This window comes from Brachybacterium sp. P6-10-X1 (assembly GCF_001969445.1).
In the GTDB taxonomy this organism is placed as follows: domain Bacteria; phylum Actinomycetota; class Actinomycetes; order Actinomycetales; family Dermabacteraceae; genus Brachybacterium.
In genome coordinates this window covers 1,538,272-1,768,957 of sequence record NZ_CP017297.1, presented here as the reverse complement: position 1 = coordinate 1,768,957, position 230,686 = coordinate 1,538,272, and the positions used below count along the sequence as shown (strand labels likewise).

198 protein-coding genes, 3 rRNA genes and 3 pseudogenes (2 of these 204 running past the window's edge) are annotated in these 230,686 nt (G+C 70.0%); 118 read left to right on the top strand and 86 right to left on the bottom strand.

The window, feature by feature from the left end:
- A protein-coding gene (locus tag BH708_RS08100; RefSeq protein ID WP_076807975.1) for an AI-2E family transporter crosses the window boundary here: on the top strand, nt 1-1,409 show its 3' portion. 70 nt of this gene lie to the left of the window's left edge; 1,409 of the gene's 1,479 nt are visible here — the last part of the coding sequence; its start codon lies beyond the left edge, outside the window; its stop codon occupies nt 1,407-1,409.
- A 98-nt stretch (nt 1,410-1,507) separates the two neighbouring features.
- On the opposite strand, the gene greA is transcribed toward BH708_RS08100, so the two are convergent.
- Both greA and BH708_RS08090 read right to left on the bottom strand, forming a co-directional pair.
- The gene (gene greA / locus BH708_RS08095; protein WP_076807974.1) at nt 1,508-1,999 is read right to left on the bottom strand and encodes a transcription elongation factor GreA; all 492 of its coding nucleotides are present in this window, start codon (nt 1,997-1,999) and stop codon (nt 1,508-1,510) included.
- A gap of 233 nt (nt 2,000-2,232) precedes the next feature.
- Nucleotides 2,233-2,628 (bottom strand): DUF4307 domain-containing protein, encoded by a 396-nt coding sequence (locus BH708_RS08090; protein ID WP_076807972.1) that lies wholly within the window; start codon nt 2,626-2,628, stop codon nt 2,233-2,235.
- A gap of 210 nt (nt 2,629-2,838) precedes the next feature.
- Here BH708_RS08090 and mca point away from each other — a divergent pair, with 210 nt between their 5' ends.
- Nucleotides 2,839-3,750, top strand: coding sequence for a mycothiol conjugate amidase Mca (mca, locus tag BH708_RS08085; protein WP_076807970.1), 912 nt, complete (start codon nt 2,839-2,841; stop codon nt 3,748-3,750).
- Nucleotides 3,747-4,181 (top strand): hypothetical protein, encoded by a 435-nt coding sequence (locus BH708_RS08080; RefSeq protein WP_157235819.1) that lies wholly within the window; start codon nt 3,747-3,749, stop codon nt 4,179-4,181. The genes mca and BH708_RS08080 overlap by 4 nt, the downstream gene beginning before the upstream one ends.
- 55 nt (nt 4,182-4,236) lie before the next feature.
- Here BH708_RS08080 and BH708_RS08075 read toward each other — a convergent pair whose 3' ends face one another.
- Nucleotides 4,237-5,058 carry a hemolysin III family protein gene (locus BH708_RS08075; protein ID WP_076807968.1) on the bottom strand — a complete coding sequence of 274 codons (822 nt, stop codon included), beginning with the start codon at nt 5,056-5,058 and terminating at the stop codon, nt 4,237-4,239.
- Between the two features lie 218 nt (nt 5,059-5,276).
- Between BH708_RS08075 and BH708_RS08070 the strand changes: the two genes are divergently transcribed.
- The 4 genes from BH708_RS08070 to BH708_RS08055 all read left to right on the top strand — a co-directional run bounded on the left by BH708_RS08070 (nt 5,277) and on the right by BH708_RS08055 (nt 9,961).
- Nucleotides 5,277-6,035 (top strand): isoprenyl transferase, encoded by a 759-nt coding sequence (locus tag BH708_RS08070; protein ID WP_076807966.1) that lies wholly within the window; start codon nt 5,277-5,279, stop codon nt 6,033-6,035.
- Nucleotides 6,036-6,441: 406 nt separating this feature from the next.
- Complete coding sequence (locus tag BH708_RS08065; protein WP_157235816.1) at nt 6,442-7,902, top strand: PhoH family protein; 1,461 nt, start codon at nt 6,442-6,444, stop codon at nt 7,900-7,902.
- Nucleotides 7,903-8,240: 338 nt separating this feature from the next.
- Nucleotides 8,241-9,218 (top strand): ABC transporter ATP-binding protein, encoded by a 978-nt coding sequence (locus BH708_RS08060; protein ID WP_076807965.1) that lies wholly within the window; start codon nt 8,241-8,243, stop codon nt 9,216-9,218.
- A complete protein-coding gene (locus BH708_RS08055) occupies nt 9,215-9,961 on the top strand; it encodes an ABC transporter permease (RefSeq protein WP_076807964.1) in 747 nt (248 codons plus the stop codon). Before BH708_RS08060 ends, BH708_RS08055 begins: the two co-directional genes overlap by 4 nt.
- Nucleotides 9,962-10,231: 270 nt before the next feature.
- Here BH708_RS08055 and BH708_RS08050 read toward each other — a convergent pair whose 3' ends face one another.
- The gene (locus tag BH708_RS08050; protein WP_076807962.1) at nt 10,232-11,647 is read right to left on the bottom strand and encodes an aspartate ammonia-lyase; all 1,416 of its coding nucleotides are present in this window, start codon (nt 11,645-11,647) and stop codon (nt 10,232-10,234) included.
- A 158-nt stretch (nt 11,648-11,805) separates the two neighbouring features.
- On the bottom strand, nt 11,806-12,717 hold the full coding sequence (locus BH708_RS08045; protein WP_076807960.1) for a carbohydrate kinase: 912 nt from the start codon (nt 12,715-12,717) through the stop codon (nt 11,806-11,808).
- Between the two features lie 102 nt (nt 12,718-12,819).
- Here BH708_RS08045 and BH708_RS08040 point away from each other — a divergent pair, with 102 nt between their 5' ends.
- On the top strand, nt 12,820-13,488 hold the full coding sequence (locus BH708_RS08040) for a DUF4245 domain-containing protein (RefSeq protein ID WP_083713383.1): 669 nt from the start codon (nt 12,820-12,822) through the stop codon (nt 13,486-13,488).
- Between the two features lie 87 nt (nt 13,489-13,575).
- Here BH708_RS08040 and BH708_RS19800 read toward each other — a convergent pair whose 3' ends face one another.
- The 3 genes from BH708_RS19800 to BH708_RS08025 form a co-directional block, all read right to left on the bottom strand.
- A complete protein-coding gene (locus BH708_RS19800; protein ID WP_076810985.1) occupies nt 13,576-13,788 on the bottom strand; it encodes an exodeoxyribonuclease VII small subunit in 213 nt (70 codons plus the stop codon).
- A 256-nt stretch (nt 13,789-14,044) separates the two neighbouring features.
- Nucleotides 14,045-15,340 (bottom strand): exodeoxyribonuclease VII large subunit, encoded by a 1,296-nt coding sequence (gene xseA, locus BH708_RS08030; RefSeq protein WP_076807958.1) that lies wholly within the window; start codon nt 15,338-15,340, stop codon nt 14,045-14,047.
- 194 nt (nt 15,341-15,534) lie between these two features.
- Nucleotides 15,535-16,752, bottom strand: a complete 1,218-nt coding sequence (locus tag BH708_RS08025) for a DNA recombination protein RmuC (protein ID WP_253705519.1) — start codon at nt 16,750-16,752, stop codon at nt 15,535-15,537.
- Between the two features lie 325 nt (nt 16,753-17,077).
- Here BH708_RS08025 and BH708_RS08020 point away from each other — a divergent pair, with 325 nt between their 5' ends.
- Nucleotides 17,078-17,728, top strand: a complete 651-nt coding sequence (locus BH708_RS08020; protein WP_076807954.1) for an NAD(P)-dependent oxidoreductase — start codon at nt 17,078-17,080, stop codon at nt 17,726-17,728.
- A gap of 85 nt (nt 17,729-17,813) precedes the next feature.
- Complete coding sequence (gene ychF / locus BH708_RS08015; RefSeq protein WP_076807953.1) at nt 17,814-18,899, top strand: redox-regulated ATPase YchF; 1,086 nt, start codon at nt 17,814-17,816, stop codon at nt 18,897-18,899.
- A gap of 151 nt (nt 18,900-19,050) precedes the next feature.
- On the opposite strand, the gene BH708_RS08010 is transcribed toward ychF, so the two are convergent.
- Nucleotides 19,051-19,578 carry a hypothetical protein gene (locus BH708_RS08010; RefSeq protein ID WP_076807951.1) on the bottom strand — a complete coding sequence of 176 codons (528 nt, stop codon included), beginning with the start codon at nt 19,576-19,578 and terminating at the stop codon, nt 19,051-19,053.
- 661 nt (nt 19,579-20,239) lie between these two features.
- Between BH708_RS08010 and BH708_RS20315 the strand changes: the two genes are divergently transcribed.
- From BH708_RS20315 to BH708_RS07975, 7 genes are all read left to right on the top strand, one after another.
- Nucleotides 20,240-20,656, top strand: a complete 417-nt coding sequence (locus tag BH708_RS20315) for a helix-turn-helix domain-containing protein (protein ID WP_253705518.1) — start codon at nt 20,240-20,242, stop codon at nt 20,654-20,656.
- 81 nt (nt 20,657-20,737) lie between these two features.
- Nucleotides 20,738-21,268, top strand: a complete 531-nt coding sequence (locus BH708_RS08000) for a glyoxalase/bleomycin resistance/extradiol dioxygenase family protein (protein ID WP_076807949.1) — start codon at nt 20,738-20,740, stop codon at nt 21,266-21,268.
- Between the two features lie 253 nt (nt 21,269-21,521).
- On the top strand, nt 21,522-21,803 hold the full coding sequence (locus tag BH708_RS07995) for a type II toxin-antitoxin system RelE/ParE family toxin (RefSeq protein ID WP_076807948.1): 282 nt from the start codon (nt 21,522-21,524) through the stop codon (nt 21,801-21,803).
- A complete protein-coding gene (locus BH708_RS07990) occupies nt 21,778-22,098 on the top strand; it encodes a HigA family addiction module antitoxin (protein WP_076807946.1) in 321 nt (106 codons plus the stop codon). Before BH708_RS07995 ends, BH708_RS07990 begins: the two co-directional genes overlap by 26 nt.
- Nucleotides 22,095-22,808: an HAD family hydrolase gene (locus BH708_RS07985; RefSeq protein ID WP_172805749.1), complete on the top strand. Its 714-nt coding sequence runs from the start codon at nt 22,095-22,097 to the stop codon at nt 22,806-22,808. Before BH708_RS07990 ends, BH708_RS07985 begins: the two co-directional genes overlap by 4 nt.
- A 163-nt stretch (nt 22,809-22,971) precedes the next feature.
- The gene (locus BH708_RS07980; RefSeq protein ID WP_253705517.1) at nt 22,972-23,676 is read left to right on the top strand and encodes a DUF5701 family protein; all 705 of its coding nucleotides are present in this window, start codon (nt 22,972-22,974) and stop codon (nt 23,674-23,676) included.
- 104 nt (nt 23,677-23,780) lie between these two features.
- Nucleotides 23,781-24,551, top strand: a complete 771-nt coding sequence (locus BH708_RS07975; RefSeq protein WP_076807944.1) for a nucleotidyltransferase domain-containing protein — start codon at nt 23,781-23,783, stop codon at nt 24,549-24,551.
- A 64-nt stretch (nt 24,552-24,615) separates the two neighbouring features.
- Here the strand turns inward: BH708_RS07975 and BH708_RS07970 are convergent.
- A pseudogene (locus BH708_RS07970) lies at nt 24,616-25,775 on the bottom strand (IS3 family transposase).
- Nucleotides 25,776-25,863: 88 nt separating this feature from the next.
- On the opposite strand from BH708_RS07970, the gene BH708_RS20605 reads away from it, so the two are divergent.
- On the top strand, nt 25,864-26,178 hold the full coding sequence (locus BH708_RS20605; RefSeq protein WP_076807941.1) for a hypothetical protein: 315 nt from the start codon (nt 25,864-25,866) through the stop codon (nt 26,176-26,178).
- Nucleotides 26,179-26,235: 57 nt separating this feature from the next.
- Nucleotides 26,236-26,559, top strand: a pseudogene (locus BH708_RS07955) (transposase family protein); the annotation flags it as partial.
- Nucleotides 26,560-26,965: 406 nt separating this feature from the next.
- Here BH708_RS07955 and BH708_RS07945 read toward each other — a convergent pair.
- Nucleotides 26,966-27,907 (bottom strand): GlxA family transcriptional regulator, encoded by a 942-nt coding sequence (locus BH708_RS07945; protein ID WP_076810973.1) that lies wholly within the window; start codon nt 27,905-27,907, stop codon nt 26,966-26,968.
- 107 nt (nt 27,908-28,014) lie between these two features.
- Here BH708_RS07945 and BH708_RS07940 point away from each other — a divergent pair, with 107 nt between their 5' ends.
- Entirely contained in the window at nt 28,015-28,326 is a 312-nt protein-coding gene (locus BH708_RS07940; RefSeq protein WP_076807938.1) for a putative quinol monooxygenase, read from the top strand.
- 116 nt (nt 28,327-28,442) lie between these two features.
- On the opposite strand, the gene BH708_RS07935 is transcribed toward BH708_RS07940, so the two are convergent.
- From BH708_RS07935 to BH708_RS07925, 3 genes are all read right to left on the bottom strand, one after another.
- Nucleotides 28,443-29,668 (bottom strand): IS3 family transposase gene (locus BH708_RS07935; protein ID WP_253705390.1). Its coding sequence is split into 2 segments (ribosomal slippage): nt 28,443-29,383 and nt 29,383-29,668, totalling 1,227 coding nucleotides; the frame shifts between segments, so codons are not numbered across the junction.
- A 90-nt stretch (nt 29,669-29,758) separates the two neighbouring features.
- Nucleotides 29,759-30,025 carry a hypothetical protein gene (locus BH708_RS19790; protein WP_157235813.1) on the bottom strand — a complete coding sequence of 89 codons (267 nt, stop codon included), beginning with the start codon at nt 30,023-30,025 and terminating at the stop codon, nt 29,759-29,761.
- A 313-nt stretch (nt 30,026-30,338) separates the two neighbouring features.
- Nucleotides 30,339-33,020, bottom strand: coding sequence for an excinuclease ABC subunit UvrA (locus BH708_RS07925; RefSeq protein ID WP_076807936.1), 2,682 nt, complete (start codon nt 33,018-33,020; stop codon nt 30,339-30,341).
- A gap of 224 nt (nt 33,021-33,244) precedes the next feature.
- On the opposite strand from BH708_RS07925, the gene BH708_RS07920 reads away from it, so the two are divergent.
- Nucleotides 33,245-34,438 carry an alcohol dehydrogenase catalytic domain-containing protein gene (locus BH708_RS07920; protein ID WP_076807934.1) on the top strand — a complete coding sequence of 398 codons (1,194 nt, stop codon included), beginning with the start codon at nt 33,245-33,247 and terminating at the stop codon, nt 34,436-34,438.
- Nucleotides 34,439-34,622: 184 nt separating this feature from the next.
- Entirely contained in the window at nt 34,623-35,639 is a 1,017-nt protein-coding gene (locus BH708_RS07915; protein WP_076810970.1) for a helix-turn-helix domain-containing protein, read from the top strand.
- Between the two features lie 80 nt (nt 35,640-35,719).
- Here the strand turns inward: BH708_RS07915 and nhaA are convergent, their stop codons facing one another.
- Together nhaA and BH708_RS07905 are read right to left on the bottom strand one after the other, a co-directional pair.
- Complete coding sequence (gene nhaA, locus BH708_RS07910; RefSeq protein WP_253705516.1) at nt 35,720-37,498, bottom strand: Na+/H+ antiporter NhaA; 1,779 nt, start codon at nt 37,496-37,498, stop codon at nt 35,720-35,722.
- Nucleotides 37,499-37,725: 227 nt separating this feature from the next.
- A complete protein-coding gene (locus BH708_RS07905; protein WP_076807933.1) occupies nt 37,726-38,541 on the bottom strand; it encodes a LuxR C-terminal-related transcriptional regulator in 816 nt (271 codons plus the stop codon).
- A 92-nt stretch (nt 38,542-38,633) separates the two neighbouring features.
- Here BH708_RS07905 and hxlB point away from each other — a divergent pair, with 92 nt between their 5' ends.
- The 4 genes from hxlB (at nt 38,634) to BH708_RS07885 (ending at nt 41,671) form a co-directional block, all read left to right on the top strand.
- Nucleotides 38,634-39,206 (top strand): 6-phospho-3-hexuloisomerase, encoded by a 573-nt coding sequence (hxlB, locus tag BH708_RS07900; RefSeq protein WP_076807931.1) that lies wholly within the window; start codon nt 38,634-38,636, stop codon nt 39,204-39,206.
- A gap of 56 nt (nt 39,207-39,262) precedes the next feature.
- Nucleotides 39,263-39,886 carry a 3-hexulose-6-phosphate synthase gene (gene hxlA, locus BH708_RS07895; RefSeq protein WP_076807930.1) on the top strand — a complete coding sequence of 208 codons (624 nt, stop codon included), beginning with the start codon at nt 39,263-39,265 and terminating at the stop codon, nt 39,884-39,886.
- Between the two features lie 347 nt (nt 39,887-40,233).
- Nucleotides 40,234-41,136: a dihydrodipicolinate synthase family protein gene (locus tag BH708_RS07890; protein WP_076807928.1), complete on the top strand. Its 903-nt coding sequence runs from the start codon at nt 40,234-40,236 to the stop codon at nt 41,134-41,136.
- 97 nt (nt 41,137-41,233) lie between these two features.
- Entirely contained in the window at nt 41,234-41,671 is a 438-nt protein-coding gene (locus tag BH708_RS07885) for a VOC family protein (protein ID WP_076807926.1), read from the top strand.
- A 78-nt stretch (nt 41,672-41,749) separates the two neighbouring features.
- Here the strand turns inward: BH708_RS07885 and BH708_RS07880 are convergent.
- Nucleotides 41,750-42,914 (bottom strand): annotated as a pseudogene (locus BH708_RS07880) (IS3 family transposase).
- A 51-nt stretch (nt 42,915-42,965) separates the two neighbouring features.
- Nucleotides 42,966-43,724: a GNAT family N-acetyltransferase gene (locus BH708_RS07870; protein ID WP_076807923.1), complete on the bottom strand. Its 759-nt coding sequence runs from the start codon at nt 43,722-43,724 to the stop codon at nt 42,966-42,968.
- 53 nt (nt 43,725-43,777) lie between these two features.
- On the opposite strand from BH708_RS07870, the gene BH708_RS07865 reads away from it, so the two are divergent.
- Complete coding sequence (locus BH708_RS07865) at nt 43,778-44,377, top strand: TetR/AcrR family transcriptional regulator (RefSeq protein ID WP_083713377.1); 600 nt, start codon at nt 43,778-43,780, stop codon at nt 44,375-44,377.
- A gap of 485 nt (nt 44,378-44,862) precedes the next feature.
- On the opposite strand, the gene BH708_RS07855 is transcribed toward BH708_RS07865, so the two are convergent.
- Both BH708_RS07855 and BH708_RS07850 read right to left on the bottom strand, forming a co-directional pair.
- Nucleotides 44,863-45,516 (bottom strand): cation transporter, encoded by a 654-nt coding sequence (locus BH708_RS07855; RefSeq protein WP_253705515.1) that lies wholly within the window; start codon nt 45,514-45,516, stop codon nt 44,863-44,865.
- Complete coding sequence (locus tag BH708_RS07850) at nt 45,513-46,109, bottom strand: Chromate resistance protein ChrB (RefSeq protein WP_216639513.1); 597 nt, start codon at nt 46,107-46,109, stop codon at nt 45,513-45,515. Before BH708_RS07850 ends, BH708_RS07855 begins: the two co-directional genes overlap by 4 nt.
- Before the next feature lie 188 nt (nt 46,110-46,297).
- On the opposite strand from BH708_RS07850, the gene BH708_RS07845 reads away from it, so the two are divergent.
- Complete coding sequence (locus BH708_RS07845) at nt 46,298-46,957, top strand: YdeI family protein (RefSeq protein WP_076807919.1); 660 nt, start codon at nt 46,298-46,300, stop codon at nt 46,955-46,957.
- A 123-nt stretch (nt 46,958-47,080) separates the two neighbouring features.
- Here BH708_RS07845 and BH708_RS07840 read toward each other — a convergent pair whose 3' ends face one another.
- The 6 genes from BH708_RS07840 to BH708_RS07815 all read right to left on the bottom strand — a co-directional run bounded on the left by BH708_RS07840 (nt 47,081) and on the right by BH708_RS07815 (nt 52,242).
- The gene (locus BH708_RS07840; RefSeq protein WP_076807917.1) at nt 47,081-47,848 is read right to left on the bottom strand and encodes an SCO1664 family protein; all 768 of its coding nucleotides are present in this window, start codon (nt 47,846-47,848) and stop codon (nt 47,081-47,083) included.
- Nucleotides 47,848-48,399, bottom strand: coding sequence for a DUF3090 domain-containing protein (locus tag BH708_RS07835; protein WP_076807915.1), 552 nt, complete (start codon nt 48,397-48,399; stop codon nt 47,848-47,850). The genes BH708_RS07840 and BH708_RS07835 overlap by 1 nt, the downstream gene beginning before the upstream one ends.
- Nucleotides 48,396-49,115, bottom strand: a complete 720-nt coding sequence (locus BH708_RS07830; RefSeq protein WP_172805748.1) for an MSMEG_4193 family putative phosphomutase — start codon at nt 49,113-49,115, stop codon at nt 48,396-48,398. The genes BH708_RS07835 and BH708_RS07830 overlap by 4 nt, the downstream gene beginning before the upstream one ends.
- A 324-nt stretch (nt 49,116-49,439) precedes the next feature.
- Complete coding sequence (locus BH708_RS07825) at nt 49,440-51,083, bottom strand: alkaline phosphatase (protein ID WP_076807912.1); 1,644 nt, start codon at nt 51,081-51,083, stop codon at nt 49,440-49,442.
- 114 nt (nt 51,084-51,197) lie between these two features.
- A complete protein-coding gene (locus tag BH708_RS07820; RefSeq protein WP_076807910.1) occupies nt 51,198-51,452 on the bottom strand; it encodes a PspC domain-containing protein in 255 nt (84 codons plus the stop codon).
- Nucleotides 51,453-51,837: 385 nt separating this feature from the next.
- Nucleotides 51,838-52,242: a VOC family protein gene (locus BH708_RS07815; protein WP_076807908.1), complete on the bottom strand. Its 405-nt coding sequence runs from the start codon at nt 52,240-52,242 to the stop codon at nt 51,838-51,840.
- 102 nt (nt 52,243-52,344) lie between these two features.
- Here BH708_RS07815 and BH708_RS07810 point away from each other — a divergent pair, with 102 nt between their 5' ends.
- The 9 genes from BH708_RS07810 (at nt 52,345) to BH708_RS07770 (ending at nt 60,642) form a co-directional block, all read left to right on the top strand.
- A complete protein-coding gene (locus BH708_RS07810; protein WP_076807906.1) occupies nt 52,345-53,403 on the top strand; it encodes a YafY family protein in 1,059 nt (352 codons plus the stop codon).
- Between the two features lie 158 nt (nt 53,404-53,561).
- Entirely contained in the window at nt 53,562-54,356 is a 795-nt protein-coding gene (locus BH708_RS07805) for an amino acid ABC transporter ATP-binding protein (RefSeq protein ID WP_083713376.1), read from the top strand.
- A gap of 47 nt (nt 54,357-54,403) precedes the next feature.
- Nucleotides 54,404-55,282: a glutamate ABC transporter substrate-binding protein gene (locus tag BH708_RS07800; protein WP_172805795.1), complete on the top strand. Its 879-nt coding sequence runs from the start codon at nt 54,404-54,406 to the stop codon at nt 55,280-55,282.
- 168 nt (nt 55,283-55,450) lie between these two features.
- Nucleotides 55,451-56,125, top strand: a complete 675-nt coding sequence (locus BH708_RS07795; RefSeq protein ID WP_076807903.1) for an amino acid ABC transporter permease — start codon at nt 55,451-55,453, stop codon at nt 56,123-56,125.
- Nucleotides 56,122-57,015, top strand: a complete 894-nt coding sequence (locus BH708_RS07790) for an amino acid ABC transporter permease (protein ID WP_076807901.1) — start codon at nt 56,122-56,124, stop codon at nt 57,013-57,015. The genes BH708_RS07795 and BH708_RS07790 overlap by 4 nt, the downstream gene beginning before the upstream one ends.
- Nucleotides 57,016-57,171: 156 nt before the next feature.
- Nucleotides 57,172-57,630 (top strand): DUF6069 family protein, encoded by a 459-nt coding sequence (locus BH708_RS07785; protein ID WP_076807900.1) that lies wholly within the window; start codon nt 57,172-57,174, stop codon nt 57,628-57,630.
- Nucleotides 57,627-58,841: a sensor histidine kinase gene (locus BH708_RS07780; RefSeq protein WP_076807898.1), complete on the top strand. Its 1,215-nt coding sequence runs from the start codon at nt 57,627-57,629 to the stop codon at nt 58,839-58,841. The genes BH708_RS07785 and BH708_RS07780 overlap by 4 nt, the downstream gene beginning before the upstream one ends.
- Nucleotides 58,838-59,467, top strand: a complete 630-nt coding sequence (locus tag BH708_RS07775) for a response regulator transcription factor (protein WP_076807896.1) — start codon at nt 58,838-58,840, stop codon at nt 59,465-59,467. The genes BH708_RS07780 and BH708_RS07775 overlap by 4 nt, the downstream gene beginning before the upstream one ends.
- A gap of 353 nt (nt 59,468-59,820) precedes the next feature.
- Entirely contained in the window at nt 59,821-60,642 is an 822-nt protein-coding gene (locus BH708_RS07770) for a phosphatase PAP2 family protein (protein ID WP_076807894.1), read from the top strand.
- A gap of 335 nt (nt 60,643-60,977) precedes the next feature.
- Here the strand turns inward: BH708_RS07770 and BH708_RS07760 are convergent, their stop codons facing one another.
- Together BH708_RS07760 and BH708_RS07755 are read right to left on the bottom strand one after the other, a co-directional pair.
- Nucleotides 60,978-61,553: a 1-acyl-sn-glycerol-3-phosphate acyltransferase gene (locus tag BH708_RS07760; RefSeq protein WP_076807890.1), complete on the bottom strand. Its 576-nt coding sequence runs from the start codon at nt 61,551-61,553 to the stop codon at nt 60,978-60,980.
- A 39-nt stretch (nt 61,554-61,592) separates the two neighbouring features.
- Nucleotides 61,593-62,501 (bottom strand): DUF3152 domain-containing protein, encoded by a 909-nt coding sequence (locus BH708_RS07755; protein WP_172805747.1) that lies wholly within the window; start codon nt 62,499-62,501, stop codon nt 61,593-61,595.
- Nucleotides 62,502-62,772: 271 nt separating this feature from the next.
- Between BH708_RS07755 and BH708_RS07750 the strand changes: the two genes are divergently transcribed.
- From BH708_RS07750 to BH708_RS07725, 6 genes are all read left to right on the top strand, one after another.
- A complete protein-coding gene (locus BH708_RS07750; protein ID WP_083713373.1) occupies nt 62,773-65,217 on the top strand; it encodes a sodium-translocating pyrophosphatase in 2,445 nt (814 codons plus the stop codon).
- A 456-nt stretch (nt 65,218-65,673) separates the two neighbouring features.
- Entirely contained in the window at nt 65,674-66,726 is a 1,053-nt protein-coding gene (locus BH708_RS07745) for a LacI family DNA-binding transcriptional regulator (protein WP_076807888.1), read from the top strand.
- Nucleotides 66,727-66,795: 69 nt separating this feature from the next.
- On the top strand, nt 66,796-68,025 hold the full coding sequence (locus BH708_RS07740) for an extracellular solute-binding protein (protein ID WP_076807886.1): 1,230 nt from the start codon (nt 66,796-66,798) through the stop codon (nt 68,023-68,025).
- A 43-nt stretch (nt 68,026-68,068) separates the two neighbouring features.
- A complete protein-coding gene (locus tag BH708_RS07735) occupies nt 68,069-69,220 on the top strand; it encodes an ABC transporter ATP-binding protein (RefSeq protein ID WP_076807885.1) in 1,152 nt (383 codons plus the stop codon).
- Nucleotides 69,217-70,149, top strand: coding sequence for an ABC transporter permease (locus BH708_RS07730; RefSeq protein WP_076807883.1), 933 nt, complete (start codon nt 69,217-69,219; stop codon nt 70,147-70,149). Before BH708_RS07735 ends, BH708_RS07730 begins: the two co-directional genes overlap by 4 nt.
- Nucleotides 70,149-71,102, top strand: coding sequence for an ABC transporter permease (locus BH708_RS07725; protein WP_253705514.1), 954 nt, complete (start codon nt 70,149-70,151; stop codon nt 71,100-71,102). Before BH708_RS07730 ends, BH708_RS07725 begins: the two co-directional genes overlap by 1 nt.
- 27 nt (nt 71,103-71,129) lie before the next feature.
- Here BH708_RS07725 and BH708_RS07720 read toward each other — a convergent pair whose 3' ends face one another.
- The 6 genes from BH708_RS07720 to BH708_RS07690 all read right to left on the bottom strand — a co-directional run bounded on the left by BH708_RS07720 (nt 71,130) and on the right by BH708_RS07690 (nt 76,783).
- Nucleotides 71,130-72,065 (bottom strand): phosphotransferase, encoded by a 936-nt coding sequence (locus BH708_RS07720; RefSeq protein ID WP_076807881.1) that lies wholly within the window; start codon nt 72,063-72,065, stop codon nt 71,130-71,132.
- A 1-nt stretch (nt 72,066) separates the two neighbouring features.
- Nucleotides 72,067-73,041: a DMT family transporter gene (locus tag BH708_RS07715; RefSeq protein ID WP_083713371.1), complete on the bottom strand. Its 975-nt coding sequence runs from the start codon at nt 73,039-73,041 to the stop codon at nt 72,067-72,069.
- A 63-nt stretch (nt 73,042-73,104) separates the two neighbouring features.
- Nucleotides 73,105-73,314: a dodecin gene (locus BH708_RS07710; RefSeq protein ID WP_076807880.1), complete on the bottom strand. Its 210-nt coding sequence runs from the start codon at nt 73,312-73,314 to the stop codon at nt 73,105-73,107.
- Nucleotides 73,315-73,737: 423 nt separating this feature from the next.
- Entirely contained in the window at nt 73,738-75,006 is a 1,269-nt protein-coding gene (locus tag BH708_RS19785) for an alpha/beta fold hydrolase (protein ID WP_157235810.1), read from the bottom strand.
- A gap of 64 nt (nt 75,007-75,070) precedes the next feature.
- Complete coding sequence (locus tag BH708_RS07695; RefSeq protein ID WP_076807878.1) at nt 75,071-75,868, bottom strand: VOC family protein; 798 nt, start codon at nt 75,866-75,868, stop codon at nt 75,071-75,073.
- 171 nt (nt 75,869-76,039) lie between these two features.
- Nucleotides 76,040-76,783: a helix-turn-helix transcriptional regulator gene (locus BH708_RS07690; protein WP_076807877.1), complete on the bottom strand. Its 744-nt coding sequence runs from the start codon at nt 76,781-76,783 to the stop codon at nt 76,040-76,042.
- Between the two features lie 152 nt (nt 76,784-76,935).
- Between BH708_RS07690 and BH708_RS07685 the strand changes: the two genes are divergently transcribed.
- Nucleotides 76,936-77,286: a DUF488 domain-containing protein gene (locus BH708_RS07685; protein WP_076807875.1), complete on the top strand. Its 351-nt coding sequence runs from the start codon at nt 76,936-76,938 to the stop codon at nt 77,284-77,286.
- Nucleotides 77,287-77,348: 62 nt separating this feature from the next.
- Here BH708_RS07685 and arfB read toward each other — a convergent pair whose 3' ends face one another.
- The 6 genes from arfB to BH708_RS07655 form a co-directional block, all read right to left on the bottom strand.
- Nucleotides 77,349-77,789: an alternative ribosome rescue aminoacyl-tRNA hydrolase ArfB gene (gene arfB / locus BH708_RS07680; protein WP_076807874.1), complete on the bottom strand. Its 441-nt coding sequence runs from the start codon at nt 77,787-77,789 to the stop codon at nt 77,349-77,351.
- Between the two features lie 175 nt (nt 77,790-77,964).
- Nucleotides 77,965-78,189: a hypothetical protein gene (locus tag BH708_RS07675; protein WP_076807872.1), complete on the bottom strand. Its 225-nt coding sequence runs from the start codon at nt 78,187-78,189 to the stop codon at nt 77,965-77,967.
- A gap of 93 nt (nt 78,190-78,282) precedes the next feature.
- Nucleotides 78,283-78,651, bottom strand: a complete 369-nt coding sequence (locus tag BH708_RS07670; RefSeq protein ID WP_076807870.1) for a hypothetical protein — start codon at nt 78,649-78,651, stop codon at nt 78,283-78,285.
- A 229-nt stretch (nt 78,652-78,880) separates the two neighbouring features.
- Nucleotides 78,881-79,777, bottom strand: a complete 897-nt coding sequence (locus tag BH708_RS07665; protein WP_076807869.1) for a phosphotransferase enzyme family protein — start codon at nt 79,775-79,777, stop codon at nt 78,881-78,883.
- Complete coding sequence (locus BH708_RS07660) at nt 79,774-80,676, bottom strand: SDR family oxidoreductase (RefSeq protein ID WP_076807867.1); 903 nt, start codon at nt 80,674-80,676, stop codon at nt 79,774-79,776. The genes BH708_RS07665 and BH708_RS07660 overlap by 4 nt, the downstream gene beginning before the upstream one ends.
- A 280-nt stretch (nt 80,677-80,956) precedes the next feature.
- Complete coding sequence (locus tag BH708_RS07655) at nt 80,957-81,451, bottom strand: flavin reductase family protein (protein ID WP_076807865.1); 495 nt, start codon at nt 81,449-81,451, stop codon at nt 80,957-80,959.
- Nucleotides 81,452-81,831: 380 nt separating this feature from the next.
- On the opposite strand from BH708_RS07655, the gene BH708_RS07650 reads away from it, so the two are divergent.
- Together BH708_RS07650 and betC are read left to right on the top strand one after the other, a co-directional pair.
- Nucleotides 81,832-83,835, top strand: coding sequence for a BCCT family transporter (locus tag BH708_RS07650; RefSeq protein WP_076807863.1), 2,004 nt, complete (start codon nt 81,832-81,834; stop codon nt 83,833-83,835).
- Nucleotides 83,836-83,962: 127 nt separating this feature from the next.
- The gene (gene betC, locus BH708_RS07645; protein WP_076807862.1) at nt 83,963-85,546 is read left to right on the top strand and encodes a choline-sulfatase; all 1,584 of its coding nucleotides are present in this window, start codon (nt 83,963-83,965) and stop codon (nt 85,544-85,546) included.
- 108 nt (nt 85,547-85,654) lie between these two features.
- Here betC and BH708_RS07640 read toward each other — a convergent pair whose 3' ends face one another.
- Nucleotides 85,655-86,500 (bottom strand): SDR family oxidoreductase, encoded by an 846-nt coding sequence (locus BH708_RS07640; RefSeq protein WP_083713370.1) that lies wholly within the window; start codon nt 86,498-86,500, stop codon nt 85,655-85,657.
- A gap of 208 nt (nt 86,501-86,708) precedes the next feature.
- Here BH708_RS07640 and BH708_RS07635 point away from each other — a divergent pair, with 208 nt between their 5' ends.
- Entirely contained in the window at nt 86,709-87,632 is a 924-nt protein-coding gene (locus tag BH708_RS07635; protein ID WP_076807860.1) for an NADP-dependent oxidoreductase, read from the top strand.
- Between the two features lie 82 nt (nt 87,633-87,714).
- On the opposite strand, the gene BH708_RS07630 is transcribed toward BH708_RS07635, so the two are convergent.
- The 5 genes from BH708_RS07630 to betT form a co-directional block, all read right to left on the bottom strand.
- The gene (locus BH708_RS07630; protein WP_076807858.1) at nt 87,715-89,124 is read right to left on the bottom strand and encodes a sodium:solute symporter; all 1,410 of its coding nucleotides are present in this window, start codon (nt 89,122-89,124) and stop codon (nt 87,715-87,717) included.
- A 25-nt stretch (nt 89,125-89,149) separates the two neighbouring features.
- Nucleotides 89,150-90,388, bottom strand: coding sequence for an amidohydrolase family protein (locus tag BH708_RS07625; RefSeq protein ID WP_076807856.1), 1,239 nt, complete (start codon nt 90,386-90,388; stop codon nt 89,150-89,152).
- 201 nt (nt 90,389-90,589) lie between these two features.
- Complete coding sequence (locus BH708_RS07620) at nt 90,590-92,182, bottom strand: GMC family oxidoreductase (RefSeq protein ID WP_076807855.1); 1,593 nt, start codon at nt 92,180-92,182, stop codon at nt 90,590-90,592.
- 130 nt (nt 92,183-92,312) lie between these two features.
- Complete coding sequence (locus BH708_RS07615) at nt 92,313-93,797, bottom strand: aldehyde dehydrogenase family protein (RefSeq protein WP_076807853.1); 1,485 nt, start codon at nt 93,795-93,797, stop codon at nt 92,313-92,315.
- Nucleotides 93,790-96,129, bottom strand: coding sequence for a choline BCCT transporter BetT (betT, locus tag BH708_RS07610; protein WP_076807851.1), 2,340 nt, complete (start codon nt 96,127-96,129; stop codon nt 93,790-93,792). Before betT ends, BH708_RS07615 begins: the two co-directional genes overlap by 8 nt.
- 262 nt (nt 96,130-96,391) lie before the next feature.
- Here betT and BH708_RS07605 point away from each other — a divergent pair, with 262 nt between their 5' ends.
- Entirely contained in the window at nt 96,392-96,745 is a 354-nt protein-coding gene (locus tag BH708_RS07605; RefSeq protein ID WP_076807849.1) for a hypothetical protein, read from the top strand.
- 40 nt (nt 96,746-96,785) lie between these two features.
- Here the strand turns inward: BH708_RS07605 and BH708_RS07600 are convergent, their stop codons facing one another.
- Entirely contained in the window at nt 96,786-98,282 is a 1,497-nt protein-coding gene (locus tag BH708_RS07600; RefSeq protein ID WP_083713368.1) for an MDR family MFS transporter, read from the bottom strand.
- A 231-nt stretch (nt 98,283-98,513) separates the two neighbouring features.
- Between BH708_RS07600 and BH708_RS07595 the strand changes: the two genes are divergently transcribed.
- The 5 genes from BH708_RS07595 (at nt 98,514) to BH708_RS07575 (ending at nt 102,266) form a co-directional block, all read left to right on the top strand.
- Nucleotides 98,514-99,566, top strand: coding sequence for a tellurite resistance/C4-dicarboxylate transporter family protein (locus tag BH708_RS07595; RefSeq protein ID WP_076807848.1), 1,053 nt, complete (start codon nt 98,514-98,516; stop codon nt 99,564-99,566).
- Between the two features lie 161 nt (nt 99,567-99,727).
- Nucleotides 99,728-100,354: a dihydrofolate reductase family protein gene (locus BH708_RS07590; protein WP_076807846.1), complete on the top strand. Its 627-nt coding sequence runs from the start codon at nt 99,728-99,730 to the stop codon at nt 100,352-100,354.
- Between the two features lie 3 nt (nt 100,355-100,357).
- Nucleotides 100,358-101,128, top strand: a complete 771-nt coding sequence (locus BH708_RS07585) for a DUF899 family protein (protein WP_371329996.1) — start codon at nt 100,358-100,360, stop codon at nt 101,126-101,128.
- 3 nt (nt 101,129-101,131) lie between these two features.
- On the top strand, nt 101,132-101,536 hold the full coding sequence (locus BH708_RS07580; protein WP_253705513.1) for a cupin domain-containing protein: 405 nt from the start codon (nt 101,132-101,134) through the stop codon (nt 101,534-101,536).
- Nucleotides 101,537-101,630: 94 nt separating this feature from the next.
- Nucleotides 101,631-102,266 carry an endonuclease gene (locus BH708_RS07575; protein WP_076807842.1) on the top strand — a complete coding sequence of 212 codons (636 nt, stop codon included), beginning with the start codon at nt 101,631-101,633 and terminating at the stop codon, nt 102,264-102,266.
- Between the two features lie 20 nt (nt 102,267-102,286).
- Here BH708_RS07575 and BH708_RS07570 read toward each other — a convergent pair whose 3' ends face one another.
- The gene (locus tag BH708_RS07570; RefSeq protein ID WP_076807840.1) at nt 102,287-102,607 is read right to left on the bottom strand and encodes a putative quinol monooxygenase; all 321 of its coding nucleotides are present in this window, start codon (nt 102,605-102,607) and stop codon (nt 102,287-102,289) included.
- A 228-nt stretch (nt 102,608-102,835) separates the two neighbouring features.
- Between BH708_RS07570 and BH708_RS07565 the strand changes: the two genes are divergently transcribed.
- The 3 genes from BH708_RS07565 to BH708_RS07555 all read left to right on the top strand — a co-directional run bounded on the left by BH708_RS07565 (nt 102,836) and on the right by BH708_RS07555 (nt 105,976).
- On the top strand, nt 102,836-103,627 hold the full coding sequence (locus BH708_RS07565) for an IclR family transcriptional regulator (protein ID WP_076807839.1): 792 nt from the start codon (nt 102,836-102,838) through the stop codon (nt 103,625-103,627).
- Between the two features lie 196 nt (nt 103,628-103,823).
- On the top strand, nt 103,824-104,414 hold the full coding sequence (locus BH708_RS07560) for a hypothetical protein (RefSeq protein WP_076807837.1): 591 nt from the start codon (nt 103,824-103,826) through the stop codon (nt 104,412-104,414).
- The gene (locus BH708_RS07555; RefSeq protein WP_076807836.1) at nt 104,411-105,976 is read left to right on the top strand and encodes a GMC family oxidoreductase; all 1,566 of its coding nucleotides are present in this window, start codon (nt 104,411-104,413) and stop codon (nt 105,974-105,976) included. Before BH708_RS07560 ends, BH708_RS07555 begins: the two co-directional genes overlap by 4 nt.
- 243 nt (nt 105,977-106,219) lie before the next feature.
- On the opposite strand, the gene BH708_RS07550 is transcribed toward BH708_RS07555, so the two are convergent.
- Nucleotides 106,220-106,564 (bottom strand): universal stress protein, encoded by a 345-nt coding sequence (locus BH708_RS07550; protein WP_076807834.1) that lies wholly within the window; start codon nt 106,562-106,564, stop codon nt 106,220-106,222.
- A 227-nt stretch (nt 106,565-106,791) separates the two neighbouring features.
- Between BH708_RS07550 and BH708_RS07545 the strand changes: the two genes are divergently transcribed.
- From BH708_RS07545 to BH708_RS07535, 3 genes are read left to right on the top strand one after another with little or no spacing between them, the layout of a single operon-like run.
- Nucleotides 106,792-107,808 carry a tripartite tricarboxylate transporter substrate binding protein gene (locus tag BH708_RS07545; RefSeq protein WP_076807832.1) on the top strand — a complete coding sequence of 339 codons (1,017 nt, stop codon included), beginning with the start codon at nt 106,792-106,794 and terminating at the stop codon, nt 107,806-107,808.
- A complete protein-coding gene (locus BH708_RS07540; protein WP_253705512.1) occupies nt 107,805-108,587 on the top strand; it encodes a tripartite tricarboxylate transporter TctB family protein in 783 nt (260 codons plus the stop codon). Before BH708_RS07545 ends, BH708_RS07540 begins: the two co-directional genes overlap by 4 nt.
- Nucleotides 108,587-110,095 carry a tripartite tricarboxylate transporter permease gene (locus BH708_RS07535; RefSeq protein ID WP_076807830.1) on the top strand — a complete coding sequence of 503 codons (1,509 nt, stop codon included), beginning with the start codon at nt 108,587-108,589 and terminating at the stop codon, nt 110,093-110,095. The genes BH708_RS07540 and BH708_RS07535 overlap by 1 nt, the downstream gene beginning before the upstream one ends.
- A gap of 145 nt (nt 110,096-110,240) precedes the next feature.
- Here BH708_RS07535 and BH708_RS07530 read toward each other — a convergent pair whose 3' ends face one another.
- Nucleotides 110,241-111,062, bottom strand: coding sequence for a SurA N-terminal domain-containing protein (locus BH708_RS07530; RefSeq protein WP_076807828.1), 822 nt, complete (start codon nt 111,060-111,062; stop codon nt 110,241-110,243).
- A 183-nt stretch (nt 111,063-111,245) separates the two neighbouring features.
- Here BH708_RS07530 and BH708_RS07525 point away from each other — a divergent pair, with 183 nt between their 5' ends.
- A complete protein-coding gene (locus tag BH708_RS07525; RefSeq protein ID WP_076807826.1) occupies nt 111,246-111,614 on the top strand; it encodes a hypothetical protein in 369 nt (122 codons plus the stop codon).
- Nucleotides 111,615-111,781: 167 nt separating this feature from the next.
- On the opposite strand, the gene BH708_RS07520 is transcribed toward BH708_RS07525, so the two are convergent.
- The 5 genes from BH708_RS07520 to BH708_RS07500 form a co-directional block, all read right to left on the bottom strand.
- The gene (locus BH708_RS07520) at nt 111,782-112,630 is read right to left on the bottom strand and encodes a sugar phosphate isomerase/epimerase (RefSeq protein WP_157235807.1); all 849 of its coding nucleotides are present in this window, start codon (nt 112,628-112,630) and stop codon (nt 111,782-111,784) included.
- Nucleotides 112,631-112,788: 158 nt separating this feature from the next.
- Nucleotides 112,789-113,970 carry a Gfo/Idh/MocA family protein gene (locus BH708_RS07515; protein ID WP_076807823.1) on the bottom strand — a complete coding sequence of 394 codons (1,182 nt, stop codon included), beginning with the start codon at nt 113,968-113,970 and terminating at the stop codon, nt 112,789-112,791.
- Nucleotides 113,971-114,169: 199 nt separating this feature from the next.
- Nucleotides 114,170-115,636: an MFS transporter gene (locus tag BH708_RS07510; RefSeq protein WP_083713365.1), complete on the bottom strand. Its 1,467-nt coding sequence runs from the start codon at nt 115,634-115,636 to the stop codon at nt 114,170-114,172.
- 539 nt (nt 115,637-116,175) lie between these two features.
- Nucleotides 116,176-117,204: a transglycosylase family protein gene (locus tag BH708_RS07505; RefSeq protein ID WP_305764400.1), complete on the bottom strand. Its 1,029-nt coding sequence runs from the start codon at nt 117,202-117,204 to the stop codon at nt 116,176-116,178.
- 280 nt (nt 117,205-117,484) lie between these two features.
- Nucleotides 117,485-118,396, bottom strand: coding sequence for a macrolide 2'-phosphotransferase (locus tag BH708_RS07500; RefSeq protein ID WP_076807821.1), 912 nt, complete (start codon nt 118,394-118,396; stop codon nt 117,485-117,487).
- 80 nt (nt 118,397-118,476) lie between these two features.
- Here BH708_RS07500 and BH708_RS07495 point away from each other — a divergent pair, with 80 nt between their 5' ends.
- Both BH708_RS07495 and BH708_RS07490 read left to right on the top strand, forming a co-directional pair.
- A complete protein-coding gene (locus BH708_RS07495) occupies nt 118,477-118,932 on the top strand; it encodes a hypothetical protein (RefSeq protein WP_076807819.1) in 456 nt (151 codons plus the stop codon).
- A 53-nt stretch (nt 118,933-118,985) separates the two neighbouring features.
- Complete coding sequence (locus tag BH708_RS07490) at nt 118,986-119,609, top strand: lysoplasmalogenase (RefSeq protein ID WP_076807817.1); 624 nt, start codon at nt 118,986-118,988, stop codon at nt 119,607-119,609.
- Nucleotides 119,610-119,796: 187 nt separating this feature from the next.
- Here BH708_RS07490 and BH708_RS07485 read toward each other — a convergent pair whose 3' ends face one another.
- The 3 genes from BH708_RS07485 to BH708_RS07475 form a co-directional block, all read right to left on the bottom strand.
- Nucleotides 119,797-121,188 carry a TerC family protein gene (locus BH708_RS07485; RefSeq protein ID WP_076807816.1) on the bottom strand — a complete coding sequence of 464 codons (1,392 nt, stop codon included), beginning with the start codon at nt 121,186-121,188 and terminating at the stop codon, nt 119,797-119,799.
- A 265-nt stretch (nt 121,189-121,453) separates the two neighbouring features.
- Entirely contained in the window at nt 121,454-121,789 is a 336-nt protein-coding gene (locus BH708_RS07480; protein WP_076810942.1) for a plasmid stabilization protein, read from the bottom strand.
- Between the two features lie 160 nt (nt 121,790-121,949).
- Nucleotides 121,950-123,056, bottom strand: coding sequence for a Vms1/Ankzf1 family peptidyl-tRNA hydrolase (locus BH708_RS07475; RefSeq protein WP_076807814.1), 1,107 nt, complete (start codon nt 123,054-123,056; stop codon nt 121,950-121,952).
- Between the two features lie 337 nt (nt 123,057-123,393).
- Between BH708_RS07475 and BH708_RS07470 the strand changes: the two genes are divergently transcribed.
- The 3 genes from BH708_RS07470 to BH708_RS07460 all read left to right on the top strand — a co-directional run bounded on the left by BH708_RS07470 (nt 123,394) and on the right by BH708_RS07460 (nt 128,970).
- A complete protein-coding gene (locus BH708_RS07470; RefSeq protein ID WP_083713364.1) occupies nt 123,394-125,004 on the top strand; it encodes a pyridoxal-dependent decarboxylase in 1,611 nt (536 codons plus the stop codon).
- 68 nt (nt 125,005-125,072) lie between these two features.
- Nucleotides 125,073-126,482 carry a lysine N(6)-hydroxylase/L-ornithine N(5)-oxygenase family protein gene (locus BH708_RS07465; RefSeq protein WP_076810940.1) on the top strand — a complete coding sequence of 470 codons (1,410 nt, stop codon included), beginning with the start codon at nt 125,073-125,075 and terminating at the stop codon, nt 126,480-126,482.
- A 25-nt stretch (nt 126,483-126,507) separates the two neighbouring features.
- Entirely contained in the window at nt 126,508-128,970 is a 2,463-nt protein-coding gene (locus tag BH708_RS07460; protein ID WP_076807812.1) for a GNAT family N-acetyltransferase, read from the top strand.
- A gap of 39 nt (nt 128,971-129,009) precedes the next feature.
- Here the strand turns inward: BH708_RS07460 and BH708_RS07455 are convergent, their stop codons facing one another.
- From BH708_RS07455 to BH708_RS07430, 6 genes are all read right to left on the bottom strand, one after another.
- Nucleotides 129,010-130,047 (bottom strand): RimK family alpha-L-glutamate ligase, encoded by a 1,038-nt coding sequence (locus tag BH708_RS07455; RefSeq protein ID WP_253705511.1) that lies wholly within the window; start codon nt 130,045-130,047, stop codon nt 129,010-129,012.
- A gap of 75 nt (nt 130,048-130,122) precedes the next feature.
- The gene (locus BH708_RS07450; protein ID WP_076807811.1) at nt 130,123-130,938 is read right to left on the bottom strand and encodes an ABC transporter ATP-binding protein; all 816 of its coding nucleotides are present in this window, start codon (nt 130,936-130,938) and stop codon (nt 130,123-130,125) included.
- Nucleotides 130,935-132,020 (bottom strand): iron ABC transporter permease, encoded by a 1,086-nt coding sequence (locus BH708_RS07445; protein ID WP_083713361.1) that lies wholly within the window; start codon nt 132,018-132,020, stop codon nt 130,935-130,937. Before BH708_RS07445 ends, BH708_RS07450 begins: the two co-directional genes overlap by 4 nt.
- The gene (locus tag BH708_RS07440; protein WP_076807809.1) at nt 132,017-133,063 is read right to left on the bottom strand and encodes an iron ABC transporter permease; all 1,047 of its coding nucleotides are present in this window, start codon (nt 133,061-133,063) and stop codon (nt 132,017-132,019) included. The genes BH708_RS07445 and BH708_RS07440 overlap by 4 nt, the downstream gene beginning before the upstream one ends.
- Before the next feature lie 19 nt (nt 133,064-133,082).
- Entirely contained in the window at nt 133,083-134,120 is a 1,038-nt protein-coding gene (locus BH708_RS07435) for an iron-siderophore ABC transporter substrate-binding protein (protein WP_076807807.1), read from the bottom strand.
- Nucleotides 134,121-134,419: 299 nt separating this feature from the next.
- Nucleotides 134,420-135,793 (bottom strand): NtaA/DmoA family FMN-dependent monooxygenase, encoded by a 1,374-nt coding sequence (locus BH708_RS07430; protein ID WP_253705510.1) that lies wholly within the window; start codon nt 135,791-135,793, stop codon nt 134,420-134,422.
- Nucleotides 135,794-136,020: 227 nt separating this feature from the next.
- Here BH708_RS07430 and BH708_RS07425 point away from each other — a divergent pair, with 227 nt between their 5' ends.
- Genes BH708_RS07425 through BH708_RS07405 form a run of 5 tightly spaced genes read left to right on the top strand, consistent with a single transcriptional unit; the run spans nt 136,021 to nt 142,372 of the window.
- Nucleotides 136,021-137,676, top strand: coding sequence for an ABC transporter substrate-binding protein (locus BH708_RS07425; RefSeq protein ID WP_253705509.1), 1,656 nt, complete (start codon nt 136,021-136,023; stop codon nt 137,674-137,676).
- Nucleotide 137,677: 1 nt separating this feature from the next.
- On the top strand, nt 137,678-138,619 hold the full coding sequence (locus BH708_RS07420) for an ABC transporter permease (protein ID WP_076807803.1): 942 nt from the start codon (nt 137,678-137,680) through the stop codon (nt 138,617-138,619).
- Nucleotides 138,616-139,506 (top strand): ABC transporter permease, encoded by an 891-nt coding sequence (locus tag BH708_RS07415; protein ID WP_076807801.1) that lies wholly within the window; start codon nt 138,616-138,618, stop codon nt 139,504-139,506. Before BH708_RS07420 ends, BH708_RS07415 begins: the two co-directional genes overlap by 4 nt.
- Nucleotides 139,503-141,122, top strand: coding sequence for an ABC transporter ATP-binding protein (locus tag BH708_RS07410; RefSeq protein WP_076807799.1), 1,620 nt, complete (start codon nt 139,503-139,505; stop codon nt 141,120-141,122). Before BH708_RS07415 ends, BH708_RS07410 begins: the two co-directional genes overlap by 4 nt.
- On the top strand, nt 141,119-142,372 hold the full coding sequence (locus BH708_RS07405; RefSeq protein WP_076807798.1) for an acyl-CoA dehydrogenase family protein: 1,254 nt from the start codon (nt 141,119-141,121) through the stop codon (nt 142,370-142,372). The genes BH708_RS07410 and BH708_RS07405 overlap by 4 nt, the downstream gene beginning before the upstream one ends.
- A 28-nt stretch (nt 142,373-142,400) precedes the next feature.
- Here the strand turns inward: BH708_RS07405 and BH708_RS07400 are convergent, their stop codons facing one another.
- On the bottom strand, nt 142,401-143,063 hold the full coding sequence (locus tag BH708_RS07400) for a mismatch-specific DNA-glycosylase (protein ID WP_076807796.1): 663 nt from the start codon (nt 143,061-143,063) through the stop codon (nt 142,401-142,403).
- A gap of 267 nt (nt 143,064-143,330) precedes the next feature.
- Between BH708_RS07400 and BH708_RS07395 the strand changes: the two genes are divergently transcribed.
- Nucleotides 143,331-143,861 carry an O-acetyl-ADP-ribose deacetylase gene (locus tag BH708_RS07395; RefSeq protein WP_076807794.1) on the top strand — a complete coding sequence of 177 codons (531 nt, stop codon included), beginning with the start codon at nt 143,331-143,333 and terminating at the stop codon, nt 143,859-143,861.
- Nucleotides 143,862-143,940: 79 nt separating this feature from the next.
- Nucleotides 143,941-144,516 (top strand): thymidine kinase, encoded by a 576-nt coding sequence (locus BH708_RS07390; RefSeq protein WP_076807792.1) that lies wholly within the window; start codon nt 143,941-143,943, stop codon nt 144,514-144,516.
- 87 nt (nt 144,517-144,603) lie between these two features.
- On the opposite strand, the gene BH708_RS07385 is transcribed toward BH708_RS07390, so the two are convergent.
- Complete coding sequence (locus tag BH708_RS07385) at nt 144,604-145,104, bottom strand: hypothetical protein (protein WP_076807790.1); 501 nt, start codon at nt 145,102-145,104, stop codon at nt 144,604-144,606.
- Nucleotides 145,105-145,358: 254 nt separating this feature from the next.
- Between BH708_RS07385 and BH708_RS07380 the strand changes: the two genes are divergently transcribed.
- A complete protein-coding gene (locus tag BH708_RS07380) occupies nt 145,359-148,589 on the top strand; it encodes a GH92 family glycosyl hydrolase (protein WP_076807788.1) in 3,231 nt (1,076 codons plus the stop codon).
- Nucleotides 148,590-148,802: 213 nt separating this feature from the next.
- Here the strand turns inward: BH708_RS07380 and BH708_RS07375 are convergent, their stop codons facing one another.
- The 4 genes from BH708_RS07375 to BH708_RS07360 form a co-directional block, all read right to left on the bottom strand.
- Nucleotides 148,803-149,612 carry a TIGR02206 family membrane protein gene (locus BH708_RS07375; protein ID WP_253705508.1) on the bottom strand — a complete coding sequence of 270 codons (810 nt, stop codon included), beginning with the start codon at nt 149,610-149,612 and terminating at the stop codon, nt 148,803-148,805.
- A 229-nt stretch (nt 149,613-149,841) separates the two neighbouring features.
- Nucleotides 149,842-151,998: a fructose-specific PTS transporter subunit EIIC gene (locus BH708_RS07370; RefSeq protein ID WP_076807787.1), complete on the bottom strand. Its 2,157-nt coding sequence runs from the start codon at nt 151,996-151,998 to the stop codon at nt 149,842-149,844.
- 122 nt (nt 151,999-152,120) lie between these two features.
- Nucleotides 152,121-153,077: a 1-phosphofructokinase family hexose kinase gene (locus tag BH708_RS07365; RefSeq protein ID WP_076807785.1), complete on the bottom strand. Its 957-nt coding sequence runs from the start codon at nt 153,075-153,077 to the stop codon at nt 152,121-152,123.
- Nucleotides 153,074-153,844 carry a DeoR/GlpR family DNA-binding transcription regulator gene (locus BH708_RS07360; protein WP_253705507.1) on the bottom strand — a complete coding sequence of 257 codons (771 nt, stop codon included), beginning with the start codon at nt 153,842-153,844 and terminating at the stop codon, nt 153,074-153,076. Before BH708_RS07360 ends, BH708_RS07365 begins: the two co-directional genes overlap by 4 nt.
- A 354-nt stretch (nt 153,845-154,198) precedes the next feature.
- On the opposite strand from BH708_RS07360, the gene BH708_RS07355 reads away from it, so the two are divergent.
- The gene (locus BH708_RS07355; protein ID WP_076807784.1) at nt 154,199-154,717 is read left to right on the top strand and encodes a phosphoribosyltransferase; all 519 of its coding nucleotides are present in this window, start codon (nt 154,199-154,201) and stop codon (nt 154,715-154,717) included.
- 168 nt (nt 154,718-154,885) lie between these two features.
- Here the strand turns inward: BH708_RS07355 and BH708_RS07350 are convergent, their stop codons facing one another.
- Nucleotides 154,886-155,887, bottom strand: coding sequence for a DUF808 domain-containing protein (locus BH708_RS07350; RefSeq protein ID WP_076807782.1), 1,002 nt, complete (start codon nt 155,885-155,887; stop codon nt 154,886-154,888).
- Between the two features lie 167 nt (nt 155,888-156,054).
- On the opposite strand from BH708_RS07350, the gene BH708_RS07345 reads away from it, so the two are divergent.
- Together BH708_RS07345 and BH708_RS07340 are read left to right on the top strand one after the other, a co-directional pair.
- On the top strand, nt 156,055-156,702 hold the full coding sequence (locus tag BH708_RS07345) for an NAD(P)H-binding protein (RefSeq protein WP_076807780.1): 648 nt from the start codon (nt 156,055-156,057) through the stop codon (nt 156,700-156,702).
- A gap of 198 nt (nt 156,703-156,900) precedes the next feature.
- Nucleotides 156,901-158,070 carry an MFS transporter gene (locus tag BH708_RS07340; protein ID WP_253705506.1) on the top strand — a complete coding sequence of 390 codons (1,170 nt, stop codon included), beginning with the start codon at nt 156,901-156,903 and terminating at the stop codon, nt 158,068-158,070.
- 42 nt (nt 158,071-158,112) lie between these two features.
- Here the strand turns inward: BH708_RS07340 and BH708_RS07335 are convergent, their stop codons facing one another.
- Nucleotides 158,113-158,445: an acylphosphatase gene (locus BH708_RS07335; RefSeq protein ID WP_076810928.1), complete on the bottom strand. Its 333-nt coding sequence runs from the start codon at nt 158,443-158,445 to the stop codon at nt 158,113-158,115.
- A 293-nt stretch (nt 158,446-158,738) separates the two neighbouring features.
- On the opposite strand from BH708_RS07335, the gene BH708_RS07330 reads away from it, so the two are divergent.
- Nucleotides 158,739-158,948 (top strand): DUF2945 domain-containing protein, encoded by a 210-nt coding sequence (locus BH708_RS07330; RefSeq protein ID WP_076807778.1) that lies wholly within the window; start codon nt 158,739-158,741, stop codon nt 158,946-158,948.
- Between the two features lie 358 nt (nt 158,949-159,306).
- Nucleotides 159,307-159,462: a hypothetical protein gene (locus BH708_RS07325; protein ID WP_157235804.1), complete on the top strand. Its 156-nt coding sequence runs from the start codon at nt 159,307-159,309 to the stop codon at nt 159,460-159,462.
- Between the two features lie 79 nt (nt 159,463-159,541).
- Here the strand turns inward: BH708_RS07325 and BH708_RS07320 are convergent, their stop codons facing one another.
- Nucleotides 159,542-162,010: a phosphoketolase gene (locus BH708_RS07320; protein ID WP_076807774.1), complete on the bottom strand. Its 2,469-nt coding sequence runs from the start codon at nt 162,008-162,010 to the stop codon at nt 159,542-159,544.
- A gap of 299 nt (nt 162,011-162,309) precedes the next feature.
- On the opposite strand from BH708_RS07320, the gene BH708_RS07315 reads away from it, so the two are divergent.
- On the top strand, nt 162,310-162,996 hold the full coding sequence (locus BH708_RS07315; protein ID WP_076807773.1) for a PepSY domain-containing protein: 687 nt from the start codon (nt 162,310-162,312) through the stop codon (nt 162,994-162,996).
- A gap of 128 nt (nt 162,997-163,124) precedes the next feature.
- A complete protein-coding gene (locus BH708_RS07310) occupies nt 163,125-163,487 on the top strand; it encodes a GNAT family N-acetyltransferase (protein WP_076807771.1) in 363 nt (120 codons plus the stop codon).
- On the opposite strand, the gene BH708_RS07305 is transcribed toward BH708_RS07310, so the two are convergent.
- A complete protein-coding gene (locus BH708_RS07305) occupies nt 163,488-164,660 on the bottom strand; it encodes an amidohydrolase (protein ID WP_076807769.1) in 1,173 nt (390 codons plus the stop codon).
- 84 nt (nt 164,661-164,744) lie between these two features.
- Here BH708_RS07305 and BH708_RS07300 point away from each other — a divergent pair, with 84 nt between their 5' ends.
- The 3 genes from BH708_RS07300 (at nt 164,745) to BH708_RS07290 (ending at nt 167,316) form a co-directional block, all read left to right on the top strand.
- On the top strand, nt 164,745-165,614 hold the full coding sequence (locus BH708_RS07300; protein ID WP_076807767.1) for a PPK2 family polyphosphate kinase: 870 nt from the start codon (nt 164,745-164,747) through the stop codon (nt 165,612-165,614).
- Nucleotides 165,615-165,731: 117 nt separating this feature from the next.
- Complete coding sequence (gene tpx, locus BH708_RS07295; RefSeq protein ID WP_076810926.1) at nt 165,732-166,229, top strand: thiol peroxidase; 498 nt, start codon at nt 165,732-165,734, stop codon at nt 166,227-166,229.
- 184 nt (nt 166,230-166,413) lie between these two features.
- Complete coding sequence (locus BH708_RS07290; protein ID WP_076807766.1) at nt 166,414-167,316, top strand: sulfite exporter TauE/SafE family protein; 903 nt, start codon at nt 166,414-166,416, stop codon at nt 167,314-167,316.
- Nucleotides 167,317-167,509: 193 nt separating this feature from the next.
- Here BH708_RS07290 and BH708_RS07285 read toward each other — a convergent pair whose 3' ends face one another.
- The 5 genes from BH708_RS07285 to zupT form a co-directional block, all read right to left on the bottom strand.
- Nucleotides 167,510-168,298 (bottom strand): alpha/beta fold hydrolase, encoded by a 789-nt coding sequence (locus BH708_RS07285; RefSeq protein ID WP_076807764.1) that lies wholly within the window; start codon nt 168,296-168,298, stop codon nt 167,510-167,512.
- A gap of 12 nt (nt 168,299-168,310) precedes the next feature.
- On the bottom strand, nt 168,311-168,613 hold the full coding sequence (locus BH708_RS19780) for a hypothetical protein (protein WP_157235800.1): 303 nt from the start codon (nt 168,611-168,613) through the stop codon (nt 168,311-168,313).
- Nucleotides 168,614-169,053: 440 nt separating this feature from the next.
- The gene (locus BH708_RS07275; RefSeq protein WP_076807761.1) at nt 169,054-171,282 is read right to left on the bottom strand and encodes an NADP-dependent isocitrate dehydrogenase; all 2,229 of its coding nucleotides are present in this window, start codon (nt 171,280-171,282) and stop codon (nt 169,054-169,056) included.
- A 153-nt stretch (nt 171,283-171,435) separates the two neighbouring features.
- On the bottom strand, nt 171,436-172,665 hold the full coding sequence (locus BH708_RS07270) for a hypothetical protein (RefSeq protein WP_253705505.1): 1,230 nt from the start codon (nt 172,663-172,665) through the stop codon (nt 171,436-171,438).
- 187 nt (nt 172,666-172,852) lie between these two features.
- A complete protein-coding gene (gene zupT, locus BH708_RS07265) occupies nt 172,853-173,683 on the bottom strand; it encodes a zinc transporter ZupT (RefSeq protein WP_076807759.1) in 831 nt (276 codons plus the stop codon).
- A 101-nt stretch (nt 173,684-173,784) separates the two neighbouring features.
- Between zupT and hisD the strand changes: the two genes are divergently transcribed.
- A complete protein-coding gene (gene hisD / locus BH708_RS07260; RefSeq protein WP_076807758.1) occupies nt 173,785-175,122 on the top strand; it encodes a histidinol dehydrogenase in 1,338 nt (445 codons plus the stop codon).
- A gap of 270 nt (nt 175,123-175,392) precedes the next feature.
- On the opposite strand, the gene BH708_RS20305 is transcribed toward hisD, so the two are convergent.
- Entirely contained in the window at nt 175,393-175,959 is a 567-nt protein-coding gene (locus BH708_RS20305; protein ID WP_253705504.1) for a DUF3054 domain-containing protein, read from the bottom strand.
- Between the two features lie 151 nt (nt 175,960-176,110).
- Here BH708_RS20305 and BH708_RS07250 point away from each other — a divergent pair, with 151 nt between their 5' ends.
- From BH708_RS07250 to BH708_RS07225, 7 genes are all read left to right on the top strand, one after another.
- Nucleotides 176,111-177,244 carry a histidinol-phosphate transaminase gene (locus tag BH708_RS07250; protein WP_076810923.1) on the top strand — a complete coding sequence of 378 codons (1,134 nt, stop codon included), beginning with the start codon at nt 176,111-176,113 and terminating at the stop codon, nt 177,242-177,244.
- Complete coding sequence (hisB, locus tag BH708_RS07245) at nt 177,241-177,870, top strand: imidazoleglycerol-phosphate dehydratase HisB (protein WP_076807756.1); 630 nt, start codon at nt 177,241-177,243, stop codon at nt 177,868-177,870. Before BH708_RS07250 ends, hisB begins: the two co-directional genes overlap by 4 nt.
- Entirely contained in the window at nt 177,867-178,511 is a 645-nt protein-coding gene (locus BH708_RS07240) for a hypothetical protein (protein ID WP_076807754.1), read from the top strand. Before hisB ends, BH708_RS07240 begins: the two co-directional genes overlap by 4 nt.
- A complete protein-coding gene (gene hisH / locus BH708_RS07235) occupies nt 178,508-179,284 on the top strand; it encodes an imidazole glycerol phosphate synthase subunit HisH (RefSeq protein ID WP_076807753.1) in 777 nt (258 codons plus the stop codon). The genes BH708_RS07240 and hisH overlap by 4 nt, the downstream gene beginning before the upstream one ends.
- Nucleotides 179,281-179,439, top strand: coding sequence for a hypothetical protein (locus tag BH708_RS20000; RefSeq protein WP_172805746.1), 159 nt, complete (start codon nt 179,281-179,283; stop codon nt 179,437-179,439). The genes hisH and BH708_RS20000 overlap by 4 nt, the downstream gene beginning before the upstream one ends.
- A gap of 170 nt (nt 179,440-179,609) precedes the next feature.
- The gene (priA, locus tag BH708_RS07230) at nt 179,610-180,344 is read left to right on the top strand and encodes a bifunctional 1-(5-phosphoribosyl)-5-((5-phosphoribosylamino)methylideneamino)imidazole-4-carboxamide isomerase/phosphoribosylanthranilate isomerase PriA (RefSeq protein WP_076807751.1); all 735 of its coding nucleotides are present in this window, start codon (nt 179,610-179,612) and stop codon (nt 180,342-180,344) included.
- Nucleotides 180,341-181,240 carry an SseB family protein gene (locus BH708_RS07225; RefSeq protein ID WP_076807749.1) on the top strand — a complete coding sequence of 300 codons (900 nt, stop codon included), beginning with the start codon at nt 180,341-180,343 and terminating at the stop codon, nt 181,238-181,240. The genes priA and BH708_RS07225 overlap by 4 nt, the downstream gene beginning before the upstream one ends.
- A gap of 79 nt (nt 181,241-181,319) precedes the next feature.
- On the opposite strand, the gene BH708_RS07220 is transcribed toward BH708_RS07225, so the two are convergent.
- Nucleotides 181,320-181,694 carry a DUF1844 domain-containing protein gene (locus BH708_RS07220; protein ID WP_076807748.1) on the bottom strand — a complete coding sequence of 125 codons (375 nt, stop codon included), beginning with the start codon at nt 181,692-181,694 and terminating at the stop codon, nt 181,320-181,322.
- Nucleotides 181,695-181,786: 92 nt separating this feature from the next.
- Nucleotides 181,787-182,317 (bottom strand): DUF4352 domain-containing protein, encoded by a 531-nt coding sequence (locus tag BH708_RS19995; RefSeq protein WP_076807746.1) that lies wholly within the window; start codon nt 182,315-182,317, stop codon nt 181,787-181,789.
- A gap of 813 nt (nt 182,318-183,130) precedes the next feature.
- Here BH708_RS19995 and infC point away from each other — a divergent pair.
- The 5 genes from infC to BH708_RS07185 are packed head-to-tail and all read left to right on the top strand — an operon-like array spanning nt 183,131 to nt 187,607.
- The gene (gene infC / locus BH708_RS07205; protein ID WP_076807743.1) at nt 183,131-183,757 is read left to right on the top strand and encodes a translation initiation factor IF-3; all 627 of its coding nucleotides are present in this window, start codon (nt 183,131-183,133) and stop codon (nt 183,755-183,757) included.
- 22 nt (nt 183,758-183,779) lie between these two features.
- The gene (gene rpmI / locus BH708_RS07200; RefSeq protein ID WP_076807741.1) at nt 183,780-183,974 is read left to right on the top strand and encodes a 50S ribosomal protein L35; all 195 of its coding nucleotides are present in this window, start codon (nt 183,780-183,782) and stop codon (nt 183,972-183,974) included.
- Nucleotides 183,975-184,031: 57 nt separating this feature from the next.
- Nucleotides 184,032-184,412 carry a 50S ribosomal protein L20 gene (rplT, locus tag BH708_RS07195; protein WP_076807739.1) on the top strand — a complete coding sequence of 127 codons (381 nt, stop codon included), beginning with the start codon at nt 184,032-184,034 and terminating at the stop codon, nt 184,410-184,412.
- A gap of 19 nt (nt 184,413-184,431) precedes the next feature.
- Nucleotides 184,432-185,346, top strand: a complete 915-nt coding sequence (locus BH708_RS07190; RefSeq protein ID WP_076807738.1) for an RNA methyltransferase — start codon at nt 184,432-184,434, stop codon at nt 185,344-185,346.
- A complete protein-coding gene (locus tag BH708_RS07185) occupies nt 185,343-187,607 on the top strand; it encodes a cytochrome c oxidase assembly protein (RefSeq protein WP_083713356.1) in 2,265 nt (754 codons plus the stop codon). The genes BH708_RS07190 and BH708_RS07185 overlap by 4 nt, the downstream gene beginning before the upstream one ends.
- 63 nt (nt 187,608-187,670) lie before the next feature.
- Here BH708_RS07185 and BH708_RS07180 read toward each other — a convergent pair whose 3' ends face one another.
- From BH708_RS07180 to BH708_RS07165, 4 genes are all read right to left on the bottom strand, one after another.
- Nucleotides 187,671-189,263, bottom strand: a complete 1,593-nt coding sequence (locus BH708_RS07180; RefSeq protein WP_076807736.1) for an HNH endonuclease signature motif containing protein — start codon at nt 189,261-189,263, stop codon at nt 187,671-187,673.
- A gap of 382 nt (nt 189,264-189,645) precedes the next feature.
- The gene (locus BH708_RS07175; protein WP_076807734.1) at nt 189,646-190,266 is read right to left on the bottom strand and encodes an MBL fold metallo-hydrolase; all 621 of its coding nucleotides are present in this window, start codon (nt 190,264-190,266) and stop codon (nt 189,646-189,648) included.
- The gene (locus BH708_RS07170; protein ID WP_076807732.1) at nt 190,266-191,363 is read right to left on the bottom strand and encodes an S-(hydroxymethyl)mycothiol dehydrogenase; all 1,098 of its coding nucleotides are present in this window, start codon (nt 191,361-191,363) and stop codon (nt 190,266-190,268) included. The genes BH708_RS07175 and BH708_RS07170 overlap by 1 nt, the downstream gene beginning before the upstream one ends.
- Nucleotides 191,364-191,490: 127 nt before the next feature.
- The gene (locus tag BH708_RS07165; RefSeq protein ID WP_076807730.1) at nt 191,491-193,260 is read right to left on the bottom strand and encodes a WXG100 family type VII secretion target; all 1,770 of its coding nucleotides are present in this window, start codon (nt 193,258-193,260) and stop codon (nt 191,491-191,493) included.
- Between the two features lie 319 nt (nt 193,261-193,579).
- Between BH708_RS07165 and pheS the strand changes: the two genes are divergently transcribed.
- From pheS to BH708_RS07055, 22 genes are all read left to right on the top strand, one after another.
- Complete coding sequence (pheS, locus tag BH708_RS07160; RefSeq protein ID WP_076807728.1) at nt 193,580-194,692, top strand: phenylalanine--tRNA ligase subunit alpha; 1,113 nt, start codon at nt 193,580-193,582, stop codon at nt 194,690-194,692.
- Nucleotide 194,693: 1 nt separating this feature from the next.
- Nucleotides 194,694-197,294, top strand: a complete 2,601-nt coding sequence (pheT, locus tag BH708_RS07155; protein WP_076807726.1) for a phenylalanine--tRNA ligase subunit beta — start codon at nt 194,694-194,696, stop codon at nt 197,292-197,294.
- Complete coding sequence (locus BH708_RS07150; protein ID WP_076807724.1) at nt 197,291-198,400, top strand: family 20 glycosylhydrolase; 1,110 nt, start codon at nt 197,291-197,293, stop codon at nt 198,398-198,400. Before pheT ends, BH708_RS07150 begins: the two co-directional genes overlap by 4 nt.
- A gap of 214 nt (nt 198,401-198,614) precedes the next feature.
- On the top strand, nt 198,615-199,529 hold the full coding sequence (locus BH708_RS07145; RefSeq protein ID WP_076807722.1) for an endo-beta-N-acetylglucosaminidase H: 915 nt from the start codon (nt 198,615-198,617) through the stop codon (nt 199,527-199,529).
- 99 nt (nt 199,530-199,628) lie between these two features.
- Nucleotides 199,629-200,771 carry an N-acetyl-gamma-glutamyl-phosphate reductase gene (gene argC, locus BH708_RS07140; RefSeq protein WP_083713353.1) on the top strand — a complete coding sequence of 381 codons (1,143 nt, stop codon included), beginning with the start codon at nt 199,629-199,631 and terminating at the stop codon, nt 200,769-200,771.
- A gap of 91 nt (nt 200,772-200,862) precedes the next feature.
- The gene (gene argJ / locus BH708_RS07135) at nt 200,863-202,032 is read left to right on the top strand and encodes a bifunctional glutamate N-acetyltransferase/amino-acid acetyltransferase ArgJ (RefSeq protein WP_076807720.1); all 1,170 of its coding nucleotides are present in this window, start codon (nt 200,863-200,865) and stop codon (nt 202,030-202,032) included.
- Complete coding sequence (argB, locus tag BH708_RS07130) at nt 202,029-203,093, top strand: acetylglutamate kinase (protein ID WP_083713351.1); 1,065 nt, start codon at nt 202,029-202,031, stop codon at nt 203,091-203,093. The genes argJ and argB overlap by 4 nt, the downstream gene beginning before the upstream one ends.
- Nucleotides 203,086-204,369 (top strand): acetylornithine transaminase, encoded by a 1,284-nt coding sequence (locus tag BH708_RS07125; protein WP_076807718.1) that lies wholly within the window; start codon nt 203,086-203,088, stop codon nt 204,367-204,369. Before argB ends, BH708_RS07125 begins: the two co-directional genes overlap by 8 nt.
- A gap of 1 nt (nt 204,370) precedes the next feature.
- Entirely contained in the window at nt 204,371-205,351 is a 981-nt protein-coding gene (argF, locus tag BH708_RS07120) for an ornithine carbamoyltransferase (RefSeq protein WP_076807717.1), read from the top strand.
- Nucleotides 205,351-205,935, top strand: coding sequence for an arginine repressor (locus BH708_RS07115; RefSeq protein ID WP_076807714.1), 585 nt, complete (start codon nt 205,351-205,353; stop codon nt 205,933-205,935). The genes argF and BH708_RS07115 overlap by 1 nt, the downstream gene beginning before the upstream one ends.
- 92 nt (nt 205,936-206,027) lie before the next feature.
- On the top strand, nt 206,028-207,260 hold the full coding sequence (locus tag BH708_RS07110) for an argininosuccinate synthase (protein WP_076807713.1): 1,233 nt from the start codon (nt 206,028-206,030) through the stop codon (nt 207,258-207,260).
- Nucleotides 207,257-208,711 carry an argininosuccinate lyase gene (argH, locus tag BH708_RS07105; protein WP_076807711.1) on the top strand — a complete coding sequence of 485 codons (1,455 nt, stop codon included), beginning with the start codon at nt 207,257-207,259 and terminating at the stop codon, nt 208,709-208,711. Before BH708_RS07110 ends, argH begins: the two co-directional genes overlap by 4 nt.
- A 395-nt stretch (nt 208,712-209,106) precedes the next feature.
- Nucleotides 209,107-210,375: a tyrosine--tRNA ligase gene (gene tyrS, locus BH708_RS07100; RefSeq protein WP_076807709.1), complete on the top strand. Its 1,269-nt coding sequence runs from the start codon at nt 209,107-209,109 to the stop codon at nt 210,373-210,375.
- Nucleotides 210,376-211,171: 796 nt separating this feature from the next.
- Nucleotides 211,172-212,689, top strand: a 16S ribosomal RNA gene (locus tag BH708_RS07095).
- A gap of 356 nt (nt 212,690-213,045) precedes the next feature.
- Nucleotides 213,046-216,113, top strand: a 23S ribosomal RNA gene (locus tag BH708_RS07090).
- 109 nt (nt 216,114-216,222) lie between these two features.
- A 5S ribosomal RNA gene (rrf, locus tag BH708_RS07085) occupies nt 216,223-216,339 on the top strand.
- Together the 16S, 23S and 5S rRNA genes form the textbook arrangement of a ribosomal RNA operon.
- A 421-nt stretch (nt 216,340-216,760) precedes the next feature.
- Nucleotides 216,761-217,768, top strand: coding sequence for a polyprenyl synthetase family protein (locus BH708_RS07080; RefSeq protein ID WP_076807707.1), 1,008 nt, complete (start codon nt 216,761-216,763; stop codon nt 217,766-217,768).
- 210 nt (nt 217,769-217,978) lie between these two features.
- Entirely contained in the window at nt 217,979-224,200 is a 6,222-nt protein-coding gene (locus BH708_RS07075; protein ID WP_076807706.1) for an Ig-like domain-containing protein, read from the top strand.
- Nucleotides 224,201-224,281: 81 nt separating this feature from the next.
- Nucleotides 224,282-225,256: a MoxR family ATPase gene (locus BH708_RS07070; RefSeq protein WP_076807704.1), complete on the top strand. Its 975-nt coding sequence runs from the start codon at nt 224,282-224,284 to the stop codon at nt 225,254-225,256.
- A gap of 260 nt (nt 225,257-225,516) precedes the next feature.
- Nucleotides 225,517-226,683, top strand: a complete 1,167-nt coding sequence (locus BH708_RS07065) for a DUF58 domain-containing protein (RefSeq protein ID WP_253705502.1) — start codon at nt 225,517-225,519, stop codon at nt 226,681-226,683.
- The gene (locus BH708_RS07060) at nt 226,680-229,193 is read left to right on the top strand and encodes a transglutaminase domain-containing protein (RefSeq protein WP_076807700.1); all 2,514 of its coding nucleotides are present in this window, start codon (nt 226,680-226,682) and stop codon (nt 229,191-229,193) included. The genes BH708_RS07065 and BH708_RS07060 overlap by 4 nt, the downstream gene beginning before the upstream one ends.
- Nucleotides 229,193-230,686, top strand: the 5' portion of a protein-coding gene (locus BH708_RS07055; protein ID WP_076807698.1) for an RDD family protein. The gene runs 624 nt beyond the window's last position; the window shows 1,494 of its 2,118 coding nt (coding positions 1-1,494); its start codon is at nt 229,193-229,195; its stop codon lies beyond the right edge, outside the window. The genes BH708_RS07060 and BH708_RS07055 overlap by 1 nt, the downstream gene beginning before the upstream one ends.

Here is a 230,686-nt window from a genome sequence, read left to right as displayed (position 1 = left end):
TCCGTCGGCTCGCCGCGTGGTCCTGGCGGATCATCGTGATCGTCGCCGCCGCCACCGTGATCCTCTACGGCGCCCTGCAGGTGACCGGGATCCTGATCCCGGTGCTGCTGGCCGTGCTGCTGGCCGTGCTGCTGACCCCCGTGGTCAAGATCCTCACGCGCTACACCTTCCTGGGACACGCTGCGGCCAGCGGCGTCGCCCTGCTGGGACTGCTGCTGGTGGTCGCAGGCATGTTCACCCTGGCCGGACGGCAGCTGATCGCGCAGTGGGCCGACATCCAGGCCAAGGCCGTCTATGGTTTCCAGTCCCTGACGACCTGGGTGACGACCACGTTCCAGATCGACGACACCATGATCAGCTCGGCGATCGACGAGGGGCTCACGAAGCTGCAGGAGAACGCGGAGACCCTGGTGAACTCGGCGGTGAGCACGGCAGCCGTGGTCGGCAACCTCGCCACCGGCATCGTGATCTGCCTGTTCACGCTGTTCTTCCTGCTCTCCAGCGGCCCGACGATCTGGCGCTGGGTGGTGGGCCTGATGCCGCCGGCCGCCCGCCTGGGCACCCACGAGGCGTTCCGGCGCGGCTGGAAGGCGCTGTCGGCCTACGTGCGCACCCAGATCATGGTGGCCGCGGTCGACGCCGTCGGCATCGCCCTCGGCATGGTCTTCCTCGGCATGGGTTCCTACGCGGTGCCGATCTGGCTGCTGGTCTTCTTGTTCTCCTTCGTGCCCCTGGTGGGCGCGATCGCCTCCGGGGCGATCGCGATTCTGCTGGTGCTGGTGCTGCAGAACTGGGTCTTCGCGCTGATCATGCTCGGCATCGTGCTGCTGGTCCAGCAGCTCGAGAGCAACATCCTCCAGCCGTTCCTGATGGGCAAGGCCGTGGAGCTGCATCCGCTGGCGGTGTTCCTCGGCGTCGCCGGCGGCGCGATGATCGCCGGGATCCCCGGGGCGCTGTTCGCGATCCCGGTGATCGCCTTCGTCAATGCCACGCTGCTGTACATCGTCGGCCGCGACCCCAGCCCCGAGCTGGGATCGGACCAAGCCATCGCGGACCATTTCGCCGCGATCGGCGCCGCCTCCCGCGCCCACGCCCAGTCCGCCCGCGCCGGGCTCGGGGCGCCGCGCGAGGCGGGGCCGGCCGGAGCGGCCGTCGGAACCGCGTCGGCTGGGATCGCCCCGGGCGATCAGTCGGGCGGCGCTGAGCCCGCCGTCGGGCCGGCGGGAACGACGCCGGCGACGGGTACGGCGGATCCCGCCCCTGACGATCGGGGCTCCGGTGACCGGGCTTCGGACGATCCGGCGCCGCACGATCCGCTCCCTGACCAGCGGGCTCCGAGCGATCCGGACGCCGACGAGGGACCAGGCCCGGCGCCGGGCGCCGAGGAGCCGCCCTCCTCCCGCCCGTGACCACGGACGACGACGGCCCCCGATCCGGCGTGAGCCGGGTTCGGGGGCCGTCGTCGTGGTGCGAGGGTGCTGCGCTCATCGGCTGAGCGCGGCACGGCTCACGGCTGGTACGGGCTGGCCTTGAGGATCTCGATCGGGAACGACTTACCGGTCGGCGCGGTGTAGTCGACCGTGTCGCCCACCTTCGAGCCGTGGATCGCGCTGCCCAGCGGCGACTCGGTGGAGTACACCTCGAGCTGGGAGGAACCTTCGGCGATCTCGCGGTTGCCGAGCAGGAACGTGCGGTCCTTGCCGGCCAGGGTGATGCTGACGACCATGCCGGGCTCGACGACGCCGTCGTCCTTCGGCGACTCGCCGACCACGGCGTTCTTCAGCAGGCGCTGGAGGTCGGCGATGCGCGCCTCCATCTTCCCCTGCTCCTCGCGGGCGGCGTGATATCCACCGTTCTCCTTGAGGTCGCCCTCGTCGCGGGCAGCGGCGATGCGCTCCGCGATGTCGGTGCGACCCGGCCCCTCGAGCTCGGCGAGCTCCTTGGCCAGGCGGTCGTACGCGTCCTGGGTGAGCCAGGCGCCATTCGGCTGGCTGCTCATGGGTTCACTCCTGTCGTCTTCGGTCCGTGCGCACGGGGAATCCCGAGAAAGGGCCCCTATACGCGAATCACGGGGCACATGTCCTCATGCGCCCCGTGCTGCGGGTGATGATCGCCGGCGGGATGCCGGTTTCGGAATACCTTACACCGCTCGTTTCCCCGCCCCCGGGATCTCCGGGGTGATTTCGCGATCCGAGTAATCGACTCCGCGGCGGTGTCGCAGGGTCTGACGGCTCAGGTGGGGTCGCAGCCCAGGACTTCGGCGGAGACCGCTTCGCCCTGGGTGGAGATCTCCACGTGATGAGCAGTGCGACGGTCGGTCTGCGGCGGGATGGTCGTCTCCACGAAGCCGACCTGGGCGCGGCCCTCGTTCATGGCCTGGATCCGACACGTCGCCCCGGTGCCCGGATCCATCGTGACCGTGTAGTCCACGGCGATGACGTCGTCGGCGAGGTGGTCGTACCCGACCATCTGGGAACGGATCGGTGAGCTCGTCGTCGTCCAGTAGCCCACCAGGGCGACGACGGCGAGGAGCGCGATCGCGGCGAGGGCGACGAGCACCCGCGCGGCGCGCTTCGAGAGCAGCGGTGCGCCGTATCTGTCCGCCGGACGCTGCACAGTGCCGTTCATGCCCTCATCTTCCCAGAGCCCGACCGTCCGGTCTCCCAGGGGCGCGGGCGACTCGAGAGGGACCGGTCACGTCGGTGCGGCGGCCGCGACGGGTGCGGGGTCCCCTCAGGTGCGGTGGCGTAGGATCGGGCGCTGGTGCCGCCCCGGTTCGCGGAGCCGTACCGGTCCCCGGGGGGCCTCGTCCCCGTCCCGTCGTCGCCGAGGAGAATCGTGACCGTCCAGCTGCCCGCCCCTGATGAGACCCTGCGGATGGTGGCCGTCCACGCGCATCCGGACGACGAATCCTCCAAGGGCGCCGGAACCACCGCGCGCTACGCCCGGGAAGGTGCCCAGGTCACGGTCATCACCTGCACCGGTGGCGAGCGCGGCGACGTCCTCAATCCGCGCCTGCGCGATGATCCGACGCTCACCCCGGAGCTCATGCCCTCGGTGCGTCGCCGCGAGATGGCCACGGCCCAGGAGATCCTCGGGGTGGACCACGAGTGGTTGGGATTCGTCGACTCGGGACTTCCCGAGGGCGACCCGATGCCGCCGCTGCCGGAAGGCAGCTTCGCGACCCTGCCCGTCGAGGAGGCGGCCGCCCCGCTGGTGGAGGCCCTGCGTCGGCTGCGCCCGCACGTGCTGACCACGTACGACGAGAACGGCGGCTATCCGCACCCGGACCACATCCAGACCAACCGGGTCAGCCTCGCGGCCTTCGATCTCGCGGCCGATCCCGATTACGCGCCGGAGCTCGGTGAGCCCTGGACGGTCGCCAAGCTCTACTACATCAACGGTTTCCATCGGCAGCGGTTCTCGGCCGTCGCGCGGCACATGCGCGCCGCGGGGACGCCGAACGAGGAACTGGAGCAGATGCTGCAGCGCCTCGACGAGTCGACCGATCGGCTGCTGACCACGCGCATCGACGTGCGGGCGTATCTCGGGGTGCGCGATGACGCGCTGCGCGCCCACGCGACCCAGGTGGATCCCGACGGGCCGTTCTTCCGCATCTCGCACGACGTCGAGACGGAGGTGTGGGGCACCGAGGACTACGAGCTGCACATCTCCCGCATCGGGGTGAAGCTGCCCGAGCACGACCTGTTCGCCGGCCTGCGCCACGAAGCGATCGAGGCGCGACCGTGATCGGGGCTTCGCCGGGTGCGGTGCCCGCCGCCGGCGGCATCCTGCTCGCGAACCCGATCCCCTCCGACGACGGCGGCTTCACCTCGGTCACCGTCTCCCCGGGGCTGCCCGGCTTCTTCGCGATGTTCATCCTCGCCGTGGCCGTGGTGCTGCTGGTGCTGGACATGACCCGCCGGACCCGCCGGGTCCGCGCCCGCAACGAGGCCGAGGCGCGCGCGAAGGCCGAGCAGGAGGCGGAGCGTGCCGAGGGTGATCGTGCGGAGGTCAGCGGTGGCACCGCCGAGGAGGATGATTCCGGGGCCGACGACCGCCGCGCGACCGACGGTGCAGATGGCGGTGGGGCCGACGGTGACGATCGCAGCTCGACCGACGGCGCGGATGACGCTGGGACCGACCGGGCGACCGACTCCGACGGCGACGACCGCCGCTGAGGTCAGCGGACGAGCGGCTGGGGCTCGCGGGCTCGGGAGGTACCGGCCCCGGGGGTCACAGGACCGCGGTCGCGACCGCCGCGAAGTGGCAGCCGAAGCCGATCAGCGTGCCCGCGTGGAAGACCTCGTGGAATCCGAACCATGCCGGTGACGGGTTCGGCTTCTTGAGGCCGTAGACGATCGCTCCCACCGTGTAGGCCAGTCCGCCCAGGATCAGCAGCCAGACCACGGCCGCGCCTCCCGTGGCGTACAGGGCGGGCATGTAGAAGACCGCGACCCAGCCCAGGGCGATATAGGCCGGCACGTAGAGCCAGCGCGGTGCTCCGGTCCAGAACAGGCGGAAGCACACCCCGATCAGGGCGCCGCCCCAGGCGATCCCGAGCAGCGTCAGCGCCTGACGAGGAGCCAGCAGGATCACCGCGAGCGGCGTGTATGTGCCCGCGATGATCAAGAAGATGTTCGCGTGGTCGAAGCGGCGCAGCATGATCGCACGCTGCGGGGACCAGGTGCCGCGGTGGTAGACAGCGCTGACCCCGAACAGCATCCCCGCGGTCAGCACGAACACGGCGCAGGCCAGACGGATCGTGAGCGTTTCGCCCAGGACGACCAGCAGCAGACCCACCACCAGCGAGGCGGGGAAGGCGATCAGGTGGAGCACGCCGCGCAGCCGGGGCTTGGGCAGCTGCAGCCCGAGCTTCCGTGCCCGTGCCGCCATCGCCCGGGTCAGGCTCCGCGGGGCGAAGGGATGCGTGTCCGCGGTGGGGATCTCCGCGTCGGCCACGGTGGGTGGGGCCCCCGACTCGGCGACCGCCTCCACGGCCTCGCGCAGCGCCGCATCGACATGCGGACCGCGCTCGGTGTGGGAACTGTTGTGCATGGCGCCGAGCGTAACCTACGCTCGCGTAAGTTCAGGTGGTGGCGCTGTGACGATCCGGTGTGGATCGGCCGGAGCGTCAGGGATGCGGCCCGGCATCATCGATACTGGATAGGTGCGGCGTATGGGTCGGGTCGCACATCGCCGGTTCACGGTGCCCGGATCTCCCGGGATCGCCGTGCGCGCGGCGGAGACGTCCGACCCGGGGAGCGGAGGCTGCAGTGGACGACAACGGCCTTCTGTACCGCGTCTACGAGCGTCGGCTGGTCCGAGAGCTCGAGGCCTTCGAGCTTCCTCAGCACCTCGGCGTCATCGTCGACGGCAACCGCCGGTGGGCGAAGGAAGCCGGGGAGAGCACCGAGCACGGTCACCGCGCCGGTGCTGCGAAGATCGTGGAGTTCCTCTCCTGGTGCGAGAGCCTTCAGATCCCCCTGGTCACCGTCTGGATGCTGTCCACCAACAACCTCAGCCGCACCCCCGAGGAGCTCGAAGCCCTCTACGAGATCATCACCTCCACCGTGGAGCAGATCGCGGAGGCGGGCTACTGCGTGCGACTGGCCGGCACGCCCGAGGCCCTGCCCGAGGAGGTCCGCGACGGCATCGACCGCATCCAGGAGCGTGCCGCGCCGGAGTCGCAGCTGACGGTCAACGTCGCCATCGGCTACGGCGGCCGCGAGGAGATCGTCGACGCTGTCCGGGAAGTGGTGCGCGACTATGGACAGCAGGGCCGCAGCCCCGAGGAGATCGCCGAGGCGATCAGCGTCGATTCGATCACCGAGCACCTCTACACCCGTGGGCAGCCCGACCCGGATCTGATCATCCGCACCTCGGGCGAGCAGCGACTCTCCGGCTTCCTGCTCTGGCAGTCGGTGCATTCCGAGTACTGGTTCTGCGAGACGTACTGGCCCGGATTCCGCCGCGTCGACCTGCTGCGCGCGCTGCGGGACTTCTGTCGCCGCGAGCGACGCTACGGGGCTTGACCCGACGGCTACGGGCTTGACCCGACGGCTACGGGCCTGACCCGACGACGACGGGGCCTGACCTGACGGTGATCCGCCGCGTCCCGTCGCGCCGTGCTCCTGGCGCCCAGCCGTGATTCCGGGCGGCCCGTCCGTTCCTCGCGTCGTGACCGGTTCCGCTGACCGGTGCTTCTCACGACGCTGTGGGGTTACCGCGCGGGGGGTGCTGCGCGGCATTGTCACGACGTGCCGTGGCTCACCTCCCTCCTGTCGCGATCCGGCGGTGGCAGACTGGCCGCACCGGGAGGTCGGCAGAACTCCGGGTGACGATCGGGTGAACGTCGAGCCCGCAGACGGCGGGACGCGCCCGGCAGCGGGTGCCGGCAGGGCTAAGGTCCAGGCATCCGCGAGATTTCGGGAGGCTCCGATGCACGAGACCACCACTGCCCGCGAGACGATGACCGCCGATCCGGCTCTCACCGGCACCGGGGACGGCGTCGGCCCGGAGGTGATCGGCGCGGCGAACCTAGACGGATCGCCCGTGGTGCCCTCGCTGGTGCCGGGGGCCGCCCAGCAGGTGCTGTCGGGCATCGAGACCGGGCTGATCACCTATGTGCTGGACACGTCCGTGCTGCTGTCGGACCCGCTCTCCCTGCACCGCTTCGCCGAGCACGACGTCGTGCTGCCGATCGTCGTGGTCACCGAGCTCGAGGCCAAGCGTCACCATCCCGACCTCGGCTACTTCGCCCGCCAGGCCCTGCGGATCCTCGATGACCTGCGCGAGATGCACGGGAACCTCTCGGTGCCCCTGCCGATCGGCAAGGAGGGCGGTCACGTGCAAGTCGAGCTGAACCATATGAGCGTCGACTCGCTGCCGGACGGGTTCCGTCTCGGCGACAACGACACGCGCATCCTCGCCGTCGCGAAGAACCTGCAGCTCGACGGCAAGAACGTCGTGCTGGTCTCCAAGGACCTGCCGATGCGGATCAAGGCCTCGGCCTCCGGCATCCATGCCGAGGAGTACCGGGCCGAGCTCGCTCGCGACCGCGGATACACCGGCATGGTCACCGCCGCCGTCGACGAGCAGAGCATGAGCGACCTCTACGACGGCCGGAGGATCGAGATCCCCGAGGTGGCTCACCAGCCCGTGCACACCGGGCTGACCATCACCAGCCCGCGCGGCTCCGCCCTGGGACGGGTGACCCGGGACAAGCAGGTGCGCCTGGTCCAGGGCGACCAGACCGTGTTCGGGGTCGGGGGGCGATCCGCGGAGCAGCGGGTCGCGATCGACCTGCTGCAGGACGAGTCCGTCGGCATCGTCTCCCTGGGCGGCCGCGCCGGCACCGGCAAGAGCGCCCTGGCACTGTGCTCGGGACTCGAGGCGGTCCTCGAGCGCCGCACCCAGCGACGGATCATGGTGTTCCGCCCCCTGTTCGCCGTCGGTGGCCAGGAGCTCGGCTACCTGCCCGGGGACCAGGGCGAGAAGATGGGCCCCTGGGGGCAGGCCGTGTTCGACACGCTCGGTTCGATGGTCTCCCAGAACGTCATCGACGAGGTGCTCTCCCGCGGCATGCTCGAGGTGCTGCCGCTGACGCACATCCGCGGCCGTTCCCTGCACGACGCCTTCGTGATCGTCGACGAGGCCCAGTCCCTGGAGCGCAATGTGCTGCTGACGATGCTCTCCCGCATCGGGCAGAACTCCCGGGTGGTGCTCACCCACGACATCGCCCAGCGCGACAACCTGCGCATCGGCCGCTACGACGGGATCGCCTCCGTGGTCGAGGCGCTCAAGGAGAAGGACCTGTTCGCGCACGTGACCCTGCAGCGTTCCGAGCGGTCCAAGGTGGCGGAGCTGGTCACCGACGTACTGGACGAGCCGGTGCCCTGAGGCCCGTGACTCTCCGTGTGGCGCGGTGACTCGCCGTGTGGCGCCGTGACTCGCCGATACACCGTGACCCGTCAGTCGTGGGAACAGGTCTTCCTGCGCTGGCCGCAGACCGAGCGGATGCTTCTGGCGATCTGCCGTCGCGGTGAGCACCGGAGACGCCCTCGGTACGGCGAAGGAGTGCTCGTGGCGTAGGGGTGCCGAGTCGGGCTAGCACTGCCGGCGCGCGACGAGCTGTGAGGACGACGGGAGAGTGCGCCCTGGCGGATCCCCCGATCGGGGGACCCCTGTTCCGCCGAGTGGTCGATCCGCTGCCTCCGAAACGGGCGGAGGATCAGGTCATGCCCCTGCTCTCGCTCCGCGGACTCACCAAGAGCTATGCGCACCGCCCGGTCCTCCGGGGCGTCGACCTCGACCTCGACGAAGGGGAGATCCTGGGGATCGCCGGCCCCAACGGGGCCGGCAAGACGACGCTCGTCGAATGCCTGGCCGGTCTGCGCGAGAAGGACGGCGGCACGATCACCGTCGCCGGCATCGACCCCTCCCGCCCCACCCCGGAACTGCGTCGGCTGCTGGGGGGCCAGCTGCAGCAGATCCGCGTCCCCGGGGTGCTGCGCACCCGTGAGGTGCTCGAACTGTTCGCGACCTTCTACCCGGATCCGCTGCCCCCGGACCAGCTGATGGAGGAGTTCGATCTGTCGTCCCAGTCGGATCAGGCCTTCGCGAAGCTCTCCGGCGGGCAGCAGCAGCGGCTCTCGGTCGCCCTCGCCCTCATCGGCCGCCCGCGGATCGCGGTGCTGGACGAGCTGACCACGGGGCTCGACCCGGCCGCGCGCCGCCGCATCTGGGCCCAGCTCGAACGCCGCCGAGCCGAGGGCATGACCATGCTCCTGGTCACCCACTCGATGGAGGAGGCCCAGCGGCTGTGCGACCGGATGGTGATCCTCCAGGACGGCGAGATCATCGCCGACGGTTCGCCGCAGCAGATCGTGGGACGTACGGGCGTGCAGCGCACCACCTTCCAGGCCGAACTCGATGAGGCGGTCCTCACGGAGCTCGAGGAATGCGAGGACGTCGACGCCGTCGCCCGGTCCGGGGGAGCGATCGCCGTCGACGGCGGCGACGCCAGCCCGCAGGCTGTGCTGGCCCACCTGGCTCGTCGGGGAATCCGGGCGCGAGGGGTCGGCGTGGACCGCCCCACGCTCGAGGACGCCTACCACCGCCTCGTCACCGGCGAGGAGCACGAGAACGCCGCACCGGGAGCCCGCCCGGCCGCCGCATCGGGAGCCCGCCCGGCCGACGAGAGGACTCTGCGATGACCGCCGCCACGGCCACTGCCGCCCTCACCCGCGCCGAGATGCGCCAGATCTACCGCTCGCCGGCCTCAATCCTGTTCAGTGTCGGGTTGCCACTGCTGGCGATCGTGATCCTGGCGCTGATTCCGGCGGCCCGCGTCGAGCGGGCTGCGTTCGGGGGGCTCAGCGTGATCGAGGCGTTCACGGCCCCGATCGTGATGTTCTCGGTGACGATGACCGGCGTGATGGTGATGCCGCAGACCCTCGGCACGCACCGCGAGTCCGGTTTCCTGCGGCGGCTGCGCACCACGCCGATCGCGCCCTCCCATCTGCTCGTGGCGACGATCGCCGTGCACGCGGTTCTGGCTGTGGTGGTGGCCTCCGTGATCGTGCTGGTCACCATCGCCGCGGGGGGACGGGCGCCCCTTCACCCGCTGCTGTTGGCGGCCGTGATCCTGCTGATGAGCGCCGTGTTCCTGGCCGTCGGCGCCGTGCTGTGCGCGCTGATCCCCACCGTGAAGGTGCTTGCAGGGGTGGGAAACCTGGTCGCGCTCCTCATGCTGTTCTGCGCCGGGCTGTGGATCCCCCGCGCGGTCATGCCCGACTGGGCGCGCACGCTCACGGATCTCACTCCCGGCGGTGCCTCCGCCGAGTTGCTGAACACTGCGCTCGCGGGCGGGCACGGCGGCTGGGCGGACGTGCTGGTGTGCCTGGTGTGGACGGGAGTCAGCGTGGTCGTGGCGATGCGGGTGTTCCGCTGGGACTGACGCCCGGCAGGGTCCTCGGTGCGCTGATCGGATCGCGAGCAGTCGCGTGCACAGCGTCGTAAGGCGCGTAAGCCGCGTGGACCACGCGGGCCGATCGCATCCACTGGCGTCATAGCAGCACGGCGCGCCGTAGACGGCGCCCCAATCGGCGGAGCCTGCTCGGAGAGCGCCCGTGGATGCGATCACCGGCCCACGGCAGGCCGGCCCACGGCAGGGCGGCGCACCGCCATGCGGCGGTGCGCTGCTGCCGGAGGGCGTGCGGCCTGCGGATCAGGCCTTCGGCGAGGTCATCGACAGCACGTCCAGCGCCTCGTCGAGCTGCGCCTCGGTCAGCTCTCCGCGCTCGACGAAGCCCAGGGCGATCACGGCATCGCGCACCGGAACCCGCTCGGCCACGGCGTGCTTGGCGATCTTGGCAGCGCTCTCGTAGCCGATGAGCTTGTTCAGCGGGGTCACGATCGAGGGGGAGGCCTCGGCGTAGAAGCGGGCCTTCTCCTCGTTCGCGACCAGACCGTCGACCGTCTTGTCGGCCAGGGCCGCGCTCGCGTTGGCGAGCAGGCGGATGGACTCCAGCAGGCTGGTGCCCATCAGGGGGATCTGCACGTTGAGCTCGAAGGAACCCTGTGCGCCGCCCCAGGCGATGGCCGCGTCGTTGCCCACGATCTTCGCGCACACCATGAGCACGGCCTCGGGGATGACGGGGTTGACCTTGCCCGGCATGATCGAGGAGCCCGGCTGCAGATCGGGGATCGCGATCTCGCCGAGGCCGGTGTTGGGGCCGGAGCCCATCCAGCGCAGGTCGTTGCAGATCTTGGTCACGGAGACGGCGATGGTGCGCAGCGCCCCGGACATCTCGACCAGGCCGTCGCGGGCCGACTGCGCCTCGAAGTGGTTGCGGGCCTCGGTCAGAGGCAGAGAGGTCTGCTCGGCGAGGTTGGCGATGACCTTCTGCGGGAACCCGGTCGGGGTGTTGATGCCGGTGCCCACGGCGGTGCCGCCCTGGGGGACCTCGGCCGTGCGCGGCAGCGCCGCCTCGACCCGCTCGATGCCGTAGCGGATCGCGGCCGCATAGCCGCCGAACTCCTGGCCGAGGGTGACGGGGGTGGCGTCCATGAGGTGGGTGCGCCCGGACTTCACGACGGCCTTCCACGCCTCGGCCTTGGTCTCCAGCGCCTCGGCGAGATGGGCGAGCGCCGGCAGCAGCTTCTCGACCACGCCCGCGGTGACCGCGACGTGCACCGAGGTCGGGAAGACGTCGTTGGAGGACTGCGAGCAGTTGACGTGGTCGTTGGGGTGGACCTGGCGGTCGCCAGAGGAGGCGAGGGTCGCCAGCACTTCGTTCATGTTCATGTTGGAGCTGGTGCCGGAGCCGGTCTGGTAGATGTCCACCGGGAACTGGTCGTCGTGTCGACCGGCGACGACCTCGTCGGCGGCGGCGATGATCGCCTCGGCGATGCCGGCATCGAGCACGCCCAGGTCCTGGTTGGCGCGGGCGGCGGCCTTCTTCACCTGGGCCAGGGCGTGGACGTGCGCGGGCTCGAGCCCCTGCCCGGAGATCGGGAAGTTCTCCACGGCGCGCTGGGTCTGGGCTCTGTACAGGGCCGAGGCGGGCACGCGCACCTCTCCCATCGTGTCGTGCTCGATGCGGTAGCCGTCCTGGGTGGTGCCGGGCGTGGACTGGGACATGGAGAGGCCTCCCTTGGCGATGGTGGTGGGTCCGATGGAGTGTGGTGATGGATGGGCTGTGTGTGCTGGTCCGGTCGACGGGGCGCTCGACGGACGGTGCTTCGGTCGACGCGTCGGCCGACGGGGGATCGACCGACGGACGGGGGCCGACGGGGTGGTCAGGTGAGCTCGTGGCTCCACGGGGGATTCGCGCCGGCGCGCGAGACGGTGATGGCGGCGAGCGAGGAGGCGCGGCGCAGCACGGTGGCGACGTCGTCCGACGGGATCGCTGCCAGCGGTCCGCGCCGATCCGCCCCCAGCAGGCCCTTGGCGGCGAGGGCGTCGAGGATCCCGGCGGAGAAGGTGTCACCGGCGCCGACCGTGTCGACGGCCTCGACGACGACGGGGGAGACCTGCACGCGGCCGGAGCCCGCGAATCCGACGGCACCGTCCCCGCCACGGGTCATCACCGTCAGGGCCGGGCCCAGCTCGAGCCAGGACGCGACGACGTCCTCGACGTCGTCGGTGCCGTACAGCCAGGCCACGTCCTCGTCGGATGCTTTGACGACGTCGCTGAGGGCGATGTTCGCCTCGACCCGGCCCCGCACGAACCCCGCCTCGCCCATCAGGGTCGGCCGGGCGTTGGGGTCGTAGCTGATCGTCGCGTGGTCGCGGGTGCGGCGCAGCACGTCCAGGACGGTCGCCGCTCCCGGGTCCGTCACGGCCGCGATCGAGGAGGTGTGCACGGCATCGACCGGCGAGGGCAGTCCCGAGGGGTCCGGGTCCCACACCAGGTCGAAGGTGTAGGCGGCGGCACCGGTCGCATCCAGCGTGGCCTGGGCGGTCGAGGTGGGCGCATCGACCGTGCTGCCCGGCGTGAGCTCCACGCCGGAGCCTTCCAGGTGGGCACGGATCGCCTCGCCGTGCTCGTCGCGGCCGACGCGGGTGAGCAGGTGGGCATCGTGGCCGAGGCGGCTGAGGGCCACGGCCACGTTCAGGGGGGAGCCGCCGGGATGCTCGCGCCGTGCGCCGTCCGCGTCGACGACGATGTCGGTGAGAGATTCTCCGGCGATGAGGAATGTCGCGGTCACTCGTCGATCATCGCAGGTTTCCCCGGCCGGGGCGAACGCGGGGAGCACTGGTGGGAGCGCACCCTGGGAGCGGGGACCCGACACAGCGGGGACAATGGAGGGATGCACGTGCCTGATGACCAGACCCCGGACGCGCCGGAGCCCTCGGAAGCCCCGGCGAACTCTGCGGCAGGGGACGCCGCGGAGACCCCGGAGCCGCGACCGCAGCCGAAGTCGGCCTACGAGCTGCCGTCGAAGAAGAACACCGTGCTGCGGAACATGCTCTGGGCGCTCGCCCTGACCATGGCGGTCGTCGTCGTGATCGCCATCGCGTTTTTCGGCGTGGGCAGTGATGCGGGACGGGAGCCGCTGGCGAACTCGGAGCTCGACGTCTCCGCGAGCGCCGAGCGAGCACAGGACGTCTCGGGGTTCCCCGTGGCGGCGCCGGAGCCGCTGGAGGGGTGGACGGAGCAGTCCGCGCGTTTCACCGGGGGTGAGTCGCCTCAGTGGACCGTGGAGTACACCTCCCCGAGCGACCATCTGGTGACCTTGACGGAGGAGGCCGAGGTCAGCGCGCCGTTGCTGTCCTCGGTCCTGCCAGGGGCGACGACCCAGGACGAGCTCGTGATCGACGGCGTCGAGTGCCAGGTGCTCAGCGGCGACGCGGACGGGGCGAGCGAGCTCGCCATGTCCTGTCAGGGCGATTCCTTCGGTCTGCTGGTGCACGGCGCGACGGACCGCGAGGAGATCCAGACGTTGATGGAGCAGGCGCTCGTCGACGTGCAGGAGTGACCGCTGCGGACAGTCGGCGGGATGCGCCGTCCGGGGACGGCTCCTGCGGGCGGCCCGCGGAGCGGTGCGCGGGAACGCGCTGCGCGGTCAGTCCGACTGGCGGCGCGCGCTGACGGCCTCGTCGAGCCGCTCGCGCGCACCGTCCAGCCACTGCTGGCAGCGGCGGGCGAGCATCTCTCCACGCTCCCACAGGCCGATCGAGTCCTCGAGACCGCCCTGGCCGGACTCGAGGCGGCGCACCACCTCGACCAGCTGGTCCCGCGCAGCCTCGTAGGAGAGCTCGGCGATGTCCGGCGGCAGCTGGACGTCTTCGGTGGGGGTGACCTCCGGGGCCTGCGCGGCGCCGTCCCCGACAGCATCGGTGGGATCAACCGGATCAACCGGATCAACCGGATCAGCGGGATCGACAGGGGAGGCTTCGGCGGGGGACTGGGTCATGGCGACTCCTCGGCGGGGTGACGGATCAGGGGATTCTTCGGGCGGCGATCGGGGGGTCAGGCGGGGCCGCGGGGCGCGGAGTGCGTGCCTCGGGGCGGCGGCTGCACGGGCGCGGTTCTCACGGGACGGGTGGGGTGTACGGATCGGACTCGGTGTGCTCGACACCGAAGCGGCCACCGGCGACCCGGACCGAGAGCGGGTCCCCGACGGCGGTGGCCTCGGGGGAGCGCACGATGGTCCCGTCCGGGCTCTGGACCACGGCGTAGCCCCGCTCCAGGGTGGCCAGCGGGCTGAGGGAGCGCACCTGGCGCCCGAGGTGGTCGATTTCGTCGGCCGCCCGATCGAGGCGAGCGCCGACCAGGGTGCGGGCCAGGGCGATCCGGGAACGGACCTCGTCGGCGCGGCCGGCGAGAATGGTCGAGGGGTTCTCCAGCACGGGCCGGGAACGCATCGCGTCCAATGCCGACTGCTCCCGCTCCAGGCGGGCGCGGATCGCGGAACGCAGGCGGGTCCGCCCCAGGTCCAGCTGGTCGAGCTCGGCCTGGAGGTCCGGCACCACCCGCTTGGCGGCGTCGGTGGGGGTGGAGGCGCGCACGTCGGCCGCGAGGTCGATCAGCGGCGTGTCGACCTCGTGACCGATGGCCGAGACGATCGGTGTCTTCGCCCCGGCGACCAGACGGGTCAGCTGCTCGTCGGAGAAGGGAAGCAGGTCCTCGAGGGAGCCGCCCCCGCGGGAGAGGATGATGACGTCGACGTCCTCGCGGCCATCGAGCTCGCGCAGCGCGGCCGAGACCTCGCGGACCGCCTTGTTGCCCTGTACCGCGACCTCGCGGATCTCGAACTGCACGGCCGGCCAGCGGCGACGTGCGTTGACCACGACGTCGCGCTCGGCCGCAGACTCGCGACCGCAGATCAGACCCACCGTGCGGGGCAGGAACGGCAGCGGCTGCTTGCGGGCGGCGGCGAACAGCCCTTCCGCGGTCAGCACCCGCTTGAGCTGCTCGAGGCGGGCCAGCAGCTCGCCGAGCCCGACGGGCCGGATGTCGTCGGCCTCGAGCTGCAGGCTGCCCCGCTTGGTCCAGAACGTGGGTTTGGCGTGGACGACCACGCGGGCGCCCGGGACCGGTTCGATCGACATCCCCCGCAGCACGTACTCGCGCACCGGCACCGAGAACGACATGTCCACGTCCACGTCCCGCAGCGTCATGAAGGACAGCCCTGCCCCGGGGCGCCGATTGAACTGGACGATCTCGCCCTCGACCCACAGCGGGGACATGCGGGCGACGTACTCGCCGACCTTCACCGACAGCTGCCGCAGCGGCCACGGATTCTCCGCCGTGGTCAGCGCGGCGGTCGGAGCCGGTGCCGGCCGCGGCGCGTCGCCGCCGGAGTGCTCGGTGCTGCTCTCGGTCATGGGGACCACTGTGGCACGAGGCAGCGACAGTCCGTGCGTCCGCGGCGAATTGGGGACGGGGCGTCTGTGAGGAGGAAGGATCTCTCCCGAGGTCGCCCGAGGCCATGCCCGCTGCACACCTCCGCGGCAGAACGCTCCCGCGGGAACGCCGCCGGCCACTCGTCCGGTGACGTTCACCGGGTCTCTCAGGACGTTCAGCCGGCGCGATCCTCGCGCTCGATCCCGGCTTCTCCCTGGGTCTTCGGGGGAGATGCGAGGTCAGCGATCTCCTCCTGCTCGAGGGTGCGGGAGCGCCGGGTGAGCTGCTCGACCTCGTCGACGGGCGTTCCCGTCAAGCCGAGATCCTCGAAGCGGCGAGCTGTGACCAGCACCCGTGACTGCAAGGAACCGACCGCCTCGTTGAAGGCGGCGACGGAGGAGTCCAGGGACCGCCCCACCTTGCTCAGGTGGGAGGTGAAGGTGCCCAGGCGGTGGTGCAGTTCGCGACCCGCGTCCAGAACCGCCCGTGCGTCCCGGTTCAGGGCATCGGTGCGCCAGGTGTGGGCGACCGTGCGCAGCAGCGCCATCAGTGTTGCGGGGGAGGCGATCACGACGTCCTTGCCGAAGGCGTCCTCCAGCAGCGCCGGGTCCGTCTCCAGCGCGGCGGCGAGCACACCGTCGCTGGGCACGAACAGCACGGTGAACTCCGGGGTGTCCCCGAGCGCCTTCCAATAGCCCTTGGAGGAGATCACGCCGACGTGGTGGCGCAGCGCCTTCGCGTGCGCGCTCCGCCGAGCCGCGGCGCGCTGCGGATCGCTCTCCTCGGCCGCGTCCAGATACGCGTCCATCGGGGCCTTCGCGTCGATGACCACGTGACGGTCCCCGGCCAGGTGGACCACGAGATCCGGGCGCTGGCCCTTGTCCCCGTCGGCCCGTGCGCCGGGCAGCTGCTCGGTGAAGTCGACGTGCTCGAGCATGCCCGCCGCCTCGACGATCCGGCGCAGCTGCACCTCGCCCCAGCGGCCACGAGCCGTGGGCGAGCGCAGCGCCGCGGTGAGCGCGCTGGTGCCGGTCTCCAGGGATTGGGCACGCTGGGACAGCTGAGCGAGGTGGGATCGCAGTGCCCCCTCGGCCTCCCCGCGGGCGGCTTCGGAACGGGCCAGGGAGCGCTCGAGATGGGAGAGGGTCGCGGTGATGGGGGCGAGGGTGCGCTGCAGCTCGGCCTCGCGCTCCTCCTCGGCGGCATCACGGCGGGCCACGTCCCGCTCGTGCCGTTCGTCGGCCAGTCGCAGCAGTTGGCCGGAGGCGTCGGAATCGGCGCGTCGACCCTGCTCGAGGACGCGGGCGCGCTCGCGCGTCAAAAGCCAGGTCACCGCGGCGCCGAGGACGGCCCCGATCACCAGCCCCAGCAGAAGCATCGATGTACCAGTCATGAATTCAGCACATCACGGGGATGTGACACGCGAGCGGCACCACGCCCCACGGCCCTCGGCGCGGTGCAGCCGTGCGCGGCCGGGCACCTTCCGGCTCCGCGTCGGGCTGCTGCCGCTCGGGGCAGAAAGGGTCCTCGGCAGGAAACTCTCGGCGGGGACACCGTGACACGGTGAGTGCTGGTCCGAGCGCAGGAGGCGCGGTGGTGCCGCGTTGACCATCGATCCCCGCGAGGTGTACATGTACTGAGCATTCAAGCAGGTGTGGATGAGCGGTCGAGCACGCCTCGACCGACGGGCGCCCTCCGGGCGCGGGAAGGAGCAGATCATGGCGCGGATCGTGGTTCTCGGAGGCACGGGTTACGCAGGAAGGCACCTCGTCGAGGAGGCCGTGGCGCGGGCGCACGACGTCCTCGCGGTCAGCCGCAGAGCCGCGACCGATCCGGTCGACGGAGCGACCTACCGCACGGGCGATGTCCGGGACGAGGCTGTCCTCGCGAAGCTTCTCGACGGCGCGGACGTCGTCGTCTCCGCTCTCTCTCCGCGAGGCGACATGGCCGATCGCGAGCTCTTCCGCAGTCTCGAGTCGACCCTCGCGCGCCTCGCGCAGGACAACGGAGTCCGCCTCGGAGTGATCGGGGGCGCCGGGTCGCTGCTGGTCGCCGAGGGCGGTCCGAAGCTGATGGACACCCCGGAATTCCCCGCGGAGTTCGCCGAAGAGCCGAGGATCCTCGACGCTGTGCTGCAGGACCTGCTTGCCGCGGACGAGACTCTGGACTGGTTCTTCGTCAGTCCTGCCGGGGGATTCGGCGATTTCGCGCCCGGTGAGGCGCGGGGAACCTACCGCCTCGGCGGGGACGTGCTGTTGACCGACGACGAGGGTGCTTCGTACATCTCCGCCCAGGATCTGGCGCTCGCGATCCTCGACGAGATCGACCGGCCTGCGCACCGGCGCAGCCGCTTCACCGTCGCCTACTGACACCGACTGCGCGCGTCGGTCTGAGACCAGAGGCTCACTCCCTCCGCTCCCGCAGCTCTGCGGCAGGCCCGTAGAATCTCCTCCCGTGGCTCTTACTATCGGAATCGTCGGGCTGCCCAACGTCGGCAAGTCCACCCTGTTCAACGCCCTCACCCGCGCCGAGGTCCTCGCCGCGAACTACCCGTTCGCGACCATCGACCCCAACGTCGGCATGGTGCCGCTGCCCGACCCGCGGCTCGGCGAGCTCGCCGAGCTCTTCCACAGCGAGAAGGAGCTCCCGGCGACCGTGTCCTTCGTGGACATCGCCGGCATCGTCAAGGGCGCCAGCGAGGGGGAGGGCCTGGGCAACAAGTTCCTCTCGAACATCCGTGAGGCCGACGCGATCTGCCAGGTCACCCGGGCCTTCTCCGACCCCGACGTGACCCGGGTGGAGGGCTCCAGCGATCCCACCGGTGACATGGAGATCATCACCACCGAGCTGATCCTCGCCGACCTCCAGACCATCGAGAACTCGATGCAGCGTCTGGAGAAGGAGACCAAGCGCGGCGTGCTCGACTCCTCCGTGCTGGAGAACGTCACCAAGGCCAAGGCGCTGCTGGAGACCGGCAAGACCCTGTACCAGGGTGCCGATGCCGCCCGCATCGAGATCCCCGCGCTGCGCGAGCTCCAGCTGATGACCACCAAGCCTTTCATCTACGTGTTCAACACCGATGAAGAGGGTCTGGCGGACACCGCGTCGCAGAAGGCGCTGCGGAAGTCGGTCGCGCCGGCCGAGGCGATCTTCTTGGACGCGAAGTTCGAGGCCGAGCTCATCGAGCTCGATGACGCCGAGGCCGCCGAGATGCTCGAATCCACCGGCCAGGACGAATCCGGCCTGTCCCAGCTGGCCCGCGTCGGCTTCGACACCCTGGGGCTGCAGACCTACCTCACCGCCGGCCCCAAGGAGTCCCGCGCCTGGACCATCCCTCAGGGCGCCACCGCTCCGCAGGCCGCCGGCGTGATCCACACCGACTTCGAGCGCGGCTTCATCAAGGCGGAGATCGTCTCCTTCGATCAGCTCATGGAGGCCGGGTCCATGGCGGAGGCCAAGGCCAGGGGCAAGGTGCGCATGGAGGGCAAGGACTACGTCATGAAGGACGGGGACGTGGTTGAATTTAGGTTTAACGTCTAGAAACCGCCCCTGACCAAGGGTTTTATTCCCTGGCTTTCGGGTGGGCCCGGTGGACGAGTTCCGGTCTACCATGAGCTGCTCAGCGCGGTCGATCTGTCGGGCCAATGGTGCGATCTGCTCACGTCCCAGTGGATCACTCGCGCCTGAGTGATCAAGTCTGCTTGTGCTTCTTGGCCTCCACCACCTGGATCCGCCGGGACCTAAGAGCTGCGACGACCTCGGCAAACAGCTTCTGGTACTCGGCGGCAGGGTAGCGCTGCAGTTTGATCTGAACCGTGTGCTTGCCGTCCTTCGAGGCAGCCCCCGGAACGTCCAGCGGCTCCCTCAGTCGCAGTAGAAGGGCCCGGTTCACGTTCCGTCCGTTCCACAGGAGCTGAATCTTGCTCTCGTTGATGTACTGGACCGCCGTAGCGCCCGCGATCGATGCCCAGGGGATCACGTGGCCCCCGCGGACTGTGATGCCGGCGTCGCCGAGCCCCAAGTCGATCGCGTCGACGCCTTTGCGCATCATGCCCAGGGTTCCGGTCACCAGGCCGTATGCACCGAAGGCCAGCAAGGCGATCCCGAAGAACGTCCCTCCCCACTGCACCGTGATCTGGAGCCGGCGGATCGAGACATCTGGCAAGTCGTTCGCGATCAGGTACCACCCGCGCGCGAGCAGCGGCACGCCGACGAGCATGAGGATTGCGCTCCGCCGGACCCTCGGCCGGTGGAACTCTCGTCTGCTGGTGAAGCTTCGCACTGCATGCCTTCGGGTGGTTCGAGGAGTGATCCATTTTACGGAGGTTCTCCGGGCTCGCGCGTACCGGAGGCCTTCCTCTCACGTGGAAGATCTGAACGAACGCACAGAGGTTGGTCCGTGCTCGGCATGGGGATCGTCTGCACGGTGCTTATCGTCACAGATGACCTTGTCGGTCGGGACTGCTGCACGGATAGGTGACAGTTTTGGTTAGGCCGCGAGGGCCAGGGTCTTGGTCATGATGGGTCGAGCGCAACTCCCCCAGAACGGTGATCTTCTTCGGATCGGAGCGAAACTCAGAGCTGAGGCAAATGCTCAAGAGGATGTTCTCAGAGGAGAGGGGCCGCGGATGGAGCGCATGTACGAGGAACATCATCCTGACTCTCCCGTGCTGGAGTGCGTGTGGCAAGCGCGGGCGACGAGGGACGAGTGTTACCTAGTCCCGGCGGTCGAGTACTGGGATTTGTGGTTCGCCCGCGCAGCAGGTGGAGAGCTACTCGCTGGACTGTCGGGTCCGACTCTGGGGCACCGCTGGATCCGCTCAACGATCGGGGAGCACAGCTGGGGTGTTCAGCTGAAGGCTCATGTCGTCCTGCCTGGAGTGAGCAAGCAGCTCCTGCTCGGCGGGGAACAGCGGCTGTTTGTCGAAGCCGGGCACGTCACGCTTGCGAAGCATGCCGTACCGTTCCCCGAATTCGCGGACCTCGAGGCCTTCACCGATCGTCTTCTGGGGCTCGACGTGCTGCGCTGCGACGGCGATGTCCGGCGCATGCTCTCCGGCGATGACGTGGGCTACTCGGAGCGGCACCGGCAGCGCCGAGTCCGAGCCGCAACAGGGCTTACGCCCAAGCAAATCGAGCAACTGTCTCGGGCGCGTGAAGCATTTGCTCTGCTGATGCAGGGCGTGCCGCCGATCGTGTGCGCTGCACGCTGCGGTTTCGCCGACCAGGCGCACCTGACTCGTTCGCTGAGGGCCTTCCACGGCCAGACCCCGGCCCAGGTGCTGTCCGGCCGATGATGGCGGAAATGTTCAATACCGTGACCTTCACTCGATGGTGGACTGAGGACATCGCATCCACCACCAGTACAGGAGCAAACGATGTCTACACCCGTCGCACCCGAGGGTTATGCCACGGTCAACCCCTTCATCATCACCAGCGACGCCGGTGAGCTTGCTCAGTTTGTCGTAGAGGTCTTTGATGGGGAGGAACGCCCGGAGGCGCGCACCGTCGACGACGACGGCTTGCTGCTGCAGGTCGAGGTGCGCGTCGGTACGACCACCATCATGTTCGCCGAGCGCAAGCCGGACTGGCCTTTCACCCCGAGCCTTCTCCAGGTCTACGTCGATGACATCGATTCGGTACTCGAGCGTGCCCTCGCTCGCGACGCACGGCTCATCACGAAGCCGACTGACTTCTTCGGGACCCGATTCGCTCGGGTCCAGGATTCGAGCGCGAACATCTGGTGGATCTGGCAGCACGGCGAGATGGTCTGGGAAGAACCGTCCGGAGAGAAGGACTGGACTACCGAGGAGCAAGGAGGCGGATGGGGAGATGCCTCGCCCGAACTCGCCTACATCCACGACACGCTGCTAGAAGCGATGACCGCCTTGCGCGACCCGAAGGCCTGAGAAGCGCAACGTCGTCATCGGAGGGATCGGCCGCAGGGGTCCCCCCAGAAGTTTCTCGCGCTCAGCACTGCTGCACTGGTCGAGGCGGCGGATGATTGCGATGGCCTAGCAGGCGGAGGGCGTGCTGGACAGCTTGACTTGAGGCCCGCGTCGGCCAAGGGGGCCGTGTAGTCCAGAGGTTGGTATCTACGGCGTGGTGGAGTTCCGGTTTAACGTCTAGCGTTATTGACGTAGTGCGTTATACACTGATTGTGTGATCAGATCCTTCGGTAACAAGGACACCGAACGTATCTGGCATGAGCAGTACGTCAAAGGCGTTGATCGGTTGGTGCAGCGGACGACCTTGCGGAAACTCGAGCTGATCCATGCGGCGAAAGACGTCGAGGACTTGCGGATTCCGCTGGGGAACCGGTTGGAGCGGCTGGTCGGCGACCGTCGTGGTCAGCAGAGCATCCGGGTCAACGCCCAGTGGCGCATCTGCTTCGTCTGGAGAGAAGGAGGAGCGGAAGATGTCGAACTCGTCGATTATCACTGAGGTCGACCTGATCGAGCCGATCCACCCGGGGGAGATCCTCATGGAAGATTTCATCGAGGGGTTCGGGATCACGCAGAACAAGCTCGCCGTGTCGATCGGCGTACCCCCGCGTCGAATCAACGAGATCGTGCACGGCAAGCGGGGGATCACGGCGGACACGGCGATCCGTCTGGCGCGGTACTTCGGCACGTCCGAGGAGCTGTGGATGAACCTGCAGTCGAACTACGAGCTCCGGCTCGAGCGGCGTGCTCTTCGGGACAAGGTCGCCGAGATCACGCCTTTGAAGGTCGCGTGAACTCTGAAGGTCGCGTGAACTCCGGCCACGTGGCCGTTGGCGTGGTGAAGGCTGTTGGCTTCGACCTTGACGGCACATTGTTCGACCATCGAGGATCTGCGACCGACGGGATCCGACTCTTCCTGCGCGGTATCGGCGTTGACCCCACTGCGAGTGCGCTGGATCTGTGGTTTGCGGTGGAAGAAGCTGAGTTTGAGAATTGGCGTGCAGGCCGTATCGACTTTCGAGAGCAGCGACATCGCAGGCTCAGGTTCGTCCTGACTGAGTTCGGAATCGACTTTGACGATGACCCTGATTCTCTGGATAGTCTTTTCGAGCAGTATCTGACCGAATATCGTCGGGCATGGCGGCCGTTCCCGGATGTTGTCGAGACGCTGACTTCACTGAAAGTACGCGGATACCGGCTTGGGCTGCTCACCAACGGGAATGAAGACCAGCAACTCGGCAAACTGGCGGAAACAGGCTTGCGCGAGATCCTCGACGTGGTGTGCATTTCAGGAGCAATCGGGGTCCAGAAGCCTGACGCCCGCGCCTTCGAGGCACTAGCGCGATCTCTGGGAGTTGCACCCCACGAGTGCCTCTTTATCGGTGACAACCCCGATCAGGACGTAGCAGGTGCCACAGCGGCAGGGATGCGGGCTTCCTTAATAGAACGTCGCCGTACGGGCACTCCCGGATTGTTTGCGGTGACCGAGGCTGCGCTCGCGTAGGCGGAGCCAGCGGCGCTGCATCAAAGGTTGTCCGGTACCGGAACTCGGTCGAGTTCCGGTTCAACGTGTGATTGTCCGCCTCTGTTTCTGAATGGCCACGAGAATGAATTGTGACGAATCCGGCGTTGGCACCTCCCGTCATTGGCGAACAGAGGGAGGCGGTATGGTCGCGATGAATACTAGCATCGAGATTTCTGATGCGACGTCGGAGCAGGAAGTCCCTGCATTGCCGTCGCTATCGGTGCAGGCCGAACGGCTGATCGCCACCGGCGTGCTCGAACACGAGGCAAGCCGACTGACTGCGGAGGAAGTGCGTGCCGTGGCCGCTGAGCTGGAGGGTCGAGCCCGCGCAGGGGCGTTGCTCGTTGCATCGGAGACAGCCCTGCCGGTGAGGATGCTGGTTCCGTCGGTGGCGCGCACGCAGGGTGGAGACGAGAGACCTGGTTTCGTGGTGGTCGATTCGAAGGACTTGGAAGAGTTCCTGCCGACGGTGGGAGTTGCCGTGTCAGATGCCAAGGTGTACGACGTTGAGGACCCATACCGAGACGATGACATGCGAAACTGGTCGCCAGCGGAGGCGTTGGAAGCCTTCGGCACAAGGTCCCGAACCCCATTTACCGTCGCTGAAGGCGTGCATTGGGCATTGCAAGTTCCTGAGGTGATCGACCGCAATGCCTGCTACATGATGATTGGCGCGCGCCGACAGAAGGAGAAGGGGTTCGACTGGCGCACGCCTGCCCTGTGGCTCTCAAACGGCACCGGCCGCGACGGTCGCGAACGACGAGGGGCCGTGAAGCTGGACTGGTGCTGGTGGAACAACCGGCACACCTGGCTCGGCTTCGCTTCCGGGAGCCGGAGGGTCGACTGATTCTCTCGGGGAAGAACGTCTGAGCTCATCGACGGCTATAATATTATGCATCACGTGAGCGGACTGACGTGCTGATCCAAAGGTGAAAGGCGAGGACGGGACTTATGGTTGAACTTCCGCGGCATATAGCGCGAATAGCGGAGGAACTCGCGGCAGTGCCTGGCGCAGTGGCAGTTGTGCTTGGAGGTTCACGTGCCCTGGGAGTAGCTCGGGAAGACAGCGACTGGGATCTTGGTGTTTACTACCGCTCCACACAACGTCAGCTCGATCCGCAGAATGTGCGCGACCTGGGCTATCAGGGCACAGTCTCTGAACTCGGTGAGTGGGGGCCTCTAGTCGATGGCGGTGGTTGGCTGAGCGTCGAGGGGACCCCTGTCGATGTGCTGTTCCGAGATCTGGACACCGTGGAGCGCTGGTGGTCACAAGCTGAGCGTGGCGTGTTCGACGTCCTCTTGCAGCCCGGCACTATTGTCGGGGCTCCTACATACCTGCCTGTGGGCGAATTGGCCATCTGTCAGGTAGTGCACGGGCAGCTCGACCGGCCAGGAAGCTATCCTGAAGAACTGGCCGAACGTGCACCGCGGATTTGGCGAGGCAAGGCAGGGGCAGCCCTGTTGTTCGCCCGGGGGTATGCAGGGCTCGGCGACGTCGTCAATTGCGTGGGCATGTTGTCCCAGGCCATCTTGTGCGAAGCACATGCACGCACCGCTGAAACAAAGCACTGGGCGCTCAATGAAAAGCGACTGATCGCCGAGGCCGACCTGGAGAAGACGCACATGCTCGTCTCAAGGGCGGAGAACAGCACCGAAAGCTTGATTTCTGTCATCCAAGCGGTTGAGGATATCTTAGGCATCCGCTCTGCTACCAAGGGGTAAGGGACTGCTGCAGGATCGGGTGACAGGTTGACCTGCCCCACCGTTTGGGTTCCAGTCGCGGTGACTAACTGGCTGCGGTGACGGTGTCGTTGTCGGAGAGTAGTTCGTACTCGATCGGGGTGCGGTAGCCGAGTGCTGAGTGGCGTCGGCGGCGGTTGTGGAAGATCTCGATGTACTCGAAGATCGCGTTCGCGAGCTCGACTCGGGTCTTCCACCGTCGGCGGTTGAGAAGCTCGATCTGCATCGAGGACCAGAAGCTCTCCATCATAGCGTTGTCCAGGCCGTCTCCGACCGTTCCGAAGGACGGCAGGAGGCCGGCAGAGCGGATCTTCTCCCCGAAGACCCAGGAGGTGAATTGGGTCCCGTGGTCGGCGTGGACGATCCCCCCGGGCTCCGGTTGGCGGTTGCGGATGGCCATGTCGAGGGCGTTGACCACGAGCGTGGCGTCCTGCTTGGAGTCGATGGACCAGCCCACGATGCGGCGGCTGTAAGCGTCGAGGACCGCGGCACAGTAGATCCATCCTTCTCTCGTGCGATGTTGAGTGATGTCGGTGACCCACAGCTCGTTTGGTCGGAGCCGGTGGAACTTCCGGTTCACCAGGTCCTCGGCGGTGACCACGTCGCGTAGCCGCTCAACCCTGGACGGCCCCGGAAGGCCGTAGATCCCGGCCTGGTTCATCAGTAGCCAGACCGTGCGCTCGCAGACGGTGATCCCCATTCCCATGGTGAGTTCGGCATGCACCCGCCGGTAGCCGTAGGTGCCACGCGAAGCGACATGGACCTCACGGATCAAGCCCGCAAGCCACTCGCGGCGCAGCTGAGTCGGGGTGGTCGGGGTCCGCTTCTGCTTGTAGTAGTTCTGCCGTGCCACGCCGAGGACCCGGCAGCAGCGATCGGCCGGGACCCCGGCGTCGACGAGTCGATCGATCACCGGGTAGAGCCTTTTGGGCGGGGCTTGTCCTCGCCCAGGGACTTCGCCGCCTGGCGGACGATCACCAACTCGGTCTCGAGTTCACGGATGCGCCGGCGAGCAGCACGCAGCTCCGCTGACTCGGTGGTGGTCGTCCCTGGAATCTCGCCGCGGTCGATCCGGTCCTGCTTGACCCACTTGGAGAGCGTCACGGGGTGGATGTCGAGTTCGTGGGCAGTCTGCTTCTGCGGTTTGCCCGCACGGACGAGCGCGATGGCTCGGGCGCGGAACTCGGGCGGGTAGGCACGGGGCACGGTGTTCAGCCTTCCGGTGAAGGCAGTCACTTAGCCACAGGAACTGGAACCTTTCTTGTGGGGCAGGTCAAATCTCGTCGATGAACCGGTGGAGGTCGTCATCGCTTCGTATCACCGACTCCTGCAGGTCGAGAAGAGTTTCCGGATGTCGAAGGGCGATCTGAAGGCGCGGCCGATCTATGCGCGGTTGCGGGACTCGATCGATGCGCACCTGCAGATCGTGATCGCGTCGCTTGCGGTATCGCGTTGGATCGAAGAGACCACGGGGTGGTCGATTCGGAAGATCGTCCGGCAGTTACGCGTCTACCGCGAAGGCGTCGTGACTATCGGCGAGCATGAGGGGCTCTTCGCAGATGAGGGTGCAGCGGCCGTTGGCGGGGTGGGCGCGTCGGTCCCGGGATAGACGTCGAGGTCTCCCGATGATGGAAGTTCTGACGCTCGCCATCTGGAAGACCTCGACATGTCTAACGCTACCTTCTCGCCCCCTGATCTCGATGTCTTCTACGGCCTGGACGGGCTCGGGCTCACAGCCACCGGGCAGCGGGTCGAGATCGACCGCGCGATCCTGGACTGCCGGGTCCTGGTAGCCGATCGGTGGTGTCATCGTTGCGGCCGGGCCGGGGTTCCTCGCGGCACGGTGACCAGGACGATCGTGCACGTCCCTGTTGGCTGGCGACCAACGATGCTGCAGGTCAGAGTGCGCCGCTACCGCTGCGCGGACTGCCGCACCGTGTGGCGGCAAGACACCACGACCGCTGCCGCCGCCCGCACGAAGCTGTCTCGGGACGCGGTCTACGGCTCTTCCCAGATGAGGGTGTAGGTCGGCCGGGCGCGTCGGTCCGCAGATAGACGTCGAGGTCTCCCGACGATGGAGGTTCCTACGCCATCCATCCGAAAGACCTCGACGTGACCGACGCTACCCCGCCGGCCGGCTTCGGCCGCTCTGACCTGACCGCCTTCGCGTCTCATCCCAATCGACCCTGATCGGGTCTGCTGACCCCCTCGACGAGAACGCAGCGACATCACAGCCACCCAACCCCGACCGGCCGGGAAGCCGGGGCACGTCACATGGCCTGTGCTGCTGGCGTGTCGAGTGGGTCGTCCAGGGGCGACGCAGGAGCGTCGACGCGACGTGCTGAGAGGTGGTTCCAACCGGGCGCTAGGACACCGGCTACAGGCATGGCGATAGGTCAGGAACGGCGTCGCTCCCTGCGCAGGAGGGAGCGCAGAGTCTCGGCGTTCGCGTAGCCGACCCGTAGTGCGATCTCGGCGGAGGTGAGGTCCGTGGTTGCTGAGAGGTGCCGAGCTCGTTCGATGCGAAGCCGTTGGACGAAGCCGAGCGGAGTGAGGTTGAGCGCCGCACGGACTCGTCGTTCGAGGGTGCGCCGGCTGGTGCCGAGCGACTGCGCGACGAAGGCGACGTTGAACGGTTCGTCCAGGCGGGCGCGCACGAAGCGTTCGAACTCGACGACGATCGGGTCCTCGTGCCGGAGATGTTCGTAGGCGACGAAGGCCGCCTGCGACGGACGCTCGTCGATGACGAGGAGCTTGGCGACATGTTGGGCCAGGTCGGGGCTGATCGATCGCACGAGTGAGAGCGCGAGGTCGATGTGGGCGAACGCGGCGCCGGCGGTGACGAGGTTCCCGTCCACGACGACCATGGTGTCGAGATCGAGGGCGACGGTCGGATAGCGCTTCAGGAACTCCGGCCCCAGGAACCAGCTGGTCGTCGCCCGCCGATGATGCATCCGTCCGGTCTCGGCGACGGCGAACACGCCGGTGCACGCCGCGGCGATCCGGGTGGTCGCGTCGTCGAGGCGCCCGAGCGAGGCGATGACCGAACGAGCATCTCGGCTCTGGAGGGCGTCGTTGGTAGCGGCGGCCGTGAGGGTTCCAAGCGCAGGGACGACGACCACGTCGAACTCTCCGGACTCCGACAGCGGGTGGTCAACCGACAGGGTCATCGATGCCGTCGTGGTCACTCGCCGTTTCGGCCCGAGGATGGCGAGTTCGATCGGGTCGATCCGCGGGTCGATATCGCCGCGGGCTCCGTCGGCCACCCGCACGATGTCGATGACCGACGCGACAGCCGAACCGAAGCAGCCGTCGATCGCGATCAGTCCGATACGAATGGCGCGAACAATAGCAATACTGCCGTATACGCCACTCCTCATCGGCCCTCGCTCGTCATACGCTGAACTCGCCCCACGAAGAACCCCGACTTCAAGGAGAACCCCTCATGTCCACACCCGCATCACTTCCGTATGCCTTCGTCGCCAAGATCGTCGCGGCCGATGGACAGCACGACGCGGTCGCCGATCTGCTCGCCGGCGCTGTCGCACTCGCCAACGAAGAAGTGGGAACGATTGTCTGGTTCGCGGCTAGAACCCACGCCGACACCTTTTGGATCTTCGATGCATTCCCCGACGAGGCCGCTCGCGACGCCCACGCCAACGGCGCCATCGTCGCAGCCCTGATGGCCAACCAGCACCTCCTCGGTGCAGCACCCGAGATCCTGGCGGCCGACGTCCTCGCGTCCAAGCTCCCGTAGTCCGCCAACGCACGAGACGATCGCGCCCCGCCGAGCCGTCGGACCCGACCGCCTCGACACCCGCACCACGTTGACGATCCCCGACGGGCTGAAGCGCCCTGGGTTCCGTTCCGTGGTTAGACGGTCGCGGGCGCGGTCGTCGTGGGGTGAGTGTAGGACGCTTCGACTTCGGCCGGGGTGCGATAGTCGAGTGCTTCGTGCAGGCGCTTCGTGTTCCACCAGGTGACCCAGTCCAGAGTGGCGATCTCGACGGGGGTCGCTGAGGGCCAGGTGCGGCGTCGGTGGATGAGCTCGGCTTTGTAGAGGCCGTTGACGGTCTCAGCCAGGGCGTTGTCGTAGCTGTCTCCGACGGATCCGACCGAGGCCTGGACTCCGGCGGTGATCAGCGCATCGGAGTAGGCCAGCGAGACGTAGTTGCTGCCCCTATCGCTGTGATGGATCAGCCCAGTCCGAGACGCTTCTGCCGGGGAGGTCTGGAGGGCCTGCTCGAGAGCCTGCAGTGGCAGTGCCTCAGTGCGGAGGCTGGTGGCCACTGCCCAGCCGACGATCCTTCGCGTGAAAACGTCCGTGATGAACGCGGTGTAGCAGAACCCGGACGGGATCCGGACGTAGGTGATGTCAGCGACCCAGAGCTGATTCGGTCCGGCAGCCGTGAAGTTCCGCTCGACCAGATCAGGACGACGGTCCAGGCCACCAGCAGGGCTCGTCGTGAACACCTTTCGACCACGGCGTATCCCGCACAGACCAGCAGCTTTCATCAGCCGAGCGGTCTGGTCGCGGCCGACTTCCCATCCGGCACGGCGCATCGCGTGATGCATCTTCCGATACCCGTAGACGCCGTAGTTCTCGGCATGAATCCGACGGATCTCTTCGACGAGCACCTCGTCACGGACCGCTCTGGCCGATGCCGGGCGCTGCTTCGCGGCACGGTATCCGCGAGAGGTGAGGAACCCACGTTCCGTCGCGCCCAGGACGCGGCAGATGGCCTCGACCCCGAAGTGATCGCGATGCCTATCGATGAAGGCGATCATTTCGTCGTGGGGTGGTCGAGTTCCCTGGCGAAAAACACGGAGGCGGCCTTGAGGATCTCGTTGGCCCGCCGGGACTCGGCGAGCTCTCGACGCAGTCTGCGGTTCTCCTCCTCGAGAGACTCCGCGGGGCCGGCCGAGGGCTCGGCTGGCCCGTAGCGGTTGCACCAGATCCTCAGCGTCTCCATGCCAACGCCGAGTTGGGGCGCGACAGCACGGATCGACTCCGATCGTGGGCCACCTTCGAGTGCCTGGCGGTCGTAGACCATGCGCACGGCACGGTCACGCAGCTCCGGACTGAACTTCTTGGGCATACTCCGATTCTCCTTGCTGAGACTCGGAACGGAACCCAGGGCGCTTCACTCCGATGCCGCCGGGGGACCGCGCCGATCGCACCAGGGGACTCAGGGCTGTCCCCGGACCTTCGGTCGAGCACGAACTGCACGGGATCGGTCGTGGAGTCGTCGACGGCGATGGCCGGCAGGCCACATGTCGGCGAGCTCGGCGTCATCGTTCTCCATCTCGACCCAGTCCTCGCCGAGGCGCAGGCAGTCCTGGTGGCCGGCGGGGGCTCGTAGCGTCTCGGCCTGCCCGCTGCCGAGTCCGATCCCGAGCCCCGTCACCGCGACGCCGCAGGCCTCTGCCCGGTCCGGCTGCGGTCGGGCAGTCATTCATCGGACTGCGCCCGTGGGTCATGCGGAACCCGCGGAAGATGGTGAACGGCACGACCCTGCGGGTTCCCGTCGGACTCGCGCGTCATGACCCCGCGATCCCGCGCCCCGGCACGGCGCCGACCATGGGGCGAAACGTCCGGTCAGCGTCGTTCGAGGGTCGCCGGTTCACGACCTCATCGCAGACGGCGCGGAGCGCCTGCTGACCGAGTTCCGCATGCACGCGGCGTGGATTCTCGATCGGGCGACGCAGGTTGCTCGTCCGATGCGCCCGTTGCGTGGGGTCATTGCCCTCATCGAAGCCTTCCGACTCTCACCCCAGGGAGGCGGTCTCCTGCAGCGCAGCCTCGAGGTACGGTGCCGATGCACCGACTCCGGACGACGCGACCTGCGCGGGCGTTCCTGAGGCGACCACCGTGCCGCCGTCGTCTCCCGCGCCGGGTCCGAGGTCGATGACGTGGTCGGCTGCGGCGACCACGCGCATGTCGAGCTCGACCGCGACGACGGTGTTGCCGGCGTCGACGAGGGCCTGTAGGTGGGTCAAGAGCCGGTCGGAGTCGGCGCAGTGCAACCCGGAGGTCGGCTCGTCCAGGACGTAGAGCGTGTCCCCGCGCTGGGATCGCTGGAGCTCGGTGGCGAGCTTGACGCGCTGCGCCTCACCGCCGGACAGCTCAGTCGCTGGCTGCCCGAGACGCAGGTACCCGAGACCCACGTCGATCAGCGCCGCGAGCGAGCGCAAGATGTCGAACTCGCCGTGGAAGAAGTCGTGGGCCTCCTCGACGCTCATGGCGAGGATCTCGGCGATGTCGCGGCCGCGCCAGATGATCTCCAGCGTGCTGGACTGGTAGCGGGTGCCATGGCAGTCAGGGCACTTGGTGTAGACCGAGGGGAGGAAGAGTAGCTCCACCATGACTGATCCCTCGCCCGTGCAGGTAGGGCAGCGACCGCCGGTGACGTTGAAGGAGAATCTGCCCGGTTTGTACCCCCGAGCGCGGGCCTCGGGGGTCTCCGCGAACCTCCGCCTCACGTGGTCGAACAAACCGGTATAGGTCGCGACGTTCGAGCGCGGGGTGCGACCGATGGGCTTCTGGTCGATGCTCACGACGCGGCGCACCCCGGAGAGGTCTCCCCAGACCGCTCCCTCGAGCTCCTCGGGCTCGTCCGACAGCAGGAGCTCGTCCCCTTCGGGGGCGGCAGCGTCCTCCGCGTGGACAGCCCGTCCCCGTCGCTCGCCGAGCAGCGCCGGCAGTGCCTGGCTGACCAGGCTGGACTTGCCGGATCCCGAGACTCCGGTGACGGCGGTGAACACCCCGAGCGGAAAGGAGATCGACACGTCGCGCAGGTTGTTGCGGGTGACGTTCTCGAGCTGCAGCCATCCCTGCGGTTCGCGGGGCGTCCGCTGGGGCAGGCCGCTGCCCCCGAAGACATACCCGCGGGTGACGGACTCCTCCACCTCTACGAGCCCTTCGGTGGGCCCGCTGTAGATGACGCGTCCGCCGCGCTCGCCCGCGCCGGGGCCGATGTCGACCAGCCAGTCCGCGTGCCGCATCACGTCCACCGAATGCTCCACCACGAACAGGCTGTTGCCCCGGCGCTTGAGCCCGTCGAGGATACCGAGCAGGGCACTGACGTCCTGCGGATGAAGCCCTGCGGAAGGCTCATCGAGCACATAGACCACACCGAACAGCTCAGAGGTCAGCTGGGTCGCGAGCCGCAGCCGTTGTAGCTCCCCGCCGGAGAGGGTGGGGGTGGTGCGGCCCAGAGAGAGATACCCCAGACCCAGATCGATGATCGGCCGCAGTCTGTTGACGAGCTCCGCGCCCAGCCGCGCTGTCGCGGCCAGCTTCTCCACCGAGTGGTTCGGTGTCTTGCGCACGTCGGGGGCGGCCGCGTGGGCTGATCCCCCAGCGTCGACGCGCTGCTGCACAGCGTCGCGTCGGGCTGCGTCGTCCAGTGCTTGCCCCGCCGTCTCGGTCCCGTCGAGATCGCCGGTGGCCCGCTCGACTGCCTCTTCGATCAGCGTCGAGAGCTCCGCGAGCGGCAGCTCGGAGAGATCTGCGACATCGAGACCCTCGAACGTCACGGACAGAGCCTCCGGCTTCAGCCGCTTCCCATGGCAGACTGGGCAGGGAGCAACCGAGAGGAACTGCGCCACGCGCCGCTTCATCGACCCGCTCTTGGTGTTCGCGAACGTGTCGAGCACGTACCGACGCGCACCGACGAAGGTGCCCGAGTAGGTCGGCTCGACGCCCGCCGCGGTCGCGGCCCGGGCCTCGGCGAGAGTCAGCCGCGAGTGGACCGGGACATACGGCGTCTCCTCGGTGTAGAGGATCCAGTCCCGATCCTCCTTCGGCAGGTCCCTCCAGGGGGTGTCGACGTCGTAGCCGAGGGCGACGAGCACATCGCGCAGCTGATGACCGTGCCAGGCCGTCGGCCAGGACGCGATAGCCCGCTCGCGGATCGTCAGCGAAGGGTCGGGCACCATCTGGCCCTCGGTGACCTCGTACACCCGGCCGATGCCGTGGCACTCCGGGCACGCGCCCTGCACTGTGTTGGCGGAGTAGTCCTCGGCGTAGAGCATCGGCTGATCATCGGGGTAGTGGCCGGCCCGGGAGTAGAGCATGCGCACCAGCGAGGAGAGCGTGGTGATGCTGCCCACCGACGAGCGCGCGCTGCGGCCTCCACGCTGCTGCTGAAGAGCAACGGCCGGCGGCATGCCCGTGATGGAGTCGACGTCCGGGACGCCGGCCTGGTCGATCAGGCGACGAGCGTAGGGAGCGACGGACTCGAGGTAACGGCGCTGGGACTCCGCGAACAGGGTTCCGAAAGCCAACGAGGACTTCCCCGAGCCAGAGACCCCGGTGAACACCACCAGAGCGTCGCGGGGCACCGTCAGGTCGATGTCCTGAAGGTTGTGCTCGCGAGCGCCGAGAACCTGCACATCGGGCTGAACGGGTGTGGAGTCCGGCGGTGCGGACCTGCGTGCTTCGACCATGCCGGTGACACTAGCAACGCGTTCCACCGATCGGTCGGTGCATGCCCCAGTCCTCCACGGTCCACCTGCCCGTGGCGCCTGTCGCCGCAGCGGCGGCGGGCACCTCGGTGGACGCGAGGTTCCGTCCGTCCTACGCTCGAAGAGAGCCGAGGTCGCGGGCGACGGGCATCCACATGACCGTGGCACCTCCGCGATCGGGCCATCCCCAACTGGAGGAGAACGTCATGGCAAGCAGCAACCGCGCCGTCGTGTTCCAGAACGTCAAGGACATGCGCGTCGAGACCCTCGACTTCCCGAAGCTCGAGATGCCGAACGGCAGGAGCGCCCCGCACGGTGTCATCCTCAAGATCGTCGCCACCAACATCTGCGGCTCCGACCTGCACATCTACCGCGGGTCCTTCCCCGTCCCCCAGGGCATGGTGATGGGGCACGAGATGACCGGAGAAGTCCTCGAGGTCGGCCCCGACGTCGAGTTCCTCTCCGAGGGCGACCTGGTCTCCGTCCCCTTCAACGTCGCCTGCGGCCGATGCCGCAACTGCCGCGCCCGCCACACCGAGGCGTGCGAGACCGTGAACCCCGACGCGGCCTGCGGCGCCTACGGGTTCAACCTGGGTGATTTCCAGGGCGGACAGGCGGAATACCTGTTCGTCCCCTACGCCGACTTCCAGCTGCTCCGCTTCCCGGACAAGGACCAGGCCATGGAGAAGATCCGTGACCTCGCCCTTCTGTCGGACATCCTGCCCACCGCGTTCCACGGCCTCATGGAGGCCGGGGCCAAGCCCGGCTCGACCGTCTACATCGCCGGCGCCGGCCCCGTCGGACGCTGCGGCGCCGCGGCGGCCCGCCTCCTGGGCGCTTCCTGCATCATCGTCGGTGACTACCATCAGGACCGGCTGGACCTGGTGAAGAACAACGGCTGCGAGACCATCGACCTGAACCAGGACGTGCCGCTGACCGACCAGATCGAGGCCATCCTCGGCGAACCCATGGTGGACTGCGCCGTCGACTACGTCGGCAACGAAGCCCACGGGATCGGCCGCGAGGCCGAGGACATGAACCCGGCCCACGCCATCAACCAGGTCATGGACGCCACCCGCGCAGGCGGCGCCACCGGCGTCATCGGCGTCTACGGCCCCGACCCGCTGGCCACGTCTAAGGCCGAGCAGGAGGGTACCTTCCCCCTCGACTTCGGCAAGGCGTGGATCAAGTCCCCTCGGATCTCCGGCGGCCAGGCCCCGATCATGCACTACAACCGCGAACTGATGATGTCGATCCTGTGGGACCGCATGCCCTACCTCAGCGACATGCTCAACACCAAGGTCATCAGCCTCGACGAAGCCCCCGACGCCTACGCCACCTTCGATACCGGCGTCTCGGACAAGTTCGTCATCGACCCGCATGGCCTGATCCCGGCCTGATTCCCGCCTGATTCCGCGCCGTCGGCGCCGGCCCGCGACCATCGCCTCAGCGGCGGTCGCGGGCCGGCTCTCTGCACGGATCCGTTCTCGATGCCGATCCGGGCGAGGGCCGGCGTCGTACTCTGGTAGTCCAGACCGGTATGCACGAGCACACCAGCACGGACCAGCGAGCAGGGGCGTGATCATGGGACAGGAGAGCACCTCACTGCCGCGCCTAACGTCCTTCTCGACTCGGAACGCCCCACGGGGCGACGAGGTCGACTACTGGCGCCAGATCCGCCGGGAAGCGTACGTCTCAGTTCGGACCGATCCCGTCGGTGCCGGATTCGGCGGGGAGATCCGACTGGGCCAGTACGCCGACTTCCGCCTGTCCACCAAACGGGCCAGGGCCGAGGAGGTCAGGCGCTCCCGCAGCGACATCGCCCAAGCCCACGATGAGCAGGACTACCTTTACTTCCTGTTCCAGACCCGCGGAACCCTGCTCGTCGAACAGGCCGGGCGCGCAGCACTCGCATCCCCGGGCTCGCTCGTGATCTACGACAGCGCAAGTCCCTTCGCTCTGCGCGCCAGGGACTACTACGAACAGGTAGTGCTCGAACTCCCCGCTGACGACGCATTCGCTCGCGTCGGCGCGAGCCGCAGCAACTACCTCCTGGCGAAGACCTTCGACTGTGATGGCGCGGTGGGCGCAGTCGCAGCCTTCTTCAAGAGCCTCGCGAGGAGCCAGGCCGGTGATCCTGTCGGAGCGCACCGACTCGAGCCGCAGGCGTCCGCCCTGGGCGCATCTCTCGTCGACCTGCTTTCCCCGGCACGACCTCGCGTCGACGCTCCCGACGCCCTTCGCCGTAGCGAGGCACTGACCTTTATGCGCACTCATCTGGCGGACCCTGACCTCGATGCCGAGAGCATCGCCGACGGCCTCCACCTCTCCCGCCGAACCCTCTTCCGCCTATTCGAAGAAACCGGCGAGTCGGTCATGGGGCGTCTACGCACACTGCGCCTCGAAAGAGCCCGGCTGGTGCTCCGCACCCAACCCGACAAGCCGATCTCCGCCATCACGCTCGAGACAGGATTCTCCGGGCCGGTGCAGTTCTACCGAGCCTTCCGCACGACAGTGGGGATGACTCCAGGTGAATACCGAGAACTCGCCGCCCTCGAAGCCGCCCCGACCGAGATCGACCAGGACCCAGTTCATGAATGACGGCGCGGAGCTGGACAAGCACCCCCACATGGACCAGAAGCGGCTGGATGAGCGCCTGGACCACATCACCCAGACCCGTCTCAGGCCCGAGCCTCCTGGGTGCGCGTCCCACGACGACTGGACTCCAACGTCGCGGTCAACGTGCGCGCGTCATAGCTGCCCACCATCCGGCAACCATCGACGAAGAACGTCGGGGTCGCATGGGCACCACTTGCCGCCGCGCTTTCGACATCTCGCTCGACCCTCGCAGCAACCTCGTCGCTGTCGAGGTCCTTGGTGAACGCCTCGACATCGAGGCCCAGCTCAGCCGCGTAACCGATGAGATCCTCCCTCTCCAGCGCATCCTGCCGAGCGAAGACGAAGTCGAGCCACGGCCAGAACATGTCCTGTCTCGCGGCCGCCTCCGAAGCCCGCGCGGCGAGCGGACCGTGAGGATGGTGAGGGAGATGCCGCACGACGTAGCGCAGGTCACCACCAAACCGCGCGTGGAGGTCCTCCCACGAACCGGTGGCATGCGCGCAGTACGGGCACTCGAAGTCCACGAACTCCACCAGGGTGAGCTGGGCGTCCTCCGGGCCGCGGATGTGGTCCACCTCGGGATCCACCGGGGAGTCGAGCGTCATCGGCAGATCCGCTGTCTCCTCTCCCCACCGACGGGCCGCGACCTTGAAGATCGACCAGCCCAGAACGGTGGCGAGCACCATCGCCACAAGCACCCCCAGGGTCGCCTGACGCCCCAGATCCGAGGAGGAGTCGAAGGCGAGACCGATGATCAGCAGCGACACGGTGAAACCGATGCCTGAAAGGGCTGCCCCGCCGAACACGCTGCCCATACCGACCCCCTCCGGCAGTCGGCCTGCGCCCATCCGAACGGCGAGGAGCGTTGCGATCCCGATTCCGAGGGCCTTGCCAAGCACGAGCCCCGCGATGACGCCCCACGTCACCGGCGAGCCCAGCGAGTCGGCCATCACCCCACCGCGCAGGTCCACCCCGGCGTTGGCCAGGGCGAAGATCGGCACGACCAGCAACGCCGTGGGGAGACGGAGATACTCGTGCAACCGCTCGTTGACTGACACGCCCTTGGACAACCCCCGTCCGACGGCACGCGCCGAAGAAGCGCTCGGGGACTGCCAGAAGTCGCGGAACAGCTGCCGGGCGGCGACCACCTTGTGCCGTCGCGTCGGGTAAGCCGGGATCAGAAGCCCAGCGATCATGCCCGCCAGCGAAGCGTGGATGCCGGAGGACAGCGTCGCCAGCCACAGCACGATGACGATCCCCACGTACGGAGCGGCACTCCATTGCCGGGAACGGCCCAGCAGCCACAGCGCAACGAGGCAGCCCAGAGCGACCAGCAGCGGGGCGAACCGGATCTCCTCGCTGTAGAACACCCCGATGATCGACACCGCGAGGAAATCGTCGACCACCGTGAGGGTCAGAAGGAAGACGCGCAGCTGCCCGGAAAGCCGGGGGCCGACAATTGCGAGAGCACCGAGCATGAACGCCGTGTCCGTGCCGACAACCGCCCCCCACCCCCGAAGCCCCTCGCCACCGGAAGCGCCGACGACCAGTACATACACCAGCGCAGGCACCGCCACACCCGCGACGCCCGCGATCGCCGCCAGACGAGCGCGACTGCTGTCCCGCAGAGCCCCGTGTGCAAACTCCTGGCGCACCTCGAGACCCACGACGAAGAAGAACACGACCATCAGTCCGTCGTTGATCCAGTGGTGCAGATCCAGGTGCAGCCCGAACGGGCCGACGTCGATCCCCACGATCTGGTGCCACAGCTCGAAATAGGAAGAGGACAGTGGCGAGTTCGCCCAGAGGAGGGCGAAGGCCGTGACAACGATGAGCAGCACGGCCGAGCCCGACTCCGTGCGGAGTCTTCCGGCTATGCCGCGCGGGAGCGAGGTTGAGTGGGACACAGCTCGATTCTGCCGGAACGTGCTGGCTAGCGGTACAGCCAGGCGGGAGGATGGCACGCAACGTCAGGGTCTGTCCGGTTGTCATAGTGACCTGACCTACGGGACTGCTGCGTCGATAGGTGTCAGCCCGACCTCACCTATCGGTGCGGCAGGCCCTCCCGTCAATGGGTGATGGACGCTAGCTCGGCGCGGGTGCGGGCGCCGTACTTCCGTAGCAGGTTAGCCACGTGGTACTTCACCGTGTTCGCCGTGATCCCGAGCTGGTCACCGATACGCTGGTTCGAGATACCGGTCACGACCAGACGCAGCACCTGCTTCTCGCGGGCGGTGAGCTCCTCGGCACTCTCCACCGTCAGTGCCGCGCTCGGCGGGTCCAGGGGGATCTCGATTCGCAGCGTCGTCCCCCATCCCGGGGTTGCCTCCACGTCCATGGTGCCGTCGAGCGCCACCACACGCTCCGCGATCGGGCGCAGCACGTCGTCGTGGGCGGACACCGCACCGCCTCCGTCGTCGCGGATTTCCATGAGCAGGTTGCGGCCGTCGCAGTCCCAGCCGACCCGGGCCCGTGCGGCATCCGCGCGGTCCACGAGCGAGAGCACTGCGGTGCGGGAGATGGCGCGGGCTTCGCGAGCGACCGGGCCTGGGAGCGCCCGCCCCTGCGCAGGAGGCTCGGCAAACTGGACGTGCAGCGGCCCGGAGCGAATGAGAGGACGCAGCTCGGTGCGCAGGCGCGAGAACGCCTCGACGACCGGCTCGAGCACGCTCTCGTGCTGCTCATGGGTCGAGCGAGCACGGATGAGCGCCGAGGAAGCGATTTCCGTGGCCTCCCTGCGCGCGGCCACATCCGAGAACCGGCCCGAGCGGAGCACGGCGAGGATCGACCCGAGGGCGACCGCATGCCGATCGCCCTGCTCGGTCAGGGCGCGGTCGCGGGCCAGAGTGTCGGCCCGTTCGGCCGGTGTCGGCAGCTCGTCCATCTCACCACCCTACCTCGACCTGGCAGGCCTACCCGATCGGAGGGGGTGCCTCGCCCATCGGGCAGCTGTGGCGCCTCTCGATCCGTCCCAACATGGTCGGCATGGAGAAACCAGCCATCCAGGAATCGCTGACACGGATCGTCGGCGAGATCGAGGGGACCGTCACCCTCCCCGACCTGCCCGCACTCGAGGCCGCCGTCGAGCTGACCGCGAAAGCCCGGCGGGTCTTTGTCCACGGTGCTGGACGGTCCGGGCTCGCGCTACGGATGACGGCCATGCGCCTCATGCACGCGGGGTTGGACGTCCACGTCGTCGGCGAGACGACGACCCCGGCGATCAGAGAGGACGACCTGCTCCTGACCGCCAGCGGCTCCGGCACCACCCCGGGGGTGGTGAGCGCGGCGGAGACCGCGAGATCCGTCGGTGCCCGCGTAGTCGGGATCACGGCAGACCCCGAGTCACGGCTTGCGCTGCTGGCCCACGCCGCCCTGGTCATCCCCGCGGCGACGAAGACGGACCGGTCCGAACAGCACTCTGCCCAGTACGCCGGCAGCCTCTTCGAGCAGGTTCTCGTGCTTGTAGGCGACGCCCTCTTCGACGTCCTGTGGCAGCGGAGCGGAAAGAGCGCGGATGCGCTCTGGCCCCGTCACGCCAACCTCGAATAACCCCCTCACCCCCCCCGACGACCAACCGCACGACCAAGAGAAAGAGACACCCTGACATGCGCCTGCAGTTCGCCATGGACACCCTGACCACCGAGTCCGCCCTCGAGCTTGCCGCGAAGGCTGCTCCCTACGTCGACATCCTCGAGCTCGGCACCCCGCTAATCAAGAGCGAGGGCCTCGCGGCGATCACAGCGGTCAAGGCTGCCCACCCTGAGAAGATTGTCTTCGCCGATCTCAAGACCATGGATGCTGGCGAACTGGAAGCCGACATCGCCTTCGCGGCCGGCGCGGATCTGGTCACCGTGCTCGGAGTCGCCGGTGACAGCACCGTCGTCGGAGCGGTCGCCGCGGCGCACAAGCACGGTAAGGGAGTCGTCGTAGATCTGATTGGCGTGTCCGACAAGGCCGCGCGGGCCCGCGAGGCCGTGGACCTCGGCGCCGTCTTCGTCGAGATGCACGCCGGACTTGATGAGCAGGCGGAAGACGGCTACAGCCTCGACGCCCTGCTCGCCGCCGGCGCAGCCGCCGGAGTATCGTTCTCCGTCGCCGGCGGCGTCAGCGCGGACTCCGTCGAGGCCGTCCAGCGGGCAGGAGCAGACGTGGCCGTCGCCGGAAGCGCGATTTACAGCGCTCCCGACGTTGCCGCCGCGGCAGCCGCCATCCGCGCCGCCATCCGTTGAACAGCGTCCACCGCACCCTTCGAAGGGAAGGTCTGGGACCTGGCTCTGAACCTTCCTCGCTGGGCGCGGTGGACGGGCCTCAGGGACGATCGCGGCGTGGCAAGGCGGAACGCGCGACCGTAGTCCATGCAGGGCGGACGAGATGTTGCTCGTGAGTCCCATCGTTTGCGGCACAGCACCGGCGCTCCATTGGGGTATACCCGTTCGGCACAGCAGCGCCGCGCATCTACTCCTCGCGGGAGCCCGTCAGGATACTGGTGCCCGGGCCGATGCTCTGAGCGACCATGCCGAGATGTAAGTCCCCGTTGGTGCCCATCGCGCTCCGGTGAGTCAGTCAGTATTGGTACATGAGCGATCCGTTCCGGGGCCTGAGTGCCTTCCCCTTGACGCCCATGTCTGAGGATCAGGTAGATGAGGGGGCCTTCGTCGGCTTGATCGAGCGCATCGTGGCGGCAGGTGCTGACTCGATCGCTGCGCTGGGATCGACTGGTTCTTATGCCTACCTCAGCGGTGCTGAGAGGAGCAGAGTCGCGCGGCTTGCGGTGGAGACCGCCGGTTCCGTGCCGGTGATCGTCGGGGTGGGTGCCCTAAGGACTTCCCAGGTGTTGAGCAACGTCGACGCCGCGGAGGAGGTGGGTGCATCAGCCGTCCTCCTCGCTCCGGTGAGCTATCAGCCCCTGACCGATGATGACGTGTTCGAGCTGTTCCACACCGTCTCGGAACGCGCTTCGCTACCGGTGATCGTCTACGACAACCCCGGCACAACCCGTTTCCGCTTCACCATGGAGCTCTACGCGCGCGTTGCAGAGCTGCCGGGCATCGCGTCTATCAAAATTCCATGGGTGTCTGCAGATTCGCGCGAGGCATCCGAGCATGTCGCCAGCATCAGGGATTCGATCCCGGATCACGTGACGATCGGCGTTTCCGGCGACGCCTTCGGTGCAGCCGCGCTGAACGCCGGCTGCGATGCTTGGTACTCGGTCATTGCCGGCACGCTGCCTGAACCGGCGCTGACGATCACGCGTCTGGCGCAGTCGGGCCACGCGGACAAGGCCATCGCCGCCTCGAAGCAGCTCGGACCGCTGTGGGATCTGTTCGCGGAGTTCGGGGGCAGCCTGCGTGTTGTAGCCGCGATCGCGGAGCACCTCGGGCTCGCGCCCCGCCGGTGCCTGCCCCTTCCTATACAGGGGTTGAACGGCCAGCAACGAGCCCGCGTCGCCTCCGTAATCGATCAGCTCCAGCTCTCGTGAGCACCTGAGGAAGGAACCACTTCTGTGCTCCACAGACGACCGTTTATGACGCAGTGGCCAGACGGGGGCGCGCAAGGTCTAGTGGCAGACTCTGAGCATGGAACAGCGCCTCAGCTTCATCACGCTCGCCGTTGCCGACCTGGACCGAAGTCGAACCTTCTACGTCGACGGGCTCGGGTGGGAGCCGATCTTCACTGGCGGTGACGTCCTCATGCTGCCGATTGCTGATCGGCTGATCCTGTCGCTTTGGTCCTTGGAAGGCTTCACCGCGGAAGTCGGTGAAGCACCAGCATCTGGTGTGGCGCCCATCACTCTCGCGCACAACGTCGCGGCGCCTGCCGAGGTCGACGCCGTGCTGGCCGAGGTGGCGGCGCTGGGCGCACCGGTGAGCGCCGGCCGTCACCGTGAGTGGGGCGGATACTCGGGATACTTCTCCGATCCCGATGGGTTCCGATGGGAGGTCGCGGTCAACCCTGGCGTGACCGGTGCTTTTGTGCTGCCGCACGTGTCAAGCACCACCACACCGCAGGGGTAAGCCGCCCCAGACCAGATTCGACCGTTTACGGTGCGGTGGACGGGGCGGGACTGATGCGCGATCAGGTGTCAGCTGGGGTTAGGCCGCCAGACTGACGGTCGGGTTCATGATGGTCTCGTACTCGATGGGGGTCAATCGACCCAGTCGGGCCTGCCGGCGTCGGCGGTGGTAGGTGCGTTCGATCCAGGTGATGATCGCGGTCCGCAGCTCTTCTCTGGTCTGCCAGCGCTTGCGGTCCAGGACGTTCTTCTGGAGCAGGACGAAGAAGGACTCCATGGCGGCGTTGTCACCGGCGGCACCGACCTGGCCCATCGAGCCGATGAGGTGGTGGCGGTTCAGAGCATGGACGAATTTCTTTGCTCTGAACTGCGAACCTCTGTCGGAATGCACGATGCAGCCAGCCGCATCTCGGCGCCGCGATACCGCGTTGCCCAGGGCGTTCACTGCGAGGCGAGCCTTCATTCGGGAGTCCATGGAGTAGCCCACGATCCGGCCGGAGAAGACGTCCTTGATAGCGCAGAGATAGAGCTTCCCCTCGTCGGTCCAGTGCTCGGTGATGTCGGTGAGCCAGAGTTCGTTGGCGTCGTCGGCGGTGAATTCGCGCTTCACGAGGTCATCGTGGACCGGTGGACCGGGCCGCTTTCCATTCTTGCCGCGCTTCTTCCCGAATACGGACCACCATTGGTTGTCCCGGCAGATCCTCCACGCCGTGCGCTCACACATCTCTACGCCTGCTGCTGCGGCTTCGCCGGCCAAGAAGCGGTAGCCGAACTCCGGACGTCGCGATGGGCATCCAGCACGGCATTGGCTCGATAGGCCTCGGTCAGCTCAGCTGCAGTGACCTGCTGGTGCAACCAGCGGTAGTAGGGCTGGCGGGAGAGCTTCAGGACCCGCAGGGACACCGCGACGGGAATGCCGTCTGCGGCGAGCTCGCTCACGAGCGGGTAGAACCTTTTCCCGGCAGGTTCGCCTGGGACAGGTAGGCGGCCGCGCGGCGCAGGACCTCGTTCTCCTGCTCGAGCAGCCGGTTCCGGCGACGCAGATCGCGCAGCTCGGTCGATTCCTCCCGAGTTTTCCCGGGCCGGGCACCGTCTTCGACATCAGCCTGACGCATCCAGTTCGTCAGGCACGACTCGGAGATCCCGAAGTCCTTCGCGATCACGGCGAGCTTCTGGCCAGGTTCACGGTTCCTCGCGACGCGGACGACGTCGTCCCGGAACTCCTGGGGGTAGGGAGCAGGCATGGTGCACATCCTTCCCTGCAACGCTCCTCAGCGCCACAGATCACGTGACACCTACCTGCGCATCAGTCCCTCGCGCTCGATGACCAGGGCCAGCTTCGTGCCACCGTCATCGAGGCCGGCCTGCGCGATGCGTTCGCTGACATGGCGAACAGCGTCCGGCTCCGACCACGGCTCGTCGAGCAAGTACTGGGCGACGTCCTCTCGACCGTAGATGCGCTGGAGTGGCTGCGCATCCTGGTGTTCATGCAGGCGCAGCCGGAGGCGATCGGTCGTGAGCGGGAACAGGCTGGGCGGATCGATCGGACGCCGGTAGTGCATCAGGATCGTGCTTTCGCCGGAGGGCGCGGTATCCCGCTGCGATGTTCCGCGCTCGTAGCCCGAGCGTTCGAGCGCCCGTTGGGATGCGACGTTCTCCAGGGCGGTCCGAGCTGTCACGCTGGTGAATCCGCTCCGTCGAACGATCTCGGTGGCGAGCGCGAGGGCGGCCGTGGAGAGGTGTTCGCCGCGGTGGTCGGGATGTATCCAGAACCCCACCTCGATGGACGTGTCGGTGGCTCCGAAGAGCACCAGGCTGCCGACGAAGTCATCCGTCGACGGGTCGGCAATCGTCAGTACCGCAAGGTCGCCTCGACCCAGGCCGTCGCGGATCGGGCCTCGGATGAGGGCCAGCACGGTGTCCTCGGTGTACTCCGGCTCGGGCAGGTGCCCGTGCTCGCGGACGGCGGCGTCATCGGTGCCGGCGGCGTAGGCGCTGGCATCCTGGGGGTGCATGGCTCTGAGCACGACCTGGTCGTTGCGGATCGGGAGCAAGGAAGTATTCAGCATGCCGACTAAGCTAACAGTGTTCGCATAAGGTGTGCGTCATGAGCTATTGGGACCATCAGAGACCTGTCAGGCGTGCGCGAGCAGTCGACGTGGCGCAGGCTGCGCACGCCGCAGCTCAGCTTCTTGATGAAGGAGGTCTGCGCGCTCTCACGGTCAGGGCCGTTGCGCAGCGCCTCGAGGTGGCGCCCGCCAGCCTGTACTCGCGGCTCTCGTCGAGCGAGGATCTCGTGGACCTCGCGCTGGACCACGCGCTCGGGCAGGACGCCGAGCTGCAGGCGGCACGAGGCGAGGCGACGCTGCACGCCTTGATGCTCGAGTACTTCCGGCATCTGGTCCGACATCCCTGGGCGTGCCAGGTCATCGCCATGCGCGCACCGAGAGGGCCGAATTACCTGCAGCTGTCCGAACGCATGTGTGTCCTGCTCATCGAACTCGGTTCACCAGACCCCCTCGGGGACGCGTACGCGTTGTCGAACTTCGTCATCGGGAGTGCGACGACCGCGCCGATCGCCGGTCACGAGCGCGAGGCCCCGGTGGATGCGCGGCTGGCGCCGCAGTACTCCGCACTGCACGCGGCGCGACAGGAGGGCCCCGAGGCAGTTCTCGTCGCAGGCCTCGAAGCGCTGGTGTCCACGTAGGGCCGGTGGGAGTATCGACGGGATCGGGTGACGGCCTCGTGCGTGAGGACGGTGACGACGGCCTCCGGTGCGACGGCGGTCCAGGTCGTGGCCACGGAGGGTCGCCGTCACCGGGTCCTTGAGCACCTCGGCTCCGCGCATCCCGAGGCGGGACCGGCAGCGTCGATGCATCGTGGCCACGAAGGACTCCATGCAGGACAGGAAGCACTCGATCGTCACCCGACCAGTGGCTCCGCCCCTGCTGCGGGCGTGCTGATCATGGATGACCGGCGCAGCCGATGCCTCCTGGATGCCCTCGGGCCGGCGTGGCACCAGCTCCGTGTCGAAGTCGTCGATGACGAGGCGTTCTTCCAGCTCGCCGCCGCGCACCCGATCGAGCTGACCTCGATCAGTCGGAATCAGAACCTCCGACCGACACCGAGCTGACCCGCCGCGCCGGCCACGCCCTGGGCGCTCACCGCTTCGGCATCGGGCATCGGGCCGGTTCAGTCCATCGCCTCACCGGCGAGGGCTTTGGCCGCGAGACGTTCCTCCTCGCTGACTTCCCACACCTCGTGCACGGCGTGCAGGGCCAGCAGGATGATCACGCAGCCGAGGATCAGGTCGGGCCAGCCTGACGCCGTCCATGCGGTGATCAGTGCCATGACGATGATCGCGATGTTCACGAGCACGTCGTTGCGCGCCGAGAGGAACGCTGCCCGCCCGAGCGAGCCGCCGTGCTTCCGTACCCGGGCGATCATCACGGCACTCGTCCCGTTGACGACGATCGCCCCGAGGGAGGCGAGGACGATGGGCAGCACCGCAGGTGCTTCCGGCGCGGCGAAACGCTGCACCGCCTCCCAGGCCGCGAATGCGGCGGGGGCGAGGATCACCAGGGCCATGACTTTGCCCATGACGGCCCGCGTCGCCAGCGCCCAGCCGAGGGCGACGAAGATCAAGAGGTTGATCGAGGTGTCCTCGAGGAAATCGACGCTGTCGGCCAGCAGCGACACGGAGCCTGCCCCGAGGGCGACGAAGAACTCGACGAAGAAGTAGCCGAAGTTCAGCGCAGCGACCGTGAGCACCGCTCGGCGCACCCGGCGCGCGTCGAAGGTGATGGCCGGGTCCGCGGCCTTCTTGCCCTCGTCGGGTGCGGTCACGATTCGGCCGCCTCTCGACGGCCTGACAGGCTGCGGAGGCTCTGCGCTGCGTCTGCGCCGGCCGATGCGTCGGCGCGCAGCGCGGACTCCTCGAACGCCTCGAGATCAGCAGCCGCCTTGTCGACGGCTTCGCGCGTCTCCCTGCCCAGCGGTGCGTCGAAGTGGTCGCGCGCGTCGATCTTGCCGAGCCAGGAGCGGAATCGTTCCAGATCCGCCTCCGATTCCTCGACCTCGGCGTAGGTGATATTGCCCCGGTCCCTCTCGGTGGCGAGCTCCTCGTGAAGACCGGGGATCCTTTCGAGCACTTCCGCATATTCCGCGTCTCGAGCAGCGTTGAACTCCTCGATCACCGACCGCTCCTCCGCGTTGTCGACGAACTCCATCCGCAGCACGCGTATCGCGCCGCCGTCCCGGTGCACCCGATCGGCCAGCCGCCGCGTCTCGCGCGCGACCGATTGCTGCGCAGGGAGCAGGCATGCGCCCTGCTGGAGGTAGAGCGCGCCCAGCGATCGCAGCTTGCGCCACGCGTGCACGCGCAGCGAGTCCGGCGCGCCGGCAGTGGACACGCTCACCAGCAGCCATGGATCATCCATCGAATGAGTGTAACGCCCGTAACATGCAGATGTTACGTCTGTCTCCCTCGACGTCGCACCGGAGTCCCGGGCTCGAAGGGCGGCAAGGATGACGCCTCGCGTGCCCCGGTCGGGCTGGTCGCGGCCGCGGTCGGAGAGGCATTCGGAGTTCTCGCGCGACGGGCGGTGCGGGCTCGTAGGGTGGGCGCATGGTCTCCGCCCCCGGATCTCCCAGCGGCACGAACGAGCGCCCGGCGCTCTTCTTCCAAGATGCCGGAGAGTTCCGCGCGTGGCTCGAGCGCCACCACGACACCGAAGCCGAACTGTGGATGGAGCTGAGGCTGGCTCATGTCGCAGATCGGGGGCTCAGCTGGGCCGATGCTGTGCTCGAGGCGCTGTGCTTCGGATGGATCGACTCGGTGTCGCAGAGGATCGACGACGATTCACGCCGCCAGCGCTGGTCACCGCGCGCACCACGGAGCACGTGGTCGAACGTGAACATCGAGCACGTCGAGCGACTCATGTCGGAGGGCCGCATGCACCCCTCCGGCATCGCGGCGTTCGAACGCCGCTCCGTCGACCGATCGGGCACCTACTCGCATGAGAATCCCGAGGTGGACCTCACGCCGGAGCTGCAGGCGATAGTGGACGCATCACCCGGGTCGGTCGCGTTCCTCGCCGCAGCGAGCGCCGGCTACCGCAAGGTCGTGCGTCACTGGATCATGTCGGCGAAGCAACCCGCCACGCGGGAACGCCGCGCGCGGCGACTCGTCGCCTGCTGTGAGGCGGGCGAGCTCATCCCGCCCCAGCGCCCAGGGCGCTCGCCGGCCTGGCTCGTCCGTGCGGCCGCGGCGGCGACGCGCGTGTGACTCACCCTCCTCACCTCGAGCCCGCGATCGCCTGGCATGCAGCTCTCGGGAGATGCTGTCGACGGCCCCGGCGACAGTGAGCCTGCGGTCATGTGATGGCCGGATCGGAGCATGCGGCAGCCTTCAGAACAGAGGCCACGGCACCGCCGGCATCTCGCCGCGCGGGGCCGGAAACCGCCCGTCCGCGCTCAACCGGGCGCAGCGCGCGGTGAGTGATGCGATCTCTTCGGCGCTGAGCAGTTCCTTCAGGCATCGGCCCAGTTCACCGTGCAGCCCGTCGGTGACACGGTCGATGCCGTCGCGCTCCTCGGCGGTCAGAGCGTCTCCCAGCCACCCCCAGAGGACCGTGCGCAGCTTGTGGTCGCGATGCAACGTGAGCCCGTGGTCGACGCCGTAGCGATGTCCGTCGGCCATGGCGAGGATGTGGTCGCCTTTGCGGTCGGCGTTGTTGACGATCACGTCGAACATCGCCATGCGTCGCAGAGGCGTCGTGTCCTCATGGGCGAGGGTGATCCTCTGCCCGCTCTGATCGAGCCCCTCGAGAACGCTCCTCCAGCCCGTCGCGGGCACGAGGTCCGTCGCGACCAGGTCCACGGCGCGCTGGGCGCCGTCCTGCTCCTGCCAGAGCTGCACCATCCCTTCGCCCATCGGGCCGTCGCGCAACCAGGTGCGCGGCACGACGTCCCAGCCGAGGGCCTGAGAGATCAGGTAGGCAGCCATCTCCCGGCGAGCCAGGGTGCCGCCGGGGAAGTCCCGGAGCGGGGCCTCACCCGCCACCGGCTTGTAGACGACCGCCGCCTCACCGATGCTGCCCAGGAACGTCGCGTTGGACGCCGTCGTGATGCGGCCGGTGAGCGTCAGCTCGGTGGTCGCCAGGTCCATCGCGGTCATCAGTTCTCGGGAAGGGTGCAGATATGGCCGTCGGGGTCGATGGGATAGCCGCAGAGCGTGCACAGGGGACGCCCGGCGTCCACGATCTCCCGGGTGCGCTGGGTGAACGCACGGGCAGTGCCGACCGGCATCCGCACTCGCAGCATCTCGGACTCCGCCGCAGTGCCTCCGCCGAACACGTCCTCGTCGTCGAGGGGGAGGGGGTGCACCTCGACGATCACCTGGGCCTTGGAGGGGTCCCAGCCGATACCGATGGTTCCGGCGCGGAACTGTTCCTGGACGGTCTCGAGCGGATCGTTGTCGACGAGCTCGACGGGAGTGCCGGTGGGAACGCTGTAACGGTTGCCCTCGACGGTGCTGAGCTGGTCGAGGATCGCGTCGATCTTCTGCGCGAGCAGAGCAGACTGTTGCTTCTCCAGGGCGATGCTCACGATCTGCGCCCCTGCGCGCGTCTGCAGGTAGAAGGTCCGGGCCCCCGGACGCCCGACCGTCCCGATGACGACCCGGTCCGGCCAGTCGAACTCATGAACATGTGCAGGCACGTCGGTCATGTGATGATCCTAGGCGTCGGGCTGTCCGTGCCGGCCTTGCCTGCACCGCCGCCCACCGGTGCATCGCCGGACCGGATGTCGTGCGAGAGCCAGGACAGATCGCCGGCGTCCGTGTTGGTCGCCCAGACCCTCGGCCGGCTCGCGCCATAGCTCACGGCCGACACGGAGGCTGGCCCCACCTCGAGCCGCTGGAAGACGTCGAGGTGCATGCCGAGCGCGTCGGCCAGGATCGACTTGATGACGTCTCCGTGGCTCACCGCCACCCACACCGCCTCCGGCCCGTGCTCGGCCTCGACGGCGGCATCGTGGCGTCGGATCGCTGCCACCGACCTGGCCTGCATCCCCGCCATGGACTCGCCACCGGGGAAGACGACAGCGGAAGGCTGGGACTGCACGATCGGCCACAGGTGCTCGGTCGCGAGATCGCTGAGCCGGCGGCCCTGCCACTGGCCGTAGTCGCACTCCGTGAGATCGGGTTCGACCGACGAGGACGGTGCGACCTGCTGGCGATCGACGATCGCCCGGGCGGTCTCCGCGCAGCGCTCGAGAGGGCTCGACACGACCCCGACCACGGGCACGGCCGCGATCCTGTCCCCGGTCCGCGCCGCCTGGTCCCGTCCGAGATCGTCCAGGATGACGCCGGTGGTCCGACCTGCCAGCAGTCCCGTCGCATTGGCCGTGGTGCGGCCGTGCCGCACGAGGAGTACTGTCGCCATCCACTCAGCCTAACGACGCGGCCGAGCTCGGTGCCGACTCGTCGTCCGTACCTCGTCCCGATGGGGTGCGACCCGATCCGGGGCATCAGGGCCGGAGGCTGATCTGCGCTGGAGCACGTGGAGTTCCGCGTCACCGTGTGACCCGCGGAGGGACGAGACGTTCGCCCCGGTACTGCCTCGACCATGCTGATGAATCGCCTCGGCGGCCTCGTGACGGGGCGCGTCGAGTCCGCGGTGCGCCCACCGCTGGGAGAAGCTGGTTCGCGCGGCGGCCGAGCACGGCCGTGTCGCCATGAGAGCCGCCGTCGTCAGCCGGGAGCGCGCTCAGCGATCCGGCGTCAGCGTCCGCGTGTACTGCACGTCGCCGTTCGCATCGATCAGCTCGACGGTGAACTCCTCGCCCTGCGGCGCGATCTCGACCCGGCCGAAGAACTGCCCCTGACCATCGCGCGGGGACCCCATGGCGGGGCCCGCCTTCTGGAAGTCCACCTGCGGTCCGAAGGTCTGATCCATCTCGTTGGGCCCGAAGGATCCCGCGTTGATCGGGCCGGCCACGAACTCCCAGAAGGGATCGAAATCCGTGAACGCGGCGCGCTCGGGGGAGTAGTGGTGCGCCGCGCAGTAGTGGACGTCGCCGGTGAAGAAGACGACGTTGCGCGTGCCCTGGTGCTTGATCCCCGAGAGCAGCCGCGCCAGCTCGAGCTCGCGCCCCAGGGGCGCGCCGTGCTCGGCGTTGGAGATCGACTCCTGGCCCTCCCCGTCGGGGACCACGATGCCCAGCGGGAGGTCGGCGAGGATCACCTTCCAGGTCGCCTGCGACGTTCTCAGCCCACGCAGCAGCCACTCCAGCTGCTCCTCGCCGAGGATCGCGGTGGCCTGCCGCTCCAGGCCGTCGGTGTTCTCGCCTTTGTGGGTGCGCATGTCGAGCACGAACACGTCCAGGTCCGGACCGCGCTCGATCCGGCGGTAGATGCGCTCCGGTTCGAAGCCGGATCCCTGGGACATGGCGCGCTTGTCGGCGATCGGCTGGTTCTCCTGCCAGGCCCGACGGCCCCGGGCGGCGAGCGTGTCCACCTCGCGGACCGTGTACTGCTCGTCCTCGAGGATCTCCCCGGCCCACCAGTTGTTGGTGGTCTCGTGGTCGTCCCAGGTGGCGATGACGGGGACCTCGGCGTACAGGGCGCGGATGTTCTCGTCCAGGAGGTTGTAGCGGTGGCGGCCGCGGAACTCCTGCAGGGTCTCGGCCACCTTGGCCACCTCGTCGGTCACGACGTTGCGCCACACCGCGCCGTCGGGCTCCTCGAGGGTCTCGGCGATCGGGCCGTCGGCGTAGATGGTGTCGCCGGCGTGGAGGAAGAAGTCCGGGGAGAGGGCGCGCATCGTCTCGTAGCCGAACATGCCGCCCACGTCGGGATTGATGCCGTAGCCCTGCCCGGCGGTGTCGGCCGTCCAGACGAAGGTCTGCGCGCCGTCGGACCGCTTTCCCGGGGCGGTGCTGAAGCGCCCGGTGCCGACCTCGCTGCGACGGCCGTTCTCGTCCTCGAAGAACAGCTCGGTCTCGAAGGTGGTGCCGGCGGGGAGCCCTTTCGCGCTGATCCGGGCCGTGTAGTCGGTCTCGGCGGTGGCCCAGGGGCCGCGCAGGCTGATCGGGTGGCCGTCGTGGCCGCGGCCCTTCCCACGCCCGTGTCCGCGGCCGGCGCCGGTGAGGCGCTCGCCGTGAGCATCGAGTGCGTGCAGCACGGCGTGGAGGCGTCCCTCGCCCGAGGCGCGGGACCACAGCACCGCGGAGCGGGAGGTGACGTCCCCGGTCTGGAGGCCGGAGGGGAGGGTCAGCCGGGATGTCGGCGGGCCCGAGGGGCGGGTCGGGGCGGCGGAAGCGGCCCCGGCGACCGGCAAGGAGGTGGCCAGCGCGGAGGCGGCAGCGCCCTTGAGCAGGGCCCGGCGGTTCGGCGACGAGGAGCGTTCCATGGAGCCAGTGAACTCTGCCGCTGTGACACCTTCATGGCCTCGGAGTGAATGGCCGGGGGCGAAGCCGATGTCGTGGCCGGCCCGGCTCAGGGCATTCCGCTCAGGGCATTCGGCTCAGGACCTGTTGGACAGGCTCTCGACGGCGCGCTCCAGCGGGATGCGTCCGTCCTGCCAGGGGAGCACGATCCAGGCCGCCACGTAGGCGCCGAGGCCGAGCACGGGCAGGAGGAAGGACGCGAAGATCAGCAGGCGGACCAACCACACGTTGATCCCGAACCTCTCGGCGAGACCACCGCCGATGCCTGCGACGACGCGTCGGGGCCCGCGTCGGAAGCCGATGCTGCGAAGGGAGTCGAAGAAAGGTCTCATGGATCCCACGGTACGCAGGCCCGGTGGCCCCCGCACCAGGGATGGCCCCCGGGTGCGAGTGCGGGTAACCGGAAGCATCGGCGCGTGACACGCTGTGGCCAGGACATCCGGAGTCGAGAGGATGGACATGCCCCTGCGGGTCCCCGAGCGGCTCGTTCCGCTCATCCTCAGGGCACGGCGCACAGGGTGGCCCTTCGTGACCGCCGTAGGGGCCGACCAGCGACGTCATGAACGATTCGTGCGTCCGGTGCCGTTCGGCCCGCGCTATCCGTGGCGCTCGCGCTCCGGAATGAGGGGATGGTCCTGGCGGGCACGACGCTGACGGCGACCTCTGATCTCTCGACCAGGAGGCGGGGGAGTAGGAGGGGAGACGGGCTCGGGCCGCTCACTCCTCGAGCCGCACGTCCGCTCCGGCGACCTCGGCGACCGGGGTGAAGAAGTTGAGCAGCGTGCCATCGGGGTCCCTCACCAGCAGGGACCGATTGCCCCAGGGCATGGTGGTCGGCTCATGGACGAAGACCTCGACGACTCCCTGCAGTCTCCGGCAGGTCGCGTCGACGTCGTCGACGAGGAAGTCCAGCGCGATGCTGCGGTTGGCACGGGCCGCGGCGGCGCCGTCGCCGAGCAGCGGCACCGTGGCGGTGCTGGCGATCGCCAGGGTGCCCGACGGGGTGCGCAGTTCGGCGAACAGCGGGTGGGGCCGCGTGGCGTTGATCCCGGTGGCGCTCTCGTAGAACGCGACGAGGGAGTCCACGTCGTCGGTGAAGATGCGAGTCGCGGCGAGCTGCATGGTCGTCTCCTCGGGGTGGGTGCGGCCGGCGGGTCCGGCTGCTCAGCGACCGTAGGATCGATACCGGGCGGTATCTGCCCGGTATCGGAGGATGATGGGTCCATGACGGACCCGACGGCGCGAGCGCTGCACCTGCTGGACGTGCTGCAGTCCGCGCCGATGCGCACCGGCGCCGAGCTGGTCGAGCGCCTGGGCGTCGATGAGCGGACGGTGCGCCGGGACGTCGCCCGCCTGGTCGACCTCGGGCTGCCCGTCGAATCGCTGCGAGGCCGCTACGGCGGATACCGCCTGGCGCCCGGCCGACGGGTGCTGCCGCTGATGTTCAGCAGCGAGGAAGCGGTTGCCGTCCTCGTCGGGCTCGCCGGAGCGCGGGCGGCCTCCGAGGATCCCGATCTCGCCGCGCAGACCGCGCTGTCCAAGATCCGGCGGGCGCTGGCGGCGCCGGACGCCGAGCGGGTCGACGACGTGCTCGGGACGATCACGCGCCGCGGCGAGCAGCCGGGCCCGACGCCCGATCCTGCTGTGATGCTGACCCTGGCCGAGGCCGTGGCCCACCGGCGCCCCCTCGACCTGAGGTATCGGAACCGCACGGGGGAGCCGTCGCGGCGCATCGTCCATCCCACCGGCGTGGTCGCGCACGCACGCCGGTGGTACCTGCTGGCGCTCGACCCGGACGCGCAGCAGGAGAAGTCGTTCCGGCTCGATCGGATCCGCACCGCGCGCACGCTTCCCGGCACCTTCGCACCTTCGCCCCGGGCCGACCCCGCCACCGCCGGCGAACGGGCCGACCCCGCGGATCGTCTCATCGAGCACTTCGTCGCGGCGGACCACCGCTGGAAGGTCGTGCTGCGGCTGCGGGCGACCGAGGACCAGCTGCGCGCGCATCTTCCCTCCACCGTGGCCCGGCTGGAACGACTGGGGCCCGCCGCAGACGTCGAGGGTGAGTCCGACGTCGACAGCGACGTCGACAGCGATGTCGTCGGCGAGGGCGTCCTGCCCTGGTATCGGGCCGAGATCCGCGCTGAGCACCTCGACTGGATCCCTGCGGTGCTCGCGGCGCTGGACTGCCCGGCGAGGATCGAGCACCCGGAGGAGCTGCGGGACCTCGTCACGGCGACGGCGAGCAGGATGCTGCGCGCAGCGGCGGATCCGGGCGGCTGACCCGATGGGTACCGGCCACGCCCCGGACCGAGCACCCGGTCCTGCGGCGGAACGGCCCCGGACCCCCGGGCGGACGACGTCACCCGGGCAGACAACGATTTGATCAAGTGTCCGGCGACCACGAGGAATGGCCGTGACGACCCTATAGTCTCAGCGCTATGACGCAGACCACACCGGGATCCTCGGATCCCCCAGCCGGCGCCTCGGCCACGAAGCGTCCCCTCGTCGAACTGACGAACGTCACCAAGCACTTCGGGACGTTCCGGGCCCTCGCCGACATCGATCTGACGATCCCGGAGGGTCAGGTCGCGATCGTGATCGGGCCGTCGGGGTCGGGCAAGTCCACCCTGTGCCGCACCATCAACCGGCTGGAGACCATCGACGCCGGCGGCACGATCCGCATCGACGGCACGGCGCTGCCCGAGGAGGGCAAGGCCCTCGCCCAGCTGCGCGCCGACGTGGGCATGGTGTTCCAGTCCTTCAACCTCTTCGCCCACAAGTCGATCCTGGAGAACGTCACCGTCGGGCCGATCAAGGTCAAGGGCCTGAAGAAGGCCCAGGCCACCCAGGAGGCGATGGCGCTGCTGGAACGCGTCGGCGTCGCCCAGCAGGCCAAGAAGATGCCCGCCGAGCTCTCCGGCGGTCAGCAGCAGCGCGTGGCCATTGCCCGCGCCCTGGCGATGAAGCCCAAGGTCATGCTGTTCGACGAGCCGACCTCGGCGCTGGATCCGGAGATGGTCCAGGAGGTCCTGGACGTGATGGTCCAGCTGGCCAAAGAGGGTATGACCATGGTCGTCGTCACCCACGAGATGGGATTCGCCCGCCAGGCCGGCAACCGCGTCATCTTCATGGACGAGGGACGCGTCCTGGAGGACACCGACCCCGAATCCTTCTTCACGAATCCACAGCACGAACGCGCCAAGAACTTCCTCGGGAAGATCCTGGCGCACTGACCGCAGCAGGCTCCCTCACCCACCCCTCACCTCACCCTGGAGGAATGATGCGCAAGAAACTTCTCTCCGCGGCGGCGCTGGCCGCCTCGGCCGTTCTCGTGATGACCGCCTGCGCCCCGTCCCAGTCCGGCAGCGGCGACGGCGCCGACGGTGGTGGTGGCGGAGGCGAAGGCGGCGGCGACACCGTCCGCATCGGCATCAAGTACGACCAGCCCGGCCTGGGCTTCCGCGAAGGCGACAGTGCTCCGACCGGTTTCGACGTCGACGTGGCCACGTACGTCGCCGGCGAGCTCGGGTACGCCGAGGACGACATCGAATGGGTCCAGACCCCGTCGGCCAACCGCGAGAACGCCCTGGAGGGCGGCGAGGTCGACATGATCTTCGCGACCTACTCCATCACCCCCGAGCGGGACGAGCGCGTGGACTTCGCCGGGCCGTACTTCGTGGCCGGCCAGGACCTGCTGGTCCGCGCCGACGAGGAGGAGATCACCGGCCCCGAGACCCTCGACGGCAAGAACCTCTGCTCGGTCACCGGATCGACCTCGGCGCAGAAGATCAAGGACGAGTACTCCAAGGGCGTGGAACTGGTCGAGCAGGGCGGGTACGCCGAGTGCGTCACCTACCTCGAATCCGGCCAGGTCGACGCCGTGACCACCGACGACATCATCCTGGCCGGTCTGGCTGCCACGCCGGAGAACGCCGGCAAGTTCAAGCTCGTCGGCAACACCTTCTCCGTGGAGCGCTACGGCGTCGGCATCCCCACCGGGTCCGACCAGTGCGAGGCCATCAACGAGGCCATCACCGCGATGAAGGAGGACGGCGCTTGGCAGGAGGCCCTGGACGCCGCCACCGAGGGCACCGGTTACACCCCCGACGAGGAGCTGAACACCGGACCGGAGTCCGAGCTCGAGTCCTGCGGCGACTGATCCGGACCCGACGACCGAGCCGGGGCGGACGACCGGGCCGGGCCGGACGACCGAGCCGGACCACATGAGGCGGCGGGCCGGGCGCGGGCCCGGTCCGCCGCCCTCGTCCTCCGTCGGCGATCGGCCGGCGGATGCCGCCGGTCAGACGGCCACCGAGACAGGAAACGCATGAACGGATTCTTGGAACTCTTCGCCGAGTACGACGTGCTCGGCGCCTTCTGGATGAACATCAAGCTGATGCTGCTGGCCGCCATCGGCTCCGCCATCCTGGGCACGATCCTGGCCCTGTTCCGGATCTCCCCGGTGGCCTCGTTCCGCACCATCGGCACGGCGTACATCAACATCGTCCGCAACACGCCCCTGACGATCATCATGGTTCTCGGCGTCCTCGCCGTGTGGGGGCAGCTGAAGGTCGAGTTCTTCTCGAACTTCGACCTGAACTTCTTCACCTACGCCGTGATCGCGCTGTCCCTCTACCACGCCTCGTTCGTCTGCGAGGCGATCCGCTCCGGTGTCAACACGGTGCCCCTGGGCCAGGTCGAGGCGGCGCGCGCCATCGGGCTGACCTTCCTCCCGGCGGCCCGGATCGTGGTGCTTCCCCAGGCGCTGCGCGGGGCCGTCACGCCGCTGGGCAACACGCTGATCGCCCTGACCAAGAACACCACGGTCGCCGCCGCGGCCTCCGTGGCGGAGGCCTCCGGCCTGATGAGCACCATGATCGAGTTCAACCCGAACCTGATGATCTACATCTTCCTGACGATCGCGATTGGCTTCTGCATCCTGGTGATCCCGATGGGCATCGTGACGACCTGGCTCTCCGACAAGCTGGCGGTGGCACGATGAGCACCGCACCCGGCATCCTGTTCGACGCGCCCGGCCCCCGGGCCAAGCGCAACGTCCTGGTCGCGAACCTGATCGCCCTGGCAGGCGTCCTCGTGGTCGCGGCACTGGTGCTGCTGCAGCTGGACCGTCAGGGCCAGCTGGCCCCGACCCAGTGGGTGAACGCCCTGAACGGCAACGCCTGGGCGAACTACTATCTGCCCGGCCTGCAGTTCACCCTGCAGTCCTCGGGGATCGCCGTCGTGACGGCGATGATCTTCGGCCTGGTCTTCGGCTTCCTCCGCCTGGCGCCCTTCGCCGTCATCCGCGGGGCCGCCGGCGTCGTCGTGGAGTTCTTCCGCGCCGTGCCGGTGCTGGTGATGATGTTCTTCCTGTATTTCTTCATCTCCCGCCGGATCGCCCCGACGGGTCTGATCGCCTCGGAGGACTCCGCCTACTTCGCGGTGATCGTGGGGCTGACGGTCTACAACGGCGCCGTGATCGCCGAGCTCATCCGGGCGGGCGTGAAGTCCCTGCCCAAGGGGCAGCGGGAGGCCGCGGCCGCCGTCGGCATGACGCGCAACCAGTCCCTGCGGATCGTCGAGGTCCCGCAGGCGCTCACCGCGATGCTGCCGTCGCTGCTGAGCCAGTTCGTGGTGATCCTGAAGGACTCGGCCCTGGGGTTCCTGATCGGCTTCTACGAGCTGCTGCAGTACTCGCGGCAGCTCGGCTCCGGGTACTCGAACATCTTCCAGACCCTCGTGATCGCGGCGGTGATCTTCATCGTCATCAACTGCATCCTGACCTGGTTGGCCACGAAGCTCGCCGGCACCCTCTCCTCACGGACCGGCGGCGCCACCGCCCCGACCACCTCCACCATGATGGTCTCCGCCATGGGACAGGACGTGAAGTAGCCGAGCTGCTCGCACGGATGTCGAGCGCCTGCCCTGACCGGTAGGACGAATGTCCTGCTCAGCTGCGTACGGCTGACTCTGCCGGTCGCCGAGCGTGCTCCGTAGCGTCGATCACGCCATCGGGATCGATGGCTCCCTCGACGTCAGGAGCACGCCATGCACCGCACCCCGACCATTCCCGACGCCGGGTTCACCGGGCACCGGGTCCACTCGGGCCGCGCCGTGGCCGCGCTGGCGGCCGCCGTCGCCGCCGGCCTGCTGGTCTGGGTCATGGCCGCTGTGCTGGGCGGACTCCAGCTCGCGGTGGCCGGGTTCGGGCAGAGCGTCGGACCGTTCTCCGTCACCGCGGCCGCCCTGCTGGGCGGCGCGGCGGGCTGGCTGCTGCTGGTTCTGCTCCGCCGACGCCCTGGCGGCCGGGCGCGATGGACCCGGATCGGCATCGGCGTGCTCGTCCTCTCCCTGGTCGGGCCGATCGCCTCCGGCGCCGCCGGAGCCGTGCTGCTGGTTCTCGAGGTGATGCATCTGCTGGTCGGGACCGTGCTGATCCTCGGGCTTCGCCGAAGTGCCGTGCTGCGGTCCGCAGCCGGGCGTACTGTGACCGCGGAGGCACCATGAGCACCGTCGTCCATCCCGCATCACCGGTACCGATCGGCTGCGACGAGCACGCCCTGCCGCGGATCGCCCGTCGCCCCGGTCCCTGGTACGCCGTGGCCTGGTTGCCCGTCCTGCTGCTCGCCCCGATCGTCAGCGCGATCCAGGGCGGAGGTCCCGGCCAACTGCTGGCCCTGCTGCTCCTCGCCGCCCTGCACCTCGCCACGACGCTGATGCGGGACCGGCCCGGCCCCGCGTGGCGCACGGAGCTGCTGGTCGCCTCCTCCACCGTGGTGGTGGCCGGGTATCAGGTCCTCTGGAACGAGCACCAGGTCTTCCTCTACCCGCTGCTGGCCCTCGGGATGGCCGTCGGGATCCGGCGCCGGTGGGCGTTGGGATTCGTCGGCGGCCTGGCCGTCAGCGGTGCCGTCGCCGCAGGGTTCACCACCGGCTCGCTCGCCGACGCCCTGGTCTTCGCCGTCGTGACCTACATGGCGGGCATCAGCGCCTATCTGATCGATGTCCTCGCCGAGACCGCGGCCGTCCTCCGCGCGACGCAGCGGCGTCTCGCCCGTGCCGCCGTCGTCGAGGAGCGTGAGCGCTTCTCCCGCGACCTCCATGACCTGCTCGGACACACGTTGTCCCTGATCGTCGTGAAAGCCGAGGCGGTGCGGCGTTTCGTCCCCGCCGACCCGGCCGCGGCCGCCGAGCACGCCTGCGGCATCGAGGAGATCGGTCGCACGGCCCTGGTCGAGGTGCGCCAGGCCGTCGTCGGCTACCGGGAGGCCACCCTGGGGGACGAGCTGGAGGCCGCCGGCGGTGCCCTGGCCGACGCCGGGGTGCTGGTCCGGGTGACGGCGGACGCTCCCGCCCTGCCGCCGGCCGTGGACCGGCTGTTCGCCTGGGTGGTGCGGGAAGGGGCCACCAACATCCTGCGCCACGCGAGCGCCCGGACCGCCACGATCCTGGTGGAGTCCGACCGGGGCGAGGCCACCGTGGAGATCACCGACGACGGCAGATCGCTGACGTCCCTGCCCGCCGCGCCCGGATCCGCCGCACCTGGGCCCGCCGGGCAGGGGCGACAGCAGGACAGCGGACGGGTGCGGCCCGGCTCGGGACTGTCCGGCCTGCGCGAGCGCGCCGAGCTGCTGGGCGGCGTGCTCGCCGCCGACCGCACCGAGGAGGGCTTCCGGCTCGGCGTGAGCGTGCCGACCGGGGAGGGAGAGGCATCATGAATGCCACGACCGTGCGGCCGCCGACCACGGTGGTGATCGCCGAGGACCAGACGATGATGCGCTCGGCCCTGACCGGTCTGCTCGGGCTCGAAGCCGATCTGCTCGTGGTCGGGGAGGTGGAGCGGGGCGACCAGGTGGTCGAAGCCGTGACCCTGCATCGCCCGGACGCGCTGATCCTGGACATCGAGCTGCCGCGACGCAGCGGGTTGGACGTGATCGCCGAGGTGCTGAGGACCGCTCCCGGGACCTCGGTCATCGTCGTCACCACGTTCGGCCGTGCCGGCTACCTGCGACGCGCGATGGACGCCGGGGCCCGCGGCTTCCTGGTCAAGGATGACCCGGTCGAGAGCCTGGCGACCGCGATCCGGACGGTGGTCGCCGGGGGCACGGTCGTCGACCCCGCGCTGGCGGCCCAGGCGCTGAGCGCCGGGCCGAGCCCGCTGACCGTGCGCGAACGCGAGGTCCTGGCGGCCTCGGACGGCGGGGCGCCCATCGCCGAGATGGCCGATGTCCTGCACCTCTCGTCCAGCACGGTGCGCAACTATCTCTCCAGCGCCATCCGGAAGACGGCAACGCGCAACCGCGCGGAGGCCCTGCGAGCGGCGCGGGAGGAAGGATGGCTGTAGGGGTTTGCGCTCCGCGCACCGGTGTGGCACGTTGACGCGAACGGGACGGCACCCCGGATGATCCCGTCGCACGCCGGTCCGTGGCGAGGAGGTCGACATGTGGAAATGGCTCTTTCGCGCACGACGCGCCACAGGGGACGTGCAGGCCGCGCGGCGCGGCCCGGGGGCCGTCGGCAAGCGCGTCGGCCGACGGACGGCGCACCGACTTCTCAGCCGACTGCTGCGTTAGGGCGCGCGAGGGGCATCACGGCATCCACGAACTGTCCGTTCCGTCCTATTGATCGACCGGAGAATCGTGAAGTAGGCCTCGGCTCCTTAGCTGGTCACACGATTCCGTCTAGACTTTCTCAGCAATGGTCGCCGATTCTCAGAGGTCCCCCACGACCCCGATCGACTCACCGCTGGACCGAGGCCTGTCCCAGGCCCGCAGCGGGAGCTGGATCGGGCGGCTGACCTCACCCTGGACGCTTGCGATCTCCCTGCTCGTGGTGATCCTCCTCGCCGGCGGCCCCCTGCAGCAGCTGGACCTGTTCCTGGCCAAGATGTGGCTCTACCGCATCAACCCCGACCTGATCTGGTTCGCGCAGAACGTCCTGGACCGCATTGCCAGCAACGCGGTCTGCCTGCCCATCCTGGCCGTCGTCGCGATCGTGCTCGCGCGACGGCGACGATCCTGGCGCCCGATCATCCTCACGCTGATGACCGAGGCGGCCTTCCTGCTCGGCGTCGGCGGGATGAAGGTCTTCCTCGCACGGGGGGTCACCTACGATCGCGACCCCCGGTTCTTCCAGGCCGGATTCTTCGAGAAGGGGTCCGAGGGGATCAGCTTCCCCTCCGGGCACGCCGCGGAGGCCGTGCTCATCTACGGCGCGGCGGTCTACCTGATCGCCCGTTACAGCAGCGCCTCCCCGAAGCTGGTGCGCCTGCTGAGCTGGGGCGTCGGGGCGATCACGGTCAACTCCGTGGTCGTATCGTTCATGCTGGGCTGGCACTGGGCCAGCGACCTCATCGGCGGCGTGCTCGCCGGCGGTCTCTTCCTGCGCCTGCTGATCGACTGGGACGAGCGGGCCCGGGCACGGCTGGGTGCCGAGGACGACTGTCCGAATCGGGCAGTGCCCCCTCGGGAGGGGACGTCATCGGCGGTCGAGGTCCATCCGCAACGGCACCTGCACTGAGTCGTTGACCCGACCCTGAGGATCCGTACCCCTGGCCGGATCCGCCTCGAGCGGTGCACCGGGGGACCGCGCCGTCGGCGCTCCGGCAGCGGCTCACCCACGTTCTTGGGGGATGCGCCCGGGTTGGGTCGGAGTCTGGTGCCTGGAATTCGTGTCGTCGCGGGCCCCGCTCGCGCGGCGGGCCGCCCAAAGGTGCAGCAGACCGGTCACGGCGACGCACACGGCGGCGGAGATGTGGATGCTCAGAGCCTCCGCCAGGCTGCCGCCGTAGGACAGGACGACAGCGGCGTCCATGACCGGCATCAGGCGGACGGGCACCGACCGGCTCCGACCCCTCAGTCCCCCTGGTCCTCCTCGCGCAGGCGCGGCTCGACGCGTTGCTCCGGGTGGACGCCGCGCTTGTCCGCGTAGAACTCCCGGATCCGGTCCATGTCAGCCGCGACCTCGCCGGTGAGGTCGAAGGTTGGGCCGAGCCCGGCGGTCCGCGTCGGCCCGTCGACGTACCCGAGCGTCACGGGTATCCCGGCCTGGCGAGCAATCCGGTAGAACCCCGATTTCCAGTGCGTGTTCCCGCTGCGGGTGCCGTCGGGCGTGACGACCAGGCCGAACTCCTCGCCGGCCTGGACCCGCTGGACGACCTCGGCGACGATCCGGCTGGGATCCGCGCGGTCCACGGGGATCCCGCCGAGAGCCCGCATGATCGGGCCGCGCCAGCCGACGAACAGACTGTGCTTGCCCAGCCAGTGGATGTGGATCCGCAGCCGCCAGGCCAGCGCGAGCATGAGCACGAAGTCCCAGTTGGAGGTGTGCGGGGCGCCGACCAGCACCGTGGAGCGCTCCGGCCGGCGCTCGCCGATCAACCTCCACCGACTGAGGGTCCAGAACACGCGGGAGAGGAGGGATCGCAGCACACGGTCACTGTAGGGCAGTTCGGAGCCGCTCTCGTCCGCTCAGCTCTCCTCGTCGGCCAGCGGCCAGGAGTTCGGTTCGCACCCGTGGAGGCCCATCGACTGCTGGAGCATCACCGGAGCGGGTTCGCCCTCGCCACCGCAGGAGGCGTGGTCGCGGCCCAGGAAGTGCCCCACCTCGTGATTGACCATGTAGGCGCGGTACGCCGGGAGATCGTCATAGGTGGGCGTCATGAGCTGCCAGCGATCCGAGTTCAGCACCACGTCCGCCCCGACCCGGCAGTTCCACAGTCCGCCCGTGTCCGCCGGCAGGCAGAGCTCGTCGGCCGTCGGCGGCGAAGCCAGGGAGATCGTGAAGTCCGCGTCCTCGCCGGAGGCGACCTGCTCGAAGGCGACGTCCTCACGAGAGGACCAGCCGCGGTCATCCGCCAGAATCCACTCGATCTCGTCGGCCACCTCCTCGGCGTCCAGGTCGATGCCGTCCTCGACGCGCACCGCGTAGGTGTGCACGGTGTCCGCCTCGGGCCCGGGGTCGTCGGCGGGCACGGCGACGGTCCAGGTCCCCTCGCCGACGTCGCCGGAGCGCCGGATCTCCTCGTGCGACGAGTCCGCCGCGTCCCGGGCCGCCGGGGTCTCGGCCTCCGGCGTCGACGACTCGGCACCGTCGGCCTGTTCCGCGCCCCCAGCATCGGAGGCACCGCCGGCATCGGGGGCACCGCCCGCGTCGGAGGCGCCGCCGGCGTCCGACGGGCCGGAGGAACGTGTCGCAGCGGTCGACGCGAGCGAGGAGGCCGCGTCGGAGGGTGGATCCTCCTGGCCCGCGACCGCTCGCACGATCGCGGTCACGGCGACCACGAGGGCGATCAGCACGACCAGGACCAGCACCGACCGCAGCAATCGACCCCGGCGCGTGAGCTCGAGGTGGGGGCGGTCGTCCTGTGGGGGAGGCACGCGCCCACGGTAAGCGATGTCCGCAGCTCGGCACGGAAGGCGCGCCTGTCGTCGTGGGGCCGGAGCGCCCATCCCGAGGGCCTCGCGACCTGGCAGGGGAGGCCTGAGCCGGCCTCTCGGCGACGCCGTTCCGCAGCGTCCTGCGTGGACCCCGGGCTACCCGCATCGGCTGATTCCGGCTAGGGTGCCCGGCACGAGCGTGACCGTGATCACTCCGAGGGGGCGGCTCCACGCCGGACCCTGCGACCCACGATGACGTGCGGAGGACCTGATGAACCCGGAACCGATACAGCTGTCCGCTGCGAGCTTCACGACGGTCGCTGTGATCGTGGTGATCGCGCTGGTGGCCGTGGCGATGGCGCTGCGATTCCGGACCGAGGTGCTGCGGGCGCGCCCGGGCACGGACAGCATGAACGAGGTCGCCGGTGCGGTCCAGGAGGGCGCCGCCGCGTACTTGAGGCGGCAGCTGCGCACCCTGGGCGTCTTCGCCGTGGTCGCCTTCGTGCTGCTGCTCCTGCTGCCGGCGCACGGCGCCACCGGCGCGGAGGGGATGCTGCTGCGTGGCGCCCGATCGGTGGCGTTCCTGGTCGGCGCGGCGTTCTCCGGTCTGATCGGCTATCTGGGCATGTGGCTCGCGGTGCGGGCGAACGTCCGGGTCGCGGCGGCCGCCCGGGCGACGGGGCGCGACCCGGCGATGCTGATCGCCGTGCGCACCGGCGCCTGCGTGGGGATGGCGACCATCGGGTTCGGCCTGCTCGGGGCCGGCGCCGTGGTGCTCCTGTTCCGCAGTGACGCCCCGCTCGTCCTGGAGGGCTTCGGATTCGGGGCGGCCATGGTCGCGATGTTCATGCGCGTCGGCGGCGGCATCTTCACCAAGGCCGCCGACGTCGGCGCCGACCTGGTGGGCAAGGTGGAGCAGAACATCCCCGAGGACGATCCCCGCAACGCCGCCACGATCGCCGACAACGTCGGGGACAACGTGGGCGACTGCGCCGGGATGGCCGCGGACCTCTTCGAGTCCTACGCCGTGACCCTGGTCGCGGCGCTGATCCTGGGCCGGGCCGCGTTCGGCGAGGCCGGGATGGTCTTCCCTCTGCTGGTCCCCGCGATCGGCGTGCTCACGGCCCTGGCCGGCATCTACCTGACCACACCGCGTTCCGGGGAGAGCGCCCTGCGCACGATCCGGCGCTCGTTCCTGATCTCGGCGATCATCTCGGCGGTGCTGTGCACGATCGCGGCCTTCGTCTACCTCCCGGGAAGCTTCGCCGAGCTCGGCGTCGACGACGTCGCGGCCGCGGTCGACGATCCGCGGATCCTGGCGGCCGGCTCCGTGGTGATCGGCATCGCCCTCGGCGTGCTGATCCTGTTCCTGACCGGCTACTACACCAGCACCGAGGACCGTCCGGTGCGCCAGGTGGCCGCGACCTCCCGCACCGGGGCCGCGACCGTGGTGCTCTCGGGATTCTCGCTGGGCCTGGAATCGGCGGTGTTCACCGCCGGTGTGATCGCGGCAGCGGTGTTCGGCGCCTTCCTGCTGGGCGGCGCCGGCATCGCGGGGCTGTTCGCCATCGCCCTCGCCGGCTGCGGGCTGCTGACCACCGTCGGCGTGATCGTCGCGATGGACACCTTCGGGCCGGTGACCGACAACGCCCAGGGCATCGCCGAGATGTCCGGCGACGTCGACGGAGAGGGCGCCCAGGTGCTCACCGAGCTCGACGCGGTCGGCAACACCACCAAGGCCATCACCAAGGGGATCGCGATCGCCACCGCGGTGCTCGCCGCGACCGCTCTGTTCGGCTCCTACACCGACGCGATCCACGGCGTGCTCGGCGATCGCTACCAGGACTTCCTGGACCAGTCCGTGGTCTTCGCCCCGCAGACCCTGGTGGGCGTGATCATCGGCGCCTCGGTCGTGTTCCTGTTCTCCGGTCTCGCGATCAGCGCCGTCGGCCGCGCGGCCGGCGCCGTGGTCCTCGAGGTGCGCCGACAGTTCCGCGAGATCACGGGGATCATGGACGGCAGCGCGAAGCCCGAGTACGGCCGGGTGGTCGACATCGTCACCCGCGACTCGCTGCGGGAGCTGGCCACCCCCGGCCTGCTGGCGGTCGCCGCCCCGATCGCCGTGGGCTTCGGTCTCGGGGCGCCCGCCCTGGCCGGCTACCTCGCCGGTGCCATCGCCGCCGGTGTGCTGATGGCGATCCTGCTCGCCAACTCCGGCGGCGCCTGGGACAACGCCAAGAAGATCGTGGAGGACGGTCACCACGGCGGCAAGGGCTCCGATGCCCATGAGGCGACGATCATCGGCGACACCGTCGGCGACCCCTTCAAGGACACCGCCGGCCCGTCGATCAACCCGCTGATCAAGGTGATGAACCTGGTCGCCGTGCTGATCGCCCCGGCCGTGGTGGGGATGTCCGCACTCAGCGGGGACGCGAACCCGCTGCGTTTCGTGATCGCGGCGGTGGCCGTCGCGGCGATCGCGGTGGCGGTGACGATCTCCATCCGCCGCGGCGTCGCGCTGGATGCGCCGGCCGACGAGTTCGAGGAGGCCGCGGAGGGAGCGGAGATGGGGGCCGTGGCCGACGGCGCGTACGCCGAAGCGGGCTCGGTCCGGGAGGCGGCCCACGGCTCGCGCGCCGAGCAGTACGGCGTGACCGAGGGCGTCGGCGACGACGAGCGGGAAGCGCGGCGCGGAGGGCGCCCCGACGGGTCCTGAGCGGGTCGCGCGCGATGCCCGGGGCGGCGCCGCGGGCAGATTCCCGGGCCATCGCCCGGGCGCGGCGGGAGACGTATCCCGTCGGGCCCGGCCGGTGCGCATATCCCAGGCGGCGCAGCCCGGGCAGGAGCTCGCGGCCGTGGCCGTCCAAGGGCATCCCGCGCGTCTCGAGCATCCCGAGACGCCCGACGAGGTCGGGCAGCTCGGTCGTGTGCCCGGAGGCCAGGAAGTTGGCGTCCGCCGGGCGGGCACGCCGTACGGATGAAACATGTTTCATCACGGGCGTGTGGGCTGACTCCTCCTGTTCGCGCGTGCGACCTGGCCTGATGTGCTTCGACCTCGAACGCCAGGTCACGTTTCGGTGACTGTGATTGACACAACAGTGCAACACGGCGCACTGTTTCGGCACATCGGCACCGTGCCGACGGAGTCCGGAGCGGGAGGAGGTGACGCGGCATGCCCAGCCCCACCGTCCGTGATGTCGCGGCCGCGGCACAGGTGTCGATCTCCACCGTCTCGCGCGCCCTGTCCAAGCCGGAGCTCGTCGCCGTCGGCACCCGCGAGCACGTGCAACGGATCGCTCGGGAGCTCGGCTACCGCCCTGCGGCCGCCGCCCAGGGGCCGACCCCGCGGCCCGGGACCATCGGTCTGGTCGTCCCCGATCTCGAGAACCCCTTCTTCGGGCTGATGGCGAAGGGTGTTCAGGCGCGGGCGCGCGCCGACGGCCTCCTCGTCGTCGTCGCCGACATCGAGGAGGACGCGATGATCGAGCGCACGATGCTCGAGACCCTGGCCGACGGGGTCGACGGGCTGATCCTGTGCTCTCCCCGGGGGAGCGACGAGACGATCCGATCCATCGCCGCCCGGGTCCCCACCGTGCTGGCCAACCGTCAGGTCGACGATCTGCCCTCGGTGGTCTTCGACGAGGAGCACGGGATGATCGCCGCGCTGCGTCACCTGGTCGCGCTCGGCCACCGCCGCATCGCCTACGCCGGGGGCCCGCTGGTGTCCTGGACCCATCGCCGACGGGCCGACGCCGTGCGGAGCTTCGCCGAGCAGACCGCTGACGTCGACCTGATCGATCTCGGATCCTTCCTGCCCTACCTCCGCGGCGGGCACGGCGCCGCGGACCAGGCGATCGCCGGCGGCGTCACCGCCGTCATCGCCTTCAACGATCTGCTGGCGCTGGGAATCATCGACCGGCTGATCCAACGCGGCGTCCGCGTCCCCACGGACATGAGCGTCGGAGGCATCGACAACGTCGCGGCCTCGACCTACGTCCGCCCGCACCTGACGACGGTCGACGCCTCCCGCGTACGGATGGGCCGCACCGCCGTCGACCTGCTCATCGGGGCCCTGCACGCCGCCCGGGCCCCGGTCCCGCAGATCCTTCCCACCGAGCTCATCGTCCGCGACTCGACCGCCGTCGCGCCGCCCACGCCCCCGCCCGCGATCCCCACGGAGAGCCCCGCCTCCGCCGCGACCGCCCCCACATCTTTCGCCCGCTGACCCCTGCGAGCATCGGCCACGATCCACCGCGCACACCGCAGTGCCGGGACCCACCCAGGAGGAATCGCCATGACCAGCATCTCCCGTCGCCCCATCACCCGCCGCGCCGCCACCACCGGCATCGTCGCCGCCGGCGTGGTCGGCCTCGCCGCCTGCACCGCCCCCGGCGAGGGCGGCGGCGGCTCGGAGCCGGCACCGGCCGAGGACGTCCCCGAGACCCCGTCCGAGGCGGTCTCGCTGAACATCTTCGACGTCGCCGGCGGCCAGAAGGAGCTCGGCCCCATGATCGAGAAGTGGGCCGAGGACCACCCCGAGATCATCTCCGCGGTCAGCTTCGAGTCCGGTGACGCGCCGTCCCTCGTCGGCCAGATCAAGCCGCAGGTCGACAGCGGCCGCCTCGAGGTCGACATGGTGCTGACCGGCAACGACGGCCTGTCGGCCGGGATCGGCTCCGACCTGTGGGTCCCGCTGATCGAGTCCTACGGCGATCGCCTGAGCAACCAGGACGACTACCTCGAGCCGGCCGCCGCCATGCAGGAGCTCGCCTCCGGCTACGGCGCCGTGGTCTCGTACTATCCCTCCGGCCCGCTGCTGCAGTACAACTCGGAGAAGGTCGAGGAGGTCCCCACCACCCCGGAGGACCTGCTGGCCTGGGCCGAGGCGCACCCCGGCAAGTTCGGCTACGCCCGCCCTGCCAACTCCGGGCCCGGGCGCACCTTCCTCATGGGTCTGCCGTACATCCTCGGCGACTCCGATCCCAAGGACCCCGAGAACGGATGGGAGAAGACCTGGGAGTACCTCAAGGACATCGGCCAGTACATCGACAGCTACCCCAGCGGCACCGGCCAGGTCATCTCCAACATGGCCGACGGCACCTGGGACCTGATCCCGACCACCACCGGCTGGGACATCAACCCGCGGGCCACCGGGCAGCTGCCCGCGGAGTTCGAGGCCGCGGCCTTCGATGAGTTCACCTGGGTCACCGACGCCCACTACGCCGTGGTCCCCGCCGGGCAGAGCGCGGACAAGATCTCCGCGATCCTGAACCTGATCAACGGCATGCTCGAGCCCGAGTACAACGCCATGGCCTACGACGAGGGCTACTTCTACCCCGGCCCGGCCGTCGAGGGCGCGACCCTCGATCTCGCGCCCGATTCCAGCCAGAAGGTCGTCGAGGAGTTCGGCCGCGACTGGTACGACGACCTGATCGAGTCCGCCCCCAAGGAGACGCCGCTGGAGCCGGATCTGATGGTCACCGCGTTCGACCTCTGGGACCGCCAGGTCGGCAGCGCGGGCTGAGAGCCCGGCGACCCGGCCGGCACAGGAGACAGGAAGGTATGAGATGACCACGACCTCCGGCGGAGAGTTCGACTCCCTGCGCATCGAGAACGTCGGCCGACGTTTCGGCGGCACCACGGCCCTGCAGGGCTTCGACCTGACCGTGCGGCGCGGGGAGTTCATCGCACTGCTCGGCCCCTCTGGCTGCGGCAAATCGACCGCCCTGAACTGCCTGGCCGGGCTGCTGCCGCTGACCGACGGGCAGATCCGTGTGGGCGAGCAGCGCATCGACCTCCTCCCGCCGGAGAAGCGCGACTTCGGGATGGTGTTCCAGAGCTACGCCCTGTTCCCGCACCTGAGCGTGGCGAAGAACGTGGCCTTCGGGCTGCAGATGCGGGGCGTCGGCCGTTCGGAGACCAGCCGGCGCGTCACCGAGGCGCTGCGCCTGGTGCGGCTCGAGGACCAGGCCGCCAAGCTGCCCGGTCAGCTCTCGGGCGGCCAGCAGCAGCGGGTCGCGATCGCCCGGGCGATCGTCATCGAGCCCCGGGTGGTGCTGATGGACGAGCCGCTGTCCAACCTCGATGCGAAGCTGCGGCTCGAGATGCGCACCGAGATCCGACGCCTGCACCAGACCCTGGGGCTGACCACCATCTACGTCACCCACGACCAGGAGGAGGCGCTGTCTCTCGCCGACCGTCTGGTGGTGCTCCGACTGGGCCAGGTTCAGCAGATCGGGACGCCGCAGGAGCTGCACGACGGGCCGGCCAACTGGCACGTCGCCGACTTCATGGGCTACCGCAACCTCATCGATGCCACGGTCTCCGCCGAGTCCGCCGCATCGGACGGGGAGGGGCGTGTGCGGGTCGTGGCCGAGGACATGGAGCTGCTCGGCACCGCCGTGGACACGGTGACGGCCGGGGACGAGGTGCGGGTCGCCGTGCGGCCCACCGACCTCGTCGTCCAGCGGAGCGACCACGCCGGCCCGACGGCGGCCAACACCATCCATGCCGAGGTCGAGGTCGTCGAGTACCAGGGCCGCGAGTACGCCGTCGAGGTCCGCACGCCCGGCGGCCGAGCCCTGCACGTGCGGTCCGAGCACGCTCCCGAGGTGGGGTCGAGCGTGCTGCTGACGGTGGACCCGTCGCGGGCGCTGGTCTATCAGCGCGACCTCGACGCGGTCGTCGCACCGGACGGCGCGGCAGCGGTGGCGTCATGACCACCCAGGCGACGCGGGACAGACCCTCGCAGGGCAGCGCGAGCCTGCGCCACCGCCTGGCGGACCGCGGGATCGATGCGCAGCTGCTGATGATGGTCCCGGCGATCGTGTTCATCCTGGCCCTGTTCGTCTACCCCTTCGCCTACGGCTTCGGGCTCACGCTGCAGCCCACCGAGGAGACGGTCGAGCGCTGGGGCGGCGGCGTCTTCGCCAACTACCTGCGGTTCTTCGGGGACGCGTTCACGTTCGAGTCCGTCTGGCTGACCGCGCGCCTGGCGATCCCTGCGGCACTGTTGAACGTGCTCGTCTCGATCCCGCTGGCGATCAAGCTCCAGCACCGCTTCCGCGGCAAGCGACTGCTCTCGACGCTGCTGGTCCTGCCGATCACCCTGGGCACGGTGCTGACCGCCCAGGGCCTGCTGATCTTCGCCGGCCGCCAGGGCTGGTTGAACCAGGCCCTGATCAATCTCGGGATCCTGGACAGACCACTGGATCTGGTGCACAACTACATCGGCGTGCTGCTGTCGCTGATCATCTCCGGGTTCCCCTTCGCGTTCCTGCTGATCTCCTCCTATCTCTCTGGGATCGACCCCTCGTTGGACCGAGCCGCCCGCTCGCTCGGCGCCGGATCGGCGCAGCGGTTCACGAAGATCACGCTGCCGCTGCTGGCCCCGGGGCTCGCGACCACGTTCATCCTCACCTTCGTGCTCGCCTTCAGCGTGTTCCCCTCGGCCACGCTGGTCGGTGACCCCAGCGGGTCCACGCGCGTGCTCGCCGTGGTCGCCTACCGCTTCTTCGGGGAGCAGTTCGACTATCCGATGGCCTCGACCGTCGCGATCATGATGGGCCTGGCCGAACTGATCGTCGTCGCGATCGTGCTGTTCGCACGCTCCTTCCTCTACAAGGGCTCGACAGGGGGCAAGGGCTGATGACCACCCAGGACATGAATCGTTCGACGCCGCAGGAGGTCCCGGTCGGGGCCGAGGACTCCGCCCTGCCCGTCCCGGAGCCGCCGAGAAGGCAGCGCGGCGACGACCGGATCCCGGGCGACAGGGCCCTGTCGGCCCAGCCCAGCACCTGGCTGGCCTGGGCGGGCATCGCCGCCTTCCTGGTGTTCCTGCTGGGGATCCTGATCAGCGTCGTGATCGATTCCTTCGGCCAGGCCTGGTACGACGACTGGCTGCCGACGGGATTCACCCCCAGCTGGTACGGCGAGGCGTGGGCCCGCTTCGAGCTCACCCACGTCATCGCGGTCACCCTGGTGGTCGCCTTCTCCGTGGTGGCGCTGTCGGTGCTGATCGGCGTGCCCGCCTCCTACGTGCTCGCCCGACGCCAGTTCCCGTTCAAGAAGGCCATCACCGCGCTGTTCCTGCTTCCGGTGATCATCCCGCCGATCACCTTCGGCATCCCACTGGCCACGGTGATCTACAACTTCGGGCTGGGCCGGACCGTGCTGGCGGTGATCCTGGTGAACCTGGTGCCCTCGGTGCCGTTCGTGATCATCACGATGACGCCGTTCATCGAGCAGATCAATCCGGCGATCGAGAACGCCGCGCGGATGAGCGGCGCCCGGATGCGGCACGTGTTCCTGCGCATCCTCGGCCCGATGCTCGTGCCCGGCATCCTCGCCGCCGCGATCCTGGTGCTGGTGCGCACGGTGGGCATGTTCGAGCTGACCTACCTGGTCTCCGGGCCGGGGACCGAGACGCTGGTGGTCACGATCTTCCGCGCCATGACGTCGGCGGGCGGCTCCGAGCCGCGACCGCTGGTCTCGGCGATGGCCTTCGTGTACACGGCCATGATGCTGGTGACGCTGATCATCGCGCTGCGCTTCGTGAACCCGACGCAGCTGGTCGCACGGGTCGGGGACACGGACGACTGAGGCGCGCCGGACCTGCAGTGCTTCCCGCTACCCCCGCAGCTCATCGCGCGCCGCGAGCAACCGGTCCAGCGTGCTGCGGCCCAGCTCGCTCATGACCGGATTGGTCCGCTCGTAGTACCAGACCAGGCCGATGGCCTGTGCGAAGGCCCAGGCGGCTCCCCGGCGCCAGTCCAGCTCGGGCACCTCGAGACGGACACGGAGCACGTCCCGGGCGTCCTCGTCCAGCAGATGCCAGGCGGACACCAGGTCCAGAGCAGGATCCGCCGGGGCGAACCCGCCCGTGTCCAGGACGCCCACCAGGTGCTGGTCGCCGGTCGAGCGCTGGTCGCCGACCAGGAGATTCCCAGGGATCAGGTCCGTGTGGCTCATGACGTCGGCGCTCTCGTGCGGCAGAGAGCGCAGCCTCCGCCACAGGGTGCGCAGCTCCCCGACCGGCAGGAGACCCTCGCTGCGGTCCAGGCACTCGGCGATCCACGGATCGTGGTCGGGGAGGGATCCCCCGCGGCCCGCGCCGGAGAAGGTGCGGCCGCGGAGGTCGACGGCCCGGAGGGCGCTGATCAGGTCGGCGAGGTCCGCGGCGAACGCGCCGGAGCGGGCGACCGACGTGGGGGTGGCGATCTCCCCCTCGACCCAGGTCTGCACCGAGAAGGACAGGGGGTACGTGGCATCGCCCTCGCCGATCACGACGGGCCGCGGCGCGGGCACGGGGGAGCAGCGTGCGAACTCCTCCATGGCGGCATGCTCGGTCGCCTGCGCGGCACGGACCTGGTCCGGATCCTCCCCGGTGAGCGGGAACCGGGCGAGCAGGTCGGTCCCCACCCGCAGCACATGACTGGTCGTGCCCGCGCCGGCGAGCGGGACGATGTGCGACGCCGCGGGCAGCCCGGCATGTGCCAGGGCGCGGTCGATCAGTCGCTGCGCATCCTGCCTCGTGAGCTCGAGCTGTCCCTGGTGCATGGCCATCTCAGGACTCCACGGCCGGTGCATCGCAGCGCTCCGGGACGGTCTCCGGCTCGGACCCGCTGCGCAGCGGAGCGATCCGGACCGCCGCGAGGACATTCGGGAGGATCGCGAACCCGGCCCCGGTCAGACACAGCAGACCACCGGCCGCGGCCAGCAGCGGCGGGGTCTCCCCGAGCAGGAGCCACGCGAGCACGAGGGTGATCGCGGGGACCAGCAGCGAGGAGGAGGTCAGCACCCCGGCCGGGGTCCGCGACAGCGCGTAGCCCCACAGCAGGAACGCGAGGGCCGTGGGGAACACGCCCGTGTAGACCACGGCGAGGAGGGAGGAGGTCGGGGCCTCGACCATCTCACCGGCCAGCCGGGGCGCGAAGGGCAGGCAGGCGAGGAACCCTGCGCCGATGCCGATGACGGTCATCGAGGTGGAATCGATGTGGGCGAGCAGCGGCTTCTGGGCGAGCACGCTGCCGGCGTAGAGCACCGCCGCCAGCAGACCGAGCACCAGCCCGGCCGCGGCGACGTGACCGGTCGAGGTCGCCGCGGTGATCAGCGCGATGCCTCCGAAGGCGACCAGCACCCCGGAGATGAGACGGAGGGAGAGCCCCTCGCCGAGCAGCAGCCCGGAGGCGACCGCTACGATCAGCGGGGCGACGTTGACCAGCATCGCGGCCGTCGCCGCATCGAGGAACAGCTCGCTCGCGTTCAGCACTAGCGTGTACGCGGCGAACCACACCGCACCCCAGACGATCACGGCCGCGCGCAGCCGCCCGGTCCGCGGGAAACGGACCCGGCCCGCCGCCACCAGGGGGATCAGCACGATCGCTGCCGATCCCACCCGCAGCAGCGACATCGCCCCGGGGGAGAGGTCCGCCCCGGCGGCGCGGATCACGACGAACGAGGACGCCCACATGACCATGACCGCGAGCGCGGCGAGCCAGGGGAGCGCGGGATGGGAGGAACGAGTGGGCGCCGCGGTCATCGCCCCATCGTGGACCACCGATGCGGAGGCTCCAAGGAGATTTCGCGGGCCCACCGCCCGGGATCAGCCCTCGTGGCGGAAGCCGACCTTGATCGCGACCTGCCAATGAGCGATCGCGCCGTCCTCGAGATGGCCGCGGATCGACTGCACCTCGAACCAGTCGAGGTTCCGCAGGCTCTTCGACGCCTCGGCGACGGCATTCGCGACCGCCGCGTCGCTGCTCTCCGGCGAGGTGCCGACGATCTCGGTGATGTTGTAGACGTGTCCAGCCATGGTGCCCTCCTGGTGTTCGGTCGCGGGACCGGACCCCGCGGGATCGGTGGCGTCACGCTACGCCGCGGTCGGCGTAGGGGCCAGGGGCCGACGGGTCAGCGGCGCGCTGTTCCACCGCGACGTTGGTCGATGTGTTCACGGGGCGCTCCGGTGACGCACTGTTCAGCGGCGCTTTCCGAGAGTGGGGAGTCCTCCGCTGGTGGTGAGGCCGCGCGCAGGACAGATCGGTCGGCGGCCAGGGAGGTAGATGCGTTCGTCCTCCTCCCGGTGCCGAGGATCCGTGGCCGTGCGGTCGCCGATCGCTCGTTCCAAGCGCTTTCGCCGGCGGCGCGTGCTCGGGGAGAGCCCGCCGGATTCCATGGCGTACCGGAAGGGGCCCCTCCATCGGCTCGCTCATCGAGCGTCCACGGCGTGGGGCCCGCCTCAGACCGGACCACGAGCCAGCACGACGGCTCCGGGCACCTCGTCGTCCGGACGCAGGAGAACCTCCGAATCGATCGTGAACCCGGCCTTCCGCAGCAGGCCCGTCACCGTCTCCGGGCGGCGACGATAGCTGTCCACGGTGATCGCGCGGCCTGTGTACCCCGTGGACGAGTGATGCACGCCGTCGCCGACGTGGAACCCGACCAGAAGCAGGCCGCCAGGACGCAACACGCGCACGAACTCGTCGAGGACGCCGGGCAGGGCGTGGTCGGGGACGTGGATCACGGACCAGAAGGCGACGATGCCGGCGAGCGATCGGTCCTCCAGGTCGAGTTCCGTCATCGTGCCGACCTCGAACCGTGCGGCGGGGTGGTCCCGTCGGGCGAGGGCGATCATCTCCGGGGAGAGATCGATGCCGAACGCGTCCACTCCGGACTTCCGCAGATGCGCGGTGACGTATCCGGTCCCGCAGCCGACGTCGGCGACCGGCCCGCCTCCGTCCCGACGCAGCAGCTCGGCGAACAGGGTGAGCTGTGCTGCGAGATGAGGCGTCTCGGCGAGAAGTCCGCGCACCTGTTCGGCGTAGCCGGAGGCGTCGATGTCGTAGGCGGAACGGGTCTCGGACAGCCACGAATCCGTCCCACCCGGCACGGCCCCTCCCTCCGTGCGAGAGGCGTCGGCATCGGCCGGGCGCCGCTCGTCACGCGCATCCAGCAGCGGCCGCAGCACGGCGGCGATCCGGTCGGCGTGCGCAGCCGCCGCATGGTCCATGCCCTCGATCCGCCGGACCCGCGGCGAGGGCAGGCGGGACCGGAGCCGATCGGCGTGGCCGGGCGGGACGACCTCGTCGGCAGTGCCGTGCAGCAGTAGGACCTCGAGGCGTGCCAGCGCACCGGCGATGTCCGGGGGCAGGCCGAATCCGACGACGGGCCAGTCCGGATCACCTGCGTCCCAGCAGGGCGCGGCGATCGTGACGACGCCGCGCACCGCCGCGGCCGAGGTGGGATCGCCCTGTGCGAGCACCCTCAGCGCGACGGAACCGCCCAGGGAGTGGCCGACGACCGCGACGGGCCCCTCCGGTCCGGCGATCTCCGCCCGGACGGCCTCCTCCCACGCCGCCGGGTCGGGATCCTCGGGCGTCGGGAGAGCGGGTGCCGCGATCAGCGCCTCGGGGAGCTCTGCCCGGAGCCGTGCCAGCAGCGGGCCGCTGCCCTCGGTCGCGGACTGCGGGCCCGCCGAATGCAGGAACAGGATCGTGGTGCGTGTCATGATGCTGCGAGCGTGGCAGGCCCACGCACGACGCCGCGACGGCGTGCGGGGCGATCCGGCCTGTTCAGCCCTCCGCCACCGCTTCGCTCATCGCACTGATCTGGAAGGTGACCCCCGACGGGTCGGCGATGGTGGCGATCCGCCCGAAGGGCGAGTCGGTCGGTCCGTCCAGGACCTTCCCGCCCAGCTCCCTGACCGTCGCCAGCGCCGTCTCGGAGGCCTCGACCCCGAAGTAGACCCGCCAGCCGGTGTCCTCCTTCGGCATCACACCGCTCGCATCGCACAGCCCCCAGCTGGCGCTCTCGCCCGGGCCGTTGGTGGAGTAGCGGAAGGAGTCGTCGTCCATGGGCTCTTCCATGGGGACCAGGTTCGCGTCGAACACCGCGGTGTAGAAGGCGGAGGCCGTCTCGAACTCGTGGGTCATCAGCTCGAACCAGACGGGCGAGCCGGGGTCGCCGGTGAACTCGTAGCCCTCGAGGTCGCCGGCCTGCCACATGCCGACCAGGGCCCCTGTGGGATCCAGGATCGTGCCGGTGCGGCCAGAGGAACCGATGTCGGCGATCGGCATCAGGAGCTTCGCGCCGTGCGCGATGGCTGTCTCCGTCCGGGCGTCGATGTCGTCGACCGTGAGGTGCACGGCCCATTCGGCGACCAGGGGCTCTCCGTCCGGGTAGGTGAATCCGGTGATGTCCATCAGACCGCCCACGAGCGCGTCGCCGTTGCAGATCAGGTGGTAGTGGCCGAAGCCCTCGCCGAGGTCCTCGAACTCCCAGCCGAACAGGCCGGAGTAGAAGGCCTTCGCGCTGGCCAGGTCGGTGACGGTGGCGTCGATCCAGGTGCTGGTGCCGGTGCTGCGGGTCATGGCTGCTCCTTCGGTGGGTCGGGCCCGGGGGCCCGGCGTCGTGAGACCACGGTAGGAGCGCAGGGTTCGACATCCTTGTCCGATCCTGCGCAGTCCCCCTCCGCTCCCTCTCCGTCCATGCTGTGTCCTCCCGCCTGGCCTCGTCCCTGCGTCGCGGCCCGGCGCCGTCGGTCACCGGGTGCACAGGCTGGGCAGCGCCGTCAGCAGCGGCGGACGCGGCGCGGTCGCGGCCGCGAAGCTCAGGGTGACCCGCGCGGAGCGCGTGATCGGCGCAGGATGCACGGCGACCACGGGCGCCGACGGCGCCAGCTGGTCCAGAGGACCCGCATGCACCGGCACGGCGAATCCCAGCAGGAACGGGGCACCGGGGCACGGGGGCAGCTCCACGGCGTCGACCCCGGAGACCAGCACCCCGGAGCGAGGCAGCCCGATCGGGGCGGGATGCGGGTACCAGCCCACCCAGATCGAGGCATCACCGCGCGGACTGAAGCCCTCGGGCAGCTCGAGGTCCGCGCGGACCGTGCCCTGCCCGGGGCCGATCAGCGAGAACGGTGTGGGCGGCCGGTCGCTGATGTGGTCCGCGAGCCGACGCAGCCGCCCGGGCGGCACGCCGACCGTGGCCCGGAAGCGCCGGGTGAAGCTCGAGAGCGACTCGAAGCCGACCGCGGTGGCCACGTCGATCACTGCGTCGGTATCGGCCAGCAGCAGGCGCTTGGCCTCATCGATCCGCAGCGCGGTGAGGTACTGGCCGGGGCCGATGCCGACCTGCTGCGCGAAGAGGCGGGAGAAATGGAAGGGGCTGTAGCCGACGTGGTCGGCGAGGTCGGTGACGCTGAGCTCGGCCGGGCGCTCCCGGGCGAGATCGACCGCGGAGGCGAGCACGGCCTCCGTCGCGGACGATGTGAGTGCAGTCACACATGGGAGTGTAGCGGCCGTGTGATCGGCGGCCCCTCGGAGCGGACGGGGCGATCGGCCCTCCGACGCGGGCGAGTTCGCACGGCCCGGTCCGATGGAACCGACCGGTCCATCCGCACGGCCCGGCGCGCCCGACGGTGTATAGGTGGGCCATGAACATCTCAGTCAAGCGCGTGTACGACGAGGCCGGGCACAACGACGGCACCCGAGTCCTGGTGGACCGGGTGTGGCCGCGAGGGGTGAGCAAGGAGGACGCCCAGCTCGACGACTGGAACAAGGACGTCGCACCGTCCTCCGACCTGCGCACGTGGTTCGGCCACGATCCGGACAAGTTCGAGGAGTTCTCCCGCCGCTACCGCGAGGAGCTGGAGACCGACGAGGGTCGCGAGGCGCTGCAGCGGCTGCGGGACGCACCCACCGGGAAGCGGCTGACGCTGCTGACGGCCACGAAGGACATCGAGCACAGCCAGGTCGCCGTGCTGCAGGATCTGCTCGGCGAGTAGGGCGATGACACGGCCCGACCAGGGTCGACGCAGAAGGTCGACGGAGCACGGCCCGCCCGGTCTCACTCGGGCCCGGGGCGCCGACGGTTCTGCTTGGTCCGCGCTCGCTGCCGCTTGGCCTCCAGCCGCCGACGCTGCGAGCCCCGCGTCGGTTTCGTCGGCCGACGCGGCCGCGGCGGAGCGACGGCCTCGCGCAGCAGCGCCGCGAGCCGCTCGCGGGCGGCCACCCGGTTGCGGCGCTGGGAGCGGTTCTCCTCGGCACTGATGCTCAGCACGGTGCCGGCGAGGCGCGGGTCGAGATGGGAGAGGGCTCGGGATCGCTGCTCCTCGTCCAGGGCGGTGGTGGTGGCCAGATCCAGGCTCAGCTGCACCTTCGAGTCGGCGGTGTTCACGCCCTGACCCCCGGGGCCGGAGGCATGGGTGAACTGCTCGGTGAGCTCGCTCGCCGGGATGCGGAGCCCACGGGGTGCCCCGGGCCCCGAGGTCACCAGCAGATCATCCATGCCTCGAGTGTGCCGCACGGCAGGGGAGTGCTGCGATGGGGCAGCGTTGATCCGCTCCGGCGCTCCCGACCGCAGGGGTCGGTGAGCGCGACGAGGACAGGGTGAGGCGGGCGCGGCAGGGAACTCCTCCAGCTCGGGAATTCAGCTCTGCGGTCCTCAGGCCCCTTCGCAGAGATCAGCGCCGGCCACGGTTGCGGCGATGCTCCTTCCCCGCGCGCTCGTTGCCGTGCTTGTAGTGGCCGGTCCAGCGCGCCATGGTTCCCTGCGGGTCGATCTCGACGTCCTCCAGGAACCGTGCGGCGCGCATCCCGCGCAGCACAGTGACCGCCGTGCCGTGATGGCTGATCACGACGTCGCCGCTGCGGCGGACCTCGTGGTGGAATCCATGTGCCGTGCCCATCGGGCCAGGATCTCCGACCGCGAGGCCCGACGCGAGTTCTTTGCGCGGCGTGTGCCACCCTCCGACGGCGCCCATCAGCACCGGCGGGTCCGGTCAGCCATCCGAGGGACCGGTGCGGGAGTCGTCCGCCGCGCCCGCCGGGTCCGGTTCCTCCGCCACCTCGGCTCCGTCCACCGCGGCGAGCACGAGGCGGACGATGTCCTCGCAGTTCCCGGCCTCGTGGAGGGTCGGTGCCGGCGCGCCGGGGACGCCGACCACCCATTGCGATCCTGCCGGTCCCTCAGAGGTCTTGGCGATCAGGACGTCGGCGCCTCGGGGCCGCGGTATCCGCAGCAGCGGACGCTCGCCGTCGGCATGCACGAGCTCGGCGAGGGCGGGGCGTGCCACGATCAGCGCACGCCGGATCCGGTCCTGCTCGAGCTGGTCGCCGAAGACGTCGGCCAAGGCACGGGTGAAGCGCATGAGGTGTCCTCTCGGGATGCGTGGTCCTCCGCGGGCGCCGACGGGCCGTCGCGCAGGGAGGAGACATCGCCGCGAAGATCGGGAGCCGCTGCCCTACGCCGCCGATGGAGCGGGTCGTGCGCGGCCGGACGTGCAGGGAGCGGCGGTGCGTGATCCGAGAGTGCCGCAGCCCTCCGACAAACGACCAGAATCTCAGCGATAGCACCGGTTATCGGAGCTCACGAAGGGGTCATCCCGCGTGGCCGGGCCGCTCACCGCGCACCAGCAGTCGCGAGAGTGGGGACTCCCGCCGCAGACCGTCGAGCTCCCAGCGGTCGGGTTGGCGACCCCGGCGGAGGTGGAAGGCGGCGAGCGTGAGCAGCTGCGCCCACCAGTCCACCAGCAGCATCCGCCACTCGTCGGCGGTGAGCGGATCGATCCGATCCAGGGCCATCAGGAGGTCGTCGTGCCGGCAGCGCCAGGTCAGCACCAGATCGGCGACCCGCCGGTCGACGGTGGCGAGCTCCAGGTCGAGCAGTCCCGTCAGCCGATCCCCGGTCCACAGCAGGTTCCAGTCGGTGAGATCACCGTGCACCACGACGGTCCGTGACGCCGACCAGTCGATGTCCTCCGCCCTCGCCGCGGCCTGCTCGAGACGGCGCAGCAGCCAGCGACGATCCTCCGGGTCGGCGCACCGGCCCAGCACCTCCGCAGCGTCCGCGGCCGTGAGGATCGCGAGACGGTCCGGGGCGCCCGGGCACGGTCCCAGGCGTTCCCGCGGGAACGTCGTGGCGTGCCAGTCGGCCAGGAGTCGCGCGCGCTCCGCTGCGCTCGTGCGACGGGATCGTCCCGGCAGGAACTCCTCGAGGGTCCACCAGCGGCCGGCATGTCGGAACGGGGCCCTGCGGGGCCGCGGCGTCGGCCACCCGGCCGCGTTGGCGAGTTCACGCACCTCCGCCTGCCAGGAGAGCCCGCGGCCCAGCTGCGTCCCACCGATCTCCAACAGATCGTGATGACAGCGCAGGACGAGCTCGTCGCCCCTGCTCCGTGCCCGCCAGGCCTGGTTGCTGCGGGCGGGCAGCGGGGAGGCCAGCTCGAGACCGAGGTCGGTCGCCAGCTGCGTCGCCGAGTCCTCGAGGGCAGTCATCGGCCCAGCCGACCTTTGCGAAGCTCCAGCCAGGGCCGGGCCTTCGCCCGCAGCGACCAGTACATCATCCGGCCCATGGCCAGGGGCCCGTAGCGGGCTCCGTCGGCATAGGGCCGATCGGAGCGCAGCGCCGCGTCGGCCCCGCCGTCGACGAACACGATCTGCCCAGCCATGAACGAGTTCTCCTCGCTGACCATCCAGGCGATCGCATCGGCCACCGCCTGGATCGGACCGGGCAGACCGAGCGGCTGGGGGAGCGCCGTGCGCAGCACGTTCAGCTGGTCCTGATCGGCGAGCATCACCTCGCGGGCGGCGTCGGTCTCCACCAGGCCCGGGGCGACCACGTTGACGACCACCCCGGTTCCCGCCCATTCCTCGGCGGTCGCCGATTGGCGCACCCACCGGTTCAGCGCGATCGCCGCCGATCGGGACAGCTCGCCGCCGCGGCCGCTCGCGACCGCCACCTCGGCGGCCGCTCCCGCCAGCTCCTCGTCCCCGCGCAGACAGGCGCTGATGACGTCTCCGTCCCCGGCGGTGAGCGAGGACGCAGAGGTGACGACCACGACGCGCGGGGACCGCTTCCGCCGCAGCAGCACCCGCAGCCCGGCCAGCACGGCGAGCGTCCCGAAGTAGTCCTCATGCACCGTCCGCTCCGAGGCGGAGATCGGGCCCGTGACCAGCACCAGTCCGTCGACTCCGCCGCGAGCCCGGCGCGCGATCTCCCGGACCAGCTCATCGCGCCCGGCATCGTCCGCCAGGTCCACGCGCACGTCGACCTCGGGACCGCGACCGCAGCGGATCACACGACCCCCGCGGGCGCCGAGCGTGCGCGCGGCGGAGGCTCCGATGCCGCTGTCCGCCCCGGTGACGACGTAGGTGCGACCCGCATGGAGGGACATGGCTGCTCCCTCCTTGCTGCTCGATGCTCTCGGCGTCGCTCTCGGCGTCGTGCGCGCGAGACGGCCTGACCTCGAGATTACGCGTGAAGTGATCCGAGGTCACGACCCGGGACGGATGGCCCACCCGAGAACGACTCGTCAGATCGTCTCCGCGGCGCGCACCCGATCCGTGCAGTCGGACGTGTCGGATGGAAGCGGCGCGCTCCCGGTCCGTGCGGTCCGACGTGTCGGATGGAAGACGCGAAAGCGACACGTCAGACCGCTTCTGCGCGGGACGGGATCACGCCGGCAGATCCCGTGCGGACAGTTCCTTGAAGGCGCTGCGGTGGAACACCATCGCCTGAGCGCCCGGGATGCTGTGGACTGAGAGCACCTCCAGCAGCACCAGGTCGTGGTCCCCGGCGCCCGTGGTGCCGTAGATCTGCGTGGCCATCGATGCCGGGGCGTCCTGCAGCGTCAGCGCTCCGTTCTCGTCGACCTCGCGGCCGATCCCGGAGAAGCGGTTCTCCCGGCTCGTCGACGCCAGCTGGCGGGCGACGCCGGACTGCTCGCGCCCCAGCAGGGAGACCCCCAGCACGGGGCGTCCGGCCAGCAGCGGCCAGGTCTGCGAGGAGTGCTGGACGGCCAACGAGACCAGCGGCGGATCCAGGGAGACGCCCACCGTGAAGGTCGAGGCCACCAGTCCGTGCGGGGACCCGTCGATCTCCGCCGCGACGAGGACCACACCCTGCGGGAAATGGGAGAACGCCTCGCGCAGCGTGGTATCGGACAGCATTCTTCGCACCATAGGCCTCCGGAGCCACGTGTGCTCGGGACTCCTGCATGTGGGATCCCGGCACGCGCTGGTCCCCCAGGAGCCCTGGGACCCCGGAGCCCCGGAACTCCTGAATCCCGCAGCCCTGGAACCCCGGAACCCTGGAGCCCAGGGGAGGGAGATTCTGGACGGCTGTTCTCGGGGCGCCGCCCGAGGAGTCATGACGCACTCCCGAGGCGCCGCGTGCGCTCTGGCGGTAGCCAAACTTTTGGTCATGGATACAGTGGGTTGCCGGTTGCGCCCGCTGGACGGGGCCACGACCCGATCCGGGCACCGTGGCTCCGGTGCCGGAGCGTGTCCGCGACCTGCCCTGCCCCCCACGCGAACGGAGTCGCGCCGCGATGAACGAGGACGAGAACGAGGACGAGCACGCCGCCCGGAGACGGGACCGAGATCGGGCAGGACGCCCCGATCGACCGTCCGGCAACCCGCTGGCGAGCATCGACTACTCGCGGCCGAGATATCCGCACGACATCCACCCGGCCCTGGTACCCGGGATCGCGATCGACGAGCAGCGCCGCCGCTACGGCGTCGACAAGATCATCCTCGGGGTGGCCGGCGCGCTGACCGTGGCGTTCGTGATCTGGGGCGTCGTGAACCCGGCGAGCGTCGGCGAGGTCGCCGACGCCGCGTACGCCTGGACCATGACCCATCTCGGCTGGCTGTTCAACGCGGTCGCCACCGTGGTGCTGGTCGCCCTGCTGATCCTCGCCTTCTCCCGGTACGGCAAGATCCCGCTGGGCAAGGACGGGGAGAAGCCGGAGTTCTCCACCTTCTCCTGGGTCGCGATGCTGTTCGCCGCCGGCCTCGGCATCGGCGTGATGTTCTGGGGCCCCTCGGAGCCGCTGACCTACTTCATCACCCCGCCGCCGCTGACCAACGAGCCCGAGACCGTCGAGGCCCTGCACCAGGCGCTCGCCCAGACCTACTACCACTGGGGCTTCCACGCCTGGGCGATGTACGCCCTGGTGGGCGGCGCCGTCGCCTACGCCGCCTATCGGCGCGGACGATCGTTGCTGATGTCCTCGATCTTCGAGCGACTCTTCGGCAAGCGGCACACCGATGGTTGGGCCGGGCAGCTGGTGGACATCTTCGCGATCATCGCGACCCTGTTCGGCACCGCTGCCGCGCTCGGCATCGCGGTGCTGCAGATCGGCGAGGGCGTGGTGATCGTCTCCGGTGCGTCCGAACTGACCAATACGGTGATGGTCCTGATCATCGGCGTGCTCTCGGTGGGCTTCGTGATCTCTGCCGTCTCCGGCGTCTCCCGCGGCATCCGCTATCTCTCCAACATCAACATCGTGCTCACGATCGGCTTCGCCGGGCTGCTGTTCATCCTGGGGCCCACGCTGTTCCTGCTGAACCTGCTGCCGTCGGCCGTCATGGAGTACATCGGATCACTGTTCGAGATGATGGCGCGCTCCGCCTCCTGGGGCTCGGAGACCCTGGACTTCCAGTCCGCCTGGACCGTCTACTACTGGGCCTGGTGGATCTCCTGGTCGCCCTTCGTGGGCGTCTTCATCGCCCGCATCTCCCGCGGCCGCACGATCCGCCAGTTCGTGCTCGGCGTCATCCTGATCCCCTCCTCGCTGCTGTTCGTGGCCTACGGGATCATGGGCGGCACCGCGATCTCGATGTATCGCGACGGGAACCTCGGCGAGATGGACTCGGTGAACCCGGCCCAGGTGCTGTTCTCGATGGTGGAGAACCTGCCGTTGTCCGGGCTGTTCCCGGTCCTGATCATGGCCATCCTGTCGATCTTCTTCATCACCGCCGCGGACTCCGCCTCGGTGGTGATGGGCATCCTCACCACCCGGGGCAGTCAGAGCCCGCCGAAGCTGGTGGTGGTGTTCTGGGGCCTGGTGATGGGCGGCATCGCCCTGGTGATGCTGCTGCTGGGTGACGAGACCGCGCTCGAGGGACTGCAGTCGCTGGTGATCATCACCGCGGTGCCCTTCGCCGTCGTGATGCTGCTGATCATCGTCGCGTGGTTCCGTGAGCTGCGCACCGATCCGCACACCCTGCGCCAGCAGTACGCCGAGGTCGCCGTGAGCAATGCTGTGGTCGACGGCGTGGACCGCTACGACGACGACTTCAGCCTGCAGGTGATCCGCACCGAGCCCGGTGAGGGCGCCGGCGCCGATGTCGACTCCACCCACGAGGACTACACCGACTGGTATCAGCGCACCGACGAGGAGGGCGAACCGGTCGGCTTCGACTTCGCGACCGGGCAGTGGGCCGACGGCTGGAACCCGGAGACCGGCGAGACCGAGACCGTCGACCCGGACGCGGGGAACGGGTCCTCCTCGCTCGAGGGTGAGCCCGAGGCACCGACGAAGAGCTGACAGGAGGCGGGGGAGCGGAGCGCACGTCGCGCCGCGTCCCCGCTGTCCGGCCTTGGCGGTGCGCGGCCCGTTCGCTCCTCGGCCACGCCCGCGAGACCATATCGACCACGAAAGGGGCACACCCCTCATGAGACCGAACATCGTCGTCATCCAGGCCGACCAGATGGCCGCCCAGGCGCTCGGCGCCTACGGCGACCCGGCCGCCCGCACCCCGCACATCGACGCCCTGGCGGCCGGCGCCGCCGTGTACGACCGGGCCTACTGCAACACCCCGCTGTGCGCCCCGTCCCGGGCATCGATGATGACCGGGCGCATGCCCTCGGACATCGACTGCTATGACAACGGGGACGATTTCGCCGCCTCGACACCGACGTTCGCGCACCACCTGCGCGCCGCCGGGTACCACACCGCGCTCGTCGGCCGCATGCACTTCATCGGCCCCGACCAGCACCACGGCTTCGAGCAGCGCCTGACCACCGACGTCTACCCCGCGGACATGGACATGGTCCCGGACTGGCGGCGGGAGCTGGACGACCGCCTGCAGTGGTACCACGACGCCGACGCGGTCCACACCGCCGGGGCCTCCCAGGCGACGGTCCAGCAGGACTTCGACGACGAGGTGACCTTCCGCACGCTGCGTCACCTCAACGACCGGGTGCGGGCGAACCAGGCGGCGGGGGAGCGGATCCCCTTCCTGATGGTCACCAGCTTCATCCACCCGCACGACCCCTATGAGCCTCCGCAGGAGCACTGGGACCGGTTCGAGGACGTGGACATCCCTGGTCCCGCGCATCCCGAGGTCCCGGACCCCGCGCAGGACCCGCACAGCCACCGGCTGCGGGCCATGAGCGGTTTCGATCAGCGCGAGACCACCGATGAGGAGGTGCGTCGGGCTCGGCGCTCCTACTACGCCGCGGTCAGCTACATCGACGACCAGATCGGGAAGGTCCGCGAGCGTCTGGAGACCCTCGGGCTGGCCGAGGACACCGTCATCGTCGTCACCAGCGACCACGGCGACATGCTCGGGGAGAAGGGCCTGTGGTTCAAGATGTCGCCCTACGAGGAGTCCTCCCGGGTGCCGATGATCATCCGCGGCCCCGAGCATCTGGTGCCGCAGGGCCGCTACGAGAACCCGGTCTCGCTGCTGGATCTCATGCCCACCCTGCTCGAGCTCGCGGGGACGGACCCGGAGGTGACCTCCGCCGGTTCGTCCGAGCAGCAGATCGCCCCTGCGCGGCGCGGCCTCTCCCTGCTGGAGTCGGCCCGTCGGGAGCGCAGCGGCCGCTCCGGCCCGCAGGACCGTGACGTGACCATCGAGTACCTCGCCGAGGGCACGCTGCGCCCGCAGCTGACCCTGGTGCGCGGCCAGTACAAGCTCGTGGTCTGCCCCGGGGACCCCGATCAGCTGTTCGACCTGGTCGCCGACCCGAGCGAGCTGCGCAGCGTCGCCGACGCCCCGGAGCACGCCGAGGTCGTGGCGAGCATGCGCGCCCAGCTCGAGGCGCAGTACGACCTGCGCGGCCTGGAGACGGAGATCCTCGCCAGTCAGGCGCGCCGCCGCCTGGTGGCCGAGGCCCTCCAGCGCGGCACCGTCCGGCACTGGGACCACGAGCCGGATCCCGAGCAGCGCTACGTCCGCGGCGACTTCTGGGGTGCCCTGCAGCACGGCCAGATCCGGATCCCGCAGGGCGGGGCCGACGGCGCGGCCTGACTCGATGGTCTGGGGTCGAGTTCGCCGCCGGATCGCGGCGGGCGGCCTCGGGGCCGCCGCATGCTCCGCCTGCCCGGCACCGATCCCCGGTGCCGGGCAGGCAACGCCTCAGCTGAACTGCATGCCGCCGTCGACCAGCATGGTCTGCCCGGTGACGTAGTCGGAGTCCGTGCTCGCGAGATAGGAGACCATCTTCGCGACGTCCTCGGGCACGGAGACCCGGCCCAGGTGGATCGCGGCCGCGTTCTCCGCGAGGGCCTCACCACGCTGCTGACCGTTCTTCGCGGCGAGCTTCTCGTCGATGAGGTCCCACATCGCGGTACCGACGATCCCGGGCCCGTAGGCGTTGACGGTGATGCCGTGCTCGGCCCATTCCATCGCCGCGGCCTGGGTGAGACCGCGCACGGCCCATTTCGTGGCCGAGTAGGCACCCAGCAGCGCGAACGGTCGGAAGGCCACGATCGATGCGGCCCCGATGATCTTCCCGCCGTGGCCCTGGGCGACCATCTGCTTCGCGGCCTGGCGGTAGGAGTTGAACACGCCGGTGATGTTCACATCGAGGATCTTCTGGAAGTCCTCGACGTCGTAGTCCAGGAGCTCCTGGACCTGGGCGATCCCGGCGTTGGCGACGAACACGTCCAGATGCCCGCCGGCTTCGACCGCCGCGGCGACCAGCGCCTCGACGGATGCCTCCTCCGTGACGTCGACCGTCATGCCGGTGGCAGTGCCGCCGGCGAGGATGATCTCGTCGACCGTGGCGTCGATCCCGTCCTGCATGGATGGCAGATCGGCGACGATCACGTGCAGCCCGTCGCGGCCCAGCCTGCGGGCGATGCCTTCGCCGATGCCGCGGGCGGCGCCGGTGACGACGGCGACCCGCCGACCCTCCGGTGCCCCGGCTCGGGCGGATTCGACGGTCGAACGGTCCTCGGCGGCGATGTCGGTGGTGCTCATGGCTGCTCCTCCTCGAGTGCTCACATCCGCGACCTGTGCTCCAGGGCGCCCGGGCAGGACACCAGCGGCGTTCTGGCGGTGGCAATCGACGTTCTCGCGTCCTGAGAAGCGCCTTGCCGCGCTGTGGTGCCGGGCCGGCGGGCTGTCCGCGCTTCCGAGGCGCCGGCGCGCCAGGAATGCGCGCGGACCCCGACGAGTTGTGCCGGGTATGCGAGCGATGACCTACACCGAGTACGGCGACCCCAGCACCCTCCGGCTCACCGACGCCCCGACCCCCAAGGTCAGCCCGGGAGCCGTGCTGATCCGCGTGGAGAGGGCGTCCGTCAACCCCGTCGACTGGAAGGTGATGGCCGGTGGGCTCGACGGGCTGATCGAGACCGTCTTCCCCGTGATCCCCGGCTGGGACGTGGCCGGCGTCGTCGAGGCGGTCGGGCCCGACACCCCGGAGTTCACGCCCGGTGACCGCGTCGCCTCCTACGGGCGCACCCACCTCATCCACGGCGGCACCTATGCCGAATACGTGGCGCTGCCCGCCGACCTGGTCACGGCGATCCCGGACGGCGTGGACGTCGACGTCGCCGCCGGCCTCCCGCTGACCGGTCTCACGGCACTCCGCAGCCTCGAGACCCTGCAGCTGAGCGCGCAGGACACCCTGTTGATCCACGCGGCCTCCGGCGGTGTCGGATTCCTCGCCGCCCAGCTGGCCCGGGAGACCGGTGCACGCGTCATCGGCACCGCCTCGCCCCGCAACCACGAGAAGCTGCAGGCCATCGGCGTCACGCCGCTGGCCTACGGCGACGGCCTCGTCGAGCGGGTGCGCGAGATCGCGCCCGACGGCCTGAGCACGGTCGCCGACTTCGCGGGCGGAGTCCGGGAGGACACTCTCGCGCTGCTCACCGCGGGCGGCCGGCACGTCTCGATCGCCGATCCCTCGGTCGAGGAGGCCGGGGGCCGTTGGGTGTGGGTGCGCCCCGACGCCCCGCGCCTGCGGACCCTGCTGGAGAAGGTCGCCGCCGGCGCCCTGGAGGTCCAGATCGATCGGAGCTTCGCGCTCGCCGACGCCGCCGAGGCGCTCGCGGTGAGCAAGGCCGGCACGGCGAACGGGAAGCTGCTGATCGACGCGACGCGCTGAGCGACACGACCTCAGCAGGCGGCCCCGTGCACTGTGCGGGGCCGCCTGCTGCAGTACCGGGAGGTCCCGGGAGCGGCGGTTGCTACACCGACAGGGATTCCCGGGCGACCACCTTCTTCCGGCCGGTCAGCAACGACACCCCGACCAGGACGACAACGGCTGCGGGGAGCGCGACGATCACCGAGTTCAGCTCTGCGGAGCGCCCGGTGACCTCCCAGAAGATGGTCGCGACAGCACCGATCGCCATGGCGCTCAGCGCCCCGGCCGCCGTGGCGCGCTTCCAGAACAGGCCCGCGAACAGCACGGGTGTGATGGTCGCGCCGTACATCGTGTACGCGTACATCTGCAGAGCGAGGACGCTCGGGAAGAAGTTCACCATCACGAAGCCGAGCACGGCGATCCCCAGCACGGCGGCCCTGCCGATCCAGAGGTTCTGCCGATCCGAAGGGGGACTGGAGCTTCGAAGCTGTCCGACGAGGTCGTGGACCACGTTCGCCGAGCAGGTCAGCAGGTACGACGAGCCGGTGGTCACGATGAGGGCGAACGCGCCCGCGAGCAGCGCTCCGCCGATCACCGCGGGAGTGAAGGCGGCATCGGAGAGCGACAGGACGGCCATGTCGGGCTCGATGTCCGGTTGCAGGATCGAGCTCGCAGCGCTGAGGACGACGATCGGGACGACCATGACGACGGCACCGATGATGAACACCAGCGCACCGTCGACGGCCGCCTTCGGGCTCTTGGCGGCAGCCAGGCGCTGATACATGTTCTGGTCTCCGAGCAGGAGCACGAAGGCCGGCAGAGCGAACCCGAGCATCTGCAGGACGCTGAGCCCGCCGAGCGGGCCCGAGTCGGCCCCGGCGCTGGTGATCTGACCGGCGGTCCCGCTCATGTCGATGCCGACGACGACGAAGAAGGTGACCCACAGGGCGAACACGATCATCGCCGCGGAGAGGAAGTCGGTCCACGCCACCGATTTCAATCCCCCGGAGAGAGCGAGGAAGGTGATCAGCGCGGCGGCGAACACGGCTCCCGACTGCTCCGACCACGGAGTGATGAGGCTGATGATGTATCCCGCGCCGGTGAACTGGTAGGCGGTGATCCCGATGAAGGCGATCAGGATCATCACCGTTCCTGCGATGCGCACCGCTTTGCCGTAGCGCCTCTCGAACAGCTCGGGGATCGTGTGACCGGCGAGCTCTCGCACCCGACGAGCCAGGAACACCAGGATCAGTGAGCCGACGATGGTGCCGGAGAAGAACAGCAGACCGGGAACGAGGCCATAGGTGTATGCGAAGTTGGCCCCGCCGATGATCGATCCGGAGCCGACGAACGTCGCCAGCATGGTGCCTCCGAGGACCGGTGCGGGCAGCGAGCGGCCGGCCAGGACGAAGTCCTCCCCGGAGGAGGTCTCCTTGGCGCGGCCGAACCAGCCGCCGATCGCGATCATCACGATGACGTAGCCGATGAGGACGGCGATGTGCACGATATTCATACGACTCCTTCGGGCGCCGGAGCGCTCAGTTCTCGCCGCCGCCCGAGACGATGCGGCCGCCCTGCACGACCATCTCGGGTGCCGGGTCGGAGAGCAGACCGAAGTCCTGCAGCGGGTCGCCGTCCAGCACGACGAAATCAGCGCTGGCGTCCTCGCGGATCACCCCCAGCTCTCCGTCGCGCTGCAGGAGCTTCGCGGCGGTGGTGGTCGCCGCGCGCAGTATCGACAGCGGTTCCTGATGACGCGCCCGGATCTCGAACTCCTTGGACTGGTGGATCTGCATGCCGCCCAGGAGATCCGTGCCGAAACAGAGCTGGAGCCCTTCCTCATCGGCGATGCGCAGGGCATTCTCGCCGGCGGCGAGCACGTCGTCGACCTTCCGCTGGCTCGCGTCGGGCAGTCCCATGGAGGCACCGAACTCCTTGAGCGCCCAGTAGGTCACGAGGTTCATCGTGACGAAGGCGCCTGCGTCCCGGAGCTTCCGCGCCGTGTCGCGATCCATGAGGTTCGCGTGCTCGATGGAGCGGACCCCGGCGTCCAGGGCCCGGGAGATCGCACCGGGGGTGTAGGCATGGGCGGCGACGTAGCGGTTGGCGTCGTGTGCTTCCTCGACGGCTGCGCGCATCTCGGCGAGGGAGTACTGGATGGAGTCCACCCTGTCCGTGGGGGATGCGACGCCGCCCCCGGCCATGATCTTCAGGTGATGGGAGCCTGTGCGCAGCTGGTCGCGCGCTGCGCGTCGCACGGCGTCCGGCCCGTCGGCGATCATCCCGAGGCCCGCACAGCACATGGGCTCCTGGGACTGCTGCTGTCCCGGGCGGCGATTGTCCGCGTGACCGCCGGTCTGGGACAGCGACTTGCCGCCGAAGAACAGTCGCGGCCCGCGCAGCAGTCCTTCGCTCTGCGCGGCGGCGAGTCCATGGTCACCGCCTCCCGTATCGCGCACGGTGGTGAAGCCGCGTTCCAGCATGTCTCCCATGAGCCGGGCGGCGTGCATCGTGGCGTACGACGGCGCCTCCGTCTCCAGCTCCGCGAGATTCGCCGTCATCGCGTAGACGTGGACGTGGCAGTCGATGAGTCCCGGGATCACATGGCGTCCGGAGAGATCGACGTCGTGGGGTCGGTGCCCGGAGTCATCAGCGGGCCCCGTGGACTGCGTGATCCGGGAGAATCGGCCATCGGCGACCTCGAGATCCCCAGTGCGCCAGATGCCCTCCTCGACATCCAGGTATCGGGCGTTCTTGTAGACGACGGGCGCGTTCACGGAGCTCCTCCGAAGTATCGGGTGTCACGGGAACGATCACGGTATCTGCTGTGCGGGATCCCGGCAGGGCCGTCTCGCAGGGGCGATGCCTCGGCGCGCTGTCCGTCTCCGACGGTCCCGGCAGGCACGAACGCCCCGGGCACGGCAAGCGTGCCCAGGGCGTTCGGGGGAGCGCGGATCAGGCGCTCCGTGCAGTGCCGATCACGCGCTCTGCTCGCCGCGGATCAGATCCGCCGCGCGCTCGCCGATCAGCATCGTGGTGATGTTGGGGTTCACCGCGACCAGCTGCGGCATCACCGAGCCGTCCACCACGCGCAGACCCGTCACGCCCTTGACCCGCAGCTGCGGGTCCAGGGGCGCCATCTCGTCGTCGACCGCGCCCATCCGGCACGAGCCGGCGGGGTGGTAGACGGTGTTGTGGGTCTTGGAGACGTAGTCGGCGATCTCCTCGTCGGACTGCACGTCCTCGCCCGGGAACAGCTCCCGGCCGCGGTAGGCGTCCATCCCGGACTGCGCGACGATCTCGCGGGCCTTGCGGATCCCGGCCACGGCGACGGCCATGTCATGGCCGTCCTCGTCGGTGAAGTAGCGCGGATCGACCCGCGGCTTGTCGCGGTAGTCGATCGTGCGCAGCCGCACCGTGCCGCGCGAGCGGGCGTGGGTGACGTTCGGGGTCAGCGCGAAGGACTCCGGGGAGGTGGGGTAGCCCTGACGGCGGGTGTGCATGTCGAACGGCACCGAGCCGTAATGCATCATCAGATCCGGCAGGTCCAGACCCTCCTGGAGGTTCGTGAAGATCCCGATCTCCCACCACTGGGTGGACTCGCGGGTCATCGTCTGCGTGGACTCCCAGGAGATCACGGCCTCCGGGTGGTCCTGCAGGTTCGAGCCGACGCCGGGGGAGTCGACCCGCACCTCGATGCCCACCTCGGCGAGGTGATCGGCCGGGCCGATGCCGGAGAGCATCAGCAGCTTCGGTGTATCGATCGCCCCGGCGGAGAGGATGACCTCGTGTCGGGCGTGCATGATCGAGGAGCGGTCGAAGGCGTTGTCGATGTACTCCACACCGGTGGCGCGCGCGTCCTCGTCGAACAGCACCTGCATCACCTGCAGACCCGTCAGGACGTGGAGATTCTCCCGCTCCAGGTTCGGGTGCAGGTAGGAGACGGACGACGACGCGCGGGTGCCGTCGGCCTGGCGGTTGACCTGGAACCAGTTCGCGCCGTTGACGACGGTCTCGAAGTCGTTGAACGTGGCCCGGGGGATCCCGGCCTGCTCGCAGGCATCCAGCAGCGCCACGCCGAGGGGGTCCTCCGCCGGAGCGTCCATCAGGTGCACCGGACCATCGGTGCCGTGGCCCTCGCCGGTGCGCGACATGTTCGTCTCCAGCCGCGCGATCAGCGGGATGATCGTTTCGGCGTTCCAGCCCTCGGCGCCCATCGTCTCCCACAGGTCCATGTCCTCCGCCGGCGGGTGGAAGGCGATGCACGAGTTGTGGGAGGAGCAGCCGCCCAGCACCTTCGCGCGCGCATGGCGCATGAAGGAGTTGCCGTTCTCCTGGGGCTCGATCGGGTAGTCCCAGTCCAGCCCGGACTCCAGCAGCTCCGGCCAGCGCTTCAGCTGCAGCACCTCCTGGTGCTCGAGATCAGAGGGCCCGGCCTCGAGCAGGGCGACGTCGATGCTCGGATCCTCGCTCAGGCGCGAGGCCAGCGCGGCACCGGCGGAGCCGCCGCCGACGATGACGTAGTCGAACTCGGCGATGGGGTTCTCGGACGTGAGGTCCTTCGAGGACATGTCTCCTGCTTCCTGTCGATGGATGGATTCTCGCTCGGGGCGCGGCCGGCCGACGGGACCCGCCGCGCCGTCGGTCACCCGGGGTGGGGGCCGCTGGTCCGGTGCCGCGGTCGACGGCGCGGTGGGTCGATCAGCTCTTGCGGGGGAACCAGCCCGTGACGGCCGGCTCGGTGTTCTCGTAGATGTGCTTGGCCTCGGTGTACTCCTCGAGTCCGGACGGGCCCAGCTCGCGGCCGACACCGGACATCTTGAAGCCGCCCCATTCCGCCTGCGGCAGGTAGGGGTGGAAGTCGTTGATCCAGATGGTGCCGTGGCGCAGCCGGCGCGAGACCCGGTTGGCGGTCCCGGAGTCCGAGGTCCACACCGCCCCGGCCAGCCCGTACTCGGTGTCGTTGGCGATCGCGATCGCCTCGGCCTCGGTGGAGAAGGTCTCCACGGTGATCACGGGGCCGAAGCCCTCCTCGATCACGGCCGGGTTCTCGGCCGTGCACCGGTCGAGGACCGTGGGGGCGTAGAAGTAGCCCTGCTCGTGCTCGGGCCCGCCCCAGTGACCACCGGTGCGCAGCCGCGCCCCGGCCTCCACGCCGCGCTCGACGTAGTCGGTGACCTTGTCCCGATGCTGCTGCGAGATCAGTGGGCCGGTCTCGGCCTGCTCGTCGAACGGTCCGCCCATGACGATGCCCTCGGCGCGGGCGACCAGGTCGTCCACGAACTTCTCGGCGATGGTGTCCTGGACGACGAGGCGGGTGCCCGCGGAGCAGAGCAGACCGGAATCCATGAAGCCGGCGTTCAGCGCATTGTCGAGCGCGGCGTCGTAGTCGGCATCGGCGAAGACCACGTTGGGGTTCTTCCCGCCCAGCTCGAGGGCGACCTTCTTGATGCCCTGCGCCGCGGAGGAGGCGATCTTCCGCCCGGTGACCAGGCCACCCGTGAAGGAGATCAGGTCGATCTCGGGATGGGAGGACAGGGGCGCGCCCACCACGGCGCCGTCGCCGAGCACCAGGTTCGCCACCCCGGCCGGCAGACCCAGTGAGTCCAGCACGTCCACGATCAGGATCGTGGTGTGGGGGGTGAGCTCGGCGGGCTTGATGACGAAGGAGTTGCCCGCGGCCAGCGCCGGGGCGATCTTCCAGGAGGCCTGCAGCAGCGGGAAGTTCCAGGGCGTGATCATGCCGCACACGCCGATCGGCTCGTGCACCACGCGGGAGATGACGGTGTCATCGCCGGCGTCGACCAGGCGGCCCGGATCCTGGTCCGCGATCTTGCCGAAGTAGCGGAAGCAGGCGGTGATGTCGTCCATGTCGCCCTCGGCCTCGACCAGACGCTTGCCGGTGTCGAGCGCCTCGGCGCGGGCGAACTCGTCCTTGCGCTCCTGGAGCTGGTCGGCGACCTGCAGCAGGAGGTCGCCGCGCTCGGCGGCGGGCCGGTCGGCCCAGACCCGCTCCTCGAAGGCCCGACGGGCCGCGAGGATCGCGCGCTCGACGTCCTCGGCGCTCGCCTCGGAGACCACGCCGACCTCGCGCTGATCGGCCGGGCAGGTGACGGTGCGGGTCTCGCCCGCGGTGGCGGGCACCCACGCCCCGTCGATGTACAGGGTCGCGATCTGGTCAGTCATGACGCTCCTTCGTCTCGGTCGTTTCTGTGGTCTCTGTCGACTCGGTGGTCGTGCCGGCGTGTGCGGTCCCGGTGGCCTGCGCGGGCCCGGAGGCCGTGGTGGCGCCGGTCGCCGTGGGCTCCGCCCCGGTCAGGGCAGTGGCTGCCTGGACCGTCCGCGGGTCGGCGACGTGGTCGGTGTCGGTCCAGGTCTCCGGGGCGGTCACGGGGATGGTCCCGGTCGCGGTGCCGATCTCCTGGCTCATCGTGAGGTACATGATGTGGGCGTCGTAGGCGTCCAGGACATCGGTGATGACCTGATCCTTCGTGTAGCCCATGATGTCGCGGCCGCGGGAGCCGAGCAGGGAGAAGATCTCGATGCGGTAGTAGACGTCCCGCACGGTGGAGAGGTTCGCGGCGAAGCTCGGCACCGAATAGGCCACGGGGTAGGCCTGGTACTTGAAGTCCTCGGCGCCCTGGAAGGCCACGAGCAGGTCGACGAAGGGGACCGAGCTGTCCGGATGCACCCCGCGATGGCAGGAGACGTCGGCCCCCATCGTGGTGAGCTCCCCGGCGACCTCCTCGATCGCCGGGGCGGCGACGGTCTCCACGAAGGTCCGCGCCCGCTCCTCGTCGGCGTAGGACATGCGCTTGTGCAGCCGCTGGCGCCAGGAGCCGCGCTCGCCGCTCTCGCGCACCCGGCTCGTCAGCAGCGCGGGCAGCGCCGCCTGCCGGGACTCCATGCCCGCCTTCTCGGTGCGCAGCACCTTCCACAGGCTGAACATCACCAGGTAGACCAGCACGGACAGCGGCAGACCGACCATCACCGTCGCCGCCTGCAGCGTGTAGACGCCGTCGATGAACAGCATCACCAGCGTCAGCGCGCCCGTGATCACCGCCCACACGATGCGCAGCCACGGCGAGCCGTCGGAATCGGTGTGCGAGGGCTTCGAGGTCATGTTGGCCATCACCAGCGACCCGGAGTCCGCGGAGGTGGTGTAGAAGAACAGCCCGGTCAGCAGGGCCAAGGAGACGGTGAAGAGCGCTCCGGGGTACTGCTCGAGCAGGTTGAAGAACCCGGACTCGGGCTGGTTCACGGCGAGGTCCAGGAAGTTCTCGTCGCCGAAGAAGCTCATCGCCGCGTTCCCGAAGATCGAGACCCACAGCAGGATGAACGCGAAGGGGATCAGGAGCACGCCGACCACGAACTGGCGCAGGGTGCGGCCGCGGGAGATGCGGGCCAGGAACAGGCTCACGAAGGGGGCCCAGGCGATCCACCAGGCCCAGAAGAACAGCGTCCAGTCGGCCATCCACTGGTCCGCGGAGTAGCCCAGCTCCGCGGCGCCATCGGTGTAGGCGAAGGTGTTCATCATCATCGACGGGAACCGGGAGAAGAAGTCACCGATGTTCTGGACCAGTGCGTTCAGCAGGTGATGGGTGTTCCCGGAGAACAGCACCCACAGCATGAGGATCACGGCCAGGATGACGTTGAGCTCGGAGAGCCTGCGGATGCCCTTGTCGACTCCGGAGACGGTCGAGAGGATCGTGATGAACACGGCCAACGCCATCAGCGCGATCTGCACGGCCATCGAGTTGGGGATGCCGAACAGGGCCGAGAGACCGAAGTTGAGGAAGACGACCCCGATGCCGAGGGACACCGAGATGCCGAAGATGGTGCCGATCGTCGCGCCGATCTCGGCGACGTGGCCGACGGCGCCGTGGATCCGACGGCCGAAGATCGGGGCCAGGGCCGAGCGGATGGACAGCGGCAGGTGGTACCGGTAGGCGAACAGGCCGAAGGCCATGCCCATCAGGGCGTACATCGCCCAGCCGGGGATGCCGTACTGGAAGATCGTCCACAGCGGTGCCATCCGAGCGGCCTCGTCGGAGCCGGGCGGGGCCTCGGGGGGAGTGAGGACGTTCGTGGCGGGGCCGGAGATCCCGAAGAACATCAGGTCCACGCCGATGCCGGCGGCGAACAGCATCGCCGCCCACGTGAACATGTTGTACTTCGGCACCGAATGGTCCGGACCCAATCTGGTCTGGCCGACCTTCGAGAAGGCGACGATCAGCACGAACACCACCACGATGGTGGCGGTCAGGACGTAGTACCAGCCGAAGTTCGTGGCGACCCAATCCATGGCGCCGAAGATGACGGTGTCCGCGGTGCCGGGCCAGATCGCCGCGAACAGCACGAAGGCGACGATGAGCGCGGCGGTGCCCACGAAGACCGGCCAGTTCACCGGGGACGCGGTGGGGGTGCCGGTGCCCTGCGAGGCCGGATCGCCGCCCCCGGGGTCTCTCCCGGAATCGGGGGTCTTCGCAGGGCGAGGGATCTGGGAGGCCTCGGCCATCGGGGTCCTTTCGATCGAGGGGCGGACGGGCCGCACCCGATCGCAGGGCGATCGGGCCCGGCCGGGGCACGATGCCCGCAGCTGAGCACGCGGAGGAGCCGCAGGCCGTAGGCGACCCTAGAGTTACTTGCCCCGAAGGTCCACTATGTGCCGGGGGAGCGTGATGTACCCATCAGGGGGATCGTACCCGTGCCGTGCGCCACACTGAGGGCCGAGGGGTGCGGAGCGGCCGGATCCCGCGGAGACCATCCGGAGGATGACCATGACCGCAGCTCGAGCCCGCACCGGCGCGTTCGTGGCGGGGGTGCTGTGCGCCAACAGCCTCCCGCACCTGGCGACCGCCGTGGCTGGACGACGCCACCTCACCCCGATCGGCGGGCGCCGCTCGTCCCGTTGGATCAACGCCGCCTGGGGAGCCGCCAACGTCGCGGGCGGCCTCGCCCTCATCGCCCGCAGCGCGCAGAGCGCTCGTGAGCCGCGCGGCGCAGGGCGCTGGGACTCGCGTCTGGTGGCCTTCGACCTCGGGGCCGCCGTGTTCGCGGCCTGGATGGCCGGCAGTGAGGCCGTGCTGCGGGGGAACTGGGGCGACGACGCCGCACCGAGGTCTCGGAGCTGACGGCCCCGCAGGCCCTGCGTGCGCTCGCGTGGCCGACGGGTCAGGAGGTGGGAGCGTCCTGCGGCGAAGGAGTGGCCGAGACCTGGCGGGGCTTGGTGCCGCGCAGGAAGAATGCCCCGATGACGCCGAGGGCGCCGATCACGCCCGCCACGATGAACGCGACGTTCACGCCGTGGATCATCCCGGGGACGCCGTACTTCTCCGGATCCAGGGCGGACTCGGCCATGACCGTCACCAGCACGGCGGTTCCCACCGAGGCGGCGATCTGGCGCATGGTGTTGTTCAGGGCCGTGCCATGCGGGATCAGATGCGGGGGCAGCTGGTTCAGGGCCGCCGTGGTCACCGGCATGATCACCATGGCCGTGCCGAACATCCGCACCGCGTTGACTCCGGCGATGTAGACCAGCGAGGTCTCGGTGGTCAGCACGGCGAACAGGAAGGTCGTCACGGTGACCAGGGTGAAGCCGACGACGGCGAGCACCGTGGCCCCGAAGCGGTCGAAGATCCGCCCCGTCACGGGGGACATCAGCCCCATCACGACCGCGCCCGGCAGCAGCACCAGCCCCGACTCCATCGCCGTGTAGCCGACCATGTTCTGCATGTACAGCGGGATCAGGAGCATCCCGCCGATCATCGCCATGAACACGAGCATGCCGAGCACGGTGCCGAGGGTGAACATGCGATAGCGCAGCACGCGGAACTCGAGGATGGGCTCGGGCAGCCGCAGCTGGCGGCGGACGAACCAGATCAGGGTGAGCGCGCCGATCACCAGCGGCACCAGGGCCTGCGGGCTGGTCCAGCTGGAGTTGCCGGCATTGCCCAGGCCGAACAGGAGGCCGCCGAAGGCGAGGGTGGACAGGATGATCGAGAGCACGTCCAGGCGCGGGAACGTGCGCTCGGTGACGTTCCGGAGGATGAAGAACGCGACGATCATGTCGATGATCGCGATCGGCAGCATCATGATGAAGAGGGTCTGCCACGGGAGGTGGTCCACGATCCAGCCCGAGAGGCTGGGGCCGATCGCCGGGGCGAAAGCGATGACCAGGCCGAAGGTTCCCATCGCCGTGCCGCGCTTGTCGATCGGGAACACGGCGAACAGGATGTTCTGCATCAGCGGCATGATGATGCCGCCCCCGGCCGCCTGGATCACGCGACCCAGCAGCAGCACCGGGTACGCCGGTGCGATCGCGCAGATCACCGTCCCGATGGTGAACAGCCCCATCGCGGTGAAGAACAGCGTCCGCGTGGTGAACTTCTGGATGAGGAAGGCCGTCACCGGGATCATGATCCCGTTGACCAGCATGAACGTCGTGGTGACCCACTGGGCGGAGATCGCCGTGATCCCGAACTCGCGCATGAAGGCCGGCAGCGCCGTGTTCAGCAGCGTCTGGTTCAGGATGACGATGAAAGCGCCGGAGACCAGGGTCGCCAGCACGACATTGCGTCCGGCGACGTGCGAGGGCCCGTGATCGGAGCCGCCTCCGGCCCCTTCGTCCTCGGTCGCTCCGTACGGCGTTCCGGTGGTCTTGCTCGTCAAGCGACCTGGCCCCTCTCGTGCGTCATGGATGTCGGACGCTCCTGGCCGTGGGCATGGCGCGGCTCCACCGACGGTCGTCCGTGGTCGACAGTAGGCCTGAAATTGCAGTGAGTGCAACTAAATGTTCCAGGTCTCACGGGCCGGACGTCCACGACGAGTCCGCGTCGTCGTGCACGGGGTATTCCTGCGCGGCCGCTCCCTCTCAGGTGACGCTCAGGGGACAATGGAGGAGTGACCAGTGCTCCCTCCACCCTCGGCACCCGCTCGGACCAGGCCCTCGCAGGACTGTCCCCGGGCTACTTCGCGCTGGTGATGGGAACCGGGATCGTCTCCATCGCGGTGCATGAGGCGGGAGCCTCGCGCCTCTCGCTGATCCCGCTGGGAATCGCGGCCGTCGCCTACGCGATGCTCGTGGTCCTCTTCGTGGCGCGCTGGGTCCGTCACGGCGACCGCATGCGGGCCGACGCGCGCAACCCGGAGACCGCCTTCGCCTTCTTCACGATCGTCGCCGGCACCGACGTGGTGGCCGTGGGCCTGCACCAGCACGGGGCGGGGATGGCCGCGACCGGCTTGCTGGCCCTGGCCGCGGCGATCTGGCTGGTGCTGGGGTACGTGCTGCCGTGGCAGGTGCTGATGACCCGCGACGGAGAGCCGATCCTCGCCCGCACCAACGGGTCCTGGTTCATCTGGTCGGTGGCCTCGCAGTCCCTCGCCGTCGGACTGTCCGGACTGCATCCGGCGACGCCCCGGCTGGCCGACGTGCTCGGCGTGCTCACGGTGATGGCGTGGTCGGTGGGGACCATCCTCTATGTGGGGATCGCGGTGCTGGTGATCCTCCGGGTCGTCCACCACGGGATCACCCCGGAGCAGTTCGAGCCGACCTACTGGGTCGCGATGGGGGCGCTGGCGATCTCGGTCGTCGCCGGAGCGAGCATCGTGGACATGGCCTCGGTGCCGATGGTGGACGCGGCCCGCGGTCTCATCGGCGGGACCGTCGTGGTCTTCTGGTGCTTCGCGGCCTGGCTCCTGCCGCTGCTGGCGGGGGGCGGCCTCTGGCGCCACGTGCTCCGTCGCGTCCCGCTGCGGTATACCCCGTCCCTGTGGTCGATGGTCTTCCCGCTGGGGATGTTCGCCGTCGCCTCGATGCGACTCGGCCGGGTCGAGCACCTGCCGATGGTCGAGATCGTCGGCGTCGTGTTCCTGGGCGTCGCCGTGCTGGCGTGGGCCCTCGTCGCCGCTGGGCTCGTGGTGACTCTGGCACGCCTGGCCCGCGGCAGGGCCTGAGCCTCGGCAGGGTCTGACCCGCGGCAGGCACCGGTCCGCGCCAGGGACGGGCACGCCCCCGGCAGCGATCGGACCGGGTCGAGGGGTGGCCGGAGCACGGTGCCCCGACGTAGCGTGGTCCGGGCACGCACATGCGTCGATCTCGATGATGAGGATGTTCCATGAGTGCCACGCCGAACCCGTCCGCCACCCAGCCGCTGCTGGTCGACTTCATCCTGTCGCTGGACGGGTGCGCCGCCGGCGAGGGATGGCCCGGCTGGTGGGGGATGCAGAGCGCCGAATACCTCGACTGGCTGGACCAGGAGCCCGAATACCTCACGCTGATGGGGGCGACCACCTATCGGCTCATGTCCCAGATGGCCCAGCAGGCTGAAGGGGTCGATGTCTCCGATGAGGAGAAGGCGAGCTTCGCCCACATGGCCGAGATGCCGAAGGTGGCCTTCTCCTCCACGCTCGAAGCGCCTCTGTCCTGGCCGAACACGACCCTGGTCAGCACCGATGCGATCGAGGCCGTGCGGGAGCTGAAACAGACCTCGACCCGTCCGCTGTCCACCACGGGCAGCATCCGCCTCAGCAGCTCGCTGATGCGGGCCGGGCTCGTCGACCGCTTCCGCGTCGTCCTGTTCCCGGTGATCACTGGCCGCACGGGTCTTGAACGCATCTGGGAGCAGTTCGCCGACTACGGCCTCGAGCTGACCGAGGCCCGCACCTTCGGCGGAGGGCTCCAGCTGCTGGAGTACGAGCCGACCTACCTGCCCCGGCCTCCCGGCACCGGCTGGGAGCGCTGAGCGGTGACCTCCGAGGACGTCCGACCCAGCGGAATGCCGCCGGTGGTGGACATGGCCAGCTGGCAGGAGGCTCGGGACGAGCTATTGGTGCGGGAGAAGGCCCATACCCGACAGGGCGATGCCCTCGCCGCAGAGAGGCGCCGCCTGCCCATGGTCGACGTCGACGGCGGGGCGGACGTCGTCGGCCGGGACGGACCCGTGCCGTTCCGGGACCTGTTCGAGGGCCGCGACCGTCTCGTGGTCTACCAGCACATGTGGCATGACGGCGCACCGCACCAGGGCCAGTGCGAGGGCTGCACCACCACCGCGTGGCATCTGCAGGACGCGACGTACCTCAACGGCCACGGGGTCTCCCTCGCGATCCTCACGCCCGGGGCGTGGGACGAGGTCGCGTCGTACACGGAGTTCATGGGCTATCACAGGGTGCCCTGGTACTCGGTGCGCGGGCTCGACGAACCCATCGGAGGCCAGATGGGCCACCTCGCCAGCTTCCTGCGCGACGGCGAGCGCACCTACCTCACCTACCGCACCACCGGTCGCGGCAACGAGCGCGTCAACGCGGCGATGGGGCTGCTGGACATGACCCCGTACGGCCGCGGCGAGACCTGGGAGGACGTCCCCGACGGCTGGCCGGAGGGTCGTCACGCCTGCTGGGCCTGGCGCACCGACGTCGAGGGCACCCCCACCTGGGGCGAGACCAGCAGGCCCTTGCCCCAGTGGACCCGGCCCGGCGCGACCGCGGTGTCGACGCTCGGACGCCGGGACCATCCCTGATGCATGACATCTCCTGAGGAGGCGGACATGACGGACGAGCGGCACGTCCGGGCGACCTGGAGGATCGGCGATCTCCGGGTCCGCCGCGCAGACGGACGCGAGGACGGCGAGGACTGGACCGAGAACTACGAACATCTCCCGGGTGGCGCCGGGGTCTCGCTGATCCTCGAGTCCACGACTCGGGAGGGGCAGGGGCCGCGCCTGCACCTCCATCCCTATGCGGAGACGTTCCTGATCCGGCGCGGCAGTGCGACCTTCACCCTCGGGGACGAGACCGTGATCGGTCGGGCCGGGCAGGTGCTGGTCGCCCCTGCGCGCATGCCGCACACGTTCCGCACCGGTCCTGACGGCTACGAGGCCGTCCACATCCATCCCGCCGAGGCCATCGAGACCGAATGGCTCGCATGACATGGCACCCGCTCCGGAGCATCCCGTGGGCCCGCTCGGGCGGCACGGACGAGATGACTCGGAGGAGACGGGTCGACTCCGGAAAGGAGTGCAGGTGACCCGATCGCACCGACAGACCGCCACCGCCCTGCTCGCAGCCCACGGCACCAGCTATGCCGCGCAGGCGGGCATCACCCTCAAGGACAAGCCCTCACCCCTGTATCGCCTGCTCGTGCTCGCGACTCTGCTGTCCACGCGCATCGACGCCGACATCGCCGTGGCGGCCGCCCGGGAGCTGTCCGCCGCCGGATTCCGCACCCCGCAGCGGATGGCCGGATCCACGTGGCAGCAACGGGTCGACGCCCTGGGCCGGGGACATTACCGCCGCTACGACGAATCCACCGCCTTCCGCCTCGGCGACGGTGCCCGGCTGCTCCTCGACACCTACCGGGGCGACCTGCGAGCCCTCCGCGACGCGGCCGACGGGTCCGCGGACGTGCGAGAACTCCTGCAGGACTTCCCGGGCATCGGCCCCACCGGAGCCTCGATCTTCGTGCGCGAGGTGCAAGGGGTCTGGCCCGGTCTCGCACCCTTCTTCGACCGCAAGGCGCTCGACGGTGCCCGCCGGCTCGGTCTGCCGGAGGAACCCGACGCGCTCGACGCGCTCGTCGACCCCGAGGACCGTGCTCGACTCGCCGCAGCGCTGGTCCGTGCGGAGCTCGGGAAGATCGACCCCGGTGATTTGTCGTGAACCGGGTGCGCGCTGCTGCGTCAGTCGACCTGCAGCTCGCCCATCGGGCCCCAGCCGTCGCTGTCGATCTGCTCGGAGATGATCTGCGGGGTCGCCGTGAGGTACTGCGGGAACTCCTTCTGCATCTGTGCGAAGTGCGGGGAGTTCACGTGCGGGCCGGCGCCCTCGTCGGTGAACGCCTCGATCAGCACGTACGTGCTGGGCTCCTTCACGCTGCGGGACCACTCGAACCACAGGTTGCCGGGCTCGGCGAGCGTGGTCTCGGTGAACTCGCGGGTGATCTCCGGCCAGGCGTCGGCGTGCTCGGGCTTCACCGGGAACTTCACGTTGATGAGGATCATCGTCGGGTCCTTTCTCGTCGTCGGTCGCGTCGCATGTCGCATCGCGCGTCTCGTCGCACGACGCGAGGCGGTTCGCGCATCTGTCGTGTCGCAGGGCGTGCGGCGTCGTGCTCCGACCCAGCGTGCCCTGCTCCACGGTGGGTGCGGTAGGGCGATTCTCGCAAGGCAAGAACGCATTCTTCTCCCGACATCCTGCTGCACAATGAGGGCACACCGCGAGGGGGCTTCATGAACACCATGCCGGATCGGGGCGAGGAGGCGCCGACGGGGCAGATCGCCCGCGCGCTCGCCGTGCTCGAGGCCGTCGCCGCCGGAGGCAGCAGCACGGCGCGCACGATCGCCGACGCCACCGCGATCCCGCTGCCCACCGTGTACCGCACCGCCCAGGAGCTGATCCGCGCCGGCTACCTGGTCCATCTGCGCGATGAGCAGCGCTTCGCCCTCGGCTACCAGCTGCACCGACTCGCCGTCGGGCTCCACGACGACCTCGGCATCCCGCGCGCCGTCCGCGAAGAGGTCCACGCGATGTTCCGGGATCTCGGGATGGCCGCCTACCTCGCCATCCACCGCGGCACCGACTTCGTCGTCGTCCACGTCTCCGACTCCCCGCAGAGCCCGCGGCTGTCCCCGATGGGATTCGGGTTCCACGAGAGCCCGCACGCGACCGCCTTCGGCAAGGTCGGCCTCAGCGCCCTTGCGCCCGAGGACCGCGATGCCTACCTCGAGGGCGGTGCGCTGCGCGCCCACACCGCCAGCACGCTCACCGACCCGGCGGAGCTGAGCCGCCACCTCGACGAGATCGCGGAGCGCGGCATCGCCTGGGAGCACGAGGAGTTCCAGCGCGGCACCGACTGCCTCGCCGCCTCGATCAAGGCCGACGACGGGATGCTCATCGGTTCGGTCGCCGTCTCGGCCCCGGTCGCCGCCTATGCGGGAAGGACACGCCACATCGAGGACCGGGTCCGGGCCTGCGCCTCCCGGGCCGGCCGCGCCTACCGTCTCGGGGCGCATCACTCCTGAGCTCCCGGCACGGCCCCGGTCGACGGGATCGACCGAGGCGACGGGACCGGGTCGCCACACCGACGCGGCGGGAACCGGCCACCGGTCGGAGCTCCTCGGCGGTTCTCGCCCGGCGATAACGCGGATTGCCCGGGCCCCGGGCCCCTCCTAGGTTGTGCTCCAGATCACTGGCGAGGAGGCCAGGGAAGGAGAGGTCATGAGTGCAGAGCTCAGCAGCGAGACCGTCAACGACGTCGAGGGCACAGCGGAGGCGGAGAGAACGCTGACCGCCCTGGTCAAAGCCGCGTTCCCCCATGAGACCGTCCCGGATACCGCGTACGCGCGGACCGCGGCCGTCGTGCAGAAGCAGGCCGAGGCGAGCACGTGGATGCGGCTCAAGCTCGCCCAGGGCCTGGATTCCCTGCAGGCTCTGGCCGGAGGCAGGTTCGAACAGCTCAGCGCGCAGGAGGCCCTGCCGATCCTGCTGCGCATCCAGCACACGACGTTCTTCGGCTTCGTCCGGCAGACGGTCGTGGTCACCCTCTACGAGGACGAGGAGGTGTGGGACGCGCTCGGCTACGAGGGGCCGTCCTTCGACAAGGGCGGCTACATCGACCGCGGCTTCGACGACCTGGACTGGCTGCCCGACCCCCGGATCGAGGAGTACGACGGCGAGCCGCTGCAGGAGGTCGTCTCGGATCTGCCGGCCTCGGCCAGCACGTCCAGCACTCGCGGCGCCGCGGTGCCCGCCGGCCAGAGCAGGGCCAGAGCAGGGCGCGTCGGGAATCGGAGGAAGGATCGAGCATGAAGACCATCGACCACGACACCGAGACCGTCGTCATCATCGGCTCCGGCGCGGGCGGGGGCACCCTCGCGTACGAGCTCACCCGTCAGGGCATCGAGTGCGTCGTCCTCGAAGCGGGCCCGTACCTGCACAGCGAGGACTACATGAACCTCGAGTGGGAGGCCTTCAACCAGATGGCCTGGACGGATGCCCGCACCACCTCCGGCAGCTGGCGGGTCGCCCGGGACTTCCCGAATCTGCCGGCCTGGATCGTCAAGGCCGTCGGCGGCACCACCACGCACTGGTCGGGCGCGACCCCGCGCCTGAAGGCCCACGAGTTCGCGACCCGCAGCACCTACGGCCGCATCGACGGCGCGAACCTGCAGGACTGGCCGATCGGGCTGGAGGACCTCGAGCCCTATTACACCCGCGCCGAGGACGCGATCGGCTCGACCCATCGCGGCGGCCGACCGCCGCTGCCGGCGAACAACAACTACAAGGTCCTCGCCGCCGGGGCCGAGAGGATCGGCTACCGCCACTACGCCACGGGCCCCTACGGCACCAACGCCGAGCCGTACGACGGCCGTCCCGCCTCCATCCAGGACGGCTTCAACTTCCAGGGGGACAAGAACCGGTCGAAGTGGTCGACACGGGTGCGGGAGATCCCGCGGGCGCTGGAGACCGGGTTGCTGGACCTGCGCCCGGAGTCCCATGTCGCCCAGATCCTGCACGACCGGTCCGGCCGGGTCGACGCGGTGATCTATCTGGACCGGGACGGGAACCTGCATCGGCAGGCCGCGAAGGTGGTGTGCGTGGCCGGCAACTCGATCGAGACGCCGCGCCTGCTGCATCTGAGTTCGTCCGCGATGTTCCCCGACGGTCTGGCGAACTCCTCGGGGCAGGTGGGCCGCAACTACATGCGCCACATGACCGGCAGCGTGTACGCGCAGTTCGACAAGCCGGTGACCATGTACCGCGGCGAGACGATGGCCGGGAACATCTCCGACGAGTCGGTGCACGATCCCTCGCGCGGTTTCGCCGGCGGCTACTACATCCAGACCATCTCGCTGGGCCCGGCCTTCATGGCCAGCTTCGTCGAGCCCGGGGCCTGGGGGCCGAGCTTCACCCGGCTCCTGGACGCCTACGAGAACACCGCGGGCTGCTGGCTGGTGGGTGAGGACATGCCGCAGGAGTCCAACGCGATCACCCTGGATTCCACGGTGACCGACCAGCACGGGCTGCCGGTGGCGAACGTGCACGTCGATGACCACGCCAACGATGTCGCCATGCGCGAGCACGCCTACTCGGCGGCCGAGCGGCTGTACGGGGCCGTCGGTGCGGTCAGCAGCCATCGCACCACCCCGTACCCGTCCACGCACAACCTCGGCACGTGCCGCATGAGCGAGCGTCCCGAGGACGGCGTGGTGGACCGCTGGGGCCGGGCGCACGACGTGCCGAACCTGTTCGTCTCGGACGGTTCGCAGTTCACCACCGGTGCTGCGGCGAACCCGACGTTGACGATCGTGGCGCTCGCGATCCGCCAGGCGGAGCATCTCGCCGAGGAGCTGCGGGCCGGGAGGATCTGAGAGGCGCCGAACGAGCTCCGCAGGAGGCTGATCGTCGGGTACAGGTCGTAGGGCGTGCGTGCCGGCCATATAGCCGGCGCGCACGCCCTGGCGCCCGTACCCGACCAGAGCCGAGTGACGAGGAGCAGGGGGATACGGCGCACGGGAAGGGCGAGACCCAGGGGAAGGGCGGGGCCCAGGGGAAGGCGAGGTGCGAAGGAGCGGAGGACGGACGTCCCGAGAGGTGCCGCGAGCCTTCGGCTGTCAGGACTTGATGCAGATGACGGGCTTGTTGGCCTCGAGGATGACCTGCTGGGCGGAGGAGCCGAGGAACAGCTTCGCGACCGCTGTGCGATGACGCACACCGATCACCACCGCCGAGATGTCGTCGCGCTCGGCCCGGTCGATGAGGTCGCCGGCGGGGGAGTGCGTGCGATCGTCGGGATGCTCGATGCTTTCGCTGACCTCGCCGAGATCCGGGGAGGGTGAGTGCTCGCCCTCCAGCAGGAACACGATCAGGTCCTCGCCGCGCCGGCGGGCTTCTTCGATCCCGAAGCGATAGGCGGCGCGGCCCGGGGCGGTGGAGGTGCCGGCGACGAGAACAGACATGGGCGCTCCTTCGCGAGCTGTGACGACGTCGTGTGCCGGAACCCTAACCGATGCGGACAGGGGCGGGAGCACGCGTCCGCGCCCGATGCGCGGATCGCGCGGGCCACCACCGCCGATGGGCGGACGACGGACGCACCCATCCTCGGAGGCATGTTTCCATGGTCAGGTCACGCATCGGCGCGCGGACCCGCGCTGCGCCGCGCGCCCCCGACGAAGGAGTCGTGCCCATGGCACCCCCGGAAGAAAGCGCGCCGTCCACGGCGCACCCGACCCGACGCCGCGCGCTCAGCATCGGCTTCGGCGTCCTCGCCGTCCCCGTCATCGGGGTGGCCGCCTACGAGTCGATCCGAGCTGCCGCGGGCGGAACCAACGTGCGCGCGAACCTGACCCTGGTCGCCCCGGCCGCCGCCGGCGGCGGCTGGGATGCGTTCCAGCGCGAGATGCAGCAGGCGATGCGCAAGAACAGCCTGGTCGGCAACGTGCAGGTGCTGAACATCCCCGGCGCCGGCGGCACCATCGCGATCGGCAGCGTCAGCCAGCTGAACCGGCCGAACACCCTGATGGTCGGCGGGACCGGGCAGATCGCGGCGCAGATCCAGTTCGACACCGCCTCGGTGATCACGGATGTCGCCCCGATCGCCCGCGTGGTCGAGGAGTACGCCCTGGTCACGGTCCCTGCGGACTCCCCGTATCAGGACCTCGACTCGCTGGTCACCGCCTGGCAAAACGACCCCGCCGGGGTGGCCTGGACCGGGGGCGGTTCCTTCGACCAACTCGTGATGACGGACCTGGCCCTGAACGCCGGCATCAGCCCGGCCGAGACCACGTACATCCCCTCCGACGGCGGCGGCGAGGCGATCCAGGCCCTGCTCAACGGCACGGCTCAGGCCACCGCCGGCGGGTTCGCGGACATGTATCCGCAGATCGAGGCCGGAAATCTGCGCGGCCTCGGTGTGGTGGCGCCCGAGCGGCTGGACGGCATCGACATGCCGACCCTTCCTGAGCTCGGTTACGACGTGACGCTGACCAACTGGAGGGCGCTGTTCGCACCGCCCGTGGTCACCGACCAGGAGATCGGCGAGCTCGAGCAGCTCATCGCCGAGGCGATCGAGACCCCTGAATGGAAGGATGCCGTGAAGCGGTACTACTGGAAGGAAGTCCCGTTGGGCAGCGAGGAGCTCGTCCAGTACGTCGCCGACGAGACCGAGCGGATCGGCGCGCTGTTCGAGGAGATCCGCGGATGACCGGCGCAGGCACCACCGACGACCACGTCCCCGGCGAGCGCATCACCGAGGACGGTGCTCCCGGCGATCCCGCTCAGGTCGGCCACGCCACCGGTGGCGGCGTCCCCGAGGGGCCCTCCGCGGACGAACGGCCCCACGGCTTCTGGTACGGCCGCTCGGCGCTGCTGATGCCCGGCCTGCTGGCGGTCTTCAGCCTGTTCCTGCTGATCGGCGCAGGCATGCTGGACGCCGGCGGCACCGAGTTCCCCGGCCCGCGCTTCTTCCCGATGATCCTCGGCGCGGTCGGGCTGGTCCTGGCGGTGCTGCTCGCCCTCGGCGTGCTGCGCACTCCGGAGCCGGTCGACGAGTCGGACGAGGCAGCTGGGGCAGCTGGGGCAGCTGGGGCAGCTGGGGCAGCTGAGACAGACGAGACAGCTGAGACAGACGAGACAGCTGAGACAGACGAGACAGCTGAGACAGACGAGACAGCTGAGACAACTGAGACGACTGAGACGGCCGAGTCAGCCGAGTTCTCGGGGCGCAGCTACCGCACGCATTCCGACTTCGTGGCCCTGGCCTGGGTCGCCGGTGGTTTCCTGGCCTTCGCCCTGCTGCTGCCCTGGCTCGGCTGGATCCTCGCCGGGGCCCTGCTGTTCTGGTGCGCCGCCCACGGATTCGGATCCCGCAGACCGCTCTTCGACATCGTGATCGCGCTGTTCCTCAGCTCGCTCATCTATTTGATCTTCGGCACGGGGCTGGGACTGATCCTGCCCTCCGGCATCCTGGGAGGAGGATTCTGATGGAACAGCTCGACCTGCTCATGCAGGGCTTCGCGGGAGCCCTGACCCCGATGAACCTGCTCTGGGTCGTCGTCGGCTGCCTCCTGGGCACCGCCGTCGGCGTCCTGCCGGGCCTGGGCTCCTCGATGGCGGTGGCGCTGCTGCTGCCGATGACGTTCGCGCTCGACCCGACCGCCGCGTTCATCCTGTTCGCGGGGGTGTACTTCGGTGGCCTGTTCGGCGACTCGACCATGGCGATCCTGCTGAACACGCCGGGACAGGCCTCGGCCATCGCCTCCACCTTCGAGGGCCACAAGATGGCCAACTCCGGTCGGGGCCCGCAGGCTCTGGCCACCGCGGCGATCGGCGCATTCGTCGGCGGCATGGTCGCCTCGATCCTGGTGGTCTTCATCTCCCCGACCCTGGTGGAACTGTCCTCCAGGTTCGGTCCTCCGGAGTTCTTCGCGCTGGCCCTGTTCGCCTTCATCGCCACCTCCTCGGTGGTCTCCGACAATGTGCTGAAGGGCCTGGCCGCCCTGGTCGTCGGCATCGGCATCACGCTGATCGGCACCGACGGCATCTCCGGGCTGACCCGCTTCACCCTGGGCTCCCCCCAGCTGTTCGACGGCATCTCGCTGGTGACCGTGACCGTTGCGGTGCTCGCGCTCGGTGAGGTGCTGTTCGTGGCCTCCCGCGTGCGTCGCGATCGGGAGGACCTCCGGGTCCGCAGCGGCAAGGGACGCCCGTTCCTGAGCCGTCAGGAGCTGACCGAGGCCGCCCCCGCCTGGGGCCGCGGCACTCTGATCGGGCTCCCCTTCGGCGTCATCCCCGCCGGCGGTGCCGAGGTGCCGACCTTCCTCGCCTATGAGGCCGAGCGGCGGCTGGACCGGCGTCGGCGCAGCCCGAAGTTCGGCAAGGGCGCCATCCGCGGTCTCGCGGCCCCCGAGGCCGCCGGCAACGCCACCACGGGCATGGCGATGGGAGCTCTGCTCGCGCTGGGACTGCCGGTCTCGGCCACCGCCGCGATCATGCTCGCGGCCTTCCAGCAGTACGGCCTGCAGCCCGGGCCGCTGCTGTTCGAGAACAGCGCCGACCTGGTGTGGCCGTTGCTGGCGAGCTTCTTCCTGGCCATGATCGTGCTGCTGGTGATCAACCTGCCGTTCGCCCAGCTGTGGGCGAAGCTGCTGCTGATCCCGAAGCCGTACCTGTATGCGGGGATCTCGCTGTTCTGCGGCCTGGGCATCTGGGCGACCTCGGCGGCGGTCTTCGATCTCGTGTTGCTGCTGGTGATCGCCGTGATCGGCTTTCTGATGCGCCGTTACGACTACCCGGTCGCCCCGCTCATGATCGGCATGGTGCTGGGACCGCTGGCGGAGTCCTCGCTGCGCGAAGCCCTGCTGTCCTCGGTCGGGGACCCGCGGGTGCTGGTCTCCAGCCCGATCACCCTGGTGATCTACGGACTGCTGCTGGTGGTCGTCGCTCTGTCGGTGCGCAGTGCCGTGCGCAAGCGCACGCGGCGGGACCTCTGAGCGAAACGCCACGACGAGGGCGGCACCGTCGGCCCGAAGCGACGACGACGGGCCCCGTCGGCCTGGACGCCGACGGGGCCCGTCGCGGTGCGGTGACGTTGCGCTCGGGGAGGCGGCCGCCGTCACCGGGCGGAGCGAGCGATGATCACAGGTTGATCGTGACGTCGCCCTTCTTCCGCAGATCCTCGGCCATCTTGGTGGCCGCCTCGTTCTGCTGCTGGGACTTGGCCTGGTCGGCGAGCTGGCCCTTGACGTCCTCGAAGGGCGGCACCTCGGACTGCTGGCCGCCGGACTGCTGCCCGCCGGCCTGGGACTGCTGCTGGACGAGCTGGTCGTACTGCGCCTTCAACTCCTCCTCGCTCGGCTCCTTGATGTCCGCCTCCTGCTCGATGTAGGAGGTCAGGGCGAACTGGGAGGCGGCGTCCTCGCGGACGTCCTTCTCGCTCATGCCCTGCTGCTCGAGCGCGGAGACGACCTCGTCGGCCGATCCGAGACCGTTCTGCTTCGCGATCTTCTCCAGGGTCGCGTCGACGTCCTCTGGGGTCGGTTCGATGCCGGCGTCCTGGGATGCCTGCAGGAGCAGACGGTTGTCGACGAGCTGGTTCGCGACCTGCTTCTTCAGCTCGGCCTGGTCGAGCTGCTGGCCCGACTGCTGCTGTTGCATCGAAGCCTGCTGGAACGTCGACTCGTAGAGCGTGACGAACTCGTCCTTGGAGATCTTCTCGCCGTTGACCTCGGCGACGACGTCCGGCACGTCCGAGGTGTCGGGCTCGGGCATCGCCTGGCCGCCGCCATCGCTGCCGGCGGCGGGGGCGCCACCGCCGTCGCTCGCGGCCGGCTTCTGACCGCCGCCATCACTGGCGCCCGAGGGAGCGCCCTGGTCGCTGCATCCGGTCAGCGCCACGATGGCGGCGAACGAGACGGCGGCGACCGAGTTGCGGATCGCCTTGGTGCGGGGGATCTTCACTGTGCCTCCTGAGGTTGACGGCGCGGGCGACGCTACGCCCCGAAACCTGGGATCTCGTTGCAGGAGCGCTCATACTCCCCTCAGGAAGCCGGGTTCCGTGGCAAGAGTCACGAAATGATAACGGTCAGGGGCTCCCGGTGTCACCAGGGGAGAACCGGTCGGACACCTCTAGGGTGTCGAGCCATGGAGATGACGATTTCGGAGGACTGCGGCAACTCCCCGCGGATGGCGATCGTGGCCGACGTCGCGGTGGCCTGGGCGGCGGCGGAGGAGGAGACTGTGCGCGGGTGGCTCCGGGAGGATGTCGCCTGGACGCTCGTCGGTGAGCCAGCGCCCGCGAGCGACGGCTACGTGCGGCCTCCCCTGTCCCCTGAGAGCGGAGAGATCCTCACGGTCCTGAACCACGGCCGTCTCGCCGCGTGCGACGGCTACCTCGTGCGCGGCCGGGAGCGCGTGGATTTCTGCCACGTGATCCGCTTCGCGGGCACCTCGAAGACGGCGAGGATCCGAGAGATCCGCACCTACCTCCAGCACTCCGCCACCGCCGACTGAGGCCGCCGGACGCGATCCTGCCCGCAGGCGCCTCGGCCCCGGCCTCGCTCTCGGATCGGGACCTGCGCGCGGCCGCGGTCCAGGACCCGTGGGACGCACGAGGTCCGCCGTCGTGCGAGAGCACGGGCGACGGGCGACGTGTCGGTGGCGGCGGTGCCGCTCGGGGGTCAGTACCCGATGGACCTCAGGTACTCGCGGGACTCGCGGATGCAGTCGATCGGGTCGCGGCCGTAGGTGTCGTCCTGCTCGATGAGGAAGTACTCCGCCCCGGCCTTCTCCGCGGCCGGCAGGAGGGCGGGCCAGTTCATGTTGCCCTGGCCGACCTCGGCGAACTGGGCGAGGGAGAGGAAGGCGCCGTAGAACTCCTTCATCTCGATCTCCTTCGCCTCGAACTTCTCGTACGTCTCCTGCGGCAGGGGAGCGATGCGGAAGTCCTTGACGTGGATGAGCTTGCAGGCGCCCTCGTAGGCGGCCAGCATGTCCAGCGGTGCCATGCCGCCGCGCTGGACCCAGTGCAGGTCGACCTCGAACAGCAGCGACGGGGCGACGCGGCGCACGATGTCGAAGATCCGCTCGCCGTCGAACTGGATGAGGTCGACGTGGTGGTTGTGGTAGCACAGGGTGATGCCCTGCTCCGCGAGGCGGGCCGCATGGGGCTCGACGGAGGCTGCCCACGTCTCGCAGGCCTGCTTCGACGTCATGGCCTCGAAGGGCATCATGCCGATGCGCAGGAATCGGGAGCCGGTCTTCCGGCAGGCCTCGACGGCGCGATCGAACTCGGTCTCCAGGGCGAAGCCGTTGCCCCCGGGGGCGACGGAGACGCTCATGGCAGCGGTCTCGACGCCGAAGTCGGCCTTGGCGCGCACGAGGTCGTCGATCAGCTCGTCGGTCATCTCCACCTGGGAGACCTCGACGGCGTTGATATCGAGCTCGCGCACCTGGCGCAGCACGTCGTACATCCCGTGATCGTTGATCTGGTCCTTGAGCATCATGAGCTGGAGTCCGAGGACGGGCAAGGTGATTCTCCTTCGAGGTCCGAGGGCCTGCGCCGTGGGCGCGCGGCCCGGGTGGTGCGGTGATCGTCCGGCCGACGGGGCCCGGCCCCCTCGGCGTCGGTCATGCGATGCGGGCCCGGGGCGGCATGCTCAACGCTGCCGCCCCGGATCCGGTGCGCTCAGGAGCGGACGGGGAACGTGCCCTCGGCCTCGATGCGCTTGTTGAGTTCGGAGAGGTACTCCTCGGCCGGGTAGTCGACCAGGTCGATCTCCCGCCCGGTCCAGGCCGACAGCTGCATGCCGGAGGCCAGGCGGACGCCGTTGATCCCCTCGGCGCCGTCCGCGATCAGCTCCGTGCCCTCGTTGACGTGGGCAGCGAAGTTGGTCAGGACGTCGATGTGCTGCTTGCCCCAGGCCGACTCGTACTCCTTCTCCTCGACGGTGTAGACCGCGGAGGGGTCCATCTCGCCGCGGAAGAGCTTGGCGACGTCCTGCATGGTCATCTTGTCGCTCAGGGAGCGCTCGTCCTCCGTGAGACGGGTGATGGTCACCTTCTTCGAGCCCTCGACGACGACCTTGCCCCGGTCGAACAGCATCTCCAGGCGGTCGGTGCCGATGATGTCGTTGGTGGAGGTCATGAAGTGGCCGGTGGCCCCGTCGCCGAAGTCGACGACCGCGTTGACCTCGTCCTCTGTGACGATGTCGCGCTGGAACCCGAAGGCGAGCTTCGCGAACACCTTCTTCGGGGTGCCGGCCAGCCACTGCCACAGGTCCAGCTGGTGCGGAGCCTGGTTGACCAGGACGCCGCCGCCCTCGCCGCCCCAGGTCGCACGCCATGCCGACTGGTCGTAGTAGCCCTGAGGACGCCACCAGGTGGTGATGATCCAGGAGGTGTGGCGCAGCTTCCCGAGCTCCCCGGAGGCGATGAGCTCCTTGAGGTCCGTGTACACCGGGTTGGTGCGCTGGTTGAACATGATGGCGAACGTGGTCTCGGGGTGAGCGGCCGCGAAGTCGTTCATCTCCTCGACCTGCTTGGTGTAGACGCCGGCCGGCTTCTCGGTGAGGGTGTGGACGCCCTTGCCGATGGCGGTGATGGTCATCTCCGAGTGCAGGAAGTGCGGCACGGTGGTGACCACGGCGTCGACGTCGCCCGAATCGAGCATCGCGATGTAGTCCTCGTAGAAGGGGACGCCCGCGTGCTTCTTCGCGGCGAGCTCCTTCTTGGCGGGATCGATATCGGCGATGGCGCCGAGGGTCATGCCCTCGATCCTGCCGTCGGCGAGCAGCCCGGCGTACATACCGCCCTGGGCGCCCAGCCCGATGATCCCGAGTCGTACTGTCTTCTCCGGCGTCTCCGCCATGGTGTCTCCTGTCTTCGGTGAACGAGGTCTCTTCGGTGAGTGGTCCGGCCCGCCGCGCGGGCCGACGGTGCAGGCCCGTTGCGCGGGGCGACGGCTCAGGTCCGCGCTGCAGGCCGGGGGATGCCGTGCGGTGCCGCGCTCGCGGCACCGCGGATACGAGACCGTCGGCGGCCCCGGGGAGGGGCCGCCGACGCTCGGGTCAGGACTGGCGACCCTCGGCCTCGTGCTTGGCCTCCAGTGTCGCAACATTCTCCTCGACGCGCTTCTTGGACAGCGGGTACCAGAAGATGAGCGCCAGGAGCGAGACCAGCAGCAGCAGCGCCGGGAGCAGGGTGGCGAGGTTGTAGATGCCGTTGAGCACCGCATCGGTCTGGATGATGTGCTCGCCGGCGCTGGACTCGTAGCCGATCGCCGTCAGCGCTGAGCCGGTGAGGACGCCGGCGGCGGCCTGCCCGAGCTTGCGGGCCCAGGAATAGGTGGCGTACACGGTGGCGTCGTTGCGCTCGCCGGTGCGGACTTCCTGGAAATCGATCACGTCGGTGATGAACGCCCAGATCAGGATGTTCAGGCAGGCGACACCGAACATGAGGAGCGCGTAGCCGGCCATGAACACGTACGGGCTGTCGGTTCGCACGGCGAACAGCACCAGGCCGGCGATGACGGCCAGCGTCAGGCCGGCGATGCCGACCTCCTTCTTGCCGAACGCCTTCGCGAGCTTCGCCGCGACGGGGACCAGCAGCAGGGTCGGGACGAGCCCGACGAAGTTCACGGCGCTGAGCAGCTGGCCGTTGTTGAAGTACTCGTTGAGCACGTACGGCATGATCGAGCCCAGTGTCATGAAGGCGACCAGCATGAACAGCGAGCTGGCGATCATCCCGGTCAGGGCACGGTTGGTGACCAGGGTGCCCAGGGTCGTCGCGAATCCCATGCGCTCGTCCTTGGCCTTCGGCAGGGTCTCGATGCGCTCCTCGACGTTCGCGAAGCAGAGCAGGTAGCAGAGGATCGCGAGGACGGCGCAGCCGGCCGCGGCCAGCATCATCCGGGTGCCCGAGAGCTCGGACCGGCCGTCGATCTGGACGAACACGATCAGCGGCAGCGCCACGGAGATCCCGATGTTGGCGAGGGTGGCGCCGAGAGAGCGGAACACGGAGAGCGAGGCGCGATCGCCGGCCTTGTGGGAGATCACCGAGGCCATCGATCCGTAGGGGATGTTGATCAGGGTGTAGAAGACCGAGCCCCAGAGGACGTAGGTGACGATCATCCAGGCCACGCGCATGCCGTAGCTGCCGTCCTGGAGGAAGGGCGAGAACATCAGGATGGCTGCGACGGCGACCGGGATCATGATGCGCAGCAGCCAGGGCTTGAAGCGCCCGCTCTTCCCCGGCCTCATGATGTCGATGAGACGACCGGCACCGATGTCCGTGAAGGCGTCGAGGATGCGGGCGCCGCCCAGCAGCAGGCCGACGTGGGCGGCGCTGACGCCCATCACATTGGTGTAGAAGATCAGGAAGAACGTGGACTGCAGAAGGAACGTGAAATCGTTCCCGAAGTCCCCGAACATGTAGCCGATCTTGTCGCGCCATCCGAAGGGGCGCGTGGCCGTCGCGCTCGGCGGGCCTGTCGGGACCACGCGGTCCGGCCCGGGTGCTGTGTCGGTGGTGCTCATCGTTGTGCTCCTCGCTCCTCATCTTTGAGAGGACACAGGAGTAGGCCCGGTGGGGTCCTGTGTCGTGATCGTCGCCGCGGCCGGAAGGCCGGGCGGAACGAATGGACCGATTCTGGTGGGGGCTCCCCATCGCAGAAGTCTTTTGCCGTCAGTTGCACGATGGCGGCAACCGCGTGTGGTCCAGGTCACGACCGAATCCCCGGAGGTGGGCCTGTCACCAGGGAGTTCGGGAGAGATGTCAGGGGCGGCGACCGGTCGATGTTGCGGAACGCGTCACACTGGGGCGGAAGTTGCCAGCTGTTGCCGCGCTGGCTCTCGACCGTGCGCAACGATCGGGGCGTCACCGTGAGCGCCTGCCCGTGACCGGAGGCGCCTGCGATGCCTCCCTCGCGATCGGTCTCTCGCCGACGGCACGGTGGTGGTGTCGGGTGGCCCGCCGGCTCCGCCGACGACGGACGGCCGGGCCACCCCTGGGGGTGACCCGGCCGTCCGGGAGATGCGGTGCGTGACCGCGGGTGCGGCGCGGGGCCGCAGGAGGATCAGTAGAGGTTCAGGAAGCTCTGCAGGACCTTCGTGGTGCCTTCGCCGTCCTCGATGCTGTCGGAGCCGTTCTGCGCGGCGCCGATCTCGTGCTGGAGGCCGGCGACGGTGTCCTCGCCGATCTCGCCGTCCTGAGCGGTGTTGGCCCAGTTCTGGAGGGCGAGGGTGGTCTCCTCGTCCATCTCACCGGTCTGCGGAACGCCCAGCCAGTCCTGGAGGGCCGTGATGGTCTCGGGGCCCATCGAACCGTCGACCTCGAGGGTGCCGGCGACCTGGAGGTCACCGGTGGCCTGGGAGCCGGCCTCGGGGGCGGGCTGGTCGGCCTCGGGCTCCGGAGCCTGCTCCTGGGCGGGCTGGTCGTTCTGCTCGCCCTGGTCGTCCTGCTCGGTCTCCTTGGTGAAGCCGTCGTCCGTGCAGTTGTCCTTGACGCCGTCCCCGTCGCAGCTCCAGTCACCCTGCTTCTCGGTGCTCTCGCGCTGCGTGGAGCGGTCCGCCTGCTGCTGGGGCTCGCGGGCCTGGGGGGAGTCGCCCTCGTCGGAGCTGCCCTCGTCGGAGGAGCCCTCGTCGGAGGAGCTCTGCTGCTCGGAGCCGTCGTCCTCGGCAGCGGGGGCGCCGGAGGTGTCGGCGCCGCCGGAGAGCGGGCCGCCGCAGTTCGGCCAGGCGCCCTGACCCTGCTGGGCGAGGACCTTCTCGGCGACGGCGATCTGCTGGCTCTTCGAAGCCTGGTCGGCGCTGGAGGCGTACTCGGAGCCTCCGAAGGCTTCCCAGGTCTGCTGGGAGAACTGCAGGCCGCCGTAGTAACCGTTGCCGGTGTTGGTCGACCAGTTGCCACCGGACTCGCAGGCGGCGACCTCGTCCCAGCCGGTGGCCGCGTTGGCCGCGGTGCCGGTGGCGAGCATGCCGGTGGCGACGACGGCGCCGCCGGCCAGGGTGATGGCAGTACGGGCGAGGCCTCGGCGCGCGGCCGTTCCGGTCCTCATGGCGTGCGTGTTGTGCCGGGGCATGAACACGTCCTTTCGCTTTCGCATCTCGCGGTTCTCGCGGTCCCCGTGGGTCACGGGGCGCACGTCGCGTATCTCGCGTCTCGAACGGCCGCCACGCTAGGGCCGCGCTCCCCCCTCCGGGCAAGGGGCATGGCCAAGGGGTGACGAGGTTTTTACGCGAGGCTGCCCGCCGATTGTTCGCCGCGCCGCTCCATCGAGATGCCGTGGCCAGCAATGATGTGGTGGCTCTGGGGCGTTCGGGCAGGTGATGTGAGCCGGACCGCTTCTGTTCCTCAAGTCACGGAATAGTCACGGCGGGCGTGACTCACGCCTCCGACGCCGGATCCAGCGCCGCCGCGGCCGCCTCCCGGTGGGCGCTCTCGCCGGTCTCCAGGGCGTAGAGCCCGTATCCGACGGCGCCCGCCGAGTACATCTCGGTGCAGTGCTCGGCCAGACGCGGCCACACCTGCCCGCCGCCGCGCACATAGTGATCGAGGGCCACCTCGAAGGCCTCGGGCGGGGCGCTGACCCGATGGAACATCAGATCCTTGGCGGGGTCCCCGATCGAGGCCGTGGTCCAATCGAGGATCGCGGAGACCTGCTCCGACTCGACCAGGGTGTGGCCCGGGTAGATCTCCCCATGGGTGAGCACGGTGCGGGAGGGCCAGTAGTCGTCCTCGGCCAGCCAGGCGTTCCAGCGCTCCCACAGGGCCGGAGCGATCCGGAAGGATTCCGCCACGCGGTCCAGGTCACGGCGCCAGGCCGCTCGCACCTGCTCGGCGCTGCGCACCTCGATCCCCGTGGCGGCCGCCGCGTCGGCGTCGATCCGGTGCAGCTGCGCGACAGCGTCCCCGAGGGACGCGGCATAGGCGGTGGAGGACATGTCGATGTTCCAGTGGAGTTCGCCATCGACACCGATCGAGAGGCCGGGGACGCCCGGCAGCAGGGGGTAGGCGATCAGCTCGGGGGAGTGGACGCGCCACTCGGGCACCGCCACGTCCAGCCGCGGGGCGACGAGCGCGAGCAGGCGCCCTTCGACGTCCGCACGGGCCAGCACGTCTGCACGGCGAGGGATCCGCAGGACCCAGTCGGCCCCGTCGGACCCGCGCCCGAAGGCGACGCGGAAGTCCAGGCCGATCTCCTCGGTGCGGATCGAGGAGCGCTCGAGCTCGAGGCCGTGCGCGGAGGCCAGCGCGAGGAGGTCGTCGAGGTCGGCGGGCGGGGTCGTCGTGGCCATGGCGTCAGTCTGGCATCGCACCTGCGGTCCCGGCCAGGGAATCCGGCGCGGGACGGAAGGGGTCCGCGTACGATCCAGGCATGGACCGCACCATCTTCGAGGTCGCCGGCGGGATGGACGCGATGAGGCGTGTCGCTCGGTGCTGGCATGACCTCGCCCTCGCCGATCCCGTGGTCGCGCATGCGTTCTCCCATGGCTACGCCGAGGACCACGAGGAACGTCTGGCGGCCTATCTCGCCCAGGCGCTCGGCGGGCCGCCCGCGTACACCTCGCGATTCGGCCCCGCGGCGCACGTGGACCGGATCCATGCGGGCGGCGGGGTCCACGAGGACTTCGACCGTGCCGGGATCGCGGTCTTCGACCGCGCCGTCGACGACGCGAAGATCCCCGAACCTGCCGCGGGTGCCCTCAAGGACTACTGGGCGTGGATGACGACGACGGTGATGAACGAGTTCTCGGATTCGGCCGACGGCGTCCCCGCGCAGCGCCCTGTGCACACCTATGACTGGGACGGGCCCGTCGGGTCCGAGCAGTGACGGATCGGGGCCTCCGACCACGCGCCGAGGCGGTGCGTCGAGGTCTGGCGGTGATGGTCCTCGTCGTGGTCTGGGCCGTGCACCTGGCGGCGCAGCTGGGCGGCGTCGCCGCCCTGGCCGGCTTCAGCCAGGTGCTGGTGATGCCGGCGCTCGCCGCCGTCCTGTGGACCTCCACCAGCTCGCCGCGCGAGCCCCTGGTGCGCCTCGCGCTGGGCGCCCTGGGTCTGTCCTGGCTCGGGGACTCGGTGCCTCGCCTCGCCCCGGAGAGCCTCTCCTTCCTGGTGATGGTCGTGTTCTTCCTGGGGGCGCAGGTGGTCTACGCCCTTGGGTTCTGGCCGTACCGGCACCGCTCCCTGCTCACCCGACCGGTGCGTGCGACGCCCTACCTGTTCGTCGCGGCGGTGACCGTGCTGGTGTGCGCGCCGAGCGCCGGCGAACTGCTGCCCGCGATCACCGTCTATTCGGCGGCGATCGCGACGATGGCCGTCCTCGCCACCGGGCTCGGCCGTCTCGGCGCGGTCGGGGGAGCGGTCTTCGTCGTCTCGGACTCGCTCATCGCGCTGGACGCCTTCGGCGTGCTCACCCTCCCTGCCCAGGGGTTCTGGGTGATGAGCACGTATCTCCTGGCCCAGCTGCTGCTGATGTTCGCGGTGCGCCGGGAGGATCGGAGGAGCTGAGGTCGCGCCCCGCGGCTCGGACCAGACGAGGTCGCGCCCCGTGGCTCGGACCAGACGAGGCCGCGGCCCGTGGCTCGGACTCGACGAGGCCGCGCCCCGTGGCTCGGACCAGACGAGGCCGCGGCCCGTGGCTCGGACTCGACGAGGCCGCGCCGGGCGGTCCCGGCGCGGCCTCGATGTCCCGCGGTCAGCTGCTGCGAGAGGCGGCGTACGCGGCGCGAGCCTCCTCGCGCTCGCGGTGTCTGGCCTGCGACGTCGCGCGGGCGGCCTCGTCCTCGGCGACGGTCACGACGTTACCGTTGCCATCGGTCGCGATGGTGCCGTCCGCCCGGGTGACCAGGAGGTCCTCGGGCTGTTCGTCCGAACGCTCACCGCGGTCGTTGAACGCGACACGTACCTCGTGGATTCGGTGGGCATCGGTGAGCAGCTCGCGCACGTTCTGCTCGGAGGCCACCATGGATCGGAACTTCGCGGGCAGTCCCTGAAGGGTCTTCTCGTCCTCGAGCATGCGCTCGTACATCGCGTCCCGCCGAGCCTCGAAGCCGGCGTAGGTCATCTCCACATAGGCGACGGCCTCGCGGTGGGCGTTGTTGACCGCCGCCTGCGCGCGCCCCTTCGGGGACAGCAGCGAGACCAGCACGGTCACGACGAGGACGGAGATGATCACGGTGAGGGACAGCCCGGTGGTGACCTCGGGGACGTCCAGCGGCTCGCCGCCATGGACGAAGAACAGCTCATTGGTGTGCAAGGCATGCAGCACGAGCTTCACGCCGATGAAGGCGAGGATGACCGACAGCCCGTAGGACAGGTACACGAGGCGGTCGAGCAGTCCGTCGATGAGGAAGTACAGCTGCCGCAGGCCCAGCAGCGAGAACGCCGTCGCGGTGAACACGATGTAGGTGTTCTGGGTGAGGCCGAAGATCGCCGGGATGGAGTCGAGGGCGAACAGCAGATCGGTGCCGGCGATGGCGATCATGACCAGCAGCATGGGGGTGAGGACCCGCTTGCCGTTCTCGATCGTCAGCAGCTTGTCGCCGTCGAACTCGTCGGTGGCCGGCAGGACCTTCTTGACCAGGCGGACGAGGAAGCTGTCCTGCTTGTCCTCGTCGGGGTCGTCCTCCTTGGCCTCGTCGCGGATCATCTTGGCGGCCGTGTACAGCAGGATCGCCCCGAAGATGTAGAAGGCGAAGGAGAGGCGGTCGATCGCGACCGCACCGATCGCGATCATGCCCGACCGGGCGATGATCGCGAAGGTGATGCCGAACAGCAGCACCTTCTGCTGGTCCTGGCGGGGTACGGCGAAGGCCCCCATGATCACGAGGAACACGAAGAGGTTGTCGATCGACAGGGCCTTCTCCGTGACGTAGCCGGCGAAGTACTCGGCGCCCATGGTGGTGCCGCCGAGAGCGAGGACGCCGATGCCGAACACGAGGGCGATGCCCACGTAGATCCCGGACCAGACCGCGGCCTCGCCGATGGTCGGGATGTGCGCCTTGCGCACGTGGAAGATGTAGTCGAAGGCCAGGAGCCCGACGATCGCGATGATCGTGAGGATCCAGATGAGGGGGGAGACAGTCATTCAACTTTCCTGGGTCGCGTGGTGGACCCGGGTCTCTCCGCCCACCGAAGCTCTCGGTGGGCCGACGCGCCCGGAGGACTCTCGATCGTCCTCGTGGTGACGTGCGCGGCGTGGCGGATACTCCCCCGTCGTCGTGTGCGAGCGTACACAGCGTCCCTGGGGACGAGGGAAGTCTTCCGTGCGCGGGGGTAGGCGGGATCACCTGCGGCGCCGCGCCGCTGAGCGGTCCGGCCGCTCGGCGGGCCGCCGACGGCGCGTCCTGTGCTCAGCGGTCCTCGCGCCGTGCGACCTCCTCCTCGAGCTGGTCCTTGTCCATCTGCGAGCGGCCCTCGACACCCTCACGCTGCGCGTCCCGGTAGAGCTGGTCCTTGGTGCGCCCCTGGGGGCCGGAGCCGGACCGCTCCCCGCCGCGTTCCGACGGTGACTTGTCCTCCGTCGAGGTCTCGCTGGCCTCCTCGGACTCGCCTTCCTGGGCCCGGGTCTTGTTGACGGTGCGGGCGGCGATCTCCTCGGCTTCCGCCTCGGAGCTGCCCTGGTCCAGCTGGCTCTTCCTGACGTGGTCGTACTGCCGTTCGCGCTTGGCGCTCCATGCCTCGGGCACGGTCACTCACCTCTTCCGACGACGTTCCTGAGCACGTACCGCAAGGTGTCGTCCCTGCTCGTGCATCTCCATCCTGGGGACGCGCCCGCTCTCTGTCGAGGGATCGGACCGTCCGGTCCCCGGGGCGCCGGACGTCGGGCCCCTGGACCGGCCGACGCCGTCACTCGCGCCGTGCGTCCCCGGTCATGCTGCCGATGCTGTTGGACGGAGTGGTCCCGTCACGCCAGCGCAGCAGCGCGCCGACGCCCTCGGGTACGCCCTCGACGTCCTCCGGCAGGGCGGAGACCGCGCCATCGGTGAGCAGCGTCCGGCGCAGCAGGTCCTCGATCATGGCCGGGGCGTGCGCGGTGACGAACACCAGCTCCTCGACCTGCCCCCGGGTCAGCGCCTGGGCGACCTCGGAGGCACCTCCCACCGAGGCGCCGTCGCGGGCCTGGCTCTCGCGGAATCGTTCGGCCAGCTCCTGCTGACGACGGGCGACGAACTCCTCCGTCACCCTCACCAGCTCCTCCCGGAAGGGGCCGCGATCGAAGGCGACCCCTCGGGTGCCGCCGGGCACGTCGATGACCCTCTCACGGGACTCGTGGTGCAGCGCCTCCTTCAGCAGGCCCATGGCGCGCACATCGCCGCTGAGCATCAGCATGTCGGGGCACTTCTCGCGCAGGATCCGCTCGACCGTCTCGGCGACCGCGTCCGCATTGCGCTCCCAGGAGTCCTCGACGCGCGTCTCATAATTGTTCGCCCGCCACCCGTGCTGGGTGCCGCCCCCGAGGCTCGCCTTGTGGAGCACGTCGTGGCCGCCCTCCACGCTCGCATCCCCGCCCAGATCGTTGCGACCGTGAGCGATGGACGGATTGTCCGGGGCGCGCAGGTGGAGATCGGCGCCGGCGCGGTCGACGATGATCAGCAGCTGGCTGACGGCGAAGGGAGTCAGCTGCAACAGGGGCAGCAGCTGCGGATGCTCGCCGCGGTGGGCCGCTTCCTCCAGCGGCGGTGCCGGCAGGACCCGGTCCACGAGGATCTCCGTATCGGTCGCCAGCAGGGTCCGGCCGTGCCGCCCGCCGATCGGGGAGGGGCTCAGCACCGTCTCCTCGATCTGGTCCAGCAGTGCAGCGGGGGCACCGGCGGCCGAGAGGTCGGAGCGCATCCGTGCCCATCGCGCCTCGAGCTCGCCGGCGGCGTGCGGATCGGTCCGGGTGGTGTCGATGTGGACCGACGTGAAGGGGCCCGGGGCCTCGAGGGCGGGCTTCAGCCAGGGCAGTTTCACGGATGACCTCCTGCGTGCTCGACGTGCGGGGGGGGACCGAGCTCCCAGCTCGGCCTCGTTGCACCGCGTGGGTCACCTCACCTTTGCACGCGGAGGGGGTCATCGCAAGCAGAACGCCGGAGCCGACCCTCGGGACTGCCGAGACGGCCTCGGGTGGCGCCGGCGGCGCCGAGCGCGCGAATTTCTGGACATCTGCCCTGGCCGTCGCGACGTGGGCTATCTCATGCAGGGTGCGACGACGGGTTGCGCGGCATCGACGGGGTGTACTTAGGGTAGGCAAACCTAAGTACAAGGGGCGCGTGTGGCGCGCTCCGTGATCCAGGAGGGCCTTCCCGCCATGCCAGAGCTGTCGCCGCGTCCGCAGAGGACCCTGACCACCGCCACGGATCCGTCCCCTGCTCTCCTCGGCGCCGCGAGCGCCGAGGAGTACTCCGCCGTCCTCCACGAGGTCGTCGACACGCTCGCCGAGCGCTTTCGCACCGTCGCCGCCCCGTCGGCCGGCCCCGACCGGCGGCACCTGCGCGCCCTGGTGGAAGCCGTCGAGCTGGACGCCGCCGGGATCGGGTGCCGCGACGCCCTGCGCGAGGCGGATCATCTCTACGCCGAGCACGCGGTGTGGTTCCACCATCCCGCCTACACCGCGCATCTGAACTGCCCGGTGGCGATGCCGGCGGTGGCCGCCGAGGCGATGCTCGCAGCGATCAACACCTCTGTGGACACCTACGACCAGTCCCTGGTCGCGACCTACATGGAGCGCCGACTCATCGACTGGACCGTCGGCCGGATCGGTCTGACCGGCGGCGACGGGGTCTTCACCTCCGGCGGCACGCAGTCGAACCTGCAGGGTCTCTTCCTGGCCCGGGAGCGGGCGCTGCGGGATCTCGACGGGTCGCGGCGGGAGAACCTGCCCCGCCTGCGTCTGCTCGTCGGAGCCGCCGGACACTTCTCCGTGGCCCGGGCCGCGCTGCTGCTGGGACTGGACGAGGGTGCGGTGATCACGGTGGGCGGTGACGGGGACGGCCGACTCGACCCTGATGCGGTGGCGCGGGAGGTCACGCGCCTGGAATCGGCCGGTGACGTGGTCATGGCGGTCTCCGCCACCGCCGGCACCACCGATCGCGGCACCATCGACCCGCTGGCGTCGATCGCGCGGCTCTGCGCGGAGCACGGCGTGTGGCTGCACGTGGATGCGGCCTACGGGGGAGGTCTCCTCCTCTCGCCCACCCGGCGGCACCTGCTCGAGGGCGTCGAGCAGGCCGACTCGGTCACGGTCGACTTCCACAAGACCTTCTTCCAGCCCGTCTCCTCGAGCGCGATCCTGGTGCGCGACCCCGCCGTCCTCTCCGCGGCGACCTGGCACGCGGACTATCTCAATCCCGCCGCCGAGGCGAGCGGCGAGGACGCCGAGCCCAATCAGGTCGACAAGTCCCTGCAGACCACCCGCCGCTTCGACGCGCTCAAGCTCTGGACCACTCTGCGCGCCCTCGGTCCCGAGCGGCTCGGGGAGATGGTCGATGCGGTCTGCGACCTCGCCGCAGAGGTGACGGAACTGCTCGAGCATGATGCGGACTTCGCCGTGCTGGGAGGCAGCGATCTGAGCACCGTCCTGTTCCGCTTCCATCCCGCCTCGATCGACGCTGCGAGCGCGGACCGCTTGGTGCCCCTGATCCGCCGGGTGCTGCTGGACTCAGGACGCGCCATGGTCGCGCGGACCACCCTCGACGGCACCCCGTGGCTGAAGATGACGCTGCTGAACCCCGAGGCCACCCTCGGCGATCTCACCGCTGTGCTCGACCTGGTGCGGGCCGCCGGACGCGGCCTCCTCGCCGGCTCGGACATCGCCGACCACGACCTCTCCGTCCGGGATCCTTCACCCTCCCACGGGCAGGAGCCGGCGATCGCCTCCGGTTCCGCCGGGAGCGCGGGCACGGCGGGAGCCCGGCGATGACCGCGGCCGGGGACACGACCGGCGACACGACGGTCGACGCGACCGGCGTCTCGACGGACGACGCAGGGATGGTCCATGACCTGATCGGGATCGGGATCGGTCCCTTCGGTCTCGGGGCGGCGGCTCTCGCCGACCCCCTCGACGACGTCGACGCGCTGTTCCTCGACCAGGCCCCGGGGTTCCGCTGGCATCCCGGGATGATGCTCGAGGACGCCACCCTCCAGGTGCCCTTCCTCGCGGACCTGGTGACCCTCGCCGACCCGACCTCGCCCTACTCCTTCCTCGCCTTCCTCAAGGCCACCGGTCGGCTCTACCCCTTCTACATCCGCGAGTCGTTCTACCCGCTGCGCACCGAGTACGAGGCCTACTGCCGCTGGGTCGCCGAGCAGCTGGACTGCCTGCGCTGGCGGAGGCGTGTGATCGCCGTCGAACATGCTGCGGGTCCCCCCGGCGGCCCCGCCGCGACCTCCGCCGGGTCCCCTGCCGACGGCGAGCACTTCGCCGTGACGGCCGAGGTCCTCGACGAGGACGGCGAGGTGATCGGTCACGAGATCCACCGCGGGCGGCGCCTGGCGCTCGGCGCCGGGACGCGACCCTCCCTGCCTCCCGCCCTGTCGGGCCTCGCCGAGAGCTCCGCCTCCCCGGGGACGCCGGCAGATCCGACGGCAGGGCCCGTGATCCACAGCGCCGAGTACCTCGAACATCGCCAGCAGCTCCTGGCCCGCGGGTCGATCACTCTCGTGGGCAGCGGTCAGTCCGCCGCCGAGATCTACCGCGATCTCCTCGAGGATGCCTGTGCGCGGGGGACCCGGTTGGACTGGATCACGCGCTCGCCGCGGTTCTTCCCGATGGAGTACACCAAGCTCACCCTCGAGATGACCTCCCCGGAGTACACGGACCATCACCGCAGCCTGTCCGAGGCCCAGCGCGATGAGCTGGGCCGCAGTCAGCGCGCCCTCCACCAGGGCATCAGCGGCGACCTGATCGACGACATCCACGAGGCGCTCTACCGCCTCAGCCAGGGCGGGAGAGAACTGCCCACGACTCTGCTGAGCGACGTCGCCGTCACCTCCGCCCGTCGGGATCCGGACACGGGGGAGGCCGTCCTCGGCCTCCGGCACGGCAGTCTCGGCACCGAGCGCGAGCACCGCACGGGCGCCGTCGTGGCGGCGACCGGCTACCGGGCCGCAGTGCCCGACTTCCTCGCTCCGCTCGGGGACCGGATCCGCCTCGACCGCGCCGGGCGGCTCGATGTCAGCCGCGAGTACACCGTCGACACCGCCGGGCGCATCCACGTGCTGGGCACCGAGATCCACACCCACGGCGTCACCGCGCCGGACCTCGGCTTCGGTCCCTGGCGCGCCAGCGTCGTCCTCGCCGCGATCACCGGGCGCGAGCCGTACCCGATCGAGCGCAGCATCGCGTTCCAGACCTTCGGTCTGCCGCCCCAGGAATCCACGTCGACCGCATCGCGCTGACCCACCGACCATCAGGAGCCCTTCCATGACCGACCTCACCCTCGAGCCCGCCGATCCGCACCGCGACGCGGCCGACCTCCACCGCTGGCTCACCCATCCCCGCGCGCACTTCTGGAACCTGCTGGAGAGCACCGAGGATCAGATCCGCGACCACGTGGCCGCGCTCGCCGCGGACCCGCACCAGGACGCCTGGCTGGGACGGGCCGACGGCGTCGCGTCGTTCTACGTCGAGACTTACCGCCCCGAGCTGCTGCTCGATCCGACGCAGTTCGCCTCGCGGACCGGAGACCTGGGCATGCATCTGCTCGTCGCGCCGCCTCAGGACCAGGGCGACCGCGGTTTCACCGCCGCCGTCATGGCCGAGACGGTCTCCTTCTGTCTGCGCGAGGACCAGGGGCTCGGCGCCCAGCGCCTGGTGGTCGAGCCCGACGCGGCCAACACCGCCATCCGCCGCAAGAACGCCGCCGCCGGCTTCCGCGTGCTGGGGGAGATCGACCTGACCGTCGACGGGCATCCCAAGCGCGCGGCGCTGAGCGTCTGCACCCGGGAGGATTTCGCCGCCAGCCTGCTCGGCCGCCGACGCGACGTGCGCACCGACGCACTCTCGGGCGCTGCCGCGTCGGCCGTGTCCCCCGATGTCGCTCCCGCAGGGACCCTCGACGTGCCGGGGCCGCTCGCCGTGCCCTGGGCCCACCTCGAGCCCGACCACGGGGCCGCCGCGCAGCGTCAGCTCGTCGCCAAGGCGCTCGGTGAGTTCTCCCACGAGCGCCTGCTCCACCCGGAGCCGACCGGCGAGGGCACGTGGCAGCTGACCGCCGGACCCTCGCGCTACACCTTCCGGGCGCACATCCTGCCGCTGGAGCACTGGCTGCTCGAGGAGGACACCCTCGTGCGCACCCAGAAGGGCGTCCCGAGGCCGCTGGACGTCCAGGAGCTGGTCCTGGAGCTGCAGGAGCCGCTGGGACTGCCCGAGGACCTCGTCTCGATCTATCTCGAGGAGCTCGCCTCGACCTTCGCCGCGCGCACCGCCACGCTCGAACAGGCCCGTCGGGGCGCGCGGCCGGTCACGGCCGACCTGCTGGACGCCGATCTGCAGACCGCCGAGGCGGCGATGACCGAGGGCCACCCCGGCTTCCTCGCGAACAACGGCCGCATCGGCTACTCGCTGTCCGACTACCGCGCGTACGCCCCCGAATCCGGCCGCGCCACCCGCTTGGTCTGGGTCGCCGCGCGCCGGGAGCTCAGCCACCTGTCCCTGGGAGAGGGGCTGGACGAGGCCACCCATCTCGAGCTCGCGCTCAGCCCCGAGGAGCGCGACGCCTTCGCCGACCGCCTCGCGGGTCGCGGCCTGGACCCGGCCGACTACCACCTGCTGCCGTTGCATCCGTGGCAGGCCGAGCACCGCCTGCCCATCACCTTCGCCCCGGACGTCGCCCGAGGGGACCTGGTGATCCTCGGACCGGGCGGCGACGAGCACCAGCCCCAGCAGTCCCTGCGCACCTTCTACAACGGCACCCGCCCCGGCGCCCCGTACGTCAAGACCGCCCTCGCCATCCAGAACATGGGTTTCCTGCGGGGCCTGTCCCCGCACTACATGCGCGACACCCCGGCGGTGAACGACTGGCTCCGGAGCGTCGTCGCGGACGATGACGAGTTCGCGGCGTGCGGCTTCTCCCTGCTGCGGGAGCGTGCGGCACTGGGCTACACGGGCGACGTCTACCACCGCACCGCGGCGACCAATCCCCATCGCAAGATGCTCGCGGCGCTGTGGCGGGAGAACCCGGTCCCTCTGCTGGCCGACGGCGAACAGGCCGTGACCATGGCCGCGCTCCTGCACCGCGACCACGAGGGGACCGCCTTCGCGACCGCCTCGATCCGCGCCTCCGGGCTGGAGCCGCGCACCTGGCTGACCGGGTATCTGCAGGCCTACCTGCGCCCCCTCGTGCATGCGCTGCTCGCCCACGACGTGGTCGTCATGCCCCACGGCGAGAACCTCATCCTGCGGATGCGCGGCCATGCGGTGGTCGGCGTCTTCCTCAAGGACATCGGCGAGGAGATGGCCGTGGTGGGCGACCGACCGTTGCCGGCCGACATCGAGCGGGTCCGAGCCCGTGTCGACGGGGAGGAGAAGGCACTGTCGGTCTTCACCGACGTCTTCGACGGCGTGCTGCGGCATCTCTGCGGGATCCTCGCGGCCGACGGAGTGCTGCGGGCCGAGACCTTCTGGCAGGTCGTCGCCGAGGTGCTGGACGGGTACGAGGCCGAGCATCCCGAGACCGCGCGGGGACTGGCCGGTGACGTCGACCTGCGCGCGGCCGGCTTCGCGCACTCCTGCCTGAACCGGCTGCAGCTGCGCAACACCCTGCAGATGGTCGATCTCGGCGACCAGGCCTCCTCGCTGCTGTACGCGGGGCGGATGGACAACCCGGTCGCCCGGGGCGCCGCACCGGTCGAGCTCGCCGCCTCGTCGGTGGCCCGAACCGCCTGAGCTGTGCCGTGACCGGGCGGTCCGCCGCCCGGTCGCGAGTCACGCCCCGTCGGCCTCCTGCTCCTCGCGCAGCAGCGTGCCCAGATAGCGGGCGATGCGGCGGGCGGCGGGAAGCTCCAGCGACTCCTCGACGTCGGGGTTGTAGTTGGTGTTCGTGTTGATGTCGTAGGTGACGGTGCGGCCGTCGACGGTGGTCATGTACTCGATCCCGGCGATCTCGATGCCGAGCTCCGCCAGCAGAGCCCGGTACCGGCCGATCAGCGGAGTCTGCGCCGTCACCTCGGGGCGGATCCGGAACATCGGCTCCGCCGCCTCGTCCTCGCCGGGCACGGCGCAGGCCTCCGCGGGGCACAGCTCGAAGGCCCCGCCGGAGGTGTCCACCCGGACCGCGTAGACGAACTCGCCACCGACGAACTCGGCGCGGGTGATGGCGGGCTCCTCGGCCACCAGCAGCTCCTGCAGCAGGGTGATCCCGTCGGCGGAGTCCTCGAAGCGCTCCCCGCGCACATAGGCGGCGAAGTCGGCGTGGTCGTCGACACGGCGCACCCCGAGACCCTTGCCGCCCTGGTTGTGCTTGGTCAGGAACGGGGCCCGGAAGCCCTCGGCCGCCTCGAGCAGATCGTCGCGGCCGAAGACGGCGAGAGTGCGCGGCACGTCGAAGCCGGCGCGGCGCAACTGGGCGTGCTGGAGCACCTTGGAGACCTCGAGGTCCGCGACGTGCTGGCCGTTCACCACTCGTCGTCCCCAGGAGGCGGCCCAGGCGGTGATCGAGCGGGCGGCGTCCTTCGCCGGCGCGGCGCCGCGGGTGTGCGAGGAGGCGCTCAGGCGCGACCAGATCACCCCGCGGGGCGGTTCCGCATCGAGGTCGAGGGAGCCTTCGCCGAGGCGCCATTCGACCAGCGGCACCCCCTCCGCCTCGAAGGCTCGGCGGAACGGGGGCAGCCACTCGGGATTGTCGTGCAGCACGTGCACGGCGTGATCGACCGGGTGCTCCCGGAGCGACGGCGCCGCAGGGGCCTGGGGAGCCAGGTGCGCGGCGGGCGTCACCGAGACGGGGGAGACGGGCGAGGCAGTCATCAGCAGCTCCTGGGAGGGTGCGAAGTACTGCTTCAGGCTAGCTCGTCGCGACGCCCGCGCCCAGGGGTGATCGCCTCACGAGAGCTCGGCCCGGTGCACCCGGTGACGGCCGATGGGCACCATCAGCGGGAGCCCGGAGACGGGATCGGGGATCACCCGGGAGCTCAGGCCGAACACCTCGTGCACGCGCTCCTCGGTGAGCACCTCCGCCGGGGGCCCGCTCGCCCGGACCGCGCCGTCGGCGAGCATCACCAGCTGATCGCTGTACCGGGCGGCGAGGTTCAGGTCGTGCAGCACCATCACGACGGTGATGCCGCGGGTGCGGTTCAGATCCGTGAGCAGGTCGAGCACCTCGACCTGATGGCTGACGTCCAAGAAGGTGGTCGGCTCGTCGAGCAGCAGCAGGTCCGTCTCCTGGGCCAGCGCCATCGCGATCCACACCCGCTGACGCTGTCCACCCGAGAGCTCGTCGACGGGCCGGTCGGCGAGGTCCGCGGTCCCGGTGGTGTCCAGGGCGGCGGCGACCGCCTCGTCGTCGGCCGTCGACCAGCGGCTCAGGATCCCCTGGTGCGGATGCCGGCCGCGCCCGACGAGATCGGCGACGGTGATGCCCTCCGGGGTGAGCGGGGACTGGGGGAGCAGCCCGAGCAGGCGGGCGAGCTTCTTGGCGGGCATCCGGTGCACCTGCTGGCCGTCCAGCAGCACCTGGCCGCCGCGTGGGGGGGGCAGGCGCGACATCGAGCGCAGCAGGGTCGACTTCCCGCAGGCGTTGGCGCCGACGATCGCCGTGACCCTGCCGGGAAGCAGCTCGAGATCGAGGTCCTCGATGACGGTGCGGTCGGCGTAACCGACGCTGAGCGACCGGGCGGTCAGGGTATGGCTGGTGGTCACAGGGAGCTCCCTCGACGGTTCACGCGGATGATGAGGTAGATCAGGTACGGGGCGCCGAGCACGCCGGTGACGACGCCGACGGGGTAGCGGGTGCCGGTGGCGTACTGGCCGACCAGATCGGCGACCAGCACGAGCAGACCGCCCACCAGAGCCGCCGGCACCAGCGGCGAGCTGCCGGGGCCGACGAGCCGCGCCGCGATCGGCCCGGACAGGAACGCCACGAAGGCGATCGGCCCGCAGGCCGCGGTGGCGAAGGAGATCAGGCCGACGGCGGCGATCACCACCAGCAGCCGGGTGCGGTCCACGCGCGCCCCGAGGGCCTGGGCGGCGTCGTCCCCCAGCTGGCCGACCCGCAGCTCCCGGGACCGCGACAGCAGCAGCGGGCCGAGCACGACGAGGGCCCCGAGGACGGGCCGCACCTCGTCGGCGGAGGTGTTGTTCAGACTGCCGGTCAGCCAGCGCAGCGCCTCCTGGAGATCCCACTGACCAGCCGTCGAGAGCACCCAGTCGGTCACGCTCTGCAGCATCGCGGCGATCCCGATGCCCACCAGGATCAGTCGGGTCCCGGCAGAGGTGCCCCGCCGGGACAGCAGGAAGATCACCCCCGCCACCGCCAGCCCCGCGAGGATCGCGACCAGCGAGACCGCGGTCCCGGACAGCCCGAGCACCACGATCGAGAACGCCGCCGCGGCGCTCGCGCCGGAGGAGATGCCGATGATGTCGGGGCTCGCCAGCGGATTGCGCAGCATGGTCTGGAAGGTGACCCCGCCCAGCCCGAAGCAGGCGCCCGCGAGCACCCCGAGCACCGCGCGCGGCAGGCGCAGCCGGCCCACGGTGAAGCTCGCCCCGGGCACGTCCTCGCCGGCGACGACCCGCAGCACCTCCCCAGGCGGGTAGAACGTCCTCCCCACCATCAGCGAGAGGCAGAACACCGCCGTGATCGCCAGGGCGAGCAGCGAGATCACCAGCGCGGTGCGAGCGTTGCGCCGACGCCGGGCCGCCCGCACCCGCTGAACGGTGGCGGTGTGGTCCGAGCTGCTCCCGGTGACGGCGCGGGAGAACTGATCGGCCGCGGCTCTCACAGACTCACCAGCTTCTGCCGACGGATGATGGCGATGAAGAACGGGGCGCCGATCAGGGCGGTGACGATGCCGACGTCGAGCTCCGCGGGCCGCGCGACGATCCGGCCCAGCACATCGGCCGCGGTCAGCAACGCCGCCCCGGCCACGGCGCTGAAGGGCAGCAACCACCGATGGTCCACGCCGATCAGCAGGCGGCAGGCGTGCGGGACCACGAGGCCGACGAAGCCGATCGGGCCGGTCACGGCGGTCGCGGCACCGCACAGCACCACGGCTCCCAGCGCCGCGACGGCCCGGGTGACGGCGACCCGCTCGCCGAGCCCGGCGGCGAGCTCGTCGCCCAGGGCCAGGGTGTTCAGCCCGCGTGAGCACAGCAGCGACAGGACGAACCCCGCGAGCAGGAACGGGGCGACCTGCTGCAGGGAGGCGTAGGTGGCGCCGCCCACGCCGCCGATCTGCCAGGAGCGCACGCTGTCGCCGATGTCGGAGCGCGGCAGCACGACCGCGCTGATGAACGAGGTCAGCGCCGCCCCGGTCGCGGCACCCGCCAGGGCCAGCTTCAGCGGGGTCGCCCCGCCCTGGCCGAGGGACCCCAGCACGTAGACGAGCACGGCCGTGACGGCGGCCCCGAGGATCGCCACCCAGATGAACGTCGAGGCTGCGGTGAGCCCGACATGGGCGATGCCGATCACCACGGCGAGGGAGGCACCGGTGTTGATGCCGAGGATCCCCGGATCCGCGAGGGGATTGCGGGTCACGCCCTGCATGACGGCCCCGGAGACGCCCAGTGCGGCGCCCGCGACGACGGCGAGCAGCGTGCGGGGGATGCGCTTGGCGACCGCGGCGGGGCCGAAGCCGTCCGTCGACCCTCCGAGCGCGGCGAGGACGTCCTGCACCCCGACGTCGCGGGAGCCGATCGCCACCGAGGCCACCGCGATGCCGAGGAGCACGGCCACGGTGAGCAGCAGCCACATCGACCGCGTCCGGGACGACCGTCGCAGTATGGCGGCCGTCGTCCCGGGCGCGGTGTCGGTTCTCGTGGTCATCGAGGAGCGGGTGCCGCGGTCAGGCGGAGGCCGACGCCGCGCGGTCCAGCTCGGCCAGGTAGTCCTCGAGGATGTAGGGGATCGCCAGCGGGGTGGGGTTCGCGGCGGTGCCCAGCGGGCTGTCGCCGGGAAGGCGCACCACCGCACCGCGTGAGACCGCGGGCATCTGCGACAGCAGCGGATCCGCCTCGAGCGCCGCCAGCAGGGAATCGTCGCCGTAGGTCACGATGATCTCGACGTCGCTGAAGACGTCGGCGTTCTCGGCGCTGACGGTCGAGGAGAACTCCGCGGTCTCCTCGGAGGCCGCGACCACGCTCGGGGCGATGCTCATGCCGAGGTCCTCGAAGAACATCGTCCGCGTGTCATGGGCGGTGTAGAAGCTGACCTCGGAGAGGTCGGTGGTGTCCACATGGGTCAGGAACATGGCGTTCTTGCCGCTGATCGCGGGATGCGCCGCGAGGGCCTCCTCGATCTGTCCTTCGAGGTCCGCGACCAGCGCCTCGCCCTCGGACGCCATGCCCATCCCGGTGGCGTTGACGGTGATCATCTCGCGCCAGGGCGTGCCCCAGGCGATCTCGGGGTAGGGCACGGTCGGGGCGATCCGGGTGAGGGTGTCGTAGTCCTCCTGGGTGAGCCCCGAGTAGGCCGCGAGGATCACCTCGGGGGCGGTGTCCGCCACCCCTTCGAAGTCGATGCCGTCGGTCTCGTCGAACAGCACCGGCGGCTCGACGCCGAACTCCTCGAGCGCCTCCGCGACCCAGGGCAGCAGGCCGTTGCCGTCGTCGTCGCCGAAGTTCGCCGCGGCCATGCCCGCGGGAACCACCCCGAGCGCGAGCGGGACCTCGTGATTGGCCCAGGCGACCGTCGTGACCACCTCGGGGACGGCCGGGATCGTGGCGGTGCCGAAGGCGTGCTCGATGGTGATCTCGGCGCCGCCGCCGGTGCCGCCGCCGTCGGAGGCGTCGGTGTCCGATGCCCGGCCGGAGGAGCAGCCGGCCAGGGCGGCGGCGAGAGCGAGGGAGGAGCCGGCGAACACGCGGCGGGAGATCGGTGCCATCAGGGGCCTTTCGAGGAGCGCGCGGACGCGGGACAGGGCGGACCGGGCACGAGGACCGGACCGGACGGGATGGTGCGATCCGGCGGGCGGACCGGACGCCATGAGGGGTCGGGTCGATGCCGCCGAGGACGCCGATGGCGGAGCCTCGGCAGAGACCCCGACGCCCTACTTAGGATTGCCTCACCAAAGTTACGGCGGGTCGGCCCGGGATGCAAGACGCGATCAGGATCCGAGCGCTCGGGCTCGGGCCCGCGATCGCGTGCGGTCGGAGCCTCCGCCCTCGGGTCGGGGCCGCTGGCTCAGACGCCGATCCCCTCGAACGCTCCGCGGAAACGGGCCCCTGGGTGCTCATCGGGCAGCCGGTCCCGCCCGGTGAGCTGACGGCGCATGGTGCCGCGGCGCTCCGGCAGTCGACCGCGGCGGCGGAGGATCGGCGAGACCAGCTCGGAGAAATCTCGGAGCGTGTCGAAGGAGTGGTACTGGCGCAGGTTGATCCCGTCGATCCCGTCGACGTCGAGCCAGTGCTCGATCGCGTCGGCCACGACGTCCGGGGTCCCGGCGACGAAGAAGCGGTCGTGCCAGGCCTCGTCGACCTCGTCCAGCAGGTCGCCGACGGTCTCATGGGTGCCCCGGCGGCCGACCGAGGTGTCGGCCGGCAGCCCCTCGATCTCGAGGGCTTCGGCGATGGTCCGCTCCCGGGGGTGCTCGAGGGCACGGATCGGCACCGACTGGTGCACGAGCAGGCCCTCGGTCGAACGGTGCGCGTAATACTGCGCGAGCTTCTCGTCGACCTCCTGCTGGGTCCGCCCCGTGATCACGGCGGCCTGCACCACGAACTTCGGGTCGAGCGGGTCCCGGCCCGCCTCCTCCGCGGCGGCCCGCACCGCGGGCACGGTCCTCTCCAGCAGCGGGCCGTGGGTGAACACGAGCTCTGCGTTCCGTCCCGCTCGGACAGCTCCGGCCGGGGAGGCGGTGGCGAGGATCAGGGTCGGGGTGCGCTGTGCTGAGGGCTCACTGAGGTGAGGGCCCGCGACGGAGAAGTGGGCCCCCGTGTGGTCGATGCGGTGCACTTTGGCGGGGTCGCTGTACAGGTTCCCCTCGACGTCCCGGACCACGGCGTCCTCGTCCCAGGAGCCCTCCCACAGCTTGTAGAGGACCTCGAGGTACTCGTCGGCGATCTCGTAACGCCGGTCGTGCTCGATCTCTTCGGCCAGTCCGAAGTTGCGTGCGGCGTTGGGGAGGTAGGAGGTGACGATGTTCCAGCCCACGCGCCCCCCGGTGAGGTGGTCGAGGGTGGACATGCGGCGGGCGAACGCGAAGGGGGGCTCGTAGCTGGTGGAGAAGGTGATCCCGAAGGAGAGCCGTTCGGTGACGGCGGCCATCGCGGGGACCACCAGCATGGGGTCGTTGTTGGGGATCTGCAGCCCTTCGCGCAGCGCGGCCTCTGCCGAGCCCCCGTACGTGTCGTAGGCGCCGACGACGTCGGCGAGGAAGACGGCGGCGAAACCGCCTTCCTCCGCCAGGCGTGCGAGCTCGGTCCAGTAGCTCAGGTCCGTGTAGCGATGCCTGTTGTTCTCCGGCAGGCGCCAGAGGCCATGGGTGATGTGTCCGACGCAGTTCATCTCGAAGAGGTTCAGGATCAACGGCTTGGGGGTCATGGGGGCTCCGATCATGGAAAGGGGCGAGTCTCCTGCACGATCTGCCGTCGGGGCGCGGCCGCGCATCCGGCGTGAACACGGATGACGGCGGGAGAACTGTCCGGCCCCGGCGCCGACGCACCCGTTCGCGCCCCGTCATAAAACTTTGGTCTCTCCAAAGGTGTGCTTAGAGTGCTCAGCAATCGTCCCGCCACCAGCGCTGGAAGCACCCGAAGAGCCCCAGGAGAATGAGGAGGACCGCCGTGCGCCGACGTCATCTGGTCGCCGCGCTCGCCGCGGGCGGCGCGAGCACCGTGCTCGGCGCCTGCGCGCCCCCCGCCCCGTCCGCGACCCTTCCCGCCGGGACGAGGAAGGGAGGGGAGCTGGTGTACGCCACGGACCGCGAGCCCACCTGCCTCGACCCGCACAACAGCGGGGACATGCCGCAGACGTACATCGCTCGGCAGTACCTCGACTCCCTGGTCTCGATGCAGCGGGACGGCTCGGTGGTGCCCTGGCTCGCGGAATCCTGGGAGATCTCCCAGGACGGGCTCACCTACGATTTCACGCTCAAGCAGGGAGTCGAGTTCACGGACGGGGAGCCCCTGGACGCCGAGGCCGTGGTCGCCAACTTCGAGCAGATCATGGACCCCGCGACGCAGTCCTCGACCGCCCTGCTCTACCTCCTGCCCTACTACGAGTCCGCGGAGTCGATCGCGGAGCACGTCGTGCGGGTGACTCTGAAGCGTCCGTACTCCCCGCTGCTGACGGTGCTGTCCCAGGCCTTCTTCGGGATCGAGTCCCCGGCGGCGATGGCGCGGGGTCTCGGGGAGAACTGCCTCGCCCCGGTCGGGACCGGACCGTTCATCGTCACCGAGTGGACGCGCAACCGTGAAGTCGTCATGGTGCGCAACGAGAACTACACCTCGGCGCCCGCCGATGCGAAGCACCAGGGACCGGCCCATCTCGAGAAGGTGACCTGGCGGTTCCTCCCGGACAACACCGCCCGCTTCGGGGCGCTGCAGTCCGGGACGGCGCAGGTGATCTTCAACCTGCCGCCCGAGTCGGTCCCGGCGGCGACGGCCGACGACACGATCGCCACCGATGCCTTCGTCCACTCGGGCGTCCCCTTCGCGCTCGATCTGAACACGACCAACCCGGCGCTGGACGACATCCGCGTGCGGCGCGCGATCGTGCACGCCTCCGACGCGGAGGGGATCGTCGAGAGCGCCTACGCGGGCGTCTTCCCCTACGAGGGCAATGCGATCTCCTCGGGGACCCCGGCGTACGACGATCGGTTCCATGAGCCCTACCCCTATGACGCCGAACGGGCGACGTCCCTCCTCGACGAGGCCGGATGGACCGGGCGCGATGACGAGGGGTACCGCACCAAGGACGGGACGTCCCTCGCGCTCCGCCTCCCCTACAACTCGGATCCGGGGGAGACCCCGCCGGCGGACCTCACGATCTACCAGAACTTCCAGGCCATGCTGAAGCGCGTCGGGGTGAAGATCGAGCTGATCCCCTCCGACGCGGCCACGATGACCGCGGTGAAGGACGACCCGGCGCGGTACGACATCCAGGGGCGCTACTGGAACAGCCCCACACCGAACGTCATGTACATCAAGTTCTCGCAGGAGACGCTGGCGCTGGGCAATGGTCAGAACGTGTCCCACGCCTACGACGAGGAGCTCGACGAGACGCTGCTCGCCGCCGCGGCGACCACCGATCCGACCGAGCAGGCCTCCCTCTACTCGAGGGCGCAGGAGCTCCTGACCGCCCAGGCATGGCACGTCCCGCTCTACCCGATCCAGACGCGCCTGGCCATCCGTTCCGATCTGGTGCGGGACATCTGGATCGAGCCCAGCGAGGGCGAGCCCGTCCTCCACGACGCCTATCTGGTCCGAGAGGGGCTCTGAGATGCTGCTCCGCCGCATGGCCGCGCAGCTGGGGTCGTCGCTCCTGCTGCTGTGGGCGGTCGCCACGATCGTGTTCTTCCTCCAGCACATGGTCCCCGGTGATCCTGCGCTCGCGATCCTCGGCGGCGCCTCCGCGAACCCGCCCCCGGAGACGGTGCAGGCCGTCCGGGAGCAGTACGGGTTCGACGATCCCCTCCTCGTGCAGTACGCCGCGTTCCTGGGCGGGCTGGTCCAGCTCGATCTCGGCGAGTCCTACACGATGAAGGAACCCGTGGTCACCGTCATCGGCGCGCAGATCGTCCCGACCCTGCAGCTCACCGCCGCGGCGCTGGTCGTCGCCTGGGTGCTCGCCCTCGCCCTGACGCTGCTCACCGCCGGTCGCCCCGGGATCGTCGGCCGGCTCGGCTCAGGGATCGAGGTCGTTCTGGCCGCCCTTCCGCACTTCTGGCTGGGGGTGCTGCTCCTCGTCGTCTTCGCCGTCGTGCTGGGGTGGCTGCCCGTCGTCGACGGAGGGCCGCTGGGCATGATCCTGCCCTCGCTGACCCTCGGCGTCCCGCTCGGCGGGTTCCTCGCGCAGGTGACCCGCGACGAGTTCGAGGCGGCACAGCGCCAGCCCTTCGTGCTCTCGGCCCTCTCCCGCGGGGCGGGACGCGCGGACGTGCGATGGCGTCACGTGCTGCGGCATGCGGCGCTGCCCGGCATAGCCCTGTCGGGGTGGGGACTGGGCTCGCTCATCTCGGGGGCGGTCGTCGTCGAGGTGATCTTCTCCCGCCAGGGGATCGGTCAGGTGCTGGTCTCGGCCGTGACCTCCCAGGACCTCCCGCTGGTCGTCGGCGTCACGCTCGTCGTGGCCCTCGTCTACGTCGTCGCCAACATCCTCACGGACCTCGCCTATGTCGCGGTCGACCCCCGACTGCGCAGCTCGATCGGAGCCGCCTCATGACCGTCCTCGCCCCTGCTCCCGAGGCACCCGCGCTCGACGAGGGACAGCGCCCCGCGCGCCGGGCCCGACGTCTCCCCGTCCTGGGCGGCCCCAGCGTCTGGGCAGCGGCCACCGTCGTCGCGCTGGTCCTCCTCGCAGCTCTGCTGCCCGATCTGCTCGCCCCGCAGGACCCGCTCGAGATCAGCCTGTCGGAGAGCTTCGACGCGCCCAGCGCCCAGCACGTCTTCGGCACCGACCAGTCGGGGCGCGATGTGTACAGCCGCGTCGTCCACGGGGCGGGCCAGTCGCTGGTCATCGGACTGGGCGCCACGGCGATCGGCCTCGTCGGAGCCCTCGTGCTCGGTCTCGTCGGAGGGCTCGCGGGGCGATTCGCCGACGCCGCCGTCACCCGGACGATCGAGGTGCTGTACGCCTTCCCCGGGATCCTGCTCGCGATGATCCTCATCGCCGTCTACGGCAACAGCGCCCTGACCCAGATGGTCGCGGTCGGTGTCGCCACGATGCCGGGGTACGCGCGCATGGTCCGCGGTCAGGTGCTCGGGGTGCGGGGATCGCTGTACGTCGAGGCGGCCCGCGCTCTCGGCCATCCTCCGTCCCGGATCCTGGTGCGCACCCTCCTGCCCAACGCATTCCGGCCGCTGACCGTCCTGATCACGTTGGGGGTCGGGCAGGCGATCGTCTGGGCCGCGGCGCTCGGCTTCCTCGGCATGGGGGTCCAGCCGCCCACGGCGGAATGGGGAGCGATGCTCAACGCGGGCCGCACGTACATCCAGCAGGCCTGGTGGATGGACTTCTTCCCGGGGATCACGATCGTGATCTTCACCCTGTCCCTCACCGTGCTCGGCCGCCATCTGCAGCGCACCGAAGATTCCGGAGTCGCCCGATGAATCCGCTGATCACGGTGCAGAACCTGTCGGTCGCCTTCGACGGGGTCCCGGTCGTGGAGGACGTGTCCTTCTCGGTCAGGGCGGGAAGCTGCCTCGGGATCGTCGGAGAATCCGGGTCCGGCAAGTCCGTCACCGCGCGCTCCCTGCTGGGCCTGAACGGCGACCGGGCCGCGGTCACCGCGTCGACGCTCGAGGCTCTCGAGGACCTGCTCACGTGTTCGCAGGAGGAGCTCCGGCGGCTGCGGGGACGCAGGATCGGGTACGTCCTCCAGGACGCACTCGTCTCGCTCGACCCCTTGCGGACCGTCGGGGCGGAGATCGCGGAGCCGCTGCGCATCCACGGCGTCCCCCGTGCGGACCGGTGGTCGCGAGTGCTCGCGCTGCTCGAGGCGGCGGGGGTGCCGGAGCCGGAGCTGCGTGCGCGGCAGCTGCCGGGCGAGCTCTCCGGGGGCCTGCGGCAGAGGGCGCTGATCGCCGCCGCGCTCGCCCTCGGACCGGAGATCCTCATCGCCGACGAACCCACCACGGCGCTCGACGTCACGGTGCAGGCGCAGATCCTGGAGCTGCTCGAGCGGAGCCTCGGCGACGGACGGGCCCTCGTCCTGATCAGCCATGACCTGGCCGTCGTGGAGCGTCTGGCCGACCAGGTCCTGGTCATGAAGGACGGTCGTGTGGTCGAGCAGGGCGACACACGGGAGGTCCTCACCCGGCCACGCGAGGACTACACGAAGCGGCTCATCGCCGCGGTCCCCTCGGCGCACTCCCGCGGGACGCGGCTCTCGGACGCCTCGCCGGCACGGATCGAGGTCGGCGGCAAGGAGGCGCGGAAGCCCTCCGACGCACCGGTGCTCACGCTCGAGGGAGTCTCCAAGCAGTTCCGCGGGCCCGACGGCAGAGGTCGCACCGTGGTCGACGAGGTCTCCTTCGAGCTCCGGGCGGGGGAGACGCTGGGCATCGTCGGCGAGTCGGGCTCCGGGAAGTCGACCCTCGCCCGCATGGCGCTCGCTCTGACCGAACCGACCTCCGGCAGGGTCCTGCTGGGCGAGCGGTCGTGGTCCGGGCTGCCCGAGCGACGGCGCCGAGGGCGTCGGCGGCGCATCGGTGTCGTGCACCAGGACCCGCTGGGATCGTTCGACCCCCGCTGGACCGTCGGCCGCACGATCGCCGATGCGGTGCCCGGTGCCACGACCCGGAGCGAGCGTGCCGCACGGGTCGACGAACTCCTCGTCGCCGTCGGGCTCGGGCCGCAGCATGCCGCCCGCCATCCGCTCACCCTGTCGGGAGGCCAGCGCCAGCGCGTCTCCATCGCACGGGCGCTGGCTCCCGGCCCCGAGATCCTCGTCCTCGACGAGCCGGTGTCCGCCCTCGACGTCTCGATCCAGGCACAGGTCCTCGACCTTCTCGAAGACCTGCAGGACGCGCTGGGCACCGCCTACCTGTTCATCTCCCACGACCTGGGCGTGGTGCATCACCTCAGCGACCGGGTGCTGGTGATGCGGGGCGGCAGGATCGTGGAGTCCGGCACGGCCGACGAGGTGTTCTTCACCCCCGAGCACGACTACACACGGGAGCTCGTCGCCGCGCTGCCCCGACCCGACCTGGAGGAGATCGCATGACCGCGACCGGAACCCGCACGACCGCCCCGTCCGTCGACCTCGAGTACGCCGAGCTGAGGGAGCGGTTCGCGCCGGTGCTCGCCACGATCGCGCAGGGTGCGGCGGAGCGCGACCGGGAGCGCCGGCTCCCGCACTCAGAGGTGAGGGCGCTCGCCAAGGCGGGGTTCACCGCGGTCACGGTGCCGAGAGTCCGAGGCGGGGCCGGAGCGGGCATCGAGACCCTGTTCCGCCTGCTCCTCGACCTCGGCGAGGCGGACTCCAACCTGCCGCAGCTGCTCCGAGCGCACTTCGCATTCGTCAACGACATCCTCATCTCAGCGGAGGAGGGGGATACGGACTCCTGGTTGTCCGCGATCGCCCACGGGGCCGTGTTCGGCAACGCCAGCCACGAACGCAGCACTGCGACGGTCGGGGACCTCGCGACGACCGTGACCCCGGACAGCGAGGGATTCCGGCTCTCCGGTCAGAAGCACTACTCGACGGGATCGATATTCGCCGACTGGATCAACGTCTCTGCGAGGACCCCCGACGGGCGGCGCGCTCGTGTCACGGTCGCGTCCGATGACCCGGGCGTGGATCTGCGGGACGACTGGGACGGCTTCGGCCAGGTCCTCACCGGCAGCGGCTCGACGCTTCTGGACGACGTCCCCGTTCCGGCCTCTCGCGTGCGCGTCCTGGAGGGACGGGGCGACGGCACCGCGACGACGCAGACCGCGTTCCTCCAGCTCGTCCTTCTCACCTCCCTCGTGGGTGCGGGACGGGCCGCCCTCCAGGACGCCATCGAGTTCGTCCGCTCCCGCACCCGCGTCTATTCGCAGGGCAGCGGGTCGACCGCGGCGACGGACCCGCTGATCCAGCAGGTCGTGGGGAGGCTGTCCGCCGACGTCGCGGCCGCGCAGGACTCGGTCCTCGCGGCAGCCCGCGCTCTCGCCACGGCGCAGGACGCCGTCGGAGGTTCGCGGACGCAGGAGCTCACCGACGCTGCGGAGCTGCGCACGGTCCAGGCGCAGATCACGACCGTCCGGGACATGCTGCGCGTCACGACCGAGCTGTTCGAGGTGGGCGGGGCCTCCGCCACATCGCGCGGACGGAATCTCGATCGACACTGGCGCAACGTCCGGACCCTCGCCTCGCACAACCCGGTGATCTACCAGCAGCGCGCGATCGGGGACCGTCTCGTGAACGGCACCGACCTGCTCTACTTCTGGTCCACGGGAGAGAAGAAGCCGGAAGCCGGGCGCGACGTCTGAGGGCACGGTCGGCGCGTACGCCCCGGCGTCACCGGCCCTCGGAGGCGGTCCGTGCGGCGGGGACTCCCGCGCGGCGGGCGACGTCCCGCCAGGTCTCCGCGAGAGACTCGACGGTCGCGTGCGCGTTCAGTCCGCTCGGCTGCGGCACCACCCATAACGTCACCTCCTGCGGCCAGTGCGGGACCGTCGGCGGATCCTGGATCCCCAGGTGTGATTTCCGGGCGTCGAACGCGGTGCGGAAGGCCGTGATCCCGGCGATCGCCACTACCGCCGGCCGCAGCGCAGCGACGCGCCGCGTCAGGTCTTCGCCGCCGGCCCGGAGCTCGGCGGTGCTCAGCTCATCGGCCCGGGCGGTGGCGCGGCCGACGAGGTTCGTGATGCCGATGCCGCGTTCGAGGAGGTCCTTCTCGTCCTTCTCCTCGAGGCCGCGGGAGGCGTCGACCAGCCGTGACGTGAGCCCCGCGCGATACAGGGAGGGCCAGAACCGGTTGCCGGGGCGGGCGAACGGTGCGTTGACCGCGGCGGTCCACAGACCGGGATTGATGCCGACGATCAGCAGGCGCAGGACCTGCCCGAGCTCCGGGTCGGGCAGGATGTCCTCGAGCGCGTCCTGCGGCGAGCCGGCGAAGGTCGGCAGGTCCGCCCGGGTCGGACGGCGGCCCGCCAGGGGAGAGATGCGCGGGGTGCTCATGCGGGCACCGGGATCGTGGTGCCCGGTCCGCGCGTCGTTCGTGTCGTCATCGCGCCATCCTCCCGTCGGTCGTCTCGGCCCGCTGTCGTGGCCATCCCGAGCCACTATCGCAGGCGCGGCATCGGGGTGTCGGCCAGGGGCCGACCGTCGCCGCACACCTGCTGACGCCGTGCGGCGCGCCGCCGCCGGCTGCTCGGGATCGTGCCGGGAGTGCTGGGCGCGGTGACCGGCCTCGCGAGGCCCCGGCAGCATCGCTACGGTGGAACGATGAAGCTGCGCATCGCCCCCGGGGACCTCACGGAGACCGTCGTCGACGCCGTGGTCAACGCGGCCAACTCGTCCCTGCTCGGCGGTGGCGGCGTGGACGGGGCGATCCACCGCCGGGGCGGATCGGAGATCCTCGCCGCGTGCCGCCGACTGCGCGAGACGTCCTTGCCCGACGGGCTTCCTGCCGGTCAGGCCGTCGTGACCACGGCGGGGAAGCTTCCGGCGCGCTGGGTGATCCACACCGTCGGGCCCGTGCATTCCCCGCGCGAGGACCGCTCGCAGACCCTGGCCTCGTGCTACCGAGAGGCACTGCGCGTCGCCGGAGAGATCGGCGCCCGCAGCGTCGCCTTCCCGACCATCTCCGCCGGTGTCTACGGATGGCCGATGGACGACGCCGTGCGGATCGCCGTCGAGACCGTCCGCGAGGTCGCAGCCCGGCAGGAGTCGTCCGCCCCGGGCGTCGAGGAGGTCGTCTTCGTGCCCTTCGGCGCCGACGCCGAGAGCGCGTTCCGTGCACAGCTGAGCACCTGAGCCCGGGACCGACGGTCCTGACGCCGTCGGGCCCGCACGGCCGGCCCCGCACAGCCGGCCCCGCGCGTACTGTGTCCCCATGCGCACGGGTGAGGCAGGTCGACTGCACGTCATCGCCGGGCCCATGTTCGCCGGCAAGACCGAGGAGCTGCTGCGGCGCGTCCACCGTGCACGCCTGGCGGGTCTGCAGGTCGACGTGGTGGGCCACCGGCTCGACGACCGCGGCGGCCCGGAGCGGCTCAGTACCCACATCGGCCGCACCGTCCCTGCGCGCATGCTCGAATCCGCCGACGCGGTGCTCGAGGTGCTGGAGGGGGCCTCACCCGATCTGGTCGCGATCGACGAGGCCCAGTTCTTCGGTCCGCGGATCATCCCGGTGATCGAGCAGCTGCTCGTGGCCGGGATCCAGGTCGAGGTCGCCGGGCTCTGCGTCACCTACGACGGTGGTCCCTTCGACCCGGTCCCGAGCCTGATGGCGCAGGCGGAGGAGGTGGTGAAGCTGACCGCGGTCTGCAGCATCTGCGGCGCGGACGCCGCTTTCCACATCCGTCTGCTCGCGGATGGTGGGGACGCATTGCGGGCCACTGCGGTGCAGATCGGCGGCAGCGAGTCCTACCGAGCACGGTGCCGAGCGCATCGGCACGGGGCGGCCTGATCGGAAGTCCCGAACGAGCGCATGGTCGAGATCCCTGGTCGACCGACGGCGACGACATCATCGCGGAACGTGCACGCCGCCGCGGGATCAGGCGATGGGTTCCGAGCCAGGCTCCACGAGCTCCATGAGGTCCAGATCCCACTGCCCGTCGAGGCGGCGCACGGAGAAGCGCAGATCCGCGGACTCGGACTGGCCGCCGGAGCTGTAGGACTCCGTGACCTCGAAGATCGCGTACCCCTGGCGGTTGACGCGATCGGTGACCTCGTAGTCCACCCCGGAGATCCCTTCGATGTGGTCGTCGAAGATCGAGCAGGAGGTCAGACCGGTCGCCTCCTGGAACTCGTCCGTGGTGGACTCCATGAACAGCTCGCAATCGGCGTCCTGCAGCGAGGTGTAGAAGTCGTCGACGGTCCGCTCCGGATCGCCGCGGTCGAGGATCTTCCAGCCGATGAATGCCGCGAAGACCGCGACGAGCAGCAGTCCCGCCAGCGCGATGCCGCCGAGCACGAGCCAGTGCCAGGCGGGTCGCGCCGGCCGGCCGGGCGGTGGCGTCATCGGCCCGCCGTGCGGTGCCTGGGCGTAGGCCATGGTGTCTCCCCCCGGAGGTCGTCGTGTGCACGGCGAGTATCCCGCACCCGGGGCCCGGACGCATGCCTCCACGATGGGGAGGGCTCCCCACCCCTAGGGGCCCGAGGATCCCGGCTTCCTTCCGGTCTCGACCTGCGCCGCACCGGTCTCGAACTGCGCAGCACCGGTCTCGACCTGCGCCGCGCCGGTCTCGACCTGCGCCGCGCCGGGAAGGAAGGACGCCTCCGCTCCGCCCAGTCGATAGCCTGGCGTTCATGATCGTCTCCGCAGACCCGGGCCCCGTCGGATCTCCCACCAGCAAGGACGCCGCGGGGTTCCTCGCCCCCTCCGCGCTGCGCTATGCGGCCCGTGCCGGGGAGCGCGCCGAGAGGACGCTTCCCCTGCTCGAGGGGCTGTCCCCGCTGATCGGGCGCACCATCGAGCGCGGAGAGGTGCTGCGCACCTACCTCCACCCGCGTCTGGACGCCGCTCAGACCTGGGGCGCGACCTTCGTCGCCGTGGAGCTGCTCTTCGAGGATGGCGGCAGGCTGTCCGAGCTCGACCCCCACGACCAGTACGGCACCGTCGCGACCGCGCAGGGTCTGGGCGAGGGGAAGATCCTCTACGCCGATCAGTGGAACGACGTGCAGGTCTCGCTCGACGGCGCCGTCGGCCGCACCATCGCAGAGGTCCGCCTGAGCGTCGACATCCCCGAGGACGCGGAGGCCGACCTCGTGGAGACGGCCGACGAGGACCTCGCGGCCGATCGGCCCGAGCCCGAGGAGCTCTCCGGCTGGATCGACGGCCCCTATCTCGCCCCTGCGCCCGCTGACCCGCCCCGCGAGGATCCCGTGGCCTGGGTCGACACACGGCGCGGCACCCATGCGTCCGGGGACTTCTCCCGGGGCAACAATCTTCCGCTGACCGCCGTCCCGAACGGCTTCGCCTTCTTCACCCCGGCCACCGACGCCCGCACCCGACGCTGGGTGTACGAGTACCACCGTCGCAACGGCGAGGACAACCGGCCCCGGCTGCAGGGCATGGCGATCTCCCATCAGCCCAGCCCCTGGATGGGCGACCGCAACCAGTTCGTGCTCATGCCTCTGAGGGGCGATGACCCGGACGCCTCCCCGGTGACACGGTCCCTCGGCTTCCACCACGTCGGCGAGACCGCCCGTCCCGACCTGTACGAGGTGGCGCTGGACGGCGGGACCTCGCTGCGCCTGGCGCCGACGGATCACGGGGCGATCTGCGAGATCGACGCCGACGCCGACCAGGGGCAGCTGCACCTGCTGCTCGAGGGCGTCGACGAGCACAGTCGCATCGACGCCGCCGGTGCCGTCTTCGACGGGAGGCTGCGCGCCTGGGTCGACTCCGGCCTGGCTCAGGGCTACGATCGGTCCGACGGAGCCACCCGCATGTTCGTGCTCGCCGAGGTCGAGCCGCCCCCGATCGCCGTCGGGGCCGCTCGCGGCGACTCCACCGGCAGCGTGCTCACCTTCGCCCCGGGCACGGAGCACGTCACCGTCCGCCTGGTCACCAGCTTCCTGGGGATCGAGCAGGGCCGGCGCACCTTCGCCCAGGAGGTCGAGCGACGACGCTTCGAGGACGTCCGGGTCGCCGCCCATGCGGCGTGGACCGAGCGGCTGCGGGTGATCGAGCCCGGCACGGCCACCCCGCCGCAGCTGCGCACGCTGTACGGCAATCTCTACCGGCTCAGCCTCTACCCCAACTCGCACTGGGAGAACGCCGGAACCTCCGAGCGGCCCCACCCCGTCCACGCCAGTCCGGTGCTCCCTGTCAAGGGAGAGGCCACGGACACCCGCACCAATGCCCAGGTGACCCCCGGGAGGCTGTATGTCAACAACGGGTTCTGGGACACCTACCGCACCGCCTGGCCCGCCTATGCGCTGCTGTACCCGGAGCTGGCCGCCGAGCTCGCCGACGGCTTCGTCCAGCAGTACCGCGAGGGCGGTTGGATCGCCCGCTGGTCCTCGCCCGGATACGCCGACTGCATGACCGGCACCAGCAGCGACATCGCCTTCGCGGACCTTGCCGTCAAGGGTGTGCCGCTGCCGGACCCGCTGGCCGCCTACGAGTCCGGGCTGCGCAATGCGACCGTCGCCCCCGACCGCACCGAGGTCGGCCGACGCGGCAATGAACGCGCCGTCTTCACCGGCTACGTCGATACCGACACCTCCGAGTCCGTCTCCTGGACGCTCGAGGCCCACATCAACGATGCCGGCCTGGCCGCCCAGGCCGAACTGCTCGCCGAGACCACGGAGGACGAGGAGCAGGCCGCACGGCTGCGCGAGGAAGCGGCCTATCTGCGAGCCCGCTCGGCCAACTACGTGCTGCTGTTCGATCGCTCGATCGGGTTCTTCCAGGGCCGACGCGCCGACGGCGGCTTCGCGAAGACCCCGGAGGAGTTCGACCCGAAGGAATGGGGCGGGGATTTCACCGAGACCGACGGCTGGAACTTCGCCTTCCACGTCCCTCACGACGGGGAAGGGCTGGCGACCCTGTACGACGGCCGCGAAGGTCTGAGGGCGAAGCTCGAGGAGTTCTTCGCGACCCCCGAACGGGCGGACCGCAAGGGGACCTACGGCCACGTCATCCACGAGATGGACGAGGCCAGGGCGGTGCGGATGGGCCAGTTCGGCGTCTCCAACCAGCCCTCCCACCACATCCCGTTCCTCTTCCACCACGCCGGGGCTCCGGAGCGGGCCTCGCAGGTGGTGCGCGAGGTCCACCGTCGTCTGTTCGTCGGCGAGCAGATCGGCCAGGGATACCCCGGCGACGAGGACAACGGCGAGATGAGCGCCTGGTGGCTGCTGACCGCTCTCGGGCTGTACCCGCTGCAGCTCGGCACCGGGCGCTATCACCTGGTGGCGCCGCTGTTCGATCATGCGCACGTCAAGCCGCTGGGCGGGGAGCCCTTCACCGTCACCGTCGAGGGTCAGGACCCGCAGCACGACCGCATCTCGGGGGTCATGGTCGACGGCGAGGAGCACCCCGGTGCGTGGATCGACCACGCAGTCCTGCGCGGACGGATCCAGGTCACGCTCGGCGACCGGACGAGCACCTGGGGCGAGGTGCCGCCGTCGGCCGGTGCGCCGGGAGAGCGGCCCGAGCCGCTGCGCGACCTGTTCGCCGCCGACCCCGGGGACCCCCTGCAGGACGACGACTCCCGCAGCGAGCGCGTCTGGGACAGTGCGAGCGCCGTGATCGACCTGCCCGAGCTGGGCGAGCCGATGCTGGCCCGCTTCCTCACCGTGACCTCGGCGGCCGAGACCGGCGGGGACCCGATCGCCTGGCGGCTCGAGGGCTCGGACGACGCCGAGACCTGGGTGCTGCTCGATGAGCGCACCTCCCAGAGCTTCCGCTGGCGCCGCCAGACCCGGCCCTTCGCGGTCGCCTCGCCCAGGGCGTGCATCCACCACCGGCTCGTGATCACCACCGCCGAGGGGCCGCTGCGCCTGGCCGAGCTGGAGCTGCTGGGCTGAGGGGTCGGGGGTCGGGCATCTTCTCCCTGGCTCCCTCCTACGACCTCGGGAAACCCTCCCGGTCGCCCTCTCGTGCCGACCGCCACGTCCTGCGGCCTCGGGGCCCCTCCCGTCGTCCGAGGCGTCTCGGACGTCGTACCGGGCGGGCGGGGACCTGGTCCGAGGAGCGGCGGGGAGCTGCCGGGTCCGTGGACACCGGGCGCACCGGACGCCTCACCGCGTCACCACAGGTGGACGGACCCGTCCAGCCGCCGCGACCGGCTGCCGCAGCAGCGCTCCCGGACCGGCGAGAGGCGTTCCGCGGCGCCGGTCGGCGGCGACCCACGGCCAGGTCATCAGGGCCCACACCCCTGCCACCGCGACGGCTTCGACCAGCAGGTAGAGCGGCCAGGGACCCATCACGTCCAGCAGGCTGGGACCGTCGGGCGCGCCGTTGAGATAGCCGTAGTTCGTGCCCGCCAGGAGGTTCAGCGAGAAGGCCAGCACCGCCCACCCGAGCGTGATCGCGAAGGTGACCCGGTAGCCGCGCCAGGTGGGGTGAAAGCGCAGCCCCCAGGTCAGGACGACGGGGACGAGCACCCCGCTCAGGTGCGCGATCCAGTACTCGACGAACTCCAGCGGGATCCACACGAAGTAGTTGACGTCCGGTGTGAGCACCGACTGCATGTTCAGGGTCAGACCCCAGAAGTAGCTGATCACGATCGCGCAGCGGGCCCTCGTGATCAGGGCGATCGGAGCGATGAAGCGCAGGGCGTCGGAGTAGTGCAGGGGCAGCGACTCCTGGAGGTTCCAGGACCAGGGCATGAATCCCCAGAGGGTCCAGAACACGGAGTTGGCCAGCAGCGCCCAGCCGGCGACCCGCAGGACGTGATCGACCTGTGCGGTCTCGGCGCGCCGGGCCCAGCGGACCAGCAGCACCGCGGCGAGGACGAGCAGGACGAGCATGCTCAGGTGCGCGCTCCCGTAGGCGGGCATGTGCCCCAGGGCGCCCTCGGCCGATAGGACGCCGTCGGACTCCCGCATCGCCGTCCTTCTTCCCTGAGCTGTCCGTGACCCGTGAGCCGCGACGCTGTGAGCCGTCGTGGATCCCCCGTATCGGGGTCGAGGTATCGGGGTCGAGCATACGGAAGCGTCCCGCCGGGGCGGGGCGCTTCCGGCGATCCCGTGCGATCGTCCCGAACCTCCCAGCGGGGGAAAGGCTCCCGCGCGGTCGAGGCCCGTGACGCCGCTGGGATGCTGCGGGTGCTGCGGGTCAGGCGGCCACCGCGCGCTTGCGCCGTGCGCCCTCCTTCAGCACCGTGACCACGGCCCCGGCGACCAGGGCGCCGGCGAGGATCGCGATCACGAATCCCCAGATCGGGCTGATCGCGAAGGCGACGAAGATGCCTCCGTGCGGGGCCTGGGAGCCGACGCCGAAGGCCATCACCAGTGCACCGGCGACAGCACCGCCGGTCATCATCGAGGGGATCACCCGCAGCGGATCGGCCGCGGCGAAGGGGATGGCACCCTCGGTGATGAACGCGGCGCCGAGCAGCCAGGCGGTGGTGCCGTTCTCCCGCTCCAGATCCGTGTAGAGCCGGCGCCGCACCACGGTCGACAGTGCCATCGCCAGCGGCGGCACCATGCCCGCGGCCATCACGGCCGCCATGATCTCGAAGGACGCCTCGGTGCCCTGGGACAGACCGGCCGTGGCGAAGAGGTAGGCCGCCTTGTTCACGGGGCCGCCGAGGTCGAAGCACATCATCAGCCCGATGATGACGCCCAGCAGGATCGCCGAGGAGCCCGACATCCCGGTCAGGCCGTCCTGCAGCGTGGTCATCAGCGTGGCGAGCGGTCGGCCCAGGAACAGGAGCATCAGGCCGCCGACGACGAGGGAGGTCACCAACGGGATGATCACGACGGGCATCAGCCCGGCGAGCCACCGCGGCGGCTTCAGGGTCGTCAGCCACAGGGCGACGAGACCGGCCAGTAGACCGGTGACGAGACCGCCGAGGAAGCCCGCGCCGATGAGCACGGAGACGGCGCCGCCGATGAAGCCGGGAGCGATGCCGGGACGTCCGGCCAGTCCGAAGGCGATGTAGCCGGACAGCGCGGCCACCAGGAAGCCCATCCCCGTGGACCCCAGGGTGAACAGGACGGCGCCGAGATAGAGCGCCAGTCCTGCGCGTTCGGTCTCGATGGTGCCCGTGGCGCCCTCGTAGGACCGGTGGCCCGGCAGGTCGCCCAGGGAGGATCCGGTGGCGACGTCCTGGGCGACGAAGGCGACGTCGAAGCCCGCGATGAGGAAGCCGAGCGCCATCAGCAGTCCGCCGGCGGCGACGAACGGGATCATGTAGGACACGCCGGTCATCACGGAGGCCTGGATGCGCCTGGGCCAGGACTGCCGCGCTGCGGACTCGGAGGAGGCGGAGGAGCCGGCGTCCTTCGCGCCCTCGCCGCCGGCGGCGGGAACCCGGCGCGCCGAGGGGTCCGACACCGCCGCGATCGCCTCGTCGACCATCTCGGATCCGTGCGAGATGGCCCGCTTGACCGGGTGCTCGACGAGGGGGAGGCCGGCGAAGCGCTCCCGTCCCGAGATGCTGACGTCGGCCGCGACGATGAGCGCGCCGGCGGAGGCGATCTGTTCATCGGTGAAGGGCGTGATGCCGCCGGAGCCCTGGGTCTCGGTGTGCAGCTCGACGCCCTTGTCCTTCGCCGCGTTCTCGAGGGATTCGGCGGCCATGTAGGTGTGGGCGATGCCGGTCGGGCAGGAGGTGATCGCCAGCAGCACCGGGGTGGAGTCGGCGTCGTCGGCCGTCCGGGTATCTCCGGCGACCAGGACATCTCCGGGGGCACCGGTGGCTGCGGGGGTCCCGGCGTCGTCGCCCACGGCTCCGTCGGCCGATGGCGCCCCGTCGGGGGCGTGCCCCCCGGTGGCGGGGTCGCCCGCGGCGGCGGTCTCCGTCTGCTTCTCCTCCTCCGGCTCGAGGATCCCCATCACCAGGTCGGAGACCTCGTGCGGCTCCTGGGCGGCGCGCAGGTCCGCGAGGAACTCGGGACGGATCAGCGCACGGGACAGCTGGGCGAGGAGCTTCAGGTGCTGGTCATCGGTCCCTGCCGGGGCGGCGATGCCGATCACGAGGTCGGCCGGCCCGTCGGCCGATCCGAAGTCGACCGGCTCGGACAGGCGCAGGAAGCCCAGGGCCGCCTCGTGCACGGCCTCGGTGCGGCAGTGGGGGATCGCGAAGCCGCCGGGCATGCCGGTGGCGAAGGACTCCTCGCGCTTCAGCAGGCCCGCCTCGAGGCCGTCGCGATCCGCGCGACCGGTGGCGGCGACGAGATCGGCCATCAGGCCGATCACGGCGTTCTTGTCGCCGGGAGGGGGCACCTCCAGGCGGACCAGCTCAGGGGTCATCAGTGATCCGGGCATGGTGATTCTCCTTCGACGATCGCTCCCGGGATGCCGGGAGGCGGAGGGGTCTGAGGCGCAGGGGCCGCAGGGGATTGATCCAGGGCGGTGGAACGGGTGCGGTGGTGGCGAGGGCGGAGCGGTCAGACCCGCACGACGCGCTCCACCTCGGGGCGGACCTGCTCCGGGTACGGGATGGTGGTGCCCGGCAGTCCCACGGCCGCCGTGCCGTAGGCGAGGGCACGGGCCAGGCAGTGCCGAGGTCCCTCCCCGCGGATGCGGGCGATGAGATAGCCGGCGGTCGCGGAGTCCCCGGCACCGACGGTGGAGCCGAGGGGCACGACGGGCGAGGGGCAGTACCAGGCCGCGCCCTGGGTCGCGAGCAGCCCGCCCGATCCGCCGAGGGTCACCAGCACGGAACCGACGCCCCGGTCGTGCAGCCGCAGCGCGGCCTCTCGGACCCCGTCGAGGTCCCCGGCCGCGGCCTGCTCCTCGAGCTGCTCGCCGCTGAGGCCGACGATCTGACCGAGCTCCTCGGCATTGGGCTTGAGGAAGTCCGGTGCGGTGATCGGCAGAGCGGCGGCGAGGGCGTCGAGCGGCGCGTCCGAGGTGTCCACGCCCACGCGGACGTCCTTGCCCCGGAGCTGGTCGATCAGGCGCACGTACTCGTCGACGGGCATGCCGGGGGCGAGCGATCCCGAGAGCATGACGACGTCGCCCGGTTCGACCGCGGACAGCAGCAGCTGCTCCAGGGCGGAGATCTCGGCCGGGGTCAGGGTGTCGCCCGGTTCGTTGAGCTTCGTCGTCTGTTGCGGCGTGGACAGCACGGTGAGGTTGGTCCGGGTCCGTCCCGCGACGGGACTGGCGCGGTGCGGGAGGCCGTCGGCCTCCAGGAGCGCGAGCAGGGGATCGTGCGGCGCCGCCGGCAGGATCGCGGTGACGTCGAGTCCGGCCCGCTGCACGCCGAGGGCGACGTTGACTCCCTTGCCGCCGGGCTGGGTGGTCTCGCTCGCGATCCGGTGCACGCCGCCGGGGGTGAGGGGGCCGCCGAGGTCGACGGTGCGGTCCAGCGAGGGGTTCGCCGTCAGGGTGATGATCACGCCTGGATCACCTCGATCCCGGCCTCGACCAGGGACGAGTGGATCTCGTCGGGCAGGGCGCCGTCGGTCACGAGGGCGTCGATCTCGGTGCTGCGCGCGAAGGTGACCAGGTGGCGCGTCCCGGCCTTGGAGGAGTCCGCGAGGACCACGCGCCGCCCGGCCGAGCGGACCATCGCGGACTTCACGGCGGCCTCGTCCGGATCGGGCGTGGTGAATCCCTCCGCGTCCAGGCCGTTGCAGCCGAGGAACGCGACCTCGGAGTTCAGCGCACGCACCGCGTCGACCGTGGCGGAGCCCACCGCTGCCTGCGTGGTGGGGCGCACGCGGCCGGGCAGCAGGTGCACCTCGAGCTCGGTGTGGACCAGGGCTCCCTGGGCGATCGCAGGGGCATTGGTGATCACCGGTCCGCGGCGGGGCGCGAGGTGGGGGAGCAGCTCGGCCGTGGTGCTGCCGGCGTCCAGCAGGACCGCGGCGCGAGGGTCGGTGGGCAGCAGGCGCGCTGCGGCGAGAGCGATCCGACGCTTGGCCTCCACGTGGGTCGTGCGCCGGGAATCCAGGTCGGGCTCGACCTCGGTGGTGCTGCGGGGGACGGCGCCACCGTGCACGCGGACCAGGAGCTCCTGCGCGGCGAGCTGGTCGAGGTCGCGGCGCACCGTCTCGGTGGTCACCGCGAAATGCTCGGCCAGCGCCGTGACGGTGACCCGTCCGGAGCTGCTGAGGATCTCGCGGATCTGGCGCTGTCGTTCGCGAGCGTACACGCGGGTCACCTGCCTCATCGAAGGGGGAGCATCCGCGCCGTCCGGGCGATCCGAGAGGTCCTCCCCGACGGCGGATGTCAGGACTCTACGCCTCGAACCCACTGAAAACAACATTTGGGATGTGTTGGACTGTGTGGAGATGGTTGGTTAGAGATGTCGGAGCACCACCGATCGCCCGTCGAGGCACGGGCGGCGATACGGCGAACCGGCGACGGGCAGCAGATGCCGGGGCGTTGGATCGTCTCCCGCGGCGCCGGGACGAGACCTCCCTCGCGTGCACCCGCCTGCGACGACCGTGCACGACCCGTCGGCGGATACCATCGGAGCACTCTGCGCCGACCGCACCCGAGGAGAAGTGACCGCATGTCCCAGGCCTTCCATGCCGACTCGTCCGAGCTCTCGACCAAGGAGGTCCTGGACTGGGAACTGTTCGGCACTGCCTCGCGAGAGCTCGCGCAGACTATCGCCGACTCCGCCTTCGATCCGGAGATCGTCATCGCGGTGGCCCGCGGCGGTCTGCTGCCGGCAGGATCGCTGTCCTACGCGCTGGGCCTGAAGCTCGCCGACGCCATCAACGTCGAGTTCTACACCGACGTGCACGAGACCCTGCCGGACCCGGTGCTGCTGGCCCCGATGCTCGACACCGATTCGATCCAGGGCAAGCGACTGCTGGTCGTCGACGACGTCGCGGATTCCGGTCGGACCCTCGCCCTGGTCCTGGACCTGCTGCGCGAGATGGGGGCCGACGCCCGCAGCGCCGTGCTGTACGCGAAGTCCGCCTCCGCCGTCACCCCGGACTACGTGTGGCGTCGCACCGACGAGTGGATCGTCTTCCCCTGGTCCGCCGAACCGCCGGTCACCCCGTCGGCCGGGAGCGTCTGAGGCCGACCTCGAGCGTGATGGTCACCGTCTGAGCGTGATCGTCACGGTCTGCGAAGACTTGTCAGGCTCTGCTCCCCACGGACGCCGCAGCCTCGCCGGATAGCTCGAGGGCTGCTCGGCGCCGCCGAACGGCGCCCGGTGTGCTCGCACCTCCAGGGGATCTCCCGTCTAGTCCTTCGATTCCTGCCCGGTCGCCGGGTCCTTCTCGGTCGGCTCGGCGTCGCCGTGCTCCGCGTCCTCGTCCCCGTGGTGCCCGAAGGGCAGGAAGTGCACGATGATGACGACGACGGCGCCGATGATCAGGCCGAACACGAAGGAGGAGGCGGTGTTCACCAGCCAGGCGAGGACGGCACCGATCCCGGCGACGGTCCCGACGGCGACCTCGAGGTGGTGCACGAGACCGTAGGGCTGGGCGAGCCCGAGCTCATCGGTGCCCACCAGCAGGATGTGGCCACCCACCCAGAGCATCGCGACCATGCCGACGTAGCTGATGACCTCCATGACCTTCGGCATCGCGCCGACCAGGCCGGCACCGAACCTCTGCGCGAACGCGGAGTCCCCGTCCTCGGTCATGGCCAGGCCGACGTCGTCCATCTTCACCAGGATCCCGACTGCGCCGTAGACGAGCGCCGTGATGCCGATCGCGACGACGATCAGCACCGCGGCCCGTGCCCACAGGGACTCCGTGTCGATGGAGTTCATGGAGATGACCATGATCTCGGCGGAGAGGATGAGGTCCGTGCGCACGGCGCTCGTGACGATCTTGTCCTCGGCCTCGGCTCCCTTCGACGTGGCCGGCGCCTTCTTGGGCTTCCCGCGCACCAGCTCCCAGATCTTCTCGGCACCCTCGAAGCTGAGATAGAGGCCGCCGAGCATGAGGATCGGCGTGAGCAGCCACGGGGCGAAGACGCTGAGCAGCAGCAGGACCGGCAGGATGAAGACCAGCTTGTTGCGCAGCGACCCCTTGGTGATGCGCCAGATGATCGGCAGCTCGCGCTTGGGCTTGATGCCCCGGACGTACTGCGGCGTGACGGCGGCGTCGTCGATGACCACGCCCATCGCCTTCGAGCTCGCCTTCGCGGAGGCGGCGGCCACGTCGTCGGCGCCGGCGGCGGCCAGACGTGCGAGCGCGGCGACGTCATCGAGCAGGGCGGCGAGGCCACCGGCCATGGCGAGATTCCTTCCCCCGGGGTCCCGACCGTCCGTCGACGGTCGGGGTCAGGATAGCGGGAGTGCTCCGCTCTCCGTTCCTTCGCGCCGTCACCGACATGTGCTCTGAGAGCGAACCACCGCCCCCGGGCCTCGACGCCGCGCGATGACGGTGCAAAGGTGGGGGTATGGATATTGCACTCATCGGAGGACATGGCAAGATCGCGCTGCTCGCGGAGCCGCTGCTGGCACAGGCGGGGCACACCGTCCACGCGGTGATCCGTAACCCGGAGCAGGTCGCGGAGGTCGAGGCCACCGGCGCGAAGGCCGTCGTGGCGGACATCGAATCGCTGGACGCCGCCGGCTGGGACGAGCTGCTGCGCGGCAAGGACGCGGTGGTGTGGGCCGCCGGCGCCGGCGGCGGGGACCCACAGCGCACCTGGGCCGTCGACCACGACGCGGCGATCGCGTCGATGGACGCCGCCGCCCGGGTCGGCGCGGACCGCTACGTGATGGTCAGCTACTTCGGAGCCTCCCTCGACCACGGGGTGCCCGAGAGCGAGCCGTTCCACGCCTACGCCGAGGCGAAGGCGCGTGCCGACGCCCATCTGCAGGACTCGCAGCTGGACTGGACCGTCCTCGGCCCCTCGGGGCTCACCCTCGAGGAGCCCAGCGGGAGCATCGACCTGGCCGCCTCCGAGGGCAGCACCGTCGCGCGCGGGAACGTCGCCCGCGTGATCGCGGCAGTGCTCGAGCGGCCCGCCACCGCCGGGAAGTTCCTCGCCTTCAACGACGGGGAGCAGGAGATCGGCGCCGCCCTCGACGCCGCGCGCTGAGGCACCCGCACGAACGGTCGACGTCGACGGCCCCGTCATCCGGCAGGATGGACGGGGCCGTCGACGGTCCGGACAGCTGCCGCGGTGCAGACAGTTGCCGTGGTGCAGACAGCTGCCGCGGTGCGGGCGGGTCGTGACGGTGCACGCAGAACGGCGGGTGGGTCGCGAGCGACCCGAGCACGAGGTGAAGGAGCAGCAGTGGACGGCGCACGTCGATGGGCAGCGGTGACGGCGCTGGCGGTGGGGATCTTCGTGCTCGTCACGATCGAGGAGCTGCCGATCGGCGTGCTCAGCGTGATGGCACCGGACCTCGGGGTCAGCGAGGGCGTCGCCGGCCTCGCCGTGACCGTCCCCGGGATCCTCGCCGGGGTCGTCGCCCTGCTCACCCCGGTGATCGTGCGCGGGATGGACCGTCGTCTGGTGCCGGTGATCGCCATGGCCTCCGTGGTGGTCTCCTGCGTGCTCAGCGTGGTCGCGCCGACCTTCGCGGTGCTGCTGATCGCCCGACTGTTCGCAGGGATCTCGATCGGCCTGTACTGGGCGGTGATGGCCATCGTCGCCCTCGGCCAGGTGCCCCGCGAGCAGGCCGCCCGTGCCCTGACCCTCGCCTTCGGCGGGGCCGGTGCCGCCCTGGTCCTGGGCGTCCCCGTCGGAGCCTGGATCGGGACCCACCTGGGGTGGCGCTCCGCCTTCGCCGTCGTCGGCGCCGCCGCGGCCGTGGTGACCGTGCTGCTGCTCGTGCTCGTCCGACCCGTCCGCACCGAATCCCGGGTGACCCCGCAGATGATGCTGGCCGCCGCCCGGCACCGCGGCGTGCGCTACGCGCTGGCTTTCGCGGTGCTGGTGGTCGTCGCGCAGTTCATCACCTACGCCTACATCAGCCCGATCCTGCTGGAGCGGGGCGAGGTGCCGGTCACCCGCGTGGGCGGGATGCTGCTCGCCTACGGGATCGCCGGGCTGATCGGCAACTTCGCGGTGGCCCCGCTGCTGCGGCGCAGCGCCGCGATCGGCGTGCTCGTGGTCTCCACGGGCATCGGCGCCGGGCTGCTCGCGGTGCTGGTGCTGATGCGCGGTCCGGTCTCGGCGCTGCTGGTCATGCTGGTGTGGGGACTGTTCGTCGGGGCGGTCTCGGTGACCGTCCAAGCCTTCGTGAACAGCCAGGCCAGCGAGGTCATCGAGGAGGGCACGGCGCTGAACAGCGCGGTGTTCAACGCCGCGATCGCGAGCGGAGCCCTCATCGGCGGGGTGCTGCTGGAGGGCGCCGGTCAGACCGCGGTGATCCTGACGTCCACGGTGATGGTGATCGCGGGGGTGCTCGTCGCCGTGCACTACCTGCGCACCACGCCGGCGCAGCGCGCGACGGCGTGAGCAGCGCGCGACGGCCGAGCGGGCGCGTCGCGACGCCCGGTCTCAGTCGGTGATGCGGAAGCTCTCGGCCCCGCGAGGCTGTTCGGAGCGCACATCGATCCCGCTGACCTGCGCGCTGGGCGGGCCCTCGCGCAGCCAGCTGATCATCTGCTCGACCGCCTCAGCGGACCCTTCGACGTCGGCCTCCACCGAGGCGTCCCACAGATTGCGCACGGTCCCGCTCACGCCCAGGCGCGCGGCCTGCGAGGCCGCCGACATCCGGAATCCGACGCCCTGCACCTGCCCGCGGACGCGGACGATCCGACGCACTCGGTGGCCGGCGGGATCGCTGGGAACAGGCGGTCGGGCTCGTTCGGTCGGTTCGTGCTCTGTCATCGCGACCTGCAGTTCCGGACGGAGGTGCTCATGTCGTTCGCTCCGTCCCATTGTGCGGCTGTCACGAGCAGGCGTCCATTCCGCGTCCGCTCCGCCGGTGAGCCCCGGGACCTGGACCGTCAGTTCTGTGGGCCGGAGGACCGGCACGAGCGCCGACGTCGGTCGTGGTGGGATCTGATTCGGTGCGCTGGCGCTGGCGCTGGCGCTGGCACAGCACCAGCACCGGCACCGCCCGGGCGGGACGCCGACCGATCGCTCGAACGTCCCCGCGCCGCTGGTGGCAGGATCGGGCCATGACGGATTTCTCGGTGGGCGACCATGTGCAATGGAACTCGGAGGCCGGCGTCGTCAGCGGCGTCATCACGGCCACACACACGAAGGACGTGCAGTTCAAGGGACGCACCCGGCACTGCAGCCCGGACGATCCGCAGTACGAGATCGCGAGCGACAAGACCGATCACGTGGCGATGCACAAGGGCAGCGCCCTGCGACGTGCCGACTGACGCACGACCCGCCGTCCGGGACGCTGGGCGGTGCACCCCGACGGTGCTGCCCTGCAATGGCCTGGACGTGGCGTCGTCGCCGGTGATGGGATTCGCCCATGGCGACGCCCCCGAGATCTCCGACGCCTCCGAGACCCCTGAGGCTCCCGACGGCCGGGACGGTCCTGAGCGTCCCGGGCCCCGAGGAGCTCGAGCATGTCCTGGCGGTGCTGCGCACCTGGCAGACCGATGATGACGTGCCGCTGCATCTGCACCCCGGGGACGTGGGCTTCCATCATGCGCACGGGGCGGAGCGGACCACCGCGTGCGCCGGTTCGAGCGTGCGATCTGCCGGACCGCGGCCGCGAGGCTGCGGGCGATGGGATCCTCCAGCGCCGAGGTGTGCACCCCGCGTTCACTGACCGGCGCGGTCGCGACCTATGTCTCGGCCCAGTACCGGCGCCACGCCGACGTTCCCGACCTGCACCGGAGCGTGACCGCCCGAGGACGGGGCACCGACGAACCGGGGACCTGAGGACGGGGGACCTGAGGACGGGGGACCTGAGGACGGGGGACCTGAGGACCGAGCGCCGACGGGACGGCCCGCAGTCGCCTCACTCGTTGTCTCCTCCGGTGCCCCCGGACGTCTCGTCCTGGGCACCGGCGCCCTCGTCCCACTGCCACCCCGAGATCTCCGGCGGATCCTCCCCGTGCTCGTACGCGTAGGCCCGGGCCCGGAACCGCTCGTCCTCCATCTGCTGACGCAGCCCCGCGTATCGGGTCGCGAGCCCCCCGACCCGATCGATCACGTCCATCACCAGGTGGAAGCGGTCGGTGTCGTTGCGCATCAGCATGTCGAAGGGCGTGGTGGTCGTACCCTCCTCCTTGTAACCGCGCACGTGGATCCGCGAGCTGCGATCGTGGCGGTAGGCGAGGCGATGGATCAGCCAGGGATACCCGTGGTACGCGAACACCACCGGGATGTCCTGGCCGAACAGCCCGTCGAAGTCCCGCTGCGAGAGCCCGTGCGGATGTTCGGAGTCGTCCTGCAGACGCATCAGATCGACCACGTTGACCACCCGGACCCGGAGCGCGGGGATCCACTCGCGCAGGATCTTCGCGGCGGCGAGCGTCTCGAGGGTGGGGACGTCCCCGGCGCAGGCCAGCACCACCTCGGGCTCCTCGCCGTCGACCTCCGTGCCGGCCCACTCCCAGATGCCCAGGCCCCGCGTGCAGTGGACGATCGCCTCGTCCATCGACAGCCAGGTGGGGCCCGGCTGCTTGCCGGCGACGACCACGTTCACGTACTGACGCGAGCGCAGGCAGTGGTCGTAGATCGACAGCAGCGTGTTCGCATCCGGTGGCAGGTACACCCGGACGATCTCGGCCTTCTTGTTGACCATGTGATCGATGAAGCCGGGATCCTGATGGGAGAACCCGTTGTGGTCCTGGCGCCATACGTGCGAGCTGAGCAGGTAGTTCAGCGACGCCAGCGGCCGACGCCACTCCAGCTCGTTCGTCACCTTCAACCACTTCGCGTGCTGATTGACCATGGAGTCGACGATGTGGATGAACGCCTCGTAGGAGGAGAACACGCCGTGCCGGCCGGTGAGCAGATACCCCTCGAGCCAGCCCTGGCACTGGTGCTCGGAGAGCACCTCCATGACCCGTCCGGCCCGCGCGAGATGCTCCTCGCGGTCGTGGGGTTCGAACTCGGCGTTCCACTGCTTGTCGGTCCGCTCGTAGACGGCCTGCAGCCGGTTCGAGGCGGTCTCGTCGGGTCCGAAGATCCGGAAGGTGGTGGGGTTCTCGTCGATCACGTCACGCAGCCACGCCCCCAGCACCCGGGTGGCCTCGGCGATCGTGCCGCCCGGACGCGGGACCTCCACCGCGTGCTCGCGGAAGTCCGGCAGCCGCAGCGGTTTCAGCACGGAACCGCCGTTGGTCGAGGGGTTCGCCGACATCCGATGGTCTGCAGGGGGCGCGGTCTCCGCGATGGTCTCGAGCAGTCGCCCGTCCTCGTCGAAGAGTTCCTCGGGGCGGTAGGAGCGCAGCCAGGCGTCCAGCTCGGCGAGGTGCTCGTCGCTGTCGCGGGCACCGCCCAGCGGCACCTGGTGCGAGCGCCAGGAGCCCTCGGTCACGTGGCCGTCGACGGTCTTCGGCCCGGTCCAGCCCTTCGGGGTGCGGAAGACGATCATCGGCCAGGCCGGGCGCTCGCTCTCGCGTCCGGCCGCAGCGTCCTCCTGCGCCTGCTGCTTGATCTGTGCGATCTGGTCGAGGGCCGAGTCCAGCACGACGGCGAATCGCTCGTGCGTGACCAGCGGGTCCTCGTCGTCGAAGCCGCCGGTGAAGAACAGCGGCGTGTGGCCGTAGCCGCGCAGCAGCGCCTCGAGCTCCTCGTCGCCGATCCGCGCCAGCACCGTCGGGTTCGCGATCTTGTACCCGTTCAGATGCAGGATCGGCAGCACCACGCCGTCCTGCTGGGGGTTCGCGAACTTGTTGGAGTGCCAGGAGGTCGCCAGCGGGCCGGTCTCCGCCTCGCCGTCGCCGACCACCGTGAAGGCGATCTGGTCAGGGCTGTCGAACATCGCCCCGTAGGCGTGGGAGAGGGAGTACCCGAGCTCGCCGCCCTCGTGGATCGACCCGGGGGTCTCCGGGGCGACGTGCGAGGGGATTCCGCCGGGGAAGGAGAACTGCGTGAACAGCTGCTTCATCCCCTCCTCGTCCTGTCCCACGGCGGGGTAGACCTCGGAGTAGGTGCCCTCGAGATAGCTGGCGGCCACCAGACCCGGGCCGCCGTGGCCGGGGCCGGTGATGTACAGCGCGTTCAAGCCCCGCTGTCGGATCGCCCGGTTCGCATGGGCGTACAAGAAGGTCAGACCCGGGGTGGTGCCCCAGTGGCCGAGCAGACGCGGCTTGATCTGCTCGCGCTGCAGGGGCCGGCGCAGCAGCGGATTGTCCATCAGATAGATCTGCCCGACCGAGAGGTAGTTCGCGGCTCGCCACCAGGCGTGGAGCCGGTCGAGCTCCTCCTCGGTGGGGGCGTGGGCGGGGGAGTTCGGCCAGGTCGCGGTGGTGGTCATGACGCCTTCCAGCACGTGGGTGACATCGAGGGCCCGGAGGGCCTGACCTCACCGTACGGCGGGCCCGGAGGCGAGGGAAGGGCGAGTGCCGGACTCGGGTCTGCGACAGGTCCGGGCCGGCCTCCGGTTCGGATCGGACGGGGGAGGGGCCGACGGGCCATGGAACAGTCCGCGGTGCGCGCCGCGGATGAGAGGGCGATGAGAGTGCTCTCAGGAAGCTCGCGGCAGCCGGACATTGTTTCTACGCTGGGTTCATCGACCACTCATCGGGGCGAACGCCCCACAGGAGGAGACCGGACATGTCCCGCACGACGCGTTCCCGCACCACCGCCCGTGCCGCCGCCCTCGGCGCGCTCGTGATCGCCCTCGCCGCCGGCTGCGGTGGGCAGGCCGACGAGAACGATGAGGGCATCACCCAGGGCGCGGGCTCCGGGAGTTCCGCCAGCGACGGCGGCGGCGACACCGCGGCGAGCGACGGCGGCGGTTCCTCCGAGGACGCCGGCTCCGACGCCTCAGGTTCCGAGGACGCGGCCGCGCTCCCCGCGGACGCCGACCTCGCCGCGTCGCAGCTGCCGGTCCCCGCCGAGGAAGCCGTCGGCATCGCCGTGCAGACCGCGGGCGGCGGCGAGACGGTGTCGGTCTCGATCGACCACGACGACGATCGCGGCTGGGTCTGGGAGATCGAGGTGGCCCTCGACGGCCAGGAGCACGATCTCGACATCGACGCCACCACCGGGAAGGTCCTCGAGCACGACGAGGAGGACGACAAGGTCGAGGACCCCGTCGTGGACGTCACCGCGCCGATGACGCCCCAGGAGGCCATCGACCTCGCCGTCCAGGAGCGTGACGGGCGGGTCTCGGGTTGGGATCTGGACTCCGACGACGGCGCGATCCGCTACCAGCTCGACATCGAGTCGTCCGACGGCGAGGATGACGTGGAGGTCGTCGTCGACGTCAGCAGTGGTGAGGTCCGCGTCGAGGATTGATCGACCGAGAAATGATCGGCCGAGGACCGACCGACCCGGGTCCGTCCGGCACGGACCGATCGAACGCTGATCGCCCGGATGCCGATCGGCTGAGCAGCGGTCATCGACCCAGAGCCCGAGGAGCAGACATGGAACCGACCGTCCACGACGTCCCGGAGGCGTCGCGCTACGAGATCCGCGTCGCCGGCGAGCTCGCCGGTTTCGCCGAGTACCGGCTCCGGCCCGGCATCCTCGCGGCGACGCACACCGAGGTGGACCCCGCCTTCCAAGGACAGGGGCTGGCCGGCCGCCTCGTGCGCGAGATGCTCGCCGACGTCCGCGAACGGTCCCTGGCACTGCACCCGTACTGCCCGCTCGTGCACCGCACGATCCGCAAGGACCTCGTCTCCTACCTCGACCTGGTGCCCGCCGAGGACCGGGCACGCTTCCGCCTGCCCGCCACGGCCGAGGAGCCCGCGAGCGAGGAAGGCCCGCCCCCGCCCGCTCCGTGATCAGCGCTCGGCGACCACCGGCTCGCCCGACCCATCGCGATGCATGACCTCGGTGCCGCCCTGCCATACCCGCAGCGTGCGGTTCCGAGTGTCGAGCGGATCGCCCTCCCACAGCACCAGGTCCGCGTCCTTGCCCGTCTCGATCGAGCCGATCCGGTCGGCCACGCCGAGGACCTCGGCGGGGTGAAGGGTGATCGCGCGCAGGGCGTCGTCCGCATCCATGCCGTGCTTGACCGCGAGCGCCGCCTGGTGCACCAGGAACTCGATCGGCACCACCGGGTGATCGGTGATGATGGAGACCTTCACTCCGGCGGCGGTGAGCAGACCCGGCGCCTTCGGGGTGCGGTGGCGGACCTCCACCTTCGAGCGGGACACGATCAGCGGACCGTACAGCACCGGCACCCCGGCGGCTGCGATCTTGTCCGCGATCAGGTACGACTCGGTGCCGTGGTCCAGCACCAGGTCGTAGCCGAACTCCTCGGCGAGCCGCAGCGCGGTGGCGATGTCGTCGGCGCGGTGGGAGTGCTGACGCCACGGGATCTCGCGGCTGAGCACCCGGGCCAGCGCCTCGGAGACCAGGTCCGCATCGCGTTCGGCCTCGTCCTTCGCCCTCCAGGCGCGCGCCGTGGCGAAGGCCTTGCGGATGGTCAGGGCGACACCGAGGCGCGTCGACGGAGTCTGCGTGCGCTCGCCGTAGACGCGCTTGGGGTTCTCGCCGAGGGCGGCCTTCAGCCCGGACGGGCTGCGCAGCACCATGTCGTCGACCACCCGGCCATGGGTGTGGATCGCGACGGCCAGACCGCCGATCGGATTGCCGGAGCCGGGGTTGACGTTCACGGCGGTGACGCCGCCGATGATCGCGTCGTCGAACCCGATCTCGACGGGGTTGATCGCATCGATCGCGCGGGCGGCGGCCATCACCGGATCCGTCATCTCGTTGGTGTCCTGACCGGCCCATCCCTCGCCCTCCTCGTCGACCCCGAGGTGGACGTGGGCGTCGATGAAGCCCGGCAGCAGCCAGGCACCGTCCGCGTCGAAGACCTCGGCGCCCGCCGGGACGGCGACGTCCTCGCCGGCCGCCGTGATGCGGCCGTCCTCGACCAGGACGGTGCCGTCGAAGGCCGGCGCGGAGACGGGATGGACATGGGCGTTCGTGATGGCGGTGATCGTCATGCCAGGACACTCCGCCGACCGATCGGAAGAGTCAAGTCCGTGCGATGTCCGCGGGGCGGGGATGCCCCCGGATAGCCTGCTCGCATGGCGAAGAAGAGCAAGAAGGCAGAACAGAGGCCGACGGGGTTCTCGCTCGGTCCGAGCTGGGATGGGGACGTCACCGAGCTGGACCCTCGGGCGACCCCGGGGTTCGGCGGGAAGAAGGCCGACGGCAAGGAGCGCCTCGCTGCGCGCGCCGGTGACCTCGGCGAGCTCCAGGAGCGGCTCTACGCCGCTCACCACGACCAGGACGACGGACGCTCCGTCCTGCTGATCGTGCAGGGCATGGACACCTCCGGCAAGGGCGGCATCATGCGCCACGTGGTCGGCGACGTCGACCCGCAGGGCGTGGACATCACCGCGTTCACGGCGCCCACCCGGGCGGAGAAGCGCCACGACTTCCTGTGGCGGATCCGCAAGCACGCTCCCGAGCCCGGGATGATCGGCGTGTTCGACCGCTCCCAGTACGAGGACGTGCTGATCCACCGGGTCCACGGCTGGGCCGATGCGGCGGAGGTCCGCCGGCGCTGCACGGCGATCAACGCTTTCGAGCAGGAGCTCACCGACGCCGGGACCGTGATCGTCAAGGTCATGCTCCACATTTCCCGCCAGGAGCAGGGGGAGCGGCTGATGGAGCGTCTCGAGCGTCCCGACAAGCACTGGAAGTTCAGCCCCGGCGACGTGGACGAGCGCGCCCACTGGGACGCCTACATGGACGCGTACACGCGCGCGCTGCGGGCCACCTCGACCAAGAACGCGCCCTGGACCGTGGTCCCGGCCGACCGCAAGTGGTACGCCCGCCTCGCCGTGCAGCAGCTCCTGCTGGACGCCCTGAGAGGTATCGACCCCTCGTGGCCCGAGGCCGATGTCGACGTCGACGAACAGAAGGCGCGGTTGCGGGAGACGATGGGCTGAGCGCGGGGCGGGCGTCCGCCCGCGGGCGGGAGGGTCGAGACGCAGCCGCGCCTGACCTGTCGGGCGGCTCCCAGGAGTCGGCTTGTGCCGTTCAGGCGGGAGGGCGAAGATGGGGTCATGGCTTCCATCACCTTCCAGAATGACCCTGTCACCACCGTCGGCGAGCTGCCCGAGATCGGGGAGGCCCTGCCGGCCTTCGAGCTCGTCGGCCAGGACCTCGCCCCCGTCGCGAGCGCGGACCTCGCCGGCAAGCGCGTCGTGCTCAACATCTTCCCCTCGCTGGACACCGGCACCTGCGCGATGAGCGTGCGAAAGTTCAACGAGATGGCCGCCGGCCTCGAGAACACCGTCGTGGTGTGCGTCTCGAAGGACCTGCCCTTCGCCCAGGCGCGCTTCTGCGGGGCCGAGGGCCTCGAGAACGTGGTCACCGGCTCCGCCTTCCGCTCCACCTTCGGCGGCGACTACGGCGTGACGATGACCGACGGTCCCCTGGCCGGCCTGCTCTCCCGTGCGGTCGTCGTGACCGACGCGGACGGCACGATCGTCCACACCGAGCAGGTCGCCGAGATCGGGGAGGAGCCGGACTACGACGCCGCGACGGCTGCTCTGGCCTGATGGACGTGCTGTGAGGGACGAACGGCAGGAGATCAGGCAGGAGGGCGGAGTCCTGATGGACCTGCTGTGACCTCACCGTCCTGGGGCCCGGTCCGCATCTGGCGGGCCGGGCCCTGTCCTGCTCGCCGCGCGGGGGCCCGGACATCCCGCCGCCGATCCGTCGCCGACAGTAGGGTCAGCGATCGTGGAACCGCTCAACCTCATCGTCCTGCTCGTGATGGGCACCATCGCCGGTGCGATCAACGCGGCCGTGGGATCGGGGTCCTTGCTGACGCTCCCGGTGCTGATGGCCGTCGGCGTCCCGCCGGGCGTCGCGGTGCGCACCAACACGGTGGGGATGTTCTTCTCGACCCTCGGCTCCTGCCTCGGATACCGCCGGGAGATCGTCGCCGAGAAACAGCACCTGGCGCCCGTGACGGTCACGGCCACGGTCGGCGCGACGGCCGGGGCGCTCCTGCTCCTGGTCTCCCCGGCGGCGGCGCTCGACGTCGTCGTGCCGGTGCTCATCGTTCTCGCCCTGGCGATGGTCCTCTTCCAGAAGCGGCTCACCGCCGCGATCCGATCGGGACGAGAGCGTCGGGCGACGCAGCGGGAAGCGCGTCGGGAGGCGGGCCCGGAGACGAGTGCGGAGAAGGTCGCGGAGTCAGGCACGGAGAAGGCTGCGGGGACGGGAGCGGCCGGCCCGGGCCGCGATACGGGAGCGTCCGGGCAGTCCAGTCCGCTGCGCTCGCCGGCTCTGATCGGCTCCCTCGGGGCCGCCTCGGTCTACGGCGGGTACTTCACCGCCGCGCAGGGCGTGCTGTACCTGGGGATCCTCGGCATCTTCACCGGCCGTTCGATGGGTTCGGTCAACTCCATCAAGAACCTCATGAGCCTCGCGGTCAACCTCGCCGCCGCGGTCGTGTACGTGGTCGCGTTCTTCCTGTTCGACGCGGAGATCGTCTGGATCGGCAGCGCCGCGATCGCGCTCGGCGCGCTGCTGGGCGGCTTCTTCGGGGCACACCTGGCCAAGCGGATGCCGGAGTGGCTGCTGCGCGGCATCATCGTCGTGGTCGCCCTGGCCGCCCTGGTCGGCGAGGTGCTCTGAGGGGTGTTTCCGGCGGGACGTCCCGCCCCCGCGACCCGGTGCTCGTCCCGGCTCGGGTCTGTCGAGCGCGACCCGGGGAGCCCTTCCCTGTCTTCGAGCCGTCTCGTAGGTCGCACTCGATCGCGTCGACCGCCGGTTCGCGGCGCGAGCTCGACCATCGGGCGCGTGGGCGGACAGCCGGTCTCGAGCTCCCTCAGCGCAGGAACGGCAGGGTGTGGGCCAGGACCTCGTCGGGCGGGAACAAGGTGCCGCCGTGGTCGCGGCCCGGCAGCGGCACGAACTCCGCATCGGCCATCACCTCCGCCGCACGCTGCGAGTCCTCGAACCGGGGATGGTCCTCGGTGCCCGCCATCCACAGCGCCGGGACCGTGCTGGCGGCGAGTGTCGCGTCCGGGATGCCCGGGGTCTCGTCCGTGGCCTCCAGCAGGGCCGCGACCGCCCGATGGTCGGCGGCGAGGAACGCTGTGCGGGTCGCGCGGGCGCGCCGCGAGGTGACGTCCGGCCCGAGCCCCTGCCCCGCGCAGAACGCCTCCATGCCCCCCTCGCGCACCACGTCGATCACGTCCGGGAAGAACACCGAGTCCACCTGCCCCCGCTGCGGTGAGGCGGAGCCGCCGAGGCCGATCAGACGCCGGACGCGGCCGGGATGCTCGAGCGCCGCGCTCAGCGCGATCCGGGCGCCCAGCGAATAGCCCAGCAGTGCCGCGCGGTCGACGCCCGCGTCATCGAGCACGGCCAGCAGGTCGGCGACGAAGATCGCCTGGGTGTAGGCGGCCGGATCCTGCGGTGCGCCGGAACGGCCGTGGCCGCGCAGGTCGACCCGGATCACCCTGTGCTCGGCGGACAGCGGCTCGAGGTAGCCCAGCCCGCGCCAGATCGCGCGGGAGAGCACGGAGCCGTGCAGCAGCACCAGGGCGGGGCCGGTGCCGGTCACGTCGTAGCGCAGGTCGATGCCGTCGACGGGGGAGGGGATGAGTGGCACGGTGATCCTCGTTCAGTGCGTTCGGGGTGGAGCGCTCGCCGAACGTCGGTCCGGGAGCGCTCCCGGGGAGCGCCTCCGGGACGCCAGGGCGCAGCAGATCAGGGCGGCGGCGAGCAGGACTCCCAGGACGCCGGGTGCCAGCAGTGACTGCGGACCCTGCGCGGTGGTCGTCCATCCCACCGCCTGCAGTATGCCTGACCCGGCCAGGATGATCGTCGCCGGCAGCAGCACCTCGCGTCCCAGGGCGGGAATCAGCATCGGCTGTCCCGTCCACTGCGCGGCGACGGTCAGGCAGAGCGCCGGGATCGCGAGCATCGCCGGCACCAGCAGCGTGAGCGCGGCGCGGGCATGCCACCCCAGGACGTCCCCAGCCCTCGGCAGAGGGTGCTGCGAGAACGGCCCGATCTCGAGCGCCGACAGCGCGGGGTCGGCGCCGGCCCCGCATCGGGCCGTCGAGCACCGCAGGAGCAGGGTCCGGGCCGTGGATACGGCACCAGGTCGCGCCAGAGCCCCACGCACCCGGTGCCGGGACACGAGAAGGACGACCACCAGGGATGCTGGCGTCGCTCAGAGGCCGAAGCAGGTCTCGGCCGGGACGATCGGAGGGAACAGGGCCGAGGTGGAGCCGGCACGAGGATCCCCAGGGCGCCGCTCCAACACGCGGAGGACGGACCACGAAAGCGGCCGACGCCCGCCCGGTCCGCACGGGGCGGGCCGGACCGGCGCCGGCCGAGGATCTCAGGAGCTCAGCGGTCTCACAGGGCCGCGGAGATCTCCTCGAGGATGCGGTTGAAGGTGGCCGAGGGGCGCATCACCGCATCGGCCTTCGCATCGGAGGGACGGTAGTAGCCGCCGATATCGGCGGGGGAGCCCTGCACCGCCAGGAGCTCCTCGGCGATGGTCCGCTCCCCGTCGGTGAGCTCCTTCGCGATCGGTCCGAAAGCCTCCGCGAGCTCCGTGTCCTCGCTCTGCTGAGCGAGCTCCTGCGCCCAGTACAGGGCCAGGTAGAAGTGGCTGCCACGGTTGTCGATGCTGCCGAGCTTGCGCTGTGGGGGCTTGCCCTCGTTCAGCAGCGTCCCGGTGGCGCGGTCCAGCGCGTCGGCGAGCACGGCGGCGCGGGCGTTGTCCGCGGTGCGGGCGAGATGGCGCAGCGACTCGGCGAGCGCCAGGAACTCGCCGAGCGAGTCCCAGCGCAGGTAGTTCTCCTCGATCAGCTGCTGGACGTGCTTGGGGGCGGAGCCGCCCGCGCCGGTCTCGAACAGTCCGCCGCCGTTCATCAGCGGCACCACCGAGAGCATCTTGGCGCTGGTGCCCAGCTCCATGATCGGGAACAGATCGGTCAAGTAATCACGCAGCACGTTGCCGGTCACCGAGATCGTGTCCTCGCCGCGACGCACCCGCGCCAGCGTGTGCTTCGTGGCCTCGACGGGCGAGAGGATCTGGATGTCCAGCCCGTCCGTGTCCTGCTCGGCGAGGTAGGTGTTCACCTTCTCGATGAGGTTGCGGTCGTGGGCTCGGGACGCATCGAGCCAGAACACGGCGGGCATCCCGGACTCGCGCGAGCGGCGCACCGCCAGCTGGACCCAGTCTCGGATCGGGGCGTCCTTGGCCTGGCAGACGCGGAAGATGTCCCCGGGGGCCACGTCCTGGCTCATCAGGGCGGCGCCGGATCCGTCGCGCACCTCGACCCGGCCGTCGGCCGCGATCTCGAAGGTCTTGTCGTGGGAGCCGTACTCCTCGGCCTTCTGTGCCATCAGGCCGACGTTGGGCACGGTGCCCATGGTGGTGGGGTCGAAGGCGCCGTGCTTCTGGCAGTCCTCGACGGTGGCGGCGTAGACGCCAGCGTAGGAGGAGTCGGGGATCACCGCGAGGGTGTCCTGCTCGGCGTCGTCGGAGTTCCACATGTGCCCCGAGGTGCGGATCATCGCCGGCATGGAGGCGTCGATGATGACGTCGGAGGGCACGTGCAGATTGCTGATGCCCTTGTGGGAGTCGACCATCGCCAGATCCGGACCGTCGGCCAGGTCCTTGTCGATCACGGCCCGCACGCCGTCGCGGAGCTCGGCGTCGAACTCCTCGACCCCGGCGAGGATGCCGCCCAGGCCGTGGTTCGCGGACAGCCCTGCGGCCGCGAGCTGGTCGCCGAACTGGTCGAACAGGGTGGGGAACATGGCGCGGACGGCGTGGCCGAACAGGATCGGGTCCGAGACCTTCATCATCGTCGCCTTCAGGTGCACGGAGAAGAGCACTCCCTGCTCCTTGGCGGCGGCGACCTGCTCGCGCAGGAAAGCATCCAGGGCCTCCGCCCGCATCACCGTGGAGTCGACGACCTCACCGGCGAGGACAGGGATCGAGGGCTTCAGCACGGTCTCCGCGCCGTCGGATCCCACGTGCACGATCGACAGCGTGTCCTCGCCGCCGATGACCACGGACTGCTCATTGGAGCGGAAGTCGTCCGCGTCCATGGTCGCCACGGAGGTCTTGGAGTCCTTGGACCACTCGCCCATGCGGTGAGGGTGCGCCTTGGCGAAGTTCTTCACCGCGGCGGGGGCGCGACGGTCGGAGTTGCCCTCGCGCAGGACGGGGTTCACGGCCGAGCCCTTGACCGAGTCGTAGCGGGCGCGGACGTCCTTCTCCTCGTCGGACTCGGGGGACTCCGGGTAGTCCGGCAGGGCGACGCCCTGCTCCTGCAGTTCCGTGATCGCGGCCTTCAGCTGCGGCACGGAGGCGGAGATGTTGGGCAGCTTGATGATGTTGGCCTCGGGGGTCTTCGCCAGCTCGCCCAGCTCGGCCAGGGCGTCGGCTTCGCGCTGGTCCTCCGGCAGTAGATCGGAGAAGGCCGCGACGATGCGGCCGGCCAGGGAGATGTCCCGGGTGGTGACGTCGATCCCGGCGGTGTTCGAGAAGGCGTCGAGGATCGGCAGGAACGATGCGGTCGCCAGCATCGGTGCCTCGTCGGTATGGGTGTAGATGATGCGCGCCATGTGTCGCGGGGCTCCCTCGGGTCGGTGCAGCATGTGTCTTGACGTCAAGACTAATCGACGGCGGGCGCGGGCCCGCAGCATCGATGCGGATACCTCCACGGTACGTGACGAGACCCTCTCACCGCCCCGGCCGGCATCCCCGGCGGAACCTGCTCAGGACGGGGCATCCTCCTCGACGACCTCCACCGTCCAGGGATCCGAGAGCACGACATGGGTCGCCCCCTCGTCGTCGACCGTGACCGCGAAGCCGTGCGCCGTGTAATCGCCCGGATCCAGCGGGACGCGGGTGCAGGTCTCTCGGGTGGTCCAGGTGGACTCGGCGGTGGCCACGCCCTCCTCGCCGATCCACTGCAGGCCGACGGCCTGCGCATTGCGCGCCCCGGCGACCACGGTGCCGGTCGACGGGTTCGTCAGCACCACCCCCTGCAGCAGGGCGCGGGTGCCGAGGTCCGTCGAGGTGACGGTGACGCGGGCATCGACGGAGACGCCGACCTCCTCCTCGGGCACGAGCGTGGACACGCTGGACTCCTGCCGCGAGACGGTCACGCTCAGCCCGTCGCCGTCCCCGACGGATTCCAGGGGCGCGCGGCATGTCAGCGGGGTCAGATCCGCCGGGACCTCCCCGTCGGCGGCCTCCAGGGCACCGGGCACGGTCTCGAGCTCCCCGCCGACCACGTCGAGCATCACGTCGCGCGAGGAGCTCCAGCCGTCCTCTCCGGGGCCGGGCCCGTCGACCCGGCCCCCTCGCAGGGACAGCAGGTACTGGCCATCGGGCAGAGGGGCGTCCTCGCAGGTGCCCAGGGTCAGCTGCGCCGTCGCGGTCGACGGGGCAGCGCCCTCGCCCGGCACCTCCACCCTCTCGCGCACCACGATCGGGGGAGCCGGGGCGCCCTCGGTGCCGAGCGTCCCGTCGTACCCGTCGGACGGGGCGCCGCGGTGCGCGGGGTCCGCGGGGACGATCGTGGCGTCGGGTGCGAAGCCGCCGTACTCGTAGCCCTCCTCGAGGGCGAAGCCGCCGGCGACGGTGACGGTGCTGCCCTCGGCCCGCACGGACTCGGGGTTGAACACGCCCGGTTCCGGGGTGTAGGAGGGCGCCTCCTCACCCCCGCCGGGGGAGCAGAGCCAGGAGGGGTCCACGGGGACGGGCTCGGACTGTTCGACCTCGGCAGGGTCCGTGTCGGGTGCGGGAGCGGCCGACGTCGTCTCCTGGTCGCGGGGGAGGCCGTCGCAGGCGGCGAGGGTGAGCAGAAGGGCCGAGGCGGCCAGTGCGCGCCCGAGACGTCGCGCGCCGGAGGAGCGCGATGCCCGGTGGTGATCGTGCCCGGTCGCGGTGGGGGAGAGGGAGCGCGGCGAGGCGCGCAGGCCGCCGGTGTGCTGCCGCATGTCATCCCCCTCAGCATGATGGTCCCGGATCGTTCCGGGGCGTCCCCTGAGGCAGGAACGTACCGGAGTGCCCGCTCGCAGCGCCAGAAGCGTCGGAGCGCCAGCAGGGCCTCAGAACGCCAGCACGGCCTCGGTGCGCCGGTAGGGACTCAGAGCACCAGCACGGCCTCGGTGCGCCGGTAGGGACTCAGAGCACCAGCAGGGTCAGCGCCATGATCGCCATTCCCGCGATCAGGGAGTAGACCACCGCGTGGTGCTCACCGGTCTCCTCGGCCGCCGGCAGCAGCTCGTCCAGGGAGACGAACACCATCACTCCGGCCACCCCGGCCAGGATCGCGCCCATGGCACCGCCGTCGAGCAGCGGGGCCAGCAGCAGAAACCCGATCACCGCACCGACCGGCTCGGCCAGCCCCGTCATCGTCGCGAGCCAGAAGGCCTTCGCCCGGGACCCGGTCGCCCGGCGGACGGGAACCGCCACCGCGAGGCCCTCGGGGATGTTGTGCACGGCGATCGCCACCACCACGGGGATCGCGATCTCGGGGGCCTGCAGAGCGGCCACGAAGGTCGCGAAGCCCTCGGGCACGTTGTGCAGGGCCAGGGCGGCTGCGGTCACGGCCCCGGTGCGCAGCAGCCGCGCCCGCAGGGCCCGGTCCTCGGCCTGCTCGAGGGCATCGCGCACCTCGGCGTGACCCTCGCTGCCGGTCATGCGGCCGGCGAACTCGTGCGGGCTCACGGATTCCGGCACCAGGCGGTCCAGCACGGCGATCAGTGCGATGCCGATGAAGAAGGAGAGCACCGCCAGCGCCGTGCCGCGGGTGGTGACCGCCTCTGCGTCGGAGAGGATCTGCGCGCCCTGAGGCATGAGCTCGACGAAGGAGACGTAGAGCATCACCCCGGCCGACAGCCCGAGGCCGCCGCCGAGCACCTTGGGATTCGTGCCGCGACCGAGCACGCCGAGGGCGGCGCCGATACTGGTGGCACCACCGGCGAGGAGGGTGAGGAGGAAGGCGACGAGCACGGGACGACCCTAATCGTCGCGGCGACCGGGACCGTGAAGGACACCCTTCCGCGCCGTGGGCACGGCGTGCCGTGTCGGCGGTGCCCTTCTAGACTGACCCCATGCCCGAACCTGCCCCGTTCCTCGCTGTGACCGACCTGCGCTCGCGGACCCTGTCCTCCGCCGAGCTCGTCGCAGCGCTGCCTCGCGCGGAACTGGACGTCGAGGCCGCCGTGACCGCGGTGCGCCCCGTGGTCGACGACGTCGCGGCCAGGGGCGCAGCCGCCGTGCTCGACGCCTCCGAGCGTTTCGACGGGGTGCGCCCCGAGCACCTGCGGGTCCCGCAGGCCGAACTGCAGCGCGCGCTCGACGAGCTCGACCCGGCGATCCGGGGAGCGCTCGAGGAGTCCGCGGATCGCGTGCGGCGCGTGGACTCGGCGCAGGCGCGGCCGGAGGAGACGGTGGAGGTCGTCCCCGGCGGCACGGTCAGTCAGCGCTGGGTGCCGGTGCGCCGGGTGGGACTGTACGTCCCGGGCGGTCGCGCGGTGCTTCCCAGCTCCGTGGTGATGAACGTGGTGCCTGCCCAGGTCGCGGGCGTCGAACAGATCGTGCTCGCCTCCCCGCCGCAGAAGGAGTTCGGCGGGCTGCCGCACCCCACGATCCTGGCCGCCTGCGCTCTGCTCGGGGTGACCGAGGTGATCGCCGCCGGCGGCGCCCAGGCCATCGCCCTGCTGGCCCACGGCGCCGAGGACCTCGGCGCCGGCGCGTCGCTGGATCCGGTCGATCTGATCACCGGCCCGGGCAACGTGTACGTCGTTGCCGCCAAGCGCCTGGTGCGCGGGCGGGTCGGGATCGACGCCGAGGCCGGACCCACCGAGATCGCGATCCTCGCCGACGCCACCGCGGACCCCGCCTACGTCGCCGCCGACCTCATCTCCCAGGCCGAGCACGATCCGCTCGCCGCCAGTGTGCTGGTCACCGACGATCAGGCCCTCGCCCGTGCGGTCGAGACCGAGCTCGCCCGGCAGGTTCCCGCAGCCCGGCACCGCGACCGCATCGACGAGGCGCTGCGCGGAGAGCAGAGCGGCGTCGTGCTCGTCGCCGACCTCGACCAGGGCCTCGCGGTGGTCGATGCCTACGGCGCCGAGCACCTGGAGATCCAGACCGCCGGCGCCGCCGCCGTGGCCGCCCGGGTCACCAATGCCGGCGCGGTCTTCGTCGGCCCCCACAGCCCGGTGAGCCTGGGCGACTACGCCGCCGGCTCCAACCATGTGCTGCCCACCGGCGGAAGCTCGCGCTTCAACGGCGGCCTGGGCGTGCACAGCTTCCTGCGCGGCATCCACGTCGTCCACTACGACCAGGGCGCGCTGGCCGGCGCCCGCGAGGCCGCCACCACCCTCGCCACGGCGGAGGGCCTGCCCGCCCACGGCACCGCGATCGACGTCCGCTTCGACGACTGAGCCGCGGGCGGAGCCAGCAGCCGCGGGCGGCGAGATGGGGTCCCGGATCGTGACGGCCAACCGGTAGCCGTGGCGCGGAGCGACCGTGCCCCGGCTCGTGACGGTCCGTCGGGAGCGGTGGCGCGTGCCGTGTTCCCGGCTCGAGACGGCCACTCGGGAGCCGCGACACGCGCGCCCGTTCCACCGATTCGTCTCAGCACCGTGCTGGATCGGTGGAACGGACGGTGCCGCGCGGAGTGTCGGCAGTGTCGTCCGGTCGCCGGGTGAGGTTCAGCGGGAGGTGTCGCGTCCTGACGGAGGGAGGTCGGCCTCGGCCGGAACGCCCGCCTCGGTCTCGTCCGCCGCGGTCCCGCTCGATGCGGTCGTGTTCGACTCGTCGCCGTCGATCCCCGACGCCTCGGCCTGGTCGTTCCCCGCCGCCTTCGCATCGGCCCGGTGGATCTCCGCTGCCTCGGCGCCGGTGACGACCCGGGGCCGCGTCCGCTCTCCGCGCGTGAGGAACAGCGCGACCGCACGCCAGCCGAGCATCAGCACGGCGGTGACGATCGCGGTGGTGATGATGAAGGACACCTCGGTGCCGTAGGAGAAGAGGGTACGGATCGCCATGGAGGCCGCCAGCGTGATCGCCCACACGAACACGCCGTGGGGCCAGATCCGGAACGGCGCGTTCCAGGCGCGGATCGCGAGATGTCCCAGCAGCACGCCGACGGCGAAAGGCCACCCCACCAGAATGATGTTCTGCGAGGTCAGCGGCGTGCCGTGCTGCAGGAAACCGATCGTGACGAAGAGGATGACGACCAGCAGGTCGCCGACCAGGGCACCCAGGGAACGGAACATCGCCCCAGGCTATCTCCGGCACCTGGCCCGCCCTCCCAGCGGGGGCCGGAGCTGTGAAGGGTGCCACGTCCGTCGCGGAGGTCGGGCTCCGGGTCGTCTGGACCGTGGGCGGGAGAGGTGTCGGGGCCGCGCCCGAACTACGATGGGCACCATGCCCGACAGCTCTGCTCCGACCACGGCCCCTGCCGCGCTGCCCGTGCCGCGCGACGGCATCGTGGGCGCCGCCCCGTACGGCGCCCCGCAGCTCGAGGTCGAGCATGCGCTCAACGTCAACGAGAACCCTTACGGGCCCTCCCCGGAGCTCGCCGCGGCGATCGGCAGCGCGGCCGCGGAGGCGGCCGTCGGCCTGAACCGCTACCCGGACCGGGAGGCCCTCGACCTGCGCGCCGACCTCGGGGACTACCTCGCCGCCGAGTCCGACGTCCCGGCCCCCGCCCCCGAGGCGGTGTGGGCCGCCAACGGCTCCAACGAGATCATGCACCAGCTGCTGCTGGCCTACGGCGGCCCCGGCCGCACCGCGCTGGGATTCACCCCCCATTACTCCATGTATCCCGAGTACGCGCGCGACACCTACACCGACTGGGTCACCGCAGAGCGGGGCCCGGCCCCCGAGTTCGCTCTGACCGTGCAGGACGTCACCGCGGCGATCGCTGCGCACCGCCCGAACATCGTGGTCCTGACCAGCCCGAACAACCCCACCGGAACCGCGCTCACGCTCGACGTCGTCGAGGCCGCCGCAGACGCCTTGGCGGAGACCCGCAGCCTGCTGGTGGTCGACGAGGCCTACAGCGAATTCCGCCGCGACGGCGTGCCCAGCGCGCTGACGCTGCTGGATGCGCATCCGAACCTCGTGGTCACCCGCACCATGTCCAAGGCCTTCGCCCTGGCCGGAGCACGGCTGGGCTACCTGGTGGCCGACCCGGCTGTCGTCGACACCGTGCGTGTCGTGCGTCTGCCCTACCACCTCTCGGCCGTGACCCAGGCCGTCGCCCGCACGGCGCTCGCGCATCGCGAGGAACTGCTGGGGAAGGTCGCGCTGCTGCGGACCGAGCGCGACGCCCTGGCCGCGCACCTGACCGGGCGCGGCCACGCGGTCGCGCCGTCCGACGCGAACTTCATCCTGCTGCGCACCTTCGCCGACCGGGACGCCGTGTTCGAGGCCCTCCTCGAGCGCAGCGTGCTCGTCCGGGCCGTCGGCCCCGACGGCTGGCTGCGTGTGTCCGTGGGCACGCCCGAGAACAACGCCGCATTCCGCACTGCCCTCGAGGAGGCCGACCCCCGATGACCGATCCCGCTTCCGCCGCCGCCCGTCCGTCCCGCCGCGCCAGCATCGCCCGCACCACCCGGGAGTCCTCCGTCGAGGTCACCCTGGACGTCGACGGCACCGGCCAGGTGGACATCTCCACCTCCGTGCCGTTCTTCGACCACATGCTCACGGCACTGGGCACCCACGCCCGCTTCGACCTGAAAGTGTCGGCGACAGGTGATACGCATATCGATGCGCACCACACCGTCGAGGACACCGCGATCGTGCTCGGCCAGGCGCTGCGCGAAGCGCTGGGCGACAAGAGGGGCATCGCCCGCTTCGGCGACGCCATGGTGCCCCTGGACGAGTCCCTCGCCCAGGCCGTGGTCGACCTCTCCGGCCGCCCCTACTGCGTGCACTCCGGCGAGAGCGAGGCGCAGGCCCTGCACCTCATCGGCGGGCACTTCACCGGCTCCCTGACCCGTCACGTCTTCGAGTCGTTCGCCCACCACGCCGCGATCTGCCTGCACATCCGCCTGCTCGACGGGCGCGACCCCCACCACGTCGTCGAGGCGCAGTTCAAGGCCCTCGCCCGCGCGCTGCGCGCCGCGTGCGCCGTCGACGACCGTGTCCTGGACGTGCCCTCCACGAAGGGAGCGCTGTGAGCACCGCCGACCCCCGCGACCCGCACGAGGGTTCCCACGACGAGCCTGCCGACGGGCAGGACCCCACCTCGTCCGGCCCGCCGGCCGACGACATCGACGCCGAGTTCGCCCGCCTCACCGAGGGGCTCTCCTTCGACGACGCTCCGCTGACCGTCGAGGACGTGCTCTCCGACGGGACCGAGGACGACCAGGAGCCCACGATGGCCGTGGTCGCGACCTCTGTCGCCTCGGCCACGGCGCTCGCCGGGGCGATCCGGTTGGGCCGCGAGGCCCGCACCGACGGGATCGACATCCCCGCCGGCAGCCGCACTCTCGACACCCGGACCGGCGCGATCGCCGTCGGCGCGCTGGCAGAGACCGCTGCCCATGACCTCGCGGCGATCGCCTCGGCCGCTCTGCAGCGCAACGGCATCGTGCTGTTCTGGCGCCGCGGCGACCGCATGACCGCCACCCGCTACCGCAACGGCCAGCGCGGCGAGGACATCTCGCCCGCCATCGTCCTCGGCGCGGTCGACGACGTCGTCGAGGAGCTGCTGCTCGGCGCGACGGACCTCGGCGAGCTCGACGAGGGCATCGACCCCGCGACGATCACCCGGGCCGAGGCGCTGTCGTGGATCGCGGGCAAGGGCAAGAAGAAGTGAGTGCGCAGTCCGCCGCCCGCGTGGTGGTCCTGGACCACGGCTCGGGCAACGTCCGCTCCGTGGTGCGTGCCCTCGAGGCCGCCGGCGCCGAGGTCGAGCTGTCCGCGGACCGGGAGCACGCCCTGGCCGCCGACGGCCTCGTGGTCCCCGGCGTCGGGGCCTACGCCGCCACCATCGAGCAGGTCCGGGCCGTGGGCGGGGACCGGATCATCGAGCGCCGCCTGGCAGGAGCCCGGCCCGTCCTCGGCATCTGCGTCGGTCTGCAGATCCTGTTCGACGCAGGCACCGAGCACGGCACGCGCAGCACGGGACTCGGTCAGTGGCCCGGCGAGGTCACCGGGCTCCAGGCATCCGTCGTGCCCCACATGGGCTGGAACACCGTGGAGGCCCCGACGGGGACGCGATTGTTCGCGGGCATCGAGGCCGAGCGCTTCTACTTCGTCCACTCCTATGCGGCCCGCTCCTGGCAGATGGAGCAGATCGGTTCTCTCTCCGCACCCCTGGTGACCTGGGCCGAGCACGATGGCGACCGCTTCGTCGCCGCCGTCGAGAACTCGGCGCTGACGGCGACCCAGTTCCACCCCGAGAAGTCCGGGAAGGCCGGGGCGGCGCTGCTGGCGAACTGGCTGCGCACCCTGCCCCGCCGAGATGCCGCCGACGCAGACCGGACGGCCCCGGCGACGGACGCGGCCGCAACGGCCGCATCGTCGGCACCGTCCGGTGCGACGGACGCGGCCGCATCGGCCACGAGCCCCGAAGGACGCCCCCGATGATCTACGCCTTCCTGCTGCTGTTCGCCGGGGGCATGGTCCTCGGCGGCGCCTGGTCCTTCTATCGCTCGAAGAAACCTTGGTGGGCCGTCGTCGCCATGGCGCTGGCGGGCCTGGCCTGCATCGGCGCGTCGCTCTGGAGGATCCAGAGCGGCTGAGACCGTCGGCCGCCCACGGACCACGGGGCTCGCCGGCCACCCCCACCCGGACCTCGCACTCCGATCCCGCCTGACCTCACGATCCCCACCTGACCTCACGATCCCCACCGGAGACCTCGGTCCCACCGCCGGCATCGACCCCGACACACCCCGCCGCCAGGAGGCACCCCATGACCGCTCCCGTGCTCGAGCTGCTCCCCGCCGTCGACGTGCAGTCCGGCCAGGCCGTCCGCCTGGTCCAGGGCGAGGCAGGATCCGAGACCGCCTACGGCGCGCCGCTGGAGGCCGCTCTCGCCTTCCAGGACGGGGGCGCGAGCTGGCTGCACCTGGTCGACCTCGACGCCGCCTTCGGTCGCGGTTCCAACGCCGCTCTGCTGGCCGAGGTGGTCGCCGCCGTCGACATGAACGTCGAGCTCTCCGGCGGCATACGTGACGACGAGTCCCTCGCGGCCGCGCTGGCCACCGGCTGCCGACGGGTCAACCTCGGTACCGCAGCCCTGGAGAACCCCGAGTGGACCGCGGAGATCATCGCCGAGCACGGTGACCGGATCGCCGTCGGGCTCGACGTGCGCGGCACCACGCTCGCCGCCCGCGGCTGGACCCGCGAGGGCGGCGACCTCTGGGAAACCCTGGAGCGCCTGGACGAAGCCGGCTGCCAGCGCTACGTCGTCACCGACGTCGCCAAGGACGGCACCCTGCGCGGGCCCAACGTCGACCTGCTGCGCGAGGTCTGCTCCCGCACCGACGCCGCGGTCGTCGCCTCCGGCGGGATCTCCTCGCTGGAGGACCTCGCCGTGCTGCGCGAGCTGGTGCCCGCAGGTGTCGAGGGCGCGATCGTCGGTAAGGCCTTGTACGCGCAGGCCTTCACGATGGGCGAGGCGCTGGACGTCGCGGGGCGGGCGTGAGCGAGGAGCCCGATCGCAGCGGGCGCGCCGAGCAGGCGCACCGCTCGCTGCCCGCCCACTTCCGCGAGAAGTCGCCGCTGACCGACACCGCCGGCGTGCCCTGGGCCGGACGCGACTACACCGTCAGCCCCTTCCCGGACGACGACGGCTCCGCCCCGCCGGAGCTCGCCCGGGCTCTCCGCGACCACCGGATGGGCGCGGATCCGCACCGGCAGGCACTGGTGACCGCGCTCGCCGCGAACCGGGTGCTGGTGCCGATCATGGCGGTCGCCACCGACACCGGAACCACCGCGCACGGACTGACCGGAGACAACGGCGCCGACATGGCGATGGTCTCGATCACCGCATCCGACGGGTCCATGGTGCTGCCGATCTTCTCGTCGGTCGCGCAGCTGGCGGCCTGGCGGACCGACGCCCGCCCCGTACCGGTGGTGGCTGCGCAGGCGGCGCAGGCCGCCGTGCAGGAGGGTTGCACCGCTTTGCTGGTCGATGCCGCGTCCGGACGTCACGCGGCGGGCCGCGACACGGCAGGGCAGCGCCACGAGGGACAGGGCGCAGCGGGCGAGGGCCGTGACGACGTGGCCGGCGAGAGCGGACCGATCCTGCTGCCCCGATCGGTGCTGTGGGCTCTCGCGCAGGGCAGGGAATGGATCCCACCCCATCTGGATCCCGATCTCGCCGCAGCGCTGGACCGTCTGGCCGAGGCGACGGATCACGTCTTCGAGCTCACCGCACGAGCCGGGGAGCGCAGCGAGGTCGACCTCCACCTGAGGCTGCGCCCAGGGCTGACCAAGGACCAGGTCCGAGCCGTGGTCGACGAGGTCTCCACCCGGCTCGGCGCCGATGCGCTGGTCGCCGAACGCATCAGCTCCCTGCGCCTCGTGCTGGGGACCTGAGCCGCTCGCTCGGGAGACGAGGGCCGGTCAGGCGACGAGGGCCGGCCTGGCGATCTGTCCGGTCCGGTGACCTGTCCGGTCAGGAGACTCGCCCGGTGTACTTCTCGCCCGGGGCCTGACCGGGATCGTCCGGGAACGGCAGCGCCTCGGCGAAGGCCAGCTGCAGGGACCGCAGCCCATCGCGCAGCGACCGCGCGTGCTCGTTGCCGATCTCGGGGGCCGCGGCGGTCACCAGCCCGGCCAGCGAGGTGATCAGCTTCCGTGCCTCGGCGAGGTCCTGGTACTGACCGGTCTCCTCGTCCTCCGCCAGGCCCACCTTCACCGCGGCGGCGCTCATCAGGTGCACGCAGGCTGAGGTGATGATCTCGACCGCGGCGACCTCGGAGATGTCTCGCAGCGCCTCGTCGGCCTCATCGTTCTGCTCGGCGAGATCGTGGACGTGGTTCTCGTTCATGGAATTCCTTCGTGCTCGGGGTGCGCGGTCACCGGCGGTGGCCGCGGCGGGAACTGAGGCGGGCTGTGGTGTGTCGGCCGGTCGAGGCGGGGTCAGCCGCCCAGGGGGAGGACGCCGGCACCGACCGCGGCGTTCTCGCTGAAGTCGAGCTCCAGCTCCGTCGGCTCGGCGCCGATGGGGACGTCGTAGACGAGATGGAAGGTGCCGCTCTCGCCCGGGGCGATCTTGCCGAACGCCACGCTCTCGGCGACGTACTTCCCGGAGGCCTCGGAATCGGCCTCGTGGGTCTTCCCGTCCGCGGTGCGCAGCGTTTCGCGCCCGTCGATCGAGACGGAGGAGTCCGAATCGTTGGTCACCTCGACGGTGACGACGACGAACTCGCCCTCGGGCTCCTGCGCGCCCGACCCGGGACCGCCGACTTCGCGCACGCCGCTCTCGGTGCTCACCTCCCGGACCGTCACGTCGGCGATCGCGACCTCGCCGCCGGCGCCGGGCTCCTCCGCCGTGGCCGCAGGGGACGCCGCGTCGGAGGAGTCCGGGCTCAGAGCGCGATAGACGATGATGCTGCCACCGATCGCGACCACCAGGACCAGCACCGCGACAACGGCCACGGAGATGATCACCGCCGGTCGCCACCGCGAGGGCTGCTCCGGGTCGGTCTTCGGCGCGGGGCGACGGTTCGGCCGCGCCGGACGTGGCGGAGGGGTCGGGAAGCCGTCGGGCACCGGGCGCAGCACGGCACGGGGCGCGGTGCCCGGCCGCAGGCCGGTCTCGGGATGCAGCTCGGACGCCGGGGGCGTCGCGGATCCGGGATCCGTGCCGGCTGCGTCGACGGGGTGTGCCGGGCCACCGGAGCCTGCGGGACCACCGGGGCCTGCCGGACCGTCAGGGACTGCGGTGTCATCGGCCGCGCCTGCGTCCGGTGCGCCATAGTCGTACTCCGGCGCGGAGCGGGGCTGCTCGGAGCAGGGCTGCTCGCCGCCTTGCTGTCGTGGGCCGGGCGGGGTGCGGGGCGACGTCCCGTCTCCGGCAGGGTCCGGCGCATCGGCCGACGAGGGGGACGCTCCGCTGGGCGGATCAGGCTCCTCGCCAGCGCCTCGGTCGATACCCACCCGAACTCCTCACCGGTCGCCGCTCGTGGACGCGACGCACATCACCTGGACTGCGCGGACGCTCCTGCTAGGATAGACGACTGGAACAGGTCGAAACCCTCGTCACGTCGTTCCTCAAGTGGAGTCCCTTCCCACCTTGCAGCAACCCGCTCACGTCCTTCGGGCCGGAGCGAACAGCCGCCGGGTCAGTATCGCAGCCGGGCCAGCGCGCCCGGACATCGGGCCGTACGGTCCGGTCGGCGCTCCGGCGCCCTGCACCTTGGGGCCTCCGCATGAAGCGGGGGCCTTCGTCGTGTCCGACTCGAACCAAGGTGAGGAGCCAACATCAGCGAACAGCGCATCAACGGTCAGATCAGGGTCCCCAAGGTCCTGCTGGTCGGGCCCGCCGGCGAACAGGTCGGCGAGGTCCGTGTCGAGGACGCCCTGCGTCTCGCCGCGGAAGCAGATCTCGACCTCGTCGAGGTCGCACCCGGCGCGAACCCGCCGGTCGCCCGCCTGATGGATTACGGCAAGTACAAGTACGAAGCCAACCTGAAGGCCCGTGAGTCGCGGAAGAACCAGGCGAACACGGTCCAGAAGGAAATCCGTATGGGCCTGAAGATCGACACCCATGACTATGAGACCAAGCGCCGCAATGTTGAGAAGTTCCTTGACGGCGGCGACAAGGTCAAGGTCATCATCCGCTTCCGCGGGCGCGAGCAGTCCCGTCCCGAGCGGGGTGTGAAGCTGCTGGGCCGCATGGCCGAGGACGTCGCCGAGTACGGCTTCGTCGAGTCCCATCCGCGGCAGGACGGCCGCAACATGGTGATGGTCTTCGGGCCTCACAAGAAGAAGGCCCAGGCCATGGCCGAGGCCCGCAAGCGCAAGACCGACGCCGAGAAGGCCGCCGCCCGGCAGAAGGACTCCTCGTCCGACTCCGCGGCCGACGCCGACACCGGCTCCGCGTCCTGAACGTACGAAGGAGAACAGGCACATGCCGAAGAACAAGACCCATTCCGGGACCAAGAAGCGCGTCCGCGTGACCGGCTCGGGCAAGCTCATGCGTGAGAAGGCGAACGCTCGCCACCTGCTGGAGCACAAGTCCTCCACCCGCAAGCGCCGTCTCGGCAGCGACACGAATGTCGACAAGGCCGACGTCAAGCGCATGAAGAAGCTGCTGGGCCGCTGATCGCCCACGCGGGAGCACGACTTCCGCGCCCTGAACTTACGATCGAAGGAGTATCACGTGGCACGCGTGAAGCGGGCGGTCAACGCCCATAAGAAGCGTCGGGAAATCCTTGAGCAGGCCAGCGGCTACCGCGGTCAGCGCTCGCGTCTGTACCGCAAGGCGAAGGAGCAGGTGTTGCACTCGCAGACCTACAACTTCCGCGACCGCAAGAAGCGCAAGGGCAACTTCCGCCAGCTCTGGATCCAGCGCATCAACGCGGCATCCCGCGCCAACGGTCTGACCTACAACCGCCTCATCCAGGGCCTCGGCCTGGCCGGCGTCGAGGTGGACCGTCGCATGCTCGCCGAGCTCGCGGTCAACGATGCTCCGGCATTCGCCGCCCTGGTCGAGGTCGCGAAGAACGCCCTCCCCAAGGACGTCAACGCGCCGGCAGCCTGACATCGCGCATCATCACGCGATGACCGAGCGCCCGGATCAGCCCCCGATCACCTCCCCCCGCTCCGAGCGGGTGCGGACGGTGGCGGCGCTGACCGGGCGCTCTGCGCGTCGCAAGCAGAACCGGTTCCGCGTCGAGGGTCCGCAGGCGGTCCGTTCCCTGCTCACCCACCGGCCCGACCTGGCGCTCGAGCTGTTCACCACCGCTCGCGCCGCGACCGGCCATCCCGATCTCCCCGGCCTCGCGGCCGATGCGGGCGTCGCCGTGCACGAGGTCGAGGACCGCATCCTGCGCGCCATGGTCCGCGAGACCGCACCGGACGCCGATGCCCCCGACGCAGATCCACCCGGGGCCGAAGCGCCCGACGGCGCCGGGGCGCTGGTCAGCCCCCAGGGTGTGCTCGCGGTCGGGACCCTTCCGGCCCCGGATCCCGCCGGGGCCGTCTCCGCGATCGGTGACGTCGCCGCGGGCCGGCCCGCGACGGTGGTCGTGCTGCACGAGGTGCGCGACCCCGGCAATGTCGGGACCCTGATCCGCACCGCCGACGCCGCAGGCGCCGATCTCGTGGTGCTCACCCGCACCAGCGCCGACCCCTACGCCCCCAAGGCCGTCCGCGCCTCCGTGGGCAGCCTGTTCCACCTCCCGGTGATCACCGGCGCCGAGAGCGCCGAGCTGATGACGGCCCTCGCCGCCTCGAACATCACCGCGGCCGCCACCAGCGGCTACGCACGGACCGAGCTGTTCGCCGCCGACCTGCCAGAGCGGATCGCCTGGATCCTGGGCAACGAGGCCCATGGCCTGGACGAGGACACCCTGGCCGCGGCCCCGCTGGCGGTGCGCATCCCGCTCGCCGGCCGCGCCGAGTCCCTGAACGTCCACACCGCGGCGACGGTCTGCCTCTTCGAGACGATGCGGCGACGACGGGCGGGAGCATGAACTCCCGCGTCCTGCGGATCGCCGCGCTCGCCGTCCCCGCACTGCTCGTCCTGACCGTCGCCAGCGCCCTGGTCGGGCTCTTCGCCACCGGGGCCGCTGAACCCGCCACCCTCGTCCCTGCCTCGCCGCTGGTCACCTGGGGGATGCCCGTCGTGCGCGCCCTGCACCATCTGGGCCTGCTGTGCGCCGTGGGCGCGGGCGGGACCGCCGTGCTGCTGCTGCCGGGCCCCGGCCGACGTGATGCGACCGCCCTGGACCCGGTGCGGCGCCGCACGGTTCGCCTCGGCGCGGCCGGCGCCCTGTTGTGGGCCGTGGCCTCCGTGACGCTGATCCCGCTGGGCGGGCTCGAGGCCGCCGGGGCCGATTCCGGACTGGACATCTGGCAGATCGCTCTGAACGGGGACCTCGGCCGGACCCAGCTGACCATCGCCGTCCTCGCGGCGCTGACCGCCCTCGCCTACGCGCTCGCCCGATCCACCGTCCTGGCCTGCTGGGGACTGGCCTTCGCCGGCCTCGGCGTGGCCGCCCTGGGCCTCGCCGGCCACGCCGGGGCGAGCCTGGACCACGTCAATGCCGTCAACGCGATGGTGCTGCATCTGGTCGCCGTCTCGGTCTGGGCCGGTGGGCTGTTGGTGATCGGCCTGATCGCGCCGTGGCTCGACGACGAGCGGTTGACGACGACGGTGCGCCGCTTCTCGCCGTGGGCCTTGGCCGCGGTCGCCTCCCTCGCGATCAGCGGTCTGGTCAGCGCCTCGATCCGCATGTCCGCCTGGGGCGAGCTGCTGAGCACCGACTACGGCCGCGTGGTGCTGGTCAAGGCGATCGGACTGGTGACCCTGGCCTGCCTCGGCTCCGTCCAGCGGCGCCGACTGGGGGAGCGGCTGCGCTTCCGCCACCTGGCCGCGACCGAGGGCGTGGTGATGGCCGTGGTGATCGGGGCCTCGATCGCGCTGGGCCGGTCGGCACCCCCGGTGCCGCAGGAGATTCCCGCCGAGGGTGATCTGACGATCCTGTCGCTGGTCGGCTACATGCCTCCGGAGCAGGAGTTCGGCCCCGCCACGATGTTCACGCTGTTCCAGCCCGACTGGATCGCGCTGCTGATCGCAGGGTCCTTGGCCGTGCTGTACGTGAGCGGGGTGGTGCGCCTGGCGCGTCGCGGCGATTCGTGGCCGTGGCATCGCACGCTCGCCTTCGTGATGGGCTGCGTGGCCCTCGCGTGGGTGACGAATGGGGGAGTGGCCGCCTGGGGTCGGTTCCGCTTCGACGCCCACATGGTCCAGCACATGGCGATGATGATGATCGCGCCGCCGCTGTGGGTGCTCGGCGGACCTGTCACGCTGCTCTCCCGCGCCGTCGCGCCGCGGACCGACGGGTCCCGCGGGATCCGCGAATGGGTGCTCGCAGCGCTGCACTCGCGGTACTCCCAGCTCGTCGCCAACCCGCCGGTGGCCGGGCTGATCTTCGCCGGGTCGCTGGTGATCTTCTACTTCTCGCCGCTGTTCGAGGCGGCGATGTACACGCACGTCGGACATGTGCTGATGACGGTGCACTTCTTGGCCTCGGGCTATCTGTTCGCCTGGGTGCTGATCGGCGTGGATCCGTCCACCAGGACCATCAACCCGATCCTGAAGCTGATCACCCTGCTGGTCACTCTCGCCTTCCATGCCTTCTTCGGAGTCGCGCTGGTCTCCGCGACCTGGCTGATCGCCCCGGACTGGTACGGGGCGCTGGGGATGTACACGACCGACCAGCTCGCGCTGATCCAGGAACGCGGGGCCACGATCATGTGGGCCGTCTCGGAGATCCCCACCTTCTTCTACGCGATCCTGATGGCCACGATGTGGATGAAGTCCGAGGATCGTCGGGCCCGCCAGTTCGACCGCAAGGCGGAGCGCGACGGCGGAGCGGAGCTCGCGGCGTACAACGCGTACCTCGCGAGCCTGCGAGGGGACGCGCCGCCGCCGACGGCACCGTCGGTGGCCGCGTCAGTCGTGGGTCATTCGGCAGCGGCGTCAGGCACCGATCCGTCGGCGGCGTCAGACGCCGACGGCTCGGAAGGTCTGGGGGAGGCCGCACCGGGGACTGCGGGCCGCGAGTCCGGGGCACCCGATCCTGGTGCGATGTCGGATCCTGAGGCAGCGGGGCCGGGAGCACCGAGCCCGGCGACCGCCAGGACGGGTGCGCCTCGGGGCGAGGCGGGACAGGACGTGCCGCAGCTCCGTGACCAGCGTACGAAGGATGTGTCCGAGCCTCCCGCGTGATCTGTGCGGCAGTCGGCGTGGAGCCGGGCCCCGCAACCCGGTCGACCGGGCTGCGGGAATGGCTCAGAAAGGCGGGGGCGGCCCGGGCGGGTGCAGGTCTCCGTCGCGGCCGACCCACCATCCGTTCTCCCCGTCCGGCCCGGTGACCACGTCCCCCGGGGACAGTCCTCGTTCCTGGACCTCACGCCGTCGTCGCGTGCTCTCTGCGCGCATCGCCCGCGAGGCCTCGAACTGCTCCCAGGCAGCGGTCATCTCGGCCACGACCTGCTCGGTGGCGAGGTCACGGCCGTCCTCCTGCATCGTCATGAGCATGCCGGAGACATCCCACCAGGTCTTCCCGGTGAGGTCGTCACGGACCGGATTCAGCAGACCGAGAGTCTTCAACCGGTGGTGCTCGCGGCAGAGCTCGTGCAGGTTGGCCACGTCGGTCCGTCCGCCGGAGGCGGGGTCCTCGTGGTCGAACTCCTCGATGTGATCCGCCTCGGCCAGCCACGAAGTGGGCCGGTTGCACCCGGGGACCGCGCAGGTGGGGTGACGCAACCGGAGATACTCCAGCTGCTCGGCCGTCGGGCGGTAGCGATCTGCGGCCAGGGGCAGGAAGCGGCCCGTGGTCGGGTCGGTCAGGACCCGGTACCAGGTGTCCTCGCGGCCGGCCAGGTCGCGTGCCATGTCCGCGGGGATCGGGGTGGTGCCGTCGAGCGTGCCGGGCGCATCGGATTCCCCGAGCAGCGTCAGGAACGGCACCGTCACCGTCATGCGGAACCGGGCGGCCGGCACCTCGATCCCGTCGGTGTCGAGCCACGCACCCAACAGGACCGAGTACCGGGTGGCGGTGAGGCTCGGCACCTGGCCGGTGCTCTCGATCATGCCGTCGGGATCAGAGGGGATCGATGCGCCGTCCTCGAGCGCGGCCAGCTGGGCGTTCTTCACGGCATGAGCGGCCTGGTCGAGACGGCGACTGAGATCCAGCACTTCGGGGATCGGGCCGATGATGCGCAGGCAACCGGTGCCGTCGGGCCGGGGCGGATCCAGGACCACGCGGCGACGAGCCTCGGGCGTCGCGTGCTCGGGAAGCTCGCTGTGCGCGGTCGCGGCCGTGATCAGGTGGCCGAGGCGGCGGGAGAAGGCTTCGGGGCTCACGGCGAGGTCCGCGTGCGCGAGCGCAACATCCACCCCGCGCACGGCATCGTCCTCGAGGTCGCCTGTGCGCTCGATCAGCGTCGAGAACCACGCGGCCGGGAAGTCGCCCTCGGCCAACCGCTCGAGGCAGAGGGGGAGCAGGGCACCGATGCGATGGGACTCGCGGATCGTGCGGGCCGCCTGCACCCTCGTGCAGCGCAGGGCGAGGGAGACGTGCAGTTCCTCCATGGCCGCGGCGTCCTTGTCGAGCTCGGGACCCAGCGGATCCTGCGAGGCCTCGATGACGACGCGGTACCGCACGGCGAGGCGGCGGGAGTCCTGCCGACCGCTGTCCCACAGCTCGGCCAGCTTCTGCCCGATCCGCGGGGAGCTCGTGAGCCCGGCCCGCCGAACGGCGTCGCGAGAGATCGCGCCGCGACGCCGTGTCCGGGCCGAAGCCTGCCTCGTCGCTGCGGCCGCCTCGGGGCTGGGAGGTGCGAGCAGGAACGGTGCCGCGCTGTCGTCGAACTCGCCCATCGCCTCTCGCCTCCTCGCGCTCTGCGGCGGGAACTCTGCTCCCGCCGGATCATCGAATGTGTGACCTATTCTACAGAGGAGGGTGTGACGAACGAAGGGGTGTGGACAACCTTGAACCGGAGGTGGCCTGCGACGATTCAGTCTCGAACAGGGAGATGATTTACGGTGCCGGGTGCCGGGTGCCGGGTGCCGGGTGCCGGGTGCCGGGTGCCGGGTGCCGGGTGCCGGGTGCCGGGTGCCGGGTGCCGGGTGTCAGGTGCGCCGCGCGAGCGCCAGGTGTCCGCCCTCGCGGGCCCGCCCACACGAACGGCGGCGGCCGCAGGATTGCGACCGCCGCCGTCAGCAGCAGGGAGAGCTCAGCAGGACCGAGCGCCAGGGACCCTCACAGCCAGTCGCCGTGAGCGGCCTCCTTCTCGGCACCGATGGTGGTGTCCGGGCCGTGCCCCGTGTGCACCACCGTGTCCTCCGGCAGCGCGAACAGGCGCTCCCGGATCGACTGCTCGATCGTCTCCCGCGAGGAGAACGAGCGCCCGGTGGCGCCGGGCCCGCCCTGGAACAGGGTGTCCCCGACGAACACCGCCCCGAGCTCCTCGACGTAATAGCAGGTCGAGCCGGGGGAGTGGCCCGGGGTGTGCAAGGCTTCGAGGTCCACGCCGCCCAGGGAGAACATGTCACCGTCAGTGACGTCGCCGTCCCAGGGGAGGTCGCCGTGGGTGAGCTGCCAGACCTCGCGGTCGGCCGGGTTCAGCAGGATCGGCGCCTCGAGAGCCTCGGAGAGCTCCGGGGCCATCCGCACGTGGTCGTCGTGCGCGTGGGTCAGCAGGATGCCGACGCACTCGCGCCCGCCCACCAGGTCACGAACGGTCGCGACGTCGTGCGGGGCGTCGAGGACGAGGCACTGCTCGTCATCGCCGAGCACCCACACGTTGTTCTCGACCTCGTGGGTCTCCCCGTCGAGGCTGAAGGTGCCGGAGGTGATGGCATGGTCGAGTCGGAGAGTCATCAGGAGACCACCGCCACGGTGCGCAGGTTCGCGCCGTCGTGCAGGGAGTCCAATGCCGCGTCGACCCCGGGCAGATCGGTGCGCCCGGTGACGAAGCGGCCCAGGGGCAACCGGCCCTGCAGGAACAGGTCCGTGAGATACGGGAAGTCCCGCTCGGGCAGGCAGTCGCCGTACCAGGAGGACTTCAGGGCGCCGCCGCGGCCGAACACGTCCAGCATCGGCAGAGTGATCTCGACGTCCGGGCGGGGGACGCCGACCAGCACCACGCGACCGGCGAGATCACGTGCGTAGAAGGCCGTCTCGTAGGTCTGCGGGATGCCGACCGCATCGACGACGACGTCGGCCCCGAAACCGCCGGTGAGCTCCTGGATCTTCTCGGCGACCTGCTGCGGGGAGAGACCCTCGGTGGCCAGGGTGTGGGTGGCCCCCAGCTCGTCCGCGGCGGCGAGCTTCTTCTCGTCGACGTCGAGACCGATGATCGTGGTGGCGCCGGCGAGCTCCGCGCCGGCGATCGCCGCGCAGCCGACGCCACCCAGTCCGATCACCGCGATCGATTCGCCGCGCCGGACGGCGCCGGTGTTGATCGCCGCGCCGATGCCGGCCATGACACCGCAGCCCAGGAGCCCGGCGACCTCGGCCGGGGCATCGGGGGAGACCTTCGTGCACTGTCCCTCGTGGACCAGGGTCTTCTCGGCGAAGGAGCCGATGCCGAGCGCAGCCGTCAGCTCGGTGCCGTCGACCAGCATCATGGGCTTCGAGGCGTTGTGGGTGTCGAAGCAGTACTGCGTCACGCCCTTCTTGCAAGCGCGGCACTGGCCGCACACGGCGCGCCAGTTCAGCACGACGTAGTCGCCGACCTCCACGTGGGTGACGTCCTCGCCGATCACCGAGACGCGACCGGCGGATTCGTGACCCAGCAGGAAGGGGAACTCGTCGTTGATGCCGCCGTCGCGGTAGGCGAGATCGGTGTGGCAGACGCCGGTGGCCTCGATGTCGACGACGACATCGTTCGGCCCCGGGTCCGGCACGACGATGTCGACCAGTTCGGCGGGCTGCTTCTCGGCACGGGCGACGACGCCCTTCACGGTCCAGGACATGGGTGCACCTGACTTTCGTGGATGGTGGAGGTGTTGCCCACCAGCCTAGACGGTCGGTGCTGGTCGTACGTCGGGCCGCTGCGGTGCGCGCGGCGCGCGGACGTGCGCGAGATCCTCGATCGCGTGGTCAGTCGACGACCATCCCCGGAGCATCGATCTCGTCGTGGAGCTGTTCTGCATCACGCCAGTTCCCGGCTTCGCGGGGGCGGTAGTTGTAATCGCGCAGCACGTCCTCGACGACCTGGTGCGCGCCGTGGTGGTCGTCCGTGGCGACGACCGAGGAGAGATAGTCGGTCTCGTTCTGATATTGGTCCGGGTTCCCGTGCCATGCGGCGCGATTCGCCTCCATGGTCGAGAGCTCGTCCTTCGAGAACGAGATCGACAGATCGTCACCGCGCTGGAACTGACCCCAGTGCTCAGCCAGGATGTCCGTGTTCCCAGGGGTGCGGGGGACGTCGCCCAGAGTCATCGTGTACGAGGTCTTCCGGTCTGTCCCGCCTTCGACCATGACGGAGTTGTTCGAGGCCTCGCCGTGGGGAAGGACCTGCTGTGCGAACTCCCGTGAGCCGTCGGGATGGTCGCGCACCACGAGTTCGTCCGAGTACCCGACGTGCTTCCGTCCGATGACCAGGACGTCCTGGTGGCCCACCTCGAAGCCGTCCTCGATGACCGTGCTCGTATGCGTCTGCCGGTAGCGGTCCTCGACCCCGGGCGACGACTCGTCGCCGGGCATGCCGTGGTGCAATGCCCTCATGTACGCCTCGTTGCCGGCGCCGTCGTCGCTGAACTCCGAGTACTCCAGCACCTTCCGGCTGTCGATCGTCTTCGAGCCCATGGAGAGCTTCATGTCGCCGCGGCCGAGTTCCACGGCAGATCCCTCGGAGGTCATGTCTGTCGGCCCCTCGAGCATCGAGAGATTCCCGGAATCCGCGTCCCGCGAGATCGTGAGCGTTCGGGAGCTTCCCTCCGCGATCGACCCGCCGAGCCCCAGCTCGATACCGCGGTAGGCACCGCTGACCGAGAGCGAACTGCTCTGCTCGACACCGGTGCCGGTCGTCACGGAGGCGCCGCGGGGGATCGACGAAGGGTCGAACGGTGTGATCTGCATGGCCTCCGAGACATCGGTCCCCTTGGGCACGGTGACGCTGTAGACCTGCTCGACCTTGCTGCTCGCCCTGCCTTCGGCGCCGAAGATCGTGCCGTCGACCTCGCCCGATCCCGAGTGCTCCGCTACGGCTTTGAACGTGTATGTGAGCGTGCCGTCGGCGGTCTCGGTCACCTCTATCGTGTCGCCGACCCGCACCGACGTCGTCACCGTCCCCCGGGGAGTCTGCACCTCGGTCTCGACTGTCGTCGTCCCGTCGAGCGTCACCGTCTGCGTGCCGTCGTCGCCCACCGTGATCGACGACCCGTCGGGCAGCGTGATCGTCGTCCTCCCGCCCCTGCCCGGCTTCTGGTCGAAATCGTCCTCGGCGATGCGGGCACCCATCAGGGTCGACCCAGCGTCTCCGCGGCCCAGCATGTCGCTCCACCCCGCGCCGGAGCCCAGCAGCTCGCCGCCGCGACCGAGCAGCTCGGACAGCGTGGACCCGAGGGGTGCGCCGAGGGACGATGCGCCGTTCCCGGCGGCCGCAGAGACCTGATCCTGCTGGTCGGCCTCCGAGGCGAGCACGGTGCTGTGCTCCTGGAGACGGGAACCGCACGAGGTCATCTGCCCGCCAGTGCCGATCCAACGGCTGCGGAACTCCTCGGCGTCCGCGCCGTGCCAGGCGCACGCGGTCACCAGGGCGGACAGGGAGCCATGGAGATCGTGGAGGCGCCGGGCGCCTCGGCCGATCTGTTCGGCGTGGCTACGCAGTCCCACGGTGTCTGCACCGTGCGTGATCGCATCGCTCATCGGATTCGTCGTCACCTCGTCGAGTTCGGTCGCGAAGGGGGCGCGTCGCCCACTCTACGAAGCGAGGCATGCACGACTCCATGGGGAGAACTCCCCGCGCTCATCTCGTCGCGGCGTGCGCAGAGGTGCGGCGACGACGCATCGTCCGCTGTCGCCGCGGCCGATGGTGATGGCGGCGCCACGAGCACCGCCATCACCTCGTGCCGATGCCGCGTCCCGCCGATCGGCATGCTCGGCCCTTCTCTTCTAGAATGATCCGCGGTGCCGTGCCCCGGTGCCCGCACCCCGTGCCCTCCCAGGACGACTCCCGACGAAAGCGATGCCCGTGTCCGACACATCCCCCGCGCCCGAGGCGCCCCAGATCGACGAGGCGAGCATCACCGCAGCGGTCGACGATGCGCTCGCCGCGATCGCCGCCGTCCCTGACACCGCCTCCCTGAAGCAGGTACGGACGGAGCACGTGGGCGATGCGAGCGTGCTGACCTTCGCGAACCGCGCCATCAAGGACCTGCCCAAGGATCAGAAGGCCGCCGCCGGCAAGCTGGTGGGCCAGGCCAAGGGTCGCGTGCAGAAGGCGCTGGCCGCCCGGCAGGAGGAGCTCGCCGCCGCCGAGGAGGAGGCCGCGCTCGCCGCCGAGACCGTCGACATCACCCTGCCCACGGATCTGCGCCCCCGCGGCGCCGCGCACCCGCTGACCACGCTGACCGACCGCATCAACGATTTCTTCGTCGGGATCGGCTGGGAGATCGCCGAGGGCCCGGAGGTCGAGTCCTCCTGGCTGAACTTCGATGCTCTGAACGCCGATCCGGAGCACCCCTCCCGCTCCCTGCAGGACACCCTGTACGTGGCGCCCGAGGGCTCCGGGATGCTGCTGCGCACCCAGACCTCCCCGGTGCAGATCCGCGCGATGCTCGAGCGCGGCGCTCCGCTGTACATCGCGTGCCCGGGGACCGTGTACCGCGCCGACGAGATCGACGCGACCCACTCGCCGATGTTCCACCAGGTCGAGGGTCTCGCGATCGACACGGACCTGACCATGGCGAACCTCGTCGGGACCCTGGACGCTTTCGCGGCGCACCTGTTCGGCGGAGCGCCCATCACGCGGCTGCGCCCCAACCACTTCCCCTTCACCGAGCCCAGCGCGGAGATGGACTTCCGCTGTTTCCGCTGCGAGGCACGGCTGGGCCTGGACCACGACGCGGACCCGGACTGCCGGGTCTGCGGCGGCACCGGCTGGATCGAGATGGGCGGCTGCGGCATGGTCCACCCGAACGTGCTGCGCGCCGCGGGGGTGGACCCCGAGCGGTACCAGGGCTTCGCCTTCGGCCTCGGGATCGAGCGCCTGCTCATGCTGCGCAACGGCGTGGCGGACATGCGCGACATGGTGGAGGGCGACATCCGCTTCTCCCAGCACTACGGGACGGAGATCTGAGATGCCCCGCATTCCCCTGACCTGGCTCGCCGAGCACACGACCCTGCCCGCCGACGCCTCGGCCCTGCAGGTCGCCACCGACCTCTCCCGGGTCGGCCTCGAGGAGGAGACGATCTTCGGCGCGCAGGTGACCGGCCCGCTGGTCGTCGGCCGCGTGCTCGAGCTCGTCGGCGAGCCGCAGAAGAACGGCAAGACCATCAACTGGGTGCGCGTGGACGTCGGCCCCGAGCACAACGAGGATGCCGACGACCCGAAGGACCCCCAGCCCGGCGCGGAGCGCCCCAGCCGCGGCATCGTCTGCGGCGCGCACAACTTCGTCGCGGGCGATCTCGTCGTGGTCTCCCTGCCGGGCACCGTGCTGCCCGGAGACTTCGCGATCGCCGCGCGGAAGACCTACGGGCACACGTCCGACGGGATGATCTGCTCGGGCGAGGAACTGGGGCTGGGCGAGGACCCGTCGGGCGAGGACGGCATCATCGTGCTCGGCCGCGGCCATGCCGAGGGACTGACCGGCGAGCCCGGCGATGACGCGATCGCGCTGCTGGGGCTGTCCGACGAAGTCGTCGAGATCAATGTGACCCCCGATCGCGGGTACTGCTTCTCGATGCGCGGTGTGGCCCGCGAGTACTCCCACGCCATCGGCGCGGACTTCACGGACCCGGCCACCACCGTCGAGGTCCCGGCCCCGGCCGGGCCCGGCGTCGCGGTGCAGCTGCGCGACGACGCCGCGCTCGGGGGCGCCCAGGGCTGCCGCCGTTTCGTCGCGCTCGAGGTGCGCGGCGTGGATCCCACCGCGCAGACGCCCCGGTGGATGTCGCGGCGCCTCACCCAGGCCGGTATGCGGCCGATCTCCCTGATCGTCGACGTGACCAACTACGTCATGCTCGATCTCGGCCAGCCGCTGCACGCCTACGACGCCGACCAGGTCGTCGCCCCGATCGTGGTGCGCCGTGCCCGGGCGGGCGAGTCGCTGACCACCCTCGACGACGTGGAGCGCACGCTCGATGCCGAGGACCTGTTGATCACAGACAGCGACGGCGGCGAGGGTGCCCGCGTGCTCGGCATCGCCGGCGTCATGGGCGGCGAGGACACCGAGGTCTCCCCGGCCACACGGGACATCGTCCTGGAGGCCGCGACCTTCGACCCCGTCACGGTGGCCCGCTCCGCCCGTCGCCACCGTCTCCCGTCGGAGGCCTCCAAGCGCTTCGAACGCGGCGTGGACCCGCAGCTGCCGCTGGTCGCCGCCCACCGCGCGGCCCAGCTGGTGGTCGAGTTCGGCGGCGGGACGATCGCTCCGGAGGTCACCGACGAGGGAACGGTCCAGCAGCCGGTCGCGATCACCCTCGCTCTCGGCGACGCCGAGCGCGTGGTCGGGATCGAGTACACCCCGGAGCAGGTGCGCGGGGCCCTCGAACAGATCGGCTGCACCGTCGACGAGGGCGGCGAGGACACCCTCGTGGTCACCCCGCCGTCGTGGCGCCCGGACCTCACCCTGCGTGAGGACCTGGTCGAGGAGATCGCGCGCCTGGTCGGTTACGAAAAGATTCCCTCGGTGCTGCCGACGGCGCCCGGCGGTCGCGGTCTGACCCGCGCCCAGCGGGCGCGCCGCGATGCGAACCGGGCGCTGGTCGAGGCGGGACTGACCGAGGTCGCCTCCGCCCCGTTCGTCGCCGACGACATCTTCGACACCCTCGGCTACGAGGAGGATGACCCCCGACGCGAGGCCGTGCGGCTGCTGAACCCGCTGGCCGACGACGAGCCCCTGCTGCGCACCTCCCTGCTGCAGACCCTGCTGCCCGTGGCGCGGCGCAACCTCGGACGGGGCGCGGAATCGGTGGCGATCTTCCAGGTCGCCACCACCTCGATCGCCCGCGGGGCGCAGGCGCGCTCGCCGATCCCCGCAGCCGCCCAGCGTCCCACCGACGCCGAGCTCGAGGAGATCCTCGGCGCGCTGCCCGCGCAGACCCGCAGCCTGGGGGCCGTCGTCGGCGGCGCCTCCGGGCCGGGATCCTGGCAGGGCGATCCCGCGCCCTGGGGCTGGGCCGACGCCCTCGACCTCGCCCGTCGCGCGGCCGCGGCCGTCGGCGCCCACCTCGAGGTGCGCCAGCGCGAGATCGCGCCCTTCCATCCCGGTCGCGCCGGGGAGCTGCACGTCTCCGGGCCCGACGGGGCGTCCGTCGTCGTCGGCCATGCCGGTGAGCTGCATCCCGCCGTGGTCGCGGAGTTCTCGCTCCCGGCGCGCACCAGCGCCCTGGAGCTCGATCTCGAGGCTCTGATCGCCTCGGCGCCGAGCGTGGTGCGGGCCGTCCCGGTTCCCACGTACCCGCTGGCCAAGGAGGACTTCGCCTTCGTGGTGGAGGATTCGGTCGCGGCGAGCGCGGTCGAGGCCGCGATCGTGGTGGGCATCGGCGACCTCGCCGAGGACGTGCACCTGTTCGACGTGTACACCGGCGAACAGATCGGCGACGGCAAGAAGTCGCTGGCCTTCTCCGTGCGGCTGCGCTCGGCCGAGGGCACGCTGAGCGCGGAACAGATCGGGGAGGCACGCGCGCGCTGCATCGCCGCCGTGGAGACCGCTGTGGGAGGAGTGCTCCGGGCGTGAGGGGCGACGTCCGGTCGGCGACGACGGGCACGCCGCTCAGCGGCCTGGCCACGGCGGCCTATCGAGGCGTCAGCCTCGACGTCGGCCGGAAGGCGTTCAGCGTCGAGGCGGTCGTCGGCCTCATCGGCCGGATGGCGGACCTGGGCTTCACGGCGCTGCACCTGCACCTGACCGAGACCCATCGGGTCGGGGTGCGGCTGCCCGGTGTCGAGGAGCTCGCGGCCGACGACGCCTGGGACGCGCACGACATCGCGCGGATCGTCGCCGCCGCCGAGGACGCGGGGATCGCCCTGATCCCGGAGATCGATCTGCCCTCCCATGCTGCCGCGCTGCTGGTCGGTCGGGAGCATCTGCGGCTGGTCGACCGCGACGGCGCCGTGCACGCGGATCGGCTGGACATCTCGCGTCCCGAGGCGCTGGAGTTCGCGCTCGAGCTGCTCGAGGCCGCCGCCCGGGCCTTCCCCGGGGACGCGATCCACCTCGGCGGCGACGAGTTCTTCGCCGCGCCCTGGGAGGACGCGGACGCCCAGCATCCCGAGCGGTTCCCGCGCCTGGTCGCCCACGCGCGCCGCCTCCTCGGTGCCGGGGCGACGGCGCACGACTCCTACGCCCTGTTCATCAACGCGCTGGCCGCACGGGCGCTGGAGCTGGGCCGCACTCCGATGCTGTGGAACGACCACGTGGTCCCCGCATCCGCAGCGCCCCTGGTGCCGATCAGCACCGAGGTGGTGCTGGACGTGTGGATCCGCTGGCGGGAGTGGACCCCCTCGGTGCACGACTACCTCGCCGCCGGCCATCGCGTCGTGACCTCGCACGGGGATCTGCTGTACTTCGTGCTCTCCGAGGACGGAGTCCCCGCTCCGCACGGCCGACGACGATTCGGCCTGCTCGAGGACACCTTCGCCCCACGCCGCTTCATGGGGCTCGCGGCCCAGGACGTCCACCTCGACGTGCCCCGTGTTCCCACGGGAACACCCGATCCGGTGCTCGGCGCCTCGCTCTCGGTCTGGTGCGACAGCCCTGACGCGCTCGGGGAGCGCGAGACGCTCGAGCTGCTCGACACCTGGCTGGTGCCCTTCGCGCGAGTGATGGGGGAGGGCTGCTGAGGGGTGCTCCGTGATGCCGGGGCCGTGAGATCGGGTGCCGGCGAGCGGCGATCCCGGGCAGGAGATCGGCCGACCGAGGCCTGGCCCGGCGATCCCGGGCAGGAGATCGGCCGACCGAGGTCTGGCACTAATGCGGTTAAGTGGCTAGGGTGCTTGTCGTGCGACGACGCACAGCCCGCCGGGCCTTGACCACGACCTCACCGGAGGAGACCTCATGGCAGCCATCTCTCGCAGGACGATGCTCGCAGGAACCGGAGGTCTCGCCCTCGGCGGGCTCTCCGCCGCAGCTCTCGCCGGCCCCGCCCAGGCCGATCCCATCCGTCGGCCCGGACGCAGCCCCGTCTCCATCGCCTACATCGAGGTCAACGACAACACCCTGGAGAACGTCGGTCGGTACACGCTCGACGACGGGAGCGCCGCATTCGACGTCGCCGTCATCTTCGCGGCGAACATCAACTACGACGGCGAGCGTGCCTACCTGCACCTCAACGAGAACGTCCAGCACGTCCTCGATCATGCCGACACCATCGTGCGCCCGCTCCAGGAGCTGGGGATCAAGGTCACGCTGTCGGTCCTCGGCAACCACCAGGGCGCCGGCTTCGCCAACTTCCCCGATGCGCACGCCGCTGATCGGTTCGCGCAGGAGGTCGCCACCACGGTGAGCCGCTACGGGCTGGACGGGGTGGATCTCGACGACGAGTGGGTCGAGTACGGCAAGAACGGCACCGGGATGCCCAACGAGCACTCGTTCGTCGAACTGGTCGAGTCGCTGCGCAAGTATCTGCCGAACAAGCTGATCACCTTCTATGTCATCGGGCCTGCTGCGGAGCATCAGGTGTTCGAGGGCCGCCGAGTCGGCGACGTCGTCGACTACGCCTGGAACCCCTATTACGGTGCGTTCCGCGATCTCGACGTGCCGGGGCTCCCTCGCTCGCGATACGGGGCGGCCGCCGTCGACCTCCGCACCGGCAGCACCACGACCCCGGAGCTCGTCGGAGATTTCGCCGAGCGGACCCTCGAGGGAGGCTACGGGGCGCTGGTGACCTACCAGCTGCAGCCGAGCGACCAGTCCGACCTGGTCTCCGCGTTCACCGAACCGTTCCACGGCAGCGTCGCCCATTACGGGTGAGGCGCGGACGGCCGGTGCGTCCGGCTCGGCCGGTCGATGTGACGCCGCCCGCAGGAATCACATTGGCTGATCATGCAGTCAGCTGTATATACTTCCGACATGACCTCTGCACCGGGTGCCTCCACTCCTGCCGCCCCTGCGTCCGCGACCACCGCCCCTGTGTCCGGGGCCGCCGCGTCCGTGCGCCCGCCACGGGCGGCCGTCGTCGGTGCCTCCGGGTACGCCGGTGGGGAAGCACTGCGCCTGCTGGCAGGGCACCCCGGCATCGAGGTCACCACCGTGACCGCGCACTCGAGTGCCGGCAAGCGCCTCAGCCAGGTGGCCCCGCACATCGACCTCGGCCACGACCCGGTGCTGCAGGAGACCACCGTGGAGACGCTGCGCGGGCACGACGTGGTGATCCTCGCTCTGCCCCATGGGCAGTCGGGCCAGATCGCCGCGGCCCTGCGCGTCGAGGACCCCGACGTGCTGGTGCTCGATCTCGGCGCCGACCATCGGCTCGAGAGCGCCGAGGACTGGGCGGCGTACTACGGCAGCGAGCACTCCGGGACCTGGACCTACGGCATGCCCGAGCTGCCACTGGCCGACGGCCGCCGCCAGCGCGAGCTGCTGGTCGGCGCCCGGGAGATCGCGGTGCCCGGCTGCAATGCGACCGCCGTCTCCCTCGCCCTGGCCCCGCTGGTGCGCGCCGGGCTGATCGATGCGACGTCGATGAGCGCCGTGCTGCCCGTCGGGCCTTCGGGCGCGGGCCGCTCACCCAAGCAGCACCTGCTGTTCAGCGAGATCTCCGGCGCCGCCTCGGCCTACGCCGTCGGCGGCACCCACCGTCACGTCCCCGAAGTGCTCCAGAACCTTCGCCGTGCCTCCGGTCGCGAGGACCTGCGCCTGGGCTTCACCCCCGTGCTGGTGCCCATGAGCCGCGGCATCCTCGCGGTGATCACGGCACCGGTGGCCGATTCGACGAGCACGGCGGATCTGCTGGACGCCCTGCGGGCCGACTACGCCGAGGAGCACTTCGTCACCGTGCTCGAGGAGGGCGTCTTCCCCTCCACGGGCGAGGTGGTCGGTGCGAACACCATTCGCCTGGGCGCCGCGACCGACCCCCGCAGCGGCCAGGCCACCGTGATCGCAGCGATCGACAACCTGGTCAAGGGCACCGCCGGGGCTGCGCTGCAATCGCTGAACCTCGCCCTGGGGATCGAGGAGACCACCGGTCTCACCCGCACCGCGATCGCCCCCTGATCCGGCTGGACCCGCACCGCACCACCGTCCCGCCCCCACCGCAGTCCCGCACCGTCGGTCCCGTACCGACCGACCCGACAGAGGAGACCTCGTGTCGATCACCCGCCCCCGCGGCTTCCGCGCCATCGGCCTCGACGCCGGCATCAAGCCCGCCGCCGCCCCGGACCTCGCCCTCATCGTCAACGACGGCCCCCGCGACACCGCCGCCGCGGTCTTCACCGCGAACCGCGTCCAGGCCGCCCCCGTCCTGTGGTCGCGCGAGGCCGTGGCCGACGGCCGGGCCCGTGCCGTGGTGCTGAACTCCGGCGGCGCCAACGCCTGCACCGGCCCCGAGGGCTTCGCGGACACCCACCGCACCGCCGAGCACCTCGCCGGTCTCCTCGACCTCTCGGCGCAGGACGTCCTGGTCTGCTCGACCGGCCTGATCGGCGAACGACTGCCGATGGACCCGCTGCTGGCCGGCGCCACGGAGGCGACACAGCAGCTCACCGCCGGCGCCGAGGCCGATGCGGCCACCGCCCGCGCGATCATGACCACCGACTCGGTGCCCAAGACCGCCGAGGCCACGACCCCGTCGGGGGCGAGGGTCGGCGGCATCGCGAAGGGCGCCGGGATGCTCGCCCCGCAGCTCGCGACCATGCTCGTGGTGCTCACCACCGACGCGGACGTCGACGCGACCACCGCCGACGCCGCGCTGCGGGCCGCGACGGCGACCACCTTCGACCGGGTCGACTCCGACGCCTGCATGTCCACCAACGACACCGTGATCCTGCTGGCCTCCGGGGCGTCGGGGATCACCCCGAGCGTCGACGAGCTCACCGAGGCCGTCCGCACCGTCAGCGCCGACCTCGCCCGCCAGCTCGTGGCCGACGCCGAGGGCGCGAGCCACGACGTGCACGTCGTCGTCCGCTCCGCGAGCACCGAGGACGCGGCCCTCGCCGTCGCCCGCGAGATCGCCCGCTCCAACCTGGTCAAGGCCGCGATCTTCGGCAACGACCCGAACTGGGGCCGCATCGTGGCCGCCGCCGGCTGCGTGCCCGAGTCCGTCGCCCCCTTCGCCGTCGACGACCTCTCCGTGCACGTCAACGGCGTGCACGTGTGCCGCGCCGGCGGTGCCCACCGCGACCGCTCCGAGGTCGACATGACCCTGCGCGAGACCCTCATCGAGGTCGACCTCGGCGCCGGTGACGCGAGCGGGGACATCTGGACCAACGACCTCACCCACGAATACGTCGAAGAGAACAGCGCCTACTCCTCATGACCGACCAGCCCGAGACGACCCCGCAGAGCGGGCCCCCCGAACCCCCCGCTGCCGAGCCCGGCCCGGGCCCCGACTCCGCTGCGCCGGGTCCGGACGCCGTCACCTCGGCCGCGGCCGACGGTCCGCTGGTGGGCAAGAACCCGCTCGCCCAGCTCGACGCCGCCCGCACCGAGGCGCGCGAGAAGTCCGAGGTGCTCATCGAGGCGATGCCCTGGATGCAGCGCTTCCGCGGCAAGATCGTCGTGGTCAAGTACGGCGGCAACGCCATGGTCGACGAGGAGCTGCGCCGCGGCTTCGCGGCCGACATGGTCTTCATGCGCCTGGCCGGCATCCACGTCGTCGTGGTCCACGGCGGCGGCCCGCAGATCACGACGATGCTCGACCGCGTCGGCATCGACTCCACCTTCCAGGGCGGGATGCGCGTGACCGACACCGACACCATGGACGTGGTGCGCATGGTCCTGGTGGGGCAGGTGGGGCGCCAGCTCGTCGGCCTCGTCAACCACCACGGGCCCTTCGCCGTGGGCATGTCCGGCGAGGACGCGCGGCTGTTCACGGCCACCCGGCGCGGTGCCGTGGTCGACGGGGAGGACGTGGACCTCGGCCACGTCGGCGCCGTCAACGGCGTGAACATCGACGGCATCAGCGACCTGCTGGCCAGCGGCCGGATCCCGGTGATCTCCTCGATCGCCCCGGAGATCGACGCCGCCGGCGACCCCACCGGCGAGGTGCTCAACATCAACGCCGACCTCGCCGCCGCTGCGCTCGCCGAGGGACTGGACGCCGAGAAGCTCGTGATGCTCACCGACGTCGAGGGGCTCTACCGCGACTGGCCCGACCGCGGCTCGCTGATCCCGGAGATCGCCGCGAGCGAGCTGCGTGCGATGCTGCCCACCCTCACCTCCGGGATGATCCCGAAGGCCGAGGCGCTGCTCGGGGCGGTCGACGCCGGGGTGCGCACCGCCGCCATGATCGACGGACGCATCGAGCACGCCGTGCTGCTCGAGGTCTTCACCACCAAGGGAGTCGGCACGATGGTCAGGAGGGACGACTATGTCTGAGCAGGAGAAGAACTCCCCGCAGGGGGCGACGTCGGGGGCCTCCGGCGCCCTCGTCCACTCCGCCGGTGCGGGGGAGGGGTCCGACGACCTCGCCACGCGCTATGGCGAGGCGCTGCTGCCCGTGTTCGGCGCCCCGCAGCGCATTCTCGCCCGCGGAGAGGGGACGCGCGTCTGGGACACCGACGGGAAGGAGTACCTCGACCTGCTGGCCGGCATCGCCGTGAACGCCCTCGGGCACGCCCACCCTGCGATGCTGTCCGCGCTGACCAAGCAGGCCGAGACCCTCGGGCACGTCTCGAACTTCTTCGCCACCGCCCCACAGATCGAGCTCGCCGAGAAGCTGCTGACCCTCTCCGGAGCCCCGGCCGGCTCCGGGGTGTTCTTCGCGAACTCCGGCACCGAGGCGAACGAGGCCGCGTTCAAGATCGCTCGCCGCACCGGCCGCCCGCGCATCCTGGCCCTGACGAATTCCTTCCACGGCCGCACCATGGGCGCTCTCGCCCTGACCGCGAAGGAGGCCTACCGGGCGCCCTTCGAGCCGCTGCCCGGAGGGGTCGAGTTCATCCCCGCCGGCGACGAGCACGCCCTGGCCGAGGCCCTGGCTCCCGGCGATGTGGCGGCCGTGTTCGCCGAACCCATCCAGGGCGAGGCCGGGGTGCGCCCGCTGGAGCGCGAGTACCTCCTGGCCCTGCGTCGCCTCACCCGCGATCACGGCACCCTGCTGATCCTCGACGAGGTCCAGACCGGCATGGGCCGCACCGGGCAATGGTTCGCCCACCAGGAGATCGACGGTCTGCAGCCCGACGTCATGACGCTGGCCAAGGGCCTCGGGGGCGGCTTCCCGATCGGGGCCGTGATCAGCTTCGGGGCAGACGTCCACGACCTGCTGCAGCCCGGCCAGCACGGCACCACCTTCGGCGGGAACCCCCTGGCCGCCGCCGCGGGCCTCGCCGTGATCGGCACCCTGCTCGAGGAGGGCGTGCTCGAGCACGTCCGCACCGTCGGCGCGCGGCTGAGCGCCGACGTGCTCGCGCTCGAGAGCCCGCTGGTCACCGAGGTGCGCGGGGCCGGACTGCTGCTCGGCATCGGGCTCGCCGAGCCGATCGCGAAGCAGGTCGCCGGCGCGGCGCTGGAGGCCGGCTTCATCATCAACGCACCCGACGCCTCGACCCTGCGCCTCGCCCCGCCCCTGATCATCACCCAGGCGGATCTCGACACCTTCGTCGCCGCCCTGCCCGACCTGCTCGCGGCCGCGACGGCCGCCGGAGGGAACTGACATGCCCCGCCATTTCCTGCGCGACGACGATCTCGCCCCCGCCGAGCAGAAGGAGGTCCTCGCCCTCGCCCTCGAGCTCGCCGCGGACCGTTTCGCCCGCCGACCCCTCGAGGGGCCGCGCACGGTCGCGATCCTGTTCGACAAGTCCTCGACCCGCACCCGGATCTCCTTCGCGACCGGGGTGGCCGAGCTCGGCGGCAGCCCGCTGGTGATGGAGGCCGGGGCGAGCCAGCTGGGACGCGGCGAGTCGATCGGCGACACCACCGAGGTGCTCACCCGCATGGTCTCTGCGATCGTGTGGCGCACCTTCGGCCAGGAGCGGATCGAGGAGATGGCCGCGCACGCCACCGTCCCCGTGGTCAACGCCCTGACCGACGAGTTCCACCCCTGCCAGATCCTCGCGGACCTGCAGACCATCGCCCAGCACACCGGGGGACTGGCCGACGGCGACGCGGCGCTGGCCGGCCGCTCGCTGGCCTATCTCGGCGACGGCGCCAACAACATGGCCCACTCCTATCTGCTCGGCGGCGCCACCGCCGGTATGGACGTGCGCATCGGAGCCCCCGCTTCCCACCGGCCCGACCCGGAGATCCTGGCGCGCGCCACCGAGATCGCCGCCGCCACCGGCGGCTCGGTCCGGGTGACCGAGGATCCCCGGGAGGCCGTGGCCGGGGCGAGCGCGGTGCTCACCGACACCTGGGTGTCGATGGGCCAGGAGGGCGAGGACGGCCGCGGCGAGGCCACCTTCGCGCCCTACCAGGTCTCCGAGGAGCTCATGGACCTCTCGGGGGGCATCTTCCTGCACTGCCTGCCCGCCTATCGCGGCAAGGAGGTCGCCGCCTCCGTGATCGACGGGCCCGCCTCGGTGGTGTGGGACGAGGCGGAGAACCGCCTGCATGCCCAGAAGGCGCTGCTCACCTGGCTGCTGGAGCATCCTGATGCGACCACGGCCGGCCACGCCCGCCCGGCGGGGGAGCGATGATGAGCGAACAGCGCCGGGCCCTGGCGCAGACCAAGACCTCCCGGCAGCAGCGCATCGTCCAGCTGCTCACCCACCGGGAGGTCTCCTCGCAGTCGCAGCTCGCACAGCTGCTGACCGCCGAGGGGACCGAGGTCACGCAGGCCACGCTCTCGCGCGACCTCGTCGAGCTGCAGGCGGAGAAGGTCCGCGGCTCGGCCGGCAGCCTCGTCTACCGCCTGCCTCCCGAGGGCGGTGCGCCGCGGCCGACGGGCCCGCCCGCCGAGAGCGAGCTGCTCGAGGCCCGCCTGCCGCGCCTGGCCGAAGGTCTCCTCGTCTCCGCGGAAGCCAGCGGCAACCTCGTCGTGGTGCGGACCCCGCCGGGCGGAGCGCAGTATCTCGCCTCCGCCCTGGACCGCTCGGTGATGCCCGACGTCCTGGGTACGATCGCGGGCGACGACACCGTGCTGCTGGTCTCCCGGGATCCCGTCGGCGGCGATCGCCTCGCGGCGCGGCTGCTCGACCTGGCCGACGGGCGCCGCGAGGTCCCCGTGCCCGGCGCGACCGGCGACGACACCGCCCACGGCGACTTTGCACCCGGCATCTGACCCTTTCCACCGACCCGGACCCACAGACTCGGACGCGGCCCGAACCCCGCCCGTCCCGACCACAGACCGACCCCACTTCTAGGAGCATTCCCGTGACCGAACGCATCGTCCTCGCCTACTCCGGCGGCCTCGACACCTCCGTGGCCATCGGCTGGATCCACGACGCCACCGGCGCCGACGTCATCGCCTGCGCGGTGGACGTCGGCCAAGGCGGTGAGGACCTCGAGGTGATCCGCCGGCGCGCGCTGGACTGCGGCGCCGTCGAGGCCTATGTGGCCGACGCCCGCGACGAGTTCGCCGAGGAGTACTGCATGGCAGCCCTCAAGGCGAACTCGCTGTACATGGACGCCTACCCGAACGTCTCGGCGATCTCCCGCCCCGTGATCACCAAGCACCTCGTGAAGGCCGCCAAGAAGTTCGGCGCCACCACGGTCGCCCACGGCTGCACGGGCAAGGGCAACGACCAGGTGCGCTTCGAGGTCTCGATCACCTCGCTCGCCCCGGAGCTCAAGTGCATCGCCCCGGTGCGCGACCTCGCGCTGACCCGCGACAAGGCGATCCAGTACGCCGAGCGCAAGGGCCTGCCGATCGAGACCACGAAGCACAACCCGTTCTCCATCGACCAGAACGTGTGGGGCCGCGCCATCGAGACCGGCTTCCTCGAGGACATCTGGAACGAGCCCACCAAGGACATCTTCAGCTACACCGACGACCCGGCCTACCCGCCGGTCGCCGACGAGGTCGTCCTCACCTTCGAGCGCGGCGTCCCGGTCGCGATCGACGGCCGGTCGGTCACCCCGCTGGAGGCGATCCAGGAGATGAACCGCCGCGCCGGCGCCCAGGGCGTCGGCCGCATCGACATCGTCGAGGACCGCCTGGTGGGCATCAAGTCCCGCGAGGTCTACGAGGCCCCCGGCGCCATGGCCCTGATCACCGCCCACCAGGAGCTCGAGCGCGTCACCCTCGAGCGCGAGCAGGCCCGCTTCAAGCGCACCGTCGGCGATCGCTGGACCGAGATGGTCTACGACGGCCAGTGGTTCTCCCCGCTGAAGAAGTCCCTGGACGCCTTCATCGAGGACACCCAGCGCTACGTCAACGGTGACATCCGCATGACGCTGCACGGCGGACGTGCCACCGTGACCGGCCGCCGCTCGGAGACCGGCCTGTACGACTTCAACCTCGCCACCTACGACGAGGGCGACGCCTTCGACCAGTCCAGCGCCCGCGGCTTCATCGACATCTACGGGCTGGCCGCCAAGCAGGCCGCGGCTCGCGACGTCGCCTTCGGCAACGGGGAGAACCTGGACGCCGAGGACGCCGAGTGAGCGCCTCGACCCCGGGCCCGGAGGGGACTTCGGCCCCCTCGGGCGCGAGTGCCGCGCTGTGGGGCGGACGCTTCGGCTCCGGCCCGTCGGCCGCCCTCGCCGCGCTGTCCGTGTCCACGCACTTCGACTGGCGTCTGGCCCCGTACGACCTCCGCGGCTCGAAGGCCCACGCGAACGTGCTGCACGCGGCCGGACTGCTGAGCGATGACGAGCTGGCCGGCATGCAGGAGGCGCTCGACGTCCTCGCGGCCGACGTCGCCTCCGGCGCCTTCGTCGCGGCCGCGGACGACGAGGACGTGCACACGGCCCTGGAGCGCGGGCTCATCGAGCGCGCCGGCGGCGAGCTCGGCGGCAAGCTGCGCGCCGGCCGCTCGCGCAACGACCAGATCGCCACGCTGATCCGACTGTTCCTGCGCGACCAGGCCCGCGCCGTCGGCGACCAGGTCCTCGACCTCGCCGAGGTGCTGCTCGAGCGGGCGCGCGAGGTGCATGGCGTCCCCATGCCGGGCCGCACGCATCTCCAGCACGCCCAGCCGCTGCTGCTGAGCCACCACCTGCTCGCCCACGCCTGGCCGCTGCTGCGCGACGTCGAGCGTCTGGCCGACCTCGACCGCCGCACGGCCGTCTCCCCGTACGGATCCGGGGCGCTGGCCGGATCGAGCCTGGGGCTGGATCCGCAGGCCGTCGCCGCGGAGCTGGGCTTCGAGGACTCGGTCTGGAACTCGATCGACGGCACCGCCTCGCGGGACCTGACCGCTGAGTTCTCCTTCGTGCTGGCGATGGTCGGCATCGACCTCTCGCGCCTGGCCGAGGAGGTCATCCTGTGGAACACGAAGGAGTTCTCCTTCATCACCCTGGACGACTCCTTCTCCACCGGGTCCTCGATCATGCCGCAGAAGAAGAACCCGGACATCGCCGAGCTGGCGCGCGGCAAGGCGGGGCGGATCGTGGGCGACCTGGTCGGGCTGCTGGCCACGCTCAAGGCCCTGCCGCTGGCGTACAACCGTGACCTGCAGGAGGACAAGGAACCGGTCTTCGACCAGGTCGACTCCCTGGATCTGGTGCTGCCTGCCTTCACGGGGATGATGGCCACGCTGGTGTTCCACACCGACCGGATGAGGGAGCTGGCCCCGCAGGGCTTCTCGCTCGCCACCGACATCGCCGACCACTTGGTGCGCAACGGGGTGCCCTTCCGCAGTGCGCACGAGATCTCCGGGGCCTGCGTGAAGGTGGCCGAGGAGCAGGACAAGGAACTGTGGGACCTCACCGACGACGAGCTCGCCGAGATCTCCGAGCACCTCGATCCTTCGGTGCGCGAGGTCCTGACGGTGCAGGGTTCCATCGCCTCGCGCGATGCCAAGGGCGGGACCGCCTCGGCACGGGTGGCGGAGCAGGAGCGGGCCGTGGGCGAGACCATCGCCGAGCTGCGGTCCTTCACCCGGGACCGCTGAGCACGCTCCCGGGACCGCTGAGCACGCTCCCGGGACCGTCGCGCACCGTCGCCGAGACCCGTGCTCCCCGGTGAGCCGGGCGGCATGCTCGGTGCTCCGCCGGCGGCCGGCGGGCCGGTGAGGTCGTCGGCCCCCGGTGCCCGCTCCGGGGACGTCCGGCCGCCGGCCCGTCGGCGTCCGGTCGTCGGCCGGCGGCGCCCGCTCCGGGGACGTCCGGCCATCGGCCCGTCGGCCCCGGCCGTGGCTCCGTCCGAGACCGCAGGCTCGGATCTGTGACAATGACGCATGACGCCCGCCCGGGCGTCCGCGGTGCCCGCCGAGGGCCGATGCGCCGTCGGCCACGTCCCGCACCCGACCCAGGCACTTTCCCGTGCCCCACCGAGAGGAACCGATCGATGCATTCCGTCCTGGACGAGCTCGCCTGGCGAGGACTCGTCGTGCAGACCACCGGGCGTGAGGCGCTCGGCAGCGCTCTGGCGGACGGACCGGTCAGCCTGTATTGCGGCTTCGACCCGACGGCCGCCTCCCTGCACGTCGGCCACCTCACCCAGGTGCTGACGATGCGGCGCCTCCAGCTCGCCGGCCACCACCCCTACGCCCTGGTGGGCGGGGCGACCGGCCTGATCGGCGATCCGCGGATGTCCGGGGAGCGGGTCCTGAACGACGCCGAGCTCGTCAACGGCTGGGTGGACAGCCTCCGCTCACAGATCTCCCGCTTCCTGGACCTCGAGGGCGAGTACGGGGTGACCATGGTCGACAACCTCGACTGGATCGGGCAGATGAGCGCCCTCGACTTCCTGCGGGACATGGGCAAGCACTTCCGCATGGGCACCATGCTCGGCAAGGAGACCGTCTCCCGGCGCCTGCAGAGCGAGGAGGGGATCAGCTACACGGAGTTCAGCTACCAGGTGCTGCAGGGCATCGACTACCTCGAGCTGAACCGTCGCTACGGGGTGAGCCTCCAGTACGGCGGCAACGACCAGTGGGGCAATCTGCTCTCCGGGGTCGAGCTGATCCACAAGGTCGAAGGGCGGGACGCCCATGCGCTGACCACTCCGCTGGTGACCAAGGCGGACGGCAGCAAGTTCGGCAAGAGCGAAGGCGGTGCGATCTGGCTCGACGCCGAGCTCACCAGCCCGTACGCCTTCCACCAGTTCTGGCTCAACGCGGCCGACGCGGACATCGTGAAGTACCTGCGGTACTTCACCTTCCGCACCCAGGAGGAGATCGCCGAGCTCGAGCAGGCCACCGTGGAGGCCTCGCACGAGCGCCGGGCGCAGCGGGTTCTGGCCGACGACCTCACCACGCTCGTCCATGGTGAGCAGGCCACCGCCCAGGCCACGGCCGCGGCGGCGGTGCTGTTCGGCCGCGGGGACGTCCGGGCGCTGGACGAGACGACCATAGAATCCATCGCCCAGGAGCTGCCCGGTGCCGAGCTGAGCACGACCACCCCGTTGGTGGACGCCTTCATCGCCACCGGCATCGTGCAGTCCAAGGGCGCCGCCCGCCGCGGGGCCGACGAGGGAGGGCTCTCCGTCAACGGCGAGAAGCTCACCGCCGACGAGCTCATCCGGGAGCTGGGGGAGCTCGACATGCTGCCGGGCCGCCACCTGTTGCTGCGTCGTGGCCGCAAGAACGCCGCGATGGTGCGTCTTCTCGGCTGACGCACCTCGCCCCGCAGCGCCCCGGTTCCCCGTCGTGGAGAACCGGGGCGCTCTGCGTGCCGGAGGGATCGGACCGTGCCGGGACGCCGGATGGCCCGCTCGTGCCAGGGGCGCCGACTATCCGGGCCTCTGCGATGGGGAGAGGGCGGACCAGGACGCCGGCTCACTCGATCCTCACCTCCGCCCGTTTCCCGTGACGCCCCTCTCAGACGTGGGTCACATCGAGGTGAACGAGCGCTTTCCCGGAGCAGCAAAATGTGGGGTGACCTGCATGTATAGCGAGCGCGCACGGTGAACGGAGGTCGAAATCCCCGGTTTGCTCGCCGGCTCGGGGCCGCGTAATGTCTTCTCTTGTCAGCAGCGAGGATGCAGACGCGAAAGGCCGAGGAGCTCCCCCGAGGAGCCGACGGCCCCGAGCGGATGAGGACGAGGTGCTGGCCCGGTCTCCTGGGGAACCAGGGGAACGGCCGTGAGCGGCTGACCGGGACGATCGCCCAGCGATCTGAACGAGATGCACGACACGGACAGCGGAGTTGGACGTGGCCGCGAGGAACTGCTAGAGTAGCGACTCGCGCCGGGACGACGAAGCACAACAAGTCGCCACCGGGTCACACCGGCCGGCGCGTCCGAGCCTCCGACTCATACCGCGATCGCGGAGTGAGAACGATGTGCGCGTGTTGCTTGATATCTCAATAGCGTGTCTGTTTATTGATGCCATTATTTTGAATGGCAAATTTTAACGGATGATTAGCAGTTTATGCTAGTTGTTTGTTGTTTGCTGGGATTTTTCTATGTTTTCATGGAGAGTTTGATCCTGGCTCAGGACGAACGCTGGCGGCGTGCTTAACACATGCAAGTCGAACGATGACGGTGGTGCTTGCACTGCCTGATTAGTGGCGAACGGGTGAGTAACACGTGAGTAACCTGCCCCCCTCTTCGGGATAACCTCGAGAAATCGAGGCTAATACCGGATATGAGTTTCCACCGCATGGTGGTTGCTGGAAAGTTTTTCGGTGGGGGATGGACTCGCGGCCTATCAGTTTGTTGGTGAGGTAATGGCTCACCAAGGCGATGACGGGTAGCCGGCCTGAGAGGGCGACCGGCCACACTGGGACTGAGACACGGCCCAGACTCCTACGGGAGGCAGCAGTGGGGAATATTGCACAATGGGCGAAAGCCTGATGCAGCGACGCCGCGTGAGGGATGACGGCCTTCGGGTTGTAAACCTCTTTCAGTAGGGAAGAAGCGAGAGTGACGGTACCTGCAGAAGAAGCGCCGGCTAACTACGTGCCAGCAGCCGCGGTAATACGTAGGGCGCAAGCGTTGTCCGGAATTATTGGGCGTAAAGAGCTTGTAGGTGGCTTGTCGCGTCTGCCGTGAAAACCCGAGGCTCAACCTCGGGCGTGCGGTGGGTACGGGCAAGCTAGAGTGTGGTAGGGGAGACTGGAACTCCTGGTGTAGCGGTGAAATGCGCAGATATCAGGAAGAACACCGATGGCGAAGGCAGGTCTCTGGGCCATTACTGACACTGAGAAGCGAAAGCATGGGTAGCGAACAGGATTAGATACCCTGGTAGTCCATGCCGTAAACGTTGGGCACTAGGTGTGGGGACATTCCACGTTTTCCGCGCCGTAGCTAACGCATTAAGTGCCCCGCCTGGGGAGTACGGCCGCAAGGCTAAAACTCAAAGGAATTGACGGGGGCCCGCACAAGCGGCGGAGCATGCTGATTAATTCGATGCAACGCGAAGAACCTTACCAAGGCTTGACATGGACCGGACGGCTGCAGAGATGTGGCTTTCTTTGGACTGGTTCACAGGTGGTGCATGGTTGTCGTCAGCTCGTGTCGTGAGATGTTGGGTTAAGTCCCGCAACGAGCGCAACCCTCGTTCCATGTTGCCAGCGCGTCGTGGCGGGGACTCATGGGAGACTGCCGGGGTCAACTCGGAGGAAGGTGGGGACGACGTCAAATCATCATGCCCCTTATGTCTTGGGCTTCAAGCATGCTACAATGGTCGGTACAATGGGTTGCGAAGCTGTGAGGTGGAGCGAATCCCAAAAAGCCGGCCTCAGTTCGGATTGGGGTCTGCAACTCGACCCCATGAAGTCGGAGTCGCTAGTAATCGCAGATCAGCAACGCTGCGGTGAATACGTTCCCGGGCCTTGTACACACCGCCCGTCAAGTCACGAAAGTCGGTAACACCCGAAGCCAGTGGCCCATCCTCGTGAGGGAGCTGTCGAAGGTGGGATCGGTGATTGGGACTAAGTCGTAACAAGGTAGCCGTACCGGAAGGTGCGGCTGGATCACCTCCTTTCTAAGGAGCATCACCATTATGGTGGCCATCGTCCTGCCCGAGTGTGGTGGGGATGGTTGCTCACGGGTGGAACATCGATGAATGGGCACTTCGCTGGTTCTCGCCGGCTCTAGTACGACTCCGTGTTGCGGGGTGTGGAACGAGTGGGGTGGGGCTGGTTCGAGGTGGAGACACGCTATTGGGTTGTGAGGCTGCACGCGTCCCTGGTGCCTGTGGGTGTCGGGGTGTGTGGCTGGTCCTCCCTCGTCATGAGTCACTGTTGTGGTGGTCGTGGTGGGTGTGGGGTTGTTTCTTGAGAACTACATAGTGGACGCGAGCATCTTGTAAGCAATTTTTATGATTTTGTGTCTTTGTGTTGCTAAGTTTTTTAGAGCGCACGGTGGATGCCTTGGCAAGAAGAGCCGACGAAGGACGTGTGAGTCTGCGTTAAGCCTCGGGGAGTTGACAACAGAGCTGTGATCCGAGGATGTCCGAATGGGGAAACCCACCGCGAGTCATGTCGCGGTACCCGCCATTGAATGTATAGGTGGTGTGGAGGGAACGCGGGGAAGTGAAACATCTCAGTACCCGCAGGAAGAGAAAACAAAGAGTGATTCCGTGAGTAGTGGCGAGCGAAAGCGGAGGTGGCTAAACCTGGTCTGTGTGATACCCGGCAGGGGTTGCAGGTTGGGGGTTGTGGGACGTGTCTGGTCTGTCTGCCGGCGGATCGACGTGGACGCATAGTGGTAGTCGAAGTCGTGGTGAGTGCGACGGCGTAGAGGGTGTGACCCCCGTAGACGAAACTGGTGTGCGGCGTGATGCTGTTCCCGAGTAGCACCGGGCCCGTGAAATCCGGTGTGAATCTGCCAGGACCACCTGGTAAGCCTGAATACTACTTCTTGACCGATAGCGGACAAGTACCGTGAGGGAAAGGTGAAAAGCACCCCGGGAGGGGAGTGAAATAGTACCTGAAACCGTGTGCTTACAATCCGTCGGAGCCTTGAGGGGTGACGGCGTGCCTTTTGAAGAATGAGCCTGCGAGTTAGTGGTCGGTGGCGAGGTTAACCCGTGTGGGGTAGCCGTAGCGAAAGCGAGTCTGAACGGGGCGTTCAGTCGCCGGCTCTAGACCCGAAGCGAAGTGATCTATCCATGGGCAGTGTGAAGCGCGGGTAAGACCGCGTGGAGGCGCGAACCCACTTCAGTTGAAAATGGAGGGGATGACCTGTGGATAGGGGTGAAAGGCCAATCAAACTTCGTGATAGCTGGTTCTCCCCGAAATGCATTTAGGTGCAGCGTTGCGTGTTTCGTGTCGGAGGTAGAGCACTGGATAGGCGATGGGCCCCACCGGGTTACTGACCTTAGCCAAACTCCGAATGCCGATACGTGAGAGCGCAGCAGTGAGACTGTGGGGGATAAGCTTCATGGTCGAGAGGGAAACAGCCCAGAACATCAGCTAAGGCCCCTAAGCGTGTGCTAAGTGGAAAAGGATGTGGAGTTGCTGAGACAACCAGGAGGTTGGCTTAGAAGCAGCCACCCTTGAAAGAGTGCGTAATAGCTCACTGGTCAAGTGATTCTGCGCCGACAATTTAGCGGGGCTCAAGTACACCGCCGAAGCTGTGTCACTCCAGACGTATGTGCTGGGGTGGGTAGGGGAGCGTCGTGCAGCCGGTGAAGCCGCGGGGAACCCAGTGGTGGAGGCTGTACGAGTGAGAATGCAGGCATGAGTAGCGATAGACGGGTGAGAAACCCGTCCGCCGATTGATCAAGGGTTCCAGGGCCAGGTTAATCCGCCCTGGGTTAGTCGGGACCTAAGGCGAGGCCGACAGGCGTAGTCGATGGACATCGGGTTGATATTCCCGAACCGATCGTAGGAGGACCCATACCGAGGCTTCCGATGCTAACCACCCGAGCTGGCCCCATACCCTTCGGGTGTGGAGGTTGGTGAGGCTGGGAACCAAGGTTGTAGTAGGTCAGCGCGTGGGATGACGCAGTGAGGTAGCTTCCGCGGACTTAATGGAATAGTCCGTCTAAGCGTGCAGCCCGGCCCCGGGTAATGCTGGGGCCATGAGGGTCAGACGTGATGGGGATCCCGTAGGGGCGAAGGTGAGTGATCCTGTACTGCCTAGAAAAGTTCCGGCGTGACGAATACGGTCGCCCGTACCCTAAACCGACTCAGGTGATCAGGTAGAGAATACCGAGGCGTTCGAGAGAATCGTGGTTAAGGAACTCGGCAAAATGCCCCCGTAACTTCGGGAGAAGGGGGCCCGAACCGTGAGAGCGGTGAGGGCCGCAGAGACCAGGGAGAAGCGACTGTTTACTAAAAACACAGGTCCGTGCGAAGTCGTAAGACGCTGTATACGGACTGACGCCTGCCCGGTGCTGGAAGGTTAAGAGGACCGGTTAGACCCTTTTGGGGGTCGACGCTGAGAATTTAAGCCCCAGTAAACGGCGGTGGTAACTATAACCATCCTAAGGTAGCGAAATTCCTTGTCGGGTAAGTTCCGACCTGCACGAATGGCGTAACGACTTCTCCACTGTCTCAACCGCGAACTCGGCGAAATTGCATTACGAGTAAAGATGCTCGTTACGCGCAGCAGGACGGAAAGACCCCGGGACCTTTACTATAGTTTGATATTGGTGTTTGGGACGGCTTGTGTAGGATAGGTGGGAGACTGGGAAGCATTCACGCCAGTGAGTGTGGAGTCATTGTTGAAATACCACTCTGGTCGTTCTGGATTCCTAACCTCGGTCCGTGATCCGGATCAGGGACAGTGTCTGATGGGTAGTTTAACTGGGGCGGTTGCCTCCTAAAGAGTAACGGAGGCGCTCAAAGGTTCCCTCAGCCTGGTTGGCAATCAGGTGTTGAGTGTAAGTGCACAAGGGAGCTTGACTGCGAGACAGACATGTCGGGCAGGTGCGAAAGCAGGAACTAGTGATCCGGCACTCCATTGTGGAATGGGTGTCGCTCAACGGATAAAAGGTACCCCGGGGATAACAGGCTGATCTTGCCCAAGAGCTCATATCGACGGCATGGTTTGGCACCTCGATGTCGGCTCGTCGCATCCTGGGGCTGGAGTTGGTCCCAAGGGTTAGGCTGTTCGCCTATTAAAGCGGTACGCGAGCTGGGTTTAGAACGTCGTGAGACAGTTCGGTCCCTATCCGCTGCGCGCGTTGGATATTTGAGAAGTCCTGTCCCTAGTACGAGAGGACCGGGATGGACTGACCTCTGGTGTGCCAGTTGTTCTGCCAAGAGCATGGCTGGTTGGCTACGTTGGGAAGGGATAACCGCTGAAAGCATCTAAGCGGGAAGCCTGCTTCAAGATGAGATATCCATGCACCCTTGTGGTGTGAGAGGCCCCCAGTAGATGACTGGGTTGATAGGCCAGATGTGGAAGCGCAGTAATGTGTGGAGCTGACTGGTACTAATGGCTGATGACTTAACAACACGTTTATTGTTTATTGTTGTGTGTTCGCGTCCACTGTGTGGTTCTGGAGAAATAATCCCGGGGCACCGCTTATGTTGTGGTGTTTGTGGGCTGGTTGTCTCGTCGTGTTACGGCGGTCATAGCATCGAGGAAACGCCCGGTTCCATTCCGAACCCGGAAGCTAAGCTCGATTGCGCCGATGGTACTGCACTCGGGAGGGTGTGGGAGAGTAGGACGCCGCCGGACATCTTCCATGGGAGTGGGAGGCTGTTGGAGACCCCTTGTTCGAGAGGGCGGTCTCGCGCCTCCCACTCCCTTTTTTCATGCCCCGACACCACCCACGCTGCGACGCCCATCGCCCCGCCACCGGTGCTCACGACCACCGGGGCTCCGTGCGGACTGCATCGTGAGCGGGGAGCGCGTTGTCAGGGTGCCCGTCCCCCGCAGGTGCACGGGAGCAGGAGCTCGGTCATGGCGTACCCCCTGTCACCTCGGGACCATCGAAACGGGTCTTGGGGAAGGGCCAAGGGTAGAATGGGCGTCCGTGTGCGAGGCGGTATCGCGCGGTGCCCCGTACAGCGGAGGCGACTCCTGTCGCGTCCGTCCACGAAGTAGCCAGAGCCGGGGAACGACTCCGAAGGCGTTCCCGCAGAGTCCCAGGAGTGTCATGTCGTCCTCGCTGCCGGCCGTCCCCGTCCTCGACGAGGAGCTCGCGACGAGAATCGCGGACCGTCTCGGCATGATCGAGGATCGGCTGCGGAGCTCCGTCGAGACCTCGGACGACATGACCCGCTGGACGGCGCGTCACCTGATGGACGCGGGCGGCAAGCGGGTTCGCCCGATGCTCGTGCTGCTGGCGGCCGCTCTCGGGGACATCGACGAGGACAGCGTTCTCGATGCCGCGGTGCTCGTGGAGCTGACTCACCTGGCCAGCCTGTACCACGATGATGTGATGGACTCGGCGCCGACGCGTCGCGGGACCGACAGCGCGCACGCCCTCTGGGGCAACAACGTCGCGATCCTGACCGGCGATTTTCTCTTCGCCCGTGCCAGTGCTCTGAGCGCCCGCATCGGCCCGTCCGCCGTGACCTTGCATTCCGAGACCTTCGAACGACTGTGCCTGGGACAGCTGCACGAGACCGTCGGCCCTGCGCCGCAGGATGACCCTTTCGACCACTACATCTCGGTGCTCTCGGACAAGACCGCCTCCCTGCTCGCCCTCGCGGGCGAACTCGGTGCCATCCTGGCCGGAGCACCAGCCGGCACCGGCGATGTCATGCGCCGGTACGGCGAGAAGGTCGGAGTCGCGTTCCAACTCGCGGACGACGTTCTCGACCTCGGCAGTGATGCAGCCACGAGCGGTAAGACGCCCGGCATCGATCTGCGGGAAGGCGTCCCCACGATGCCGACCCTCCTCGTGCGTCGTCGAGCGTCCCAGGAGGGCGACGCCCGCAGTCGACAGATCGTCGAGCGCCTCGACGGCGACCTCAGCAGCGACGAGTCGCTGGCGGAGCTGGTGTCGCTGCTGCAGGACGATCCCGCCCTGGGAGCCACGCGGGAGCTCGCGCAGCGCACAGCGGATGAGTCGGTGGCGATCCTCGAGGAGCTGCCCGCGGGCGTCGTGCGGGACGCGCTGATCGAGTTCACCCGCACTCTGGTCGAACGGCGCCGCTGAGCACCTGTCCACTTAAGCCTCCTGGTCCTCGCGGTTCGGTCGCGTGTCCCCGAGGATGATGAGAGGCTCGTGGCATCCGGAAGTCTCTGCGAGTACCCTGGGACGGTCGCGCGCACGGCAGGGCCGACCTCGGGGGTGGACCCCGGCGGGGAAGCAGTGGGGTCATGGGGCGTGCGGGCGGAACGAAGAACACATTTCTAGGGGTCAACCATGTCTGTCACCGCCGGTGTGAAGCAGCGCCGACGACGGTCCACCGTCGTCTCGAGCGCCGTGCTCGCCGTGGTGGCGCTCGTCGTGACGGGCTTCGCGATCCACTACCCGGGGTTGTCGTCCTCGGACGTCGAGGTCTCCGACGGCGGCGTCTGGGTGACCGGCTCCGAGCAGCGTCTCATGGGTCGCCTGAACGTCGACGCCGGCCAGCTCGACGCCCGGCTGTCGATGAGCGGCGACGATCTCGACATCCTCCAGTCCGGTTACACCGTGATCGAGACCGGCCCGCGGGGGATCACGCCGATCAACACCGCCTCCGTCCAGCGCGGCGGCCTCGTCGAGCTCCGTGCGGACACGCAGGTGAAGCTCGGGGGCGACCGCGTGGCCATCGTGAGCCCCGACGGCAAGGTCTGGATCCTCACCCCCGGCGAGGCGGCGGCTTTCGACCCCGGCGACGTCGAGCCGACCTACGAGACCGGTGACAAGGCACCGAAGGTCGCCGTGTCGAACCAGGGCACCGTCTTCGTCCTGGACGGCGAGGAGCTGCTGACGTTCCCCCGCACCGACGACACCCGCGACACCGAGGCGGAGAAGCCGACCCCGGTCGCCAACGTCAGCAACGATCCCGAGATGCTCCAGATGACGGCGGTGGGGGAGAAGCCCGTCATTCTCGACAAGGAGAACCGACTGCTCCGACTCGGCACCGATGCGTCCGAGTACAGCCTCTCCGACTACGGGGTCTCCGACCTCGAGGCGGCCCAGCTGCAGCAGCCCAGCGATTCCTCGGACGACGTCGTCGTCGCCACCGAGGACACGCTGTTCCTCGTGCCGTTCTCGGGCGGCGACGCCGAGAAGATCGCGGCCGGGGGGACGGGCGAACCGGTGGCTCCCGCGCAGGCCAAGGGCTGCGCCTACGGAGCGTGGAACCAATCGGTGCGCTATGTCCGCGTCTGCGAGGGCGGCGAGCCGATCAAGGACTCCATCCCGGAAGCCGACAGCGCCGCCGACCTCACCTTCCGCGTCAATCACGACCTGGTCGTGCTCAACGACCAGGAGTTCGGGCTGTCCTGGAAGATCGCCGAGAACATGGAGGTCGTCGAGGACTGGAACATCTCCCAGGACATCCAGACCGACAAGACCAAGGAGAAGGAGAAGGAGACCCTCACCACCACCATCACGAACACCGCCGCCGAGCGGGAGGAGGAGAACCGGAAGCCGACCGCCAACGACGACTCGTTCGGCGTGCGGCCCGGGGCCAGCGTGGTGCTCCCGGTGACCCGCAACGACACGGACCCCGACGGTGACGTCCTCGCCGTCGACCTGGAGGGCGACCAACCGGGGATCGGCACGGTCACGCCGATCCAAGGGGGAACGCAGATGCAGGTCGAGGTGGACGAGGATGCCTCCGGCAGCGCGAGCTTCACCTACAAGGCCGAGGACGGTCGCGGCGGAACCGATACTGCCAGCGTCGACCTCGAGGTGCACGGCGAGGGCACGAACTCGCCGCCGGAGGCCGTGGAGGATGCCACCACGAAGGTGCAGGTGCGCTCCGGCGAGGACATCAGTTTCAACATCAAGCCGTACTGGCAGGACCCCGACGGGGACGCGTTCTACCTCACCAACGCGACCGCCGAACCGGAGGACGTCGTCAGCTTCCAGCCCGACGGGCTGATCACCTTCAACGACGCGGGGATCGAGACCGGCACCAAGACGATCACGGTGGAGTTCCGCGACGAGAACGGCGACACGGGCAAGGGCACCGTCGAGGTCGAGGCCGTGACCGACAACGACCTGGCGCCGATCACCACGGCCGATCACGCCAGCGTCGTCTCCGGGCGGACGTCGACGATCAAACCCCTGGCCAACGATCTGAACCCCAACGGAGGTCAGCTCGAGCTGACCAACGTCACCGGGCCCGACGCCCTCGAGATCGATGCGGTCCTGGACGCGGGCACGATCCGGGTCTCCGGGGCGAGCCCGGGCACGTACTACCTGGAGTACACGGTCGCCGCCAGCGGCGCCAGCTCCGCCTCCCTGGGGATCATCCGCGTCGACATCGTCGAGCCCGCCTCGGACGACCTGGTCCCGGTCGCGGTCGATGACCTGGGCACCGTCACCACCGGGACCGACACCTTGATCGACCCGCTGGAGAACGACGTCGACCCCACCGGCGGCGTACTGGTGGTGAACTCTGTCCAGGTCCCCGAGGACAGTGGGCTGAAGGCGACGATCGTCGCCCACCACCTGGTGCGCGTCGAAGCAGAGCCGGGCGCGACGGTGTCCGACGAGCCCGTCCCGCTGACCTACGAGGTCGCGAACTCCGCCGGCAGCACCGAGGGCACGATGCGAGTGATGCTGGCGAGCACCGACACCCAGTTCGCCAACCCCATCGCCGTCCCTGACCGGGCCGTGGTCCGGGCCGGGGACATGGTGAGCATCGACGTCATCGGCAATGATGTCTCGCCCACGGATTCCGAGATGCATCTCGGGGAGATCCTGGACAAGTCCGACGCCGACACCGCGGGCCACGCCGAGTCCCATCAGGACCAGGTGCGTTTCCGCGCCGACGACGACGCCAGCGGCGAAGTCACCCTGACCTACCAGGTCATGGATGAGACGGGACGCGACGGCGCGGCCCGCGTGACGATCCAGATCGTCCCCCGGGACGCCTCGAACTCCCCGCCCAAGCCCGAGAATCTCGAAGCTCGCACGGTCGCCGGGTCCACGGTACGGATCCCGGTCCCGACCAGCGGTATCGACCCCGAGGGTGATTCGGTGATGCTCACCGGCATCACCAGCCCCACCCCGCAGCTGGGTGTGGTCGAGAGCGCCAACGGCGAGTGGATCGAATACACCCCGTACAAGGACTCCGCCGGTACGGATCGTTTCCAGTACCAGGTGAGGGACCGGTACGGGGCGATCGGCACCGCCGAGGTGCTGGTGGGCGTGGCACAGCCCAACGAGATGAACCAGCCTCCCTATGCGGTCGACGACACGGTGGAGGTGCGGCCGGACCGGGAGATCCAGATTCCCGTGCTCGAGAACGACACCGACCCGGAAGGCACACCGCTGAGCGTGGTGCGCGAGGACGTCGAGGCGATGACCGATATCGAGGTCGCCGATCCGGAGGACGAGAAGATCGAGGGTGTGGTCACGGCGACGACTCCCACCGAACCCGGCACCCACACCCTGCTCTACAGCGCGAGTGACGGACAGCTGAAGAGCTCCGCCTCGGTGACCGTCAAGGTCGATCCCAATGCGCCGCTGCGCAGCCCCGTCGCCCGGGACGACTTCGTCCCCGCGGAGCAGGTCATGGATCCGGAGCGCGAGTACATCGACGTCGACGTGCTCGCCAACGACTCCGATCCCGACGGCAGCACCTCCGACCTCGAGGTCACGCTCGAAGGCAACCCGGAGGGGGCGTCGCTGCGCGGTGAGGGCACGGTACGGGTGACGCCGCAGGAGGAGCAGCAGCGACTGCGGTACGTCATCGAGGACCAGGACGGCATGACGTCCGCCGGATACATCTGGGTCCCCGGCACGGCCAAGCAGGCCCCGAAGTGGGTGGGCGAGCCCGTCGAGGTCGAGGCCGGCTCCGAGGTGGACATCGACCTCGCGGACCCCGCCAACGTGCGGGTACGGCCGGGGGCCGAGAGCGCCCAGATCACCGATCCGTCCCTCGTGAGCGCGGCGCACACCGACGGGTCCGAGCTGGTCGAGAACGAGACGACGCTGCGCTACCGTCCCGCCGAGGACTTCTCCGGCCGCGACAGCATCTCGGTCGAGGTCACCGACGGCGAGGTCGGCGATTCCTCGGCCGCCACGGCGACGCTCGCGATCCCGGTGATCGTCACCCCGAAGGAGTCAAACCTGCCGCCGACGCTGCAGGGAGCATCGCTCGAGGTCGAGCAGGGCGATGCCCAGGCGTCCGTGGACATGGCCGCTTCGGCCGAGGATCCCGAGGGGGACGAGCTGAGTTACTCGCTCGGGGAGGTCCCCGAGGTCGAGGGGGTCGAGGTGAGCATGGACGGCTCGACGGTGATCGCTAATGCGACGCCGCGGGCACCCAAGGGGACCGTCGTGGACGTCCCGGTCACGGTCAGCGACGGCACCAATCCGCCGGTCAGTGCGACCGTCCAGGTGAGTGTGGTCGCCTCGACGAAACCGCTGCTGGCCGCCGTGCTCGATACGGCGGAGATCGATGCCGGTGAGACCGAGAAGGTCGATGTGCTGAAGAACGACTCGAATCCCTTCCCGGGCGGGAAGCGGACCATCGAGGCGGCCAGCGTCATCAACGGCAAGGGCAAGGTCTCGGTGGAAGGGGACAAGGTCGAGGTCACCCCTGCCGAGGACTTCCACGGGGTGCTCTCGATCCAGTACGCCGTCCTGGATGACACCCGGGACCCGGACCGCATGGCCAACGGCGAGATCCATGTGACCGTACGGGGCAAGCCCGATGCGCCGTCGGCGCCGCGCGTCGGTGACGTGGGGGACGGCTTCGTCGAGCTCAACTTCACCGCGGGCCCCGACAACGGCGCCCCGATCAACGAGTACCGGGTGACCTCGGCCAGCGGCCCTGCCGTCTCCCAGACCTGCGCATCGACCTCGTGCACCATCGACGGGCTGACCAACGACACGACGTACACCTTCGAGGTCGTGGCGATCAACGAGGTCGGAAAGTCCGAGCCCTCGGCGGCGTCGGCCGAGGCCCGGCCCGACGTGCGGCCGGAGAAGCCGGATTCACCGTCGGCCGAGCGAGGCGATACGCAGCTGACCGTGTCCTGGAGTGCTCCGGTCAACCGCGGCTCCCCGATCCAGCGTTACGACCTGCAGATGCAGAACACTTCGACCGGGGAGATCCAGTCCCAGGAGCTGGAGGCGGGTTCCACGAGCACCGTGTGGCCGGACCTGACCAACGGCACCGACTATCGGTTCCGGGTCCGCGCGCACAACCTCGCCGAGGAGCCGTCGGAGTGGTCGGACTGGTCCCGGGCGGAGCATCCCGCCGGGAAGCCGGCCGCCCCGGCGGGAACGGCGACCGCCTCGCGGATCAACAATCCGATCGGAGGCGGGATCACCGTCACCTGGCCGGAGATGACCACGGCCGAGGCGAATGGCGAACCGATCACGGAGTACGTCGTCACAGCCTCCTCGGGGAAGTCCCAGACGGTCCCCGCGTCCAAGACCAAGACGACCTTCCGCGGCCTCGATGAGAACTCCAAGCATTCCTTCACCTATCAGGGGGTGAACTCCGTCGGCAAGGGCGGGAGCTCCGGGGCCTCGAACGCCGTGGTGCCGTGGGCGAGGCCCGACGCCCCGACCGGAGTGGAGGCGTCGCTGCCGTGGAAGGATCCCAACGGTCGCGCCAAGATCGAGTGGAACGAGGCCAAGGGCAACGGGACCACCGTCCAGGATTACGTCATCACCTGGAGCGGCGGGGGCCGCGCCGTCGTCGATGCCTCTGACACGTCATACGTCGCGACAGGTCTGAAGAACGGCAAGGCCTATAAATTCCAGGTCCAGGCCCGGAACCGCTTTGAGGGCGGTGAGAGTGCGCTGTCGAAGTCCTCGGGGTCCGTGACTCCATACACGAAACCGGGAAAGCCGAACATCTCCTCCAACAGTTCGAAGTGCACCAACAGTTCGACGTGTCCGGTGACGTTCCAGATCAGGGCCAACGGCTCCGATGGCGGGGGCGGCGGCAAGACCTTGCAGTACCGGGTGAACGACGGGTCGTGGAAGGACGCTTCCGGGACGTCCCATACGGTCTCGAAGAACCTGTCCTCCGGGAAATCGATGACGGTCAGCGCGCGTGTCGTGAACGGAAAGGGCCTCATGAGCGGAAATGTCAAGAAGACTCAGGGGGCCCGCACCTACACCCCGCCGAAGCCGAAGGTCGCGGGAGGCGGTCCGAATTGGCAGGCAAAGGGCAGCGCGAACGCCGAGTCCGGGTGCACCTCCGACGATAAGTGGGGTGGATATTGCACCTACTTCACGATCACCTTCACGGACCTCGAACCCGGAAAATCGTATGATGTGACCTACAAGAACACGCACACCAATGGAAACTATGGTGTCTGGGAGTCGTACACCATCACGGGGGGCTCGAACGGAAAGGCCACCTCCCCCATAAAAAACTACTATGGCTACGTGGAGGGGACCGGTAATCCCATGGATGTCTTCGTCGACGGGAAGAAAGTCGGATCCTATTACACTCCTTGAATCGTGAGGACGGCAACGTGTCGTGATGTCGTTGCGTCCCCTCCCCTGACAGCCTCCGTACATGGAAAGCAGAGCACCACTGTGAGCATGACCCCTGAACAGGCCCGCTGGTTCGCCGACACCTTCGACAAGCTCGTCCAGAGCGTGGGACAGGCCGTCCTGGGCAAGACCGAGGTGGTCCGCCTCGTGCTGACCGCGATGATGGCCCCCGGCCACGTGCTGCTCGAGGACGCTCCCGGGACCGGCAAGACCTCGCTGGCCCGCTCGATCGCCGCGACCGTGCAGGGCACCAGCACCCGGGTGCAGTTCACGCCGGACCTGCTGCCGTCGGACGTCACCGGCGTGACGATCTACGACCAGAACACCAAGAGCTTCGAGTTCCACAAGGGCCCCGTGTTCGCCAACATCGTGCTGGCCGACGAGATCAACCGCGCCTCCCCGAAGACGCAGTCGGCCATGCTCGAGGTGATGGAGGAGGGGCGCGTCACCGTGGACGGCGTGACCCACGAGGTCGGTGATCCCTTCCTGGTCATCGCCACTCAGAACCCCATCGAGCAGGCCGGCACCTATCGTCTCCCGGAGGCGCAGCTGGACCGCTTCCTCATGAAGACCTCGCTGGGCTACCCCGACCACGCCTCGAGCGTGCAGATCCTCCAGGGCTCCGCGCTGCGCGACCGCTCCAGCCGGCTCAGCCCGCGCATCTCCCTGCAGGCCGTCAACGACATGACCGAGCTGGCCTCGACCGTGCACGTGGACCCCGCTGTCCTGGAATACGTCTCCCGTCTGATGGAGGAGACCCGCCTCGCCCCGGAGGTGCGCGTCGGAGTGTCGATCCGTGGCGCGATCGCGCTGATGCGAGCGGTCAAGGTGTGGGCCGCGGTCAACGGTCGCCACTACGTCATCCCCGACGACGTCAAGCACCTCGTCGAGCCCGTGTGGCTGCACCGCTTCGTGCTCGACCCCGAGGCCGAGTTCGCCGGCACCACGCCGCAGACCGTCATGACCAAGATCCTCAGCGAGGTGGCGCCTCCCCAGGCGCGTCAGCAGTCCGCATGAACCCCGAGTCGTCCCTCCCCACCGATACCGCCGACGCCAAGGTCGCCAAGGCCGCGGCGAAGAAGAGGCGTACCTCGACGAAGGCCCGGAAGCGGGCGGAGACGCGAGATCGGCGCCGCCGAGCGAAAGGCCCCGCGAGCGGATCGCCCACGAGCGGCCCATCCGCAGGCTCGGAATCCGCGGACAGCACGTCGAGTGCCTCCGGGACCCCACGCAGCACAGGCCTCGCGGGCATCAGGGACCGCCTGGTCGAGCTGTGGATGCGGCGCGTCCACCCGGTCCTGGACGTCGTCTCGCCGATCGGGTGGGCCGTCCTCGCCGTCGCCGTGACCTGCTGGGCCCTCGGGCTCCTGCTGCACCTGACCGAGCTGAACGTCGTGGCCCTCGTCCTCAGCGCGCCGCTGGTGATCGCCGGGCTGTTCGTCCTCGGCAAATCCAATTACCAGGTCACCCTCGACCTGCAGACGCACCGCGTGGTGGTCGGGACCCGTGCGGTCGGCCGGGTCGAGATCGCCAACCCCACCCAGCGCCCCATCCTGCCCTCACGCATCGAGCTGGCCGTCGGCGCGGCCACCGCCCAGTTCATGGTGCCGCGCCTGGACGCCGCCGCCGAGCACGAGGAGCTGTTCGCGGTTCCCACCAAGCGCCGCGCCGTCCTGGTCGTCGGACCGGTGCGCTCGGTCCGCGACGACCCGCTGTCCCTGATGCGCCGCCAGGTCACCTGGGCCAAGGCGCAGGAGCTGTACGTGCACCCGCGCACCGTGCGGCTGGATGAAGCCGCCAGCGGATTCCTCCGCGACCTGGAGGGGACCCCGTCCTCGGACCTCTCCAGCTCCGACATCGCCTTCCACGCCCTGCGCGACTACGCGCCCGGCGACGACCGCCGCCATGTCCACTGGCGCACCACCGCCCGCACCGGCAAGCTCATGGTCCGCCAGTTCGAGGAGACCCGCCGCTCCCACGTGGTCGTCGCGCTGGACAACCTCGCCGAGCACTACGCCAGCGACGACGAGTTCGAGCTCGCCGTCTCCATCGCCGCCTCGATCTCCGCCCAGACCCTGCGCGAGGAGAAGGAGCTGACCCCCTTCACCTTCTTGGAGCGTCAGCGCACCAGCACGTTCCGTCGGCTGATGGACGACTACACCGTCGTCGAACCGCTCAAGGAGAAGATCTCCCTCCATGAACTGGGCCAGAAGGCCACCGACCTGGCCGCCAACGCCTCCGCGGTGATGATGGTGGTCGGGTCCCACACCACGGCGCGAGAGCTGAACTCCGCCGCCAATCAGCTTCCGATCGGGGTGATGGCGGTGGCGATCCGCTGCGTGGACGATGCCGAGGTCAAGCGCTCCGCGATCGGCAGCCTCGACGTGGTCACCCTCGGATCGCTCGACACCCTCGCCCGGGCGATGAGAGCGGTGGGACGATGACCGCCACGACCGCTCGGGCCCACCGGCCCTCCTTCTTCTCGAACGTGACCCACGGTCGGCGCGCGGCGGACATCGCCGTCCTGGCCACCCTGTTCCTCCTGGCCCTGATCGGTTTCCAGACGGTCTACGGCGGGATCCAGTACCTCCTGACCGGGATCATGGCGATGGTCTTCGGCACCCTCATCGCCCTGATCGCCGCCCGTTTCCGCTGGGGACCGCTGCGGATCACTCCGTTGGTGCTCGCGGTCTACTTCCTGTTCGGATCGATGTTCGCCGCTCCGACCCGGGCGATCTGGGGCATCGTGCCGAGCCTCGGCTCTCTGAAGGAGCTGCTGTTCGCCCCGGTGACGAGCTGGAAGGCGGCCCTGACGGTCGCGCCGCCGGTAGGCTCCGCCCAGGGCGTGCTGGGTGTGGTGTGGATCGGCGTGCTGATCCTGACGCTGCTGGGCATGACGGTGGTGCTGCGCACCCGGTTCTACGTCCTCGCCTGGCTGTTCCCGATCGCTCTGGTCCTGCTGGCCATCGTGTTCGGCACCACCGACGTGTTCTGGCCGGTGCTGCGCGGTGTGCTGTTCGCGGTCATCTCGGTGGGCTGGCTGACCTGGCGCTTCGAGGGGGCGCGGCTGGACAGCGCACAGTCCACGATCATCTCCGACACCGTGCGCCCGGGCTCGTGGAAGAACCCGGTGCTGCGCCGGCGGGTGATCGGCGGCGCCGTGATCATGGCGCTGGCCGGCGGGCTCGCCGTCGGCGCCCAGGCGCTGCTGGATCCGCCCGAGGGCACCGTCCGCTACGCCCAGCGCAACCACATCACCCCGCCGTTCGACCCGCACGAGTACGTCTCGCCGCTGAGCGAGTTCCGGGGATACCTCAAGAACCAGCGCGAGGAGGAGCTGTTCACGGTCACCGACGTCGAGGGCGGCACCAAGCTGCGTCTGGCCACGATGGATCAGTACAACCTCCAGGTCTACGACGTGGCCGGCAACCGGGACGAGGACAGCGCCTCCGGGGCGTTCCTGCCCACCGCCACCGGGGTGACCCTCCACGAGGCCGGCCCCGACCAGCGCACCTCGACGATCACGATCGGTGCCTACTCCGGCGTCTGGATGCCCACGATCGGGCAGCGCACCGACCGCATCGACATCGACGGCATGCCGATCGACCGGGCCGGCGCGACCGCGGAGAACCTCTACCTCAACGAGAAGTCCCAGACCGCGGTGAACGCCTCCGGCGTGCGGCAGGGGGACACCTACGATCTGCGCTACCAGCCGTACGAGCCGATGTCCACCGAGGAGATCAAGACGGCCCGCTTCGCCGACATCGAGCTGCCTCCGAACTCGCGGCTGGACAAGATGGCCGCGGTCGCCGAGGAGTGGGCCGGGACCTCGGAATCCGACTACGAGCGGTTCGCCAATCTGCAGCGAGGCATCAAGGCGGAGGCCTATTACTCCCACGGCCTCGGTGACGATGCCGCCTCCCTGCCCGGCCACGGTGCCAGCCGCCTGCTGGCCATGCTCGAGCCGATCGGCTTCGACGAGGACCGTGACGATGCACAGCCTCTCGGCAAGATCGGTGACGAGGAGCAGTTCGCCGCGCTGACGGCCGTGCTGGCCCGTTCGATCGGCATCCCCGCCCGGGTGGTGATGGGATTCGAGGTCCCCGAGGGCCAGGACGGGACCGTCTCCCTCACCGGCGATGACGTCACGGCCTGGGTCGAGGTTGCCTTCGAGGGGCAGGGCTGGGAGCGTTTCGAGCCGGCGCCCGAGGAGGACGAGGAGCCCACGCAGCCCGAGCCCAAGGATGTCGAGAAGCCTCTGCCGCAGGTCGCGCAGCCGCCGCCCCCGCCGGCGGAGCCGCCGAGCCCGCCGCCGGGTGCCATGAGCGAGGACTCCGAGGACGACGAGGACGAGACCGACGAGACCACCTCCTGGGTCGTCTACGCCGCCTACGGGATGATCCCGATCGTGCTGGTGATCCTCGGCGTCGTCGCGGTCATCGTGGCCAAGTCGGTCCGTCGCGGCCGTCGGCGGACCCGGGGTGGGCTGCCGGACCGCATCGACGGCGGCTGGCAGGAGATCCTCGACCTCATGACGGACCTCGGGCGCAAGCCGGACCCGATCATGACGCGCGCCGAGACCGCCGCCCGCTTGCACGCGGACCTGCCCGAGCTGGGGGCGCTGACCCTCGCCGGTCGGGCCGATCGAGCTGTCTTCGGCCCCGATGACCTGTCCGAGCCGGCGGTCCAGGAATACTGGTCGCACGTCATGACCGCCCGCGACGACATGACCGCTGCCGTGCCGTGGCACAAGAAGCTCCGGGCGGCGATCTCCCTGCGCTCCTTCCGCAGCCGGTCCCAGAACCGTCGGGCGGAGCAGAAGCGGGAGCGGGCGGCGGCCCGCGCCCGGGAGAAGGCCCAGCGCCGTGCCGAGGCGATGCGTCGCCGCCGGTCGTCGCTGCGGAGCATGCAGAAGAGCCGAGCGAAGAAGTCGTCGAGGAAGGGTTCGTCCTGATGAGCCGGACGCGATACTGCAGCACCTGCGGGACGCTGCTGACCGAAGGGGCCGTCATCTGCGGTGAGTGCGGTGCGCGCTACCAGGCCTCGCCGTACGAGCGCCGCGCCACGGATGCGCCCGGAGCCTGGTCGACGCCTCCGAAGGCCCGGTCCCGTGACCTGGGGAGGCAAGAGCAGGACGAGGAGGACGACGCGGGCATCGAGCTGATCTCCCGGGAGTCACTGACGCCGAAGGAGCCCGGAGCGACGACGTTGCGCTCCCGGGAACAGTACGATCAGGTGATGGTCACTCAGCCACCGATGAACCCCAGCGGTCCCGGAGCCTCGGCGGACCGGCCCGGCGGGCCCGGATCACCGGTCTCAGCGCCCGCCCCCGCATGGAGCCCGGACGCCGCGGGGCCCGGTCCCGAGCAGGGGACGCAGATGGAGCCGCCGCTGGACGGCTGCACGCCGGCCTCCCCGCTCAAGCGCCTGGTGGCGGCCCTGATCGACGGCGTCATCGCGAGCCTGACCACGATCCCGCTGGCGATCGGCATCGTCCTGCTGGTGCAGGATCCCGGCGCCGTGCTGCCCTACATCCTGCTCGGCGTGGGCGTCGCCCTGCCGCTGGCGTACTCGATCCTGATGATCTGGCTGTCCGGTTCCAAGGGGTTCACCCTCGGCAAGCTGATCATGGGGCTACGCATCACCCGGACCAGTGCCGGCGGCGGCATCGGGTTCCTGCGGGCTCTGGGCCGCTGGGTGCTGTACGGCATCATCCCGTGGCTGATGGCGCTGTCGATCTTCATCGACCCGAGGAAGATCCTGCGAGGCTTCCACGACCGGGCGATCGATTCCGTCGTCGTCGACGTCAAGGACGGCCGCAACCCGTTCGTCCCTCGTCGCGACACCTTCGAGCGCGCGAGCAACGATCACTACCTGGGCGAGTCCTCGGTGGCCGTGAGCGCCCACGAGAACCTCCTGTCCGAACCAGGCGCCGCGTGGCGCGACAGCGGCGACGCTCCGTCCGGGCAACCGGCCGACGGCGGGTGGGGCGCCGGAGCCTCGACCGAGGCCGGCCAGTACGCTCCGTCGGACCCGAGCAGCTCCTCGGCCGCCGACGCACCGATCAGCGCCTCGCCCTGGTCCTCGGCCCCGTCGGCCCCGGCACAGGAGCCCTCCGCCCCGGCACGGGAGCCCTCCGCGCCGTCCGCGCAGGATTCCGGGAGTGCGTGGGCGCCTCCCTCGGCCGAACCGGCCATCCAGCAGTCGTGGGACTCGCCGCCCCGACCGCAGGACCAGCCGGAGGTGCAGTGGGGCCAGCCTCCCGCGCAGGACCAGCCGGAGGGCACGTGGGGTCAGCCCGATCCGCAGTGGGGACAGCAGTCGTCGTGGGGCCAGGACCAGAACGCTTCCGCGCCGGACCGGTCCGCTCAGCAGGAGCCCTGGGGTCCTGCGTCGGGGGCCGGGCGGCCGCCTGCGTCGTCCTCCGGTGATCCGGCCCCGCAGCCG

Coding starts and splice junctions, on each gene's coding strand:
- greA (WP_076807974.1), bottom strand. CDS start 1,999: ATGAGCAGCCAGCCGAATGGCGCCTGGCTCACCCAGGACGCGTACGAC.
- BH708_RS08090 (WP_076807972.1), bottom strand. CDS start 2,628: ATGAACGGCACTGTGCAGCGTCCGGCGGACAGATACGGCGCACCGCTG.
- BH708_RS08075 (WP_076807968.1), bottom strand. CDS start 5,058: ATGCACAACAGTTCCCACACCGAGCGCGGTCCGCATGTCGATGCGGCG.
- BH708_RS08065 (WP_157235816.1), top strand. CDS start 6,442: ATGCACGAGACCACCACTGCCCGCGAGACGATGACCGCCGATCCGGCT.
- BH708_RS08060 (WP_076807965.1), top strand. CDS start 8,241: ATGCCCCTGCTCTCGCTCCGCGGACTCACCAAGAGCTATGCGCACCGC.
- BH708_RS08055 (WP_076807964.1), top strand. CDS start 9,215: ATGACCGCCGCCACGGCCACTGCCGCCCTCACCCGCGCCGAGATGCGC.
- BH708_RS08050 (WP_076807962.1), bottom strand. CDS start 11,647: ATGTCCCAGTCCACGCCCGGCACCACCCAGGACGGCTACCGCATCGAG.
- BH708_RS08040 (WP_083713383.1), top strand. CDS start 12,820: ATGCACGTGCCTGATGACCAGACCCCGGACGCGCCGGAGCCCTCGGAA.
- xseA (WP_076807958.1), bottom strand. CDS start 15,340: ATGACCGAGAGCAGCACCGAGCACTCCGGCGGCGACGCGCCGCGGCCG.
- BH708_RS08025 (WP_253705519.1), bottom strand. CDS start 16,752: ATGACTGGTACATCGATGCTTCTGCTGGGGCTGGTGATCGGGGCCGTC.
- BH708_RS08020 (WP_076807954.1), top strand. CDS start 17,078: ATGGCGCGGATCGTGGTTCTCGGAGGCACGGGTTACGCAGGAAGGCAC.
- BH708_RS08010 (WP_076807951.1), bottom strand. CDS start 19,578: ATGCTCGTCGGCGTGCCGCTGCTCGCGCGCGGGTGGTACCTGATCGCG.
- BH708_RS08000 (WP_076807949.1), top strand. CDS start 20,738: ATGTCTACACCCGTCGCACCCGAGGGTTATGCCACGGTCAACCCCTTC.
- BH708_RS07990 (WP_076807946.1), top strand. CDS start 21,778: ATGTCGAACTCGTCGATTATCACTGAGGTCGACCTGATCGAGCCGATC.
- BH708_RS07980 (WP_253705517.1), top strand. CDS start 22,972: ATGGTCGCGATGAATACTAGCATCGAGATTTCTGATGCGACGTCGGAG.
- BH708_RS07975 (WP_076807944.1), top strand. CDS start 23,781: ATGGTTGAACTTCCGCGGCATATAGCGCGAATAGCGGAGGAACTCGCG.
- BH708_RS07940 (WP_076807938.1), top strand. CDS start 28,015: ATGTCCACACCCGCATCACTTCCGTATGCCTTCGTCGCCAAGATCGTC.
- BH708_RS19790 (WP_157235813.1), bottom strand. CDS start 30,025: ATGACTGCCCGACCGCAGCCGGACCGGGCAGAGGCCTGCGGCGTCGCG.
- BH708_RS07925 (WP_076807936.1), bottom strand. CDS start 33,020: ATGGTCGAAGCACGCAGGTCCGCACCGCCGGACTCCACACCCGTTCAG.
- BH708_RS07920 (WP_076807934.1), top strand. CDS start 33,245: ATGGCAAGCAGCAACCGCGCCGTCGTGTTCCAGAACGTCAAGGACATG.
- BH708_RS07915 (WP_076810970.1), top strand. CDS start 34,623: ATGGGACAGGAGAGCACCTCACTGCCGCGCCTAACGTCCTTCTCGACT.
- BH708_RS07905 (WP_076807933.1), bottom strand. CDS start 38,541: ATGGACGAGCTGCCGACACCGGCCGAACGGGCCGACACTCTGGCCCGC.
- hxlB (WP_076807931.1), top strand. CDS start 38,634: ATGGTCGGCATGGAGAAACCAGCCATCCAGGAATCGCTGACACGGATC.
- hxlA (WP_076807930.1), top strand. CDS start 39,263: ATGCGCCTGCAGTTCGCCATGGACACCCTGACCACCGAGTCCGCCCTC.
- BH708_RS07890 (WP_076807928.1), top strand. CDS start 40,234: ATGAGCGATCCGTTCCGGGGCCTGAGTGCCTTCCCCTTGACGCCCATG.
- BH708_RS07885 (WP_076807926.1), top strand. CDS start 41,234: ATGGAACAGCGCCTCAGCTTCATCACGCTCGCCGTTGCCGACCTGGAC.
- BH708_RS07865 (WP_083713377.1), top strand. CDS start 43,778: ATGAGCTATTGGGACCATCAGAGACCTGTCAGGCGTGCGCGAGCAGTC.
- BH708_RS07850 (WP_216639513.1), bottom strand. CDS start 46,109: ATGGATGATCCATGGCTGCTGGTGAGCGTGTCCACTGCCGGCGCGCCG.
- BH708_RS07845 (WP_076807919.1), top strand. CDS start 46,298: ATGGTCTCCGCCCCCGGATCTCCCAGCGGCACGAACGAGCGCCCGGCG.
- BH708_RS07840 (WP_076807917.1), bottom strand. CDS start 47,848: ATGACCGCGATGGACCTGGCGACCACCGAGCTGACGCTCACCGGCCGC.
- BH708_RS07835 (WP_076807915.1), bottom strand. CDS start 48,399: ATGACCGACGTGCCTGCACATGTTCATGAGTTCGACTGGCCGGACCGG.
- BH708_RS07830 (WP_172805748.1), bottom strand. CDS start 49,115: ATGGCGACAGTACTCCTCGTGCGGCACGGCCGCACCACGGCCAATGCG.
- BH708_RS07825 (WP_076807912.1), bottom strand. CDS start 51,083: ATGGAACGCTCCTCGTCGCCGAACCGCCGGGCCCTGCTCAAGGGCGCT.
- BH708_RS07820 (WP_076807910.1), bottom strand. CDS start 51,452: ATGAGACCTTTCTTCGACTCCCTTCGCAGCATCGGCTTCCGACGCGGG.
- BH708_RS07815 (WP_076807908.1), bottom strand. CDS start 52,242: ATGCAGCTCGCCGCGACTCGCATCTTCACCGACGACGTGGACTCCCTC.
- BH708_RS07810 (WP_076807906.1), top strand. CDS start 52,345: ATGACGGACCCGACGGCGCGAGCGCTGCACCTGCTGGACGTGCTGCAG.
- BH708_RS07805 (WP_083713376.1), top strand. CDS start 53,562: ATGACGCAGACCACACCGGGATCCTCGGATCCCCCAGCCGGCGCCTCG.
- BH708_RS07800 (WP_172805795.1), top strand. CDS start 54,404: ATGCGCAAGAAACTTCTCTCCGCGGCGGCGCTGGCCGCCTCGGCCGTT.
- BH708_RS07795 (WP_076807903.1), top strand. CDS start 55,451: ATGAACGGATTCTTGGAACTCTTCGCCGAGTACGACGTGCTCGGCGCC.
- BH708_RS07790 (WP_076807901.1), top strand. CDS start 56,122: ATGAGCACCGCACCCGGCATCCTGTTCGACGCGCCCGGCCCCCGGGCC.
- BH708_RS07785 (WP_076807900.1), top strand. CDS start 57,172: ATGCACCGCACCCCGACCATTCCCGACGCCGGGTTCACCGGGCACCGG.
- BH708_RS07780 (WP_076807898.1), top strand. CDS start 57,627: ATGAGCACCGTCGTCCATCCCGCATCACCGGTACCGATCGGCTGCGAC.
- BH708_RS07775 (WP_076807896.1), top strand. CDS start 58,838: ATGAATGCCACGACCGTGCGGCCGCCGACCACGGTGGTGATCGCCGAG.
- BH708_RS07770 (WP_076807894.1), top strand. CDS start 59,821: ATGGTCGCCGATTCTCAGAGGTCCCCCACGACCCCGATCGACTCACCG.
- BH708_RS07750 (WP_083713373.1), top strand. CDS start 62,773: ATGAACCCGGAACCGATACAGCTGTCCGCTGCGAGCTTCACGACGGTC.
- BH708_RS07745 (WP_076807888.1), top strand. CDS start 65,674: ATGCCCAGCCCCACCGTCCGTGATGTCGCGGCCGCGGCACAGGTGTCG.
- BH708_RS07740 (WP_076807886.1), top strand. CDS start 66,796: ATGACCAGCATCTCCCGTCGCCCCATCACCCGCCGCGCCGCCACCACC.
- BH708_RS07735 (WP_076807885.1), top strand. CDS start 68,069: ATGACCACGACCTCCGGCGGAGAGTTCGACTCCCTGCGCATCGAGAAC.
- BH708_RS07730 (WP_076807883.1), top strand. CDS start 69,217: ATGACCACCCAGGCGACGCGGGACAGACCCTCGCAGGGCAGCGCGAGC.
- BH708_RS07725 (WP_253705514.1), top strand. CDS start 70,149: ATGACCACCCAGGACATGAATCGTTCGACGCCGCAGGAGGTCCCGGTC.
- BH708_RS07720 (WP_076807881.1), bottom strand. CDS start 72,065: ATGGCCATGCACCAGGGACAGCTCGAGCTCACGAGGCAGGATGCGCAG.
- BH708_RS07715 (WP_083713371.1), bottom strand. CDS start 73,041: ATGACCGCGGCGCCCACTCGTTCCTCCCATCCCGCGCTCCCCTGGCTC.
- BH708_RS07710 (WP_076807880.1), bottom strand. CDS start 73,314: ATGGCTGGACACGTCTACAACATCACCGAGATCGTCGGCACCTCGCCG.
- BH708_RS19785 (WP_157235810.1), bottom strand. CDS start 75,006: ATGACACGCACCACGATCCTGTTCCTGCATTCGGCGGGCCCGCAGTCC.
- BH708_RS07695 (WP_076807878.1), bottom strand. CDS start 75,868: ATGACCCGCAGCACCGGCACCAGCACCTGGATCGACGCCACCGTCACC.
- BH708_RS07685 (WP_076807875.1), top strand. CDS start 76,936: ATGAACATCTCAGTCAAGCGCGTGTACGACGAGGCCGGGCACAACGAC.
- arfB (WP_076807874.1), bottom strand. CDS start 77,789: ATGGATGATCTGCTGGTGACCTCGGGGCCCGGGGCACCCCGTGGGCTC.
- BH708_RS07675 (WP_076807872.1), bottom strand. CDS start 78,189: ATGGGCACGGCACATGGATTCCACCACGAGGTCCGCCGCAGCGGCGAC.
- BH708_RS07670 (WP_076807870.1), bottom strand. CDS start 78,651: ATGCGCTTCACCCGTGCCTTGGCCGACGTCTTCGGCGACCAGCTCGAG.
- BH708_RS07665 (WP_076807869.1), bottom strand. CDS start 79,777: ATGACTGCCCTCGAGGACTCGGCGACGCAGCTGGCGACCGACCTCGGT.
- BH708_RS07660 (WP_076807867.1), bottom strand. CDS start 80,676: ATGTCCCTCCATGCGGGTCGCACCTACGTCGTCACCGGGGCGGACAGC.
- BH708_RS07655 (WP_076807865.1), bottom strand. CDS start 81,451: ATGCTGTCCGATACCACGCTGCGCGAGGCGTTCTCCCATTTCCCGCAG.
- BH708_RS07650 (WP_076807863.1), top strand. CDS start 81,832: ATGAACGAGGACGAGAACGAGGACGAGCACGCCGCCCGGAGACGGGAC.
- betC (WP_076807862.1), top strand. CDS start 83,963: ATGAGACCGAACATCGTCGTCATCCAGGCCGACCAGATGGCCGCCCAG.
- BH708_RS07640 (WP_083713370.1), bottom strand. CDS start 86,500: ATGAGCACCACCGACATCGCCGCCGAGGACCGTTCGACCGTCGAATCC.
- BH708_RS07635 (WP_076807860.1), top strand. CDS start 86,709: ATGCGAGCGATGACCTACACCGAGTACGGCGACCCCAGCACCCTCCGG.
- BH708_RS07630 (WP_076807858.1), bottom strand. CDS start 89,124: ATGAATATCGTGCACATCGCCGTCCTCATCGGCTACGTCATCGTGATG.
- BH708_RS07620 (WP_076807855.1), bottom strand. CDS start 92,182: ATGTCCTCGAAGGACCTCACGTCCGAGAACCCCATCGCCGAGTTCGAC.
- BH708_RS07615 (WP_076807853.1), bottom strand. CDS start 93,797: ATGACTGACCAGATCGCGACCCTGTACATCGACGGGGCGTGGGTGCCC.
- betT (WP_076807851.1), bottom strand. CDS start 96,129: ATGGCCGAGGCCTCCCAGATCCCTCGCCCTGCGAAGACCCCCGATTCC.
- BH708_RS07605 (WP_076807849.1), top strand. CDS start 96,392: ATGACCGCAGCTCGAGCCCGCACCGGCGCGTTCGTGGCGGGGGTGCTG.
- BH708_RS07590 (WP_076807846.1), top strand. CDS start 99,728: ATGAGTGCCACGCCGAACCCGTCCGCCACCCAGCCGCTGCTGGTCGAC.
- BH708_RS07580 (WP_253705513.1), top strand. CDS start 101,132: ATGACATCTCCTGAGGAGGCGGACATGACGGACGAGCGGCACGTCCGG.
- BH708_RS07570 (WP_076807840.1), bottom strand. CDS start 102,607: ATGATCCTCATCAACGTGAAGTTCCCGGTGAAGCCCGAGCACGCCGAC.
- BH708_RS07565 (WP_076807839.1), top strand. CDS start 102,836: ATGAACACCATGCCGGATCGGGGCGAGGAGGCGCCGACGGGGCAGATC.
- BH708_RS07560 (WP_076807837.1), top strand. CDS start 103,824: ATGAGTGCAGAGCTCAGCAGCGAGACCGTCAACGACGTCGAGGGCACA.
- BH708_RS07555 (WP_076807836.1), top strand. CDS start 104,411: ATGAAGACCATCGACCACGACACCGAGACCGTCGTCATCATCGGCTCC.
- BH708_RS07550 (WP_076807834.1), bottom strand. CDS start 106,564: ATGTCTGTTCTCGTCGCCGGCACCTCCACCGCCCCGGGCCGCGCCGCC.
- BH708_RS07545 (WP_076807832.1), top strand. CDS start 106,792: ATGGCACCCCCGGAAGAAAGCGCGCCGTCCACGGCGCACCCGACCCGA.
- BH708_RS07540 (WP_253705512.1), top strand. CDS start 107,805: ATGACCGGCGCAGGCACCACCGACGACCACGTCCCCGGCGAGCGCATC.
- BH708_RS07535 (WP_076807830.1), top strand. CDS start 108,587: ATGGAACAGCTCGACCTGCTCATGCAGGGCTTCGCGGGAGCCCTGACC.
- BH708_RS07525 (WP_076807826.1), top strand. CDS start 111,246: ATGGAGATGACGATTTCGGAGGACTGCGGCAACTCCCCGCGGATGGCG.
- BH708_RS07515 (WP_076807823.1), bottom strand. CDS start 113,970: ATGGCGGAGACGCCGGAGAAGACAGTACGACTCGGGATCATCGGGCTG.
- BH708_RS07510 (WP_083713365.1), bottom strand. CDS start 115,636: ATGAGCACCACCGACACAGCACCCGGGCCGGACCGCGTGGTCCCGACA.
- BH708_RS07505 (WP_305764400.1), bottom strand. CDS start 117,204: ATGCGAAAGCGAAAGGACGTGTTCATGCCCCGGCACAACACGCACGCC.
- BH708_RS07500 (WP_076807821.1), bottom strand. CDS start 118,396: ATGGCCACGACGACCCCGCCCGCCGACCTCGACGACCTCCTCGCGCTG.
- BH708_RS07495 (WP_076807819.1), top strand. CDS start 118,477: ATGGACCGCACCATCTTCGAGGTCGCCGGCGGGATGGACGCGATGAGG.
- BH708_RS07490 (WP_076807817.1), top strand. CDS start 118,986: ATGGTCCTCGTCGTGGTCTGGGCCGTGCACCTGGCGGCGCAGCTGGGC.
- BH708_RS07485 (WP_076807816.1), bottom strand. CDS start 121,188: ATGACTGTCTCCCCCCTCATCTGGATCCTCACGATCATCGCGATCGTC.
- BH708_RS07470 (WP_083713364.1), top strand. CDS start 123,394: ATGCCAGAGCTGTCGCCGCGTCCGCAGAGGACCCTGACCACCGCCACG.
- BH708_RS07465 (WP_076810940.1), top strand. CDS start 125,073: ATGGTCCATGACCTGATCGGGATCGGGATCGGTCCCTTCGGTCTCGGG.
- BH708_RS07460 (WP_076807812.1), top strand. CDS start 126,508: ATGACCGACCTCACCCTCGAGCCCGCCGATCCGCACCGCGACGCGGCC.
- BH708_RS07455 (WP_253705511.1), bottom strand. CDS start 130,047: ATGACTGCCTCGCCCGTCTCCCCCGTCTCGGTGACGCCCGCCGCGCAC.
- BH708_RS07440 (WP_076807809.1), bottom strand. CDS start 133,063: ATGACCACGAGAACCGACACCGCGCCCGGGACGACGGCCGCCATACTG.
- BH708_RS07435 (WP_076807807.1), bottom strand. CDS start 134,120: ATGGCACCGATCTCCCGCCGCGTGTTCGCCGGCTCCTCCCTCGCTCTC.
- BH708_RS07430 (WP_253705510.1), bottom strand. CDS start 135,793: ATGATCGGAGCCCCCATGACCCCCAAGCCGTTGATCCTGAACCTCTTC.
- BH708_RS07420 (WP_076807803.1), top strand. CDS start 137,678: ATGCTGCTCCGCCGCATGGCCGCGCAGCTGGGGTCGTCGCTCCTGCTG.
- BH708_RS07415 (WP_076807801.1), top strand. CDS start 138,616: ATGACCGTCCTCGCCCCTGCTCCCGAGGCACCCGCGCTCGACGAGGGA.
- BH708_RS07410 (WP_076807799.1), top strand. CDS start 139,503: ATGAATCCGCTGATCACGGTGCAGAACCTGTCGGTCGCCTTCGACGGG.
- BH708_RS07405 (WP_076807798.1), top strand. CDS start 141,119: ATGACCGCGACCGGAACCCGCACGACCGCCCCGTCCGTCGACCTCGAG.
- BH708_RS07400 (WP_076807796.1), bottom strand. CDS start 143,063: ATGAGCACCCCGCGCATCTCTCCCCTGGCGGGCCGCCGTCCGACCCGG.
- BH708_RS07395 (WP_076807794.1), top strand. CDS start 143,331: ATGAAGCTGCGCATCGCCCCCGGGGACCTCACGGAGACCGTCGTCGAC.
- BH708_RS07390 (WP_076807792.1), top strand. CDS start 143,941: ATGCGCACGGGTGAGGCAGGTCGACTGCACGTCATCGCCGGGCCCATG.
- BH708_RS07385 (WP_076807790.1), bottom strand. CDS start 145,104: ATGGCCTACGCCCAGGCACCGCACGGCGGGCCGATGACGCCACCGCCC.
- BH708_RS07380 (WP_076807788.1), top strand. CDS start 145,359: ATGATCGTCTCCGCAGACCCGGGCCCCGTCGGATCTCCCACCAGCAAG.
- BH708_RS07375 (WP_253705508.1), bottom strand. CDS start 149,612: ATGCGGGAGTCCGACGGCGTCCTATCGGCCGAGGGCGCCCTGGGGCAC.
- BH708_RS07370 (WP_076807787.1), bottom strand. CDS start 151,998: ATGCCCGGATCACTGATGACCCCTGAGCTGGTCCGCCTGGAGGTGCCC.
- BH708_RS07355 (WP_076807784.1), top strand. CDS start 154,199: ATGTCCCAGGCCTTCCATGCCGACTCGTCCGAGCTCTCGACCAAGGAG.
- BH708_RS07350 (WP_076807782.1), bottom strand. CDS start 155,887: ATGGCCGGTGGCCTCGCCGCCCTGCTCGATGACGTCGCCGCGCTCGCA.
- BH708_RS07345 (WP_076807780.1), top strand. CDS start 156,055: ATGGATATTGCACTCATCGGAGGACATGGCAAGATCGCGCTGCTCGCG.
- BH708_RS07335 (WP_076810928.1), bottom strand. CDS start 158,445: ATGACAGAGCACGAACCGACCGAACGAGCCCGACCGCCTGTTCCCAGC.
- BH708_RS07330 (WP_076807778.1), top strand. CDS start 158,739: ATGACGGATTTCTCGGTGGGCGACCATGTGCAATGGAACTCGGAGGCC.
- BH708_RS07325 (WP_157235804.1), top strand. CDS start 159,307: ATGGGATCCTCCAGCGCCGAGGTGTGCACCCCGCGTTCACTGACCGGC.
- BH708_RS07320 (WP_076807774.1), bottom strand. CDS start 162,010: ATGACCACCACCGCGACCTGGCCGAACTCCCCCGCCCACGCCCCCACC.
- BH708_RS07315 (WP_076807773.1), top strand. CDS start 162,310: ATGTCCCGCACGACGCGTTCCCGCACCACCGCCCGTGCCGCCGCCCTC.
- BH708_RS07310 (WP_076807771.1), top strand. CDS start 163,125: ATGGAACCGACCGTCCACGACGTCCCGGAGGCGTCGCGCTACGAGATC.
- BH708_RS07305 (WP_076807769.1), bottom strand. CDS start 164,660: ATGACGATCACCGCCATCACGAACGCCCATGTCCATCCCGTCTCCGCG.
- BH708_RS07300 (WP_076807767.1), top strand. CDS start 164,745: ATGGCGAAGAAGAGCAAGAAGGCAGAACAGAGGCCGACGGGGTTCTCG.
- tpx (WP_076810926.1), top strand. CDS start 165,732: ATGGCTTCCATCACCTTCCAGAATGACCCTGTCACCACCGTCGGCGAG.
- BH708_RS19780 (WP_157235800.1), bottom strand. CDS start 168,613: ATGCTCGCGATCCCGGCGCTCTGCCTGACCGTCGCCGCGCAGTGGACG.
- BH708_RS07275 (WP_076807761.1), bottom strand. CDS start 171,282: ATGGCGCGCATCATCTACACCCATACCGACGAGGCACCGATGCTGGCG.
- BH708_RS07270 (WP_253705505.1), bottom strand. CDS start 172,665: ATGCGGCAGCACACCGGCGGCCTGCGCGCCTCGCCGCGCTCCCTCTCC.
- hisD (WP_076807758.1), top strand. CDS start 173,785: ATGCCCGAACCTGCCCCGTTCCTCGCTGTGACCGACCTGCGCTCGCGG.
- BH708_RS20305 (WP_253705504.1), bottom strand. CDS start 175,959: ATGTTCCGTTCCCTGGGTGCCCTGGTCGGCGACCTGCTGGTCGTCATC.
- BH708_RS07250 (WP_076810923.1), top strand. CDS start 176,111: ATGCCCGACAGCTCTGCTCCGACCACGGCCCCTGCCGCGCTGCCCGTG.
- hisB (WP_076807756.1), top strand. CDS start 177,241: ATGACCGATCCCGCTTCCGCCGCCGCCCGTCCGTCCCGCCGCGCCAGC.
- BH708_RS20000 (WP_172805746.1), top strand. CDS start 179,281: ATGATCTACGCCTTCCTGCTGCTGTTCGCCGGGGGCATGGTCCTCGGC.
- priA (WP_076807751.1), top strand. CDS start 179,610: ATGACCGCTCCCGTGCTCGAGCTGCTCCCCGCCGTCGACGTGCAGTCC.
- BH708_RS07220 (WP_076807748.1), bottom strand. CDS start 181,694: ATGAACGAGAACCACGTCCACGATCTCGCCGAGCAGAACGATGAGGCC.
- rpmI (WP_076807741.1), top strand. CDS start 183,780: ATGCCGAAGAACAAGACCCATTCCGGGACCAAGAAGCGCGTCCGCGTG.
- BH708_RS07190 (WP_076807738.1), top strand. CDS start 184,432: ATGACCGAGCGCCCGGATCAGCCCCCGATCACCTCCCCCCGCTCCGAG.
- BH708_RS07185 (WP_083713356.1), top strand. CDS start 185,343: ATGAACTCCCGCGTCCTGCGGATCGCCGCGCTCGCCGTCCCCGCACTG.
- BH708_RS07180 (WP_076807736.1), bottom strand. CDS start 189,263: ATGGGCGAGTTCGACGACAGCGCGGCACCGTTCCTGCTCGCACCTCCC.
- BH708_RS07175 (WP_076807734.1), bottom strand. CDS start 190,266: ATGACTCTCCGACTCGACCATGCCATCACCTCCGGCACCTTCAGCCTC.
- BH708_RS07170 (WP_076807732.1), bottom strand. CDS start 191,363: ATGTCCTGGACCGTGAAGGGCGTCGTCGCCCGTGCCGAGAAGCAGCCC.
- BH708_RS07165 (WP_076807730.1), bottom strand. CDS start 193,260: ATGAGCGATGCGATCACGCACGGTGCAGACACCGTGGGACTGCGTAGC.
- pheS (WP_076807728.1), top strand. CDS start 193,580: ATGCCCGTGTCCGACACATCCCCCGCGCCCGAGGCGCCCCAGATCGAC.
- pheT (WP_076807726.1), top strand. CDS start 194,694: ATGCCCCGCATTCCCCTGACCTGGCTCGCCGAGCACACGACCCTGCCC.
- BH708_RS07145 (WP_076807722.1), top strand. CDS start 198,615: ATGGCAGCCATCTCTCGCAGGACGATGCTCGCAGGAACCGGAGGTCTC.
- argC (WP_083713353.1), top strand. CDS start 199,629: ATGACCTCTGCACCGGGTGCCTCCACTCCTGCCGCCCCTGCGTCCGCG.
- argB (WP_083713351.1), top strand. CDS start 202,029: ATGACCGACCAGCCCGAGACGACCCCGCAGAGCGGGCCCCCCGAACCC.
- BH708_RS07125 (WP_076807718.1), top strand. CDS start 203,086: ATGTCTGAGCAGGAGAAGAACTCCCCGCAGGGGGCGACGTCGGGGGCC.
- argF (WP_076807717.1), top strand. CDS start 204,371: ATGCCCCGCCATTTCCTGCGCGACGACGATCTCGCCCCCGCCGAGCAG.
- BH708_RS07115 (WP_076807714.1), top strand. CDS start 205,351: ATGAGCGAACAGCGCCGGGCCCTGGCGCAGACCAAGACCTCCCGGCAG.
- tyrS (WP_076807709.1), top strand. CDS start 209,107: ATGCATTCCGTCCTGGACGAGCTCGCCTGGCGAGGACTCGTCGTGCAG.
- BH708_RS07080 (WP_076807707.1), top strand. CDS start 216,761: ATGTCGTCCTCGCTGCCGGCCGTCCCCGTCCTCGACGAGGAGCTCGCG.
- BH708_RS07075 (WP_076807706.1), top strand. CDS start 217,979: ATGTCTGTCACCGCCGGTGTGAAGCAGCGCCGACGACGGTCCACCGTC.
- BH708_RS07065 (WP_253705502.1), top strand. CDS start 225,517: ATGCGGCGCGTCCACCCGGTCCTGGACGTCGTCTCGCCGATCGGGTGG.
- BH708_RS07060 (WP_076807700.1), top strand. CDS start 226,680: ATGACCGCCACGACCGCTCGGGCCCACCGGCCCTCCTTCTTCTCGAAC.